We start from the raw sequence: 227,860 nt of genomic DNA on the forward strand, positions 1-227,860 counted from the left end.
TGCATGACGCCGACCGGGCGGCCGGACTGGACGAGCATCGTCTCGTCCTGCTTGAGGCTCTGCAGGGTGCGCACCATGGCGTCGAAGGACCGCCAGTCGCGGGCGGCCTTGCCGGTGCCGCCGTAGACGACCAGCTTCTCGGGGTGCTCGGCGACCTCGGGGTCGAGGTTGTTCTGCAGCATGCGCAGCGCGGCTTCCTGCTGCCAGCCCTGCGTGGTGAGCGCGCTGCCGCGCGGTGCGCGTACGGTCCTCGCTCCGGCACCGGTTCCGGTCATGCCCCTGCCTCCTCGCGACTGGATTGAGTCATTCACATCCTGGTCTGCTGAATAGCACTAGTCAACCGGGTCGCCGTGCCTCTCCCGGGCCTGCCGTGGGGACGTTCCGGGTCGCATGTCCCCTCGGGCAGGTCGTACCCGCCCGGGGCCCGCCCCTCACGGGCCCGCCCCGGCCGGCCCGGGACTGACACGATGGCCGTATGACCGAGGAACCTGCGGCACGACGGGAACGGGCACTGCGCGCGGCGGTCGAGCGGGGACTGATCGGCCCCGACAGGCCCGTGGTCGGACTGCTCGACCTGGACGGGGTCCGGGCGGCCGCCGCCGATCTGCGGGCGGCCTTCGCCACCCCCGGGGTGGAGGTCACCCACACCTTCGCGGTCAAGGCGGCCTCGCTGGTGCCGGTGCTGCGGCTGCTGTCCGAGGAGGGCATCGGCGCGGAGGTCGCCAGCCCCGGCGAGCTCGCCCTGGCCCGGGCGGCGGGCGTACCCCCCGGCATGATCGTGCTGGACTCCCCCGCCAAGACCCGGGACGAACTGCGGCAGGCGCTCGCCCTCGGCATCGCCCTCAACGCCGACAACCCGCAGGAGCTGGCCCGCCTGGACCGGCTGGTGCCGCCCGGCACCACCGCCTCCTCGCTGGGTCTGCGGGTCAACCCCCAGGTCGGCGCGGGCAGCATCGGGGCGATGAGCACGGCCACGGCCACGTCGAAGTTCGGCGTCGCCCTGCGCGACGAGGGCGCGGTGGACTGGGTGGTCCGCGCCTACCTCGACCGGCCCTGGCTGACCCGGCTGCACACCCACACCGGGTCGCAGGGCGTGCCCCTGGAACTGATGGCGGCCGGCGTCCGCGCGGCCCACGAGCTCGCCGAGCGGATCAACACGGCGGCCGGGCGGCGGCAGGTCACCACCCTCGACATCGGCGGCGGCCTGCCGGTCAACTTCGCCTCCGACGAGGTGCGCCCGGGCTTCCGTGCCTACGCCGACGCACTCCGCGCCGCCGTGCCCGGGCTCTTCGACGGGCGGTACGCCCTGGTCACGGAGTTCGGCCGGTCGCTGGTGGCCAAGCAGGGCACGATCCTGGCGCGGGTGGAGTACGCCAAGCGCGCCGGGGGCCGCGCGATCGCCGTGACGCACGCCGGCGCCCAGGTCGCCACGCGTACGGTCTTCGCGCCCGGCGCCTGGCCGCTGCGGGTGCTGGCGCTGGACCCGAAGGGGCGGCCCAAGGACGGCGAGCCGGTCGTCCAGGACGTCGCCGGGCCGTGCTGCTTCGCCGGCGACCTCGTCGCGACGGCGCGCGAGCTGCCGCTGCTCACCGAGGGCGACCTCGTGGCGCTGCCCGACACGGGGGCGTACTACTTCTCGACCCACTTCGCGTACAACTCGCTCCCCCGCCCCGCCGTCCACGGCTACTCCGGGCCCGGGCCGGCCTTCAGCACCCTGCGCCGCGCCCAGACCCTCGAGGACCTCGTACGGGAGAGCGGCGGCTGAACCGGCGCCGCCCGTCACCCGGACGGCTCAGCCCGCCACCGCCGCACGGCGGCGGGGGGAGCCGCCGGGACCGGCGTCGCCGGCCACCGGCCCCGTGGCCTCGTATCCGGGGACGGACCGGGCGGCCGGACCGCGTCCCGCGTGCTCGGGCCGGACCCACAGCAGCGTGTCGTGGGCCCGCTCCCAGCGCCCCAGGCGCACCGCCTTCGCCCACAGCCCCGCCCCGGCCCCCGCGAGCAGCATCCCGGCCGCCGCCGGCGCCGCGGCACCGGACGCGAGGGCCGCCACGAACGCCCCGAGCAGCCACCACCGGCGGGCCCGGAGCCAGGCGCGCGCGGTCACCCGGCGGTCCTGCAGGAAGACGCTCCGGGGCGCACGCTCGGCCGCCTCCGCGAGGGCCGTGTACCGCCGCCGGCGCGCCAGGAAGGCCACCACGGCGGCGACCACGAAGAGCGCCGCACCGCCCAGCACCCCGATGCGGCGGCCGGTCAGTCCCGGCACGAAGACCCCGACGCCCGCGGCCACGACCCCCAGCCACCACAGCCACCGCCCCGGCACCCGTACCAGGACCGCCACCCGTGCCAGCACATACGCCCCACGCACCACCGCTGCCTCCTCCTCCACGGCTCGATCCGAGAGTGCTGGGGAGGGAGGTTACTCAGGGAACATCAGAATTCCGTGAGAACGGCACCGCGTGCGGGGCCCGGGAGGCAGTGATACCACTGAAGCCAGGGGCCTCTGGGGCTGGAGTGGTGCGTATGAACATCGTGGTCGACCTCAATCGCTGCCAGGCCTACGCGCAGTGCGCGTTCCTCGCTCCCGAGGTCTTCGAGCTGCACGGCGAGGAAGCGCTGCTGTACGTCCCGGCCGTACCGGAGGACCAGCAGGAGCGCGTCCACCGGGCCGCGGTGGCGTGCCCGGTGCAGGCCATCCTCACGGGCGGGGCGGCTGGTGCCGATGTCCGGTGAGCTGCGCGACGGGCGCATCGTGGTCGTCGGCGCGTCCCTGGCCGGTCTGCGGGCCGCCGAGACGCTGCGCGACGAGGGGTTCGAGGGCTCGCTGACACTGGTGGGCGACGAGCCGCACCCGCCGTACGACCGGCCGCCGCTGTCCAAGCAGGTGCTGCTCGGCCGGGTGCCCGCGACAGCGACCGGGCTCCCCGCGCGCCGTCCGGTGGACGCGCGGTGGAAGCTGGGCGTCGCCGCCGCGGGGGTCGACGGGATCGGCAAGCGGGTCTTCCTCGCGAACGGCGAGGAGGTGCCGTACGACCGCCTGCTGATCGCCACCGGCACCCGCGCGCGCCCCTGGCCGAACCCCGCCGAGGCCGCCCTGGACGGGGTGTTCGCGCTGCGGACCAGCGACGACGCGGCCGGGCTCGCCGAACGGCTGGACGCCGGGCCGCGGCGGGTGCTGGTGATCGGCGCCGGGTTCACCGGCTCTGAGATCGCCTCCGCCTGCCGGGAGCGGGACATCCCCGTGACCGTGGTGGAGCGCGGCCCCGCGCCCCTGGTGGGCGCGCTCGGCGGGACGCTCGCCGCGGTCGCCGCGGAGATGCACCGCAGGCACGGGGTCGACCTCCGCTGCGGGGTGCAGGTCACCTCACTGGAGGGTGACGGCCGCCTGACCGGCGCCCGTCTCTCGGACGGGAGCACCGTCGAGGCGGACGTGGCCGTGGTCGCCCTCGGCGCCGTCCGCAACACCGAGTGGCTGGCCGAGTCGGGCCTGGCCGCGGGCCCGCGTGGCGTGACGTGCGACGCCGGCTGCCGCGCCTTCAACATGTACGGCATCGTCACCGACGACGTGTTCGTCGCCGGAGACGTGGCCCGCTTCCCGCACCCGCTCTTCGGCTACCAGCTGATCGCCCTGGAGCACTGGGGCAACGCGGTCGCGCAGGCCGAGGTGGCGGCGCACAACATGGTCAGTACGGGGCCCTTCCGGCGGCCGCACCTGGCAGTGCCGACCTTCTGGTCCAGCCAGTTCGGCCACAACATCAAGTCGGTGGGCGTGCCCACCTACTCCGACCAGGTCGTCGTCGCCCAGGGCTCGCTGCGCGAGGCCCGGCTGGTCGTCGTCTACGGCTACAAGGGCCGGATCACGGCGGCGGTGTCGGTGAACCGGGCCAAGTGGCTGGACTACTACCAGAACCTGATCGAGACGGCCGCGCCGTTCCCGCCCGAGCCCGGGGCCGCCGACCGCACCACCCCGATGATCCCCCTGCCGTCCGACGTGCCCGACCCGGCTGTGCTCTCGCACGGCCCGACGGTCGCCCTCACCGGTCATCTGCCGGACCGGCGCCTGACCCTGGTGCGTCCCGGCGGCTGAGGCCGCCGCCGACCGCACCGCGGACGGGCCGTGGCAGGACGCCGGGGCCCCCGACGACGAGGAGCCCCCGCGCATGGCTGCGGACACGCTGTTCCGAAGGATCACCGACTACGCCAGCCGGCCCGATCCGTACCCGCTGTACGCCGAACTCCGCGAGAGCAAGGTGGCGCCGCAGGACGACGGAAGCTATCTCGTCGGCACATACCACGAGATCACGGCCCTGCTCCACGACCCGCGGATCAGCTCCGACCGGCGCCACCGCAGCGACCCGGAGGAGGCCCGGCTGGCCGCGGAGCTGGCGCCGTCCTTCATCGGCCTGGACGACCCCGAGCACGACCGGCTCCGCCGCACCACGATGCGGCCCTTCGGCCCGCCGCACACCCCCGGCCGGGTGGACGCCATGCACGGTGAGATCGTCCGCATCGCCGACGAACTCGTCGCCGGGCTCCGCGGCAAGCAGCGCGTCGACGTCGTCGACGACTTCGCCTACCCGCTCCCCGTCACCGTGATCTGCCGGCTGCTGGGCGTGCCCCCGGAGGACGAGCCGAAGTTCCGCGGCTGGTCCGACGCGATCGTCGGCGGACTCGACCTCAACCCCGACCAGGACCCCACCGAGCGCACGCAGGCCGCGACCGAGGCCCGCCGGGCGATGGGCGTCTACCTGGGCGGGCTGGCCGAGGGGCGGCGCGGCAAGCCCTCCGACGACCTGCTGTCGGCGTTCGTCAACGACCAGGACCCGGCCGGCGGGCTGACCCAGATCGAGCTGATGGTGACCTCGGTGCTGCTGCTCGTCGCCGGGCACGAGACCACCGTCAACCTGATCACCAACGGGATGCTCACCCTGCTGCGCCGGCCCGACCAGCTGGAGCTGCTGCGCCGCGAACCCGCCCTGATGCCGCAGGCTGTGGAGGAACTGCTGCGGTTCGAGCCGCCCGTGCAGATGCTGCCGCAACGCACCCCGCTGGTGGACGTCGAGGTCGCGGGGGTCACCGTGCCCAAGGGGGCGCCGCTGATCCTCGTGCTCGCCTCGGGCAGCCGCGATCCGCAGCGGTTCCGCGACCCCGACCGGTTCGACCCGCAGCGCACCGACAACCAGCACCTGGGCTTCGGCAGCGGCGTCCACAGCTGCTTCGGGGCGCCGCTGGCCCGGCTGGAGGCGCAGATCGCCCTCACCGCCCTGCTGCGCGCCCTGGACGGCCTGCGGCTGGTGGACGACCCGCCCCCGTACCGGCGCAGTCCGGTGCTGCGCGGTCCCCGCCATCTGCTCGTGGAGCACGACGGGGCGCGCGCCTGACCGGGCCGGGCGCCGGTCACTCCACGAACAGGCCCTGCGCCGCGGCCTTGGCGTCGAACTCCTCCAGCCGCGCCTGCGCGTCCGGCAGCCCGTCGCACACGGCCTCCAGCAGCACCCTTCCGAGCAGCATCGGCGCGCACGCGGTGTCGAAGGCGAGCCCCGTGCCGACGGCCGCCGGGAGCAGGACGTCGGAGTGGGCGGCGACCGGCGCGAAGGCGCTGTCGGCGACGGTGACGACGGTGAGCCCGCACGAGCGGGCGTACTCCAGTGCCTCGACCACCTCGCGCGGATGCCGGGGCAGCGCGAAGCACAGCAGGGCGCTCGCCCCGGCCCGTACGGCCGCGTCCACGCGGTCGGCGAGCATGCTGCCGGCCTCGTCGAGGAGGCGGACGTCGGGGTGCACCTTGGCCGCGAAGTAGCAGAAGCCCCGGGCCTGGGCGGCCGCGGCGCGCAGGCCCAGCACGGGCAGCGGCCGGGACGCGGCGAGCAGGGCGCCCGCGCGGGCGACGGGGGCCGGGTCGGCGAGCAGCGCGGCGAGGTGCCGCAGGTTCTCGATCTCGGCCTGCACCGCTTCCTGGTACTCGTTGTACGCGTCCCCGGCCGGCTCCCCCTGGGGCCGCGCGGCGGGGGCGACCTCGCGCAGGTGGCGGCGGAGCGCCGGATAGCCGTCGAAGCCGAGCGCGACGGCGAAGCGGGTCACGGAGGGCTGGCTCACCCCGGCGAGCTCCGCGACCTCGACGCTGGACAGGAAGGGCGCGTCGGCGGCCCGGCGGACGAGGCAGTGGGCGATGCGGCGCTGGGTGGGCGTGAGCCGGTGCGCTTCGAACAGCTTCACCAGGCGCGCCGACGCGGTGTCCGTCCCGGCGGCTCCGGTGGCGTTCTCGGTGGCCATGACGCCCTCTCCGCTCGGCCATTCATGTGCCGATGACTCTGCATGATTCCATACAGGAGGGCAAGGCGCCCCGGCTCACGCGGGCGGCAGCAGCTTCTTCTGCGGTTTGCCCATCACGTTGCGCGGCAGCTCGGTCAGGAAGCGGACCTTGCGGGGGCGCTTGTGCGCCGACAGGTGGCCGGCCACGAAGTCGATCAGCTCCCGTTCACCGACCCCGTCCGCCACCACGTAGGCCACGATCTCCTGGCCGAGGTCGGCGTGCGGGGCGCCCACCACGGCGGCCTCGCGCACCGCGGGGTGGTCCAGCAGGGCGTTCTCCACCTCGCCCGCGCCGATCCGGTAGCCGCCGGACTTGATCAGGTCGGTGGACGCCCGGCCGACGATCCGGTGCATGCCGTCCGGCTCGATCGCCGCGATGTCCCCGGTCCTGAACCAGCCGTCCTCGGTGTACGAGGCCGCCGTCGCCTCCGGCCGTCCCAGGTAGCCGTCGAAGAGGGTGGGCCCGGTGAGCTGCAGCTCGCCGATCTCCGCGCCCGCCTCGGCGGCGATCCGGGTGCGGATCCCCGGCAGTGGCAGCCCGACGGAGCCGGGGCGCCGCTCCCCGGCCGCCCGGGTGCTGATCGTGATCAGGGTCTCGGTCATGCCGTAGCGCTCGACCGGCCGCTGCCCGGTCAGCGCCTCCAGGTCGCGGAAGACCGGCGCCGGCAGCGGCGCGCTGCCGGAGACCAGCAGCCGGGCGCCGCTCAGCGCCCGGGCGGACTCCGCGTCCCGCGCGACCCGGCCCCAGACGGTCGGCACGCCGAAGTACAGGCTGCCGCCCGCCGCCGCGTACGCCTGCGGCGTCGGGCGGCCGGTGTGGACCAGACGGCTCCCGGTGCGCAGCGCGCCGAGCACGCCCAGCACCAGACCGTGCACATGGAACAACGGCAGCCCGTGGACGAGGGTGTCCTGCGGCGTCCACTCCCAGGCCCCGGCGAGGGCGTCCAGGTCGGCGGCGACCGCGCGGCGCGCTACGAGGACGCCCTTGGGCGCCCCGGTGGTGCCGGAGGTGTACAGCACCAGGGCCGTGGTGTCCGGGTCCGGCTCGGGACCGTCCCAGGACCGGCGCTCGGTGAGGACGGCGGGGGGCGCCTGCACGGCCCCGGAGTCGCGCAGGATGTGGTCGCGCTCGGCCGGCCCCGCGTCGGGCGGCACCGGCACGACCGGGACGCCCGCCAGGAGACCGCCGACGACCGCCGCGACAGTCTCCAGGGACGGCGTCGCGTGCACGGCGACCGCCGGGGCACCCGCGACGCGCGCCGCGAACGCGCCCGCGGCGCCGAGCAGTTCCTCGCGTGAGCAGGTGCGTCCGTCGACGGTGACCGCGTCCGGGCGGTCGGACGTGGCGTCGTGGAGGGCGGTCAGCAGGCGCGGCACGGGTCCGGTCACGGGACGACCCTACTGGGGGCGACCCCTGAGAAGGTTCGGGGGTTTCCCCCAGTGCCCCCGGGCGGTGCGGTCCGTACGGTGGCGTCATGGACGCCCGTGACCCAGAGCTCAAGAAGGAATTCGCCGCCACCATCCAGGCGCGCAAGGACCTGGGGGAGGAGTACGAGTCGGCCCTCATCGACTCCTTCCTGGAGAAGATGGACCGGCGCATCGACTCCCAGGTCGAGCGGCAGGTGCGCCGCGAACTGGCCGAGAGCCAGACGGCGTTCGCCCGTGCCGGACGCCGGGTCGGCCCGGAGTCGCACGGCCGGGGCGGCAGCCGTTTCGGCGCCCGCTACGGCTTCGGGGCGTTCTCCCTGATCATGGCCATCCCGCTGTCGGCCATCGCGGCCGAAAAGGCCGACCTGGCCGGGCTGCTCGTCGCCTGGTTCGGCATCGTCGCCGTCAACGCCGCCCATTCGCTGGGGTGGCTGTTCCACGAGCGGAGCGCCGCCCCGCGCCGCGGCAAGGACCCGGACGCCTGGGAGGACTGACCGCCCGGCGGCGGGCGGTCCCCGCTCGCGCCGGGACACCCCCGCGGCTGCCCGCCCGCGGGCCCGGTTCCCGCGCCACCCGGCAATCGTGGGAGAACGTTCGCTGAGCGCGGTGGGGGCGGCCAGGGCTGCGCTCGTGGTTGCCGCGGACGCCGCTGACGCCGCGGCGGCCACAGACGCGGACGGATGCCCGCGACGGCGAGGAGTTGCCGTGGTCGATCTCATGCCGAAGACGGTAGGCGGAACGCCGCCCACGAGATGATCTTGCTCAGATCCTGTGGACCGCCCGCAGGTTGTGGACAACCCCGTCACCCGGAAGACGTCACAGCGGGGAGACGACCGCCCCCGGCGGCCCTGGCCCCGTGGCCGCGCTCGGCGGGGCGCACGCGCGCGCCGCGACGCGGGCCCCGGGTCCGGCGCCGCTACGCGGTGAGCAGCGCCACGACGCGGCGGGCCGCGCTCTCGTCGCGCGCCGCGGCGAAGGGCAGCGGCCCGGCGGTCATGCGGAACGGCAGCCCGTCCGCGCCGAGCACCGTTCCGCCCGCCTCGGCCACCAGCAGGATGCCGGCGGAGTGGTCCCAGGGGTTGTCGTAGGCGTAGGTGGCCGCGTCCAGCCGCCCGAGCGCGACGTCGAGGTAGTCGCAGCCGGCGGAGCCGCTCGCCCAGGGCTTGACGCCGTGCGCCGCCCCCAGTTCGTACAGCCGCCGGTGCTGGTCGGCGGTGAGGTGCGCGGGCCGGGCGCCGGCCACCAGCAGCACCTCGTCCGCGTGCTGCGCGCCGCCGGGGGCCGCCCGCAGCGCCCTGCCGCTCGCGTGCGCGCCCTCGCCGCGCCGGGCCGTGGCGAGGATCCCCTCGACGGGCCGGTACGTCCAGGAGGCGAGCAGCTCACCGCGCGCGGCGAGGGCGACCTGGGTGACGAACGCGGAGTCGCCGCGGACGAAGTTGGAGGTGCCGTCGACCGGGTCGACGATCCAGACGGGATCCTCGCCCAGCAGCGCCCCGAGCAGCGCGGGGTCCGCGTGCACGGCCTCCTCGCCGATGACGTGGGAGCCCGGCAGGAGGCGGGTGAGCGCGCGGGTGAGGCGTTCCTCGACGCGGCGGTCGGCGACCGTGACGAGGTCCAGCGGGCCCTTCTTCTCGTCGACGTCGCCCTCGGCGAGGCGGCCGAAGCGGGCGAGCGCCTCCTCGTCGGCCACGGCGCGTATGGACTCCTCGACGGCTGCGAACGTCTGTGCGCTGATCACGGCGGCCACTCAACCAGAAGAGCGGCCCGCGCGTGGCGCGGACCGCTCTTCCACAGATTGCGCGGGAACCGCCGCACCCCCGGTCACCCGGGGGGCGGGACGACGGCGGTCCCCGCGAGGGACGCGGGCCGGATCAGGGCCGGGTCACGCGTCCTGGGGTCACCATGGAAGTCCGGGAGCCGCTCCGGAGGTCCTTGGTGCCACATCCGTGGTGTCTGCCGGGCGACCGGTGCGCCGTCCGCCGACATCCACCAATGTGCCGGAGCCGTGTTAAGGGCGTGCTGCGGGTACGTGACGTGGGTGTACCACTTCCGCGAACCTGCGGCGGAGCCCCCCGGGGGCGTCCCGGGGTGCCCGCTACTTCGCCTCCTCGGCGAGGAAGGCGAGCAGGTCCTGGCGGCTGACCACGCCCGTCGGCTTGCCCTCGACCAGCACGATCGCGGCGTCGGCCGAGCCCAGCACGGTCATCAGGTCGCCGACCGGCTCGCCGGAGCCCACCTGCGGCAGCGGCGCGCTCATGTGCCGCTCCAGCGGGTCGTCGAGGGTGGCGCGCTTGGTGAACAGCGCGTCGAGCAGCTCCCGCTCCACGACGGAGCCGATGACCTCGGCGGCCATGACGTCGGGGTGGCCGGCGCCGGGCTTGACGATCGGCATCTGCGAGACGCCGTACTCGCGCAGCACCTCGATGGCCTGGCCGACCGTCTCCTCGGGGTGCATGTGCACCAGGTGCGGGATGCCGCCGTCCTTGCGGTCCAGCACGTCGGAGACGCGGGCCTGGCCGGTGCCCTCCTCCAGGAAGCCGTAGTCGGCCATCCACTCGTCGTTGAAGATCTTCGACAGGTAGCCGCGGCCGGAGTCCGGCAGCAGGACGACCACCACGTCGTCCGGGCCGAGCCGCTCGGCCACGCGCAGCGCCGCGACGACGGCCATGCCGCAGGAGCCGCCGACGAGCAGGCCCTCCTCCTTGGCGAGGCGGCGGGTCATCTGGAAGGAGTCCTTGTCCGAGACCGCCACGATCTCGTCCGCGACGGTGCGGTCGTAGGCGGTGGGCCAGAAGTCCTCGCCGACGCCCTCGACGAGGTACGGCCGGCCCGAGCCGCCGCTGTAGACGGAACCCTCCGGGTCGGCGCCGACGACCTTCACCCTGCCGTCCGAGGCGTCCTTCAGGTAGCGGCCGGTTCCGGAGATGGTGCCGCCCGTGCCGACGCCCGCCACGAAGTGCGTGATCTTCCCCTCGGTCTGCTCCCACAGCTCCGGGCCGGTGGAGTGGTAGTGCGAGGCCGGGTTGTTGGGGTTGCTGTACTGGTCGGGCTTCCAGGCGTTCGGGGTCTCGCGCACCAGCCGGTCGGAGACGTTGTAGTAGGAGTCCGGGTGCTCGGGGTCCACGGCGGTGGGGCAGACCACGACCTCGGCGCCGTAGGCCCGCATGACGTTGATCTTGTCCGCGGAGACCTTGTCAGGGCAGACGAAGATGCAGTGGTAGCCCTTCTGCTGGGCCACGATCGCCAGGCCGACGCCCGTGTTGCCCGAGGTGGGCTCGACGATCGTGCCGCCGGGCTTGAGTTCGCCGCTCTTCTCCGCGGCCTCGATCATCCGCAGCGCGATGCGGTCCTTGACCGAACCGCCGGGGTTGAAGTACTCGACCTTGGCCAGGACGGTCGCCTGGATTCCTGCCGTCACGCTGTTGAGCCTCACCAGCGGGGTGTTGCCGACGAGACTGATCATCGAGTCGTGGAACTGCACCATTGTCTCCGGGTTCTCCGTGATTGTGAGGCCAGGGTAAGCGGTTTTCCCACACGGGGCCGCCCCTGCCGGGACCGGGCCCGGCAGGCTTCACATCGGTGTTACGTACGCCCCGGAAGGTCCGGTTGTAGAGTCGCACCGTGGCGCGATCACGACACGTCGCAGTTACGACACCGGGCTTGTACAACCGGGGGGTGGGCAATGCCTGACGAGAAGCACCCGGACACCGCCGACGCGGGCACGGGCAACGCCGACTACGCCGCCGCCCTCAGTGGTCTGGCGGCCGTGGAGTCCGGTCTCGCCTCCGTACGGGAGCGGCTCACGGCACTCGCCGCCGTACGCCCGTCACGGCCGGCCGAGCCGGTGATGCCGGGCGGGATCGCTGAGGTGATCCACGGCGAGGCTGAGCAGCAGCACATGATCGAACAGCTGCAGCGCGAGGCCCGCAAGGAGGTGCTGACCTTCGTGCGGCCGCCGTACGTCGCCGCGGCGGGCAACATCGTGCAGAAGGAGCGGCTGACCGCCGGGGTGGAGTATCGCTCGCTGTACGAGACGACGGCGCTGGTGTACCCGGGTGCGGCGGACATGCCGGGCTTCGTCGAGCCGGGCGAGCTGGCCCGGGCGGCGCCGAGCGTGCCGATGAAGCTGATGATCGTCGACGCCGAGCGGGCGCTGCTGCCGTTGTCCGGCGGCCGCGACCGCTCCGTGGTCTCCTCCGCCGGCCTCCTGCTGCTGCACCCCTCGGTGCTGGTGGACGCGCTCCTGGAGCTCTTCGAGGACCGCTGGCTGCGCGGTACGCCGCTGCGGATGCCCTCGCCCGGCGGGGAGACCGAGGAGGACCCGGAGTTCCCCGACTCCCCGGAACTGGACGAGCAGTTGCTCTCACTTCTGATGTCCGGGCTGCCCGACAAGGCCATCGCCTCCCAGCTCGGGATATCCCTGCGCACACTGCAGCGCAGGATCCGGTCCCTGATGGAGTCCACCGGAACCGCCAACCGCACCCAGCTCGCCTGGTTCGTCGCCCAGCAGCGGCTGACCTGAGTCCGGGCCGCGCAGCGGTTGCGGCGGGCGCCGGACGGGGCAACAAATCGTTGTACGGGTCGGGCCACGGGGGCCCGCACACCCGGCGCGGGAGGTGGACGTTGTCCAGGGCAAGGGTGGCGCGGCGGATCGCGACGGCCGCCGCGTACGGAGGAGGCGGCATCGGGCTGCTGGGCGGCGCCGCGGTCGGCCTGCTGCTGACCGAGGGCGCGCTCGCCCGGCGGGCCGTCGGCGGCTCCGACGCGGTCCCGCCCCGAGCGGACGGCGTCTACGGCGCCGCCTTCGCGCTGAGCACCGACGAGCGGCCGATCGTGCTGGCCCTCGTGGGCGACTCCACGGCGGCGGGCCAGGGAGTGCACCGGGCGAGCCAGACCCCCGGCGCGCTGCTGGCGTCAGGGGTGGCGGCGGTGGCCGAACGGCCGGTACGGCTGGTCAACGTGGCCAACCCCGGCGCACAGTCCGACGACCTGGCCCGCCAGGTCGATCTTCTGCTGGGGTCCGGCCCCGGCACCGCCCCCGGTCTGTGCGTGATCATGATCGGGGCGAACGACGTGACGCGCCGGATGCCGCTCGCCGTCTCGGTGCGGCTGCTGTCCGACGCGGTGCGGCGGCTGATTGAGGCGGGCTGCGAGGTGATCGTCGGAACCTGCCCCGACCTCGGCACCATCGAGCCGGTCTACCAGCCGCTGCGCTGGATCGCGCGCCGGCTGAGCCGCCAGCTCGCCGCCGCGCAGACGATCGCGGTGGTCGGCCTCGGCGGCCGCACCGTGTCCCTGGGCGACCTGCTCGGGCCGGAGTTCGAGTCACGCCCCCGCGAGATGTTCGGCCCGGACAACTACCACCCGTCGGCCGAGGGGTACGCGACCGCGGCCATGGCGATGCTGCCGACCCTGTGCTCCGCCGTCGGGCTGTGGCCCGAGGAGGACGAGCGCCCCGACGCCCGGCGCGGCGAGGGCTTCCTTCCGGTGGCCCAGGCCGCCGCGGAGGCCGCGGGCGAGGCCGGCACCGAGGTCACCCCGGCCGCCGGCACGGTCTCCGGTCCCCGCGGGCGCTGGGCACTGCTCAAGCGCCGCCGCCGTCGCCGCCTCCCCGACGCGACGGAGCCGGCCGCCACGGCGGCGGCCGAGGCCGCCCAGAACTAGGGCCTCCGGGCGGGGCGCGGGCCCACGGACGGCGGTACGCGCCGCCGCCGTCCGCGGGTCCGCTGCGCCCGCGGCGGGCCCTCTCCCATCCGCCCGAACCCCGGACCACCGGCACCCGCCGGGGGCACCCATCCCCGCGGCCTCCGACCACCGCGGAAGCGCGGGCCCGGACGCGCAGGGCCCATGGGCGCCCTGCGCCAGCTTGCCGAAGGGGTCGGCCCGCGGCGCGGGGACCCGGCCTCCGCGCGGCGACCCCGGGCGCCCGGGCCCGAGCGCGACCCGGGCGCCGGGTCCGAACCACCGGGCGGCCGCGCGGCTGCGAACGGCGGGGCGGCGCCCCTGCCCCGACGACCACGACGTCCGTTCCGGGTCGGCCCGTGACGCGGCCGGCGGCGCGGGATCCGCCGGCGTCAGCCGGCCTTGCGCTGGTTGAAGCGGAGCAGGTTGCCGGAGGGGTCGCGGAAGGCGCAGTCCCGGACGCCGTAGGGCTGGTCCATGGGCTCCTGCAGCACCTCGCCGCCCGCGTCGCGGATGCGCTCGAAGGTGGCGTCCACGTCATCGGTGGCGAAGATGACCCCGCGCAGCATGCCCTTGGCGAGCAGCTCGCTCATGGCCCGCTTGTCCGCGTCGGAGGCGTTGGGGTCCGCGAGGGGCGGTTCGAGGACGATCTCCACACCGGGCTGGTCGGGCGAGCCGACCGTCACCCAGCGCATACCCTCGAACCCCACGTCGTTGCGGACCTCCAGGCCGAGGACGTCGCGGTAGAAGGGCAGCGCCTTGTCGTGGTCGTCGACGGCGATGAAGCACTGTGACAGCGTGATGTCCATGCGGACCACGCTAGGCCCGCGCCGCGGGCTTCGCTTCCTTGTTCCTGACCGGCCTGGTGTACCGCTTCGCGACGCACGCGGGGATCGGCGCCCCCGGCTCGTGGTCGCGGGCGCGGTAGGCGCTCGGGGTCTCCCCCACGAGTTCGGTGAAGCGTGAGCTGAAGGAGCCGAGCGAGGTGCAGCCCACCGCGAAGCAGACCTCCGTGACCGTCAGGTCGCCGCGCCGGAGAAGGGCCTTGGCGCGTTCGATCCGGCGCGTCATGAGGTAGCTGTACGGGGACTCGCCGTACGCGGCCCGGAAGCTGCGCGAGAAGTGGCCGGGGGACATCAGGGCCGCGCGGGCCAGCACGGTGACGTCGAGGGGGTCCGCGTAGTCGCGGTCCATCGCGTCTCGGGCGCGCCGCAGCCGTACCAGGTCGTCCGGATTCACGGGCCCAGCATCGCACGGGGGGCGCGTCCGCCACGAGGATGCGCCATCATGGACTAAGCAAGCGCTCAGAAAGAGGTCCGCGTCACAGCTCGCAGCCCGTGACGCGTTCCGCTACGTACAGGTAACTTTCCAGAGAGTCCCAGCCGTACCCGCCGCCTCGTCGAGGAGTCGCGATGCCCGAAGCCGTGATCGTCTCTGCCGCCCGTTCCCCCATCGGCCGGGCCGTCAAGGGATCCCTGAAGGACCTGCGTCCCGACGACCTGACCGCCACGATCATCCAGGCGGCCCTCGCCAAGGTGCCGCAGCTCGACCCGCGCGAGATCGACGACCTGATGCTGGGCTGCGGTCTGCCCGGCGGCGAGCAGGGCCACAACCTGGGCCGGATCGTGGCCGTGCAGATGGGCATGGACCACCTCCCGGGCTGCACGGTCACGCGCTACTGCTCCTCCTCGCTGCAGACCACCCGGATGGCGCTGCACGCGATCAAGGCGGGCGAGGGCGACGTCTTCGTCTCGGCGGGCGTCGAGACCGTCTCCCGCTTCGTCAACGGCAGCTCCGACGGCATGCCCGGCACCCACAACCCGCTCTTCGCCGAGGCCGAGGCCCGCACCGCGACGCGCGCCGCCCAGGGCGGTGGGGAGTGGCACGACCCGCGTGAGGACGGGCTGGTCCCGGACGCGTACATCGCGATGGGCCAGACCGCCGAGAACCTGGCGGCCCTCAAGGGCGTCACCCGCGCCGACCAGGACGAGTTCGGCGTCCGCTCGCAGAACCTGGCCGAGGAGGCCATCAAGAAGGGCTTCTGGGAGCGCGAGATCACCCCGGTGACGCTGCCCGACGGCACCGTCGTCAGCAAGGACGACGGCCCGCGCGCCGGGGTCACCCTGGAGGCCGTGCAGGGCCTGAAGCCGGTCTTCCGCCCCGACGGCACCGTGACCGCCGGCAACTGCTGCCCGCTGAACGACGGCGCCGCGGCGCTGGTGATCATGAGCGACACCAAGGCGCGCGAGCTCGGCATCACCCCGCTCGCCCGGGTGGTCTCCACCGGCGTCTCCGGCCTCTCCCCCGAGATCATGGGCCACGGCCCCGTCGAGGCGTCCCGCCAGGCCCTGAGGCGGGCCGGGCTGACCATCGACGACATCGACCTGGTCGAGATCAACGAGGCCTTCGCGGCCCAGGTCATCCCCTCCTACCGGGACCTGGGCGTCGACATCGACAGGCTCAACGTCAACGGCGGCGCGATCGCGGTCGGCCACCCCTTCGGCATGACGGGCGCCCGCATCACCACCACGCTCATCAACTCGCTCCAGTGGCACGACAAGCAGTTCGGCCTGGAGACCATGTGCGTCGGCGGCGGACAGGGCATGGCCATGGTCATCGAGCGCCTGTCGTAACGGGTCCCACCAGCCTCCACCGCCACTCGGACGTTCGTTCGAGGCACAAGTCGCAATCGAACCGCCCCCGGGATGTGACCTCATCCCGGGGGCGGTCGTTTATGCAGGTCAGAGGTGTGCCACCCATACGGGCCAAGACTTTGGACCCCCCCATTTCGTGACGTTCCGCACTGCAGAGGCCATGGATTCCGGTGCAGAGTGGTGGTGTACAGGGGGCCAGGCTCGGGAAAGCACAGTCGGGAGTACGCCAGTGAGCGCCATGTTCCTCGTCCTGCTGACGGGTGCGGCAACAGCCGTGGCCGCCGGCTCCGCCGCGCTGTTCGCCACACGCGGCGTACGTCGTGACGTCGCGGCCCTGCGCGCGGACCTGGCCGAGGCCCGTGCCGAGCGACGTGCCGCCGTGCCCGCCGCACGCACCACTCCGGACGCCGAAGCCATCCGCACGGCCGTCGCCGACGCGCTCGCCGACGAGCGGGAACGCGAACTGGCCGAGGCGCGCGCCTTCTGGGCAGCACAGGAAGCCCCCCTCGGCTACGGGACGGGTGAGGCCGGCGAGGCCCTCGCCGACCCGCAGCTCGACGCCCAGCTCTTCGGCGGCCAGGGCGCCGGTCCCGTTCCCGGCGCCGCCGGCACCGACTACGAGGTACTGCCGTACGGCCCGTTCCTCCCCCGCCAGGCGGACCTCGCGGGTCTGGAGCCCGGCGGCGCGTCGCCCTTCCGGCACCCCTCCGACCCCGACTTCGGCGTCCCCGCGCCGGTCGTGGCCAGCCAGGAGCAGACCGCGGAGCGCCTCTCCGAACTCGCGGACCTGCGGATGCCGCTCGCCGACGTCCGTCCCGGCCCGCTCGGCACGCTCGACGTGTACGTCTTCGCCGACGGCACCACGCTCTGCATGACCCCGGGCGACCGGGACACCGCCGACCGCCTCTGCGACGCCCTGGACCAGGGTGAGTCCCCGATACTGCTCGGCGGCTCCGCCGTCGCGGGCGGCTACGCGCTGACCTTCACCTACGGCGAGGAGTCCGTCTACGTGCTCGCCGACCGGGTGGTCGCCTCGCTCTAGCCGGCCCGTCCTACAGACCGCAGCGCGCGGCCGTGTCCCGGATCCGGGACACGGCCGCGTCGCGTTCGTGCGCCAGTTCGGGATGCGGTTCCAGGGCGGCGGCCAAGTCGTGGGCGGCCACCGAGATCTGGTCGCCGATCGCGAAGACCCCCTCGTCCGGCATCGTCAGGGGTTCCCGTCCGGGGAACTCGATCCGCTGTGCGCGGGCGGCCAGTTCACGGGCGAGTTCCAGGCCCGCCCGGGCCACCTCGCCGCGGAGCCGGCTCTGCGGCAGGGAGCGGTAGCGCGCCGCCAGGAGTCCTGCGGCGTCACGGAGCGTCGTACAGTCCAGCACGCCGCGAGCCTACCGGTGCGTACACACAACCGAGCCCCCTGCACTGTTGCCAACGGTCGACGGCTCAGGCACGGTGGGGTGACCGGAACGCATACCGGAGGCGCCGATGTCACAGACCTTCTCGGAAGAGACCCACCGGAACCTGCTCTCCCACATCCCGCACTGCACCGGCCGCGAGATCGGCGATTGGCTTCGCGCGGTCGACGACGGGCCCGCATTCCTTCGCTTCGAAGAGAAAGTCAGCTGGCTCCGCAGCGAGCACGACCTGTCCTACGGACACGCCAAGGCCATCGTCCACGAACACGACCTGAGGCGGGCCGCGCGGAGGTTCGGCTGACGCGCTCCATCCGCGCACGCGAACGGGCCCCGAAAGGCACTGCCTCCGGGGCCCGTTGAATGTCCGCGGCGCGTCAGCGCACCGGACGGTACGGCTAGTCGTCGCCGCGCAGGATCGAGATCAGCCGCAGCATCTCCAGGTAGATCCAGACCAGGGAGAGCGTGAGCCCGAAGGCCGCGAGCCAGGACTCCTGGCGCGGAGCGCCGTACTGGATGCCGTCCTCGATCTGCTTGAAGTCCAGCGACAGGAAGAACGCGCCCAGCGCGACACCGATGATGCCGACCACGACGCCCAGGGCGCCGCTGCGCAGGCCGAGGCCGTCGCCCCCGCCGATCATCGCGGCGATCACGTTGACGAAGGTCAGGATGAGGAAGCCGATGGCGATCGCCATGCCGATGCGCGTGTAGCGGGCGGTGACCCGGATGAGGCGCGTGCGGTACGCCACCAGCATGCCGACGAAGACCGCCATCGTCCCCAGTACGGCCTGCAGCGGGATGCCCGGCCACATGAAGTTGAAGATCTTGCTCCAGACGCCGAGGAAGACGCCCTCGAAGACCGCGTAGCCGAGGATCAGCGCGGGCGAGGCCTCGCGCTTGAACGACTGGATCAGGCCGAGGACGAGCGCGACGAGCATGGCGCCGATGCCGAGCCCGTAGCTCTTCTCCGACACCGGCAGCGCGAACCACGCCACGAGCGCGCCGAGCACCACGGTGCCCAGGGTCATGGCGGTGCGCATGACGACGTCGTCCATCGTCATCCGGCCGGTCTGCGCGGGCGCGGACGGCGGGGCCTGGTACGTCGTGTCGTAGGCGTTCCCGCCCGCGTACGGGTTGGTGCCCGCGTAGGGGTTTGCGCCCGTGCCGGGGTTGCCCTGCGTCTGCGGCTGACCGCCGAAGCCCGCGTAGCCCTCCCCGCGGGAGAACCCGCGCCGCGAGAAGACCGGGTTGCTGCTCCTCATCTGTCACTCCTCCATGGGCCGCGCGATACGGCTTCGCACCAAGAGTAATGCTATGGCAAAGCGGGTCGCCTACGCCTCAAGGAGGATCTTTCGCAGCGCCCGTCCGTGCCTGTCACCACGCCTTTCCCCGTCCCCTCGGCGCCACACCGCCCGGCGACGAACGGCGGGTGCCGGGGAGGGCCGGGCCCTCCCCGGCACCCGCCGGGAGTGGATCCTCGGTCAGCGACGCGTCGCCAGGATCTCGCTCAGCACGTCGTGCACGTAGGTGTTGGCGTGCTTGCCGGTGAAGCGGTCCGCGAGCGGGCCGGCCGCGGTGACCGGGACGTCCACGCCGGTGTGACCGGAGGTGGTCCAGTCGATGTAGAACGACTTGTCGCTGCCGCGGATGGCGAACGGGCCGTCCTCGGCGGAGATGCCGTCGCCGGACTCGTCGGCGGTGTCGGCCTCCTCGACCGCCAGGCCGCCGGTCTCGTGGTCACCGGTGACGACCAGCAGGGTGTCGGGGTGGGTGGCCACGTAGGCGCGCGCCACCGCGACGGACTTCTCCAGCTCCTGCATGGACTGCAGGACACGGGCGCCGTTGTTGGAGTGCGCGAACTCGTCGACGCCCTCCTCCTCGACCATGAGGAAGAAGCCCTTCTTGCTCTTGTCCAGCGTGCTCAGGGCCTTGCTGGTCATGGTGGACAGGCCGACCACCGGGTTGTACACGTCGCCCTGGCCCTCGGGGCGCTGCTGGAACATCTCCTCGTTGGCGAAGAGGCCGAGGAGCTTGCCGCTCTTGGCGCGGTTCAGCTCGTCCGCGCTGGAGACGTAGGTGTAGCCGGCCTTCTGGGCCTTCTTGATCAGGTCGCCCTTGGTGCCCTTGCTCGCCTCGGAGGTGTCCTCGGCGGGCTTGTCCTGGAAGGCGCCGGGGCTGCCCGCGGGCAGCCACCAGTCCTCGCCACCGCCCAGGATGACGTCGGGCTTGCTGACCTCGATGTACTGACGCGCGATCTCGTCCTGCGCCGACCGGTTGGGGGTGCTGGAGAAGAAGGCGGCCGGGGACGCGTCGGTGACCTGCGCGGTCGTGACCAGGCCGGTGGCCTTGCCCGCGGCCTTGGCCTGCTGGCCCAGTGTCGCCAGCGGGTTGCCGTCCACGTCGACGCTGATCGCGCCGTTGTAGGTCTTCTCACCGGTCGCCCACGCGGTCGCGGCCGCGGCGGAGTCGGTGACGACGGCCTTCGGGTCGTCCGGCTCCGTGGTCAGCTGGCCCGAGTAGGGGAGCTTGTCCATCGCGAGCTGACCGTTCAGGCCGGCCAGGTGCAGACGCGCGGCCTGCCGGGCGGCGGCACCCATGCCGTCGCCGTTGATGAAGATGACGTTCTTCGCAGCCGGGGCCTTGCCCTTGCTTACGGCCTGCGGTGCCGTGGCCGACGCACCCAGCGTCGGGTTGATCACCATGGTCACCACCGCCGCAGCGGCGGCGGCCGCCACGGGCGCGGCGAACCGCCGGGCCCTGCGAACACCCTCGGACACAACGACCTCCGTTGCTCACTGCTTGCCAATGCTTGGGCGTGAACTTAGGAGCCTTGGGGGGAAGGTTGACTAAGCGCAGATGTCCAGAACGCATCGAAACCTTCAGGTGTAGGTAAAAGACTAAGCCCGTACTTGTCCGTACAGGTGGCCGTGCCGCCCGCTCTCACGGACGGCCTCACACCGCCGCATCCGGCTCGTTCGCGCAGATCACCGCCGCCACGGGGCCTCGCGATGCGCGCAGTGGAGGGGGCCGGGGGAGGGGCGGCCGCGCCTCAGGTCCGGTTCACGCCCGGTTCACGCCCGGCAGCGGGACGGTGAAGTCGTCCTCGACGGGCGGGTCCAGTTCGTGCTCCAGCAGGCCGGTGGCGGCGAAGCACCGCACGCGCACGGCGGCCGGGCCGACGTCCAGCCGCAGGAAGCTCTTGAAGAACGGCGGGCTGTACGTCGCCGAGCCCGGGGACAGCAGACGGGTGAGCATCCGGCGGACGGGCAGGCGCAGCCGGCGCCTGCGGTCCGGGCGGGGAGGAGCGCCCAGGACGCTCGCGACGAAGCGGGTCCTCAGGGTCACCCGCGCCCCGGTGGCCCGGGTGGCCGGGACGCCGAGGCGCCGGGCGAGCACCGCCGACGCCTCGTCCGGGGTGAGGTCGAACAGGCGGCGCAGGTGGAGCCGGCGGCCGTAGAGCCGGCTGTAGAAGGCGAGGGAGTCGCCGCGCATCGGGTAGCAGCGGAACCGGTCCTCGCTGACGCCGCCGACCTCCACCCGGGGGATCGTGTGGGTGGCGTGCATGAAGGCGCCCCCGCCGCCGGAGACGACGTACTCGATCCTGCGGCCGTCCACGGCGACCGGGTAACGCTGGTAGTTGTGGATGTCGCCGCCGATCACGGCGACGAAGTTGCGCTCCGGGTCGCGGACGACCTCGTCGACCGTGCCGCCGCCATCGATGGCGCAGGGGTGGTGCTCGCCGTCCACGTAGATAGGGGAACCGGTGACGAGGATCTTGGGGCGGGGTCCGCGGGAGACCCGGCGCAGCCACTCGCCCTGCTCCCTGTCGATGCCGCCGAGCAGCCCGGTGTCGATCCCTATGATCCGTATCGGCCCCGAGTCGATCGCCCAGTACGGGCCGGGCTGGGACGCCGCCTGCGAGGGCGCGGAGCGCATCAGGCGGGCCTCGTCGAGCCGGGCGTCGTCCGGCACGTCGGGCTTCGCCCACAGCAGGGTGCGCCACCAGGCCCGGGACAGCGGACGGGGGCGCGGCGCGGGCGGCAGGGCGGGGGCGCGGCAGAAGACCCGCATGAAACCGGTGAGGCCGTCGTACCAGTCGTGGTTCCCGGGGATGGCGTAGACGGGGGCGTCGTAGTCCCGGTAGGGCCGGAAGAACTTGGTGTCGTACTCGTTGGCGCTGCCGACCGGGTAGAGGACGTCGCTGCAGATCACGGCGTAGCGGGTGCCGGCGCCCGCCGTGAGCATCCCGGGCACGACGGCGTACTGCGGATCGTCGCCCTCGCCGGTGTCGCCGAGGAGGAGGAAGGAGAACGTGTCGGGGTCGTCCCGCTCGATCACCAGGTCCGCGTCGGCCGCCCCCCGCTCCCGCTGGCCGTCCACCCAGTGCTGCCGGTCCCGGCCGGTCGGGTCGCCGAACAGCGAGGCGAGCGGGCCGTTGCGGGCCTTCCACAGGGTCGCCGGGTCCAGCCAGGAGAGGTTGACCACCCGGGCGGGCATCAACTCCCGGTAGGCGCCGTGCTGCCGGCCCTCCCAGCCGGCGCCGGCGAGGGATTCGCGCGAGGAGTCGGACACGGGCGCACTGTAGCAACCGGTCCCGGCGCCACCGGCGGCGCCCGGAACTCCCCTCAGCCCTCGGCGTCCTGCGGGTACCAGCGCAGTTCCACCGTGTTGCCGTCCGGGTCCGCGACATAGGTCGACTGCGCTTCGCCGCGCGCCCCGAAGCGCCGCACATCGGCCTCCAGCACCGTGAACACCCCCGAGGCGACGACCTCTTCCCAGTCCAGCGGTTCCACGGTGAGGCAGATGTGGTCGACGTTGGACTCGCCACGGGGCCCGGCGACCAGGTCGATGATGGTCTCCGGGGTGACCCGCACCGACGGGAACGGGGCGTGGCCGGCCCGCCATTCGTCGACGCGCACCGGTTCCAGGCCGAGCGGCCCGGTGTAGAAGGCCAGGGACCGCTCCACATCGGCGACGTTGAGCACCAGGTGGTCGAAGGCCTTCACACGCAGCACGGTCATGTCTCCTCCAGGGGTGGTGTACCGGACGCCCTCCGTGGGCCGGGCGGGCTAGAAAGGGGCGAAGCTGACGGCCGCGAGGGTGCCGTGTTCCACGGCGTCGCGCGGCAGGGTGAGGCCGAAGCGGCGTTCGCCCATCGCGAGGATCTCGTCCTCCCCGTCGGCGTCGGGTGCGGAGGTCCCGTCGGGGAGCAGCAGACCCACCTCCCGCAGGGCCGGCACCAGCCGGCCGGGGTCCTCGCCGCCGAGCTGGGCGGCCTCGACACCGGGCTCGAAGTCGGCCACGACCCGGCCGTCCTCGGCGTACAGGAACCAGCGCGGCGGGACACCGGCGTTGAGGTACACGACCGCCTCGGTCCCCCGGGAGACCTCGCGGAGGATCCTGTGGTCCATGCCCTCGGCGCTCCAGTGCTCCAGGGCGAAGGCCCATCCGCCGCGGGTGCCCAGCCGGGCCACCAGTCCCTTGCGGTCCGACCAGTCCATGGCGTCGCCGGCGGAGAGCCCTTGGCGGATCGCCCCGGGGTCGCCGCCCATCCGGCGGACCAGTTCGCCGACCTCCAGCCCGCGGGCGAAGGTCAGGCAGTAGGTGTCGAAGGCCCCGGCGATCCACCGGATCCCGTCGTCCGTCACAAGAACTCCCCCGCACGATGTGTGGCTCCGCGGTACGCCGGGAGAATGACACGCTCCTCCCCGCGGCCGGTCAGCCGACACACTACGCACCGGGGCGGCCCGGCGGGTGCCGGTGGGAGAGGTGGTGCCCGGAACCGGATTCGAACCGGTACGCCCGCAAGGGGCAGCGAGGTTTAAGCTCGCCGTGTCTGCATTCCACCATCCGGGCATGGCGGCGCGAGAGCGCAGTACGAGCCTATCCGGCGGGGCGGGTGGAACAGGGCCCAGGATTCGTCATGTTGTCTGATTTCAAGAGTGGCTGACGACTCGTCAGATATTGCCCACCCGGAGGAAAGCACAGGCCCGGGGCGGTACGGGCGGCGGACCGGGGCCGCTGCATATGACGCGAAATCGCTTCCGCCCGCGGGCGGGATCTCGGGGTCCCCGTCATACCCAAGTAGTACGCCGGGGTTCGCGCATACCTCTCGGGACTGCCTCCAGAACCACGATGTGGACGGATTCCGGCGACGTCCGCCGTCGGGACGATGGAGGGGTCCGATCGACTCCCCCGTCCCGACAGGAGCAGCGTGCCGTGACCACCACCACCGCACACCCCACCGCCACGGCCACGGCCGCCCGTGCCGTCGATCTGAGCAAGGTCTACGGAGCCGGCGAGACCCGGGTCGTCGCGCTCGACGCGGTGTCGGTCGAGTTCCGCGCCGGCGAGTACACCGCGATCATGGGGCCCTCGGGCTCGGGCAAGTCCACGCTGATGCACTGCATGGCCGGTCTGGACACGGTCTCTTCCGGCTCCGCGCGGATCGGGGACACCGAGTTGTCCGCGCTGAAGGACAAGCAGCTCACCAAGCTCCGCCGGGACAAGATCGGCTTCGTCTTCCAGGCGTTCAACCTGCTGCCCACCCTCACCGCCGCGGAGAACATCACCCTCCCGATGGACATCGCCGGCCGCAAGGCCGACAAGCAGTGGCTGGACCGCGTCATCGAGACCGTCGGGCTGTCCGAACGGCTGTCGCACCGGCCGTCCCAGCTGTCCGGCGGGCAGCAGCAGCGCGTCGCCGTCGCACGGGCGCTGGCGAGCAGGCCCGAGATCATCTTCGCCGACGAGCCGACCGGCAACCTCGACTCCCGCTCGGGCGCGGAGATCCTCGGCTTCCTGCGCAACTCCGTCAAGGAACTCGGCCAGACCGTCGTCATGGTCACCCACGACCCGGTCGCAGCCTCCTACGCGGACCGCGTGGTCTTCCTGGCCGACGGCCGGATCGTCGACGAACTGCACGGCCCGACCGCGGACACGGTGCTGGAGCGCATGAAGCGCTTCGACGCCAAGGGCCGCACCAGCTGATCCCGCCGCCGACCACGAGCCACGACCGAGAGACGACCCCTGACATGTTCCGTACCGCCCTGCGCAACGTGCTCGCGCACAAGGCCCGGCTGATGATGACCGTGCTCGCCGTGATGCTCGGCGTCTCCTTCGTCTCCGGCACCCTGGTGTTCACCGACACCATCGGCAACGCCCTCCGCAAGGCCTCCGCCAGGAGCTACTCCGACGTCTCGGTCGCCGTCACCTACGGGGACGTCGACCATCCGCTCCCCCAGCGACTGGTGGACGAGATCGGCCGCCTGCCCGGCGCCGGGTCCACCACCGCGACCGTCACCGGCTTCACCGCCGTCGCCGACAAGAACGGCCGGCTGGTCGGCGACGGCTGGTCCACCCGCGGCGGCAACTACGCCGGTGCGGGCCGCTATCCGATGAGCGAGGGACGCGCCCCGCGGACCTCCTCCGAGATCGTGCTGGACTCCAGGACGGCCGAGCGGACGGGCTACGGCGTCGGCGACACCGTCCGGATGTCCGTCGACGGCCCGGTGATGCGCCAGAAGGTGACCGGCGTCTTCCGCACGGACGACGGCAACGTCGCCGCCGGCGGCAGCCTGGTGCTCTTCGACACCGCCACGGCCCAGAAGCTCTTCGGCAAGCCGGGCACATACGAGGAGATCGACGTCAAGGCCGCCCCGGGCACCGCGCAGGCCACGCTGAAGGCGGGGATCGAGAAACTGCTGCCGCGCTACGCCGAGGACGCCACCGCGACCACCGGGCGGCAACTGGCGGACGACGAGGCGCGGCGGATCGCCTCCGACCTCGGCGACTTCAACACCACCCTGCTCAGCTTCGCCGGCATCGCGCTCTTCGTCGGCATCTTCATCATCGCCAACACCTTCACGATGCTGGTCGCCCAGCGCACCAAGGAGCTGGCGCTGCTGCGCGCGGTCGGCGCCAGCCGCCGGCAGGTGACGCGGTCGGTGCTGGGCGAGGCCCTCGTGGTGGGCGCGGTGGCCGGTGTGACCGGCTTCCTGCTGGGCATCGGCATCGCGGCCGTCATGCGCGCGGTGCTCGGCTCGGCGGGCGCGGAACTGCCCGACGGCGCCCTGGCCGTACAGCCCGGCACGGCGGGGGTGGCGCTCGCGGTCGGTGTGGGCGTCACCGTGCTCGCCGCGTGGCTGCCGGCCCGCCGGGCCGCGAAGATCCCGCCGGTCGCGGCGATGAGCAGTGTGCACGCCCCGGCCACCGTCAAGGGCCTGGTCCTGCGCAACACCCTGGGCGCGCTGCTGTCGGCGGCCGGGATCGTCCTGGTGATGGCCGGCTCGGGGATGAAGGACGGCGGCAACATGGTGCTGGGCGGCGGCGCCGGGCTGCTGCTGATCGGCGTCTTCGTCCTCACGCCGCTGCTGTCCCGGCCGGTGGTCGCCGCGGCGGCGCCGCTGCTGCGGCCCTTCGGGGTCACGGGCAGGCTCGCCCGGCAGAACTCGGTGCGCAACCCGCGCCGCACCGCCGCCACCGCCTCCGCGCTGATGATCGGTCTGACCCTGATCACCGCCCTCACGGTGGTGGCCATCTCGGTGAAGACCACCGTGGACGAGCTGGCGGCAGCCCATCTGAAGGCCGACTACCAGATCACCATGGCCACCGGCCGGAACCTCTCCCCCGAGGTGGCCGAGCAGGTCGCCGGCACGGACGGCGTCAGCGACTCCAGCGCCGTGCGCGACGCGCACACCGAACTGGACGGCGAGGACGAATGGGTCACCGGCGTCGACGCGCCGCAGATCGGCCGGTTGCTCGCCCTGGACTTCAGCCACGGCTCGCTGGCCGCAGTGCACGGCGACTCCGTGGTCGTGGACTCCGACACCGCGAAGCGGCGCGGCTGGCACGCCGGGCAGAGCCTGCCGGTGCGCTACGACGACGGCGCCAAGGGCCGGTTGACGATCGGCGGCGTCTTCGAGGGCGGCGACCTCATCAACGGTGTGATCATGGACAACGCCACGGTGACCCCGCACACCCCGAAGGCCGGGGACATGCGCATCCTGGTGAAGACGGCCGGCGGCGCCGCCGAGGCCCACCAGGACGCGCTGGTGAAGGCGCTCGGCGAGAACCCGGTGATCAAGATCCAGGACAAGGCGGACATCTCCCGCGAGCTCAGCTCGACGATCGACCTGATGCTGAACATCCTCTACGGGCTGCTCGCGATGGCCGTGCTGGTGGCGGTGCTGGGCGTGATCAACACGCTGGCGATGTCGGTCTTCGAACGCCGGCACGAGATCGGGATGCTGCGGGCCATCGGCCTGGACCGTGCCGCGGTCAAGCGGATGATCCGGCTGGAGTCCCTGGTGATCTCGCTCTTCGGCGCGGTGCTCGGCCTGGGCCTCGGGGTCTTCCTCGCCTGGGCGGTCGGCGGGCTGATCAGGCCCGAACTGCCGAGCTACGTCATGGTGCTGCCCTGGGACCGGATCGCGGTGTTCCTGGCGATCGCCGCCCTGGTGGGAATCCTGGCCGCGCTGTGGCCGGCCCGCCGGGCGGCCCGGCTGAACATGCTGGAGGCCATCAAGGCCGAGTAGCGGGCCGGCGGGAACGCCCGCGGGGCGGGGGCCGTGTGCGGCCCCCGCCCCGCGGCGCGTTCAGGCCTTGCGGCCCGCGCCCAGCCAGTCTGCCCGGGTGCGGGGCATCCCGGAGCCGCCGTCCTTGTCGGGGCGGACGGCGAGGATCTGGTTGACGCCGATGCGGTTCTGCTCGAAGGAGAGCGCGGAGGCCGCCATGTAGAGCCGCCAGACGCGGGCGCGGCCGGCGCCGGCGAGGCGGACGGCCTCGGGCCAGCGGGCCTCCAGGTTGGCGACCCACTGCCGCAGGGTCAGGGCGTAGTGCTCGCGGATCGCCTCCACGTCCCGTACCTCCAGCCCGGCCTCCTCCAGCCGGGAGACCGTGGAGCCGACCGGGGCCAGCTCGCCGTCGGGGAAGACGTACCGGTCGATGAACTCGTCGACGTGGTAGGCCTCCTCGTCCGCCCAGGGGCGGCGGCCGATCTGGTGGTTGAGCAGCCGCCCACCGGGCCGCAGCAGCCCGTAGAGCACCCCGGCGTACTGCCGGTAGCGCTCACGGCCCACGTGCTCGGCCATGCCGATCGAGGAGATGGCGTCGTACGGCCCGTCGTCGACCGCCCGGTAGTCCTGCACGCGGATCTCGATCCGGTCGGCGAGGCCGGCGTCGGCGACCCGCTTGCGCGCGAAGGAGGCCTGCTCGGTGGAGAGCGTGACGCCGGTGGCGCGGACGCCGTAGTGCTCGGCGGCGTGCAGCACCATGGAGCCCCAGCCGCAGCCGACGTCCAGCAGCCTCTGCCCGGGCTGCAGTTCCAGCTTGCGGCAGATGAGGTCCAGCTTCGCCCGCTGGGCGTCCTCCAGGGTCGCGTCGGGCCCCTCCCAGTAGGCGCAGGAGTAGACCATGGACGGGCCGAGCACCAGCTCGTAGAAGTCGTTGCCGACGTTGTAGTGGTGACTGATCGCCTGCCGGTCGCGGATCGGGCTGTGCAGCACGCCGGAGCGTCTGCGGACCTCCTCCGGCGGCGGGGGCGGCGGCAGTCCGGGACCGGCGAGGGCGAGCGCCTCACGGGCCAGCCGGTAGGTCCCGGGGTCCCGCGCGATGCCGAGCAGACGGAGCGGCGAGGCCCCGCCGTCCTCCGCGGGGCGGTCCCAGACCAGCCCGGAGAGCCGGTCCAGCGCCTCGTACAGGTCGCCGTCGACGTCGAGTTCACCGGCCACCCAGGCGCGCACCAGGCCGAGTTCGCCGGGCTTCCACAGCAGCCGGCGCAGCGCCCTGCGGTGCCGTACGACCAGGGTCGGGGCGTCGGGCGGTCCGGTCTCGCTGCCGTCCCACGCGCGGATGCGCAACGGGACGGGGACGCCGAGCGCCTGCTCGGCGAGGGCGGTCAGTCGTCCGGCCGCATCGGCCATGGCGCGTACCTCCGTGCCTCCATGAAGACGGGTCCACTGGGCTGGGAAACGGATGCTGGATACACCGACATTCCCGCGCTACCGCTTCTTTACCTCTACCCATCTCATGTCCTGTGCCCCGGGGCCAGGGACACGGGCACGACGAAGGGCGCCCGCCCCACGGATGGCGGACGCCCTTCGGCCGTACTGCTGGCTGATCAGGCCTTGGCCTTGACGGCCTCGGCGGTGACCGCCGCGGCCGGGACCGGCTTGGCGGCCTCGTAGAACTCCTCGCGGGGGTTCTCGATCGCGCCGAGCGAGACGACCTCGCGCTTGAGGAAGACCGCCAGCGTCCAGTCCGCGAGGACCCGGATCTTGCGGTTGAAGGTCGGGACCGCCATGCCGTGGTAGCCACGGTGCATGTACCAGGCCAGGCGGCCCTTGAACTTCAGCTTCAGCTTGCCGAAGCGGATCAGGGCGACACCCTTGTGCAGGCCGAGGCCGGCGACGGCGCCCTTGTTCGCGTGCCTGTACTCCTTCTGCGGGAAGCCCCGCATGCCGGAGACCACGTTGTCGCCGAGGACCTTGGCCTGGCGCAGCGCGTGCTGGGCGTTCGGCGGGCACCAGGCGCCGGGGCCGGAGGCCAGGTCGGGGACCTGGGCGTTGTCGCCGGCGGACCAGATGTAGTCGGTGCCCTGGACCTGGAGCGTCGGGGCGGTGTCCACGTGGCCGCGCGGGCCGAGCGGGAGGCCGTACTTGGCGAGCGCCGGGTTGGGCTTGACGCCCGCGGTCCACACGATCGTGGAGGCGTCGACCTCCAGGCCGTTGGCGAGCACCACGTGCTTGTCGACGCAGGAGGTCATGGAGGTGCCGAGGTAGACCTCGATGCCGCGCTCGCGCAGGTGCTCCAGACCCCAGGTGCCCAGTTCGGGGCCGACCTCGGGGAGGATCTTGTCGGCGGCGTCGACGAGGATGAAGCGCATGTCCTCGCGCTTGACGCTGGTGTAGTACTTGGCCGCGTCGCGGGCCATGTCCTCGACCTCGCCGATCGTCTCGGCGCCGGCGAAGCCGCCGCCGACGAAGACGAAGGTGAGCGCCTTGCGACGGACGTCCTCGTCGGTGGTGGAGTCGGCCTTGTCGAGCTGCTCCAGCACGTGGTTGCGCAGGCCGATGGCCTCCTCGACACCCTTCATGCCGATGCCGTGCTCCGCGAGACCCGGGATCGGGAAGGTGCGGGAGACGGCGCCGAGCGCGACCACCAGGTAGTCGAAGGGCAGTTCGTAGGTCTCGCCCACCAGCGGCTCGACGACCGCGACCTTGCGGTCCTGGTCGATGGTGGTGACCCGGCCGGTGAGGACCTCCGCCTTGGGGAGCACACGGCGCAGCGGCACCACGACGTGGCGGGGGGAGATGCTGCCGGCGGCGGTCTCCGGCAGGAAAGGCTGGTACGTCATGTACGAGCGCGGGTCGACGACGGTGACCGTCGCTTCCGCGTAACGCATCTTCTTGAGGATGCGCCGCGCCGCGTACAGGCCGACGTACCCTCCGCCTACTACGAGGATCCTGGGACGCTCCGTGGTGCTCATGCTTCGAGTATTCACCACCCCCGAGGGGGTACCTCGTGAGCCCCTTCACAAGGTTTGCGGTGCCCTCTGCTACACTGCGCCGCTTCGTGATCAGGGCCACAGCACCCAGGGGGAACCCGCCGGGGCCTGTGAGCGTTGAGCGCCCCTTCCGACCAGCGGAGATCGGCATCCGGGGGTACCCCGCCACCTCCCCGCAACACAGCCGAAACGCCTGTGCACCAAGGGCTTTGGGGCCCCTGGGGCGCCCCGGCCCCGGAAAGTTGGGCCGTCCGGCGGGAACTTTCATGTGAAGAAATTCACGAACTTTTCGGAGCGGGCGTGTCCCGCCCGCCCCGAAAGCCCGCTCAGATGGAAAAGGCCCTGCTCAGGCGATGCTCCAGGCGATCCCGTCGAGGATGTCGTGCTCCGAGACCACGACCTCCCGGGCGCCCGTCCGCTCCATGATCCGCAGCAGGACCAGGGCCCCGGCGCCGATCACGTCGACCCGTCCCGGGTGCATCACCGGGATCGCGGCGCGCTCGGCGTGGGTGGAGGCCAGCAGGCGGGCGCTGATCTCGCGCACCGTCGCGACCGGGATGCGGGAGTGGTGGATGGCGGCCCAGTCGTACTCGGGCAGGTCCAGCGCGATCGCGGCGACCGTGGTGACGGAACCGGCCAGCCCCACGAGGGTGCGGGCCTCGCGCAGCGGGACGGTCCGCTCGGCGAGGTCGAGGGCGGCGTCGATGTCCCGCGTCATGGCGGCGATCTGACGGGCGGTGGGCGGGTCGGTGGCCACGCCGTCGCGGACCAGGTGCCGCTCGGTCATCCGCACGCAGCCGACGTCGACCGAACGCGCGGCCCTGACGCGGTCGTCGCCGACGACGAACTCGGTGGAACCGCCGCCGATGTCCACGACCAGGAAGGGGCGTTCGAGGTCCGTGCGCCCGCTCAGCTCCTTGGTGGCACCGGTGAAGGAGAACTCCGCCTCCTGGGCGCCGGTGATCACCTCGGGCTCGACGCCGAGGATGTCCACCACCCCGCGCACGAAGTCGTCGCGGTTGGCGGCGTCGCGGGAGGCGGAGGTCGCCACGAACCGGACCTCGCGCGCGCCCAGCTCCCCGATCACGCCCGCGTACTCACGGCAGGCCGCGAAGGTGCGCTCCAGGGCCTCGGGGGCGAGCCGGCCGGTACGGTCCACGTCCTGCCCGAGCCGGACGATCGTCATCCGGCGGTCCAGGTCCTTGATCTCGCCGGTCGCGGGGTCCGCGTCCGCGACGAGCAGGCGGATGGAGTTGGTACCGCAGTCGACGGCGGCGACCCGGGTCACAGGGCCTCGCCCTCCTGCCGCCCGGCACCGCCGCAGGGGCTCACGCACGGGCCCTTGCGCCACCACTCGGGCAGCATCGCGATCGTCTCGTCGCCCAGCGGGTTCACGCCGGGGCCGGCCGCGAGGGAGTGGCCGACCAGGACGTGCAGGCACTTGACCCGGTCCGGCATGCCGCCGGCGCTGGGGAAGCCCTCCAGGACCTCGATGGCGTCCCGGCGGGCGATGTAGTCCTCGTGCGCGGCGCGGTAGGCGGCGGCGAGTTCCTCGTCCTCCGCGAGGCGCGCCGTCATCTCCTTCATGACGCCCTCGGCCTCCAGGGTGCCGATCGCCGAGGCGGCGCGCGGGCAGGTCAGGTAGTACAGCGTCGGGAACGGCGTCCCGTCCTCCAGGCGCGGCGCCGTCTCGACCACGTCGGGGTTGCCGCAGGGGCAGCGGTGCGCGATGGCCCGCAGGCCGCGCGGCGGTCGGCCGAGCTGCTCCTTGAAGGCGGCGATGTCCGCCTCGGTGGGCGGGGCGTGCTCGGTCTGCGGCGGGGGCTTTTCCATGCCTGGGCGTGTCTCTTTCGGGGCTCGCGTCAACGGTGTGCTGCGGCGGCGGCGTCCGCGTGGTCGACGCCGTCCCACAAGTTGGCGTACCAGGGGCGGCGGGCGGCGCTGTCGCTGTGGCGGGCGCCGGAGTCCTCGGGGGCCGCGGCGGCCCCGCTGGGCTCCACCACCGTATACGCCGTCTCGCCCGGCAGTACGTAGTGCAGCCGGGCCCGGGCCTGCGCCTTGACGTACTCCGGGTCCTGCCAGCGGGCCTTCTCCTCCCGCAGTTCGTCCACCCGCTTGCGCGCCTGCTCGGCCTGCTTGCGCTGGTCGGCGATCTGCGAGCGCTGCGCGACGTACTGGCGCATGGGATAGGCCAGGGCCACGACCAGGGCGCACACGACCAGCGCCAGCAGCGCGGCCCGGCCGGTCAGCCGGTTGCGGCCGCGGGGCAGCGAGGGCCGCGGCCGGCCGGCCGCGCGGTAGACGCGGGCCTGCGCCTGTGCCCCGAGGGCACGGATGCGCGTCGCGGTGGAGAAGCGATCCGGCACGTGCACCTCCGGTGGGGGTTCGGATGGCCCTTGCCGGCGCACGGTGCCGCCCGCCGCGTGCGCGGCGGGCGGCACCGGACGGCCGGTCTCAGCCCTTGAAGCGGGGGAACGCGGAGCGGCCGGCGTACACCGCGGCGTCGTCGAGGATCTCCTCGATGCGCAGCAGCTGGTTGTACTTGGCGACGCGCTCGCTGCGCGCCGGGGCGCCGGTCTTGATCTGGCCGCAGTTGGTGGCGACGGCGAGGTCGGCGATGGTGACGTCCTCGGTCTCGCCGGAGCGGTGCGACATCATGCACTTGTAGCCGTTGCGCTGGGCCAGCTCGACCGCGTCGAGGGTCTCGGTCAGGGAGCCGATCTGGTTGACCTTGACCAGCAGCGCGTTGGCGGTGCCGCTGTCGATGCCGCGCTGCAACCGCTCGGGGTTGGTGACGAACAGGTCGTCGCCGACCAGCTGGACCTTGTCACCGAGCTCCTCGGTGATCGTCTTCCAGCCGTCCCAGTCCTCCTCGTTCAGCGGGTCCTCGATGGAGACCAGCGGGTACGCCGCGACCAGCTCGGCGTAGTACGCGGTCATCTCGGCCGCCGACAGGGACTTGCCCTCGAAGGAGTACCCGCCGTCCTTGTAGAACTCGGAGGCGGCCACGTCGAGCGCGAGCGCGATGTCCTGGCCCGGCTGGTAGCCGGCCTTCTTGATGGCCTCGACGATCAGGTCGAGGGCGTCGCGGTTGCTCGGCAGGTCGGGGGCGAAGCCGCCCTCGTCGCCCAGGCCGGTGGACAGGCCGCGCTCCTTCAGGACCGCCTTGAGGGTGTGGTAGACCTCGGCGCCCCAGCGCAGGGCCTCGGAGAAGGACTCCGCGCCCACGGGGGCGATCATGAACTCCTGGATGTCCACGTTGGAGTCGGCGTGCGAGCCGCCGTTCAGGATGTTCATCATCGGGACCGGCAGCACGTGGGCGTTCGGGCCGCCCAGGTACCGGAAGAGCGGCAGGTCGGAGGCCTCGGAGGCGGCGTGGGCCACGGCCAGCGAGACGCCGAGGATGGCGTTGGCACCGAGCGAGGACTTGTCCGGGGTGGCGTCCAGGTCGAACATCGCCTGGTCGATCAGGCGCTGCTCGGTCGCGTCGTAGCCGACCAGCTCGGGGCCGATCTGCTCGATGACGGCCAGCACGGCCTTCTCCACACCCTTGCCCAGGTAACGGCTCTTGTCGCCGTCGCGGAGCTCGAGGGCCTCGAACGCACCGGTGGAAGCACCGGAGGGGACGGCTGCACGGCCCGTGCTGCCGTCGTCGAGGCCGACCTCGACCTCGACGGTGGGGTTGCCTCGCGAGTCGAGGATTTCCCGGGCTACGACGACGTCGATGGACGGCACGTGGGTCTCCTTCTGGATGTCTCTTCGTTTCGGCATGAGCCTAACCGACCCGAAAAGCCCCGGCCGGGCACGCTCGGGGGATGGACACGCCCGTGCTCGGAACGGAGGAGAAAGTTCAGCCCGATGTCAGCCCTCGTCCGCCGGGCGGGGATGGACACCCGGCCCGGCGGCGCGCCGGCGGCTCAGCGGCCGAGGTCCAGGTACGAACCGGCGCTGATCGCGTTCGGGTCGTCGCCGATGACGTCGCGGTTGGCGTCGTACAGGCCGCGCCAGCCGCCCGCCACGTCCTGCTCCATGGCGATCTCGCAGAGCGAGTCGCCCTCCTGCACCAGGTAGCGCTTGCCGGTGGTGCTCTTGGCGCTCGCGTCGTTGTCCCGGCCGCGGTCGGCCTTCGCGGCCGCCGCGCGCGTGTCGGTGGCGAGCGGGATGACGCCCCAGGCGGCCTCGCCCTCCACGAAGTGGGCCGGCAGGCCGGCGGGGCCGTGGTCGCCGGTCCCGGCGGAACCCGTGGTGTCCCCGGTGGCGGGGCCGTCGGTGGCGGTGCCGGTCTCCGGCTTGCGGTGCTTGCCGGTGCCCTTGCCCTCGCTCTTGTCGCCGGCGGAGGGGGTCGCGGAGGCGTCGGAGCCGCTGGTCGGCTCGGCGTCCGGGGCTGCGGTGGTGTCGTCGCCGGTGCCCGGGGTGGTGGTGCCGGTGGAGTCGTCGCCGGTGCCGGCGCCGTCGGTGTCCTCGTCCCCGGTGCCGGTGGAGTCGCCCGATCCCTGGCCGTCGTGGCCGTGGCCGCCGTGCAGCAGGTCGTCGAGGGCGTCGATGAGCCCCGAGGAGTCGGCGCAGCCGGACCAGGCGTCCGGGCCGAGCTCGGCGAGGATCTTCTCCGCCACGGATATCTGCTCGTTGCGGCTGGCGAGGTCCGGACGCTCGGCGTACTGTTCGCCGCCGTACTGCTGCCAGGTCTCCTCGGTGATCTGCAGACCGCCGAAGAACCCGTTGCCGGTGTTCGAGCTCCACAGGCCGCCGCTCTCGCACATGGCGACGGCGTTCCACGTGCTGCCGGCGTCCGCGGCGCTGGCGCCGCTCGCTGCGAAGAGGGGGAGCGTGAGGCCCGCCCCGGTCGCCGCGACCGCGACCATTGCGGTCGGGGCCTGACGCGGCTTGCGGTGTCGGCCGTTCCCGGACTTCAGCATGCGCCATCGCCTTTCACATTCGAATACTGCGATGGCGCCAGACCGTAGCCGCCTTGGCCCATGCATCACAAGTCGATGTCTCACGGATCACGCAAAGATCACGTTCTGACGTCACGTCAGTCACTTTCCGGCGTGAACGCGACCGGCAGGGTGCGCAGGCCACGCATGATCAGGCCGCCCCGCCACCTCAACTCGGCTGGATCCGCAGCGAGTTGAAGGTCCGGCAGTCGGGTCAGCAGGGTCGCCAGCGCGGCCTGCGCCTCGAGCCGTGCGAGCGGCGCGCCGAGGCAGTAGTGGATGCCGTGACCGTAGCCGAGGTGCTGGTTGTCACGGCGCGACAGGTCCAGGGCGTCCGGGTCGGAGAAGCGGGCCGGGTCGCGGTCGGCGGCCGCCAGGACGACGAGCACCGGGTCGCCGGTGGCCACGGACTGCCCGCCGACGGTGAGCGGTTCGGTGGCGAAGCGCCAGGTCGCCAACTCCACCGGGCCGTCGTAGCGCAGCAGTTCCTCGACGGCGGTGCCGAGCAGTTCGTGCTCGCCGCGGGCGAGGGAGTCCTGCAGCCGCCGTCGTTGCTCGGGGTGGCGCAGCAGCGTGTAGGTGCCGTTGCCGATGAGGTTGACGGTCGTCTCGAAGCCCGCGAACAGCAGGATGAAGGCCATCGCGGCGGCCTCGTTCTCGGTGAGGTGCTCACCGTGGTCGCTCGCCCGGATCAGCCCCGAGATCAGGTCGTCGCCGAGGTCCGAGCGCTTGCGGTGGATCAGTTCCAGCAGGTAGGCGCGCATCTTCTTGACCGAGCGCGCCACTCCCCCGCGCGGCCCGCCGCCGTGCCGGATCATCATGCCCGCCCAGTCGCGGAAGTCGTCCTGGTCCTCGGCGGGGACGCCCAGCAGGTCGCAGATGGCGTAGATCGGCAGCGGGAACGCGAACTCATGGATGAGATCCGCCTCGCCCCTGGCGGCGAAACCGTCGATCAGCCGGTCCGTGAGCTCCTGCACACGCGGCGCGAACCCGGCCACCCGGCGCGGTGTGAAGGCCTTGGAGACCAGCCGCCGCAGCCGGGTGTGGTCGGGCGGATCGATGTTGAGCAGGTGCGTCATGAGGTCGGCGCTGCGCTCGCCCGGGATGCCCACCTTCCCCTTGGCGTGGGCGTGTTCGGAGTGGTGGACGGGGTTCTTGCTGAGCCGTGCGTCGGCCAGCGCCTGCTTGGCGTCCGCGTAACGGGTGACCAGCCAGGCCTCCACCCCGCTGGGCAGGGTCGTGCGGTGCACCGGGGAGTGCTCGCGCAGCCAGGCGTACGCGGGGTACGGATCGGTCGCGAACTGCCAGGTGAACAGTTCGGGGGCGGCCGGGATGCCGGGGTCGGGGGTCACACTGTCATGCACCCCATGACGTTAGCCGGTCGCGGCTGAGCCGGTCGGCGAGCCTGGTCGTCTCCGGGAGGCGGTAGGCGGGGGCGAGGGCCAGCACATGGCGGCAGGCGGTGTCCAGGTCGACGCCGTGGCCGGTCGAGACGTAGACCGGCTTCACCCCGCTCCGGGTGCGCAGCACCCGGCCCACCGTCTCCCCGGCGTCCACCAGCGGCGCGCTCGATCCCCGGGCGTCACCGAGCGCGGCCGGGTCCCAGCTGCCGACGAACGGCGTCTTCGCCACCCCCGCGGCCGGCACGCCCGTGACCACCCCCAGGTGGCAGGCGAGCCCGAAGCGGCGCGGGTGCGCCAGGCCCTGGCCGTCGCAGAGCAGCAGGTCGGGTGTGACGGAGAGCTTCTCCAGCGCGTCGATCAGCACGGGCAGTTCACGGAAGGCGAAGAGTCCGGGCACGTACGGGAAAGCGGCCCGGGCGGTGGCCGTGACCTGCTCGACCGGTGCCAGCGTCGCGGTGTCGAGCACGACGACGGCGGCGGCGACGATGTCGCCCTCGGCACCGTGGCCGCCGCCGTAGGCGACGTCCAGTCCGGCCACGTGACGCGGCCGCTGCGGGCCGGGGCTGTGGTGGTCCGCCAGCGGGCGCAGCCGGTCCTGCAGCGCCAGGGCCTCCGCCTCGTCGCGCGGCCATGTGTGCGGTACCTCGATGCGCATGGCCGTCAGCCTAGGGGCCCGTGCGAGGGCGGCGGCCGGGCCCGGGCCCGGCCGCCGCTCTCTCGGCCTCCGCTCAGTGCTCTTCCTTGCCGCTCTCCTCCTGGCCCGGCCCGGAACGGGTCGGTGCGCCTCTGGGGAACCCGCCCGCCCCTCCCGCGGCGCCCGCCGGACGGCGGGTGCCCTCGGGGCTGCGGGTGCCCTCGGGGCTGCGGGTGCCGGGGCTCGGGGCGCCGCCCTGCGGGCCGCTCACTCCGTGGGAGCCCCAGTTGCCGAAGCCCTTGAGGGAGTGCGGGAGGCGCCGGATGCCGTCCTGGGGCCATTCGTCCGGCTCACGCCATTCGGTGAGCGTGTGCCGCTCGCCGTCCTGGTGGCCGGGCCCGTGGTCGGCCGGGGTCTCCCTGCCGTGCTCCTGGCGGGTGTGCCACGCCCCGCCGCGGGGCTGCGGTTTCTGCTCCGGGGGCGGTTCCTTGCTACGGGCCCACATCCCGATCGACACGGCGCCGACCAGGATCCCGACCAGGAAGATGCCCACTACCAACGGCGCGATGCCGACGATGTAGTCGTGCGGCACGGCCAGCTGGATCTGTTCCAGTGCTCGCATATGTCCTGTTTACCCGCTACGCCCCAGGATGACGCACAACAACGGAAGGAGATGTTCCGCGGCAGGTCAGCCCGTCCTCTCGGCCTCCAGGATCGCGTCCCGGTAGCGGCGCGCGGCGGCGCGCAGGGCGGACTCCGGGTCGATGCCGGCCGCCTGGGCGGCGAGGGCGAGCGCCAGCAGGCGCTCACCGGTGTCGGCGGCGTCCTGGTCCGGCACGGCCACGGACAGGCCCGCCTGACGGGCCCGGGAGCCGAGCTTGGCGGCGAGGGCGAGCGCGGGCTGGCCGAGGGGGATGCCTTCGGTGACCGAGCCGCGCTGCTTCTCCTCCGCCTTGGTGCGCAGCCAGTGCTCGCGGACGTCCTCCGCCGTCTCGGCGACGGCGTCGCCGAAGACGTGCGGGTGCCGGTGGATCAGCTTGTCCACGATGGTGGCGGCGACGTCGTCGATCGAGAACGGCTCCTCCGGGTCGTCCTGCGCGATCCGCGCGTGGAAGACGACCTGCAGCAGCACGTCGCCGAGCTCCTCGCGCAGGGCCTCCCGGTCGCCCTCCTCGGCGGCCTCGGCGAGCTCGTAGACCTCCTCGATGCCGTACTTCACCAGTTCCTCGGTGGTACGGACGCTGCTCCAGGGGCACTCGCGGCGGATCCGGTCCATCACCTGCACCAGGTCGAGCAGCCGCGCGCCGGGCAGGTCGTAGGAGCCGGGCAGCAGCTCCAGGTCCGGCATGTGGACCCGGCCGGAGCCGCCGAGCCGGGCGAGTTCGTCGGTGACGGCGCGGTCGCCCTCGCCGCCGGCCAGGTAGACCACGGTGCGCCCGCCCCCGGTGAGGTCGACCAGCTCCCGCCCGGTGGGTGCGGACGACTCGACGGCGACCCCGGCCTCGCGCAGGTACGGCAGCTGCGGATTCCCCGGGTCGGGGCAGACGACCAGATCGGCGGCGCGCAGCAGCTCCCAGGCGGGCCAGGAGAGCAGGCCGGGGGCGATCCGGTGGGTGGTGGTCAGCAGTACCAGGCGGCCCGGGAGGGCGGAGTCATCGGAGTGGTCCACCCGACGAAACTACCTCGCCGCGAAACGGCACCGGGGCCGGGCCAGCGATCGGACCCGGCCCCGGCCACGCTGCGTCCCACGTCACGCTCGGACCAGGCTCAGGCCTGGGCGGAACGGCGACTGACCTCGGACAGCCACGGGTCCTTGGTGGCGTCCAGGTCGAGCTTGTCGGAGTTCCACGTGCCGTAGCGCGGGTTGACGTCGATGCGCAGGCTCTTCGACGTGTCCCGCAGCACCTTGATCAGCGCCGTCTGCCCCTCGGGGGTCTGCACGTCGGCGCCGTAGTGGGCGGCGACCTTCTGCATCAGCAGGTCGGTGCGGATGCTCTCGTCGATGTCGGCGGGCACCATCGCGTAGGTCTGCAGCAACTGGGCCTCCAGGGCCGCCCTGCCGCCGGCCTGCTGCTCGCTGGCCCCCCGGGCGGCCTGGAGCTCGCGCCGGGTGACGGAGACGCCGATGTCGTCGGCCGCCCGCTCGATCACCTCGTTCTGCACCAGGCGGTGCACGACGTTGCGCTGCAGATCGCTGCTGGCCTCGATGAGCTGGGCGGCCTGCGGGGTCTTCTCCTGCGCGGCGCGGACGGCGGCGACCTTCGCCTGGACCGCCTCCACGGTGATCTGCTCGCCGCCCACGACGGCCGCGGCACCGGCGTGCGGTGTACCGCAGGACGTCAGCAGCGGCGCCGCGAGCAGCACGGCTGCGGCGGCGGTGACGGAGAGAGCAGTCCTGCGGCGGAGCATTTTTGCCTCCCGGCAAGGGATCGAGCGACGGTGCACGACCTGGCAGTGATGCAGTGATCGAGGATATTGAGCGAGGCGCCGGGATATCCAGCACTCTGCACAACACACTGCGCAAACGATTCGCGGCACCTCAGGTGTCGCAGGCGACACCGTCTCCGTCGCGGTCCAGCGAACGCGAGTAACCGGGATCGCCGCGGCGCAGCGGGGCGGCGCCGGCCTCGCGGACCGCGGCGCAGTTCGCGTACGTGGCATCGGGCGAGGGTGCGGTGCCCTCCTTGCCGTCCCCATCCCCGTCCCCGTCGCCGCCTCCGCCGCCGGAACCCGGGCCGCCGCCGGACGCGGCCGGCTTGCCGGCGTCCGGCAGGGGCTGGTCGGGGCAGGTGTCCAGCACCTTCGCCATGGCGGCCTTCTCGGCCTCGGTGACCCACAGCCCGTACTTCTTCTTCACCGCGACCTGGCGGGCCACGTAAGGGCAGCGGAAGGCCTTGTCCGGCGGCAGCCAGGTCGCGGCGTCGCCGTCGCCCTTGCCGCGGTTGGTCGGCCCGTCGACGGCGAGGAGGTTGAGGGGGTCGTTGGCGATCTGCCTGCGCTTGTCGCGGGACCAGTACTTGGCGCCCTTCTGCCAGGCGTCGCTGAGCGCCACGACGTGGTCGATGTCGACCGTGCTGCGGCCGCGTGTGAAGTCGATCCGCCTGCCGGTGTAGGGGTCGGCGAGGGTGCCCGAGACGACCACGCAGTCCCCGCCCCGGTCGGCGCGGAAGGAGGTGCCGGTGAGGTCGCGGCGGAGTATGTCGTCGCGGGTGCCGCAGCCGTTGTGGTCGGTGTCCGCCCAGGCCGCGCCGAACTCGTCCCGCGCGTAACCCGTCTTGGGCGCCCGGCCCTTCACCGCCAGGTCGTCCAGCGCCTTGAGCGCGCTGCCCTTCGGCGCCCCGTCGCTTCCGGCTCCGCTGCCCGTGCCGCTGCCGAGGCCCTCGCCGGTGCAGCCGGCCAGACCCGCGCCGAGCAGCACGGCGACGGCCGCCGCTGCCGTTCCCGCCCTGGTTGTAAGCACCTTGGCACTCTAGGGGGTGGGGAGCCCGGCCCGGCAGGGGGCGTACGGCGGGCGGACGGTCAGCGCGCGGCGGTGGTTCGGCGCAGTTCGTCGACAAGGGAGAGGAACAGGAGGAAGTTCGGGATGTCCTTGACCTTCCTGGAGGACCAGGACAGGGACTTGCCCGCCTTCTTCAGCACGAGCACGCCGTTGTTCACCCGCACATCCTCGATCTCCCGCCAGGTGACGGCTCCGCGCCGGGGCGTCGCGACGCCGGTGCGGTTGACCGAGATCTCACCGAAGGTCAGTGTCCCTCCCTCCGCCAGCATCCGGAGCATGCCCGGCAGCTGGAACCCGGCCACCTCCTGCTGGATGAACGGTCCCCACCGCTCGGGCTCCGCGTAGAAGTTGAGGATCTTCCGGACGGTGCCGTCCTGCTTGTGCAGCGTGTAGCGGTAACCGGTGGCGACGTGGATGCCGTTGACGTAGGACTCGGTGATCTCCTGCAGCACCGTCAACGAGTCCCAGCGGAAGGCGGCGGGGACGCCGGCGTGGTCGATCTCGATCAGTCCGGCCTCGAAGAAGTGGAGCCGGCGGGCGGCGGCCCTGCGGGAGAAGTTGGGGGTCCGCAGGGCCTGGCGGAGGAACCACAGGCCGGGCAGGACGAAGCAGGCCAGTCCCACGAGGATCATGAACACGAAGTTGCACGTCATCAGGAAGCCGTGGCGCTTCGGCAGGATCGTGAGACGGTGCCGGCCGAGTCCCTCGGCCGCGGCCAGGGCCGCGACGTCGTCGGGTATCCGGTCTTCCATGGTGCGGTTCCGCCGTTCTCGGGAAGGGGACGGCCCTGGCACGGCGTGCGCCAGGGCCGGGGGATCCTGGCTGGTGGGCTCAGCCGGCCAGCTTGTCGATGTCGACGGCGTCCTTGGCCGCCGGGGCGGTGACCTCCGCCGGCTTGTCGAAGTCGGAGAAGAGCAGGGTGCCGGGCTCCTTGCCGCCCTTGACGACCACCTTCAGCACATACGGCTTGCCCTCGGTCGCCACGTAGGCGGTGGTGGTCTCGGCGCCGTCCTTGCTGGTGATCGGCACGGCGGGCGTGCCGTCGAGGGTGACGGGCTCGCCCTTCTTCCCGCCGAGGTCGCCGTCCGAGTCCTTCTCCAGCTCGGCGAGGAACGCGTCGAGGTCGCAGGTTTCGACGAGGTCCTTGTTGTCCGGCGCGTCGGCCTTGGTCTTCATCCACCGGCCGCCGAGGAGGTCCTTCAGTGCGGCGCCGTCGGAGCCCTGGGCCTTCCAGAAGGCGTCGTCGCCCTTCATGTAGAGCGAGGGGCCCGCCTTGACGAGCTGCATGGTGCCGCCCTCGGCGGTGACCTCGCCCTTGCAGTCGCCCGTCCTGCCCATCGTCATACGGAACTTCATCGGCTCGCCGTCGGTGATGCCGTCGAGGGCGACGGTCATCGCCGGGGCGGACTTCATGGCGGCCAGGGACTTCTTCCCGATCGTGGCGACCGACTGGTCGGCGAGGGCGGTGGAGGCGGGTTCCGCCGTACCGCCGAGCGGGCCGCAGGCGGCCATGGTGAGGGCGGCGGCGGCGCAGCCGAGGGCCGTGAGCACGCGGCGAGAGGTGGTCATGTGGGTCGTCCCCCTTGGTGGACAGCGTGTGGATGACGGTTGCGGGCCGGCGGAACGCCGAGGGACTCCGTGAACCGATGGGTCAATCACAGCATGAGCTGTGAACCGAGTCAACATGTCATTCCGATTCACGTGGATTCACGGCGTGAAGCCTCGTATCTTGCGTTCACCGGTATGCTCGTGGCCACAGCCGCACCCCGCGCGGGAAGGGAGCCAGCCAGGTGCCGGAGAACGCAAGCGAGGTGACCGCCGCCGGGATCGCGCGGCTGGCCGGGGTGGGGCGAGCGGCCGTCAGCAACTGGCGCCGCAGGCACGCCGACTTCCCCAAGCCGGTGGGGGGCACCGACACCAGCCCGGCCTTCGCGCTGTCCGAGGTCGAGGGCTGGCTCCGCGCCCAGGGCAAACTCGCCGAGGTCCCGCTGCGCGAACGGGTCTGGCAGCGGGCCGAGTCGCATCCCGCCGGAACCGCGGCCGCCCTCCGGCAGGCCGGCGCCGTCTGCCTGCTGGCCCGTGAACGCCCCGACGCCGCAACCCGGATGAAGGGCGCGCAGGGCACGGAGGCCGGGGAGGCGGTAGGGGAGCTCTTCGAGCGGCACTTCGGGGGACGGTTCGCCCCCGGCGCGCCCGTCGACGCCGAACTGCTGCGCGGAGCCGCCGAACTCGCCGCCGGGATGGGACCGCGCCAGGCCTACGAGTTCCTGCTCGGGCGCTATCTGGACGCCAACCCCCGGCAGTACACGCTGACCCCGCCCGCGCCCGCCGAGCTGATGGCCGCACTGGCCGGCCCCGCCCGTACCGTGCTGGACCCCGCCTGCGGCACCGGCACCCTGCTGCGTGCCGCCGAGGCACCGCACGAGGTGTACGGCCAGGAGGCCGACCCGGACCTGGCCGCGCTCGCGGCCCTGCGGCTCGCCCTGCACGCCGACCCGGCCGCCGCGGTACGGGTCGCGGGCGGCGACAGCCTGCGCGCCGACGCCTTCCCCGGGCTCGCCGCCGACGCGGTGCTGTGCCACCCGCCGTTCAACGAGCGCAACTGGGGCCACGAGGACCTCGCCTACGACCCCCGCTTCGAGTACGGCTTCCCGGCCCGCACCGAGTCCGAACTCGCCTGGGTGCAGCACTGTCTGGCCCGGGTCCGGGAGGGCGGGACGGTGGTGCTGCTGATGCCGCCCGCCGCCGCCTCGCGCCGCTCCGGCCGCCGGATCCGCGCCGACCTGCTGCGGCGCGGCGCGCTGCGCGCGGTGGTCGCGCTCCCGGCCGGCGCCGCGCCCCCGTACGGCATCCCGCTCCATCTGTGGGTGCTCCGCAGGCCCGGCACCGGCACGCCGGCCTCCCCGCACCTGCTGCTGGTCGACACGGCGGGCTCGCAGGACGCCGCCCCCGCGGGCGAGAAGGCGCCCTGGCAGACGGTGCGCGCCACCGTGCTGGACGCCTGGCAGTCCTTCGACCGGCACGGCACCACCGAGGAGCGGCCCGGTGTGAGCCGCGCCCTGAAGGTCATCGACCTGCTCGACGACGACGTGGACCTGGCCCCCGCCCGGCATCTGCCACCGCCCGCCGCGGCCGGCGGGGCGGCCGAGCTCGCCGGGGTGCGCGACCGGCTGGCGGCCACCCTGCTGCGCAGCGCCGAACTCGCCCCCGCCCCCGCCGGGGCGGCCGAGCCCGCCCGCTGGCCGCTCACCACGGTCGGCGAACTGGCCCGCGCCGGGGCACTGGTGCTGCGCGCGGGCGGCAACGGCAGCGCCCGCCCCGGCGGCGGTCCCGCCGTGCTCACCGAGCACGACGTCCTCGGCGGCGGCGCGCCCAGCGGCACCCTGCCCGAGGGGCCGCCCGGGGAGGAGCCGGTCCTGACGCGGGAGGGGGACGTCGTCGTCCCGGTGCTCGGCCGGGGTTCGGCCGCGCGCGTCGTCGACGCCGCCACCGCCGGGGCGGCGCTGGGCCGCAACCTCCACCTGCTGCGCCCCGACCCGGCCGCCCTGGACCCCTGGTTCCTCGCCGGCTTCCTGCGCGGCACCGCCAACAACCGCCAGGCCAGCAGCTACGCCTCCACCGCGACCCGGCTGGACGTCCGCCGCCTCCAGGTGCCGCGGCTGCCGCTGGCCGACCAGCGCCGGTACGGGGAGCGCTTCCGCACCCTGGCCGCGTTCGAGGAGGCCCTGCGGCTGGCGGGGCAGCTGGGCGAGCAGTTGGTGCAGGGGCTCTACGACGGACTGACCGACGGCACGGTGCGTCCCGAATAGTTACGGGATCGGGTGACAGCCCGTCGGTGGCGGCGGATACTCTCGCGATACCACTCGCAGCTGTCCCCCGCACTGATGTCCCAGGGAGTCCGAGAGCAGTGACGAACGGCCCCGGCCCGGTCCCGCCGTACCCACCGGCTCAGTCCAAGGCCACGGCGACCGCCCTCCGCGCCATCTTCCTCACGATCACCGCGATCAGCTGCGGCTTCCTGGCCTGCCTCCCCCTGCTGCACCTGGCCGTCCGGCGCCGCCGGGCCATGGACTGGGTCTTCTTCTGGACCGCCACCGCGGCGAGCCTCGCCTCCTTCGCGACCATCGGCACCCTGTCGGAGAACAACCCCTGGACCGACGTGGCGCTGCTCACCGTCATCGCCCTCGTCCCCCTGGTCGGCGTCCACTACCTGGTGGCCGACCTGGCGCTGGCACGGGCGGAAGGTGCGCCCGGCTACCCGTCGTACGCCACGACCGTGCCGTACCCGCCGCCGCACCAGCCGGCGCCCCCGCAGCCGCCGGCGGACTACAACCCGTACCGCACGCCCCCGCCCCCCGCGCCGCAGGCACCCGCGCCGCCGCAGCCGCCGGCGCCCCCGCACCAGCCGCGGATCAACCAGGTGCGGGCGGAGCTGGACGAGCTGAGCGACCTGCTGCGCAAGCAGGAGGGCGGTCAGTGAACGGACGGATCGTCGCCGGCCGATACGAGCTGGCCACGGTCCTCGGCCAGGGCGGCATGGGCCAGGTGTGGACCGCCTACGACCGGCGGCTGGACCGCCGGGTGGCCGTGAAGCTGCTGCGTCCGGACAAGGTGGCGGGCGGCGCCGACGCCGAGGAGCTGCGCCGGCGCTTCGTGCGGGAGTGCCGCGTCACCGCGCAGGTCGACCATCCGGGGCTGGTCACCGTCCACGACGCGGGCAGCGACGCCGACGAGCTGTACTTCGTCATGCAGTACGTGGAGGGCGCCGACCTCGCCGACCACCTCGCCGAGCACGACCCCTACCCCTGGCCGTGGGCGGTCGCCGTCGCGGCGCAGCTGTGCGCCGTGCTGGCGGCGGTGCACGCGGTGCCGATCGTGCACCGCGACCTCAAACCCCACAACGTGATGGTGCGTCCCGACGGCACCGTGGTCGTCCTGGACCTCGGCGTCGCCTCCGTGCTCGACACCGACACGACCCGGCTCACCCACACCGGCACGCCCATCGGCACCCCCGCGTACATGGCGCCGGAGCAGGCGATGAGCGGCGCCGTCGGCCCCCGCACGGACCTGTACGCGCTCGGGGTGCTGCTGCACGAACTGGTCAGCGGCACCGTCCCGTTCGCGGGTTCGACGGCGCTCGGCGTGCTCCACCGGCACCTGTACGAGCAGCCCGTGCCGCTGCGGCAGGTGCGCCCGGAGGTACCGGAGCCGCTGGAGGCGCTGGTGCTGCAGCTGCTGGCGAAGGACCCGCAGCACCGGCCGGCCGACGCCCAGGAGACCTACCGCAGGCTGGCGCCGCTGCTGCCGGTGCCCGGCCCCGTCCAGCGCCCCCTCGGGCCGATGGACCCCACCCGCCCCTTCCTGCGACCGCTCGCCCCGTGGCCGGACCGGCCGGCCGCCCCGCCGCAGCCCACCCCCGCCCCGGGCATGAGCGCGGCCCCCGCGGGCCAGGGCATCGCGGAGGCGGTCGACGAGGTGAAGCGGCTGCTCGACGCCGGCCGCATCACCCAGGCGGTCGACATCCTGGGCGGCGTGCTCCCGGCCGCCGCGGAGAAGCACGGCGAGCAGTCACCGGTCGTACGGATGCTGCGCAAGCAGTACGCGGCCACGCTGATGGAGGACGGCCAGTACCGCCGCGCCCTGCCGGAGCTGCGCCGGCTCGCGGACGAACTCGCCGCGGAGTCGGGGCCGCTGGGGCGCCAGTCGCTGCAGTACCGCTACGAGGCCGCCCAGTGCCTGGAGCAGCTGGGCGAGGCCCCCGCGGCACTCGCCGAGTACCGGGCGCTGCTGCCCTCCTTCGAGCAGTACCGCGCCACCGATCCCGACCTGCCGCTGGAGGTGCGGCGCCGCATCGGCCACCTGCTGCTGTCGGTGGGCGACCGCGTGGCCGCCCACGACGTGCTGTCCCGTCTGCTGTACGACTCCGACCGGGTGTACGGCCCGCACCACCCGTTCTCGATGGAGGTCCGGCGGACGCTGACCTGGCTGGGGCAGGTGGGCCGCTAGGCCGTACCGGCCCGGGCCTACCGTCCGGCGCGGGCGCGCAGGCGGCACCCGCGTTCCGCGCCCCCGCGGGTCTTCCACACGCAAGCGGGGGGAAGTGTTCACCGGAGGTCCATCGGGGCGTCGCCCGCGGCCCGTCGCGCTCGGGCACATTCGGCCTCCGATCGGAGAACGGTGGAACGCATGACGAACCCCCTGGCGGGATTGTTCAAGGCACGGCAGAGAGACGCCGCCAGGCCGGATCCCCTCGCCCGGAGCATGCGCCTGTGCGGTGAGCACCTGGCGGAGCAGGCCGGCACGGCCACTTCCCGCCACGCACGGCTGACCAAGGCGATCGGTGTCCTGACGACCTCTCTCGCGACACCGTCCGCGGACTCTTTCGACGCGTTGCTGCAGGTCGGGCAGCGTGCGCTGGAGGCCGGCGACGAGAGCGCGCTCCAGCTGGCCCTGGGGGTCGCGGAGTCGTCGACGGAACTCAGGCAACGATCCAAGGGCGCCTGGCGGTTGCGGGGGCTCGCCCTGGACGGGCTGGGTCGCGGCGACGAGGCCGTGGAGTCCTACGAGCGCTTCCTCGCGCTGCAGTCGGACCACGGCGCGGCAGCGGACGTCGTGCGCCGGGTCGACACGCTGCGCAGGCGGCGGGACTGCCTCGACGAGGCCGCCGGGTTGTTCCCCGAGGACGACTGCCCGCTGCGCGACGCGGCCGGGTGGCCCACCTCGCGGACCGCGCCGGAGTTCGCCGCGTACGTGCAGGCGAAGGTGTCCGAGCACGGCATGGGCGACCCCTCGGTTCGGCGCCTGATCGATCTCTACGCCGTGTACCGAAGGCTCGTCGAGCGGGGCCGTACGGCCGACCCGCTGCTCGGCGGCGCCACGCCGATCGACGTCAGCGGGCTGCGCGGGCTCCTCGCCGGACGGACGGTGTGCCTGGTGTCGGATGCCGAGGAGCTCACCGCGATCTCACCGGGCCCCGCGCTCGACGCCTACGACCTGGTGGTGCGGTGCGACTCCGCCGGCGTCCGGGACCAAGGCACCGGTGTTCGCACCGACCTGCACGCCGTCACCCTGCGGGGCGCGGCACCCTGGGCCGCTCCCGCCTGGACCCGGCCGGCGGGCATCCGGCTGGTGTTCGGCGACGCGGCCGGGGCCTGGCGCCGGGCGATCCGGCAGCGTCTCGTCCCCGGGGCGCAGGACCACGTCGGTGACGCGTCCCTGCGCCGGCCGCTGAGCGACCCCGCGCTGCTCGGCGAGGACGGCTGGGACACCCGCACCACCACCACCGCCTTCACCACCCTCCGGCTCCTGGACTTCCTCGACGTCAGCCCCCGGCTGGACCTCATCGGCTTCGGTCTGCCCGGGCATCTGCCGCCGGAGGAGGCCGAGTGGGTCATGGACCGCGCGACGCACATCGACGACAGCAAGATGAGGATCGCCCTGCGATGACCCACTCCTCCGCGGACGACCGCCGCACGGTGACCGGCAAGCGCCGGATCGCGTTCGCCGTCCACACCGACGGGGACCGCCTGTCCGGCCTCCCCGTGCTGCTGCGCAGCCTGGCACTGACCAACCCGGAGGTGTGCGAGGACTTCGTGGTCCTCCACCCCGGCCTGCCCGACTCCTCGTTCGACGAGCTGCGCCGCCTGCACCCGCGGGTCGTCACGCGCCGGGCGGACGATCGGCTCGACGTCTTCCGGCTCGACGGTTACGACACCGTGATCGCCCTCGACCCGGCCATGGTCGTCCTGGGCGACATCGGCGAGCTGCTGCGGATGCGCCACGGGGTGGGCGCCGTACCGCAGTTGTGGTGCGACGGGGAGGCCGGGGAGCGGCGCTCCGTCCTGCCGGAGGGGCTGCTGGTCGTGCAGCGCGCCGATGTGGACGACGCCGTCGCGGCCCGCGTCGCCGGCGGCGACGCCACCCTGGACGCGGCGCTCGAGGGCGTCCTGGTCCCGGTCGACGCGCGGTACGACTTCCTCACCCGCCGTCTGTACGACGACACTCCGGTGCCCGGCAGCGTCGCCGTCCTGCGCTTCACCGGTCCGTTCGACGAGCCGGGTTACGGGCCGGCCGCCGAGGCGCGGCGGCGCTTCGAGATGAGCGACGCCGACTTCCGGGCCGCCTACTGCGCGCTGCCCGGCGCCAAGCACCCCGATCTCCTGACGCACTGCGCACCGCCGCTGCTCACGGAGCAGCCTTCCCTCGACCTGGCCCGGGCGGTCGCCGACGTCTACCGCCAGCAGGGCCGTTACGACGAGGCCGTCGACGTCCTGGCACCGGTCGTCGCCGACCGGCTGGACGCGCCCCGCTGCCACGAGACGCTCGGCGTCTGCCTGATGGCGCTGTCACGCTACGACGAGGCCGAGGCGCACCTGCTGCTGGCGGCGTCGTCGCCCGACGTGGCCCCGCGCGCCTTCGCCCAGCTCGCGCGGCTGGCGTGGCTGTGCGGGCGCGAGGAGGCGGCACACGCCTACGCGCTCGAGGGTCTGGACGCCGAACCCACCGACGCCGGCTGCCACAACTGGTACGTCAGGACCCGTCCGGAGGAGCGGGAGCCGGAGACGGACCCGGCGGGCGAACAGCTCGCCCATGTGGCGCTCTTCGCGGAGGGCAAGGAGAACGCGGGCGACAAGGTCCTGCCCGAGGCCGTGCGCATGTGCTTCGACACCGACACCGGTCCGCGGCGCTGGTACCGGCAGCCGGTGCACCGGCTGGTCGACGAGGCCGCGCTGGAGCAGCTGAACGCACGGCGTGGGGTGGTCGTGGGCGGTGGCGGGCTCTTCCTGCCGGACACCTCCCCCAACGGCAACAGCCACTGGCAGTGGAACGTGCCGGACGACATCCTGGCCCGGATCACCGCGCCCCTGGCGGTGTTCGCTGTCGGCTACAACGTGTTCGACGGGCAGCTCTACCGCAGGCGCCGCTTCTCCGAGAGCCTTCGGGCGCTCGTGGAGCACTCGGCGTTCTTCGGCTTGCGCAACCACGGCTCGGTCGAGCGGGTACGCGAGCTGCTCCCCGGGGACCTGCGCGACCGTGTGCGGTACCAGCCCTGCCCGACCACGGTCGCGCGCCATCTCGTGCCGGGCTGGTCCGATCCCGCGGAGCGGTCGGACACCGTCCTGGTCAACTGCGCCTACGACCGCGCGGGCCTGCGCTTCGGCCACGACTACGGGCACTTCCTCGCACAGATGGCCACCGCACTGCGCAGCATCGGCGACCGCGCGGAGGTCCGCTACGCGGCCCACATGCCGGCCGACGAGAGGTTTGTGCACGATCTGCGGCGGGAGCACGGGCTCACCCTGCCCGTGGAGCCGCTGTACGACATGTCCAACGACGGGATCCGCGACCTGTACGCGCGCTCCCGCCTGGTGATCGGGATGCGCGGCCACGCGGGGATGATCCCCTTCGGCTGCGGGACGCCGATCCTCAGCCTGGTCTCCCACCCGAAGCTGGCCTACTTCCTGGCCGACATCGACCGTCCGGAATGGGGGCTGTCCGTGCACGACCGGCAGCTGGGCCGGGGTCTCGCCGAGCGGGCCGCCGCGGTCCTCGACGACCACGAGGCCGCCGTGGCGGACGTGCACGACCGGCAGGACTTCCTGTGGAAGATAACCCGGACGAACGTCGACGAACTCCGCGAGATCTTCGGCTGACCGGAACGGAGGGCGGCCGGGACCGGAAGAGTTCACTTCCCCTGCGAACGGAATTCACCTCCGGGCGCCCCGGCCGTCACCGCCCGCCACGGGAACGTCGTTAGCCTGACGTGATCGCCTGCTTTCGAACATGAGAGGCCCGCGTGCCGAAACTGTCCGTCGTCGTTCCCATGCACAATGTGGAAGCGTTCGCCGAGAGCACTCTGAGAAGTCTCGCGATCAACGCGGAAGCCGATGTCGAGTTCCTCATCGTCGACGACTGCTCCACGGACTCCACTCCATGGGCGATCGACCGCTGGACGGAGAAGCTCCCGAACACCACGGTGATCCGGCACGAGAAGAACATGGGCATAGCCCAGGCGCGCAACAGCGGAATCGACGCGGCCGGCGGGGAATTCCTCACCTTCCTCGACGGCGACGACTGGTACGGACCGGGCCATCTCGCCGAACTGGTTCGTGCGATCGAGGAGTTGGGTTGCGATTTCGCCCGCACCGGTCACGTTCAGAGCACCGGCACGGAACGGGTGCTCCGACGGCCCCCGGCCCGGCTCAGCAATACCGTGATGAACCCCCGCGACGGAATCGCCCCGGTCGACATGGAGACGATGGTCGATTACCCCTTCGTCTGGGCGGGAATCTACCGGCGCCACCTCTTCGACGACGGGGGAATGCGCTTCGCGACCGGACTCCGCACCGCCGAGGACCGGCTGTGGATCTGGCGTCTGCACCTCAAGGCGCACACCTACGCGTCCCTCGGCCTGCACGGGGTGTTCTACCGGCGCGGCGTCGCCACGTCGCTCACGCAGATCAAGGATTCTCGGCAGCTGGACTTCATACCGGCGTACGACGCCCTCCTGCAGGACGTGCAGCGGGACGAGGAGGCCGAGCGTTTCCTCCCCAAGGCCGTACGGACCTACTGCGCCATGATCGCCTTCCACATGGGCAAGGCGAACGAGTACGACTCGTCAGCCGCCCAGCGCCTTCGGCGTGAGGCGAGCGCCGCACTGCAGCGCATGCCCGAGCGGGTACTCGACGACACCCTCAAGAACATCGACAGGACACGGAGCAGGTTGCTCAGCCGCCTGCGCGACGGGCGGAAGGCTGCCTGAACCGATGCCCCACAAGACCCAGGTATTCCAGGTCTCGACCCTGTACGGAGCAGCCACCCTGGCCGCGGCGCTCGACTCGGGACTGTTCGGCCCGCGCGACGGCGCGCGCCGCATCCTTCTGGTCTCCAACAACGCCTCCGTGCCGGAGACCGCGCTGCGCCTCGACGAGATGCACGGCTACACGCGCATCGCCGCCCGCTTCGACACGGTCGTCAGCTGGAACCAGGCGATCAGCCCGTACCACCCCAGCGACTGGGGGCCCCGTGCGAACGACACCGCGATGTGGCAGCGGGCGTTCCGGCTCGCGTGGGACATCGACGAGCGTGACCTGATCGAGCTCGCCGTGGAGTCCATCCAGGTCAACCCGGCCCGCGCGCTGGCGGCGATCTTCTCCGAGGCCGCTGTCCACGTGTACGCCGACGGCCTCATGAGCTACGGCCCCACCCGGGAGAAGCTCCCGCTCAGCATCGCGTGCCGCATCCAGCGCCTGCTCCACCTCGACCTGATCCCCGGACTGCGGCCGCTGCTGCTGTCCGAGTACGGGGTCGAGCCCGAGGTCGTGCCGGACCCGGCGTTCCGCGGCGTCCTCGACGAGATCTCCCGGGAGGCCGCGGACGACCCGCGGCTGGCGCCCGTCCTGGAGGAGGCGCCGACGGCGGTGCTGCTGGGCCAGTACCTGGCGGCCATCAACATCATCTCCGTCGAGGAGGAGGAGCGGCTCCACGTCCGCATGCTCACCGGTGCCGCCCGGGCGGGACACCGCTCGGTGGTCTTCAAGCCGCACCCGACGGCGCCGGCCGGCTACTCGGCGGCGCTGAGCAAGGCGGCGGCGGACGCGGGCGTGCGGCTCACCGTCCTGGACGCCCCCCTGCTGGCCGAGACGCTGTACCACCACTGCCGTCCCCAGCTGATAGCCGGTTGCTTCTCGACCGCGATGGCGACGGGCTCCGCCTACTACGGAGTACCCGTCGCCCGGGTCGGCACGGCGCTGGTGATGAAGCGTCTGAGGCCGTACGAGAACAGCAACCGCGTACCGCTGGCCATCGTCGACCACCTGGTGCCCGATCTGGAGCGGGAGGAGACCCCCGCCCTGGTCGGCGAGGCACCGGAGTCGCTGTCGCCGCTCATCCGGGCGATCGGTTTCTGCATGCAGCCGAAGACCTACCCGAATCTGCGCGAGTCGACGGTGGCCTGGCTGCGGGAACACCTGGCCGGCAGCCCCGGCTACTACTTCCCCGAGATGCGGCTGGCTGAGCTCGACCTCCCCGGCAGCCGACCGCAGATGCGGGCGAAGGTGCAGGCGAGGATTCAGGTGCGGCGCGCCAGGCGCGTGGTGCGCCGGGCGGTGCGGCGCGGCTCGGGGAAGTGACCCCGCCGGTGGACCGGCACCCCTGACCGCACGGAGCCCCCGGCCGGTGGCCGGGGGGCTCCGGCATGTCCCGGACGCGGAGGTCAGCCCAGCCAGCGGTTGAGCCGCAGGCGCGTCCACAGCAGGCTGGTGGCGAAGGAGAGGACCACGGTCCCCGTCACCAGCAGCGTGATCATGACGGCGGCACCCAGCCAGCCCGCGTCCGCGGAGACCAGGTGCGGGGCGAGCGCCCGCAGGAACATCAGGTGCACCAGGTAGGCGCCGAAGGCCGCACCGCCGAGCCGGGACACCAGCGGCCGCAGGCGCTCGGGGATGCTGATCCGGTTGAGGGCCATGACCAGGGCGCCCGCCAGGAACGGCACGGCCAGCCCCGCGTAGGGCGAGGGGTAGTGCACCCAGTGCTCGTACGCGACGACCGCGGCCCACGCGCAGACCCCGCCCGCCAGCCACATCAGGCGCCGGCGGCGCCCCGTGGTGGCCGCGAGCGGCAGCGCGAGCAGCGCGGAGCCGGCGGCGGCGTAGGCGACCTGGTACGGGGAGAGGTTCCACTCGAAGTCGGGCAGGCTCACGTGCAGGACCTTGCCGATGTCGCCCAGGAAGGTCGGCGCGATGGCCAGCAGGACGAACAGGCTGCCCAGGGCCCAGGGCCGCTTCCCCGTCTTGATCAGGGCGGCGAGCGAGAGCAGCAGGATCACCGGCACGTAGGCGTACAGGTACCAGAGGTGGTAGGCGGGCTGGATGGAGCCGAACAGCGACTCGAAGGCCAGCCGCTGCGTGGGCCGGGAGTTGGTGTCCCGGATCCAGTCCCAGGCGAGGTACGCGGCGGTCCACACGCCCATCGGCACCACGATGCGGGTCAGCCGCCTGCGGACCTGCGTGCTGTCCTTGGGGGTGGCGCCGACCAGCACGACCCAGCCGGCGATCGCGAAGAAGAGCGGCACCGCGCACCGGGTCAGCCCGTCCGAGACGAGCCCGGTCCAGTAGACGGGCCGGCCTCCGGAGGGCTCGCGGCCCACGGCGTTGAGGAGCTGGCCTGCGGCGTGGCAGACGATGACACCGATGGAGCACAGGACGCGCAGCAGGTCGATGTCGTATCTGTGCTCACGCGGCCGGGCGGCGGGCGCGGCGGACGCCTCGCTCGCCCCGGTCGCGTGACCGGTGGTGAGGACGGGGGCTGCGGTGGTCGTCTGGGCGGAGATCGGCGGTCACTCCCGGGTGCGCTCGCGGAGCGCGGCCGGGGTCCGGCCGGGCTCGGGGATCGGATGGGTGCGGTGCAGTGCGCGGACACCGCGGGCAGGTGCGTCCGCGGTCCGGTCCGTCATCGCGGGCACGGAGGGCGGCGGACCGGCGGGCCGGACGGCCGGGCCGTCCTTGCCCGTCGGCCCCGACGCGAGGTTCATCCGCTCTCCGAAACGGGTGATGCCGAACAGTTCCTGGACCTCCGTGTACCCCGGTTTCCCGGTTTCGCCGCGAAGGATTTCGTGGGCGCCGGCCTCGCCGTGGAGGAGCGGTGCCCCGTGGGCGTCCGCCCGGCGGCCCGCGTCGTGCCCCGCGCGGGGGTCGGCGCCGCGCGGCTCGATGGCGGGGCTCACGGCCTCCGGCGCCTCGGCGAAGACGGCGATGTGCATGGATCCGTTCCGGTCGCTGTCCGATTTCACCTGCCCCGGCAGACTATGGGACACCGTGGGGGGTGGGAGGTGCGAACCTGGTGAAGTCCGGCGCCCACGGGGTGGCGTCCAGGTGAACCTGGTGTGGAGGAGCGCGGACGTCGCAGGTCACAGGGGGTGGCCTCCGTCATGACCGGGTCGTTCCCCGGTTCTGGGCCGCCCGGATGTAGTCGCCGACCAGTGAGCCGAGCAGGGCACCGGCGAGGAGGTCGTCCCGCAGGTGGTCGGCGGTGTAGAGCCGGGCGTGCACCACCTGCGCCTGCATCCACCGGTACTCGGCGGCACGCCGCGGGGCGAGGGCGCCGAGGACGGCGACGGCCGCGGAGGAGAGCGCGGCGGGCGCCGCCGGATAGGCGCAGGCGCAGCCGGCGGCCGGGGTGGCCGTCCGGGCCTGCCGCAGCGCCGGGTCGAGGTCGGCGGGGCCGAGGCGCCGGTAGTGCCCGGCGAGTCGGTTGTTGATCGTCGCGGCGAGTTCCAGCGCGGCGTCCAGGCGGGCCCGGGCCGCCTCGCCCTCGGCCCGGGGCATCAGTTCGCGCTGGTCCTCCAGGTACAGGCGCCAGATGTCGCGCTCGCCGTGGGCGCTCAGCCAGGCGGCGGCCGTCCGGCCGGCGGCGCTCCGCGTACGGGCGAGGGCGCGGACCTGCCCCAGCGCGGCGGCGCGTCCGGCCGCCGGGGGCGGCCCGGGCACCTGCCGCGCCGCCCAGCGGACGAACGCCGGGTCGTCGCGGGCGGTGCCGTGCCCCGCCCGCCACCGGGCGTACAGCGCGTCGGCGGCCCGCCGCTGCCCGTCGAGCCGCGCGGTCCAGCCGCGCAGCTCGGCGTCCGGGAACAGCGGGGGCGGCGGGTCCTGCTCGATCCGCCGCACCGCGGTGCCCGTACCGGATCCGTCGGGCGCGGTGGTGTGGGTGCCGATCAGGCCGAGGACGACGGCCGCGGCGGCGGCGAGGGTGATGGCCGGGTAGCGCCGGCCGGCGCGGGGGGACCGGGCACGGGCGGGGGCCCTGCGGCGGGCCGTGCTCACCGCTCGGGCCCCGCAGGGCCGGTGCGCACGGGTGCGTGGAAGCAGTGCCGCACCAGGCGGAGCACGTCGTTGCCGGGGAGGCCGGGGACGAGCAGGACCTGTCCCACGACGTACTTGCTGAGCGGCAGCGGCCGGACCCCCAGGTCCATCAGCAGCCGGTCGGCGGTGCCCGGCCGGGGACCGCCCTTGGTCTCGACCAGGACGAAGCCCTGGTCGAGCGCGGCGGTCGCCCGGCCGCGGTGGCAGGTGAGCCGGCCGTCGACGGTGACCCGGCTGCCGGCCGCCAGGTCGGCGAGGGCCGCGCGGACGTAGCGGATCTCCCCCGCGGGGGCCAGCAGTCCGGCGCGGACCGGTACCCCGGCGCCGCCGAGCACGTCGTCGACGAAGGCCGCCGCCCCGGCGCCGATCAGCCCGTACTCCCGGGCGGCGAGGGTGCGGGCGTGCTTGACCGTGGCGCCGCGGCCGTCCTTGGTCTTGACCTCCACCCGGCACAGCCCGTCCTCGACGTAGAGCCGGGTGCGGACCTTCCAGCGCCTCCTGCGCCGCTGCACGTGGGCGTGCCAGGCGCCGAGCCCGGCGGTGTCGAAGTACGTGCTGCGGTAGCCGGTGGTGCGGCGGCCGCCGAGGTCCAGCACATGGTGCGTCGGCGCCAGGGCGGCGACCAGGCAGCGAGCCGACAGCACCGGCAGCAGGTACTTGCGGTCGACCCGGTGCTGCAGGGCCGCGGCGGCGTCGACCTCGGCGAGGCTCGCCCCGCGCAGCCGGGCCAGCCCGAGCACCTCGGCGAAGGTTTCCGGGCCGGTCATACGAGCCTGCTCCCGAGCAGGCCGTCCTGAGCGCTCCGCCCGGCGGCGGACGACCCCGCCCCGTCGTCCGGCAGGCCCCAGCCCAGGGGCGAGTCGCCGAGGTAGCGGACCGACACCCGGGTCGTCTCGCGCACGAGGTCGACCTCGTCCACGAGCACCGCCAGCGGTTCCTGGCCGAACCGCAGCACGACCTCCCGGTGGACCGCCGCGGGATCGGCGTACAGGCGGTCCAGGGTGAGGCGCACCACTCGCGTCGGCCGGTGGGCGTGCGGGTCGTCGACGACCAGGACGGCCGCGAGCACCAGCACGTCCAGCGCCACGACCAGCCAGATCTCCCGCTGCGGCAGGCCCCCGCACAAGGCGATCACCAGCGCCGTGAAGGTGTAGGCGACGTCCCGGGCGGTGAAGGCGGTGCTGCGCAGCCGTACCAGGGAGAGCATCCCGAACAGCCCGAAGCCCACGCCGGCGGGGAACGAGCCCGCGCCCATGGCGCTCATCGCCGCGAACAGGCCGATGTTGAGGGACGTCAGCACCAGCGGCATCTGCGGGGCCGGGCAGCCGCGCCGGTAGAGCAGGCCCACCAGCACCATCAGGGCCAGGACGTCCAGTCCCCCGCGGGCGAGCAGATCCCAGGGTCCGTGCGTCATACGGCGCACCGGGCGGGCGGGTGTGGTCCGGGCACGTCTTCCTCCGGGGACTGGGTCGTGGGCCCGGGTCCCGGGGATCCGTCCTGGAAAGGGGGATGGGGCGGCGGATCCCCGGGACCCGGGTGCGCGGAACGCACCGTCGGGGGTGTGGGCGGAGCGCCGGCGGGGCGCGAAACCGTCCATCAACACCGGACGATGCGTCCGGCGATGCTGGACGCTAGCCCCGCGCCCGGCGCCGGGCAAACCACCCGGGGGCGGTCCCCGCCGCCGCACCGCAAGGGAAACGCCAGGCGGGAGAGGCGGGCCCGGCACCACGCGCTCGCTCCGACCACGGGCAATGTCACTCGAAGGGGTGAGGGCAAGGCGGTTCGGCAAACGCCGGGCGAGCCCGGGCCGGAGACCATTCCGATGCCCATGGGACCCGAGGAGTTGGGTGGCCGTTCGGTTCCATGACACCCGCGTGCCCGAGTATCGGCCGGTGTCGAATGAAACAGCCGTGCGCCTGCCGTTGCAGCGCAGTTCCGCTTCCTCCGGACACTCCGCCGACGGGCGGGAACACCGCTACGACATCGATCTCATGCGGTTGCTGTGCTCCGCCACCGTCATGCTCGGGCACGTGGGCTCCCAGTTCATCCGCTCGACCGGGAACGATCCGTCCCACGGGGCCGGGTCCTACTGGGCCGGGCATGTGGCCGAGGCGGTCAACCCGTTCGCGGTGCCCATGTACTTCGCCATCGCCGGGTGGGCGGTGCTGGTCGGCGCCCCGCCACGGGACAGCGCCCGGATGTGGCAGCGGATCGTCCGCAACACCGTCCCGCTCTTCGCGTGGACGGCGGTGTACCTGGTGTGGGCCTGGCTCCGGGACCGCAACGAGCGGCCCATGACCGAACTCGCGGTGGACTCGCTCTTCGGCTCCGTACAGCCCGCGTACCACCTGTGGTTCATGTACACCTACATCCCGATCATCATGCTGCTCGCCTTCGCGATGCTGATCAAGGACGGCAAGCGGCCCTGGAGTCTGGGGGCCGCGCTCCTCGGGATCGCGGTCCTGCCGAGCGTCCTCACCACCGCCTCGGCGCTGACCGGACACAAGATGCCCACCGTGGCCTGGGGCTTCGGCACCTACTCCCTCGTGTACGCGGTCGGCGGCGCCATGCTCTTCGCCCTGCCGGCCGGCGCCGTCAAGTGGCGCCGGTGGCTGATCGTGCTGCTGCCGCTCACCATGGCCGGGTGCCTCTGGTACAACACGCAGGTCCACTACGTGATCCCCAACGCGCACCTGTTCGTCGCCGCGATGAGCGTCTGCGTCCTGCTGCTCGTCAGCCGGATCCAGGTCCCCGAGCGTTTCCGGCCGCGCCTGAAGCACCTGGCCGGCGCGGCGCTGGGGGCGTACATGGTGCACGTGTTCTTCGTCGAGGAATTGGTCCACCGCGTGGTCTCGCCTGACCTGAGCGGGCCGGTGGCCGCGGTGCTGCTGGTCGGGCTGGTCCTCGGGGTGATGGTGCTGTCCTTCTCCGCCAGCCTGCTGTGGGGCCGGCTGAACCTCCGCCGCCTGCTGGGCTGAACCTCGGGGGCCACCCGACGACAGGGCCCCGTCCGCGCGCCTCGACCTCGCGCGGACGGGGCCCCGTCGCGTCCCCGGAGGCCTCAGCCGTCCAGGACCGCGGTCAGCAACTCGGCCGTCCACGCCAGCAGTTCCCGGCCGACCACCGGCTTGCCGCCGATCCGCGCCGTGGCGGGACGCGGCACGAGGATCTGCCTGGCCGCCTGCTTCACCACCGTGCGGGGGTAGAGGCGGTTGAGCCGCAGCTCCTGCGACTCCCTCAACTCCACCGGCGAGAAGCGGACGTTGCCGCCCTGCAGGGTGATGTCGCTGACCCCGAGACGGCGGGCCAGCAGCCTCAGCCCGGCGACCAGCAGCAGGTTCTCCACCGGCTCCGGGAGCTTGCCGTACCGGTCGGTGAGCTCCTCGCGGACGGCCTTGATGTCCTCCTCGGAGTTCACCGCGGCGATCGACCGGTAGGCCTGCAGCCGCAGCCGCTCGCCCGGCGCGTAGTCGTGCGGGACGTGCGCGTCGACCGGCAGCTCGATCTTGACCTCCAGCGGGGCCTCCTCGGCCTCGCCGCCGCCCTCCTCCAGCGCGGTCCGGTAGTCGGCGACGGCTTCGCCGACCATGCGGATGTACAGGTCGAAGCCGACGCCCGCGATGTGGCCGGACTGCTCGCCGCCGAGCAGATTGCCCGCGCCGCGGATCTCCAGGTCCTTCATGGCGACGTACATGCCGGCGCCCATCTCGGTGTGCTGGGCGATCGTCGCCAGCCGCTCGTGCGCGGTCTCGGTGAGGGGCTTCTCCGGCGGGTAGAGGAAGTACGCGTAACCCCGCTCGCGGCTGCGGCCGACCCGGCCGCGCAACTGGTGCAGCTGGGAGAGCCCGAAGGTGTCGCCGCGCTCGACGATGAGCGTGTTGGCGTTGGAGATGTCGATGCCGGACTCGACGATCGTCGTGGAGACCAGCACGTCGAACTTCTTCTCCCAGAAGTCCACCACGACCTGCTCCAGCGCGGACTCGCCCATCTGGCCGTGCGCGGTGGCGATCCGCGCCTCGGGCACCAGGTCGCGCAGCCGCGCGGCGGCCCTGTCGATGCTCTCCACCCGGTTGTGGATGTAGAAGGCCTGGCCCTCGCGCAGCAGTTCACGGCGGACCGCGGCGGCGATCTGCTTCTCCTCGTACGGGCCGACGAAGGTCAGCACCGGGTGCCGCTCCTCCGGCGGGGTGGTGATCGTCGACATCTCGCGGATGCCGGTGACCGCCATCTCCAGGGTGCGCGGGATCGGGGTGGCGGACATCGTCAGCACGTCGACGTTGGCGCGGAGCTTCTTCAGCTGCTCCTTGTGCTCGACGCCGAAGCGCTGCTCCTCGTCGACGATGACCAGGCCCAGGTCCTTGAACTTGGTCTCCGACGAGAACAGGCGGTGGGTGCCGATGACGACGTCCACCGACCCCTCGCGCAGACCCTCCAGGACGGCCTTGGCCTCGGCGTCGGTCTGGAAGCGGGAGAGCGCCCTCACCACGACCGGGAACTGCGAGTATCGCTCGGAGAAGGTGCCGAAGTGCTGCTGCACCAGCAGGGTGGTGGGCACCAGGACGGCCACCTGCTTGCCGTCCTGCACGGCCTTGAAGGCCGCCCGCACCGCGATCTCGGTCTTGCCGTAGCCGACGTCGCCGCAGATCAGCCGGTCCATCGGGACCGACTTCTCCATGTCCTCCTTGACCTCGGCGATCGTGGTGAGCTGGTCCGGGGTCTCCGCGTACGGGAAGGCGTCCTCCAGCTCCCGCTGCCAGGGGGTGTCCGGCGCGAAGGTGTGGCCGGGCGCCGCCATGCGGGCGGAGTACAGCCGGATCAGGTCGGCGGCGATCTCCTTGACCGCCTTCTTGGCGCGCGCCTTGGTCTTCGTCCAGTCCGCGCCGCCGAGCCGGTGCAGCGAGGGCGCCTCGCCGCCGACGTACTTGGTGATCTGCTCCAGCTGGTCGGTGGGCACGAAGAGCCGGTCGCCCGGCTGGCCCTTCTTCGCCGGGGCGTACTCGACCACCAGGTACTCGCGGGTGGCGCCCTGGACGGTGCGCTGCACCATCTCCACGTAGCGGCCCACGCCGTGCTGCTCGTGGACGATGAAGTCGCCCGCCTGCAGCGTCAGCGGGTCGATGCTCTTGCGGCGCCGGGACGGCATGCGGCCCATGTCCTTGGTGGAGGACTTCTGGCCGGACAGGTCGGTCTCGGTGAGGACCGCGATCCTCAGCGCCGGGTCGACGAAGCCGCTCTCCAGCGAGCCGCAGGCCACATGGACCACGGACGGCTCGACCGGACCCTCCAGACCCGTGTCCAGACGGGCCGCGATGCCCTCGTTGCCCAGCACCTCCACGATGCGGGCGGCCGGGCCGTGGCCCTCGGTGACGAAGACCGCGCGCCAGCCCTCGGCGAGCCAGCCCTTGGTGTCGGCCAGCGCCCGGGCGGTGTCGCCCCGGTAGACCTCGGGAGCGTGCATGCCGAGCTTGAGGGTGTCGGCGTCCAGCTCGTCGTCGGCCGCGAACGGGCTCACCGACCACCAGGGGACGCCCAGTTCACGGGCCCGGTCGCGTACGTCCGCGATGCTCCACAACGAGGCCGCGCCCAGGTCGATCGGCGCCTCGCCGCCCCCCGCGGAGGCCGCCCAGGAGGCCTCAAGGAACTCCCGGCTGGTCGCCACGAGGTCGGCGGCCCGGGTACGGACCCGCTCCGGGTCGCAGACCACGGCCAGCGACCCGGCCGGCAGCACGTCCAGCAGCAGCTCCATGTCGTCCACCAGCACCGGGGCGAGGGACTCCATGCCCTCCACGGCGATGCCCTGGGCGATCTTGTCCAGCAGTTCACGCAGCTGCGGGTGCTCCTCCGCCAGCTCGGCGGCGCGGGCCCGCACCTCCTCGGTGAGCAGCAGCTCCCGGCAGGGCGGCGCCCACAGCCCGTGCTCGGCGACCTCCAGCGAGCGCTGGTCGGCCACCTTGAAGTAGCGGATCTCCTCGACGTCGTCACCCCAGAACTCCACCCGGAGCGGATGCTCCTCGGTGGGCGGGAAGACGTCCAGGATCCCGCCGCGCACGGCGAACTCGCCGCGCTTCTCCACCAGCTCCACCCGGGCGTACGCGGCGGCGGCCAGGGCGTCCACGACCTCGTTCAGATCTGCGGTACGCCCGGTCCGCAGCGCCACGGGGACCAGATCGCCCAGGCCCCTGACCTGCGGCTGCAGCACGGAGCGGACCGGCGCCACGACGACGCGCACCGGGCCGGCGGTCGGGTCGTCCGCGCTGGGGTGCGCCAGCCGGCGCAGCACGGCCAGCCGGCGGCCCACGGTGTCCGAGCGGGGTGACAGCCGCTCGTGCGGCAGCGTCTCCCAGGCCGGGTACTCCACGACCGAGTCCTCGGGCAGCAGCGACCGCAGCGCCGCGACCAGGTCCTCGGCCTCCCGGCCGGTCGCCGTCACCGCCAGCAGGGTGCGGCCGGAGCGGGCCGCGAGCGCGGCCAGGGCCAGCGGGCGGGCGGCGGGCGGACCCACCAGGTCGACGTGCGGGCGGTTGCCGTCCGCGGCGCCGCGGACCGCCTCCGCGAGCGCGGGATCGTCCACGACGACGTCGAGCAGACCGTTGAGGCTCATGTGGCTTTCCGTCCCAAGGGCAGACAGGCAGGGCAACGCGAACGGCCCGACGCGTGGAACGGGCCGGGGTGTCCCAGCGTACGACGCTCCGCGGACGCCCGGTGCCGTGAGCTGTGCCGCTCGGTCGTCGTGTGCGGGTGCGTTGCGCCTGCGGCGGGCATCCCCCGCCCACCCGCCCTCCCCCAGCCTTCGGCCGGGGGGACCCCCATCCGGCGCGGTTGGTGCGGGCCTCGCGCGGTTCGTGGTGGGCCGGGGTCGGGGCCTCCGGGGCTGCGCATTCTGTACTGCATATTTATGTGCATGGCGGGCGGTCCAGGTAGATGCCGTCTGTGCCGCACAACAAATACACGTCAGCGTCCAGAACGCCCACCCTCCCCCAGCCTTCGGCCGGGGGTGCCCCCAACTCCCCCGCCCCCTCCGTATCGATGGGCGACCAACGCCCGGAGGGGGTGAAGGGGGCCCACCCCTCCCCGCACCGCAGGAAACAGCCACCGGCAGGAGGGCCCCCGGCAACAGGCCGAGACAGGGCGCACGCACCGGTGGCCGGACGCACCCGCACACCGCAACGGCCCCGGGCACGCACAAGGCGTACCCGGGGCCGCAGCGCGCTCCGCGCGCTACTCCGTCGCGATCGCGCCCAGCACGTTCATCCGCCCCGCCCGGAACGCCGGCACCAGCGCCGCGACGAGCCCGACGAAGGCCGAGCCGATGAAGACGGTGATGATCGTCGGCCAGGGGATCTCCAGGATCCCGAGCCCCTGGAGCGCCAGCAGCTGCTGGGCCGAGGCGCCCCAGCCCATGCCGAGGCCGAGGCCGAGCACCGCGCCGAAGAGGGCGATGACGATCGACTCCAGGCGGATCATGCGCCGCAGCTGCCGCCGCGACATCCCGATCGCCCGCATGAGGCCGATCTCACGGGTGCGCTCCACCACCGACAGGGCCAGGGTGTTCACGACGCCCAGGATCGCCACGATGATCGCCAGGGCCAGCAGACCGTAGATCAGGTTGAGCAGCTGGCCGATCTGGTCCTTGAGCATCTGCTTGTAGTCGGCCTGGTTGCGGACCTGGACCTGCGGGAAGTCGTGCAGCGCCTTCTTCAGGCCCGCGTAGGCCGCGTCCTGCCGTCCGTCCTTGGCGGCGGCGAACATGATGTCGTTGATCGGCATCCGGTCGGCCGGGATGTAGCGCGCCGCGGTCGTGATGTTGGTGTACATCGCGCCCTGGTCGAAGACGGTGTCCGCGGAGGTGATGGCGGCGACGGTCAGCGTCGCCGTCTCGCCGTGCTCGAAGCGGACGGAGAGCTTGTCGCCGAGCTTGACCCTGTGCTTGTCGGCGAAGCCCTCGCCGACCGACATCGCGTTCGCGCCGTACGCGGCCGACAGCTCACCGGCGACCGTCTTGACCTGCAGGTCCTGGGCGTAGGTGGGATCCGCGGCGGACAGGGAGGTGTCGGAGACCGACCCGTCGGGGGCGGTGAGTTTCACGTCGAGGGACTTGTAGTCCGTGACGTGGGCGAGGTCCGGCGCGGCCTTGATGGCCCGCTCGATCTGCGGGGTGATCGGCTGGCCGCTGTCGGAGGCGATGATGAAGTCCGCGCCGACGGACTTGTCGAGCTGGTCGGTCGCCGAGGCCACCATGGAGGAGCCGACCACCGACAGGCCTGCGACGAGCGCGAGGCCGATCATGAGAGCGGCGGCGGTGGCGCCGGTGCGCCGCGGGTTGCGGAGCGCGTTGCGCTCGGCGAGACGGCCGACCGGGCCGAAGATCCGCAGGACGCCCGCGCTGATCACCCGGACGACGACGCCGGCGAGCAGCGGCCCGACGACCACGAAGCCGACCAGGGTGAGCAGGATGCCGAGGCCGAGGAACATCGAGCCGTCCGCGGCCTTGGTGGCCTGCACGGCGGCGAGCAGGGCTGCGGCCCCCGCGAGGGTGAGGACCAGGCCGATCGCGGCGCGCACCTTGCCCGCCCGGCCGTCGGCGGGGGTGCCGGCGTCGCGCAGCGCGGCCATCGGGGAGACCTTGCTGGCCCGCCGGGCGGGCAGGTACGCGGCGAGGACGGTCACCACGACGCCGAGGACGAGCCCGATGACCGGGGTGGAGGCCTTGACCGTCAGGGACGAGGTGTCGAGGTTCATGCCCACGCTGCCCATGAGGTTCATGAGCAGGACGGCGAGCCCGACGCCGCCGCCGATGCCGAGCACGGAACCCACCACGCCGAGCAGCAGCGCCTCCACCAGCACCGAGCGGTTGACCTGGCGGCGGCTGGCGCCGATGGCCCGCATGAGGCCGATCTCCCGGGTGCGCTGGGCGACCAGCATCGAGAAGGTGTTGACGATCAGGAAGATGCCGACGAGGACGGCGATCCCGGCGAAGCCGAGCATCGCGTACTTGATGACGTCGAGGAAGCCGCCGATGTCCTTCTGGTTCTCGGCGGTCCACTCGGCCTGGGTCTGCACCTTGTAGCCGGCGGTGGAGCCGAGGGCGGCGGTGACGTTCTTCTTCAGCTGGTCGTCGCTGACCCCGGCCTTGGCGGTCAGGCCGACGCTGCTGAAGACGTCCTTGGCGCCGAGCACCTTGGTCTGGGTGGTGGGGGTGTCGAAGTAGAAGATCGCCGCACCGGGGTTGGTGACCTTGAAGGTGGCGATGCCGCTGATCCGGGCGTGGAACTCGCCGGGGATGGCGATGACGCGCAGTTCGTCGCCCAGTTCGAGGTGCTTCTTGTCGGCGGTGTCGGCGTCGACCATCACCTCGGTGGGGCCGCGCGGGGCGTGGCCGGAGGTGACGTCGACCGAACGCAGCTCCGTGGAGTCCCAGTTGGTGGCGATGGTGGGGGCGCCGGAGGTCGGGCCGAGGTTTTCGCCGGCGGCGTCGGTGACGGTCAGGGTCTGGCTGTTGGCCTCGCCCGTCGCGGACTTGACGCCTTCGACGTCCTTCAGCCGCGCGACCGTGGCGGCCGGCACGGTGGCCGCCTTGGTGGTCATCTGCATCTCGTCGTCGCTGGGCGCGCCCTTGGGCGTGACCGTGACGTCCGACGCGGTGGCGGCGAAGAGCTTGTCGAAGGTGGAGGTCATGGTGTCGGTGAAGACGAGCGTGCCGCAGACGAAGCCCACCGACAGCAGGACGGCGATGGCGGACAGCGCCATGCGTCCCTTGTGCGCGACGAAGTTGCGCATCGAGGTCTTGACGACGGTCACGAGGTCCTCCCGCGCGCGTCGAAGTCCTTCATGCGCTCCAGTACGGAGTCGGCCGTCGGGTCCCGCATCTCGTCGACGATCCGGCCGTCGGCGAGGTAGAGGACGCGGTCGGCGTAGGAGGCGGCGACCGGGTCGTGCGTGACCATGACGATGGTCTGGCCGAGTTCGTCGACCGAGCGGCGCAGGAAGCCGAGGATCTCGGCGCCGGCGCGCGAGTCGAGGTTGCCGGTCGGCTCGTCGCCGAAGATGATCTCCGGGCGGGCGGCGAGGGCGCGCGCCACGGCGACGCGCTGCTGCTGGCCGCCGGAGAGCTGGCCGGGCCGGTGCTTGAGGCGGCCTGCCAGACCGACGGTCTCCACGACGCGCTGCAGCCACTGGGGGTCGGCCTTGCGGCCGGCGATGTCCATGGGCAGCGTGATGTTCTCGGCCGCGTTGAGGGTCGGCAGCAGGTTGAAGGCCTGGAAGATGAAGCCGATCTTGTCCCGGCGCAGCTGGGTGAGCTTCTTGTCCTTCAGCTGGGTGATCTCGGTCTCACCGACCCAGATCCGGCCTTCGCTCACGGTGTCGAGACCGGCGAGGCAGTGCATCAGGGTCGACTTGCCGGAGCCGGACGGCCCCATGATCGCGGTGAACCGGCCGCGGTCGATGTCGACGTCGACCGCGTCGAGGGCCACGACCCGGGTCTCGCCCGAGCCGTACGCCTTGGTGACCTGACGGGCCCGGGCGGCCACGGCCGTACGTTCTCCGCTGCCCCCGGACTTGGGAATCGATACTGCCGTTGTCACGTGGATGCTCCTGTTCGAGTGGTGCGCCGCGGTTTCCGGGCGTGCTTCGTCGCGTACCAAGACTGGCTTCGGGGAGGGGGCCGGAACGATGGTGCGGGTCTCCGTATCGGCCCGGGGGTTACCCCCACCAGAAGGCTAGGGAGCCCAGGAGGGTCCCCTCGTCCTCCGCCGGTACGAACCGGGGGTAGGAAAAAGTCGGGTGCGACCCCTAGGGGGCCTGCGTCTTTCGGCTGACCCGGCTCGGGGTCGAGACTGCACCCTCCGGTCGCGGGAGGTTCAAGCCCGGCCGTCCGGCCTGCGGGAACCCCCTGTGCGCGCGGGGGCCGGGCATGAAATCGTGTGTCGTACACACAACCAGGGGGGTCCCGTGGAGCGCACCGACCAGACCGCGGTCACAGCCGCCGCGACCGCGGCCGCCGAGGGGCCGCGGCGGCGCGGTCCGGTGGTCGCGGCGCTGATGCTGGCCATGGCGCTCGCGGCGATGGACTCCACGATCATCTCCACGGCGGTGCCGCAGATCGTCGGCGAGCTGGGCGGCTTCTCCGTCTTCTCCTGGCTCTTCTCCGGCTACCTGCTCGCGGTCACGGTGACGCTGCCGGTATACGGCAAGCTCGCCGACACCTTCGGCCGCAAGCCCGTGCTGCTGACCGGCATCGGGATCTTCCTGCTGGGCTCGGTGCTCTGCGCCGGGGCCTGGAACATGGCCGGCCTGATCGCCTTCCGCATCGTCCAGGGTCTCGGCGGCGGCGCCATCCAGGGGACCGTGCAGACGATCGCCGGCGACCTGTACCCGCTCAAGGAGCGCGGCCGCATCCAGGCGGCGATCTCCACGGTCTGGGCGGTCTCCGCCGTCCTCGGGCCGCTGTGCGGCGGGCTGTTCGCCGGCTACGCCAGCTGGCGCTGGATCTTCCTGATCAACCTGCCCGTCGGCGCGGTCGCGCTGCTGCTCATCTCCCGGCATCTGCGCGAGCGGGTCGGCGAGCGGACCCGGCACCGGGTGGACTGGCCCGGCGCGCTGCTGCTCTTCCTCTCCGGCGGGCTGCTGATCACCGGCCTGGTCCAGAGCGGGCCCGTCCGATGGTGGCTGCTCGGCGGCAGCCTCGTCCTGGGCGGCCTCACCGTGTGGGCCGAACGCCGGGCCGCCGAGCCGATCATCCCCGGCTGGGTCTGGCGGCGCCGGGTGATCGTCGCCGTCAACCTGGCCCTGGGCATGCTCGGCGTGCTGATGGTGGCCCCGACGGTCTTCCTCCCGACGTACGCCCAGACCGTGCTCGGGCTCGGGCCGATCGCGGCGGGCTTCGTGCTGTCGGTGATGACGCTCAGCTGGCCGCTGTCCGCCGCCCTCAGCAACCGCGTCTACCTGCGCATCGGCTTCCGCAACACCTCCGCCCTGGGCATGGCGGCCGCCACCGTCGTCCTCGTCGTGCTGGTGATGCTCCCGTACGCCGGTCCCGCCTGGCAGCCCACCCTGGTGATGCTGCTGCTCGGCGGCGCGCTCGGCCTCTTCCAGCTGCCGCTGATCGTCGGTGTCCAGTCCACCGTCCCGTGGAGCGAACGGGCCACCGCCACCTCGTCGATCCTCTTCTGCCGCCAGGTCGGTCAGAGCGTCGGCGCGGCCGTCTTCGGCGCCGTCGCCAACGCCACCCTCGCCTCGCGCCTGCACGGCTCCGGCACCGACCTCGACTCGATCGCCGGCCTCGCACACGCCGACGAGCAGGTGCGCCGCGCCGTCGCGGTGGCCGTCAACCACGTCTACGCGGGCGCGGCGGTCGCCGCGGTCCTCTCTCTGGCCGCCGTCCTCTTCGTGGCCCCCCGCCGCTTCCCGGTCCTGGAGGAGGACCCGGCAGTACGGTGAGCCCATGGACGCAAGGACCTATGCGCGCATGCGGGCCATCGCCGACGAGTTGATGGAGCGCGAGGACACCTGGGCCGTGGAGATCGGTGAGGGTGTCATCACGATGATGATGTCGCCGGTCAACCGGCACGAACTGATCGCCCTGCGGCTGCGGCGGCAGATCGAACGGCAGATGGCCGGCGATCCGGAGTGGGCCGGGCACGTGGCCCACTCCGGTCCCGAGATCGAGGCGCCCGCCATAGGGCGCATGCGCCGCCCGGACCTCGTCGTCGTGGCCGAACAGGCCCTCGACACTCCGGGTTTCCTCGACCCCGCCGACGTCGCGCTGGTGGCCGAGGTGGTCGCCACGTCCAACCCGGAGAACGACTACCGCGAGAAGACCCGGGACTACCCCGCCATGGGCATCCCGCTCTACCTGATCATCGATCCGCGCGACAAGACGCTCGCCGTCCTCTCCGATCCGGGACCGGCGCCGGGCGACGCCGGACCGCGTTACCGGGCCCGCCACGACTACGCCTTCGGGGACGCCGTCCCCGTCGGGCCGTGGGTCCTCGACAGCGGGGAGTTCCCCGCCTACGACGGTTCCTGATCGTCCCCGGGTGAAGGGGAGGGCACGTCGGGGGCGACGGTGCCCGCTTCCTCCTCGACGTCGGGGATCTCGGCGTCGGGGGCCTCACGGCCGGTGAGCGCGGCGAGGCTGCCGCGGACGTGGGCGAGGTGCTCGCGGATCTCCTCCCGGCGGACCTCGTGCTCACGCAGTTCGCGTTCGGCGGCCAGACGGATGCGCTCCTCCCGCACCCGGGCCTGCGCGAGGAGTTCCGCGGCGGTGGTGTCGGCCTCCTCCTGACGGCGCCGGGCGGCCTCCTCCGTCTCGGCCAGCGCCCGGCGGGCGTCGTCCACCATGGCCTCCGCGTAGGAGGTGAGTTCGGCCAGCCGGGAGTCCACCCCCGCCTCGCCCTCGGCGAGTTCGTGCTCCTGGGTGTCGAAGCGCTCGCGGTGCTCCTTCTCCAGTTCGGCGAGCGTGTGTTCACTGTCCAGGCGGGCGGCGTCGAGGTCGCGGGCGGCCCCGTCCCGCAGCAGCCGGGCCTCCTCGCGGGCCTCGCCGAGAGTCCGTCCGGCGTCGGCGCGGGCCTGCTCCAGCAGTTCCTCGGCCTGCTCGTCCGCGGCGCCTCGGCGGGCGTGGGCGGCCGCGCGCGCCTCGTCCATGAGCGTCCGGCGGGCGGCCTCGGCCGCGTCGTGCGCGTGCCGGGCCTCCTCCTCGGCCTGCTCGCGCACGGAGGTGGCCTCCTCCTCGACCAGCCGCAGCAGGTCCAGCGCGCCCTTGCCGAGGGACTCGTACGTGGGCGGCGAGAGCGTGGAGACCACGTCGCGCAGCGCCGCGCACTCCGCGGTCATCTCGTTGGCCAGGACGGTGAGCCGCGCGGCACGCTCCCAGGCAGCGTCGCGGTCCTCGGACAGCTCCTCCAGGAAGCGGTCGACCTGTTCGGTGCGGTACCCGCGGCCACGGACGGTGGCGAAGCCGTGGCCGCCGCGGGGGTGTGCCGTACTCATACCCCCATTCTCGGGGATTTGCCGGATTTGCCCATATCGCGACACTCCGACCGGCCCGCCGGCCGATCGGAGTGACACCGGACGGGGGTCCGGGCCAGGCCTAGAGCATCCCGTCCCACATCTGTTCGATGAGCACCGGCCACCAGTGCTCGGGCGAGGCCACCGCCGCCGGGTCGAGCGCGGCCAGCTGGTTCTGGAAGTCGACCGTCCAGCGGCCCGCCTGCTCCGGTGTCAGGCCCAGCCGCCAGCGCCACATCTTCCCGAGCAGCGCCAGGCAGCGGACGAACTCCGGCAGGCTGGTGTTGGCGAACTGCGGCACCGCCGCCGTCCCGCCCGGCCCGGCCTCCAGCGGCACCGCGACGATGTGCGCCGTGCCGTACTGCACGCACAGCTGGCGGCCGAAGTCATTGCCCATCACCAGGTACGAACCCGCGTCCGGGGCCGGCTGCACGCCCCGCTCGGCCGCCAGCTCCGCCAGGGTAGGCACCGGCCGCCCGGGCTGGGCCTGCGCCCAGAAGAACGGGCCGAAGTCCACCGGCAGCCCCGACCAGGTGAGCGTCTGCGCGACGAGGTCCGGCACGCCCTGGCGGGCGACCGCCCGCTGGTCGAAGCGGAACACGCCCTGCGGCCCGAAGGCCTGCGCCAGTTCGTGCCCGATCGCGTCCAGCGGGACCGGGGGGACCCGCTGGATCCGGTGCGGCTCGGGCATCGGCACCCGGTGCGGGTGGGCGTGCGCCGGGGCGCTCGCCACCTGGTGCAGCTCGCCGAGGTGCGTCAGCAGGTGCTGGACGCCCGCGCGACGGCTCGCGTGGTCCTTGCCGTACGGGGCGGTGCTGCTGATCCGCACCTGGGGCCAGGTCTCACGGATCATCCGGGCGCAGTAACCGCCCGGCAGGTCGCACGACTCCAGCTCCGTGTGCAGCTCCAGCACCGCCTGCGGAGGCACCCCGAGGGCACGCAGCTCGTGCAGGATCTGCCACTCCGGATGCGGTGTGCCGGGCGCGGAGCGACGGATCAGCTGCTGCTCCGAGCCGTCCTGCGCGCGGTAGCGGAGCACGGCCATGTAGCCGGGGCCGACCGTGGGCACGCCGGTGGGCGGCTGCGCCTGGGCCTGCGGCTGCGGCGGCTGGGGGTAGCCGTACGCCGCGGGCTGCTGCGCCACCGCCGGACCGGGCGGCGGGGGCGGGGGCGGGGGCGGTGCCGAAGCCCCGGCACCGCCGTCCGGGCGGGACAGCATCGTCGCGGCCTGGTGCACGTCCCCGGACGCCGGATTCGGGGGCGCCGGCGGGCCGGGCCGGTCGTTCGCGGGGAGCGCCTGCACGAGCTGCGTCGGCACGTACCCGGCGGCCGGGGTGCCGGGCACTCCCGGACCGGGCGGGGGCGCGGGCGGGCCGGCCTTCGAGGTCTCGGCGGCGGCCACGTCGGCGGCGCCGCGGCCCGGGCCGGGCGCCGGCGGGGGCGGCGGGGGCGGGCCGTCCGGGCGGGACAGCATCGTCGCCGCGTGGTGCACATCGCCGGAGGCGGACCGGGCGGGGGTGGTCGGCGCGGGCGGGGGCGGGGGCGGAGCCTGCCGGCCCACCGCGGGTGCGGGCGGGGGCGGGGGCGGCGGGGGTACGGCCGGGCCCCCGAACGGCGAGGGCGGCGGTCCGGGAGGCGGGGGCGTGGCCGAGCCGCCCGGGTAGCCGTAGGCGCCGGGCCCCGGAGCCGGCGGAGGCGGGGGCGGGGCGCCCGCACCGGCGCCGGGGTGGCCGTAGCCGCCCTGCGCCCGGGGCTGCGGCAGCGGCGTCCCCGTCTCGTGCACCCCGGGCAGCCGCTCGGTGCTGGCGTCGGCGCTCGTCACCGGCAGCGGGGTGTGGGCGTCGTCCGAGTCGCTGATCGGCGGCGCGTACACGGTCGCCGGCGGCGGCACCGAGGCCCCCGCGCCGTGGCTGTCGTTGGCGTCCCGCCACGCGGCGGGGGGCGGGGTCGGCGCGCCGCCGTACGGCGTCGGCATCGGCGGGGTCGGGGTCGGGACGTACGGCTGGGTGGGCGTCGACGGCCCGGGCGTGGTGACGGGAGCCGGGGCGGGCGGCGGGGGCGGGACGGTGTCGCCGGGGGCGCCTTCGGACGCGTCGCGGCGGTCGGGGATGCCGAGCCGGTCGGCGGCGTCCTGGAGCCACTGCGGCGGGCTCAGCAGGAAGGACGTCGCCTCCAGGTCGATCCGCCGGGGCTGCTCCGGCACGGCGTCCGCGACCGCCTCGGCCGCGGCGCCGTAGGTCTCCTCCCAGCGGCGGACGATCTCGCCCACCGGCAGCGCGGGCCAGAGCGTGGCCTCACCGCTGTCCCGGGCGATGACGATGCGGGTCTCCCCGTCGTCCGAGGTCGGCCCGCCGTCCCTCGGCTCGGACCAGACCACGAAGCCCCGGTCGAACTCCCGCACCCGCACCTCGCGTGCGAGGTAGGCGGGGACGTCGGCGTTGATCCACCGCTCGGCGCGCTCCTGCGCCTGCGCGAACGTGACCATGTCCTGCCTCACCCCTCCACCGGGACGGCGCGGGCGAAGCCGCCGTCGACCATCAGGTTCGCCACCGTCTCCAACTCCGGCGGGTCGCCGGCGAGCGCGGCGAGGAAGGCGTCGAAGTCCTCGCCGCAGGGCAGCAGCAGCCCGGCGGCCCGCTCCTCGGTGGAGCCGAAGGCGCCGTCGGTGTCCCGCACGTCGTCGTAAGGGCACAGCCACATCGAACCCAGGTCGGCACCGCGCGACTTCACGGCGAGCACACCGCCCTGGACGTAGGAGATCGCCAGGTAGTCCTTGGTGAGGTGGTCCCGCAGGCACTTGTTGACGTAGACGAGGTCGTTGGGGGCCGCCTCGTCCCGCACGGTGAAGAAGGGCTGGTCGATCAGGAGTCCCAGCATGGGCAGCAGGGCGACACCGCGCGGCGCGCTGCCGCCCGCCGCCTTGAGGAAGGTGCGGTACGCGCCGGGCAGCCGGTAGCCGAGCTCCTCCTCGACGTCACGGACCTGCCGCTCGGTGACCGCGACCCCGTCCTTGCGCAGTCCGAAGTGGACCGGCCGGGTCTCCTGGAGCGGCCGGGTGCCGCGCTTGTCGTGGTCGGCGGAGGCGGTGGTGGCCAGGCCGCCGTGGTGCCGCAGCAACGACTTGACCTCGGCGGGGACCAGTTCCAGACGGCGGCTTCCGGCGACGTGGTGCCAGGTCCATCCGTGCGGCGTGGCGACGGGGGACAGGCTGCCCCACAGCTCGTGACCGGCGGCGTGCAGCGCGGCGTTGGCCGACACGTAGTCGGTCAGCCGGAGTTCGTCGATGCCGAAGCCGTCCGGCGGCTCCGCGATCTCGGCCGCCGCGCGGGCGTACGGCGAGAAGTCGGGGAAGCCGCGCTCGTCCACGCGTACGCCCTGCGGGTGACGGGTGCGCCGCACCGGGTCCGGGAAGTGCACGATCTGACCGGCGTAGGCCGCGTTCGGTGGCGCGGCCCGATGCCCGGGCCGACCTGTCGTCATTGCCGTTGCCCCCATGCTGGATCCGGTGTTGGGCACAGCCTATGGGGTGTGGCAATAGGCGCTTCCGCTGGTTCAGGTCACTGGTGTACGGCGGCCTCGGCGAGCTTCGCGTGCTGGGCGCGCACGACGGCGAGGGGCGGTCCCCCGGGGTCTCCGGACGGCTTGACGGTCACATAGGCGGCCGTGCTGCTCCCGGTGCGCACGACGGTGACGGTGGCGGTGCCCCTCGCGGTGTCACCGGTGTCGGTCATCACATAGGCGGCCGCCTCGTCACCGGCCGCGGGCGCCTTCGCGGGGCGGACGGCGAAGTGCCGGGTGCCTCCCTCGCCGTCGGTGGCCCCGAAGGAGCGGCACTCCTCCAGCGCGGCGGTGATCCCGCCGACGACCTCGGCCGCCTCGCCGTTCCGGTGCGCGGAGAGCAGCAGCAGGTTCAGCTCCCCGTCGCCGCCGAGCGCCCCCCGCGCGGTGACGGCGGCCGTCACCAGGGCGCCGCGCGGCCGGGCGGGGCGGCTGCTCACGGGGTCGGACAGCGGCAGGCACGCGGGCCGGTCCGCGGTGAGCGAAGCCTCCGGACCCGACGCGCCGGGGGCCCCCGCGCCGCCTGCGACCACGTAGCCGGGCACGTCGGCGGAGGTGATCAGCGCCGCCCTCAACCGGGCCCCGGTGAGGGCCTGTTGGGCCTCCGCCGTGGAGGCACCGGCCGAATCCCGGCCGTTCCCGGCGCGCCTGTCGCTCTTTCCGTCCAAGCCGGCGCTACTATCCGTACAACCACTGGCCAACGCAAGGAGCAGCGCTGCGGCAGCACATCGGACTGCGGTACGCATCTCCCCACAGTGCCGTGACATCCGGCACAAAGTAAACCTCTCACCTCACAACCGACTTCCGTAACGCCTTGTCCGTTTGGCAGTCTTACGCACATAGGGGGACGTCCTCCTCGTGAGGACGGATCGGAGGGCCGTACGAAGATGCTGACGAGAGACGCCGCGGACCCGCGGCTCAACTGGGGAGCCGACGAAGCACCCGCTCCACCGGTGCTGCGCCACCGGCGCGACGGGATCCTGCCGGCGGTCGCCGCCGCGCTGTCCGTCAGGGACGAGGTCCTGACCTGCACCGGCGTCAAGGCCGACCAGCCGCCCCCGCTCCACGCGCTCGTGCAGGACGTCCTCGACACCCTCCCCGTCGCCCAGCGTGAGCGCTTCACGGGGCGATGTCCCGAGCCCGTGCTGCTGTCCCGCCACCTGACCACCGTCGACGGCGCCCGCAGCAAGCGAGCCGCGCGCAAGCCGCTCACGGCGGGCGAGGCCCGCAAGGCCCTCAAGGGCGCCAAGCTCACCGCCCGCCACATACGCGAGGACGGCGACCCCGCCCACGGCACCTACGCCCCGCCCTGCCGCTCCTGCCAGGCGCTGCTCGCGCACTTCGGCGTCCGTGCCTTCGACCCGGGAGCCGGCGCCGAATGAACTCGACCCGCTTCCCCGTCGGCGTCGACGCGGCCCTGCGCTCCGTCGGCTGGCAGCCCGGCCGCTGGGACATCCTGCAGGCCGAGGTCTGGGCGGACACGCTCCGCGCCTACGTCTCCCCCGGCGGCCACCGCCACAGCGTCTTCCCCGCCGCCGTGGAGGCCTGGGCCGAGTTCGGCGGCCTCACCGTGCCGGCCGTCTCCGCCCCCGGCCGCCACATCGCCCCCAGCGCGGTCCACGTCGACCCGCTCCACGGGCTGCACCTCGCACGCACGCTCGGCGACCTGGGCCGTGCGCTCGACACGGAGGTCGCCCCGCTCGGGGAGGAGTCCGCGGGCCACGGGCAGCTCGCGATCGACGCGGAGGGCCGCGTCTACTGCGTCGACCACACCGGCGACTACTACCTGGGCCCGACCATCGACGCGGCCCTCGGCGCCCTCACGACGGGATCGCGCCCGCACCGCCTCACGACCTGACCCCCGGGCGGGCGCCCGCCTCCGGCTCCCCCGCCGTCTCACGCCCACCAGGCCCCAGAGAACACACCCCGGGTCGTACCGCTACGCGGGAAGCATCGCGGAGACGCGGAACCCGCCCTCGTGCGTCGTGCCGGCGGCGAACCCCCCGCCCAGCGCGGTGACGCGCTCCTTCATGCCGACCAGCCCGTTGCCCCCGCTGGGCAGCACCAGCGCGGGCGCGCCGTCGGAGGGCCCGTTCTGCACCAGGACCGCGACCTCCGCCTCGCGGTAGGCGAGACGGATGCGGGCCCGCGCACCGGGCGCGTGTTTGTGCACGTTGGTGAGCGCCTCCTGCACGACGCGGTAGACCGTGGCCTCGACCCGCGCCGCCAGCGGACGCTCCTCCCCCTCGACCGTGAGCTCGACGTCCATCCCGGCCGCCCGCGACTCGTCGAGCAGCCCCCGGAGCTCGGCCAGGCACGGCCCCTGCTCGTCCTCCTCCGCCTCGGCTGCCGCAGCCGGCCCCGCGGGCGCAATCGTTTCCGCAGCGGCCGCCACACGAACCACCGACGCCGCCGACACGGACGCCGCGGGCGCCGCCGCCCGCGCCGCCGTCGCGGGCTCCGCCCGCAGGACGCCCAGCATCTCGCGCAGTTCGTCGAGCGCCTGACGCCCCATGTCCCCGAGGAGCTGCGCGCTGGCCGAGGCCTTCTCGGGGTCCTTGACGGCGATCGCCTGGAGCGCGGCCGCGTGCACGACCATGAGACTCACCCGGTGCGCGACGACGTCGTGCATCTCGCGCGCGATGCGGGTGCGCTCCTCCATGCGGGCGCGCTCCGCGGAGCTCGTGGCCGTCTCGGCGAGCAGCGACAGCTCCCGCTCCAGGCCGTCCGCCCGTTCGCGCAGGCTCTCCACCAGCCGGCGCCGGGCGCCGACGTACAGGCCGAGCAGCACCGGCGGCGCGGTGACGCCGACCGCCGCGAGCACGGAGGTGAGGGCGACCACGGCCAGCGGCGCGTGGTAGGCCGCCGCGCCGAGGTCACCGTGCATCTCCAGGAAGGTGACGATCAGCATGCCGAGCATCGTCATCCCCGACAGCACGGCGATGATCCGCCGCGGCACGTCGGAGGCGGCCAAGGTGTAGAGGCCGACGATGCTGAGCAGGATGCCCATCTGGGCGGGCGTGACGGCGATGGAGACCAGGACGACCAGAACCGGCCAGCGCCTGCGGAGCACCAGGACCGAGCCGACCAGGAGACCGAACAGACCGGTGACGACAGGGGATATCCCGGTCTTCTCCGCGAAGGCCGCGCCTTCCAGGAGGCATTCCACGGCCGAGACGAAGGCCAGGGAGACGTCGAGCACCATGCTGCGCCGCCTGGGCCACCACCACGGCCCGGCGGCCCCCCGGCTTCGTCCGCCGGCCCCGTCCGGTACGTACTCCCCCGTCGTACTCATACGGCCCAGCCTAGACGCGACGGTGTCCGCCTGGCGGTCAGCCCCGGTCCGGGGAGCGGCCCGGATCTATCCTTGTGCCGTCGGACAGCGCGGTCCGGACAATGCCGCCGACCATTCCACTGCACGAGGAGCCGCACCTGTGAGCAGCGCCGACAACACCACCGGCAGCGCCCCCCTCCGCGCGGACATCCGCCGCCTGGGAGACATCCTCGGCGGGACGCTCGTACGGCAGGAGGGCCCGGAGCTCCTCGATCTGGTCGAGAGGGTGCGGGCGCTGACCCGCAGCGACGGCGAGGCCGCCGCCGCCCTGCTCGGCGAGACCGATCTGGAGACCGCGGCCAAGCTGGTACGGGCGTTCTCCACCTACTTCCATCTCGCGAACGTCACCGAGCAGGTGCACCGGGGCCGTGAGCTGCGGTCCCGCCGGGCGGCCGACGGCGGGCTGCTGGCCCGTACGGCCGACCTGCTCAAGGACGCCGACCCCGAGCACCTGCGCCAGACGGTGCGCAACCTCAACGTGCGTCCGGTCTTCACCGCCCACCCGACCGAGGCGGCCCGGCGCAGCGTGCTGAACAAGCTGCGGGTGATCGCCGCCCTGCTGGACGAGTCCGGTGCGGCGGGCGGGGACCGCCGCCGCGACGACCTGCGGCTGGCCGAGAACATCGACCTGCTCTGGCAGACCGACGAACTGCGGGTCGTACGTCCCGAGCCCGCCGACGAGGCGCGCAACGCCATCTACTACCTCGACGAACTGCACGCCGGCGCGGTCGGCGACGTACTGGAGGACCTGGCGGTCGAGCTGGAGCGGGTCGGTGTGCCCCTGCCCGCGGAGACCCGTCCGCTGACCTTCGGCACATGGATCGGCGGTGACCGGGACGGCAACCCCAATGTGACCCCGCAGGTCACCTGGGACGTGCTGATCCTGCAGCACGAGCACGGCATCACCGACGCCCTGGAGCTGGTCGACGACCTGCGCGCGGCGCTGTCCAACTCGATCCGCAACTCCGGCGCTTCGCCCGAGCTGCTGGCCGACCTGGAGCAGGACCTGCAGCGGCTGCCGGAGATCAGCCCCCGCTACAAGCGGCTGAACGCGGAGGAGCCCTACCGCCTCAAGGCCACCTGCATCCGGCAGAAGCTGCTCAACACCCGGGACCGGCTGGCCGGCGGCACGCCGCACGTGCCGGGCCGGGACTACCTGGGCACCGGCGGCCTCCTGGCCGATCTGCGTCTGCTGCAGGACTCGCTGCGCGCCAACCGCGGCGAGCTGATCGCCGACGGCCGGCTGGACCGCACCATCCGCACGCTCGCCGCCTTCGGCCTGCAACTGGCCACGATGGACGTCCGTGAGCACGCCGACGCCCACCACCACGCCCTCGGCCAGCTCTTCGACCGGCTGGGCGAGGAGTCCTGGCGGTACGCGGACATGCCGCGGGACTACCGGCGCAGGCTGCTCGCCAAGGAGCTGCGCTCGCGGCGTCCGCTGGCGCCGTCCCCGGCGCCGCTGGACGCGGCCGGGGCGAAGACGCTGGGCGTCTTCCACACGGTGCGGGAGGCCTTCGAGCGGTTCGGGCCGGAAGTCGTCGAGTCGTACATCATCTCGATGTGCCTGGGCTCCGACGACGTCTTCGCGGCGGCGGTGCTGGCCCGTGAGGCCGGGCTGGTCGACCTCCACGCGGGGGTCGCCAAGATCGGCATCGTGCCGCTGCTGGAGACCACCGACGAGCTGAGGGTGGCCGACAAGCTGCTCGACGAGATGCTCTCCGACCCCTCCTACCGCAAGCTCGTCTCGCTCCGCGGCGACGTGCAGGAGGTCATGCTCGGCTACAGCGACTCGTCCAAGTTCGGCGGCATCACCACCTCGCAGTGGGAGATCCACCGGGCGCAGCGGCGGCTGCGCGACGTCGCGCACCGGCACGGCGTGCGGCTGCGGCTCTTCCACGGCCGCGGTGGCACCGTCGGCCGGGGCGGCGGCCCGACGCACGACGCGATCCTGGCGCAGCCCTGGGGCACGCTGGAGGGCGAGATCAAGGTGACCGAGCAGGGCGAGGTCATCTCCGACAAGTACCTGATCCCGTCCCTGGCGAGGGAGAACCTGGAACTGACGGTCGCGGCCACGCTGCAGGCCTCGGCGCTGCACACCGCGCCCCGCCAGTCCGAGGAGGCGCTGGCGCGCTGGGACGCGGCGATGGACGTGGTCTCCGACGCCGCGCACGGCGCGTACCGGCGGCTGGTGGAGGACCCGGACCTGCCGGCGTACTTCTTCGCCTCCACCCCGGTCGACCAGCTGGCCGAGCTGCACCTGGGCTCGCGCCCCTCGCGCCGCCCGGACAGCGGGGCGGGCCTGGACGGGCTGCGGGCCATCCCGTGGGTGTTCGGCTGGACGCAGTCGCGGCAGATCGTGCCGGGCTGGTTCGGCGTCGGCTCGGGCCTGAAGGCCGCCCGCGAGGCGGGCCGGGAGGCCGACATCGCCGAGGCGTACGAGCAGTGGCACTTCTTCCGGAACTTCCTGTCCAACGTCGAGATGACGCTGGCCAAGACGGACCTGCGGATCGCCGGGCACTACGTCGGCACCCTGGTGCCCGACGAGCTCAGGCACGTGTTCGACGTCATCAAGGCCGAGCACGAGCTGACGGTCGCCGAGGTGCTGCGGATCACCGGTGAGGCGGAGCTGCTGGACGCGCAGCCGGTGCTGCAGCAGACCTTCCGGATCCGGGACGCCTACCTGGACCCGATCTCGTACCTGCAGGTGGCACTGCTGCACCGGCAGCGCGAGGCCGCCGCCCGCGGCGAGGAGCCCGACCCGCTGCTCGCCCGCGCGCTGCTGCTGACGGTCAACGGCGTGGCGGCGGGCCTGCGCAACACCGGCTGACACCTGCCGCGCACACGACGAGGGCGGTGCCTCCCCGCGGGGAGGCACCGCCCTCGTCGTGTGCGCGGGGAGCGGGGGGCGGGGTCAGTTCTTGCGGTGGCCGATCAGCCGGGGCCTGGGTTCGAGGCCGGACAGCCCGTTCCAGGAGAGGTTCACCAGGTGGGCGGCGACCTCCGCCTTCTTGGGCTTCTGGGCGTCGAGCCACCACTGCCCGGTGAGTGCCACCATGCCGACCAGGGCCTGCGCGTAGAGCGGGGCGAGCTTGGCGTCGAAGCCGCGCTGCTTGAACTCCATGCCCAGGATGTCCTCCACCTGGGTGGCGATGTCGCTGATCAGCGAGGCGAAGGTGCCGGTCGACTGGGCGACCGGCGAGTCCCGTACGAGGATCCGGAAGCCGTCGGTGTACTGCTCGATGTAGTCCAGCAGCGCGAAGGCGGCCTGTTCCAGCAGTTCGCGCGGATGGCCGCCGGTGAGGGCACCGGTGACCATGTCCAGCAGGCATCGCATCTCGCGGTCCACGACGACGGCGTAGAGGCCTTCCTTGCCGCCGAAGTGCTCGTACACCACGGGCTTGGACACACCCGCCTTGTGCGCGATCTCCTCGACGGAGGTGCCCTCGAAACCGCGTTCGGCGAAGAGCGTGCGCCCCACGTCGAGGAGTTGCTCGCGGCGCTCCTTGCCCGTCATGCGGACCCGCCGGGTACGCCGCGACGGCGCACCCTCGCTGCCCCTGCTGCTGCTTCTGCCCTCGCTCACCCGTCAATCATGCCGCTTCGCCGATGCTCTCCTTGCGGCGGGCCGCGATCCGGTCAGCGGTCGGCCACCGTACGTCACTGGCCCAGCCGAGGAGTTCGAACCAGCGGATGATGCGGGCGCTGGAGTCGATCTGGCCGCGGAGCACTCCGTGCCGGGCGGACGTGGGGTCGGCGTGGTGCAGGTTGTGCCAGGACTCGCCGCAGGACAGTACGGCCAGCCACCAGACGTTGCCGGACTTGTCGCGGGAGCGGAAGGGGCGCTTGCCGACCGCGTGGCAGATCGAGTTGATCGACCAGGTGACGTGGTGCAGCAGGGCCACACGGACCAGGGAGCCCCAGAAGAAGGCGGTCGCGGCGCCGGTCCAGGACATCGTCGCCAGGCCGCCGATCAGCGGCGGGAGCAGCAGGGAGATGGTCGTCCACAGCCAGAAGTCCCGGCTGATCCGGCGGATCGCGGGGTCCTTGATCAGGTCGGGGGCGTACTTCTGCTGGGGGGTCTGCTCCTCGTCGAACATCCACCCCATGTGGGCCCACCACAGGCCCTTGAGCAGGGCGGGGACGGTCTCGCCGTACCGCCAGGGGCTGTGCGGGTCGCCGTCGGCGTCGGAGAACCTGTGGTGCTTGCGGTGGTCGGCGACCCAGCGCACGATCGGCCCCTCGACGGCCATCGAGCCGGCGATGGCCAGGGCGATCTTCAACGGGCGGTTGGCCTTGAACGAGCCATGGGTGAAGTGGCGGTGGAAGCCGATGGTGATGCCGTGGCAGCCGAGGTAGTACATCCCCACCATCAGGCCGAGGTCGAGCCAGCTCAGACCCCATCCCCACGCGAGCGGGATCGCCGCGACGAGGGCGAGGAAGGGGATGCCGATGAAGAGTCCGAGGGTGATCTGCTCGAGTGACTGCTTCTTGTCAGCACCGAGAGTGGCGCGGGGAAGCGGGGCCCCGTCGCCGGCCCCGGGTTCCGGGGCCTCGGTGATCACGTCGGTCTGTGTGGTCATGGTGGTCCCTCAATGAAAGTCGGGGGCTACGCCACCGTAACTTACGGCTTCGTAAGTATGGCAGCGCCGAGTGAAGGCCGAACAGAGCGCGCGTGTCGGCGGGAATACGGCTCTTGGCACATGTACCCATGTTTGGGGAGGGGAAGTGCCGATCTTTCTCGTCGCATTGGAGGCGGTCGGTGCGGCATAGTGGTGGGGGCCGAACGGGCACCCTGACGGGATGTCCTGTTCGGGAGGGGTTTCCATCCGCTGTGGTGTAACGGCAGCACTGAGGGTTTTGGTCCCTTAAGTCCGGGTTCGAATCCTGGCAGCGGAGCACGGACCGAGGGGTCGCGGCAACCGTCGCGACCCTTCCGCGTTCACCGCCCGAAACGCCCCGGTATCCTTCGGGTGACCTTCACCCGACGCCGAGGAGCCCGTTCCGTGAGCGCCCACCGCCCGGCCGCCGTCATCGTTCTCGCCGCGGGTGAGGGCACCCGCATGAAGTCGGCAACCCCCAAAGTCCTGCACGCGATCAGTGGCCGGTCCCTGGTCGGACACGTCGTGGCCGCGGCCCGCGCCCTCGAGCCCGAGCACCTGCTGGTCGTCGTCGGCCACGCCCGCGAGCAGGTGACCGCCCACCTGGCCGGGGCCGACGCCACGGTCCGCACCGCCGTGCAGTACGAACAGAACGGCACCGGCCACGCGGTCCGGGCCGGCCTGGCGGAACTCCCGGAGCTGACCGGCACGGTGGTGATCACCGCGGGCGACACCCCCCTGCTCACCCCGGACACCCTGCGCGCCCTGGTCGAGGCCCACACGGCCGACGGCAACGCCGTCACCGTGCTGACCGCCGAGGTGCCCGACCCGACCGGCTACGGCCGCATCGTCCGCGGCGCCGACGGCTCGGTACTGGCGATCGTCGAGCAGAAGGACGCCACCGACGGGCAGCGGGCCCTGCGCGAGATCAACTCCGGGGTGTTCGCGTTCGACGCGCGGCTGCTCGCGGAGGCGCTGGCCAAGGTGACCACCGACAACGCCCAGGGCGAGGAGTACCTCACCGACACCCTCGGCATACTCCGCGAGGCCGGCCACCGCGTCGGCGCCTCGGTCGCCGAGGACCACCGCGAGATCGCCGGTATCAACAACCGCGCGCAGCTCGCCGAGGCCCGCCGCATCCTCAACGACCGCCTGCTGCGCCGGGCGATGCTGGACGGTGCCACGATCATGGACCCGGCGTCGACCTGGGTGGACGTCACGGTGGAGTTCGAGCCCGACACCCTCGTGCTGCCGAACACCCAGCTGTACGGCGCGACCCGGATCGCCTCGGGCGCCGAGGTCGGCCCCAACTGCACGCTGACCGACACCCTCGTCGGTCCCGGCGCCACGGTGAGCAACACCGTGGCCGTCGAGGCGGAGATCGGCGAGGCCGCCACGGTCGGCCCGTACGCCTACCTGCGCCCGGGCACCAGGCTCGGCCCGAAGTCCAAGGCCGGCACCTACGTCGAGATGAAGAACGCCACCGTCGGCGAGGGCACCAAGGTCCCGCACCTGTCCTACGTCGGTGACGCGACGATCGGCGAGTACACCAACATCGGCGCCGCCAGCGTCTTCGTCAACTACGACGGGCAGGCCAAGCACCACACGACGATCGGCTCGCACTGCCGCACCGGCTCCGACAACATGTTCGTGGCGCCCGTCACAGTCGGGGACGGCGCCTACACCGCGGCGGGCTCCGTGATCACCAAGGACGTACCGGCCGGTTCGCTCGCCGTCGCACGCGGCCAGCAGCGCAACATCGAAGGCTGGGTGGCCAGGAAGCGGCCCGGCAGCGCCGCCGCCCACGCCGCCGAACAGGCCCACCAGGCAGCCCCGGAGGCCTGACCGGCGAGGGAGCGGCGGAGGCAGTGGCCTTCCCCACGTGCGCGGTTGCTCCGGCCAGCGCGTACCGTGTGAGGTGCACAGAATTCCGCCAGCTCCCCTGACCGAAGGCGAAGCTGCGTTGAACACCAAGGAGACGGTGCAGTGACCGGGATCAAGACGACCGGTGAGAAGAAGCTGATGCTCTTCTCCGGCCGCGCACACCCCGAGCTCGCGGAGGAGGTGGCACGTGAGCTGGGCGTCAACCTTGTGCCGACGAAGGCCTTCGACTTCGCGAACGGTGAGATCTACGTCCGTTTCGAGGAGTCGGCGCGCGGCTCGGACGCCTTCGTGATCCAGAGCCACACCGCCCCCATCAACAAGTGGATCATGGAGCAGTTGATCATGATCGACGCGCTGAAGCGGGCCTCCGCCAAGCGCATCACCGTGGTCGTGCCCTTCTACGGCTACGCCCGCCAGGACAAGAAGCACCGCGGTCGCGAGCCGATCTCGGCCCGCTTGGTCGCCGACCTGCTGAAGACCGCGGGCGCCGACCGGATCCTCACCGTCGACCTTCACACCGACCAGATCCAGGGCTTCTTCGACGGCCCGGTGGACCACCTGTTCGCGCTGCCGATCCTGGCGGACTACGTGGGTGCGAAGGTCGACCGCTCGAAGCTGACCGTCGTCTCCCCCGACGCCGGCCGGGTGCGCGTGGCCGACCGCTGGTGCGACCGTCTGGGCGCGCCGCTGGCCATCGTCCACAAGCGGCGCGACCCGGACGTCGCCAACCAGGTCACCGTGCACGAGGTGGTCGGTGACGTGCGCGGCCGCATCTGCGTCCTGGTGGACGACATGATCGACACCGGTGGCACCATCTGCGCCGCTGCGGACGCCCTGTTCGCCAACGGCGCCGAGGACGTCATCGTGACCGCCACCCACGGCGTCCTGTCCGGCCCCGCCGCGGACCGGCTGAAGAACTCCAAGGTGAGCGAGTTCGTCTTCACCGACACCCTGCCGACGCCGGGTGAGCTGGACCTCGACAAGATCACGGTGCTGTCGATCGCGCCGACGATCGCCAACGCGGTCCGCGAGGTCTTCGAGGACGGCTCCGTGACGAGCCTGTTCGAGGACGCGCACTGATCACGCGCACCGCGTACTGATCGATTTCCGGGGCGGCCTCCCCGCCGGGTAGACTCTGCGAGTTGCTCGGCGAGGGAGGCCGTCCGCGTTTGCGCGGCTGACTCCGTTATCGACGCGCTCCTCGTAAGTGGAACGGCCCGTCGTGGGCTGGGCGACCGAATGAATTTCCCGTCGTCATCACGAGGAGTGTGATCACCGTGTCCGAGGTCAAGATCTCCGCACAGCCGCGCAGCGAGTTCGGCAAGGGCGCCGCCCGTCGCGTCCGCCGCGCCAACCTGGTCCCCGGCGTCATCTACGGCCACGGCCAGGACCCCAAGCACGTCACCCTGCCGGGTCACGAGCTGCTGCTCGCGCTGCGTACCCCCAACGTCCTGATCAGCCTGGACATCGAGGGTGACGGCACCGAGCTGGTCATCCCCAAGGCCGTGCAGCGCGACCCGCTGAAGGGCTTCCTGGAGCACGTCGACCTGCTCGCGGTCAAGCGCGGCGAGAAGGTCACCGTCGAGATCGTGGTCAGCACCGAGGGCGAGCTCGCCCCCGGCGGCAACCTGCTGGAGCACGTGCTCAACACCCTGCCGGTCGAGGCCGAGGCGACCCACATCCCCGACGGCGTGACCGTCTCCGTCGAGGGCCTGGAGGCCGGCGCCTCCGTCCTCGCCAAGGACATCCCGCTCCCGAAGGGCACCACGCTGGCCGTCGACGAGGACACCGTCGTGCTCCAGGTCCTCGCCGCCCAGGCCGAGGCTCCCGCCGAGGGCGAGGGTGAGGCCGCCGAGGGTGAGGCCGCCGAGTAGTCACGGCAGCACCGCGGTTCCCGGCCGCCGCCCCGCTCCGCAAGGAGCGGGGCGGCGGTCCTGTTGAATGGACGTCATGAGCATGAGCGCAGCGGAAAGCGCCCCCGAGGGGCCCTGGCTGGTGGCCGGTCTGGGCAACCCCGGACCCGAGTACGCCGGCAACCGGCACAACATCGGCTTCATGGTCGCCGATCTGCTCGCCGAGAGGATCGGCGGGCGGTTCAAGACCCACAAGAGCCGGTCCCAGGTCGTCGAGGGTCGGGTCGGCGGCCGCCGCGTCGTGCTGGCCAAGCCGATGACGTACATGAACCTCTCCGGCGGCCCGGTGACGGCGCTGCGCGACTTCTACAAGATTCCGCCCGGCAACCTCGTCGCGGTGCACGACGAGCTGGACATCGACTACGCCACCCTGCGCCTGAAGAAGGGCGGCGGCGACAACGGCCACAACGGCCTGAAGTCGATCACCAAGTCCCTCGGCCCCGACTATCTGCGGGTGCGCTGCGGCATCGGCCGCCCACCGGGGCGGATGCAGGTCGCCGACTTCGTCCTCAAGGACTTCTCCTCGGCCGAGCGCAAGGAACTCGAGTGGTTCGTGGACCGCGCGGCCGACGCGGTCGAGACGCTCATCTGCGACGGGCTGGAGAGGGCGCAGGGCACCTACAACGGTTGACCATCGAAAGGTTGACCGAGTGCCACGCAATGGCCAAGGATCGCCCGCATGGTCAAACGGAGTCTCGCCCGCCGCACCGCCGAGAGCGCCTGGGGGCTGCTGCTGGTCGGCCGCATCGTCCTGCTGAGCGCGCTGGTCCTGTTGATGCTGGCGGCCGGGGTGTGGACCTCGTGGAAGACCGCCCAGCACGTCATGCTCACCAAGGGCCGCGAGCAGGGCACGATGACGGTCTCCGCCTGCGGCGCCGACACCTGCACCGGCCCCTTCGTGCCCAAGGGCCTCGGCTCCGTCCGCGGGAAGGTGACGATCGACAAGGCGGTCACCCACCGCGTCGGTGAGCGGATACCGGTGGCGGTGAAGCCCGGCACCGACGACGTGGTGCGCGGCGGACTCCCCGGCGTGCTGCACGCCTGGGTCCCGCTGGGCGGCGCCCTCCTGCTCGCCGCCCTGGTCCTGGCCGGTGGTCTTCGCTGGCCGCGCACCGCCTGGACCGCCGCCGCGGCGGGCGCCGCACTCCTGGGGGCCGCCTTCCTCACCCTGTGAGCTGTGTGGCTCGATTGTTACCCCGGGATCTATGGGGCAGTCCTGACGTGACGGGACCAATGGGACCGGAGTTTATTGACTCCGGGGTGAGGACCGGTGGAATCTGGCCATCTCCCCCCGCATTCCGTCTTTCACACCCTCAGGTGGTATGCCCATGCGCGCCCTCATCCCGGCGTCCGCGGCGACGGTGGCCCTGGCAGCGTCCGTGCTGTTCGCCCCCGCCGCCCTCGCGCACAACGCCCCCGGCGACAACGGCAATGTGAAGATCCACGACGCGAAGACCGGCGAGGAACTCCACAGGAACGAGCCGCACGTCTGCACCTTCTACCTCGACGGCTTCCGCTTCGACGGTGCCCAGAAGGCCGAGTGGCACATCGAACGGTGGTCCCCGACCGACGGCGACAAGGGCGAGACGGTGAAGTCCGGCTCGCTGACGCTCGACGGTTCCGGCCACGAGCGCACGGAGGACCTCGCGCTCCCGGACGGCCACTACAAGCTCTTCTGGAACTTCGACGGGGAGCACGGCCGGGCCAAGCACAAGGTCTTCTGGGTCGACTGCACGGACAGCGGCGGCGGGAACAGCGGCACAGGGACGCCGACGCCCGGCTCCCCGTCCGCCTCGCAGTCCCCCTCCGGCTCCGCGTCGCCGTCCGCCTCGGCCCCCGGTGGCGGTGAGCAGCCGGGCGGCTCGGCCTCCGCGACCGCCGCCCCGTCCGCCACGGACACCGCCGCCTCCGGCTCCGGCGGCTCCTCCGGCTCCGGCGGCTCCGGTGGCTCCTCCGGGTCGGAGAGCGGCGGCCTCGCCGAGACCGGCGCGCAGGTCGGCGGCATCACCCTCGGCGCGCTGCTGCTGGTGGGCGCGGGGGCCGTGCTGGTGACGCGCCGCCGCAAGGGTGCCGGACAGCACTGACCGGACCGTGGCACCGACCGGCGGCGCCGGCCCCCTGCGAGAAGGGGGCCGGCGCCGCCGGTGTGTCACGCCGCGTCGACGGGTTCCAGGAACTCCAGGCGGTTGCCGAACGGGTCGTCGGTGTGGAAGCGGCGGTGGCCCGGGAGGCCGCCGTCCCAGACGACCGCGGCGCCGCGGGACTCCAGCCGCTCCGCGTAGGCATCGATGCCGCTGACGCGCAGGCCCGGATGGGCCTTCCGAGCCGGGCGGAAGTCCGCCTCGACGCCGATGTGCAGCTGGACCGCGCCGGTGGCGAACCAGCAGCCGCCCCGGGCGGCGAGCACCGGCGGCTTGGGCACCTCACTCATCCCCAGGACCCCCGCGTAGAAGGCGCGCAGGATCTCCTCCGAGCCGGGCGGAGCGGCGAGCTGGACATGGTCCAGGGCGGTGATCACCTGCGTCACCCCGCCTTCCGTGCGACGGCGAAGATCCGCCGGAAGGGGAAGACGGTGCCGTGCGGCCCCGCCGGGTACGCCTTGCGCAGCAGGTCGCGGTACTGGCCGAGGAACTCCCTGGCGGCCTCCGGATCGTCCTCCAGCGCGGTCAGCACGGGGCGCAGCGCCGTCCCCTTGGTCCATTCGAGCACCGCGTCCTCGCCCTGCAGGAGCTGCACGTAGGTGGTCTCCCAGACGTCGACGTCCACCTCGACCTCGGGGATCTCGATGAGCCGCTCCAGGTAGCCGGGGGGCTGGAGGATGTGGACGTAGCGCCGGCCGTGGCCGTCGCCGAGGCGGTCCCGCCAGGCCGGGGAGTCGCAGAGGTCGCCGAGCAGGGCGTGACTGGGCGAGGTGAAGTTGCCGGGGACCTGGAAGGCGAGGACGCCGCCGGGGGCGAGGTGCTCGACCCAGAGGGGGAAACGGTCGGCGTGGCCCTCGACCCATTGCAGGGCGGCGTTGGAGACGATCAGGTCGTAGGTGCCGTCGGGGACCCAGTGGGCGGCGTCGGCGGCGCGGAAGTGGAGGCTGCCGCCCCCGGGGGTCGGGCCCTCGTGGGCCCGGGCGGCCTCCAGCATCTCGGCGGAGCTGTCGAGGCCGGTGATGCGGGCGGCGGGCCAGCGCTCGGCGAGCAGGGCGGTCACGTTGCCGGGTCCGCAGCCGACGTCGGCTATCCGCGGGCTCGCGCCGGGCAGCTCCGGTATCCGGGCCAGCAGGTCGCGGAAGGGGCGGGTGCGGTGGGTGGAGTGGTGGAGATACTGCTGGGGATCCCAGGCTGCTGCGGGCATGTTTCGAACTCCCTGGCGAGAGATGGATCTCTTCCTGCCGCCGACATTGCCCACAAGGTTCCAGAGCTAATCTCTTGATGTCAAGAGACTTCATGTCGACACAACCACTACACTGATCTCCATGGAGGACGAGGTCGATCGGCTGGTCGCTGCGTGGCGCAGGGAGCGCCCTGACCTCGACGTCGAACCGCTCGAGGTGCTCAGCCGGGTCAGCAGGCTGGCGAGGCACCTGGACCGGGCCCGTCGCCTGGCCTTCTCCGAGCACGGCCTGGAGCCCTGGGAGTTCGACGTGCTCACCTCCCTGCGCCGCGCGGGCGCGCCCTACCAGCTCTCCCCCGGGCAGCTGCTGACCCAGACGCTGGTCACCTCCGGGACGATGACCAACCGGATCGACCGGCTCACCAAGAAAGGGCTCGTGGAGCGGCTGCCCGACCCCTCGGACCGGCGCGGCGTCCTCGTACGGCTCACCCCGGAGGGACGGGACCGGGCGGACCAGGCCCTGGCGGGCCTGCTGGCCCAGGAGCGGGCCATCCTCGCAGTGCTCTCCGGCCGCCAGCGCGGGGAACTCGCGAACCTGCTCCGACAGTTGACCGCGCCCTTCGACAACATCCCCGGCTGACGTCGATCACCCGGCGTGATCGTTGGGGAAAGATCACAAACGGCCACGCTCCGCCACCGGTTGCACACACAAAGTGGCGCACTTAGCGTGAGGACCGTGATCGCCGCTTAAAGGCTCAAATGGCCACTTTTGCGGCTGCCGGCGCACCACATTCCGACAACGTCAAGTGGAAGGCGGTCGGGGCGCGTCCGGCTTCCATTTCCCTGGACCCCGCCGGGTCCCGCTCCACCTTGGAGATGCAGATGACTCTGCACACCCGCGCAAGCAAGATAGCCGCAACCGCGGTGACCGGCGCCTTGGCCGGCACCCTCGCCATCGGCACCATGGGCACCGCCTTCGCCACCGACGGCCGGCCTGCCGCCGGGGTGCCTGCCGCTCCTGGACCGGATGGCCAAAGTGAACTCGTTTCCCCTTCCGAGCGTCTCCGGGACCTGTCCCGTGAAGTAGCGGCGGTGTCCGCACGCTCCCCCCACGCGGCCCTGTTCCAGGGCCGCGTCGTCGCCCGTACGGGTCTGCGCGTCCGCAGCGGACCGGGCGTCCAGTTCTCCAGCGTCGGCGTCATCCCCTTCAACGCCCTGGTGGCCATCGTCTGCAAATCCGTAGGCAGCCCCATCGCCGGCAACCCGCGCTGGTACCAGCTCAGCGGCAACCTCTGGGCCTGGTCCTCGGCCCGCTTCGTGGCCAACGTCGGTCCGTCACCCGCCTGGTGCAGCGGCACCGGCGGTGTCGGTGGCGTGGGCGGCGTGGGCGGTGTCGGCGGCGTGGGCGGTGTCGGCGGGATCGGCGGTGTCGGTGGCGTCGGAGGGATCGGCGTCCCGGGCTTCGTCGGCGGGATCGGCGGGATCGGCGTCTGCCGCAACAACGGGCACGGCGGTCGCGAGCACGGCCGCGGCGACCAGCGCTTCAACGGCGTGGACGACCCGTTCCGCGAGGACAACCGCGCTGAGGACCCCCTGGACAGCGTCGCCCTCGCCAAGCGCAGCGACGGCCCCGGCGGCGGCCGCGGCGGTGTCGGTGGCGTCGGTGGTATCGGTGGCTTCGTCGGTGGACCCGGTGGGGTCGGCGGTGTCGGCGGTGTCGGCGGTCCCGGCTTCGTCGGTGGACCCGGTGGGGTCGGCGGTGTCGGCGGCATCGGTGGTGTCGGTGGCGTCGGCGGTCCCGGCTTCGTCGGTGGACCCGGTGGGGTCGGCGGCATCGGCGGTGTCGGTGGCGTCGGCGGTATCGGTGGACCCGGCTTCGTCGGTGGACCCGGCTTCGTCGGCGTCCCCGGCCTGAACGGTGGCTTCAACTGCCGTGACAACGGCCGCGGTGGCAACGGCCGGGGCGACAACGGCCACGGTGGCAACGGCGGTAACGGCCGGGGCGACAACGGCCACGGTGGCAACGGCGGTAACGGCCGGGGCGACAACGGCCACGGCAACAACGAGAGCGACCCATTCGACGACGCCGGTGACAGCCGCCGGAACGACAACGGCCGCGACCCGTTCGACGGCCTCAATGACCGCGGTCAGGACAACGGTCAGCACCGCGACCGTGCCAACGACCGTGACACCAGCCGCTCGGCGCCGGTCACCGGCGTCGGCGGTGAATAACCGCGGGTATCCGCGGTGACCCGGCGGGTCGCTCTCCCCGGTCACGGGGAGGGCGATCCGCCGCGCGCCGTGCCGTCAGACGTGCTGGACGGGGGCCGCCGAACCCACGCGGCCGCCGTCACCGTCGACCGGGGGCACTCCGGCCCGCCGGGCCAGCGCCACGGCGGCCAGCGTCGAGTGGACGCCCAGCTTCCCCAGCACGTTCTGCATGTGGGTGCGGACCGTGTGCGGCGACAGGTAGAGCCGTTCGGCGACCGCCTTTCGGCCCAGGCCGGCCACCATGCAGCGCAGCACCTCCTGCTCCCGCGGGGTGAGCGACTCCACCAGCCGCTCGCTCTCCGTGCGGTGCCGGCGGGCGGCCGTCAGCTCGCGTAGCACACCGGTGAGCAGCGCGGGCGGCAGGTGCGTCTCGTCGCGCAGGACGCCGCGCATCACGGCCAGCAACCGGGACAGCGAGCAGTCCTTGGCGACCCAGCCGGAGGCGCCGGCCTGCAGGGCCCGGGCGGCCCGGCGCGCGTCGTCCCGCTCCGCCAGCACGACCGTCCGGGTGTCGGGATGCTCGGAACGCACGCGCTCCACCAGGGCGATGCCGTCGAGTCCGGCCTGCGCCCCGCCGTCGGCCGCGCCCGGCGGGGCGGCCTTGGGCGGGCCGATCACCCGGACGCCCACCGCGGAGGTGGCCCCCAGGTCGGCGTCGACCAGCAGTACGTCGTAGCGGCGGCCGTCGGAGGCCGCCCGTTCCAGGCAGCGCTGGGCGGCCGCCCCGCTCCCGGCGGCCGAGACGTCGACGTCCGGTTCGGCCGCGAGGGCGGCCGCGAGCGATTCGGCGAAGATGCGGTGGTCGTCGACGACGAGAACGCGGATACGTCCCACGGGCCCCACTCCCGGCATTCGGCACTTCCCCCCACGGACGAGGTCGATGTGCACGGAGGGCCGGCACCTGGAGCGGACGCCGCACGCCGCCGGGCTAGCAGCCGTCCCCAACCAGGTGCCGAACCCTTGTGTCTCGCCCCCTGATGCCGCCGGCCCCCACCGGCGCTGCCAAAAAGCGTAGGGGCAGGAGCAGACAAAGGCGCCCGAATGGAAAAACTTGCAGGACGGAGTTCCCGCGGCACGTGCCGCGGGATGTCCCGTGGTGCGGTTTTCCCTAACGGTGGACGGAGAACGGCGTGCGACGCGGCGGGACCGAGGTCCCCTGCCTGGTGTGACGAAAGGGCGGGGGCGGCACCGTGCGTCCTGCCGGTGCCGCCCCCGCCCCCTACGGGCTCACGCCAGCCGGCGGGCCCCCGCCGACGGCACCGCGGTGAAGACCCGCGGCTCGCGGTGACCGGCCGTGGCGAAGGCGCCGGCGATCGCCTCGGCGGTCTTCTCCGCCGCGGACTCCTCCACCAGCACGATCGCCGAACCGCCGAAGCCGCCGCCGGTCATGCGCGCGCCGAGGGCGCCCGCCTCCACACCGGCCGCCACCACCAGGTCCAGTTCCGGGCAGGAGACCTTGAAGTCGTCGCGCAGCGAGGCGTGGCCCTCCGTCAGCACCGGCCCGATGGCGCGCGCGTCTCCCGTCTCCAGCAGTTCCACGACGCGCTCGACGCGGCGGTCCTCGGTGACCACGTGCCGTACCAGCGGCCGCAGTCCGGGGTCCTCGACCCGGGCGAGGGCGTCGTCGAGACCCTCGTACGGGATGTCCCGCAGCGCCTCCACGCCGAGCAGCGCCGCCGCCTCCTCGCAGCCCGACCGCCGCTTGCCGTACTCGCCCTCGCTGTGGGCGTGGGTGACCCGGGTGTCGACGACGAGCAGCCGCAAACCCTGGGAGGCGAGGTCGAAGGGGATCTGGCGCTGCGACAGGTCGCGAGTGTCGAGCCACAGGGCGTGCCCCTCGGTGCAGCAGGCCGAGGCGGTCTGGTCCATGATCCCGGTGGGGGCGCCCACGTAGACGTTCTCGGCGCGCTGGCAGAGCCGGGCGATCCGCCACCGCTCCAGGCCGAGTCCGTAGAGATCGTTGAGCGCGACGGCGGTGACGACCTCCAGCGCGGCCGAGGAGGACAGCCCGGCGCCGGTGGGAACGGTGCTCTCGAAGTGGACGTCGGCGCCGGTGATCTCGTGCCCGGCGTCGCGCAGTGCCCAGATGACGCCCGCGGGGTAGTCGGCCCAGCCGGCGCCGCCGCCGGGTTCGAGTTCGTCGACGTGCAGTTCGACGACGCCGGCGGGGACGTCCGGGGAGCCGGTGTGCAGCCGCAGCCGCCCGTCGGCGCGGCGCGCGACCGCGGCCACGGTGGCGTGCGGCAGGGCGAACGGCATCACGAAGCCGTCGTTGTAGTCGGTGTGCTCGCCGATCAGGTTCACCCGGCCGGGGGCGGCCCAGACGCCCTCGGGGCCGGTGCCGTACGTGGCGCGGAAGCCGTCCTCGCTCACTTGGTGCCCTCCCGGTTCTGCAGGTCCTGCGCGAAGGTCCAGGCGTCGCGGACGATGTCGTCGAGGTCGGTGCGCGAGGGACGCCAGCCGAGGCGCTCCTTGGCCCGCTCGGCGGAGGCGACCAGCACGGCCGGGTCGCCGCCGCGGCGCGGGGCGACGACCTCGGGGACGGGGTGACCGGTGACCCGGCGGACGGTCTCGACGACCTCGCGCACCGAGAATCCGTTGCCGTTGCCGAGGTTGCAGATCAGGTGCTCGCCGGGGGCCGGCGCGTCGACGGCGAGCAGGTGCGCCTCGGCCAGGTCGGCGACGTGGATGTAGTCGCGTACGCAGGTCCCGTCGGGGGTGGGGTAGTCGTCACCGAAGACAGAGATCGCCTCCCGGCGGCCCTGGGCGACCTGCAGCACGAGCGGGATGAGGTGCGACTCGGGGTCGTGCCGCTCGCCGAACGCCCCGTAGGCGCCCGCGACGTTGAAGTAGCGCAGCGAGACCGCGGCCAGGCCGTGGGCGACGGCCTCGCTGGTGATCATGTGGTCGACGGCCAGCTTGGACGCGCCGTACGGGTTGGTCGGCAGCGCCGGGTCGTCCTCGGTGATCGGGACGGACTTCGGCTCGCCGTAGGTGGCCGCGGTGGAGGAGAAGACGAGCCGCCGCACCCCGGTGTCACGCATGGCGGTGAGCAGGTCCAGCGTGCCGGCGACGTTGTTGCGCCAGTACTTCTCGGGGTGGACGACGGACTCGCCGACCTGGGAACTGGCGGCGAAGTGCAGTACGGCGTCGTAGGTGGCGTCGAGCACCTTCGCCGCGTCCTGGACGCGTCCCTCGACGAAGTCGGCCCCCTCGGGGACCCCGTCCCGGAAGCCGGTCGACAGGTCGTCCAGGACGGTGACCCGGTGCCCCGCCTCCAGCAGATGGGCCGCCACGACGCTGCCGACGTAACCGGCGCCTCCGGTGACCAGAACCTTCTTCGGGCGAGGGTCGCTCACAGGGTCACAGCCTTTCTCGGGTTCGACTCGGGGCCACGGTAGCGGCGCCGCATGAACGTCCGCCGGGAGTGCGGCACGGCGTGGTTCGAGGGGGCGGTCACGGCGGGGTTCGAGGGGGCGGTCACACGGACGACGCTCACGGCGAGGCGACCTCCCTCAGGCGGCTCGCGGCGGTCTCCGGCGGCACGTCGTTGATGAAGACGCTCATGCCGGACTCGGAGCCCGCCAGGTACTTGAGCTTGCCCTTGGTGCGGCGGATCGTGAACAGCTCCAGGTGGAGCGCGAACTCCTCGCGCTGCGCGCTGCCGAACGGCGCCTGGTGCCAGCCCGAGATGTACGGGGTCGGCGGCTCCGCCGCGGCCTCCGGCCGGTAAGGGCCCGCGGGGCCGAAGATCCGGTCGAAGCGGCGCAGCAGTTCCAGGTAGATCCCGGGGAACTCGGCGCGGGCCGCCTCGTCCAGGGCCGTCAGGTCCGGCACCCTGCGGCGGGGGTAGAGGTGCACCTCGTACGGCCAGTGCGCGGAGTAGGGCACGAACGCCGTCCAGTGCTCGCCCTCCAGCACGATCCGGCTGCCGTCCTCGCGCTCGCGCGCCAGGAGGTCGTCGAAGAGGTTGCGGCCGCCGGTGGCCTCGCGGTGCCGCTCCAGCGAACGCAGCATCAGCTCGGTGCGCGGGGTGGCGTGCGGGTAGCCGTAGATCTGGCCGTGCGGGTGGCCGAGGGTGACGCCGATCTCCTCGCCGCGGTTCTCGAAGCAGTAGACCTGCTCGACGCCGGGCAACCGGGAGAGTTCGGCCGTGCGGTCGGTCCAGGCGTCGAGGACGAGCCGTGCCTGCTCCGGGGTGAGGTCGGCGAACGACCTGTCGTGCCGGTCGGTGAAACAGACGACCTCGCAGCGGCCATGTTTTCCGGTGAGCGAGGGAAAGCGGTTCTCGAACACGGCCACGTCGTAGTGGTCGTCCGGGATTTCGCTCAACCTCCCGTCCCGGGACGGGCAGAGCGGGCACTCGTCCGCGGGCGGGTGGTAGGTGCGGGTCTGACGGTGGGAGGCGATGGCGACGAAGTCACCGAGCAGCGGGTCGTGGCGGATCTCCGAGGCGCTGGTCACCGGGTCCAGCGGACGGCGGTCGACGGCGTCGCGGGGCTCGTCGTCGCGCAGGTCGTAATAGATCAGCTCGCGCCCGTCGGCGAGTCGGGTCGATGTCTTCTTCACCCTGCGGGCTCCTCACCACGCCAACAAACAGAACCAAACACAATGAACCACAACACAACAGCAACGTCAACGGAGACCCCGTTGCGGGGAGTGATCAAACCATGCAAAACCTTGCAGAAGGGCTACGGCTCCCCACGAACGCGCTCGACTACTCGATCCTCGCGATCTACTTCGTCGTCGTCCTCGGTATCGGTTTCGCCGCCCGCCGCGCCATCCGGACCAGCCTCGACTTCTTCCTGTCGGGCCGGTCGCTGCCCGCCTGGGTCACCGGTCTGGCGTTCATCGCCGCCAACCTGGGCGCGACCGAGATCCTGGGGATGGCCGCCAACGGCGCACAGTACGGCGCGTACACGGTGCACTGGTACTGGATCGGCGCCATTCCGGCCATGGTCTTCCTCGGCCTGGTGATGATGCCGTTCTACTACGGCTCCAAGGTCCGCTCCGTACCGGAGTTCCTGCTGCACCGCTTCGGACCCGCCTCGCACCTGCTGAGCTCGATCATCTTCGCGGTGTCCGCACTGCTGATCGCGGGCGTCAACCTCTACGCCATGGCGATCGTGCTGGAGGCCCTGATCGGCTGGCCCCAGTGGGTGGCGATCGTCGTCTCCGGCTTCTTCGTGCTCTTCTACATCACCCTCGGCGGCCTCTCCTCGGCCATCTACAACGAGGTGCTGCAGTTCTTCGTGATCCTCGCGGCGCTGATCCCGCTCACCGTCGTCGGCCTGAAGCGGGTCGGCGGCTGGTCCGGGCTGACGGACTCGCTCACCGACTCCCACGGCGCCGCGTTCCTCACCGCCTGGGACGGCACCGGCATCGGCTCGCCCAACCCGCTGGGGGCGAACTGGCTGACCATCGTGCTGGGCCTCGGCTTCGTCCTCAGTTTCGGCTACTGGACGACCAACTTCGCCGAGGTGCAGCGCGCCCTGTCCGCCAAGAACCTCTCGGCCGCCCAGCGCACCCCGCTCATCGCCGCGTACCCCAAGATCTTCATCCCGCTGATCGTCGTCCTGCCGGGACTGATCGCGCTCGTCATGGAGCCGGGCATCGGCCAGCCGGGCAGCGGGCTCCAGTACAACGACGCGATCCCGGTGCTCATGCGCGACCTGCTCCCCAACGGCGTCCTCGGCATCGCGATCACGGGCCTGCTCGCCGCCTTCATGGCCGGCATGGCGGCCAACGTGTCGTCCTTCAACACCGTCTTCACGTACGACATCTGGGGCGCCTACGTACGGCGCGGCCGACCCGACCAGTACTACGTCACCACCGGCCGCGTGGTGACCGCGATCGGCGTGCTGATCGGCATGGGCACGGCCTTCATCGCCTCGTCCTTCAGCAACATCATGAACTACCTGCAGACGCTGTTCTCGTTCTTCAACGTGCCGCTGTTCTGCGTCTTCATCCTCGGCATGTTCTGGAAGCGCTCCACCGCCGCCGCCGGCTTCTGGGGGCTGCTGAGCGGCACGGTCGCCGCGATGATCAACTACTTCTGGTTCTACAAGGGCGGCCTGATCTCGATCCCCAGCGACCAGGGCGCCAACTTCGTCTCCGCCATCGCCGCCTTCGTCGTCGGCGGTGTGGTGATGGTCCTCGTCTCGTGGTTCACCAAGCCCAAGCCGGTCGAGTCGCTGGCCGGACTCGTCTACGGGACCACCTCCCCCGGCATGGCCGAACCGCCCGCCAGGGGCGACGACGCCTGGTACCGCAGGCCCGCGCTGCTCGGCTGGGGAGCCGTCCTCCTGGCCGCGCTGTGCTACATCCCCTTCTCCCTGTGAGGTGACGTCGTGAGCGAGTACGGCAACGAGCCGGATTTCCAGCACCGCATCGAGGACCTGGAGCACGAGTCGGCCTCGGCGGCACGCCTCTTCGACGTGCGCCGCGTCATCGGCGGCCTCTTCGTGGTCTACGGGGTGATCGTGACCATCGCCGGGATCACGGCCTCCGACGCGGACATCGCCAAGGCCCAGGGCATCAACATCAACCTCTGGACGGGGATCGGCATGCTGGTGCTGGGACTGCTCTTCCTCCTGTGGATGAAGCTCAGTCCCCCTCCTCCCCCGCCCGCCGCACAGGAGACGCCTGAGGAGGGATCGTCGCACCGCCCGGGAAATGATGGCTGACCCGGTCCAGCAGGCCCGTACGGGCCGCCAGCGCGGCGGCCTCCAACCGGGAGCCCACCCCCAGCTTCATCAGCACCCGCTGCACATGCGTACGGGCGGTGCTCGGGGCGATCCGCATCCCGGCCGCGATCAGCCGGGTGTCCTCGCCCTCCGCGACCCGCAGCAGCACCTCGACCTCGCGCGGGGTGAGCATCTGCATCAGCCTGGTGCCCTCGTCGTCCGGCTCGGCCACCGGGTTGAGCAACTCGGCGAACGCGCCCTGCAGCAGTGCGGGCGCCACCGCCACCTCGCCGGCGCGCGCCTTGGCCATCGCCCGCTCGACGCCCTCGATCCGCTCGTCGTGCCGTACGTAGCCGGAGGCGCCGGCGGCGAACGCGGCGGCTATCCCCCGCGGGTTGGGCACCGGCCCGAGCACCAGCACCGCCACCCCGGGCCGCTCCCGCTTGATGCGGACGACCGCGTCGAAGGCACCCGGCTCGGCGGGCGCCGCCGTGCCGATCAGGCACACCTCGGGCGACCGGCTCAGTACGAGATCCGCCGCACCCGAAGCGGGCGCGGCCGCCGCGAGCACCCGGTGCCCGCGCAGCTTCAGCGCCGAGGCGAGCGCCTCGGCCAGCAGACGATGGTCGTCGACGACGACGAGCCGTACGCCCATGGGCGTCCCCCTCATCCCCCCATGGACTGGTGCGGACCTGCCCACCGAGTCCAAGCCGGTCCCCTTTCACATGCCGCGGCGAAGCCCGTGCGGCATACCGCCGGTGCACCCGCGGCGGGCCCGGGCCATGCCCGGGAAGGTACACGCTTGTTCGACGCTGTGCGCCCCCTACTCGGCAGAAGCCTCCCTAAATCCGCATTATCCCCAAACATGGCCGACTTGGGGCCGGGTGTGCTTGTTTGAGCGGCCCGCGCACCGCCTCCCTCGGCCCGGTCAGCCGAAGGCGGCGATGGAGCGGTCCGTCAGGTTGGCCGAGGCCGAGATGTGGTCGGAGGTCAGGAAGAAGTGGTCCTTGTACAGCCACCAGCCCGAGTCGCTGTCGAGGAAGTCGTTCTCCAGGTCCTTGCCGCTCTCGGGCAGTTCCATGAACACCGTGAACCTGCGGGTCGCGGGGTCGAGCCGCAGCAGGCGTCCCGGCTTGTCGTAGGTGTTCTTCTGGTACGCCACGACCTTGCCGCCGCTGATCCCGACGACCTTGACCTCGCGCTCCTGGTCGGGCTTGGCGAGCCACTTCGGCTTGCCGGTGGCGAGGTCGAGCGCGGCGATCTCGTTGGTCTGCGAGTAGGAGGTGCCGCTGCCCGAATGGGTCTTGGTGGGCAGGTAGATGGTCGTGCCGTCGACGGCGACATTGGTGCACCGGTTGTCCTCGCAGTGGATCCGGTACGTGGCCTCGGCCCCGCCCGCGCCCAGCGAGATGCGGCTCTTCATCCTGCCGCCGTCCAGGTACACGATGTCGGTCATCGACAGACTGCCCGCCGACAGCCCCACGACCACCGGGTCCGTGGAGATGACGCTGTACACCTCACTGCCGTTCGGCACCTGCCAGGACCACTTCTTGGCGCCGCCCTCGCCCAGGCCCTGCACGTACTCATCACCGCCGAAGCCGCCGCACTCGACGACCGCGACGAGCACGGCGCCCCCGTGGTAGCCCTTGTCGGCGCACTCCGAACCGGCCTTGGGCGTCCACAGCACCGCACCGGTGCTGATCCTGTACGCGACCGAACCCCCGATCCAGGAGACGGCCGCCGTGTCGCCCGTGAGCGCGATCTGCGAGTAGCTGTGCGAGGTCCGGCCGTTCGGGCTGGGCAGCTTCTTCGCCCACAGCTTCCTGCCCTGGGCGATGTCGACCGCGATCACGCTGTCGCAGTCCGTCCCGTACTGCAGCACCAGGCGGTCGCCGGACGCCGACTCCGGGCCCGGGCAGGAGTCGCCGGACAGGGGTATCGACCAGTTCTCCTTGCCGCTGTCGATGTCGAAGGAACGCAGCGCGTCCGGCATCGTCTTGACGACCGCGTCCCCGGTGAACCAGGTCTCCGCCACCGGGGCGGTGATCTCCGCCTTGGACGGCCGCACCGCTCTCTTGTCCCACAGCGCGCGGGCCTTGAGCGGGCCGTCGCCGGCCGGCCGGGTGCTGCCCCCCTTCGACGGGGTGTCCGAGGGCCCGTCGTCCCCGCCGTTCGCGACCAGGAACACCCCCGCGCCGACCACCAGGACCGCCGCGATCGCCGCCGCCACGATCCCGGCCACCTTGCCGTTGCCGCGCCTGGGCGGCTGCGGGTACTGCGGGTAGGGCTGCCAGCCGTACCCGGGAAGGGGCTGGGTGGGCGCCTGGGCGTACGGGTTGGGGCCGTACGGGCCCGGCGGCGGGGGCGGCGACTGCTGCCCCTGCGGCTGCGTCGGCGGCTGGGCGTACGGGTTCGGCTGCTGCGGCGGGTAACCGTACTGAGGCGGCTGCGGCCCGAATCCGGGCTGGTCGCCGGGGGGAGGCGGCGGCTGCGACATCAACGGCACCTTTCGGGCACAGGCGTTCGGGGCGGACGGTGACCCTCTTTGTACCACCGGTCACACAGCGTTCCGCCCCCGCGCCGAAGGACCGTTACGGCACTGCTACACCTCGTCCGCCAGCTCCAGCCAGCGCATCTCCAGTTCCTCACGCTCGGCGGCCAGCGACCGCAGCTCCAGGTCGAGTTCGGCCACCTTCTCGAAGTCGGTGGCGTTCTCGGCGATGGCGTTGTGCAGCTTCGACTCCTTCTCGCCGATCTTGTCCAGCTGCCGCTCGACGCGCTGCAGTTCCTTCTTGGCCGCGCGGCTGTCACCGCCGCCCTTCGGCTTGGCCGGGGCGGGCGCGGGGGCGGCCGCTTCGACCGCCGCGCGGCGCCGGTCCAGGTACTCGTCGATGCCGCGCGGGAGCATGCGCAGCGTCGCGTCGCCGAGCAGGGCGAAGACCCGGTCGGTGGTGCGCTCCAGGAAATAGCGGTCGTGGGAGATGACCACCATCGAGCCGGGCCAGCCGTCGAGCAGGTCCTCCAGCTGGGTCAGGGTCTCGATGTCCAGGTCGTTGGTGGGCTCGTCGAGGAAGAGCACGTTGGGTTCGTCCATCAGCAGCCGCAGCAGCTGCAGCCGGCGCCGCTCACCGCCGGAGAGGTCGCCGACCGGGGTCCACTGCTTCTCCTTGGTGAACCCGAACTTCTCGCAGAGCTGACCCGCCGTCATCTCCCGGCCCTTGCCGAGGTCGACCCGGCCGCGCACCGACTCCACGGCCTGCAGCACCCGCAGCGCGGGGTCGAGTTCGGCGACCTCCTGCGACAGGTAGGCCAGCCGCACGGTCCTGCCGACGACGACCTTGCCCGCCGCGGGCTGCTTCTCGCCCTCGCTGGCGGCGGCGTCCGCGAGCGCCCGCAGCAGGGACGTCTTGCCCGCGCCGTTGACGCCGACCAGACCGACCCGGTCGCCGGGGCCCAGCTGCCAGGTCAGATGCTTCAGGAGCACCTTGGGCCCGGCCTGGACGGTCACGTTCTCCAGGTCGAAGACGGTCCTGCCCAGCCGGGTCGTGGCGAACTTCATCAGTTCGGCGTTGTCGCGCGGCGGCGGCACGTCGGCGATCAGCTCGTTGGCCGCCTCGATGCGGAAGCGCGGCTTGCTGGTGCGGGCGGGGGCGCCGCGGCGCAGCCAGGCCAGCTCCTTGCGCATCAGGTTCTGCCGCTTGACCTCCTCGGTCGCGGCGATCCGCTCGCGCTCGGCGCGGGCGAAGACGTAGTCGCTGTAGCCGCCCTCGTACTCGTGGACGTCACCGCGCTGCACGTCCCACATGCGGGTGCAGACCTGGTCCAGGAACCAGCGGTCGTGGGTCACGCACACCAGGGCCGAGCGGCGGGTCTGCAGGTGGCCGGCCAGCCAGGCGATGCCCTCGACGTCGAGGTGGTTGGTGGGCTCGTCGAGCACGAGCAGTTCCTGCTCGGCGATGAGCAGCTTCGCCAGGGCGATCCGCCGGCGCTCGCCTCCGGACAGCGGTCCGATCACCGTGTCCAGCCCCTGCGGGAAGCCGGGCAGGCCGAGCCCGCCGAAGAGCCCGGTGAGCACGTCGCGGATCCTGGCGTCGCCTGCCCACTCGTGATCCGGGCGGTCGCCGACCACCTCGTGCCGGATGGTGGCCTGCGGGTCCAGGCTGTCGTACTGCGTCAGCACGCCCAGCCGCAGGTCAGAGGTGTGCGTCACCCGCCCGGTGTCCGGCCCCTCCTGCTTCGCCAGCATGCGGATCAGGGTCGTCTTCCCGTCGCCGTTGCGGCCGACGACACCGATGCGGTCGCCCTCCGATACGCCGAGCGAGACCCCGTCCAGCAGGGTGCGCGTTCCGTACACCTTGCTGACGGACTCGACGTTGACCAGGTTGACGGCCATGGGACTCCTGTCACTACGAAAGAACGACCTCCCAGGGTAGTGCGGCGCCCTCACCCCTCGGGCCCGGCCGCCCCCGCGCGGGCACCCGTGCGGGTGGGCCCGCCCGTCTCCGGCGAATCGCCCACCGTACACAGCCGCAGGTCTGTACATTTCCCTCATGGATACGTATCCGCTCGTGGAAGCGCGCAACCAGCTCGGGCAGCTCGTCGGCCGGGTCCGGCACGGGCATGAACACATCCTGATCAGCGAGTACGGCAAACCCGCCGCCGCGCTCATCCCGATAAGCGAACTCGAGGAACTGCAGCGTCTGCGCGACGCGGCGGACGCGGCCGAGTCGGCGGCCCGCGAATCGGCCCCCACCGGTCCCGCGCTGACGCATGACGAGTTCATGGCCCGGCTGGAGGACGAGGATCGTCAGGCCGAGGCCTCGTGACACACACCGTCGTCTGGCAGCACCAGGCCATGGACGAGTTCCGCCGCCTGCGCCTCCTCGATCCGGTGGGTGCGAAGGCGTGCGCGGCCGCCGTCCGGGACCTGGCCCGGGAACCGCGTCCGCCGACAGCGCGCGCCCTGGGAGGTTCGGGGTACTTGCGGCTGTCCGTGGGCGACTGGCGTGTTCTGTACCGGCCTGACGCCGAGACGGTCACCGTCCTGGTCCTCAAGGTCGGCCGGGTGGGCTGATGCCCGCCTCATCCCCCGGTGCGGCCCGCGCGTTCGACCAGGGCCCAGGTCAGCGGTTGCAGCGCCGGGCGCACCGCGGCCGCCTCTCCGGCTGTCATCCCCATGGCGGCACGATCCCGCGCCGGGGCGGCGTTCCGTCAGGCCCGCCCTACTCAACTCGTCCCGGATTCGGGTGAGTACGGCTACTCAGAGCAGGGTCGCGCCCTGGGCGGGGCCGGTGGTGACCCGGACCGTGCGGCAGGTGCCGGAGGCGGCGAGGGCGCCGGCGACGGCGTGCGCGGACTCGGCGTCCTTGGCGAGGAAGGCGGTGGTGGGGCCGGAGCCGGAGACCAGGGCGGCCAGGGCGCCGGCCCCGGTGCCCGCGGCGAGGGTCGCGGCCAGCGAGGGCCGCAGGGACAGTGCGGCGGGCTGCAGGTCGTTGGCCAGGGAGGCGGCGAGGGCGACGGCGTCACCGGTGCGCAGCGCCTCGATCAGAGCCGGGGAGGCCTCCGGCTCCGGCACCGCCGCGTCGCCGCGCAGCCGGTCGCACTCGCGGTAGACCTCGGGGGTGGACAGGCCGCCGTCGGCGACGGCGAAGACCCAGTGGAAGGTGCCGCCGGTCTCCAGTGGCTCCAGCAGCTCGCCGCGGCCCCGGCCGAGGGCGGCGCCGCCCACCAGGCTGAAGGGGACGTCGCTGCCGAGCTCGGCGCAGATCGCGAGCAGTTCCTCGCGGCTCGCGCCGGTGCCCCACAGCGCGTCGCAGGCGACGAGGGCGCCCGCGGCGTCGGCGCTGCCGCCGGCCATGCCGCCGGCGACGGGGATGTCCTTGACGATGTGGATGTGGACGCGCGGCTCCAGGCCGTGCCGCGCGGCGAGCGCGACGGCGGCGCGGGCGGCGAGGTTGCTCGCGTCCGCCGGGACCTGGCCGGCGTCCGGTCCGGCGACCGTGATCCGCGGCTCCTCGGCGGTGGGGTCCCCCGTGCCGGGGGCCAGGGGAGTCACGGTGACCTCGTCGTACAGGCCGACGGCGAGGAAGACGTTCGCCAGGTCGTGGAAGCCGTCGGGGCGGGGTCCGCCCACCGCGAGCTGGACGTTGACCTTGGCGGGGACCCGGACGGTCACGGACGCGGGGCGGCGGGTCACTGGCGCGGTCTCCTCGGTGCGGGGGTCGTGCGGCGCGCGATACGTTCGGGGACGGTCGCGCCGGGCACGGCGGCGCCCCCATTGTGCCCTCTGCTAGCGCCGGGAGGTGCCGCCCCCGCCGTGCTCGGCGATCGCCGCGAACTCCTCCACGGTCAGGGCCTCGCCGCGCGCCTGCGGGGAGACTCCGGCGGCCACCAGCGCCTCCTCGGCCGCGGCGGCCGAGCCCGCCCAGCCGGCCAGCGCGGCCCGCAGCGTCTTGCGGCGCTGCGCGAAGGCGGCGTCCACGACCGCGAAGACCTGCTCGCGGGAGGCGGTGGTGGCGAGCGGCTCCTTGCGGCGGACCAGCGAGACCAGTCCGGAGTCGACGTTCGGGGCGGGCCAGAAGACATTGCGGCCGATGGCGCCGGCCCGCTTGACCTCCGCGTACCAGGCGGCCTTCACCGAGGGTACTCCGTACACCTTGGAGCCGGGTCCGGCGGCCAGCCGGTCGGCGACCTCGGACTGCACCATGACCAGGGTGCGCTCGATGCTCGGGAAGGTCGCGAGCATGTGCAGCAGCACCGGGACGGCCACGTTGTACGGCAGGTTGGCCACCAGGGCCGTGGGCGGCGGGCCGGGCAGCTCCTCGACGCGCAGGGCGTCGCTGTGCACGAGCGCGAAGCCGTCGGCCCGGCCGGGCAGGCGGGCGGCGACGGTGGAGGGGAGGGCCGCGGCCAGTACGTCGTCGATCTCCACGGCGGTGACGCGCTCGGCCACCTCCAGCAGCGCCAGCGTGAGCGAGCCGAGTCCCGGGCCGACCTCGACGACCACGTCGTCGGGCCGGACGTCGGCGGTGCGCACGATGCGGCGCACCGTGTTCGCGTCGATCACGAAGTTCTGGCCGCGCTGCTTGGTGGGGCGGACGCCCAGCGCGGCGGCCAGCTCACGGATGTCGGCGGGGCCGAGCAGGGCGTCGTCGGCGGGACCGGAGTGGTCGGTGGTGCTCACCGCTCAAGGGTATCCGGGCCCGGCGCGGCCTCCCGCGGACTACGAGTGGAGCTTGCGGCCGCAGACCGGCCAGGGGCCGGCACCGCGCTGGATGTACAGGCGCTTGGCGCGGTACGTCTGCTCCTTGGCCGAGGCGTCCTGGGGGCGGCCGCGGCCGCCCAGGTTGCGCCAGGTGCGCTGGTCGAACTGGTAGAGGCCGCCGTAGGTGCCGGAGGCGTCGACCGCATCGGGCCGGCCGCCCGCCTCGCACTGGCCGAGCGCCTTCCAGTTGAGGTGGTCGGCGCCCCGGACGCTGTCCGGGAGTGGTTTGGTGCCGACGCGAACGACCTGCCGCACGGGCTTGCGCAGCACCTCCTCGGCGATCCGGCGCGGCTTCTGCCGGACCCCGTCGACCGTGCGGTACGCGTACGTGACGCGGCGCAGCCCGTTCCTGCCCCGGGTGTCGACGGCGGTGGTGCCCTCGAACAGCGAGGGGTCCTTCGTCCGCTCGACGCGGAAGGGCACCGGCTCCTCGTGGACCTCGTCGTGGCCGCGGATGCGTTTGACGGAGATCGTCTGGCCCTCGCGGGGGAAGCTGTCGGGGTCGACGGAGGTGGCGTCGAGGCCGCGCATCATGATGCCGGCGTCGTGCAGCGCCTCTCCGACGGTGGCGGCGTTGGTGCGGACGGGCCGTTCGCGGCCGTCGACGAGGAAGGTCACCTGGCGTTCGGTGCGAACGTCCAGTTCCAGCCCGTGCCGCCCGATGGCCTCGCCGCGGGAGGCGGACAGGTAGGCGCCGTCCGCGCGCACGCCCAGCTGGCGCAGGGCGCCGTCGACGGTGTCGGCCGTGGTCCAGATCCGCCGCGGCCTGCCGTCGAGGGTGAGCGCGACCGGGCGGCCGAAGCGGACGGCGACGGTGTCGCCGTCCTGCAGCGCCGCGCGGGGGTCGGGGGCGACGATGTCGTGGTCGCCGACCTCGACGCCCTGGCGCTGCAGCAGTTCCTCGACGCTCCCGGCGAAGGTGTGCAGGGCGCGCGGCCGGCCGTCCACGCTGAGCTGCACGGCCTTGCCGCCGGCCAGGTAGGCGGTGCTGCCGCCCGCCAGGAAGGCGACGACCAGGGCTTGGGGCAGCAGCCTGCTCAGCGCGTCGGGGCGCCTCGCGGCGCGCCTGCGCCGGGCGGCCGCGCGCCCCGGACGAGGCTCGACACCCTCGGCGGCGGGGGCCGTGCCCGGCGTCCCGCGGTGGGGGCCGTCCGCGTGGGACCGTGCTCCGGTCCGCGTCGTGCCCGCGTTGCTGATGTTGCTCACGGCGTACCTCCGGCCCGGCCCGATTCGGACCGAACCGGGACCATAGCGGAGGATTCATCACTCTCCCAAGCCGGCCGGTCACGCCGTGTCGCCGGACGAGGGCTCCGTGACGGACCCCGCGACGGGCCTCGCACCCGTGGTCAGCGCGCCCCGCCCCGCCCTCGGCGGCCACCGCCGCGCTCCGCCGCGCGTCCGGAATCGGACACCCGGCGTTACGCCGACCGCGCGACGCGCAGGGCGCGCCCGCGACGCGTCGTCAGTAGCCGAAGGCGCGGGCGGTGTTGGCCCCGACGGCCGCGGCCAGCTCGTCCTCCGTGGCTCCCCGGACGGCGGCCATGGCCCGCACGGTGACCGGGATCAGGTACGGCGCGTTGGGCCGGCCGCGGTGCGGGACGGGGGTGAGGAAGGGCGCGTCCGTCTCGACCAGCAGCAGCTCGGCGGGGGCGACCGCGACCGCGTCGCGCAGGTCCTGCGCGGACTTGTAGGTGACGTTGCCGGCGAAGGACATGTAGTAGCCCTTGTCGGCGCAGACTTTGGCCATCTCGGCGTCGCCTGAGTAGCAGTGGAAGACGACGGTGCCGGGCGCGCCCTCCTCGTCGAGGATGCGCAGCACGTCGGCGTGGGCCTCGCGGTCGTGGATGACCAGGGCCTTGCCGTGCCGTTTGGCGATGTCGATGTGGCGCCGGAAGGAGTACTGCTGGGCCTCGACGCCCTCGGGCCCGGTGCGGAAGTAGTCGAGTCCGGTCTCGCCGACGCCGCGCACCTGGGGGAGCGCGGCGAGGGCCTCGATCTCCGCGAGGGCGGCGTCCAGCGCGGGCAGGCCGCCCGCCTCGCGGGCCCCCTGGCGGCTCCAGCCGTCGGGGTCCCCGTGGACGATCCGGGGAGCCTCGTTGGGGTGCAGGGCGACCGCCGCCCAGACCGCCTCGTACGCCCCGGCGGTGCGCGCCGCCCAGTGGGAGCCGTCGACGTCGCAGCCCACCTGGACCACGGTCGTCACGCCGACGGCCGCCGCCTTCGCCAGCGCCTCCTCGACGCTGCCCTCCTGCATGTCGAGATGGGTGTGCGAGTCCGCCACCGGGACCGCGAGCGGCTCGGGGAGGGGAGGGGCGGCGGACGCGTCTTTCTTCGGGCGCCGGCTCTGGCTCTGGTTCTGCTCGGGCATGCACCAGATCCTAGGCGGGGCGCCGCGGCGGCTACTCGGCGTCCCTCCTGCGGTGCAGCAGGTTGCGGGGCGACCAGTGCCGTGCCCGGCGCTCGGCGCCCTCCACGGCGGGCGAGGCGGAGACCCGGCGCATGTCGGAGGCGGCGGGCAGGGGGCCGGCGGTCGCGGTGGCCGACCAGGACCCGGCGACATCGGAGACCTGCCCGGCCCGCATGATGCGGACCTTGTGGCTCTCGCACTCCACGCACGTCGGGCGGGTCAGCGGGGACGGAACGCGCTTGCCGTCCGCCATGTACCAGACGGTCTCGCGACCCTGGGCGTCGACGTGGTGCTCGATCTCGTACGCCTGCTCCCATCCGCGCCCGCAGCTGATGCAGACGAAGGCGTACGCCTCACGAACCGTGCCATCGGTTCCGATGGTCTCGCTCATGGCAGCTCCTGATGCCCTCCGGACGAGGCGTCCGGAGCGGGACTTCCCTCTATCAGCGAACGCCCGGGCGGGCCCCGGCGATAGCGGGGGTGCCCTTTCTTGAGCCAGTTTTGGGCTGTGTGTGACACGGGGCCGGGCACGCGGCCCAGGTTTTTCCCTCTCCCACGATAGGACTTTGCACCCTGCCGCGTTTAGCCGGTTGTGGACCGGTTCGCGGCGTGCTTCGCGGACACCACGGCGTCGAAGACCTCCCGCTTGGGCAGTCCCGCCGCCGCCGCCACGGCGGCGATCGCCTCCTTGCGGGGTTCTCCCGCCTCCTCGCGGACCCGGACCCGGCGCACCAGTTCGGTGGCGTCCAGCTCCTCCGGCCCGGTCTCCGGGGCGCCCTCCACGACGACCGTGATCTCCCCGCGCACCCCTTCGGCGGCCCAGGCCGCCAGCTCCCGCAGGGTGCCGCGCCTGACCTCCTCGTAGGTCTTGGTCAGCTCGCGGCAGACGGCGGCGCGGCGCCCGGCGCCGAAGGCTTCGGCCATCGCCGCGAGGGTCTCGGCGAGCCGGTGCGGGGCCTCGAAGTAGACCAGGGTGCGGCGCTCGCCGGCGGCCTCGCCGAGCCGGGCCCGCCGCTCACCGGCCTTGCGGGGCGGGAACCCCTCGAAGCAGAAGCGGTCGACGGGCAGACCGCTGAGGGCGAGCGCGGTCAGCACGGCGGACGGCCCGGGGACGGCCGTCACCCGGATGTCGCGCTCGACGGCCGCCGCGACCAGCCGGTAGCCGGGGTCGGAGACCGAGGGCATCCCGGCGTCGGTGACGAGCAGCACCCGGGCGCCCTCCTCCAGCGCGGTGACCAGCTCCGGGGTGCGGGCCGACTCGTTGCCCTCGAAGTACGACACGACCCGGGCGGTGGTGGTCACGCCCAGGGACTGGGTGAGCCGGCGCAGCCGCCGGGTGTCCTCGGCGGCGATCACGTCGGCGCCGGCCAGCTCCGCGGAGAGCCGGGGCGGGGCGTCGGCGACGTCGCCGATGGGGGTCCCTGCGAGTACGAGTACGCCTGCGGCCGGTCCTGCGGAGCTAGTCACCGCCCCAGTCTCCCATCCGCCGCGCATCCGGCCGGGCCCGCCGCGGCACGGCGGCGTACCCCGGTTGGCCCGGTCCTCAGCACATACACATGCGGCTTCCCTACGATGGCCCGGTGACGAGTGACACCGCGACGCACGCGCACCGGGTCGAGGACGCACCGAAGGCCGCGGAGGAGCAGAGCCCCTGGCAGCGGCAGCTGCGCCGCTTCGGCTACGCGGACCGCCCGCGCCCCGACGTGCGCGAGCGCCTGCTCCAGCCGTTCCCCGAGCCGGGGACACGGGCCTGGGCCGCGCTCGGCGTGGGCCCGGCGGCGGCGTCCCGGCTGGCCCGCTGGACGGGCTGGGGCGGCCCGCTGCTGGTGGCGCTCTTCGCGGGCCTGCTGCGGTTCTGGAACCTGGGCAGCCCGCACGCGGTGATATTCGACGAGACGTACTACGCGAAGGACGCCTGGTCACTCCTGCAGTACGGCTACGAGGGCAGCTGGCCGGAGAAGGCCAACGACCTGATCCTCGCCACCCCGCCCTCCGTCCCGCTCTCCGACGCCCCCGCGTACGTGGTGCACCCGCCCGTCGGCAAGTGGGTGATCGCCTCCGGTGAGTGGATCTTCGGGCTGAACCCCTTCGGCTGGCGCTTCGCGATGGCGGTGCTCGGCACCCTGTCGGTGCTGATGCTCTGCCGGATCGGCCGCCGGCTCTTCCGCTCCACGGCCCTGGGCTGCCTCGCGGGCGGTCTGATGGCGGTGGACGGCCTGCACTTCGTGATGAGCCGCGTCGCGCTGCTCGACCTCGTCGTCATGTTCTTCGTACTGGCCGCCTTCGGCTGCCTGCTGATCGACCGCGACCGCGCGCGGGCCCGGCTCGCCGCCGCCCTGCCCGCGGGCCGCCCGGACGCCCGGGTCGCCTCGTTCACCTGGCTGGGCGTGCGCCCGTGGCGGATCGCGGCCGGGATCTGCCTGGGCCTGGCCGCGGGCACCAAGTGGAACGGCCTGTACGTGCTGGCGTTCTTCGGCGTCCTCACCGTGCTGTGGGACGCCGGCGCCCGCCGGGTGGCGGGCGCCCGCTACCCCCGGCTCACCGCGTTCTGGCTGGACGGGCTGTGGGCGGCGTTCAGCATGGTCGGCGTCGCCGCCGTCACCTATCTGCTGTCCTGGCTCGGCTGGTTCACGACCGGCAAGGGCTACGACCGCGAGTGGGCCAAGGGCGACGGCGGCTTCCTGTCCGACTCCTGGGCGGCGCTGCGCAGCCTGTGGCACTACGAGTCGCAGGTCTACAGCTTCCACGTCAACCTGCACGCCCCGCACACCTACCAGTCCAACCCGTGGAGCTGGCTGGTCCTGGGCCGGCCGGTGTCGTACTTCTACGAGTCCCCCAAGTTCGGCGAGGACGGCTGCACCGCGGCCGGCGGCTGCGCCCGCGAGGTGCTCGCCATCGGCACCCCGCTGCTGTGGTGGGCCGGGTGCTTCGCCCTGCTGTACGTCCTGTACCGCTGGATCTTCCGCCGCGACTGGCGCGCCGGCGCGATCGCCTGCGGCATCGCGGCCGGATACCTGCCGTGGTTCCGCTACCAGGAGCGGACGATCTTCCTCTTCTACGCGGTCGTCTTCGTGCCGTTCCTGTGCCTCGCGGTCGCGATGATGCTCGGCGCGATCCTCGGGCCGCCCGGCTCCAGCGAACGCCGCCGCATGTGGGGCGCGGTCGGCGCGGGCACGCTGGTGCTGCTGATCGTCTGGAACTTCATCTACTTCTTCCCGCTCTACACCGGGCAGACCATCCCCATGGACGCCTGGCGCGCCCGCATGTGGCTCGACACCTGGATCTGACCCGCCCGGCCGCGGGGCCGCCGACCTGGGCGGTGACCGTTTGCAGGGGGCCGACCACGGACCTAGCGTGAACCCCGAGGGAATGTCACGTATGTCCGCCCCCGATCACACCGTGCCCGGCCAGGCGTCGGCGCTCGACAGCGCCGGCGCGGCTCTGGCGGTGGTCGACGCGGGCGGGGTGCTCGTCCGCTGGACGGAGGTCGCCCACAGGCTGCTGGGCCACTCGGCGGCGGACGTCCTGGGCAGGCACTCCTCGATGCTGCTGGACGGGCCGGGGGACGGGCCGCAGGGGTTCACCCGGGAGTGGGCCGGGCCGGTCGCCCTGCGGCACCGGGGCGGCCGGCGGCTCGACGTGGACCTGCGGGTGACCGGGCTGCCGGGGGCCGCGGACACGATGGACTGGCTGGTCTCGACCGCCGGGGTGCCTCCGTCGGTACTGGAGTCGGCCGCGGAGCTGTGCCCCTTCCCGATGGCGATCTGGGACAGCGACCTGCGCACCGCCTGGCTGAACGACGCCCTCGCCGACCACTTCGGCCTCTCCCGCGAGGAGCGCCTGGGCCGGCACCTGGACGAGTCACCGCTCTACGCGAACACCGAGCAGGTCGAGTCACTGCTGCGCGAGGTCCTGGAGAGCGGCGTCCCGGTGATCGACCGGGAGCTGAGCCAACTGGACCGGCTGCGGCACCGGGCGTACGCGCTGTCCGTCTTCCGGATCGAGGACGTCCGACACGGGCTGCCCGGCGTCTGCTCGGTGAACGTGGACGTCACCGAGAGCCGGCGGGCCAGGGACCGCATGACCGTGCTGGGCCGCGCGGCGACCAGCATCGGGACCAACCTGGACGTCCTGCAGACCGCGCAGGACCTCGCCGACCTGCTGGTGCCGCTGCTCGCCGACTACGCGACGATCGACCTCGCGGAGTCGGTCCGGCTCGGCAACGCCCCGCTCACCCGGCTCGGCCCGATGGAGGGCGGCAACATCCCCGTCTTCCACCGGGCGGGGATCGCCTCGGTGCACGACGACTACCGGGAGTCGCTGTTCGCGCGCGGCAGCCCCGTCTTCGTCCCCCCGCACTCGCCGTTCGCCGAGGTGCTGCGCTCCGGCCGGACGTACATGGAGACGGAGCTGGACACCGAGCCCGGCACGTGGCTGGAGGAGGACCCGCAGCGGCTGCAGCGGGTCCTCGAACACGGGATGCACAGCCTGCTGATCCTGCCCGTCCACGCGCGGGGCGAGATCCTCGGTGTCGCCGTGCTCGTCCGCAGCGAGAACCCCACCCCCTTCGACGAGAACGACCGGACGCTGGCGGAGGAGCTGGTCAGCCGGGCGGCGCTCAGTCTGGACAACGCCCGCCGCTACACGCGCGAGCACAACATGGCGCTGACCCTGCAGCGCAGCCTGCTGCCCCGCAACCCGAGCGCCGGGTTCTCCCTGGAGACGATCTGGCGCTACCTCCCGGCGGACACGCAGGACGGCGTGGGCGGCGACTGGTTCGACGTGATCCGGCTCTCCGGCGCACGGGTGGCCCTGGTCGTCGGGGACGTCGTGGGGCACGGCCTCAACGCCGCCGCGGCCATGGGGCGGATCCGCACGGCGGTGAGCACCCTCGCAGGACTGGATCTGCCCCCGGACCGGCTGCTGTCCGCGCTGGACGACCTCGTCGTCCGGCAGGGCTTCGAGGACTCCGACGACACCTCGCCCACCACCGGCATCCTCGGCGCCACCTGCGTGTACGCCGTCTACGACCCCATCGACGAGCGCCTGACCATCGCCAGGGCCGGGCACCCCCCGCCGGCGATCATCACCCCGGACGGCACGGCCGTCTTCCCGGAGATCCCCTCCGGGGCGCCCCTCGGCGTGGGCCTGCGCTCCTTTCCCTCGGTCGAACTGGAACTGCCCGCGGGAAGCGTCATCGCCATGTACACCGACGGGCTGGTCGAGACCCGGGACCGCGACATCGACGACGGGATGGAGCGCCTGCGGACCGCGCTCACCCGGCCGCCGGGCACCTCGCTGGAGGAGCTGTGCGACGCGGTGGTCGACCTGCTGCCCACGCGCGGGCAGGACGACGACGTCGCGCTGCTGCTCGCCAGGACCTGCCGGCTCAGCGCCGACCGGGTGTTCGGCATGGAGGTGCCGGCCGAGGCGGCCGCCGTCGGACGCGCACGGGCCGAGACGGTCCGGCAGCTGTCCGCATGGGGTCTGGACCGGGTGAGGGCGGGCGCCGAGCAGGTCGTCGGCGAGTTGGTGGCCAACGCCGTCCGGCACGGGGCGGGACCCGTGCGGTTGCGGCTGGTCCGGCACACGAAGCTGGCCTGCGAGGTCTTCGACGCCGGTCCCGGCCTGCCGCTGCCGCGCCATCCCGAGCCCACCGACGAGGGCGGGCGGGGCCTGGTGATCGTCGCGGAGCTCTGTACGCGGTGGGGTGTCCGCAGGACCGGCGAGGGCAAGATCGTCTGGGCGGAGCTGGCCCTCACGGACGAGGAACGGCTCCCGCCCGGGCCGGGGTGCTGACCTGCGGCAGGACTCTTCCGACGGGCGGACTTTCCCGGGCCATGGGATGCGCGTGCTGAAGCTGTGACCCGTTGGACCGCCCCACATTCCCCTCCTTCCCGTAGAGTGCGCTTGCATCGCCTGTTTTTTGAACATGTTCAGGGCGACCACGGGGAGGGTCGGTGCCATGCGCCGAGGTGTGAAGCTGGGGATCGTCGCCACGCTGACCGCGGGACTGGTGGGGACCGCGGCGTACGGGGCGTACAACATCTACGACGGCCTGTCCGGCGGCGGCGGATTCTCCGCGGCCGCCGCCCCGGCCGAGACGGGGCCGCCGACCGCGGCGGAGGTGAAGAAGACCGCCGCGGACTTCCTGGCCGCCTGGGCCAAGGGGGACACCGCCGCCGCGGGCGCGCTCACCAACGACGCGGCGTCGGCCTCCGCGGACCTCGCCGCGTACCGCAAGGACGCACACGTCGCCCGCGTACGGCTGACGCCGGGCGCGGCCAAGGGGGACGTGGTGCCGTTCAAGGTCGTCGCCTCGCTCTCCTACCAGGGCAAGTCCTCCACGTGGACGTACTCCTCGGCCCTGACCGTCTTCCGCGGCGAGACCACCCACCGCCCCCTGGTCGACTGGGAACCGGCGGTGCTGCACCCCAAACTGACGGATGGTCAGTCACTGGAGACCGGTGAGGCCGCCTCGCCGCCGGTGGACGTCGTCGACCGCAACGGCAAGGTCCTCGACGCCGACGACTACCCCTCCCTGGCCTCGGTGCTGCCCCAGCTCCGCGAGCGCTACGGCGCCAAGCTCTCCGGGGGCAAGCCGGGCATCGAGACCTGGGTGAACGCCGCCGACGGCCCCGGGCAGACGCTGCACGTGATCTCCAAGGGCACGGCCGCGAAGCTGCCCACCACCTTGGACGCGCGCGTCCAGAAGGCCGCCGAGCAGGCCGTCAGGGGCAGCAGCCAGTCGTCCGTCGCGGCGGTCAAGGCGAGCACCGGCGAGATCCTCGCCTTCGCCAACAACCCGTCGAGCGACAACAACAACGCCTTCAACGCGCAGGTCGCCCCCGGCTCCACCTTCAAGGTCGTCACCGCCACCGCCCTGCTGGAGAGGGGCGTGACGCCGGGCACCCCGGCGCCGTGCCCGGCGACCGCGAACCACGACAACGGCAAGATGTTCCACAACGTGGAGAGTTCCTCCGACCCGTCGGCCACCTTCCAGCGGGACTTCGCGATCTCCTGCAACACCGGCTTCATCAAGCTCGCCGGCCGGCTCGACGAGTCCTCGGTCCCCACGGTCGCCCAGCGCTACTACGGCTTCGGCCAGACCTGGAACGTCGGCGTCCCGGCCTGGGACGGCCGCGTCCCCGGCGGCCCGGGCGACGAGATGACGGAGGAGATGATCGGGCAGGGCCAGATACAGATGAGCCCGCTCAACATGGCCTCCATCGCCGCCACCGTGCAGAACGGTGTGTTCCGCCAGCCCCGCCTGGTGGCCGCCGGCCTGATCGAGGGCCCGCTCGCCAAGGCGCAGAGCGGCCTGCCGTCCGGCGTCCGGGGCAACCTCAAGTCGATGATGCGGCTGACCGCGTCGAGCGGCACCGCCGCCGGCGCGATGCGCGGGGTCTACGGCGACGTCGGCGCCAAGACCGGCTCCGCGGAGGTCGGCGGTCAGGAGCAGCCCAACGGGTGGTTCGTCGCCTACCGCGGTGACGTCGCCGCCGGCGGGATGGTCCTGGAGGGCGGGCACGGCGGTGACTCCGCCGGGCCGATCGTGGCGTCGGTGCTCAAGGGCTCGTCATGACGCGCTCCGTGACGCGCTTCGTGACCCGCCCGCAAATGGCTTGGCACCCCGCCCCCGCCGGGGACTAGCGTGCGGCCATGACGACTTCGGCCGCAGCTCATCCCCGTTTCGCGGAGGCGCTCACCGCGCTGGGCCTCCAGGTACCCGTGCGTGCCTTCCCCGACGCGACCCGCACCGCGGCGCAGGCCGCCACGGCGGTCGGCTGCGAGCTCGGCCAGATCGTCAAGTCCCTGATCTTCACGGCGGACGGGGTCCCGGTGCTGGTGCTGATGGACGGCGCGTCGCGGGTCGACGTGGAGCGGGTCCGCGCGCACCTCGGCGCCACGGAGGTACGGCGGGCCGACGCGGACCTGGTGCGCGAGACCACGGGGTACGCCATCGGCGGCGTACCCCCCTTCGGGCACCGGACGCGGACCACCGTCCTCGCCGACCGGGGCCTGCTGGCCCACACCACCGTGTGGGCGGCCGCCGGCACCCCGCACACCGTCTTCCCCATGGCGCCCGCCGAACTGGTCGAGCACGCCGGGGCGGCCCTGGCCGACGTCCGCGAACGCACCGCGTGACACCCCTGATAGCGGCGGCCGTCCTCCTCGCGGCGGTCACCCACGCGGTGTGGAACGCCATCGCCCACGGCATCAGGGACCAGCTCGTCGCGTTCACCCTCGTCGGAGGCGGCGGAGCGATCTGCGGCGCGGCGATCGCCGGGTTCGCGCCGCTCCCCGCGGCGGGCGCCTGGCCCTACCTGATCGCGTCGGTGGGGATCCACATGGCGTACATGTACCTGCTGATGAAGTCCTTCACGCTGGGGGACTTCGGGCAGGTCTACCCCATCGCACGCGGCGTCGCCCCGATGGTCGTGACGCTGCTCGCGGCGGTCTTCGTGGGCGAGGTGCCGGGCGCCCTGCAGACCGCGGGCGTCCTCGTCGCCTCCGCCGGGCTCGGCGGGACCGCCCTGTGGGGCATGCGGGGCCGCCGCAGGGACTGGCCGGCGGTCGGCGCGGCCGTGGGCACCGGGCTGACCATCGCGGTCTACACGGTGGTCGACGGCGTCGGCGTCCGCGCGTCCGGCACCGCCCTGGGGTACGTCGCCTGGCTCCTGCTCATCCAGGGCACGCTGCTCGTGGGCTGCGCCCTCGCGGCCCGCCGCGCGGCGCTCCTCGGGCAACTGCGCCCGGTCGCCGGCCGCGGGCTCCTCGGCGGGGCGCTGTCCGTGTCCGCGTACGGCCTCGTCCTGTGGGCCCAGACACGGGGCGACCTCGCGCCGATCGCGGCCCTGCGTGAGACCTCCATCATCGCGGGGGCGGTCATCGGGGCGGTCCTCTTCAAGGAGCGGCTGGGGCGGGCGCGGGTCGTCGCGGCGCTGGTGGTGGTGGCCGGGATCGGCCTCATGCTGCACGCGTAACGTTGTGACCGGGGTCGCTTGTCGCGGCCGGTGGTTGTGTGCGGGTGCGTTGCGCCTGCGGGCGGCTGCACCGGGCTGCCCGGTGGGTGCCCCTTGCGGCCGGTTGCTCGTGTGCGGGCAACCACAACCCCCGGCATCAATCGAGCGCAGCGCGAAACGCCGACCCGTTGACGAGAATCCCCCCGTCCACGGGAAGCGTCAGGCCCGTGATCCAGGACGCGTCCCGGGACGCGAGAAACGCGACCGCCGCCGCGATGTCGTCGGGCTCGCCGACCCGCCCGAGGGGATACACCCCGGCGAGGCGGTCGAGCGCGTCTTCGCGCCCCGCCCACGCCGGGGTCCGCACCGTGCCGGGGGCGACGAGGTTGACCCGGACCCCGCGCGGGGCGGCGTGCACGGCCAGCGTGCGGGTCAGCGAGGCGAGGCCCGCCTTGGCGGCGCTGTAGGCGTGGTTGCCGAAGTTCATGTGCCCGTTGACGGAGCCGATGCTGACGATCGCCCCGCGCCCGCCCGCCTCCGCCAGCAGCGGAAGCGCCGCACGGGCGCAGCGCATGGCCCCGGTGAGGGTGACCTCCAGGTCCTCGTACCACTCCGCGTCGGGGATGTCCTCGAACCGCGGGGGGTCCGCATGGCAGGCGTAGGCGTTGTTGACGAGCACGTCGAGCCGCCCGAAGCGCTCGGCCGCGTACCCCATCGCGGCGTCCACCGCGGCCTGGTCGACGACGTCGCACTCCACCGCCGCGGCCCGGCCGCCGGTCTCCTCGGCGAGGGCCCGCGCCGTCGCGCCGGCGCGCTCCCCGTCCAGGTCGGCCAGCAGGACGTCCGCGCCCTCGGACATCAGGCGCCGGGCGGTCGCCGCGCCGATGCCCTGGGCTCCTCCGGTGATGACGGCGGCGTGCCCCTCGAACCTGCGCATGGCGTCATCCCCCGCCGGCGAGTGATGTGCGAGGCGCTGACCTCTCGCCTCCTTACTCGCGCGTAGCGTAACGTGCCTGCACACCAAAGGGGAGCGGAAAGGCACACCATGGCGCTGGACGCGGACGTCGTCGTCGTCGGAGCTGGACTGGCCGGCCTGGTCGCGACGGCCGAGCTGGCCGACGCGGGCCGCAAGGTCCTCCTGCTCGACCAGGAGCCGGAGAGCAACCTCGGCGGCCAGGCGTTCTGGTCCTTCGGCGGGCTGTTCCTCGTCGACTCCCCCGAGCAGCGCCGGATGCGCATCAGGGACAGCCGCGAACTCGCCCTCCAGGACTGGACGGGCACCGCCGGCTTCGACCGCGCCGAGGACCGCTGGCCGCGCAAGTGGGCGGAGGCGTACGTGGACTTCGCCGCGGGCGAGAAGCGGTCCTGGCTGCACGCGCAGGGGATGCGGTTCTTCCCGGTGGTCGGCTGGGCGGAGCGCGGGGGTTACCTCGCCACGGGGCACGGCAATTCGGTGCCCCGTTTCCACATCACGTGGGGCACGGGCCCGGGCGTGGTGGCGCCGTTCGAGCGCCGGGTGCGGGAGGCGGTCGCCAAGGGCCTGGTGGAGCTGCGCTTCCGGCACCGTGTGACGGCGCTGACGACGACGGGCGACGCGGTGGACGGCGTGGCGGGCGAGGTTCTGGTGGACAGCGACGCCGAGCGCGGCCAGGCGAGTTCGCGGGAGATCCGCGCGGAGTTCCAGCTCAAGGCGCAGGCGGTGATCGTCACTTCGGGCGGCATCGGCGGCAACCACGACCTGGTGCGCAAGGCCTGGCCGGAGCGGCTGGGCACGCCGCCGCGCAAGCTGCTGTCGGGCGTTCCGGCGCACGTGGACGGTCTGATGCTGGGGATCGCCGAGGCGGCCGGGGCGCACCTGATCAACGGCGACCGGATGTGGCACTACACCGAGGGCATCGAGAACTGGAACCCGATCTGGGCCAGGCACGGCATCCGCATCCTGCCGGGCCCGTCCTCGCTGTGGCTGGACGCGACCGGCCGGCGGCTGCCGGTGCCGCTCTTCCCGGGCTTCGACACGCTGGGGACGCTGGAGCACATCATGCGCACCGGGCACGAGTACACGTGGTTCGTCCTCACCCAGAAGATCATCGAGAAGGAGTTCGCGCTGTCGGGCTCCGAGCAGAACCCGGATCTGACCGGCAAGAGCGTGCGCGATGTGCTCAAGCGAGCGCTGCCGGGGGCACCGGCCCCGGTCGAGGCCTTCAAGCGGCACGGCGTGGACTTCGTCGTGGAGGACGACCTCGCCGCGCTGGTGCGCGGCATGAACGCGATCACCGAGGACGACCTGATCGACGAGGCCGCGCTGCGCCGCGAGATCGAGGCCCGGGACCGCGAGATCACCAACACCTTCACCAAGGACCTGCAGGTCACCGCGATCCGCGGGGCCCGCAACTACATCGGCGACAAGTTGATCCGCACCGCCGCGCCGCACCGGCTGCTGGACCCGAAGGCGGGCCCGCTGATCGCCGTACGGCTGAACATCCTGACCCGCAAGTCGCTCGGCGGGATGGAGACCGACCTGGACGCGCGGGTGCTGCGCGCCGACGGCGAGCCGCTGCCGGGGCTGTACTCCGCGGGCGAGGCGGCCGGCTTCGGCGGCGGCGGGGTGCACGGCTACCGCTCGCTGGAGGGGACCTTCCTCGGCGGCTGCATCTTCTCCGGCCGTACGGCGGGCCGCGCGGCGGCGAAGGCGACCGCCTGACCTCCTTCCTCCGCGCCCCTGGGCCGCCGCCCCGTTCCGTCCCGACCCCGGTCCCGACCCCGGTCCCGGCCGGTCCGGGGAGGGAGGCACCATGGGGGGAGCAACAACGGCGGCGCATGGTGGGAGCACGGGCTGTGGTGGACGTCCACGGGGCGGTGACGGAAGGCTTCGAGCCGGTCCGAGAGGCCTTCGTCCGGAACTTCGAGGAGCGGGGCGAACGCGGCGCGGCCGTGGCCCTGTACCGCGACGGCCGCAAGGTCGTGGACCTGTGGGCGGGCTCCGCCGACGGGGACGAGGACGGTGGCGGCGGCGCGCCCTGGGCGCAGGACACCGCGCAGGTGGTGCGCTCGGCGACGAAGGGCGTGGCGGCGGCGTGCCTGCTCCTGCTGCACCAGCGCGGCCAGCTCGACCTGGACGCGCCCGTCGGCGCGTACTGGCCCGAGTTCAAGGCCGCCGGCAAGGAGCGCGTCACGTTTCGGGACGCCCTCGCGCACCGGGCCGGTGTGCCGGCGCTGGACACCCCGCTCACCCCCGCGCGGGCGCAGGACGGCATCAGCGGGCCGCGGGCGCTCGCGGCGCAGGCCCCGTTCTGGGCGCCGGGGACGGACCACGGCTACCACGCGCAGACGTACAGCTGGCTGATCGGCGAGCTGGTGCAGCGGGCGAGCGGCGGCCGGCCCATCGGCCGCTACGTGGCGGAGGAGATCGCCCGCCCGCTCGGCCTCGACCTGTGGATCGGGCTGCCGGCGGGCGAGGAGCACCGCGTCGGGCGGATCGCCGCCGTGTCGGCCCCGCCGCCCCCGGCCGCGGCCGGGCTGCGGGCGCGGCCCAAGCGGAACGTGACGGAGGCGTACGACGACCCGTCGTCGCTGACCCGGCGCGCGTTCGCCGCGATCGACCCGCTGCCCGACGAGAACGACCCCGGGTACCACGCGGCGCAACTGGCGGCCTCCGGGGGCATCGCCACCGCCCGCTCGCTGGCCCGCTTCTACGCCGCGCTGATCGGGGAGGTCGAGGGCCCCGGCGCCCGGCTCTTCGCCCCGGCGACGCTCACCTCGGCGCGCACCCCGGAGTCGGAGGGCCCGGACCGCGTGCTGGTGGTGAACACCCGCTTCGGCCTGGGTTTCATGCTGCACGGCCCGGCCGCCCCGCTGCTGTCCCCCGGCTCCTTCGGGCACCCCGGCCGCGGCGGGTCGCTGGGGTTCGCGGACCCCGGCGAGGGCGTGGCCTTCGGCTATGTCACCAACGGCATGCAGAAGAACGTCACCGCAGATCCGCGCGCGCAGGCGCTGGTCCGCGCGGTGCGGGAGTGCCTGCGCTGACGCCGGCCGGAAAAGTTGCCCGGGCTCCGGGAGCCGCGAACGATGGATGAGTGAGCGACGCCGCATATCTCCGGTTTCCGCATGTCCACGGCGAGCGGCTCTGTTTCGTCGCCGAGGACGACATCTGGGTCGCGCCCCTGGACGAGGGGCGCGCGTGGCGGGTGACGGCCGACCGGATCCGGGTCGGGCATCCGCGGTTCTCCCTCGACGGCTCGGTGATCGCCTTCAACAGCTGGCGCTCCCTCGACCCCGAGGTGTACGTGGCGCCGGTCGAGGGCGGCCCGGCCCGCCGGCTGACCTACTGGGGCAGCACCGACACACGGGTGCGCGCCTGGACGCCGGACGGCCGGATCCTGGCCGTCTCCTCCCACGGCGAGCCGTTCTCGCACTACACCTGGGCCTACGGCATCCCGTACGAGGGCGGTCCCGGCAGCCGGCTGCCCTGGGGCCCGGTGTCGGACATCGCCGTGGACGACAGCGAGGAGGGCGAGCACCGGACGCTGCTGCTGACCGCGACCGCGCCGCACGAGCCGGCCTCGTGGAAGCGGTACCGGGGCGGGGCGACCGGGCGGCTGTGGCTGCAGTGCCGGCGGCTGCTGCCGGAGATCGACGGCCATCTGGAGTCGCCGATGTTCGTCGCGGGTCGCATCGCCTTCCTCTCCGACCACGAGGGCATCGGCAACCTGTACTCCTGCCTGCCGGACGGCACTGACCTGCGGCGGCACACCGACCACGCCGACTTCTACGCCCGCAGCGCCGCCACCGACGGCACGCGCGTGGTCTACCAGTGCGCGGGCGAGGTGTGGCTGGTCGACGACCTCGGCCCGGACTCGGTGCCCCGGCGTGTCGCCGTCGACCTCGGCGGCCCGCGCGCGGGCCGGCGCCCGTACCAGGTCCCGGCCTCGGCGTACCTGGACGGGCTGGCCGTGGACCGCACCGGCCGCGCCAGCGCGGTGTGCGTGCGGGGCAGCCTGTACTGGCTGACCCACCGCGACGGGCCCGCGCGCACCATCTCCGACGTGCCCGGGTCGCGGGTCCGGCTGCCGGTCATGCTCGGCGACACCGGGCGGATCGCCTTCGTCACCGACGCCGAGGGCGAGGACGCCATCGAGATCGCCGCGCTGCCGGGGCGCCCCGCGCCACTGGCCGCCGCCGAGATCGCCGACGCCGACGACGCCGTCGCGCAGGCGCTGCGGGCCGCGGGGACGGAGTCGGAGGCCGGGGAAGGCGGGGAGCAGGGGGCGGACGGGACAGCGCAGGACATCGCGGCCGCCGAGGGGCAGACCGTGCCGCGGCCCCCGTGCCGCAGCGGCGGTACGCGGCTGGCGTGCGGGCTGCTCGGCCGCGTCCACGAACTGGTGCCCTCCCCCGACGGCCAGATCCTCGCCGTCGCCTCCCACGACGGACGGCTGCTGATGGTCGACGCGGAGTCGGGCATGGTGGCCGAGCTGGTCCGCTCCTCCAACGGCCCGGTCCGTGACCTGTCCTTCTCCCCGGACTCCGACTGGATCGCCTGGTCCCACCCGGTCATCGGGCGTTCGCTGCGCAAGATCCGGATCGCCCGGCTGAGCCCGGACCCGGAGACCGGCAAGCACACCCTCATCGACGTCACCAACGGCCGTTTCGAGGACGAGCAGCCGGTCTTCACCCGCGACGGCCGGTACCTGGCCTTCCTGTCCTGGCGCGGCTTCGACCCGGTGTACGACGTGCACACCGGCGACCTGTCCTTCCCGCTGGGCTGCCGCCCGCACCTCGTACCGCTGCACTCGGCGACGCCCTCGCCCTTCGCGCTGCCCGTGGAGGGCCGGCCGCCGGGGGGCGGGCTGGACCCGACCGGTTTCACCGAGGGACCGCTCGCGGTGGAGGCGGCCGGGCTGCCGATGCGGGTGACGCCCTTCCCGGTGCCCGCCTCCAAGTACAGCTCGCTGGAGGCGGTGCGGGGCGGCCTGACCTGGCTGCGCTGGCCGATCTCCGGCGCGCTCGGCGAGACCTTCGTCAATCCGACCGACCCCTCCGCCCGGCCCACGCTGGAGTACTTCGGCCTGGCCAAGTCCAAGCGGGTCGAGCTGGTACGGCACATGGACTGGTACCGGGTCAGCGGCGACGGTACGCAGCTGGTGGTCTTCGACGAGGGCGACCTGACGGTGGTCCCGGCGTACGAGCCGGGCGACCTGGACTCCACCGTCTACATCGACATGCGCCGGATCCTGCACGAGGCGAACCCGCCCACCGAGTGGCGGCAGGCGTTCGACGAGGCCGGGCGGATCATCCGCGACTACTTCTGGGCCCCGGACATGTGCGGCATCGACTGGCCGGCCATCCTCGACCAGTACCGTCCGCTGGTCGAACGGGTCGCCACCCCGGACGAGTTCGCCGACCTGCAGCGCGAGGTCCTCGGTGAGCTGGGCACCTCGCACGCGTACGTGGCGCCGGCCCGCCGCAGCGAGGGGCCGCCGCACTACCAGCGGCCCATCGGTCTGCTCGGCGTCAACTTCGTGCACACCAAGGACGGCCGTTGGGTGGTCACGCGCATCCTGCCCGGCGAGTCCTCGGACTCCAAGGCCCGTTCGCCGCTGGCCGGCACCGGCATCCTGGAGGGCGCCGCGCTGACCCACGTCGACGGCCGCGCCGTCGATCCGGACGCCGGACCCGGCCCGCTGCTGTCGGCCGCCGGCGGGACCACGGTGGAGCTGACCTTCGTCCCGCCCGACGGCGGGCATCCGCGCCGGGTCGCGGTGGTGCCGCTGGTGGACGAGCGGCCGCTGCGCTACCAGGACTGGGTGGCCAAACGGCGCGCGGTCGTGAGGGCGTTGAGCGAGGGCAAGTGCGGTTATCTGCACATCCCCGACCTGGGCGGCTCGGGCTGGGCGCAGTTCAACCGCGACCTGCGCATCGAGATCGTCCACCCGGCGCTCATCGTCGACGTGCGCGGCAACGCGGGCGGCAACATCAGCGACCTGGTGGTGGAGAGCCTGACCCGCAAGATCCTCGGCTGGGACCACACCCGCCACGCGCAGCCGGTGAGTTACGCCGGCAACGCCCCGCGGGGCCCGATCGTGGCACTGGCGGACGAGGCGACGGCCTCCGACGGAGACATGATCACCGCCACGTTCCGGCTGCTGGGTATCGGCCCGGTGGTGGGCCACCGCACCTGGGGCGGTGTGGTCGGCATGACCGGCCGGCACCGGCTGGGCGACGGCACGGTGATCACGGTGCCGATGAACGCCGCCTGGTTCGAGGCCTACGGATGGGCGGTGGAGAACTACGGCGTCGAGCCGGACATCCCGGTCATCCGCACCCCGCTGGACTGGGCGGAGGGCCGTCGCACCGACCTGGAGGCCGCCGTGCAGACGGCGTTGGACCTGCTGGAGAAGCACCCGGCCTCCACTCCGCCCGATCTGTCCGACCGCCCGGACCGGCGGCGGCCTCCGCTCCCCCCGCGTCCCTGAGCCTCCCTCCCCGCCGGCTACTCCCGCCGGGGACGGCGGAAGGCCGGGCCGAGGGCGGCGGAAGGGGCGCGCCCTGTACGGACGCGCCCCTCCTCGTTCACTCCTGGACCACGCGGGTCAGGACCGGTCCCGCCGCTCGTCGATCTCCTCCGGCGAACGCCGACGTTCGCGGTCGCCCTTGGGCATCGACTCGGGCTTGGACGGCTGGCCGTGGCCGGGCTCGCGGTGCTGCGGCTTGCCCTGCTGGCGCATCGGGTCGTCGGCCATGCCCTGAGCGCGCTCACGGGTCTGGCCGATACGCTCCTGCCCCTGGGGCTGAGCCTGCGGGCGGTTCTGCTGCTGCCCGGCCTTGTTTCGCGTGGGGTCGTTCTTGCCCATGATCACTCCTTCGTGATGTGCGGATGGGCCTCGACCAGGCTGACACGGCCGGACACGGTGCGCATTTCGGACGAATGCGTACCGTGAACAGCGCTGGTCAGACGGGCCTTTCCGACCGGGCACGCTCGTCGGCGGCGCCGCCGCGGCCGACGAGTCCCTGCCGGATGCCGCCCGCGGCCGTGATCCTCGGCTCCAGGCGGCGCATCTCGCGCCGTCCCAGGGCGCCGCCGATCAGGCCGGGCAAGTACCCGCGCACGGACTGCGTTCCGCGCAGCCACCACTGGGCGTAGACATGCGGCGAGCGGCGAGCGATCCCGTCCGCGATGCGCTCGACCGCGGGCCGCAGCGGGTAGGTGCGACTGGCCGGCCAGGGCAGCCGGGAGCGGGCCTCGCGCATCACGTCGTCCTCGTCGGCGCCGCGCACCATGTCGGTGTCGGTCCAGCTCAGATACCCCACACCGACCTTGACGCCCTTGAAGCCGACCTCGGCGCGCAGGCAGTGCGCGAAGGCCTCCACCCCCGCCTTGCTGGCGCAGTACGCGGTCATCAGCGGGGCCGGGGTGATCGCGGCGAGCGAGGCGATCTGCAGCAGGTAGCCGCGCGAGGCGAGCAGCGCCGGAAGGAACGCGCGGGCGGTCACCACGCTGCCCAGCAGGTTGACCTGGACGACCCGTTCGAAGTCTGCGGGATCCACGTCCAGGAACGGACCGCCGGTCGCCACACCGGCGTTGGCGACGACGACGTCGACGCGGCCGTAGCGATCCACGACCTCCCCGGCCACCCGGGCCATCGCCTCCCGATCGGTGACGTCGGCCGTCCAGCACCCCGCGTCCGGGCCCATCTCCGCTGCGACGCGCTTGAGTTCGTCCGGCTCCAGCCCTACCAGGGCCAACCGGGCTCCTCGTGCGCCGAGTTCGCGGGCCAGCATCGCCCCCACCCCGCGGGCGGCGCCGGTCACCACCGCCACCTGCCCGTTCAGCGACCTGCTCATGCCGTCTCCTCCTTGACCTGGGCCCCGGGCCGCAGATGGTCCTCGACGAGGGTGCGTACGACGCCCGCGACCGCGGCCGGCGCCTCCAGCGGGGTCATGTGGCCGAGGCCCGGCAGCTCGGTGAGCCCGGCGAACCGGGAGAGCCGGGCGGCCATGCCGTGGGCGTGCACCGGAGGGGTGAGCTTGTCGGCGCCGCCCACCAGCACGGCGGTGGGCACGCGCAGCGCGGAGACGCCCGCGTCGAGATTGAGCCCCGCCAGCACCCGGCCCCACCCCGCACGCTGCCGCCGCCCGCAGGCGTGCACGATGCGGGCGGTGGCGGCCACCAGCTCCCTGCTCGACGCCGCCCCCAGGATCCCGTACTTGAGCGCGGCCCGGGTCACCGCGGACTGCGGGCCCAGCGGCGCCGAACTGACCAGCAGGAAGCGGTGGAAGGCGTCGCGCACCCGCTTGCTGCGCACCCGCGGCGGCAGCACCGCCGCCTCGGCGAGCAGCCGTCCGCTGCCGGTACTGGCCAGCAGCACCGCGGCCGTGCGGGACTGCACGGCGGCACGGTCGCCCGCCGCCATCGCGGTCATCCCTCCCATGGAGTGGCCGACCAGCACCACCTTCTCGTCGCCCTCGACGGCGGACTCCAGGACCGCGGTGAGGTCGTCGGCGAGCGCGCCGGTGCCGTAGCCGCCGCGGCGCGGGGTCCCGCTGCCGCCGTGACCGCGCTGGTCGTAGGCCACGACCCGGTAATCCCCCGCGAGTTCGTGGATGAGCGGGGCCCAGAACAGGGTGCTGCAGGTCCAGCCGTGGATCAGCACCACGGTGGGCGCGGTGCCGGGCTCGGGGCCGTACTCCTCCACATGGATCGAGGTGCCGTCCGCGGACCGCACGGAATGCGTGCGCCGGGTGGCGGGCAGGTCGAAGACGGACGCGGTCACGAGGCGACCTCCACGCGCTCCGGGCGCTCCCCGGGGGCACCGGCGGGCACGATCTCGTACTCCTGGAGGTCCAGCCGCCGCGTGGCGCGCCGGAACTCGGCGGTCGTCCCGGGCCAGACCGTGGTGTTGCGCCCCTGGTCGTCCAGGTACCAGCTGACGCAGCCCCCGGTGTTCCACACCGTGCGGGTCATGCGGCGCTGCACTTCGTCGTTCCAGGACCGCACGGCCTCCGGACGGGCGTCGAACGCCGCGGCCCCGGTGGTGTCCAGGGCGCGCAGGTACGCGGCGACGTAGTTCAGCGAGGACTCGATCATCAGGATCATCGAGCTGTTGCCCAGGCCCGTGTTGGGCCCGATGACGAAGAGCAGGTTGGGGAAGCCGTCGACGGCGCAGCCGCGCAGGGCGGCCATGCCGCCCTTCCAGTGCTCGGCCAGCGAGCGGCCGTAGGCGCCGAACACCCGCTCCCCGATGGGCATGTCCGTGACGTGGAAGCCGGTGCCGAACACGATCGCGTCGGCCTCGCGCTCGGTGCCGTCGGCCATGACCAGGGTCGAGCCGCGCACCTCCTTCAGCGCGGAGGCGACGACCTCGGTGTTGGGCCGGGCGAGCGCCGGGTAGTAGTCGTTGGACAGCAGGATGCGCTTGCAGCCGATCCGGTAGTCGGGGGTCAGCTTGGCGCGCAGCGCCGGGTCCTTGACGGTCTTGCGCATGTGCGAGGCGGCGACGGCCTGCGCGCCGCGCATCATCGCCGGGCGCTTGGTGAAGGCGCCGACCTGGAACTCCCGGATCAGCCAGAGCAGTCCGCGCCGCGCCCTGGCGGTGGCCGGCACCTTGGCGTGCAGCCACTGCTCGGCCCGGCTGATCCCGCGGTCCATGCGCGGCATCACCCACGGCGGTGTCCGCTGCACCACGGTCAGGCTCTCCACCTCGGGCTGGATCGCGGGCACGATCTGGATGGCGGAGGCCCCGGTGCCGACCATGGCGACCCGCTTGCCCTTGAGGTCGAAGTCGTGGTCCCACTTCGAGGAGTGGAAGACCCGCCCGGGGAAGGCGTCCAGGCCCGGGACGTCCGGCAGCTTGGGGTCGGACAGCGGTCCGGTGGCCGAGACCACGACGTCGGCGGTGAGTTCGCCGCGCGAGGTGGTGATGCGCCAGTGCCGGGCGCCGGCGTCCCAGCGGGCCTCGGTCACCTCCGTGCGCAGGCGCAGGTGCGGGCGGAGGCCGAAGGTGTCAGCGACCCGTTCCAGGTAGTCCCGGATGTGCGGCTGGCCGGAGAAGGTGCGCGGCCACCGCGCGTTGGGCGCGAAGGAGAACGAGTACAGGTGCGAGGGCACGTCGCAGGCGCACCCCGGGTAGCTGTTGTCGCGCCACGTCCCGCCGACGGAGTCACGGCGCTCCAGGACGACGAAGTCCGTGATCCCCTCGCGTCGCAGCCGCACGGCGGCGCCGAGTCCGCCGAACCCCGATCCGATCACCGCAACCCGCACGTGTTCGCTGTGTCCGGCCATACCGCCGCCTCTCGGTGCCGCCCCTGTGCCGAATCGCGCCAGCGTTCACTGGCACGGTTCGGAGCGTAGACCAGAAGGCGTTACCAGCGGTAGAGGCCGGGCCACGCGATGTGCCGCGCGCACCGCATAGGCTGATCGGCGTGGCAACGCACGAACGCGAGTACCGGATGGACGAGCTGGCGGAGGCGGCCGGTGTCCCGGTCCGAACCGTCCGCTTCTACCGGGAGCGCAAGCTGCTCCCCGCGCCACGCCGCGAAGGCCGGATCGCCTGGTACAACGACCACCACCTGGCCCGGCTGCGCACCATCACGGCGCTGCTGGAGCGGGGCCACACCCTGGGCGGCATCGCCGAGCTGATGGACGCCTGGGAGAGCGGCCGCCACGACGTCGGCGAACTCCTCGGCCTGGACCCGGCACTGCCCACCCGCTGGTCGGAGGAGGAGCCGCTGCGGCTCACCCCCGAGGGCCTCGCCGACCACTACGGCGACCAGGCCACCGCCGAGAACCTGGCCACCGCCCTGGACATCGGCTACATCGCCGTCGACGGCGACGACGTGGTGCACGTCAGCCGCCGGCTGCTGGAGGCCTCGGCCGCGCTGGTCCGGGAGGGCATCCCGCTCGCCGAGGTGCTCGCCACGGGCCGTGACATGCGGGACCGCATGGACCCGCTCGCCGAGCTGTTCGTCGAACTGGCCCGCACCCACGTCCTGCCGGACGCGGAGGCCGACCTGCAGTCCGGCGACACCACCCGGCTCACCGAGGCCATCGCCCGGCTGCGCCCGCTGGTGCAGGCCGTCGTCGAGGCGGAACTCGCCCTGGCGATCGACCGCAGGCTGCGCGAGGAACTCAAGCGGTGACGCGGGCCTGATGCGCCGCGAGCACGCCGCCGGACCCGCCACGCCCTGCGGATCCCCGCCGGCCGCCGTCGCCCGCGTCCACCGCATACCCGGCGAAGTCCCCGAACCGGCCGTCACCACGTGGCCCCGGCATCCGAGCCCGGGTGGACGGCGAGCCCTCGCCCTGCGGATCCCCGCCGGTCGCCGCCCCGCACCCGCGCAAGCGCCCTCCCGAAGGCGGCGCGAGGAGGCCGCCGCGCATCCGTACCGTGGTCGTATGACTCTCGATCTCGATGCCTATCTCGCCCGCATCGGCTGGACCGGGGAGCGCCGTCCCACGGCGGAGGTGCTGCGGTCCGTGCACCGCGCCCATCTGCTGGGCATCCCGTTCGAGAACCTCGACCCGGTCCTGGGCCGGGCGCCCTCGCTCGCGTTGCCCGACCTGGAGGCCAAGCTCGTCCGCGGCACACGCGGCGGCTACTGCTACGAGCACAACACCCTGTTCGCCGCGGCGCTCACCGCCCTCGGGTTCCGGGTCACGCTGCTCACCGCGCGCGTCCTGGTGGGGGCGCAGCCGGGGGACGTCCGCCCCCGTACGCACATGCTCATGCTCACCGAGGTGCCCGGCGAGCCGGTGCCGTGGGTGACCGACGTCGGCTTCGGCAGCATCGGCTCCCTGCTGGAGCCGCTGCCGCTGGTCGCGGACGAGGAATTGCACGACGCCCCGCGCCGCCACCGGCTCGTCCACGCGCCGCACGACGGACCGCTGGAGCTGTGGAAGCTCCAGGCGTACCTGCCCGGCGCCGCGGACGACGGGTGGGAGGACCAGTACGCCTTCACCGTCGAGCCCTTCCAGGCCCCGGACTACGAGGTCATCAACTGGCACGTCGCGACCAATCCGCGCTCCCCCTTCTCCCGCGGCGTCTACGTCCAGCGCACCACGGGCGACGCCCATCTCTCCCTCACCGGTCGCCACCTGACGCAGACGGCCGCCGACGGCACCCGCGAGGAGCGCGAACTGGCCGACGGGGACGAGGTGCTGCGGGTCCTGGCGGACGACTTCGGCGTACGGCTCCCCGAGGGGACGCGACTGCCGGCGTGACCCGGTGCTACGACGCGGCCTGCCCCTCTGCGAGAGTGTGCGCCACCAGCGCGTTGGCGTGGCCGTGCCCGAGGCCGTGCTCGGTCTTCAGCCAGCCGACGAGCTCCGTGTGCCGGGTCAGCGGGGAGGAGCGGATGAGCTCCTTCCACTCCGCGACCGGCCGGCCGTACTTCTGCTCGATCGACGGGAAGTAACTCGCGGGGCCCTTCACGTTCTGCGTCATACCTGGTTGGACTGTCCGGGCGCCGCGAACCCATCGGAGCCCTGCCGTGACCCGCATCACACCGGCCGGCCGTTCCCCGGGGCAGGTGAATTCCGCCGGTTCACGGCGTGCCGCCGGGCGGCGTCTGCCTAGTGTGGCGCCCGGGACGACACCAAGCGAGCCGGACGGGGGTGGCCGCATGACGGTCGAGGACAGGCGCTCGGTGAGCATGAGGATCTTCGGGGACCTGCTCAAGACGCTGCGCGAGGGCCGCGGAGTCACTCTGGACGCGGTGGCGGCGCACACGGGCTACTCGAAGTCGCAGACGGTCAAGATCGAGTGCGGGGAGCGCATCGCCAGCAAGGCGTTCATCGAGCGGGCGGAGCAACTGCTGGACTCACCCGGGGTGCTGAAGGCGGTGGCCCCCCATCTGTCGCGGGAGAAGCTCCCCGTGGGGTACGGGGAGTACGCGGACGAGGAGGCCCGGGCACTGAGTCTGGGCGCCTACGACTCCCATGTCGTCAACGGCCTGCTGCAGACCGAGGCTTGCATGCGTGCCGTGTTCGGCGCCCGCTGCCCGGCACTGGAGGAGGACGAGGTCGAACGCTGGACGGAGGACCGGCTGGCCCGCCAGGCGCTGATCGTCCGCAGACCCGTGTGCATGCTCTCCTTCGTCCTGGAGGAGTGGGTGCTGCGCCGCCCCACGGGCGGACGGGCGGTGATGAGCGCCCAGTTGTCGCACCTCGTCGAGGTGGGCCGGCGGCGCAACGTCCAGATCCAGGTGATGCCGGCCCGGTACGAGGCGCACGCCGGCCTCGACGGCCCCTTCACCCTGATGGAGAACCCGGACCGCCAGTCGCTCGCCTACGCCGAGGGGCAGGTCGGGGGGCTGCTCACGGATGACCGGAAAAGGGTCAGTCTGCTCCACCAGCGCTATGGAATGATCCGGGCACAGGCCCTCACACCCGAGGACTCCGCGAAGTTGATCGAGCAGATTGCGGGTGAACTGTGAGCGCTCTCGTGTGGTTCACGTCCCGTCACAGCGGCAGCGACGGCGGTCAGTGCGTGGAGGTGGCGGTCGGCCCGGCCGCCGTCCATGTGCGGGACTCCAAGGACAGGTCCGGCCCCGCCCTGGCCTTCGAGCCGGACGCGTGGACCGCGTTCGTGGCCTTCGCCAGCCGATTGCCCGAACCTCAGGGATAGTTACCAGTCGGTAATCCCTACGCCGGTTTCCGCTCACCGCACCAGCGAACGTACGGTGCATGGCAACCCTCAGAACCCTCACATGGAGACGCGGCGCCGTCGTCGCGGCGATCGTCGCCGCCGGGGTGTCCGGCCTCGCGCTCCCCGCCGACGCCACGCCGCCGGGCGCACCTTCGAGCCCCCGGACCACGACAGCCTGCCCGACTGACCCCGCCCGAGACCGCCCGGCCCCCGGCGCCCGGGGAGATCGTTTCCCGGGCGTTCACCATGCCCTCATCCGTGGGCTCCGTACGGGCTCGACCTGCGGCTTAGCGTCACGAGGTCCCGTTCGCCCGATATAGACGAGGTGTACATGTCCCTCCGGCACGCAATCGCAGCCCTGGCCGTCGTGCCCGCGCTCGTGGTCCCCACCGCCGCCCAGGCGGCCACCGCCCACCACGGCCACGACCACGGCCAAGGCCACAAGGCCTCCTTCGACCTGCAGGCCCACCGCGGCGGCATCGGCATGACCACGGAGGAGTCCCTGGAGGGCTTCGGCAAGGCCCTGCGCCTCGGGGTGAGCACCCTGGAGCTGGACACCCACGTCACCAAGGACCAGAAGGTCGTCGTCAACCACGACCGCCAGATCAGCGCCCAGAAGTGCAAGGACACCGGTCCCGTCACGCCGGGCGACCCGATGTACCCCTACGTCGGCAAGTACATCAAGGACCTGACGCTGGCCCAGATCAAGACGATGGACTGCGGCTACCAGCAGCTGCCCGGCTTCCCCGAGCAGGAGCAGGTCAAGGGCCACCGCATGGTGGAGCTCAAGGACGTCCTCGGCCTGGTCAAGAGCTACAAGGCCAAGAAGGTCAAGCTCAACATCGAGACCAAGGTGGAGGCCGGCGCCCCCGAGCAGACCGCGCCGCGCGAGCTGTTCGTGCGCCGCGTCTTCGAGGAGATCCACCGCTCGGGCATCGAGAAGCAGGTCACCATCCAGTCCTTCGACTGGGGCGCCCTGAAGGAGATGCACAAGCTCGCGCCGAAGTACCCGCTGGTGGCGCTGACCAACTACGACTTCCTCCAGGTCGGCAAGCCCGGCGCCTCCCCGTGGCTCGGCGGCATCGACGCCGACGACTACGACGGCGACTTCGTCAAGGCCGCCGCCGCCGTCCCGGGCGTCACGGCGCTCTCCCCGGTCTACGGCATGCCGCAGAACGGCACCATCGCGGACCCGAACTTCACGTTCTACGTCACCGAGAAGATGGTGGACGACGCCCACGAGCGCGGCCTGAAGGTCATCCCGTGGACCTGCGACGACAACCCGACCATCGAGGCCCTGATGGACATGGGCATCGACGGCATCATCACCGACTACCCCAACCACGTGCGGCAGATCATGGCCGACCGCGGCATGCGCCTGCCCAAGGCCTACCCCGCGCCGCGCCACTGACGACCGGCGCCCCGCGCGCGGACGCCCCCGGAACCGGCCGGTTCCGGGGGCGTCCGCGTACGGTTCAGGTGGCCGAGGCGGCGGGTTCCTCGGCCGGGCTCGCCAGGTGCTCCTCGGGATGGACGCACTTGTAGAGGCACTGGGTGCGGGACATCGCGAAGACGCCGTAGCTGAGCACCGCGAAACCCAGCAGCGCGGGCAGCAGCCAGAGACCGGTGCGCGGCTGCTCGCCGTAGAGCGTGACCCCGAGGCAGAAGCCGACGACGGCGTCGCCGAGCGTCAGGGCGGGCTGCGAGGCGATCAGCGGTCCCCCCTGCATGGCGGTCCCCAGCAGGAAGAGCGAGAACCCGCCGGCCGCGGCGAACGCGTAGGTCTGCCAGGACAGCAGCCAGGCCGCGACGCCCTGGCGCTCCAGGATGTCCATGGACGACTTGATCAGCGCGGCCGTGAGGGCGTTGCCCACCGCGGCGGCCCCGCCCAGGCAGGCGGCGCGCATCAGGCCGTTGGGCCGCCGCAGCCCCGCGAGCACCAGCACCGCGCCGAGCCCGCCGACGATCAGCAGGGTCGGCACCCACCAGAGGCCCGGAACCTGCTCGCGGCCCCCGCTGGGCGCCATCGAGAAGAGGAACAGCGCCAGGCCGCCGGCGATGCACGCCACACAGGCCCACGCCTTGTGGGACAGCTCGACGTGGAAGACCATGCCGCCGATCACCAGGGCCAGCGGCAGTTCCAGGATGAACACCGGCTGGACCGCCGCGAGCGACCCCGTGCCCAGCGCCAACGCCTGGAAGATCGCGGCCAGGATGACGCCGAGGATCCCCGCGAGCCACACGGGGGTGCGCAGCAGGTCCTTCATCAGACCGAGGCGCAGGGACTTCGAGGCGGGGACGGTGAGCACCGCGCGCCGCTGCAGGACCGTGCCGAAGGCGTTGCTGCAGGCGGCGAGGACGGCGAAGAGGATCGAGATCATGAGGACGGCACCACTCCCCGCGTGCTCGGCCGCGGTCGTCCTCGTCCGGCTCGGCGCCGGACGACGCTCGACCGTTCAAAGGCATTCGTCCGGTTTTCCACGTGAATGGAAAGTCTAACGTCGAACGCATACGGAGGCCCGGCCGCCCGGCGGTCACCGCGACGGTCACGGCACCGCGGCCACGGCACCGCGGTCACCGGCCACCGGCCACCGGCCACCGGCCACCGGTCACAACGCGGCGCGGTCGCCGGTGTCCACCGGCTGCGTGGCGCGCGCCCCGCGCAGGGCGTCGGAGCGCACCTCGTCCGCGGTCAGCACGTAGCCCGTGGTGGAGTCGGTGGTGGAGCGGGCGAAGACCACTCCGTAGACGCGTCCGGAGGTGTCCAGCAGCGGGCCGCCGGAGTTGCCGGGGCGCACCACGGAGCGGACCTGGTAGATGTCGCGGGTGACGGCGCCCTCGCCGTAGATGTCCTGTCCGGTGGCGCGGATGCGCCCGGCCACCGTCGCGGCGCGCAGGTCGAGGCCGCCGTCCTGCGGGTAGCCCGCCACGACCGCGCCGTCGCCGCGCACGGCGTCGTCGGTGAAGCTCAGCGCGGGCGCCTTCAGTCCCGGGACGTCCAGGACGGCGATGTCCTTGCCGGGGTCGAAGAGCACGACGGTGGCCCGGTAGGCCCGCCCGGCGCCGCCGACCTGGACGGCGGGGTCGTCCACCCCGGCCACCACGTGGGCGTTGGTCATGACGTGCTCGTCGGCGTAGACGAAGCCGGTGCCCTCCTGCCCCTGGCGGCGGCCGTCCACGAAGGCCACGCCCTCGATCTTGACGGTGCTCCGGGCGGCGGCGCCGGCCGCGGCCGCGGTGACGTTGTCCCCGGAGGGCGCGGGCACCCCGTTGACGGGCTCGGACTCGAAGGGGTTGAACACCTGCGGGAACCCCGCCTCGGCCAGTGCGCTGGTCGCCCTGCTGAACCAGGTCGGCGCCTGCCGGGGCATGGTGTCCTGGACCGCGCCCAGCACCGCGGACCCGCGGATCGACTGGGCCAGCACGCTGGAGGAGGAGGTCACCAACACGCTGGCGGCCACCCAGGAGACCAGCAGCACCGCCACCGCGTTGGCCACCGCGCCGCCTGCCCCGTCGAGCCAGCGCAGCGGGCCCCAGTCCAGCCCGGTCCGCGCCTTCCAGGCGACCCCGGAGGCGAGGGCGTGCCCACCGGCCGCGGGCACCAGGACGGTGAGCAGCGCGACCAGCGTCGCCCGCGGTGTGCCCGGCTCGACGTACTGGAGCACGTACGGCAGCAGCCAGACGCCGACCACCGCACCGCCGAGGAAGCCCGCGAGCGAGATGCAGCCGGCGACGAGCCCGCGCCGGAAACCGGCGACGGCGTAGGCGACGGTCAGCACCAGGAGCAGGAGGTCGAGCAGGTTCAACCGAGGGGCCTTTCGACGAAACCCTGTGGACCAGTGAAAACGCACATTAACTGACCATAGGTTCCCTTTTGCGGCACACCGCACGCAGACTCCGTCACATCCGCCCCGGATACCCCGGATCGCCGTGGAATCGCATGGGAAAGGCCCGGCGCGGCTTCCGTGTGCATCCACGGACTCCGGCACCGGGCCCTCCGTCGCACCGCACCCCGTCCCCACGGGTCGGCGCGTGCGGGACCCTCCCACCGCTCAGGGGCGGCCCCGCAGCTCAGTCCCCCTACATCACGACGACCGGGGCGCCGCCGGCATTCCCGTCCCGGGCTGTGATTCCGCTCCGGTACACCCGGACGTCACTTACCGGCGGGTCACCAGGCCGCCGCGCGGCCCGGCTTCCGGGACACCGGCGCGACACGAAACCGTTTCGTACGCGCCGACACTAGAGGCAGCCTTATCGAAACGCAAGTGTTTCGATCGCTTGGGCGCAGCGGGCTGCCTAGAGTGGGTGCCGACGACCGAGGAGGTGCGGGCCGTGGCCGAGCAGCAGTCGGGAGATCGCCCCGAGAAGGCGATCCTGGAACGGATCAGTGCGATGGTCTCCGACGAGAGGACCCTGCGCGAGCTCCTCAGCGAGGGGCGGATGGACGGCGAGACCGAGCGGGCACGGCTCGACGCGCTGGAGCGCGAGCTCGACCAGTGCTGGGACCTGCTCCGCCAGCGCCGCGCCAAGACCGCGGCGGGCGGCGACCCGGGCGAGGCCAGGGTGCGCTCGACAGGCACGGTGGAGGGCTACCAGTCGTGAAGAGCGACGCGAAGGTGACGGACGCCACGGGAGCGCGGCGCTACGAGGCGCGCGTCGACGGCAGGCTGGCGGGCTTCGCCACGTACATCCGAACCCCGGAGATGGTCGCCTTCCTGCACACCGAGGTGGACCCGGAGTTCGAGGGCCGGGGCGTGGGCTCCTCGCTCGCCCGCCACGCGCTGGACGAGGCGCGGGAGCGCGGCCAGAGCGTGCTGGCGGCCTGCCCGTTCATCGCGGGCTGGATCGCGCACCACCCCGAGTACGAGGACCTGGAGTACCGGCCGCGCAGCGCGGTCAGCGACTAGCACCGGCGACCGGCACCGGGCGGCCGGGAGTGAGCGACGCGGCGGCCGGGCGTCAGCGGGCCTGCCCGATGCCCAGCGCCGGCAGCACCACCGCGTCGATGTAGCGGTGCATGAAGGCCGCGTCGACCTCCACGTCCTCCAGGAGGCGGCGGGTGATCACGGCGCCGAGCATCATGTGCGGCATGAACTCGGCCGCGGGGACGGCGGCGTCGATCTCACCGCGGCCGGCGGCCCGCCCCAGCAGCTGCCGCACCCCGGAGAGCTCGGGCTCGATCAGATGCTGGCGCATCGCCTCGGCGAGGTCGGGGTTGGTGGCGGAGGCGTGGGCCAGGCCCCGGATCAGCGGGGTGTCCACGTCGGAGCCGTCGCCGATGCGGTCGGCGAGCTCGTGCAGGTCGCCGGGAAGCGAGCCGGTGTCGACGTTCTCCACGTGCACCGGCTTGGTGCACTTGAGCGCGGTCACGACCAGCTCGGGCTTGCTCTTCCACTGCCGGTACAAGGTGGCCTTGCTGGACCGGGTGCGGGTGGCGACCGCGTCCATGGTCAGCGCGTCGTACCCGACCTCGCGCAGCAGATCGATCACCGCGCCGTACAGCTCCTGCTCCCGCTCGGGCGTCAGCCGGGTGCGGCGGGCCGGTGCGCTCGCGTCGGTCGTCATGTTCCGTGCTCCGTCTCTCGTCCCCTGCGAAACGGTTTCGTATCCCAACGACAATATGGCACCGCCCACCGAAACCGAAACGTTTCGATGGGCGGTGCACCCGCTGCGGCTCCGGTCCGGTGCCGTGCGCGCGTCAGGCCAGCGAGGCCGTGAGCGTGATCTCCGTACCGGCCAGGGCCTTGCTCACCGGGCAGTTCGCCTTGGCGTCCTCGGCCGCCTTCACGAACTCCGCCTCGTCCATCCCGGGCACCTCGCCCTCGACGGTCAGGTGGATGCCGGTGATGCCGGTGCCCGGCTTGAAGGTGACGTCGGCCTGGGTGCGCAGGCGGGTCGGCGGGGTGCCCGCCTTGCCCAGGCCGGCCGACAGGGCCATCGAGAAGCAGCTGGAGTGGGCGGCGGCGATGAGCTCCTCGGGGCTGGTCTTCCCGCCCGGCTCCTGCGAGCGGGCGACCCAGGTCACCGGGTACTCCCCGATGCCGGAGGAGTCGAGGGTCACGACCCCGCTGCCCTCCGTCAGACTGCCGTCCCAGACGGTGTGCGCGACGCGCGTGGTGGAGTGCGGCGTGGTGGACATGGTGGATCCTCCCGAGTGCGGAGTGAGTACGGCTGCGGCGGGTCCAAGTCTTCACCACGGCGCACCGCTTCGCGAAGCGATCTCCCGCGCCGTGACGTCCGTGTTGCCCCCTGTCAAACGGGCCGTCACCCACAAGAGTGGCTGTACGCAGGGATTTCACCGACCCGCCCCCCGCCGCCGTGCCGCCGCCCTACGTTCGGGACCTGGGACGCGGACGTCAAGGAGTGAGCCTGGTGGTCGAATCCGTACGGGTACCGATCCTCGCTTCGTGGGAGCGCTGTCAGACCGCCGGCCTCGACCCCGAGCGGTTCGAGGTCCCGTACACCGACGACCTCGACCCCGCCGGAGCCCTGGTCCGGGCGGCGGGTCCCGTCCTCGACCGGCTCGCCGGCACGCTCTCCGGCACCCGTACCGCCGTCCTGCTCACCGACGACCGGGGGCTGGTGATCGACCGCCGGGCCGCCGAGCCCCCGTTGCTGCCCGCCCTGGACCGGGTCCGCCTCGCCCCCGGGTTCAGCTACCACGAACTCGACGCCGGGACGAACGGCATCGGCACCGCCCTGGCCGCCCGGCAGCCCGTCCGCGTCTCCGGCGAGGAACACTTCTCCGCCGCCCTGCGCGGCTTCACCTGCTATGGCGTACCCGTCCGCCATCCCGTCAGCGGCCGGGTGGAGGGCGTCCTCGACCTCACCAGCAGGTACGGCGACGCGCATCCCCTCATGGCCGAACTCGCCCGCGGCTGCGCCCTCGCCATCGAGCAGCGGCTCCTGGAGGAGTGCGGCGAACGCGAACGCGCCCTGCTGCACGGCTACCTGACCGCCGAGCACCGCGCCACCACGGCCCCCTTGCTGCTGGACGGCGCCGGGCGCTTCCAGGGCGTCGGGCCCCCGGCCGGTCTCACCGACGGGGACGAGTCGGCGCTCACCGAGACCGCGGCCGGCCTGATCGCCGCCGGACGGCGGGAGACACTCCAACTCCCCCTCTCCCACGGCCGCACGGCCCATCTGCTGTGCCGGCCCCTCGCGGGCGGCGCCGTCGTCGAGGTCAGCGTGCCCGGTGACCCCGGGTCGCCCGGCGGCGGCACCGGCGCGGCCGCGCGCCGACCGCTGCTGGTCGGCGAAGCGGGGGTGGGCCGCATCGCCGTCGCCGCGCGCCGCCGCCTGGAACTGCTCAGCGACGCCGCCCTGCGGATCGGCACCACGCTCGACGTCTCCCGTACGGCCCGCGAGATCGTCGAGGCCGCCGTCCCCCGCTTCGCGGACCATGCGACCGTCGACCTGTTCTGCCCCGTCCTGCACGGCACCGCCCCCGTCGACCCCGGGGCGGAGCTGCGCCGGGTGGCGGCGAGCGGCGCGGCCCCCGGCGCCGCGTACGGCCCCCACGCCAGGGGTGAACCGATTCGCCTCGTTCCCGGCAGCCCCCAGGCCGGAGCCCTGTGCGGCGGCTCCGCGGTCCGCGACACGTCCCCGGGCCCGGACGGCGAGCCGCTCGCCGTCATCGCCGTCCCGCTGCGCGCCCGGGACACCCTGCTGGGCGTCGCCACCTTCCAACGCGCCGCACGGAACGAACCGTTCGCCGACGACGACCTCACCCTCGCCCGCGACCTCGCCGCCCGCGCCGCCGTCTGCATCGACAACGCGCGGCTCTTCACCCGCGAGCACCACCTCGCCCTGGAACTCCAGCGCAGCCTGCTGCCGCGCGGCGTACCGGAGCAGCACGCCGTGGACGTCGCCCACCGCTACCTCCCGGCGGCCCGCGGCCGGGTCGGCGGCGACTGGTTCGACGTGATCCCGCTGTCCGGGGCGCGCGTGGCGCTGGTCGTCGGCGACGTCGTCGGCCACGGCATCCACGCCGCCGCCGCCATGGGCCGGCTGCGCACGGCCGTGCACAACTTCTCCGCCCTCGACCTCCCCCCGGACGAGCTGCTGGGCCGCCTGGACGACCTCGTCGTCCGCCTCGACGACGAGAACGGCACCGGTCCCGGCCTCGCGGGCGCGACCTGCCTCTACGCGGTCTACGACCCCGTCACCCGGCGCTGCCAGCTGGCCCGCGCCGGGCATCCGCCACCGGCGCTGCTCGCCCCCGACGGCGAGGTGCGCTTTCCCGACCTGCCCGCCGGGCCGCCCCTGGGGCTGGGCGGACTTCCCTTCGAGACCGCCGAGTTCGCGGTCCCCGAGGGCAGCGGCATCGTCCTCTACACCGACGGCCTCATCGAGGGCCGCCACCTCGACCCGGACACCGGGATGCGCCGCCTCGGCCGTGCCCTGGCCACCGTCCCGCGCGGCTGCCCGCCGGAGGAGGTCTGCGCGGCACTCGAGGCCTCCCTGCGCCCCGCTCCCTCGGCCGACGACGTCGTCTTCCTCGTCGCCCGCACCCGGACCCTGGACGAGCGCCAGGTCGCCGGCTGGGACGTGCCCGACGACCCGGCGGCCGTCTCCGCCCTCCGCTCCGCGATCACCCGCCGTCTGCGGGCCTGGGGCCTCGAAGAGCTGGCCTTCACCACGGAGCTGATCGCCAGCGAGCTGATCACCAACGCCATCCGCCACGGCGCCGGCCCCGTGCGGGCCACTCTGCTGCGCGACCGCGCCCTGGTCTTCGAGGTCGCCGACGCCAGCGGCACCTCCCCCCGCCTGCGCCGCGCGGCCACCACCGACGAGGGCGGCCGCGGCATCTTCCTGGTCGCCCAGCTCTGCCGCCGCTGGGGCACCCGCTACACCGACCAAGGCAAGGTCATCTGGACGGAGCAGCAACTCCCCGCGTGAGGCGCCCGCAGCCGGCGGCCGCGGGCACCGGCGCGCGTCGGGGCCCCTTCCGCCCTCGCCCTGATGGCCTACCAGTCGCACCAGGTCCCGTCCCCGACGCGCCACGTCGGCGGGCACGGTCGAGGGTGGCGAAGCGGCGGGACACGGGGGTTCCGGCTGTGCGCGGACGCGGTGTTGCCTACGGTGGAACCATGACCACGGCGGCAGACAGCGGTACGAACGCGAGCACGGACACCTACGACGTCATCGTCATCGGCGCGGGCCCCACCGGGGAGAACCTCGCCGACCGAACCAGGCAGGCCGGACTGACCACGGTGGTGGTCGAGGCGGAGCTGGTCGGCGGTGAGTGCTCGTACTGGGCGTGCATCCCCAGCAAGGCGCTGCTGCGCCCGCAGGCGGCCCTGGACGCCGCGCGGGCGGTCGCGGGGTCGCGGGAGGCGGCCGGCGGGCGGCTGGACGCCGCCGCGGTGCTGGCCCGGCGCGACTGGTGGACCGGCAACTGGAAGGACGACGGCGCGGTGAGCTGGCTGGACTCGGCCGGCATCGACCTCGTCCGGGGGCGCGGACGGCTCGACGGGCCGCGCCGCGTCGTCGTGGAGACCCCCGACGGCGGCGAGCGCGTCCTGACCGCCCGGCACGCCGTGGCGGTCTGCACCGGCACCCGCGCGCAGCTGCCCGACCTGCCCGGCATCGCCGACGACCACGTGTGGACCAGCCGCGACGCCACCAGTTCCCCCGAGGTGCCGGGACGGCTCGTGGTGGTCGGCGGAGGTGTGGTCTGCGTCGAGATGGCGACCGCCTGGCGGTCGCTCGGTTCCGAGGTGACCGTGCTGGTCCGCGGCTCCGGGCTGCTGCCGCGCTGGGAGCCGTTCGTGGGCGAGCTCGTCGCGGACGGCATGCGCGCCGCCGGTGTGGACATCCGCACGGGCGTGTCGGTCACGGAGCTGCGGCGCGCCTCGGAGTCCGGGCCGATCACCCTGGTGCTCTCCGACGGCACGGAACTCGTCACCGACGAGATCCTGTTCGCCACCGGCCGCGTCCCGCACACCGACGCCCTGGGCCTGGAGACGGTCGGCCTGACCCCCGGCTCCTGGCTGGACGTCGACGACACCTGCCTGGTCAAGGACGTCGAGGGCGGCTGGCTGTACTGCGCGGGCGACACCAACCACCGCGCCCTCCTCACCCACCAGGGCAAGTACCAGGGCCGTATCGCCGGCGCCGCCATCGCCGCCCGCGCCAAGGGGGAGCCTCTGGACACCGCCCCCTGGGGCCGGCACGCGGCCACCGCCGACAACGTCGCCGTCCCCCAGGTCGTCTTCACCGAGCCCGAGGCCGCCGCCGTCGGCATCACCGCCGAGCAGGCCGAGCGGGAGGGCCGCCGCGTCAGGATCGTGGACTACGAGATCGGCAACGTCTCCGGCGCCGGGCTGTACGCCGACGACTACAAGGGCAAGGCCCGCGCCGTCGTCGACCTGGACCGGGGTCATCTCGTCGGCGTCACCTTCGTCGGCCCGTCGGTCGGCGAGATGCTGCACTCCGCCACCATCGCCGTCGCCGGTGAAGTGCCGCTGGAACGCCTGTGGCACGCCGTGCCGGCCTTCCCCACCATGAGCGAGGTGTGGCTGCGGCTGCTGGAGACCTACCGGGACGCGCCGGACGGCGAAGGCTGACGCAGACGGCGGCCCCGGGCGCCTGCCGATAGGATCGCGCCCTGCTCGTCGAGTCCAGGTCGAGGGGACAGCTGAGGTGGGGATTTTCCGGCGCGGGCCGAAGCGTGACCAGCGGGACACACCCCGCGACCCCGAGTACGCCTTCTTCTCGGTGGACGAGGGGGCGCGCTTCCGCGCGACCGTTCGCGAGTCGTTCGCCGAACTCGGGCTGGAGGTCACGGTCTTCGCCGACATGGTGACCGACGACTCCGGCCGTCGCTTCGGGCTCGGCAACCTCGCCGCGCTGTGCCACAACGACCGCCGCGGCCCGCGCGTGTGGCCGCAGCTGGCACGCGAGCACATCGGGGCGGTGCTGCGCACCCTCGACGGGCCGTCGCCGCTGGAGACCATGCCCGCCGAGGAGATCCGCGAGCGGCTCTACCCGCGCCTGGTCACCCCCGACGCGGTCGACCCGGACACCTTCCGCTACGCCCGGATCGCCGCGCCCGGGCTGCTGGAGGTGCTCGCCCTGGACCTCCCGGAGAGCGTGATGACGCTCGCCGACCAGGCCCTGGTTCCCCTCGGCGACACCCGCGAGCTGCGCGGCCGTGCCCTGCTCAACCTCCGGGACCTGCCGGTGGAACGGCACGAGGTGGTCCGGCACGCCGACGTGCGCTTCGACGTCCTCGTCGGCGACTCCTTCTTCACCGCGGCCCGGGTGCTGGTCCTGGACGAACTCGTGGAACGGGTCACCGGGAAGCCGCTGACCGCCGACGGAGCGCTGGTCGCCATGCCGTTCCGGCACCAGCTGGCCTTCCACGCCATCCGTGACAGCGCCGTCATCCCGGCCCTCAACGGCATGGCGGGCTTCGCCGCGGCGGGCCACGAGGACGCGGTGGGCCCCATCAGCCCGTACGTCTACTGGTGGCGGGACGGCGTGCTGACCCAGCTCAGCCGGAAGGACGGCGACGGCCTGCTGATCACCGTCGGCGAGGAGTTCCAGGACGTCCTCGAACGCCTCGTGCCCGACCAGGCGGGCGAGGAGAGATGAGCGGCGGCGAACCGGGTGGCACGACCGTCAGGCCGCTGATCAACGTGGGCCCCGAGGGGCCGGCGCCCGACTACGCCGAGCTGTTCCCCGAGGACCCGCCCGGCCCGGGCGGCGGCCCCGGCGGAGCACCGCAGCCGCAGCCGCGGCCGGCGCACTCGCCTCGCGGGGCGCGCCGGGCGGCGGCCCGTCCCCGCCGGCGCCTGCGGACCGTCGTCACGGTGGCCGCGGCGGTGACCGGGGTCGGCGTACTGGCCCTGCTCGGGCACCTCGTCACCGGTCCGGGTGAGGCCGACCGCGCGCGGCCCGCCCCGAGCGCCTCCCAGCCGCGGCTGGCGCTGCCCAGCCTTCTCGACTCCGACGGCACGACGGAGGCCTCACGCGGCGCCGGGGCCCCTTCGGCCCGGTCGGGCCCTGGCGGCCCCTCCCCGTCCGCCTCCGGTTCCGCGTCCGGCACACGGGCACCGGCCTCCGCCACCGGCTCGGCGACCGCCGGCGCCCCGGGCGGGAACACCGGGACCGCGACGGACGGTTCCGGCGCGGTGCTCAAGCCCGGCTCGCGCGGCCCCGAGGTCGTGGCGCTGCAGCAGCGGCTCGCCCAGGTACAGCTCTACGACGGCCCCGCGGACGGCAAGTACGACGGCGGGGTCAAGGACGCCGTCCAGCGCTACCAGCAGAGCCACGGCGTCACGGGCGACACCTCCGGGTTCTACGGCCCCGGCACGCGCCGTTCGCTGGAGTCGGTCACCTCCGCGCCCTGAGACCGCAGCGGGTTCGGCAGCGGCAGGTAGCGGGCGGCGGCGCCGTCCGCACCGGTCCAGCGCAGCAGCAGATTGGTCTTCCCCGGGATGTGCGCGGCGGCGAGCAGCTCCCGCAGCGGCGCCGGATCGCCGTTCCCGGCCGACCACTGTGCGAGGAAGGCCCGGGCCCGCGCCCACAGCACCGGGGTGAGTTCCGGGTGGCGTTCGGCGACCGCGCCCGCGATCTCCAGCAGGTTGTTGGTGACCAGGCAGTAGACCAGGCGTTCCCAGCCGTGGGCGGCGTCCACGCCAGGCCCGGGGGCGTCCGGCCGCGCGTGGCGGCGCAGCAGTTCGCGGTGCCGCTCCTCCACCAGCTTGACGCCCTCGTGGTCGCGGAAGAGCACCTGGCCGGGCAGCCCGTCGGCGTCCACGGCGACGAGCACGTTCTGCAGGTGGCACTCCAGGACCGCGCCGTGCCGCAGGTACGCGTCCAGCACCGGCGGCACGACCTGCCGCAGATACCCCTCCCACCAGGCCAGCGCGCCGTCCGCGGTGAGGCCGGGCGCGGCGAGCGGGCTGCCCTCGTACCCCTCGGCGACGGCCGCCGCCAGCAACGGGGTCAGCCCGGGGCGCAGGTGCGTGCCGAAGCCGTCGCGGACGACCACGGCCAGTGCCTCGTACGCGTCCCGGCCGCCGAGGTCGGCGGTCCGGTGGCCGCGGTCGGACAGCACGTCCGCCTCCGGCACGGCGCGCAGCACCTCGTCGACGGGCCCCAGCCAGCGCAGGTCGTGCCGCCACAGCCGGCGGATGTCGTTGGTGATCCGCACGTCGAGACTGAACTTCAGGAAGAGGTCGGCCTGCGGCAGGTACACCGTCCGCAGGGACGCCGTCGGCGCGGCCGGTTCCGCGGTGTGCCCGAGGCGCAGCAGCCGCCCGTCGTGGAAGGCCGGGAGGTCGCCCAGCAGGGCCAGCTGCCAGGGGTGCGCGGGCAGGACCCGGTAGCCCTCGGGCACGTCCGGGTAGAGCCGGTCGAGCACCGCGGTGTCGCCCTCCCCGGCCAGCAGGTCCGCGCGGACCGCGAGCAGCGTGAGCGGGAAGCGCGTGTGCGCCTCCGGCGCGTAGGGCAGCCAGCTCTCGGGCGGACCGCCGCCGCGGGCCTTGGGCGCGGGGTGGTGGCGGTGGCCCGCCACGAGGGCCTGCTCGGAGCGCAGATACGGGTCGGCGGGCGGCGGCGCGTGCTCGCGGGCCTCCAGCAGGGCGGCGAGCACGTCGCGGCTGTCGGCGATCTCGGCGGGCAGCTCGGTGCCGGCGACGCCCGTGCGGGCGGTGAGTTCCGCGGCGACGACCTCGACCAGCGCCTCCAGCGGGAGCGGCCGCCAGCCGCCCTCGGTGCGCAGCTCGGGGCCGGCGGGGTGACGCCCGGCCCGCACCCGCAGCAGCGCGCCGGTCGCGGGCAGCCGGTGCACGGGACGGCCCCCGTCCGTGCCCGCGGCCTCGGCGACCTCGCGCAGCAGGCAGTTCAGCAGGGCCGTGGCGGACAGCGCCTCGGCGCGGTCCCAGGCTTCACCCACGACGGAACGTTCCCGCTGGTCGCTGCCCTGTTCGATGCACGGTCGGCCGCCTCCTGCGTAGGGTAGGGACCCATCATGTACCCGCACTCGGCGGCTGCGACGCGGCGCCCCCTGGAGACGGCGTTCGCCACCGAGCTGGCGACGCTCCGTCCCGATCTGCACGACGCGTACACCGCCGCTCTCCCCGGTGCGCGCGCCGCCGTGCTGGGCCGCCTGTGGCGGGCCCTGCTCCTGGAACCCCTGCCGGGCATCGCCTCGCGCGGCCCGGACCGTGTGCTCCTCCGCGACGGCCGGGTGCTCCTCGGGCCGCGCCGGCTGCCCCACGACCTGGGGTCGCCGAAGGACGAACCCGCCCTTGTGCTGGACGGCCGCCCGCACGACCACCCGGCCGCCCTGGTGGAGGCGCTCGGGCTGCCGGGGTCGGGCCTGCTGCGTGACGAGATCGACCACAGCGTCGCCTCCCTGGCCCTGTCCCGGGCGGGCGCCGCGGGCGCGGAGGGCCACGGCGGCCGGCCGCCGACGCTCGCCTCCTTCGAGCAGGGCGTCGTCGACGGCCACCCGTACCACCCGTGCTGCCGCAGCCGTCCCGGTTTCTCGGTGGCCGAGCAGCTGGCCTTCGGGCCCGAGCACCGGCCCGTCGTCGCCCTCGACCTCGTCGCCGTCCCCGCCGCCGACTGCCTGGTCGCGGGCGCCTGGCCGGACCGGTTCCGGGACGGCGACCGGTTGCTGCTGCCCGTCCACCCCTGGCAGACCCGGCACATCCTGCCCGCCCTGGGGCTGCGCCCGTACGCCGAGGCCGCGGTCCCCACCCGGGCGCTGATGTCGGTGCGCACCGTGGCCCCGCTCGACGGCGGGCCGCATGTGAAGACGGCGCTGAGCATGCGGATGACCTCGTCCGTCCGCGACATCTCGGCCCGCTCGGTGACCGACAGCGCCGCGCTGTCCGCGCTGCTGGACGAGCTGACCCGGCGGCTCGGCGGCGACACGCTGCGCGTCACCCGCAACCTCGGGGCGGCCGCCGCCGTCGTCGGCGGTGAGCCAAGCCCCGACCTCGCCGCGCTGCTGCGGGAGTCCCCGTCCGGCTTCGCCGACCCGGCGTCCGGGGAGACCCTGCTGCCCGTCGCCGCGCTCACCGGCCGCCCCGCCGACGGCGGGCCGCCGCTGCTGCACTCCCTGCTCGCGGCCGCGGGACCGGGCGCGCACCCGGACGGCGCCGCCTGGCTCACCGCCTTCGCCCGGCTCGCGCTCCCGGCCATGCTGCGGCTGCTGTCCTGGGGGGTCGCCCTGGAGGCGCACGGGCAGAACCTCCTGGTCGTCCTCGACCGGCACGCCCGGCCGCGGCGGCTGGTCTACCGCGACCTCGCCGACGTCCGGATCAGCCCGGCCCGCCTCGCGCGGTGCGGCGTCACGGTGCCCCCGCTCGGCCGCGGCCTCAGCGACGACCCCGCGGTCCTGCACGCCAAGCTCTACGGCTCTCTGGTCGCCACCACGTTCGGCAGCCTCGTCTCCACCCTCGGCGAGGCCCACCGGCCCACCGAGGCACGGCTGTGGGCCGCGGTGCGCACGGAGACCGACCGCGCCTTCGACGCCCTCCCGGCGACGGCGGACACCCGTACCGACCGCGCGGCCCTGCTCTCCGCCCCCGAACTCCCCGTCAAGGCGCTCACCTTGATGCGGCTGGAGACCTCCGAGAGCGGCGACCACTGGACGGGCCTGCCCAACCCCCTGCTCTGACCGCCGGGTCGGGGAGCGGCGGCCCGGGCGCCCGGCGACGCGGCCCATGCCCGGCACGTCCGTGCGCTCCGGCCCTCGAGGCCCGAACCGAGGCCGTGCCCGGCGCGATCGTGGCCCCGCCCCGCTCGGCGACGGCCGACCCCTCGGCGACCGGCGACCGGCGGACACCCCTGCCCAACCCCCTGCTCCGGCCCGGGGCGTCCGGGGTCCCGGCCCGCCCGCGGTCACTGTCGGTCCCGTCCCCTACGGTGGCCGCCATGTCCGAACCGGCCGACGCCCCGCAGTCCTACACGACGTTGTGGACCAACGACCTCTGCCGCCGGCTGACGCGCGACGGCTACTCCGGACGCCCCCTCCGCGTCCTGTTCGGCGGCCCGCACCAGTCGCTGCCCAGCTTCCGGCTCGCGGGGGTGAAGCCCGGCGACCGCGTCTTCCCGGTCCGCGTCCACCGCACCCGGCTCCATGTGCTGGGCCGCCTGGAGGTGGCGCGGATCATCCCGTACGAGGAGGCCGCGGACGAGCTGGCCAAGCTGCCCGACTGGTCGCCGCTGGAGGGCGGTTGCGCGTCCGAGGTGCTGGTGGGCCCGCCCGGCACCCCGCTCGACTTCGGCACCACCGTCCCCGGCGAGCTGCTGGAACGGCTCACCTACCGCTCGCGCCGGGCCGAGCGCCGGCTGCGGTTCGTCGAGGACGGACGTCTGATGCGGTCGATCGGCCTCCAGGGCGTCTACCGGCTCGCGCCCGAGTCGGCCGCCGAACTCGACCGCCTCGTCGACGCGGCCGCCACGGCCGGGGCACCCGCCGCACCCGTCAGTCCCGGATGACGCCCGCCGCCCGCGCCGCCGTCAGCCACTGCGGGAACTCCTCCATCAGCGCCGCGTACAGCCCGGCGTCCGACGCCGCCGCGGGCTCCTCCCCGGCGGCGTGGAAACCGGCGTTGTCCACCAGCCGCTTGGCGGGTACCGGGAGTTCGTCGAGCTTGCGCAGGAAGTCGAAGTCCCTGCCCTCAGGGTCACCGAAGCCGACGAACTGCCAGAAGATCGGCAGTGCGGCGGCGGAGCAGAGCAGCCGTTCGGCGGCCGTGCGCGAGGAGGGGCCGCCGTCGGTCTGGAAGACGACGAAGGCGGGCTGCGTCGCGCCGGACGCCCGGTAGTGGTCGATCACCGCCTGCATCGCCAGGTGGTAGTTGGTGCGGCCCATGTGGCCGTAGCTGTCGTGGAGCGCGTTGATCCGCCCCTCGTAGCCGTCGAGGCCGATCTCGGCGACGCCGTCCACCTCGGTGGAGAAGAAGACCACCGGCACGACCCCGTCGTCATCGAGGTTCGCCGCGAGCCCGAGGACCTGCTCGGCCAGGCGCTGCACCGTGCCGTCCCGGTAGTGCCGCCGCATGCTGCCGGACCGGTCCAGCACCAGGTACACAGCGGCCCGTTCCCCCGCCACCCCGGCCTTCTCCAGCGACACCCTGGCGTCCTTGTACAGGCTCACCAGACCCGGCGCCGCCGCCCGCACCTTCTCCAGATCGATGGCCATTCCGCCCCGCCCCCTCGCGCTCTCGGCTTCCGCCCCGATCGTGCCACCCGTGCCCGCCCGGGGGCACCCGTCAGGTGACGCTCCACAGGCGCCGGTAGAAGGCGGTCCGCTCCGGATCCGGGGCGATGCCGTACGCGTCCAGGAGCGCGTCCTCCCAGCCGGGGCCGTAGTTCCACTCCGTGCTCCAGGTGGCGACGGCCAGATCGGCCCAGCGGTCGGCGACGCCGAGGGCGCCCATGTCGACGTGGCCCGACCAGGTACCGTCCTCGCCCAGCAGCGTGTTGGGCGCGCAGGGGTCCCCGTGGCACACCACGAGCCGTTCGACGGGAGGCGCGGGCGGCAGGTCCCCGGGCACCTGCCTGCCGGCCCGCCGGGCGCGCTCGAGGCGGGTGCCGACGGACCAGTCGTACGGGCAGGCGTCCACGGGCAGCCGCTCGTGCAGCGCGCGCAGACCCGCGCCCAGCGCACGCACCGTGGTACCGGGATCCGCCGTCCAGCGCGGGCTGACGGCACTCTCGCCGCGCAGCCCGCGCGTCAGCAGCCAGGCCCCGTCGCCGTCCGAACCGTGTTCCAGGACGGGCGGTACGGGGGTGAAGCGGCCAGCCCATTCCAGGCGCTCGGCCTCGGCCCCCAGGTCCAGCCTTGAGCCCGCCGGCGCCCACTTGGCGAACAACCGGTCCTCCCCCGCCCCGATCCGGAACGTCACCCCGCCCGCCTCGTTGCGCCACACGGGCAGCGGCGTCCGCTCCCCCGCCAGCGCCGAGATCCGCGCGGGCACCTCCACCTCGCCGTCCGGCGACCCCGATATCTCCACCACCGCATGCTCTCCCCGAACCCGCCCGGAAGCCACCCCGTTTCACCCGACGGGACACCTCGCCCTCGCGGCCCGGGACTGGCACGCTGACGGCGGGCGGGCGTTCTCGGGGAGGGGCTGGTCATGCGACGGGGAGCAACGGGCTTACTGGGCGCGCTGGTGGGGCTCGGGCTGCTGTGCGGCTGCAGCCCGGCGCGGTTGCCGCTCGTGGCGGTCTGGACGAGCCCGGACGGCACCGCGGTGGCGAGGGTGCAGCCGTGCCCTGGGGACGACGCCTCGCAGGTGGTCCTGCACAGCCGGGACGAGCGGGAGGCCGTTGACGCACCGTCCGGCGGCCCGAGGCGCGAAGGGGCGGACAGCGGCTGGGACATGTGGTCGTCGGCACACATCGGCCGCACGACGTTCCCCCTCTTCGAGCCGCCCGGCTCCTGGCACGTGGAGGCCGACGGCACCCAGGCCCTGCTGCCGGGCCGCACGTACTCGCTGTCGTTCCGCGGCCCCCCGCGGCGGCGGCACCTACAACGGCCAGGTCTACTTCACCGCCGCCGACCTCGCCTCGCTGCGCCCCGGCCAGGTGTGGGCCGACGACCGCCCCATGAGCCGGACCGCCTTCGCCGAGCTGGTCTCCGACACGTGCTGATCCGTACGCGGCGCACGACGAAGCCCCTGCCGGATCTCTCCGACAGGGGCTTCGAGCTGCTGTGGGCCGTTCACGAGTCGGGGTGACCTGCGCCCATGTCCGCCTTGCAGAGTGCCCTTCCCGCGATCGGCAAGATCACTTCCCTTTTTGACATGTACGGGATCGCTCTCATCGGATGCAACCAGTCGACGAGAGCCTGCGCGCGTACGCGAAGTGTCGACGTCCGTCGCTTGCCATCCCTATGTGCAAGCCCGGTGCCTGGCTGCTCACGTGTTGTGGCCGCTGCGGCTCCAGGCGGCCTCACGCAGCAGGCGCAGCTCGTTCAGGCCCACGAGCACGGTGGAGCCCTCGTGGCCTGCGACGCCGAGTGGCAGCGGGAGGTGGCCAGCGAGGTCCCATGCGACCAGTGCGGTGATGAAGACGGCGGCAATGACGAGGTTCTGCACCACGAGCCGTCGGGCGGTACGCGAGAGGCCCACGACAGCGGGTACCACGGCGAGTTCGTCACGGACGACAGTGGCGTCGGCCGCCTTTCAGCAGTAAGGCAACTGGGCGACGAACCTGCGGCACCGGATTTCTCGGCGACCCTCCGCGGCGGTGCGGAGGGGCCAGTGGGCGGGCCGGGACCGAGGTCACCGGGCGGCGAGTCGCTCGTACATGGCGACCGGGTCGCCAGACAGAGCGTCCTTGACCCAGCGGGTGAGATCGTCGGTGAGCACCTCGAAGGCATCCGACTCGACGCCGTCGAGGGCTGCCACTGCGACGTCCCGCGGGCTGATCTTGAGCGCGTCTACGTGAGCCGTCATGTCGGTGTCGACAAGGCCCATGTGCAGGCCGGTGACGCCGATGCCCTGTGGCTGGAGCGCCTGGCGCAGGCTGTTGGTCTGCGACCAGAACGCCGACTTGGAGGCACTGTAGGCGCCGCCTTCGGCGCGCGCAAACCAGGAATGCACCGAGAGGACGTTCAGGATGTGGCCACCGCCGTTGCGCTCGATCACCGGGGCGAAAGCGCGAGTGAGCAGCAGCGGGCCGTAAAAATTGATCTCGAACACGCGGCGGATGTCGTCGAGCGAAGAGGTCAGGAAGCGGCTGCGGGTGGCGGCCCCCGCGTTGTTGATCAGGACGGTGACGTCCTGCGCCTGTTCGGCGACCGCGGCCACCGAGTCCGGGTTGGTGACCTCCAGCGCCAACGCCACCGCGTCGGGGTGGGTGACGGAGCGCGGGTCGCGGGCGGTGGCGTAGACCTTGCCCGCGCCGCGTGCGTACAACTCCTCCACTAGCGCCTTTCCGATGCCGCGGCTGCCGCCGGTGACGAGGACGACGGAATCCTTGATCGCAGTCATGAAACTCACACTCCATACTTGGGATAGGGTGAAACCGATCGGTTTGCAGGGCCTGTCCGGCGTACCCACCCCGACCATGTCAGCGGCCGACGAACTCGGCCGTCCCGCGCGCGACGAAGGCTTCCAGGCCAATCCGTGCGTCTTCGCTGCCAAAGAGCTTCAGCACAGTTGGCATCAGTTCTGCCTCGGCCGCCGCCTCGTTCTCCCGCTCTGCAAGGCGGGCGTTGGCCAGCGTGGCCCGGACGCCCAGCGGTGCCTGTCGGGCGATGGTCTGCGCGATGGCGATGGCCCGGTCGACGTGGGCGCCGTCAGGGACGACCTCCTGAACGATGCCTATGCGATGCGCCTCGGCGGCGTCGAACTTCTCGGCGGTGAGCATCCACCGCATCGCGTTGCTCCAGCCAGCGGCCTTCGGGAAGCGAAGGGTCGCCCCGCCGAAGGGGAAGATACCGAGGCTGATCTCCAGTTGAGCGAAGGTCGCTGACTCTTCGGCGACGGCGATGTCGGCGGCCAGCATCAGTTCGATGCCCAGGGTCAGGCAGGAGCCATTGACCGCGGCTACCAGGGGCTTGGACAGTCGGGAACCCTCAACCTGCCACGGGTTGATGCCGCCCTCCGGCACGAGGGAGCTGTTCTTTTGCAGTTCCGGACCGACGCTCGCCAGGTCCAGGCCAGATGTGAACATCGCGCCCTCGCCGTACAGCACACCGGCGCGCACTGAGTCGTCCCTGTCCAGTTCGCCGTAGGCCGTGGCGAGTTCCCTCAGCATGGTCGCGTCGAAGGCATTGCGTTTGTGCGGTCGGTTCAAACCGATCACCAGCACATTTCCCTCACGACGTACGTTGAGGGTGTTGTACGGGGTCCCGCTAGTCATGCCGGGCCGTCCTTTCTGTAGCGGCTTACTCGCAGAGCACTGAGACGGCTTCGGCGACGCGGACCGGCTTGTCGCCGCCCTGCCGTTCGTGAGCGCTTGTCGTCCCGCAGGGCCTCTTCGCGGCCTTCTCCGGGTCGGCGTGGATCCACTGGTGGTCGCCGGTGACGCCAGCGCAGTGGTCGATATCGTCCTGGGCGATGGTGTGCCAATCGCTGTGGCCGATCACGGGGCCGACAGCCTTCTCGAGGTCATCGAGCCCTTGGCAGGCATTCACGGGTGTCCTAGTGGGTGCCTCTTCAGGCCCTGGGGCCGCCGGCCGCGTAACTCCCACCACCGCAACCACACCGTCCAGACCCGGCCCTGCACGCCTACCTGTGATGACGCAACTGGGCGCCAGACATCTGTGCGTTACGTCGATTGGCACCGACCGATCGGTAGAAGTCGATCAGTTCGGGACGGTCGATCGCGTCGTCCGCGATGACTCCGTCGGTCAGTCCGGCAAGGATCTTCTTGACCGGGACCTCGACCTTCTTCCCGGTCCGTGTGTGCGGCACACCTGGGGCGGCGATGACCTCATCTGGAACGTAACGCGGGGAGACCTCGTCGCGGACGGCGGCGAGGATCCGCTGACGCAGTTCCTCGGTCAGTGGCGCGTCACCATGCAGGACGACGAACAACGGCATCCAGTATCCGCCGCCAGGCTCCTCAACTCCGACGACCAGGGCTTCCTCGACTTCGGAGAGTGATTCGACCGCCCGGTAGATGTCGCTGCTGCCCATACGGATCCCGTTGCGGTTCAGCGTCGCGTCGGAGCGGCCGTGCACGATCACCGAGCCGCGACTGGTGAGCGTGATCCAGTCACCGTGGCGCCACACGCCGTCATACTTATCGAAGTAGGCCGCGCGGTAGCGCTTTCCGTCCGGATCGTTCCAGAATCGTACGGGCATCGACGGCATCGGCTGAACGACCACCAGGTCGCCGACCCCGTCGATCACGGGTGTGCCGGCGTCCGTCCACGCCTGCAGGTCGACGCCGAGATATCGGACGGACAGCTCGCCCGCCTGGAACGGCACCGTCGGCACCGAGCCGACAAAGGAGCTGACGACGTCGGTACCGCCGGAGGTGGATCCGACCAGCACCTCGGACCCCAGCTCGTCGGCGATCCAGCGGTGGGTGTGCGGGCTCAGCACCGACCCGGTGCTGCCCAGGAAGCGCAGGGCCGACAGGTCGAAGTCCTGGGCCGGGCGCACGCCGGAGTTCCGGGTCAGTTCCAGGTAGGCGGGGCTGACGCCGAGTGCGGTGACACGCTCGGCGGCGGCTACGTCCCACAGCGATGTGGCCGTCGGGGTGCCGTCGAAGCAAACGATCCCGGCGCCCACCAGCAGACCCGAATTGCGGGCGTTCCACATCATCCAGTTGAGAGTGGTGTACCAGAAGAAGCGGTCAGTGCTACCGAGGTCGATGTGCAGAGCAGCGGTCTTGAGCTGCTCGAGAAGGACGCCGCCGTGTCCGTGGACGATGCCTTTGGGCACGCCTGTGGTTGCCGAGGAGAACAGCACCCACAGAGGGTGATCGAACGGGACCTGCGCCACCTGCAGTTCGGCCTCCTCGGCTACCGCCTCCTGCCAGGTGAGCTGCCGGACGCCGCCCAAGCCTGCCGGGACCGGGTCGTGGATCGGGCCTCGGGGCACGGTCACTTGAAGCCGGAGTGTCGGCATCTGAGCGGCGAGAGCGCGCGCCTCGGCGGTCCGGTCCACGAATCGGCCGCGGTGGTGGTGGCCGGTAGCGCATACCAGTACCGCTGGGTCGAGTTGAGCGAGCCGTTCTCCTGCCGCAGCCGCTGCCAGATCCTGAGCGCAGCCGGCCCAGATAGCGCCGATGCTGGCCGTGGCCAGAAACGCGATGACCGCTTCTGCGATGTCGGGCAGGTATCCGACAACACGGTCGCCGGTGGTGACACCATTGGCGCGCAGCGTCGCCGCGAATGCTGCCACTGCCGTACGCAACTGCGACCACGTCAGCGACGTGGACTCCCCCAGCTCATTGCGTGCGATCACGGCCGTACCGGTGGAATGGCGGAAAACCTGCGAGACGTAGTTTGTGGTTCCGCCGGGGAACCACTGCGTGCCTGGCATCTCACCCGGTACAAGCGTGCGGGAGGGACGATGCGACCATGGCACGTCGAAGAAGTCCGCCACTGCGCTCCAGAAGGCTTCGAGATCGGTGACAGACCACTGCCACAGTTCCTCGTAGCTTTCGGGCCGCACGTCATAATGCTCGGCGACGTACCGGGTGAACTCGGTTATCCTCGCCCGATCGATGGCCCGCTGCGCGGGAACCCACACCGGCTGTTCGATCCCCATCTGCTCCGTCGGCCTCACGATGGCTTGACCGTTTCGCGCGCCGGCTCCACCAGAGCGCCCTTGGCGAAAAGGGCCTCGATCGTGTCCTCGTCGTAGCCGAGTTCGGTCAGGACGACGCGGTTGTGTTCGCCCTGGAACGCCGGGATCTGCTCGCTCATTGCCGGCTGCCCATTGTTACTTCCGAAGTGCCAGGGCGAGCCGGGGATGGTGATCTGGCCGCCTGCCCGGTCGGGCACTTCCTGGACGGCGGGCCAGGTCTGGGCCCATTCACCCGCCACGAACTCCTGCGGCGTGCGCACGATTCCGCTCGCCAATTTCGCCTCGTCCAGTTGTGTGTCGAGCGAAGCCACGTCGTCAAAGGTGTAGATCCAGGTCTGCACGATGGCACGCAGGTCGTGGATGTGACGGGCCCGCAGCTGTGGTGTGCGGAACCGCGGGTCGTCGGCAAGGTCGGGCCGCCGCATCGCGTTGAGGTAGAACGAGAAGGTCAGGCTGCTTACCAGGCTGGCCGAGATGACGAACTCGTGCCCTTCGGGGCTGATGAAGAAATTGGCGTCCGCCGCGCCGAGGATCGGGGGCTCATCGCCGAGATCGATGCCAGACAGATCGTAGTGCGTGCGCTCGCTTATGGACGTCATGACCGCCGCCATGGCCACGTCGACGTACTGGCCCTCTCCTGTGGTGTGACGGTGGTTCAGCGCCGCAAGCACCGCGATGAGACCGTGCAGCCCGGTGTAGACATCGGCGTGTGACAGCGGGTCAGTCTGATACTTGTTGCTGTCGACGAGGCCGAAGTGGCGCAGTGTGTTCGAGGTGAATCCGGTCTCGGCCTGCACCGCGGGTGCGTACGCCATCCGGCTGCGCCACGGTCCATGCTGGCCGTAGCCGCTCATCGACACATAGATCACTCGGGGGTTCCGCCTCGAGACCGACTCATAGTCCAGACCGAAGAATGCAAGTGCCCCTGGGCGAAAGTTCTCGATGATGACGTCGGCGCTGTCGCACAACTCAAGTACGATCTTCCGTGCTTCGGGGACGTTCAGGTCGATGCTGATGTTGCGCTTGCCGGCGTTCTGCTGCGCGTAGTACCCGCTGATCGCCCCCTGGGTCGGGTAGGAGAGACGCGACACGTCTCCGGTCGGAGGCTCGATCTTGATCACCTCAGCGCCCAGATCCAGCAGGTGCTTTCCGGCGTGCGGGCCTGCGAGGACCCGGGTGAAGTCGACGACACGCAGTCCATGAAGGGGGAGAACCATGACTCACCTGCCTTCGAATCGAGCCGAGCCCAGGCCCTTGGCGCGGGCCGACTCGAGTCCCTGCTGAAGATCGCGAGAGGGCCAGATACTGCGTTGCAGCTCGGCCATCTTCTCGTCGGCGGCCCGCACACCGTTCTCGAGCGTGTACGACACGACTGCCTTGGTGGCGGCATGCGCGATGGTGGCTCCGTGGCCCAGTTCCTGGGCCAGCGACAGAGCGACCTCGTCGAGCATCTCGTCTGCGACGACCCGGTTGATGACGCCCCACCGCTCAAGGGTGCGCGCATCGTATCGGCGAGCCAGCATCGCCATCTCCTTGGCGCGGGCGGCACCGGCGCGCTGCGTGAGTCGCTGCACAGCGCCGGAGAGCGGGGTCAGCCCCACTGTCGCCTCGACCGACCCGAGCTTGGCCGACTCGCCGGCCACGATCAGGTCGCATGCCAGGGCCAGCTCGAATCCGCCGCCTACACAGACGCCGCGCACCTCGGCCACGATGGGAATCGGAAGCTCGTCGAACTCACGCACGAACCTAATCCGGTCAATCTCCGGTTCCTGTCCGTCGAGGCCTTCGAACAGGGTCAAGTCTGCTCCCGCAGAGAAGTTCCGCAGCCCGCTGCGCAGCAGGACGGCCCGCGCACCCTGTTCCTGAGCCCACCGAATACTGTCCAGCAGCGCCTCCACCAAGACGTGCCCCATGAAGTTGTGCGGCCTGTACTGCATCGTCAGCACCGCGACCGGGCCGTCCATGCTTCGAACGATCACCGCGTCGTCACCGCCAGGCTGTCCGTCCGGCGACTGGTCGCCCGTTCCATTCACCAGTTCTTCAGCCATCCCCAGCTCACCCTTCTCCAAGCCAATGCCTTTGAGCCAGTATATGTATGCAGGTATACATGTCAACGTTAGCCTCGATCTTGCATGAGGGTCCGTCAGCTTGTTGACGCACCCTTTCGGCTCGCTCGGAGGCCGATTCCTGCGGGTGGGCAGGCTGGTGGCCCGGCTGTCGCGTCGGGTGGGCGCGGGGTTCCACGGCTGCGGTCGGGTGGCACTGATCGTGGGAACGGGAAGTTGCAGGTCAGCCGAGGTTCGGTAGGGCTGCGAGTCGTTGCAGGGCTCCGGTGCTCACGTCGGTCCATGGCCAGTGCCCCGCGAGGCGGAGGATGCGGCGGCGGCTGGTGGTGACGAGTCGGGCGGCGGTGGAGGACAGCCGCAGTCGCAGGCGGCGGGGTTCCCACCGACATACGGCCCCGGTCAGCGCCAGCGTCGGCATCCAGGCCAGCAGGTCCAGGGCGATCTGGGCGATCTCCAGCCAGATCTGGTTCTGCGCGGTGTCGTGCAGGGGCAGGTTGCGCAGGCCGGTGGCACGGGCGGCGCGGATGCGGTCCTCGGCCCTCGCACGCTGGCGGTGTCGCAGTTCGTGTGCGGCGTCGGGACGGTTTTGGTGCTGGTGGCGAAGCAGGTCAAGCGCATGCCGTCGGCGTCGGTCAGGCGCAACTGGGCGCCGGGATGCGGGCGTTCCTTGCGCACGATCAGTCGCATCCCGTTCGGCCAGCCCTTGAGGCAGTCGCCGTCGAGTTCGGCGATCCAGGTGCCGCCGCGGATCTCGCCGTCCGGCTCGGCGGCCGGCGTCGAGGCCGATGCCGGGACCTTCACGACGGCCTGGTGGATGGCATCGGTGATGGTCACGCCGACCGAGTAGGACAGCCACCGGCCGCGGGCGGACAGCCAGTCGAGGAACTCGTGGGGCCCCCGCCCGAGTCGGTCCGGATCAGCGTCTGCCGCCCGCGCCGGTACTTCTTCGGCAGCTGGGCCAGGGCGAGCCGGGCGGCGGTGATGTGGTCGGCGGCGGTGTTGCTGCCTGCGATCCCGAGCCGAAGCAGCCCGGCGACCGGCTCTCCGGACCCGTCCCGGCCGTGGTCGACGAACCCCATCAGTGGGTGGTGTCCGAAGGTCTTCTTCCAGGTCGCGGCCGCGTCCTGCTTCTCGGAATGCGCGATCACCAGCACTCCGTCCAGGTCCACGACCACCTGCCCGGCCGCGTCCGGTGCCGCGTCACCGGCCACCGTCCATACATGTTCACGGACGTGAGCGCGGGCCTGCTGCAATGCGATCAGCGCCTGCTTCCCGCCCGACGCCAGCGTGTCGATCAGCCAGGACACCGTCGGATCGGAGGCCACCGGCCCGACGGCCGGTTCGGCCCGCAGTATGCCGACGTCTGCCAGGCAGTCCCCACCCAGCGCGACCGCCAGCGCCACATCCAGCAGGACCTTGCCCAGGTCGTGCGCCGCCCGGGGCTTGCGCCACGGCGCCAACGCCGCCGATATCGCCTGATCCAGACCGGTCTTGCGGATCGTCTCCACCAGCAGCACACCGCCGGCCTGGGAGACCACCGCGCGACCACCGTGGCGCGTTGCCCTGGCGTCACCAGGATGACGAGCGGGCGGCCCTCGCCATCGCAGGCGAGGTGGATTTTGGTGGTCAGTCCGCCTCGGGACCGGCCGAGGGCGTGATCACCCGGTTCGTCCTGCCGACACTGCCCCCCCTTTTCGGCCGGTCCCAACGGCGTGCTGATGGGCACGGACGATGGTGAAGTCGATCTGGACCAGCCAGTCGATGTCGCCGGCCGCGTCTGCGCGGGCCTGGATCTGCTGCAGGGCCCGGGCGACGCCGTCCAGGGCGTAGCGGCGGATCCGGGTGTCGACCGTCTGCCATGCGGAGCGGTTGACGGCAGGCCGAGAGGCCGGTTGACCGACACTAGCTAAATCCTTACAGTAGTGTCATGTCTATCGAGGAGGGAGGCGCGCCTCGATGGCCCATACGCGCACTGACCTTGAATTCCGGGCGCAGGGGGATGTGACCCTGCGCGGTTGGCTGTATCAGCCCGACGGGGTTGATTCGGTTCCGGACTCGCCCCTCTGGACCAACACGGCCAAGCCGTTGCTCGCCCTAGTAGCCCCCACCGAACATGCGGCTCAGTACGAACGTCTGTCGGAGTACGGAATTCTGTTGGCCCTAGGATCAACCTAAGTTAAGGAAGGTCTCGCATGGCGCAGTGGATCGCTACAGAGCGAATTCCCGGACTGGCTCCGGCTCCGGGAGGATTGGCCTTCGTTCAGGATCTCTTGAACTCTTCCTCCGACGGCCTGGTAGGTCCCAGACACACTCACGATGATCTTCTATCTGACATCGTATCTGCGCGGGCCTGGCTGAATTCGTCGGGAAGGGCCCTGAGTGAGTCCTCCGGACTCGACTTCTCGCTGCCATCGTTGGCCGAGGAAGACCTCCCGGCCCTCAGGGAACTGCGAAGCGAGCTCCGAATACTCGTCTCCGGGCAAGCAGACGCAAATGCTGATCGATCCACCCCTCCGCCCCGACTTGGCTCGGCTGCAGTGACAATAGCGACAACCTCGGGCCCTTCGTTTGTCGCCCTGCCGAGCGGATACGGCTGGCACTGGGTAGCTTCTGCGGTTCTTGTGGAATCCTTCAATGCACAGAAGGAGGGTACTTGGCGACGGCTAAAAGCGTGCCAAAATCCCGCATGTGTAGCCGTGTTCTACGACCGGACACGGAACAACATTGGGGTCTGGCACAGCGTCCGGTCATGTGGCAACCCGGCCAACCTGCGCGCCTCGCGGGCCCGCAAGCGGGCATCCGCGGAAGATCGACCCAGCTGAATTTCCAGGCTTCCGAGCAGGCGAAATCGCACATTCGGCATGCGTCGCATCAGCCTCCGAGGCGTGCAGCACGCCCGACTCACTCGACGACGGCATCATGTCCATGACCAGCGGGCATATGGCTCGCTGGTCACGCCCTTGGCGCCGCCGCAGCGGTTGAAAGTCCATCGTACACACCGCATGTCGGCTGCTTTTCCTCATCGCCGCTCACCCAGACCCGGCCTATGATCCAATGGCGATTTGAAGCGCCTTCCCTCAGCGCCAACGCGGACCAGGCCCAGGGGTCTATTCCGCCTGCGGCACCGCGCTTTTATCCCTCGCATGTATTATCAATCACACCACTTCTTCTGGCTTGGCTATTGCAATCCTGGGCGGTAAGTTGGCTATAGTTTCCATTAGTCAGGTTGGCGACTAGGGCAACCCAGTCCTTCGCGCCTCTCCCTGGAGCAGTCCATGCTCGGTAGGCCGTGTTGTCCACCTGCGCGGATGGCATATCGAGGCCGCTGATGTCGACTGCGTCGCGTTGACGTTGCGTCGATTCCGGCAGCGTTAGTTTCTCGCATACCTGTTACGCCGTAGTCAGCCCAGCCCCAAAATCATCGATCACTCATTGAAAGGTAGCCATGTCTACAAACAGCGCTCTCGCGTACGAGGTGTTCACCGCCGACCCGATCCCGTTGAACGTTTCTGAACTCGTCCCCAACGGCGACCGGCGGATGTTCTCGCCCCTGTCCATCACACTCATCCACGGCGAGCACGACGCCATAATGGTCGACCCGCCCATGACCACCGTTCAGGGTGAGGCGGTCGCTGAGTGGGTTGAGACCAGCGGCAAGAACCTGACCCATATCTTCGTGACCCACGGCCACGGTGACCACTGGTTCGCCGCCAACCTCCTGGCCGAGCGGTTCGGCGCCCAGGTCGTTGCGACGGAGGGCACGATCAAGCAGATGCACCACAACGTGGCGATCCGTCAGGGCTTCTGGGACAAGCTCCTCCCCGGCCAGATCCCCGACTCTCCCGTCACGGCTGTGACTGTGCCCGACAACCGCTTCACGCTCGAAGGCCATGAGATGGTGATCGTCGAGGTCGGCCACACTGACACCGACGACACCTCCGTCCTGCACGTCCCCGACCTGCATCTCGTGGTCGCCGGTGACGTGATCTACAACGGCGTGCACCAGTTCCTGGTGGAAGCCAAGAACGGCGGCCTGGATGCATGGCGTCGTGCCATCGACACCGTCGAAGCCCTCCAGCCCCGCTGGATTGTCACCGGTCACAAGAACAAGGAACTCGACGACGACGCGACGCGCGCCATCAACGAGACCCGGCAGTACCTCAACGCCGCTGATGAACTGCTTCTCCAGCACGACAGCGCTCTCAGCTTCTTCAACGCCATGCTGGAGCTGTTCCCCGAGCGCCTTAACCCCGGTGCCCTGTGGAACGGGGCAGCCGCCCTTTACTCCTGAGCTCCTGGTCGCGGACAACGGCCGCAGGAGCACCACGACGGTCCGGCTTCGAGGTCGTCTCATCCCGGATCCACCGGCTTGATGCCTGTGGATAGCTTCTCGGAGACGAGGAAGTACCTTGCGACCTGTGATGATGGGAGTTCTTCACGCTTCCAGCACGCACGGTCAGCAAGGCACTTCCGAATGGGCCGTGAACCTCGGCCGCCCGGCACTACCGCGCCCGCGAGGGGGGCCTACATGTGCTGAGGAAACACGTTGAGAAGCTCATCGAACCCGACGGGGCCGTCACAGAAGTCAAACTCGGCCAGTTCCTCGACAACACTCGCCGCCGGCCGGGCGCTGGAGGACCTGTGCCGTCGGGTGCAGGCCGCGGCCGCCCACGACGCGCGTGGCGGCTCGGCGCAATGGGAGTCCTCGTCATGCGCCACGGCCGACGGGGATAGTGCTGGGGTGCCTCACGAGCGGAGGGGGCACGGTCAGATGGACACCGGCATGGACAGGGACCTGGGCTCCACGTGGTGGCAGCCGCCACCGAATCCGGAGTTGTACGGTCACGTGGTCGTCGGCGTGGACGGATCGGCGCACTCCGGGAAGGCCCTGGTGGCAGCGGTCACGGAGGCCGATCGCCGTGATGTGCGGCTGGAGATCGTTCACAGGCAGACTGCCGCTGCTCGCCCTCCTCTACTGGACCACGGAACACCGCGCACGCCACCGCGCCGTGCGCCGAGCCGAACTGGCCTGAGCCGGGCACGTCAGCCGTTGAAGGCGGCACGGCACCTGCGGTGAGTGAAAAGTCGGCCTGCCATGGCACCAGTTGTGGCGGGCCGACGGTCTGCAAGCTCTGGCATCTCGTGGCCAGCGGTTCCGATCCCGTCTCTTGCTGTGCTGCCTACACGTCTGCACTCCAGCGGCTGCGCATCGTCGGCCGGAAACGGTCAGCTGCCGGAGGGCGGTGCGGCCGAGGGGCTCTGGGGCGTGGCGGCCCAGGAGGCGAGCAGGCGCAGGCCCTCTTCGGAGGGGGAGGCTGGTTCGGCGGTGTAGATGGTGAGGGTGAGTCCGGGTTCGGCGGCCATCTCCAGCCCTTCGTAGGCGAGGGTGAGGTGGCCGACTGCCTGGTGGTGGAAGCGTTTCGTGCCGTGGTGGCGGACATTGTGGGCGCCCCAGCGAGTGCGGAATTCGTCGCTGCAGGTGGAGAGCTCGCCGACGAGGTCGTGCAGGTCCTTGTCGTGCGGGTTGCGGCTGGCTTCGGTCCGCAGGATGGCGACGGCGATGTCGGCGGCCTGGTCCCAGTCGGGGTAAAAGCGGCGGGACGCGGGGTCAAGGAAGTTGAAGCGGGCCAGGTTGGCCTGGTTGGCGGGTGTGGCGTAGACGTCGGTATAGAAGGCCCTGGCGAGCTGGTTGGCGGCGAGGATGTCCATGCGTCCGTTGCGGACGAACGCCGGTCCTGCCGTGATGGGTCCAGGGTCCACTGCAGGCTGCTGTGGCTTCCACTGGCCCGTGTTACGCCGACGGCGCGGTCGGGTGAGGGCATCGGAGCCGTCGGCGGCCTGGGCCAGGTTCAGCAGGTGGGCGCGTTCGGCGTCGTCGAACCGGAGGGCGCGGGCCAGGGCTTCGAGGACGGCCGGGGAGACACCGGCGAGGTTGCCGCGTTCGAGCTTGGCGTAGTACTCGACGCTCAGGTCGGCCAGGGCCGCGACCTCACTGCGGCGCAGCCCCGGCACCCGACGCCGGGAACCGGACGACAGCCCGGCCTGCTCAGGAGTGATCTTTGCGCGCCGCGAGGTCAGGAACTCACGGACCTCTTCACGGTTGTCCACACCTCGACGGTACGTCCCGCCCGCGACCAGAGGGATGTACTGCCAGTACCCCCCTTGGTGGTATCTCCCTGCGGGCGCGAAGAGGCGGTTACCTGGAACACCGCGTGCTCCTCCCACGGACCGTCAAGGCGGTTACGGAAGGTGCTCGTGCCCGGCTCAGGGGTCCGCCACCCGCTGTTCTGGGCTCGTACGTACCCGGCGCCGCACCGCACCCCCCGCCGGCGCACACCGAGACACGCAAAGGAACCACTCATGCGCGGAGCAGTGATCCACGCCGCCGGCGACATCCGCTTCGAGACGCTCGACGACCCGAAGATCCTCCACCCCACCGACGCGATCATCCGCACCGCGGTCACCTGCGTGTGCGGCTCGGACCTGTGGCCCTACCGCGGTGCGGAGACGACGGACGCTGCCCATCCGATGGGCCACGGGTACGTCGGCTTCGTCGAGGAGGTCGGATCCGAGGTCACCGCAGTGAAGCCGGGTCAGTTCGTCGTCGGCTCCTTCGCGACGTCGGACAACACCTGCGTGAACTGCCTGAACGGCTTTCAGTCGAGCTGTCTGCACCGCGAGTTCATGAGCACCTGCCAGGCCGAATACATCCGCGTCCCCAACGCCCCAGGGCACCCTGGTGGCCACCGAGGAGATCCCGGACAAGCCGCTCTGGCCCGGGCTGCTGGCCGTCTCCGACGTTATGGGCACCGGCTGGTGGGCCGCCGACGCCGCCGAGGTCAAGCCCGGCTCCACCGCAGTGATCGTCGGCGACGGCGCGGTCGGCCTGTGCGCGGTGATCGCGGCCAAGGAGATGGGCGCCGGGCGGATCATCGCCATGTCCCGGCACGAGCCCCGGCAGAAGCTCGCCCGCCATTTCGGCGCGACGGACATCGTCACCGAGCGCGGCAAGGGGGGCGTGGCCCAGGTCAAGGAACTCACCGGCGGGATCGGCGCCGACAGTGTGCTGGAATGCGTCGGCACCGCCCAGGCGATGCAGCAGGCACTGCACTCGGCCCGGCCCGGTGGCAACGTCGGCTTCGTCGGCGTCCGCACGAGGTCGCCGTCGACGGGCAGGAGCTGTCCTTCTCCCACGTCGGCCTGCGCGGCGGCCCCGCCCCCGTGCGCCGCTACCTGCCCGACCTCATCGACCGTGTCCTGACCGGCCGGATCGACCCGGGCAAGGTCTTCGACCTCACCCTCCCCCTCGACCAGGTCGCCGAGGGCTACCAGGCCATGGACGAACGCCGCGCCATCAAGACCCTCCTCCAGCCCTGATCCGCGCGCACCCGCGCCGACGCCTACGCACGGGCTCCCTCTGTTCACTCACAATGCTCAAGGCAAGGAACGACCATGAAGATCACGCGAAGCTCGATCGCCACCGCGAAGGGCCCGGCTGACTGGTTCACCGGCAACGTCTACATAGACGCCGTCGCCGCGGCCCCCGCTCCGTCCCGGGTCAGCGCCAACCTGGTGCACTTCATGCCCGGGGCGCGGACCCACTGGCACCGCCACCCACTGGCCAGACTGTCTTTGTCGTGGAAGGAATCGGCCTGTGCCAGGGCCGAGGCGGCCCTGTCGAGGTCATCCGGCCCGGCGACCGCGTGCTGTTCGAGGCTGACGAGGAGCACTGGCACGGCGCCGCGCCGAACCGGCTGATGGTCCACCTGGCCATCAACGAGGGCGACGCCGACCACGACGTCGTGTACTGGCTGACCCCCGTCACCGACGAGGAGTACGCCACCGCCTGACAACCGCTCTGCGAGCACGCCGAGCCGCTCCCTGGCCGCAGGATCCTCCAAGAACAGCTTCTCGTACGTCAGCGCGCCGAAGCCGCGTTCGCGTGACCCGTTCTGCCCCGGCGTGCGGACGTGCCGCAGCTCGGGGCGGGTGGGTGACGATGGTGACCAGCGGCTGGACCGCGCCGTCGGCGTCGCGTGGGGCGAGCTCCGCCAGCGGCCTGCCGGCCAGCACTTCGGCCTCTTTGAGGGCGAGTTCGACTGCAGCGATGGCGTCGTGCTGGTTCGCGGTGGGCGAGATGTGCAATCCCAGTTCGCATTTCGACCAAGCAGCCATCAGGGTGGGAACCATAAGCACCGGGGGATTGTCATCGTTGACCCCTGGGTGCTGGCCCAGAAGGAATTCACCGCCCGAGGGTATACCGGCAGTACGACCACCACCGACGTCCGTGGACGCACGACCGACCTTCTGCCGGGTCTCAGGTCAGGTCGTGGCGGGTCTCGATGAGCCGGTTGCCGATTATGTCAAGTGTAATCTGTCACTCAGAGAAGCACCGAGACTGCTCGAAGGTGAACGTGCGGTACATCCGCAACCGGGGGATACTGGTGGTCTTAGAAATCCGTCCTGTGAGGAGAGCAGCTATGGCAGAGGGCAGAGATCCCACGCGGGAAGAGAAAATCAAGGATGCCCTTAGTGCCGCTCCGCACTTCATCGCTGAGACGGCAACGGTCCTGGACTCGGACATGAAGACGGTCCTTAGGGAAGGGTCACCTGAATGGATTTGCATGCCCACCCCTCCCGGCCAACCAGCCCCAGGCCCCATGTGCCTTGACCCAACCTGGATGCAGTTTGCCAAGGAGATCATGCAGGGCAAGGCACCAACGATCGATCGTATCGGTATCTCCTATATGCTAATGGGCGAAACCGGTGCGGATTTCGATAACCTAATGGCGACAGAGCCTCCACCGGGAAAGGACTGGTATCGCGCCGGGCCACACGAAATGTTCTGTTTCCCCAAAGGGGCCGGTCACATCCTGAAGGGCATTGGACATGACCCCTCATCGGGACAACCGTATGTAAGGTCGGTTCCAGGAGCAGAGCCCATGCTCGTCGTCCCCATCGCCAAGCCGGGTGAAGCAGCCTGCGGCTGTCGAAGCGACTGTCCTTGTTGCCGGAACTCGGCTAAAAATGGCTCTGAGTCTTCTGCTTGAGGTGCCCATAGGCGTCCGATTGCTGAGCCCGGATGCACCGAGTCCGGCCTGCACCGGCAGTTCGTGACGCGGAGTGCGGGTGCCGTAGGTGACTACTGCCGGATGGGTGAGGAGTGTTAGCCGATCCGTGATCAGGCCCTCTTGCCGCTGGCGAACCCAGGAACCCATCTGCTCAACTGCTTCGACATAGGAAATCTCGCCCAGATCAACCCGTTCCATCCCGCTCTCCCACAACCGACTTCTTCGATATAGAGACCACTCAATAGACCGCCAGAGCGCACGCCGAGCGAAGAAGTTACCAGGGCGAACGTTGCCTTATGTGGCACTAGCGTCGAAAAGGGTATGTCCGACGGGCAATCTGCTCCATTGTTCTTCCATGCTCTACCGCAGTCCGGCTTGTGTGGAGTGGCCGTCTCGTGCTGTTGGCCGTAGCGCCTCAAACGAAATCCGCCCGGCTCGCTCCCTCTACCGGCGTCGGCGCGCCCACCGCAAGCCATCTCTCCGAATCCGCCTCTGGCGGTTACTCGCGCCCGCCGAAGCTCATGACCGCAAAGGCGAAGCACAGGCTGCGGATAATGCACTGTTCTGTTGTTTACCGGGCTGGTCTGGCCGCTCGCCGAGGTCCAAGGCTTGCCGAGCGGGCGCCCCATATAAGGCGAGCACGAGGAGGAGACCCTCGCCGAAATGGGGTACGACTACCGGCCGAAGACTGGGGGAGCACCCCCAGCAATTGACTCTGATCTCCAGGAACGACGCTCATAGTCCAGCCGACAAGCCCTTGCACTGCCTGATCACACCGTATTGACGCGATCGCGGTCCATGGTCAGCCGCATCAACTCGATCAGGGAGTCGAATGGAGCGGGATCGTCCATCGCTCGGGAGACGATGAGCGCACCCTCGTAGCCGGTAATTGCGGTGGTCGCCCAGCGGCGTGCGTCTGGCTCTGTCGCGCCACGCTCTACCAACAGAGTGGCGAAGAAGTCGATCGACCCCTCGATGGCAGTGGCAGCAGATTCGAACAGAGCGGGGGACGTGTGGCTGCTTTCTAGGATGACCGCCCCGATCGGGCAACCCTCCCGAAAGTCAGTCGACACGGCGTAGTCCCGGGCCCTCGTCAAGAATGCGATCACGAGCTCCCGCGGGGTCTCGCATGCGGCGGCCAGTCGCGTCAGCCGGGCTTGCTCGGACTGGTGGTGTGCGGCAATGACTTCGCCAGCGAACTCGTCCTTGCCGCCGGGGAAGTGGAAGTACACCGAACCGCGGGGAGCGCCGCTCTCCGCGAGGACGTCGGAGAACGCGGTACCCACGTACCCGCGGGCGCTGTACAACCGGCGACCCGCCATGATCATTTGTTCGCGACTGTCAGATCTGGCTGGCATGGCTCCATTGTACCGTAAATATGTATGTCCAGAGGCATAATGAGAAGGGGCGATCGTCCTCTGGTGGGTCACCACAGCCGCTCACCAGCCGTCGTTTGCTCATCTCGGCGAGGGTGCCAGTGTTGTGCTCGCCTTGTAACGTGGGCGGGACCTCCGGTCCAGGGCGACTACGGCGGGGGCGGCCAAGCTGGGCTTGACGTGCGCCGATACCCTTCGGCGGGCCGAGCCGGGCAAGTACGTGACGTCGTTGCGGGTTCCGCCGGTCACCTGACAAGATCCCTGTGGCGACCTGCCCGGGTAGTTACTGCCACGGGGTCAAGGCCCCCGCTCGACGTGCCCACGGCACCGGACGGGACTTCCCGAAGCGGCATCCGTGCCGTACCCAGCCTGAAATGCAGGAAATCCCACCCAGACAACCGATCTGGATGGGATCTCGTGAACCGTTCCCGACCTAAGTCGTGAACGGCCCGCTGTGGACCTGAGGGGATTCGAACCCCTGACCCCCTCGATGCGAACGAGGTGCGCTACCGGACTGCGCCACAGGCCCTTGCAACGAGGAAAACTCTAGCATCCCGGCGGGGGTGCTCTGCGCCCCCGGCGCCGGGTGGTCACTCGTTGGCGGCGCGGGGGCGGTCGCGGTCGGCGTGCTGGTCGAACAGCGGGGTGCGGGAGCGGTCCCGGGAGCGGCGCGGGGTGACCGGGGCGGTGGAGAACGTGGGACGCGGCGCCGGCACCTCCCACGTGTCCTCGACGGGGACGCGCTGCTGGTCGACCCACTCGGCGTGGTCGGTCTGCTCGACGAGGGCGCGTCGGTCGGCCGTGGCGGGCTCCTCGGCGGGCGGGGTGGGTTCGGCCACATCGGGGACGTCGTGGACGGGCTCGCGGGTCGTGCGGGCCTCGCGCAGGCGCTTGGCGGCGTCGGCGGCGCGGCGCTGGTCGAGCTTGACCTCGAAGCGGCGGCGTTCCTGGGCGCGCAGGTAGGCGATGTAGAACGTGAGCAGTACGGCGGGCGCGGCCGGGGCCCAGAGGAAGGCGACACCGCCGACGGCGGCGACGATCATGCCCGCGGTGAAGCCCAGGAAGAGCATCGTGATGGTGCGGCGGCGGGCGACGAGCACCTTGGCCCGCGGATTGGGCTTTTTCGCCTTCCCGGCGTTCGCCTGACCGCCCTGCTTCGCCGGCTTCCCCGCCTTCGCGGTCTGCCGGGGCTTCGGCTTCACCTCCGTCGCGGGCACGGCAAGGGCCCGGACGTCGACCGCGGGCTCCGCCTCGGCCTCCGATTCCGGGTCCGCCGTCTTGGCGTACCTGCGCTCCAGGGCCGCGCGTCCGGACAACAGCCGGATGGCGGTGCTGAAGCGTTCCGTCGGGCGCGCTTCGTTGAGCTCGTCCTGCCTACGGAGCCACATCGGCACCAAGTAGGCAGCCCAGGCCCCGACGATGACTGCGTAGATGAGGCCGCTGCTGCTCACGCATCACACGGTAGGGGGGTTCACGACAGGGGATACGCAATTTGGCGCGGTGTGTCGCACGATCTGGCTGATACTCCGAAATTTTTTTCTGATTGCGTTCAAGTCGGAGTCCGTTCGGCGGCCTTTTTCGAACAGATATTTTATTTGTGAGCCGTGCCAGGTCGGGCCTGGTGCCAGCGGTGGAGCATTCCCTCCGGCACCTCCTCCGCCGTCAACGCGAAGACCAGGTGGTCACGCCAGGCTCCGTCGATATGCAGATAGCGGGGGCGCAGTCCTTCCTCTCGGAAGCCGAGTTTCTCCACCACCCGCCGGCTCGGCATGTTCTCCGGCCGGATGCAGACCTCGACGCGATGCAGCCCCACCGCGCGGAAGCAGTGGTCGACGGCGAGCGCGACGGCGGTGGGCATGACCCCGCGGCCGGCGACGGCCTCGTCGACCCAGTAGCCGACGTGGGCGCTGCACATGGAGCCCCAGGTGACCCCGGCGACGGTGAGCTGCCCGGCGAGCCGTCCCCGGTAATCGATGACGAACGGCATCATGCGGCCCGCTGCGGCCTCGTGGCGCAGATGGCGGACCATCTGCCGGTAGGTGGGCCGCTGGGTGAGATGACCGGGCGGGGCCGGGGGCACCGTGGCCTCCCACGGCCGCAGCCATTCGCGGTTGCGCCGGTTCACCTCACGCCACGCCCGCTGGTCGCGCATCCTTATCGGGCGGAGGAGGACGTCCCCGTCCGCCAGCTCGGCCGGCCAGGACCCGTTCAGCTCGGTCTCCCAGACGTAGGGTGGTCGCCGCCGTGGATCTGCTCGACGGCGTGGACGAGGATCGGGGCCAGAACGGCCAGGCCGTCCTTGACGCCGCCGGTCGAACCGGGGAGGTTCACCACCAGGGTGCGCCCGGCGACACCGCACACGCCACGGGACAGCGCGGCCGTCGGCACCTTCTCGCGGCCCGCGGCGCGCACCGCCTCGGCGACGCCCGGGACCTCGTAGTCGAGGACGGCGCGGGTGACCTCCGGGGTGCGGTCGGTGGGCGAGATACCGGTGCCGCCGGTGGTGACCACGACGTCGTACCCCTCGGCCACGGCCTCCCGCAGCGCGCTGCCGACGGGGTCGCCGTCCGGGACGACGCGCGGGCCGTCGACGGTGAAGCCCATCTCCCGCAGGCCGGCGACGACCAGCGGGCCGCCCCGGTCCTCGTAGACCCCGGCGGCCGCGCGGTTGGACGCGGTGATCGCGAGTGCCCTCATCGGGTGCGGCTCCAGTCGCCGGACTTGCCGCCGGACTTCTCCTCGACCCGTACGTCCGTGATGACCGCGGCCTTGTCGACGGCCTTGACCATGTCGACGACCGTCAGCGCGGCGACGCTCACCGCCGTGAGGGCCTCCATCTCGACACCCGTGCGGTCGGTGGTCTTCACGGTGGCGGCGATGTCCACGGAGGAGTCGCCCACGGTGAGGTCGACCTTCACCCCGGAGACCGCCAGCGGGTGGCAGAGCGGGATGAGGTCGGGGGTGCGCTTGGCGCCCATGATCCCGGCGATGCGCGCGGTGGCGAGGGCGTCGCCCTTGGGCACGCCCTCGCCCCGCAGCAGCTCGATGACGCGCGGCGACACCAGGACCCGGCCGGTGGCACGGGCGGTGCGGGCGGTGACGTCCTTCTCCGAGACGTCGACCATACGGGCCGCCCCCGCGTCGTCGATGTGCGTCAGATGCTGCTGTTCTGTCATCGGTACGGCACTCCCACTGCTCGCCGCGTGCTCGCGTGGGCAGTAACGGTACCCGCTCAGTCGAGCAGCACGACGTCGACCTCCGAGCCCGCCGGGACCTCCGTCGTGTCCTCCGGCACCACGATCAGCGCGTTCGCGTGGGCGAGCGCCTTGACCAGGTGCGATCCGGCACCGCCCACAGGGGTGACCCGCCCGGAGGAGGGGTCGTGGCGGCCGCGCAGGAACTGCCGCCTGCCCTTGGGCGAGGAGGTCAGCTCGCCCTCGCACACGGCCCGCACGGTCGTCCGGAACACCGGCTCCACACCCATCAGGGTGCGGATCGCGGGGCGGACGAACACCTCGAACGAGACGTAGGCGCTGACCGGGTTGCCGGGCAGGGCGATCAGCGGGGTGCGCTCGGGCTCCGGCGGAGCGGCCTCCGCGTCCCCGCCGTCGCCCTCCGCCTCGGCGCGGGCACCGACGTCGATGAAGCCGAAGCCCTGCGGCTTGCCGGGCTGCATCGCCAGCTTGCGGAAGTCGATCTCCTCACCGAGGGCCTCCTTCACCACGTCGTACGCGCCGACGCTGACGCCGCCGCTGGTGACCACGAGGTCCGCCCGGATCAGCTGGTCCTCGACGGTCGCCCGGAAGGTCTCGGCGTCGTCCGCGACGGCGCCCACCCGGTAGGACTGGGCGCCGGCCTCGCGGGCGGCGGCGGTGAGCATGTAGCTGTTGGAGTCGTGGATACGGCCCGGGCCCAGCTCCTCGCCGGGCGGGACCAGCTCGCTGCCGGTGGAGACCACGACCACCCGCGGCCGGGGCCGCACCCGTACCGTGGCCCGGCCGACGGCCGCGAGCAGGGCGATCTGCGGCGGGCCCAGCACCGTGCCGGCGCTCAGCGCCAGCTCGCCCGCGGCGACGTCGCTGCCGCGGGCGCGGACGTGGTCGCCCCGCCCCACGGGCCGGTAGACCCGGACCTCGCCGCCCACGGCGTCGGGGCTCCGGCTCGCGGCCGGCATCCCGACCACCGGAGCGCCGCCGGTGCCGCCGTCGGTCCACTCGACGGGGACGACGGCCTCGGCGCCGGGCGGCAGCGGGGCGCCGGTCATGATCCGGGCGGTCTGCCCGGGCCCCACGGTGGGCAGTTCGCCACTGCCGGCCGCCACGTCACCGATGACGGTGAGCACGGCCGGATGGGATGCGTCGGCGCCCTGGGTGTCGGTGGTACGGACCGCGTAGCCGTCCATCGAGCTGTTCTCGAAGGGCGGCAGCGCGACCGGCACCATGACGTCCTCGACAAGGACGCACCCCTGCGCGTCGAGGAGTTGCAGCTCGATGGGTTCCAGCGGCTTCAGTTGCCGCAGGATGTTGTCGAGGTGCTCCGAGACGGACCAGACGCGGTCAGCCGTGCCGCTGCTCAATCTTGCATCTCCTCGCTGACATACGTGCGCAGCCAGGACCGGAAGTCCGGCCCCAGGTCATCACGTTCGCATGCCAGTCGGACAATCGCACGCAGGTAGTCGCCACGGTCTCCGGTGTCGTAGCGCCGGCCCGTGAAGATGACGCCGTGCACGGGCCCGTCCGGTCCGTCCTCCTGGGCCAGTTCGCGCAGCGCGTCGGTCAGCTGGATCTCGCCGCCGCGGCCCGGCTGGGTCTTGCTGAGCACCGCGAAGACCGAGGGGTCCAGCACATAGCGCCCGATGACGGCGAACGCGGAGGGGGCCTCGCCCGGCGCGGGCTTCTCGACGAGGTCGGTCACACGGACCACGTCCTCCTCGGCGGTGGGGACTATGGCGGCGCAGCCGTACAGGTGGATCTGACTCGGATCCACCTCCATCAGCGCGACGACGCTGCCGCCGTGCCGCTCCTGCACCTCGATCATGCGGCCGAGCAGCGGGTCCCGGGGGTCGATCAGGTCGTCGCCGAGGAGCACCGCGAAGGGCTGGTCGCCGACGTGCGGCTCGGCGCAGAGCACGGCGTGGCCGAGGCCGCGCGGGTCGCCCTGGCGGACGTAGTGCATGGTGGCGAGGTCGCTGGACTCCTGGACCCGTGCCAGGCGCGCCTCGTCGCCCTTGGCGGTGAGCGCCGACTCGAGCTCGTAGTTGCGGTCGAAGTGGTCCTCGAGCGGCCGCTTGTTCCGACCTGTGATCATGAGGACGTCGGAGAGGTTCGCTGCGACGGCCTCCTCGACGACGTACTGGATGGCGGGCTTGTCGACCACCGGCAGCATTTCCTTGGGAGTCGCCTTCGTGGCGGGCAGGAAACGGGTGCCAAGCCCGGCGGCAGGGATGACAGCCTTGCTGATCCGGGTACGCGCGTGAGTCATGGGGCAACGATAACCGCTGTATATGAGGTGAAGATGAAGTTCCGGTTGCTTGATGACGATAGGCGGCGGTTGCACGTCAAATGAGTGACGACAACGCTAGCAAGGGGGAGTTGCGGGAACGCCTCCTCCAGGTGAGACGCGGGTTGACGCCCGGCGACCGCGCGGAGGCCGAACGGGTGATCGCACAACACGCCCTGGACCTGCCTGAATTGTCGCAGGCCCGCACGGTGGCGGCCTATGTCTCGATGGGCGGCGAGCCCGGCACCCGCGCGCTGCTCGACCTGCTGCGGGCACGCGGGGAGCGGGTGCTGCTGCCGGTCCTGCTCCCCGACAACGACCTGGACTGGGCCCCTTACGAGGGCTCCGGAGGCCTGCTGCGTGCCGCCCGCGGCCTGTACGAGCCCACCGGTCCCCGACTAGGCCCGGACGCCGTCACCCGGGCGGACGCGGTCCTGCTCCCCGGACTGGCCGTCGACGGCCGGGGAATGCGGCTGGGCCGCGGCGGGGGCTCGTACGACCGCGTCCTGGCCCGGCTGGACGCGGCGGGGGCGACGCCGGCGCTGGTGGTGCTGCTGTACGCGCACGAGGTGCTGGAGCGGTTGCCCGACGAGCCGCACGACCGGCCGGTCGACGCGGTGGTCACCCCGGAGGGCGTGCGGCGCTTCGGCAAGGGCTGAGGACCACCGAGGACAGCTGGACGGCCGAGGACGGCTGAGGGGCGGGCCCGAAGGCCCGCCCCTGTCGTCACGCGCCGCCCGCGCGGGCTACGGCGTCAGCGCCAGGGTGTCCTCCGTGGCCCCGTCGACCGACTGCCCGGTGAAGACCCACGGCAGCAGTTCGCCCTTGGCCCACTTGGTGGTCTGGTCGGTGTAGTGGGAGCTGTAGGCATGTCCGGAGGCTCCCGTCAGGTTGATCCAACGGGACTTGTCGAAGTCGTCCAGCGAGACCACCATCCGCATCGACGGCACCCAGACCACCTCGTAGCCGCCGGCCGCGTTCCAGCCGGTCGCGTTGACCGCGGCCTCGCCGCCGCCGAGCTGCCACGGACCGCGGTTGAGCAGCCAGCGGACGACGGCCGGACCACCGGTGCCCAGGGTCTGGTTGCGCAGCTCCAGCGTGTGGAGACGGCCCCAGCTCCAGGTGTCGATGTTCTTGCCGAGCTTCGCGGTCAGCTCGTAGCGGGCGTCCTTCATGGCCCGGGCCAGCAGCTCGTCGCGGGTGGTGCGGGTCCGGTCGCTGTCCTTGTCGTAGAAGGCCGAGGGGGAGTCCGTCCACCACTGGCTGTCCTGGTCGTCCAGGATGTTGCGCACGACCTCGAACCAGCGGTCGCCGCCGTCCGGCTGCGCCTGGTCGGCGGCGCGCCGGCCGCACTCGCGCACCAGCTGGGACTTGCCGTCGAGGTCGTCCACCGGGCCGGACCGGTCGGCGGCCGGGACGGTCAGGCACTGGCCCTCGGGGCGCAGCTCCTTGGGCAGCTTGTTGCCGAAGGCCAGCTTGAGGACGTTGCGCCAGACGGCGTTGAAGTAGGCGGCGGGCGCGGAGTCGGCGTCCTGGTTGTAGTCCCAGCCCTCCAGCAGCTTCTGGGCGTTGCGGACGTAGTCGTCCTTGTCGTCCTTTATGTCGACCTTCAGCAGGTACGGCACCAGGAGCTTGGCGATCTCGCTGCTGTTGTCGCCCTGCATCTTCTGCATGTCGTCCATGGAGATCAGGCCGCTGTCCTTGATCTTGGACTGGATCAGGTCGTTGATCCGCTGGCTGCGCGTGCCGTAGCCCCAGTCCTGGGTGAGCAGGTAGGGGTACTTGCCCTGGTCGACCACGGCCTGGTTGGCGGTGACGATGTAGCCGCGCTCCGGGTCGCGCTCGTACGGCATCGCGGAGAAGGGGATCCACTTCTTCCACTGGTACCGCGGGTCCCAGCCGGGGGCCGGGTAGGTGCCGTCGTAGCCGGCGGCGCGGACCGGGATCCGGCCGGGGGCCTGGTAGCCGATGTGGCCCTTGTCGCCCTTGTTGTCGGCGTAGATCAGGTTCTGGGACGGGACGGCGAAGTCGCGGGCGGCGGCCCGGAACTGCTCCCAGCCGGTCGCCGCGTCGAGCTTGAAGACCGCGTCCATGGTGTTGGACGGGATCAGCGCGGTCCAGCGCAGGGAGACCGCGTAGCCCTCGCCGCGGTCGGGCGCGGAGTTCGGGACCGGGGCGCGGTTGCCGACGGTGCGCAGTTCGGCGCTGCGGTCGGAGATCACCGGTCCGTTGCCGGTGCTGCGCACCGTGATCGTGCGGTCGTCGCCGCCGGCGACCTTGATGGTCTCCTTGCGGGTCTTGAAGGCCCGCTGCTTGCCGTCGTAGAGGTACGTGTCGGCGGTGACCTTCTCCAGGTAGAGGTCGGTCACGTCGGCACCGAGGTTGGTCATGCCCCAGGCGATCGACTGGTTGTGTCCGATGATCACGCCCGGCATGCCGGAGAAGGTGTAGCCGGCCACGTCGAAGGGGCAGGCCTCGCCGACGCTGTTGCAGTGCAGGCCCATCTGGTACCAGAGCGAGGGCATCTGCGGGGCCAGGTGCGGGTCGTTGGCCAGCAGCGGCTTGCCGGTGGTGGTGTGGCGACCGTCGACCACCCAGGAGTTGGATCCGATGCCGTTGCCGTTGGGGCCGAGCAGCGCGGGGATCTGGTCGAGGGTGTCGGAGAGCGAGGCGAGCTGGGACTGGACGTTCTGGGACGCGTCGGAGGTCGAGGCGGCGTCGGTGCCGGTGCCGGTACCCGTACCGGTTTCGGTGCCCGTACCGGTTTCGGTGCCCGTTCCGTCGCCGGTGCCGTCGCCGGTGCCTGTTCCGTCGCCGGGGTTCGTGCCCGCTTCCGTGGTCGTTCCGGCCGGTTCGTACTCGCCGGTGAGGTCGTCGACCTTGCCGGCCTCGACGATCGGCTTGTTCCGGTCGTACGGGTAGGCGGGGTAGAGCTGCTTGATCTGCGCGGGGGTCAGGCGGCTCGACAGCAGCGAGCGGTCGATCTCGTCCTGCATGTTGCCGCGCAGGTCCCAGGCCATCGCCTTGAGCCACGCGACCGAGTCGACCGGGGTCCACTTCTCCGGCACGTAGTCGTTGCTGAACTTCAGCGCCGCGTACTCGACGGACAGGTCGGCGCCGGAGTGGCCGTCCAAGTAGGCGTTGACTCCGTCGGAGTAGGCCTCGAGGTACTTCTTGGTGTCGGCCGACAGCTTGGTGTCGTACTCCTGCTGCGCGACCCGGCGCCAGCCGAGGGTGCGCAGGAAGGCGTCGGTCTCGACCTGGCCGCTGCCGAACATCTCCGACAGCCGGCCGGCGGTCAGGTGCCGGCGCACGTCCATCTCGTAGAAACGGTCCTGCGCCTGGACGTAGCCCTGGGCGCGGAACAGGTCCTCGGCGGTGTCGGCGTAGATCTGCGGGATCCCGTTGCCGTCGCGCTTCACTTGGACGGCGCCGGTCAGGCCCTTGAGCTGCAGGGTTCCGGTGGTCTGCGGGAGGGAGGCGCGGACGGTGGCGACGCTCCAGTACGACCCGTAGACGATGCCCGCCACGAGCACGAGCACGACCCCGATCACGATGAGGCGCGTGCGGCGGGACTTCTTCTTGGCGGGCATCGATGTCCTTCGAAAGGCAGGGTGGACCGATTGCTAGGGGCCACCTTAGGCGTACCGACCCGTAGCTCCCCACGCGGTGTCCTGACCTGTGGACGGAGATCGCCACAACCCCAAGCACAGGTAAAATATTAGGTAAGGCAATGAACTTCGTTGAAAGGACCGGCTCCTGACTGTCGACCGCCTCAATGAACTCCTGCTGGTGTGCGCCCTCGTGCTGCTCATAGCGGTGATCGCCGTGCGCCTCTCCTCGCGCAGCGGCCTCCCCAGCCTGCTCCTCTACCTGGGCATTGGGGTCGCGATAGGACAGGACGGACTGGGAGTCGCCTTCGATAATGCCGAATTGACCCAGGTGTTGGGATATGCCGCACTTGTGGTGATTCTTGCCGAGGGTGGTCTCGGCACCCAGTGGCGGGAGATCAAACCGGCGGTCCCGGCGGCGGCGGTCCTCGCGACCCTCGGCATCGCGGTCAGCGTCGGCATCACGGCGTCGGCGGGGCACTACCTCGTCGGGTTGGACTGGCGGCAGGCGCTCCTCATCGGCGCGGTCGTCTCGTCCACCGACGCGGCGGCCGTCTTCTCGGTGCTGCGCAGGGTGCCGCTGCCGAGCCGGGTGACCGGTGTGCTCGAAGCGGAGTCCGGGTTCAACGACGCCCCGGTGGTCATCCTGGTCGTCGCCTTCTCCGAGCACTGGCCCGTGCACAACTGGGGCGTGCTGCTGGGCGAGATCGCCCTGGAGCTGGCCATCGGCGCCGCGGTCGGCCTGGCCGTGGGCATGCTCGGCGCGTTCGCGATGCGCCATGTCGCGCTGCCCGCCTCGGGCCTCTACCCGATCGCGGTCCTGGCGATCGCCGTCCTCGCCTACGCGGGCGGGGCGCTCGCGCACGGTTCGGGCTTCCTCGCCGTGTACGTCGCCTCCGTCGTACTGGGCAACGCCAAGCTCCCCCACCGCCCGGCCACCCGGGGCTTCGCCGAAGGGCTGGCCTGGCTGGCGCAGATCGGCCTGTTCGTACTGCTGGGGCTGCTGGTGACCCCGCACGAACTCGGCGACGACATCGTGCCGGCGCTCGTGGTCGGCCTGGTCCTGACAGTGGTGGCGCGGCCCCTGTCGGTGACGGCGAGCCTGCTGCCGTTCCGGACGCCGTTCCGCGACCAGGTGCTGCTGTCCTGGGCAGGGTTGCGCGGGGCGGTGCCCATCGTCCTCGCCACGATCCCGATGGTGGCGGGCGTCCGGCAGAGCGAGCGCATCTTCAACATCGTCTTCGTCCTGGTGATCGTCTACACGCTCGTGCAGGGCCCGACGCTGCCCTGGGTGGCCCGCAGACTCCGCCTCGGGGACCCGGGGGCCGCGGAGGACCTGGGGATCGAGTCGGCGCCCCTGGAGCGGCTGCGGGGGCACCTGCTGTCGATGCGGATCCCACCGCACTCGCGGATGCACGGCGTGGAGGTCGGCGAACTGCGGCTGCCACCGGGTGCGGCCGTCACCCTGGTCGTCCGCGAGGGCAAGAGCTTCGTCCCGCTGCCGACGACGGTGCTGCGGCACGGTGACGAACTTCTCGTCGTCGCCACCGACCCGGTGCGGGACAAGGCGGAGGCGCGGCTGCGGGCGGTGGGACGCGGCGGCAAGCTGGCCGGATGGCTGGAATCGGGCGGTGGGGCCGGCCGTTAACATGGCTGTCGACAGTCACCACCAACTCTGTCTGATGCAGAGCTGGCGCGACCGCCCGGCGGCCGGACAGATCCGGTATCTACCTCGGTCATGCGCGAGAGGACAGCTCTCGGCGCACAGGAACGCGACCAGGCGTCCAGGGTGCGCTACCAGGCGGCGGAAAGGCCCGGCCGTGGGATCCACGGTCACTCGTACGTCCCGCTCGTCCCGAGCGTCCCGAGCATCCCGTTCGTCCCGCTCGTCCTTCCCTTCGGGCTCCTCCCGCCGTTCCCGCGGCGCGGGGCGCCCGGGATACGGGCAACTGCTGCGCACGCCCGGTGCGTGGGCCTTCCTGCTGCCCGGGTTCGCCGCGCGCCAGCCCTTCGCGATGCTGACCATCGGCATCGTGCTGCTGGTGCAGCACACCACCGGCTCCTACGGCACCGCCGGTGCCGTCTCGGCCGTCACCGGCGTCTCCATGGCGCTGTTCGCCCCGCAGAGCGGCAAGCTCTCCGACCGCTTCGGCCAGGGCGCCGTGCTGCTGCCCGGGGTGATCGTCCACTCGGCGTCCGGGACGCTGCTCGCCGTCCTCGCACTGGCGCACGCGCCGCTGTGGGCGCTGCTGGCGGTGGCGGTGCCCACCGGCGCCTCGGTGCCGCAGGTCGGGCCCATGGTGCGGGCCCGTTGGGCGGCCACCCTGCCGGCCGGGTCGCCGCTGCTGCAGACGGCGGCGGCCTTCGAGTCGGTCACCGACGAGTTCACCTTCGTCATCGGGCCGGTGCTGGCCACGGCGCTGGCCACCGGGGTGCACCCGGCGGCCGGGCTACTGTCCGAGGCCGTGCTGACGCTGGCCGGCGGCCTGCTCTTCGCCGCCCAGCGGCGGACCGCCCCCGCCCCGGCCCGGGCCGTCCCGGGAGGCCGGGAGCGCCGGGCCTCGGCGCTGACCGTGCCGGGCGTACGGGTGCTGGCCGTGGCGTTCCTCGGCATCGGCGCCGTCTTCGGCGGCATGCAGGTCTCCATGACGGCCTTCACGGAGGAGATCGGGCGGCCCGGCATCAACGGCCTGCTCTACGGGACCTTCGCTGCCGGCAACATGCTCGCGGGGCTCGCATGCGGCGCCGTCGCCTGGAAGTCCGGGCCCAAGCGGCGCATGCTCGTCGGCTACACGGCGCTGACCCTGGCCACCTCGATGCTGTGGGCGGCGCACGCCGTGCCGCTGCTGGGCGGGCTCGGGCTGTTGGTCGGGCTCACCATCGCCCCGGCCCTGATCACCGGCTACACCCTGGTCGAGTCGCTGGTGCCCGCGGGGGTCCGCACGGAGGCGTTCACCTGGCTGACCGGCGCGGTGGCGCTGGGCCAGGCTGCGGCCGCCACCGCCGCCGGACGGCTGGCCGACGGGATCGGGGCGAGTGCCGGGTTCACCGTGCCGCTGGTGGGCACCGCGCTGGCCCTCGTCACGCTGGCGGCACTGCGCGAACGGCTCGCGTCGCGGCCGTCCGAAGTGGTCGCGGCACGCGGTGACGGCACCGGCCGCGGCAGTGGCATCGGTCACCGAGAGCCGGTCGCGGTGGACTGACGACGCGGAATGCTGCACTATTGACCGTCGTTAGCACTCAATGAATCAGAGTGCCAGGAGGAGCAAGTGCCGACGTACCAGTACCAGTGCACCGCCTGCGGCGAGGGCCTCGAGGCGGTGCAGAAGTTCACCGACGACCCGCTGACCGAGTGCCCGGCGTGCAACGGCCGGCTCCGCAAAGTCTTCTCCGCGGTCGGCGTCGTCTTCAAGGGATCCGGTTTCTACCGGACGGACAGCCGCGGCTCGTCGTCCAGCAGCACCCCGGCCGCCAAGAGCGGCGGCTCGGAGTCGAAGTCCTCTTCCGACTCCAAGAGCAGCAGCTCGGCCGGCTCCTCCAGCGGTTCCACCAGCGGCAGCGGCAGCGCGGCGAGCACCTCGGCCGCCTGAGCGGAGCCCACGGCACCATCGCCTGGTGAAGGCCCCCGTCGCGGCCGACGGGGGCCTTCTGCATGCCCGCGGGACCCGTTTCGTGCTGCAGCGCCGAGGCCTCCGGTCGCAGACTGGAGACATGCTGAGTGGTTGGGTCGTAGACCGGCCCGGGCCCATGATCACGGAGCCGCTGGTACGGGTCGGGCGCCCCAAGCCGGTGCCCGGACCGCATGAACTCCTGCTGCGTGTGGAGGCGTGCGGCGTCTGCCGTACCGACCTGCACCTGGCGGAGGGTGATCTGCCGCCGCACCGGCGCGAGACAGTCCCCGGGCACGAGGTGGTCGGGCGGGTCATCGGCACCGGCGAGCTCGCCGGCCGCTTCGCCGAGGGCGACCGGGTGGGCGTCGCCTGGCTCCGCGGCACCTGCGGGAGCTGCGCCTACTGCCTGACCAAACGCGAGAACCTGTGCCCGTACTCGCTCTACACCGGCTGGGACGCAGACGGCGGCTTCGCCGACTTCACCTCCGTACCCGAGGACTACGCCTACGCGCTGCCCGAGGACGCCGACGGCCGCGACGCCGTGCACCTGGCGCCCCTGCTGTGCGCGGGCATCATCGGCTACCGCGCGCTGCGGCGCAGCGACCTGCCGGCGGGCGGCCGGCTGGGCATCTACGGCTTCGGCGCCTCCGCGCACATCGCCGCCCAGGTCGCGCTGGCCGAGGGCGCCACCGTGCATGTGCTGACCCGGTCGGAGCGGGCGCGGGAACTCGCGCTGGAGCTCGGCGCCGCCTCCGCGGGGGCGGCGGCGGAGCGGCCGCCGGAGCCGCTGGACGCGGCCATCCTCTTCGCGCCGGTCGGCGACCTGGTGCCGCCGGCGCTGGAGGCCCTGGACCGGGGCGGGACGCTGGCGATCGCGGGCATCCACCTCACCGACATCCCGGCACTGAACTACCAGCGGCATCTGTTCCAGGAGCGCAATCTGCGCAGCGTCACCTCCAACACACGACAGGACGGACAGGAGTTCCTGGCCCTGGCCGCCCGGATCGGGATCCGGGTGACCGCCACCCCCTATCCCCTCGACCACGCGGACCGGGCGCTGTCCGACCTGGCCGCCGACCGCGTCAACGGTGCGGCGGTGCTGGTGCCGGACTGAGTGGTGGGCCGGTGGGGACGGGGTGGGGAGGGGACCGGGTGGGGTGGACGGGCGGGGGGACGGGGTGGGGGGACGGAGGGGAGCGGAGCGACAGCGACAAGGAGGCACCGCCATGGACACCAGCCACGGACCGGTCGTGGTCGGCACGGACGGCTCGCTCCACGCCACCGCCGCGGTGATGTGGGCCGCCGGTGAGGCCGTGCTGCGTGATCGCCCGCTGCACATCCTGCACGCGACCGGCCTCGACACCCGTTCCGGCAGGAACCTGTCTCCCGAGACCGCACAGCTGGTCCTCGACAGCGGACGCGCGTTGCTGGACGAAGCGGCGGCATCGGCGACCGCACGCTACCCGGACCTGGCGGTCTCGACCTCGCTCGGCAAGGGCAAACCGGCCGACACCCTGCTGGAACAGTCCGGCTCCAAGAGCCTGACCGTCGTCGGCTGCCGTGGACGCGGTGGCTTCCACGCGCTGCTGCTGGGCTCGGTCGGGCTTCGCGTGGCCTCCCATGCGCACGGGCCCGTGGTCGTCGTGCGGGGCAGCGAGCAGCCGTCCACCGGTGTCGTCCTGGCCGGTATCCGGGACGAGACCGATCTGGCCACCGTGCGCTTCGCCGCCGACGAGGCCCGCCTGCGGAAGGCCACCCTGCGGCTCCTCACCGCGTGGAGCCTGCTCGGGGCGGTGGGCGAGATGGTGCCCGGTCTGGACGACGCCACGTCGGTCGGCGACCGGGAGGCGGCCACGGAGCAGATCGTCGCCGACACGATCCGCGAGGAGTACCCGGACCTGACCGTGACCGTGGACCTGGTCGAGGCCTCCTCCGCCAGCGGCGCCCTGGTGGATGCCTCGGCCCATGCCGATCTGCTCGTCGCGGGTGCCCGGCGGCACCAGCGCGGCGGTGGCCGGCTGGCCCATGTGACCCATGCCGTGCTCCACCACGCCCACTGCCCCGTGGCGGTGTTCCACCACGTCTGAACGTCTGTGCCCGTGCCCGACCGAGCGCTCCCGACGGGCCCCTCGACGGGCCTCGGCAGCTTCGGCGCCACCGCCTACACGGTGCGTATGAGACTGCCGGTGACATGGGTGGGGACGATGCGTATCCACAGATCGTCCTCACCCCCGGACCACGGGCCAGGGTGGGTCTCCAGAGCGCGAGTGTCCTCGGGATCGACGACGTGTTCGGCAACCCCGAGCACGAGCACGCTCCATCCCGCACTGAGGCAGGCGTCGAGCTGGTCGACCTCGAAGGCGATCTCGCTGCCCTTGGCGAGGGACGGAGGCGCGTCCGGGGCCGTGCGGTAGACGATGGCCCTGTCCACGACCGCGTAGTTCACCGGGACGACCGCGGGGTGACCGCTGCCGGTGGTGAGCGCGATCCTGCCGACGTCATGGCCGGACAGCCGGGTCCAGCACTCCTGAGAGGGCATCTCCTCCATCACCGGCGGACCGACGGTCTCCGTCTCCCCCGGCAGGTGCTCGGCGTCACCTCCCAGCAGATGGCTGGCGGTGGTCCGCAATGCGCCCGCGAGCCGGAGCAGGGCATTGGTCCCGATGGTGTGGTGACACTGCTCCTCCACGTACCGCACATAGCTTGGCGTCATGCCGGCCTTGGCAGCCACCTCCTCGCGGCTAAGCCCCAGTTGCTCCCGCCGCTGTGCGACGCGACGGCTGACGTCCCCCGGATGGGCTCTCGACCTTTCGGACGGGCCGTCGCGCAATGAGTGCCTGGGCACGTCGACCACCTCCCGCTCTCGGGCTCGGACGCTTCTGTTCGTTACCAGCAAGCACACCACCGCGAGCGCCGAGCCGCCAGACCCTTCCGGCTCATCCCCTCGAACGGGTGACCGAGTTATCCACAACCGGTCAGTACTCCACAGGCCGCCGAGGGGCCTCGACGCGATGCGTCATGGTGGTCCTGCCAGGCCGGATGCGCCGGTGGGCGAAAGGCCCGATGACGGGGGTGGTTGAGATGGTGGACAGCGGTGGTGCCAGGCTGTGGACGGACGGTGGCGGCGTTTCGGTCCCACCGGCGGGTGCGGGGACGGGAGCGCCCGCCCCGTGCGCGGTCCCGGTGTTCGCGCCGATCAGGGCGGGCGGCGGGCGCCACCGGTTGCGCCGGGCGCTGCGCAGGCGGAGGCGGATGATGGCCACGGGCCTGGCGATGACGGCGGCCGCGCTGGCCGCCGCGGCGCCCCGTACGGATCCGCAGTCCGGACGGCCGGAGCGGGAAGGATCCGCTCCCACCGCCGCTGCCGGCCGGGACATGGTGCGGGCGCCGGTGCGCATCGCGGACGCGGCGGCGGCCGGGCTGGTGCGGCCCGGCGACCGGGTGGACATCCTCGCCGCGGCGCGCGTGGTGGCCCGCGGGGCGCCCGTGGTGGCGGTGCCCTCCCCCGCCTCCGGGGGCCAGGGCGTCCCGCCGGCCGGCATGGACGGGATCGGGAGCCGGGGCGGGGGCGGCTTCGGCGGCGGGATCGGTGACGGCGCGCTGATCGTGCTGTCGGTCCCGCCCGGGACGGCGGCCGCGCTGTCCGGCGCCGCTGCCACCTCGCCCCTGGCGGTGGCGCTGCGCTAGCCGTGCGCCGTGAGAAAGGCAACCGGCGGGGAGGGCCGCGGCGCGCACCCCTTACTCTCGGAGGCCGAACCGCTCAACCACCTCCGTCACGGCCGGCTTTCACGCCGGCAGTGCCCGGCGGAGACCACCCGCCCCACGGGTCCCCCGGGCCGAACTGCACGGTCGTTCTTCGAAAGGAAATCGTCCCTTGAAGGGCTTCAAAGCCTTCCTACTGCGTGGCAACGTCGTCGAGCTCGCTGTGGCGGTCGTCGTCGGCGCCGCGTTCAGCAAGATCGTCGACGCGTTCGTGAAGGGCCTCATCAATCCGGTGATCGGTGCCATCGGCACCAAGAACCTCGACGGTTACATCCTCTGCATCGAGCCGCCCTGCACCGTCGTCAACGGCGAGCTCAAGCAGGGTGTGGGTCTCCTGTGGGGCGCGGTCGCCGGCGCGGCGCTGACGTTCCTCATCACGGCCGCGGTCGTGTACTTCCTGCTGATCCTGCCGATGAACAAGCTCAACGACCGGCGCAAGGCGGGCAAGGAGGACGCGGTGACCGGCCCGACGGAGCTGGAGCTGCTGACCGAGATACGCGATCTGCTCGCGCGCCAGCAGCAGGGCCACGGCGGCGCACCGAGCGTCCCCTCCCCCTACGGCCACGGCGGCACCAACCGGACGCATCAATAGCGGCCGTCCGCCTCAGATGTGGTGCGGGGGCTTCTCGTCGAGGAAGCGCGCGAGATCTCCCGCACCACCCTGGCCGGGGCGCTCGCCCCAGCCGGTGTCGGTGTCGTCGGACGACTGACGGTCCAGCGGGTCGTCGAAGACCAGCGCCGCCGGCTCGCGCGGCGCTCGTGGGGCGGGGGCCGCTGCGGGCCCGTTAGTGGGGTCGGGGGTGCTGCTCATGCCGTCCAGGGTACGGGGCGGTCCGCCGCGCCCGGCCACGACGAGGGCCCGGCCGCACGTACGCGGGCGACGCGCGACCGGGCCAACCCGGGAAGAGGGTCGAGCCCCGGCACAGGGGGGTGGCACCGGGGCTCGAGTCTGTGGGTGGTGACGCGGGCGCCGGCAAGGGCGCCCGCTCGGGGTCAGGCCGCCTCGATGGACAGCCCTGTCGCACGCGCCATGCGCTTGAGGTCCGCAAGCGCGTGCTTCTCGATCTGCCGGATCCGCTCACGCGTCAGCCCGTGCTGCTTGCCGACCTCCGTCAGCGTGCGCTCGCGGCCGTCCACGATCCCGTACCGCGCCCGGATGATGGACGCCGTCCGGTCGTCGAGCCGGTCGATCAGATCCTCCAGTTCCTCACGCCGCAGCATGACGAGCACGGAGTCCTCCGGCGAGGCCGCCGAGGTGTCCTCGACCAGATCGCCGAACTGGGTCTCGCCCTCGTCGTCCACCGCCATGTTCAGGCTCACCGGGTCGCGTGCCCAGTCGAGTACGTCGGAGATCCGTTCCGGGGTGGAGCCGAGCTCCGCGGCGATCTCCGCGGGCTCCGGGTCACGCCCGTGCTCGCGGTTGAACTCGCGCTGCACCCTGCGCACCCGCCCCAGCTCCTCCACCAGGTGGACGGGGAGCCGGATGGTGCGCGACTGGTCCGCGATGGACCGGGTGATCGCCTGACGGATCCACCACGTCGCGTACGTGGAGAACTTGAAGCCCTTGCTGTAGTCGAACTTCTCGACGGCGCGTACCAGGCCTGCGTTGCCCTCCTGGATCAGGTCGAGCAGCGGCAGGCCGCTGCGCGGATAACGTCGCGCGACGGCGACGACCAGGCGCAGGTTCGAACGGATGAAGACGTCCTTGGCCCGCGCACCCGCGGCGGCTATCGCTTCCAGTTCCTCTCGGTCGGCGTCCGCTCCCTGACCCAGCTCCTCGCCCGCGAGGAGCTGCTCGGCGTAGACACCGGCCTCGATCGCCCTGGAAAGCTCGACTTCCTGCGCGGCGTCCAGCAGCGGCGTACGCGCGATCTCGTCGAGGTACATGCCGACCAGGTCGCGGTCGGCCATCTCGCCGTGGCCTGCGCGAGCGCTGCTCTTCCCGCCTGCGGTGCTGCGGGCGACGGCACGGGTTGCCATGCGTGCTCCCTTGCGAAGGTTCGGTCGGGTGTCGGATCGAATGAGCTGCCCTCCAGCAGCTTCACGCGTGCCTTTCGGCTGCCCACTCGAAAAGAGATAACGACTGGAATCCGGACACAATTCCCAGGCACAGCCCCGTTTTCTACGATCTTGCAGTACCCTGTCCGGCCACAGCCGGAGGTGGATCATTGTCCGAGCCCGTCGAAGTGCAGGTCAGACCGGGTGGCGAGGAGGACCTGAAGGCCCTCACCGACCTGTACAACCACTACGTCCGTGAGACGCCGATCACGTTCGACCTGGAGCCGTTGTCACTGGAACAGCGCCGCCCTTGGCTGCTCTCCCACCCGGAAGACGGACCACACCGCCTTTTGGTTGCCCACGGGACGAAACCCGACGGCACGCCGGGCCTGCTCGGATACGTCACGAGCAGCCCGTTCCGCCCGAAGGCCGCGTACTCCACCTCCGTGGAGACCTCCGTCTACTGCGCCCCGGAGGCCGGCGGCCGCGGCGTCGGCACCCTTCTCTACACGGCGCTCTTCGAGGCCCTGCGGGGCGAGGACGTGCACCGCGCCTACGCGGGCATCGCACAGCCCAACGCGGCGTCCGTCCGGCTGCACGCCCGCTTCGGCTTCCGCCCGCTGGGCGTCTACCGCGAGGTCGGCCGCAAGTTCGGCCGCTACTGGGACGTCGCCTGGTACGAGAAGGACCTGGACTGAGCCGGCACGGTCAGCGCAGCCAGGGCAGGTCGCCCACCACGCCGCTCTCCGGCTGGAGCCCCCCTGCGATGACCCGGCAGATCTCGCCGAGCTGACGCACCTGCTCCTCCGACAGCCGGTCGAAGATCGCCCCGCGCACCGCCTCCACATGGCCGGGAGCGGCCGCGGCGAGCGCCGCGAAACCCTCGTCGGTGAGGACCGCGAGCTGCCCGCGCCGGTCGGAGGGGCAGTTCTCACGACGGACCCACCCGTTCTCCTCCAGGCGGGAGATGGCGTGGGAGAGCCTGCTGCGCGTAATCTTCGAGCGTTCCGCCAGCTCCGTCATGCGCATCCGGCGGTCGGGGGTCTCCGAGAGCCACACCAGCAGCGAGTAGTACGCGTGCGGCATCCGCGCGTCGCGCTGGAGCTGCCGGTCGAGTGCGTCCGAGACCAACTGGGTGGACGCCATGTAAGCGCGCCAGGCGCGCTGCTCGTCCTCGCTCAGCCAGCGGGGCTCGGGAGCTCTCGTGGTCATGGTCCCACTCTACGGATTCAACCTTGAACTTTCAAGCAATTATCGATACCTTCCCCCTGCTAGCTTGAAACTTCAAGAAACCCAGGCGAGGCATCCGTATGACGAACGGCCCGACCGCCCCGACCGCCCCGACCGCCCCTGACGCAGCCCCCGCCCCGGCGCGCGCGGCCATTCGCACCCGGGTCCGGATCCCGCTGCGCTTCCCCGACGGCTGGGCCACCCCGGCCGACGTCTTCACCTTCACGGGCCTCACCGACGGCAAGGAGCACATCGCGCTCGGCCTGGGCGCCCACGGGGGCGCGACATCGCCGCTGGTCCGCCCGCACTCCGAGTGCCTCACGGGCGACGTCTTCGGCTCCGCGCGCTGCGACTGCGGCCCCCAACTGCGCGAGGCCGTGCAACGCATCGCCGAGACCGGCGGCTATCTGCTCTACCTCCGCCAGGAGGGCCGGGGCATCGGCCTGTACGCCAAGCTCGACGCGTACGCCCTTCAGGACGAGGGCCTGGACACCTTCGCCGCCAACCGCGCCCTCGGCCGCCTCGACGACGAACGCGACTACACCGCCGCCGCCCAGATGCTCGGCGCCCTCGGCGTCGACGCGATCCGCCTGCTCAGCAACAACCCCGACAAGGCGGAACAGCTGACCGCGCTCGGCGTCACGGTCACCGAGCGGGTGCCGACCGGGGTGCACCTGTCCGAGGACAACGTGCGCTACCTGCGCGCCAAGGCCGAGCACACCCACCACACCCTCGACCTCCCGGCCTGAGGAGGCCCACCATGCGCATGCCCGCCCTCTACCTCTCGCACGGCGCCCCGCCGCTCGCCGACGACCCCGTGTGGCCGGGCGAACTGGCCGCCTGGTCCGCCGGTCTCCCGCGCCCCGCGGCGATCCTCATGATCTCCGCGCACTGGGAGGAGGCCCCGCTCGCGCTCGGCGCCACCACCACCGTCCCGCTCGTGTACGACTTCTGGGGCTTCCCCCGCCACTACTACGAGGTGCGGTACGCGGCCCCGGGCGCGCCCGCCCTGGCCGAATCCGTCCACAAGCTGCTGCGCGCCGCGGGAACCCCCGTCCAGGACATCCCGGACCGGGGCCTGGACCACGGGGCGTACGTCCCACTCGTGGAGATGTACCCGGACGCCGACATCCCCGTGCTGCAGGTCTCGATGCCCACGCTCGACCCGCAGAAGCTGATGGACATCGGACGCAGGCTCGCCCCGCTGCGCGACGAGGGCGTGCTGATCATCGGCAGCGGCTTCTTCACGCACAACCTCGCCGCGCTGCGCCACGCCGGCGGGGTGCCGGGCTGGTCGGCGGAGTTCGACGACTGGGGGCACCGCGCGCTCGAGGCGCACGACGTGGACGCCCTGCTGGACTTCGAGCACAAGTCCCCCGCCGGGCGGCTCGCCCACCCGCGGACCGAGCACTTCGCCCCGCTCTTCGTCACCATGGGCGCCGCGGAGGACGACCTCGGCGACCAGCGCAGCGCCATCGACGGCTTCTGGATGGGTCTGGCCAAGCGGTCCGTGCAGTTCGGCCGGTAGTCTGCGCAACGCAACGGGAAGGGCCCCGCTTCCTCTCATGAAGCGGGGCCCTTCGCCGTGCTCGCCGTCCGGCGTGCCGTCGTCGTCGACGCGTCCGTCAGTGCGCGATCACCGGGACGGCGACGTCCTCCGCGCCCTCGGCGTCCTTGTTGCCGGACGCCGCGACCACGCCGCCGCCACCACCGGTGTTGACGAAGGTGAAGGCGATGAGCGCGGAGAGGGCCAGGATGCCGACCGCCCACCAGATCGCGGTGGAGTAGCCGTGCACGGCCGCGGCGTTGATGAAGCCCTGCTTGCCGAGCGTGCGGGCCTCGGCCGCGTGCGCGGCGACCCACGAGGTGGTCGCGCTGGCCGCGATCGTGTTCAGCAGCGCCGTACCGATGGCACCGCCGACCTGCTGCGAGGTGTTGACCATGGCGGAGGCGACACCCGCGTCACGGGGCTCGACACCGTGCGTGGCCAGGCTCATGGCCGGCATGAAGGCCGTACCCATGCCGAGGCCGAGCAGGATCTCCGCCGGCAGGATCAGGCCCGCGTACGAGCTGTCGACGGACAGCTGCGTCAGCAGCAGCATGCCCAGGCCCGCCACCAGGAAGCCCGGGGCCATCAGCAGGCGCGGACGGACGCGGGTCATCAGGCGCGCGCCGATCTGCGTCGAGCCGGTGATCATGCCCGCGATCATCGGGAGGAAGGCGAAGCCGGTCTTCAGCGCGGAGTAGCCCTGGACGACCTGCAGGTAGTAGGTGAGGAAGAGGAACAGGCCGAACATCGCGATGATGGCCAGACCCAGCGAGAGGTAGACACCACCGCGGTTGCGGTCGGTCACCACGCGCAGCGGCAGCAGCGGGGCCTTCACGCGGGCCTCGACGACCACGAACGCGATGAGCAGCACGGCCGAGGCCACGAACAGGCCGATCGTGGTGCCCTCGCTCCAGCCGTGGGTCTCGGCGCGGGTGAAGCCGTAGACCAGGGAGACCAGGCCCGTGGTGGCGAGCACGACACCGGGGATGTCCAGGCCGCTGCTGTTGCGGCTGCCGGCCGGCTCCTGGACGAAGCGCAGGGCACCGAACACGGCGACGGCGGCGAAGGGGATGTTGACGAAGAAGGTCCAGCGCCAGTCCAGGTACTCGGTGAGCACACCGCCGAGGATCAGACCGACGGCACCGCCACCACCGGCGATGGCGCCGTAGATGCCGAACGCCTTGGCGCGCTCCTTGGCCTCGGTGAACATCACCGCGAGGAGCGACAGCGCGGCCGGCGCGAGCAGCGCGCCGAAGGCACCCTGCAGCGCGCGGGCACCGAAGAGAACCCCTTCGTTGGCCGCGGCGCCGCCGATCGCGGAGGCGGCGGCGAAGCCGATCAGGCCGGTGACGAAGGTGCGGCGGCGGCCCCACAGGTCGGCGATGCGTCCGCCGAAGAGCAGCAGGCCACCGAAGACGAGCGCGTAGGCCGTGATGACCCACTGCTTGTTGGCGTCCGAGATGCCCAGGTCGGTCTGGGCGGAGGGCAGGGCGATGTTCACGATGGTGCCGTCGAGGACGACCATCAGCTGGGCTATCGCGATGAAGGCCAACGCCTTCCAGCGCTGGGCGTGTGCCAGATCAGGCATGGGTGAACTCACTAACGGTACGAAGAGATGACGACATTGAAGACGAAGAGGACAGACGGTACGTAACAGAAATGTTGTGGGCGAGTGAATTACGCGAGGGCGCCCGTTCGGCAGGCGGAGTTCAGCGACATTGCCGAAGGTCCTCGAAAGTGGCGGAGTCACCCGGGAGTTCGGAGCGAGCCGGCGCCTGCAGGCCGTCCACGAACAACTGCAGATGACGGCGGATGAAGCGCTCCATGCTGCCGCAGTGCTTACCGGGCAGCGGCCGCGTCAGCTGGCTGACGGCCACCATCACGTCGCCGACGTCGATGTCGGTACGGAGCCGCCCGGACCGCCTCCCGGCGGCCATCAGCTCCTCGATCGCGCGCTCCAAGCGTACGCGGCCCTCCTCGAGCCGCGGATCCCCCTTGCCGAATCCGGTGGAGAGCATCGGACACAGCGCGCCCACACGCTCGTCGGCCGCCTCGTGCACGAAGCGGCGCAGCGCGTCGAAGGCGTCCGGCTCCTGCGCCAGCGCCTCCTCGGCCCGCTGGGTGATCCGGTCCATCACCGACAGGGCCACCTGGAGCGAGAGCTCCTGGCGGTCGGCGAAGTGCCGGTAGACGGTGGCGTTGCCCACGCCGGCCCGCTTGGCGATCTCGTCGAGCGGGGCGTCGGTGCCGTGCTCCAGGAGCGCCTCGCGGGCGGCGACGATGATCCGCTCGCGGTTGCGCGTGGCGTCCGCGCGGAGCTTCACTGCGGCGGCTACTGCCATGGCGGGCACTCCTTTCTGTCCTTCGGTGGCGCTCGGTTCCGGGGAGCGAGTCCCCGTTTGTGCGACGTAGGTGTAAACGGGGAGCCGTTCCCCGGATATTTCGGCGCCGCTTGTGAGCTGAGTCACAGGCAACGGGGGCGGACGCGGAGCCGCTTGGCAGCACCCGCCCCACCGGCCCCGCACGCACGGGAAGGGCCCCGGACGCTACCGCGCGCCCGGGGCCCTTCCACACTTTCCGATACCTGCTCCGCTTACTCCACGACGAGCTCGACCGGGATGTTGCCCCGGGTCGCCTTGGAGTAGGGGCAGACCTGGTGGGCCTGCTCGATCAGCGCGCGGCCGGCCTCGTTCTCAAGCTCCGACGGCAGCTCGGCGCGGAGCACGACCGCCAGGCCGAAGCTCGTGTCGTCCTTGCCGATGGTCACCTCGGCCGTCACGGAGATCTCGCTGGTGTCCACCTTCGCCTGCCGCCCGACCAGGGCGAGGGCGCTGGCGAAACACGCGGCGTAGCCGGCCGCGAAGAGCTGCTCGGGGTTGGTGCCCTGACCGTTGCCACCGAGCGCCGGCGGCATGGCGAGCGCCAGGTCGAGCTGTCCGTCGGAGCTGACGGCACGCCCGTCACGGCCGTTGGCGGTGGCGACGGCGGTGTACAGCGGGTCCATGAGACATCCTCTTTCGATCGGTTGCGATCCCGTTGACGACAAGTAGAGCACACAATCGAGTTGTGCACAACTAAAACGTGGACGGCCGAGCTACCCTGTAGCCATGACCGCCACCGCGCCCGCCCGTGCCGGGGACCACCTCCGGCTCGAGAACCAGATCTGCTTCTCCCTGCACGCCGCCTCGCGCGCCTTCGGCGGCGTCTACCGCGTCGTGCTCAAGGACCTCGGCCTCACCTACCCCCAGTACCTGGTGATGCTCGTGCTCTGGGAGCACGGCGCCCTGCCGGTCAAGAAGATCGGTGAGCACCTGCGCCTCGACTCGGGCACCCTCTCCCCTCTTCTCAAGCGCCTCGAGGCCACCGGCCTCGTCCGCCGCGAGCGCTCCGCCGACGACGAGCGCTCCGTCACGGTCCACCTCACCGAGGCCGGCACGGCGCTCCACGACAAGGCCCTCCAGATCCCGCGCCGCATCTCCGCGGCCACGGGCCTCGGCCTGGACGAGATCAACGACCTGCGCACCCGCGTCGACCGCCTCACCGCCGCCCTCACCGCGGCCGACCTCGACGACGGCCCGCCCTGCGGCTGACACCCCTGGCGCGGCGCCACACCCCCCGGGGCCGGAGCAATCGCCGGCACACCCCTGATCCGCATCCGCTAGGCTGTCCCACGCTTCCGCCTCAGTAGCTCAGGGGATAGAGCACCGCTCTCCTAAAGCGGGTGTCGCAGGTTCGAATCCTGCCTGGGGCACATGGCGAAGGGCCAGTTCAGGGGGTTGACCCCCCGGAACTGGCCCTTTCTTGTGATCACGGCCGTGCCACATGCGTGCCACAAGGTCCACCACTACCAAACCTGTCGCGAGCCGAGTGGCTGGGCCGCCTTTGCTTCGTAGGCGGTTAGGATCAGGCCCGTACCGTCCCCGGCCACGACGTTGACCATGAGCGTGCCTCGTGCGTCGAAGCGCAGGGTGAAGACTGGATCGAGGTCCATGAGAAAGCCGAAGAGCTCCTGGTCGTCCTCAGTCAGGGGAGGATCGATGACAGCATCAGAGGTCCATTCCGCGCCGGTAACACGGACCGAGACCCGCACACCGAAGGCCCCCAAGCAGGTCGACGGATTGGCCCACCATTCGAGCGTCGCAGAACCCTCCCAGCTGTCCATCGCCCGAGTATCGCGTACGCCTTGCTGGCCACGCATCGACGTTTCAGCTCAGGACCACAAGATCAAGTGACGAGCCCTAAGAAGCTGTTGTCTTTCCGCAGGTGATCGCTGCGTTTCCGCTGGTCAGGCATGATGTCGGTGGTTCGGCGGCAGGGATGACGTGTCGTGTCGTCTCTTGGGTGGAGGTGCCGGATGCCTTCGGTGATGGGGCTGTTGGAGGAGCGGGAGCGTGCTGCCCGGCAGCGGGTGGAGGTGCTGCAGGCCGAGTTGCGGGAGGCGGAGGCCGTGTGGGAGCGGTTCGTGATCGCTCGTGAGACGGTCGGGCAGGTCTTGGCGGAACCGGGTGATCGCCGACAGGCACCGGTGGCGGTGGCCGACGACCGGCCGGTGGCGGGTGCGGTGCGCGGTTCGGTGGTGCCGGTGTGGCGGGACGGCCTGGAGGCCGTGGTGCTGGCGCCGGACTACCGGCGGATCATGGAGAGCCTGTCCCGTCTGGGTGATGGAGCGATGGACTGCCGGCAGCTCGCGGTGGCTCTCGGTCTCCAGCCGGTGCCCGCGAAGGTCGAGGGGGTGCGGTCGAAGGCCAAGCGCCTGGTCGCGCGGGGTTGGCTGGCCGAGCAGAATCCGGGGATGTTCAGCGTCCCCATTTCGCAAGGCGGCGGCTCATGACCATGCTCATCGACCAGTGGATCATCGCCTCCGAACTGTCGGTGCGTGCCTCGTAGGCGCGGGTCAGGCGGCGGGTGCGCATCAGCCATGCGAACGTGCGTTCCACCAGCCACCTTTTGGGCAGCACGGTGAACCCGCTGGTGTCGTCGCTGCGTTTGACCACGGTCAGGGCGATCCGCAGGATGCTGCGGGCGAGGTCGACGAGCTGTCCGGTGTAGCCGCCGTCGGCCCACACCCGCGTGATCCGCCAGTGCCGCTGCCGCAGGCGGGCCAACAGTGTCTGCCCGGCCTCGCGATCGGTGACCGACGCCGCGGTGACGGTGACGGCCAGCAGCAGCCCGAGGGTGTCGACCACGATGTGCCGCTTGCGTCCGTTGATCTTTTTCCCCGCGTCGAAGCCACGCGTGGCGGCCGGAACCGACGCCGCCCCTTTGACCGACTGCGCGTCGATGACGCCCGCGGTCGGCTCCGGATCGCGTCCCTCGGCACTGCGAACACGGTCGCGCAGCCGGTCGTGGAGTTCACCGATCAGGCCCTGGTCGCGCCAGCGCCGCCAGAACGCGTAGACGCGGTCCCAGGCGGGGAAGTCCGCGGGCATCGCCCGCCAGGTGATGCCGCCGGCGACCAGGTAGCGGATCGCGTCGATCATCTGCCGGTGGCAATAGCCCTCCGGCTGTCCGCCCCTGCCCTCCAGCCAGCCCGGCACCGGCAGCAGGTCCCGCACCACCGCCCACTCGACGTCCGTCATATCCGACGGATACCGCCGGGCGCGGTGCGGACGATCGGCCGCGTTGCCGTACACGTGCGCGAGACAATCACACAGCAGAGTGGCTGAGTTGGACCCAGCCGACGCGAGGGCGTAGAACTGCGACAACAGGGCCTCCTGGGCGCTCGTTGGTCTCGACAACCCCGAGCTGCACAGGAGGCCCTGCTGTCATGCGTACTCGGCCGGAAGATCACCCACCCGGGAAGCCACACTCGAACCCACGCTCACCATGACCGGTAGAGCAACGGCTACTCAGCTTGACGTTTAACCTCGCTGAGCTTTGTGTTCCTTGATCGACTCGGCGCGTTTGACCGTCTTGCCGACGTCGTGGCGCTTGGCGCGCTGCTTGTTCTTCGAGCCAGGAGGCCTGCCGGGTCCCGGCCGGACGGTTTCGGTGCGGCCGCCGGACGGGCCGTGGTCGCGCGGACGTTGCGAAACCCCCGCCGCACCCGGGCGGGGGTGAGGCGGCGTGGTGCGGCGGGACGTTCCCAGGGCCGGCGCAGATCTTCGGCGAGGGGTCGGGCGAGGCGGAGCTGGGTGTGGGCGGCGATGATGAGCCAGGTCCACAGGTCGGCGCTGTCGGCGTGGCGGACCTTCGGCGCGATCCAGCCGAGGGTCTGTTTCATGAGCCTGAAGGTGTGCTCGAGATCGAATCTGCGGAGGAACGATTGCCACCAGCGGTCCACGTCCGCCGGCGTGGCGGCGGTGGCCGAGCACCACAGCCAGACCGGTTTCGGGTCGCGGTCGCCCGGCAGACGTTCGACCTTCAGGCGGAGCAACGTGCCATGCAAGATGGGCAGTTCGTCCTCCGCGTGGTTCAGCCAGGGGCCGCGGTGGGTGAGTCTGGGGTGCATCCTGTCCCAGGCTCTGGCCTCGGCTTTGCCGTAGCGGGTGGTGTCCGTGACGGTGGTGATCTCGGGTTCGTGCCAGCTGTCGGGTTTGGCGAAGGTGAGGACGCCGCCGTGTCGGCGGGGCCGGCCGCCCTTCGGCCCGGAACGGGCGGGGCCGGGGTCGCGGAGCATCACGCGATCCGAGCGCAGTCGGCCGACCAGGACGACGGGCAGGTCTGCCAGGGCGTGGGAGAGGTAGGTGACGTCGTAGCCGGAGTCCATCACGATCAGGATCTCGGGATCACCTGGCTGCCAGTGCCGGGCCTGTGTCAACCGCTGGACCGAGTCGCGGAGTTGGGCGGCCGTGATGGCGGTCGCGTCGTCGGCGGGCCCGAGGCGGACAGCGTCCAGCAGCGCGACCCAGGAGGTGCGGCCGGTCTCCAGGGCGGCGACGAAAGAGTACGGCCAGCCAGGCACAAACTGGTCCGTGCTGCGGTCACCGCGTCCGTAGACGTGGCAGAACAGCCGGTCGTCGCTGGTGGGGGCATCAGGACGCAGCCAGTTGCTGACGTCCACGGCCAGCACGATGCGCCCGTCGGCCGCCTTCGGTAGCGGCAGGCCGGCCAGCGCGCGCCGCAACCGCACCGGCTCCAGCCAGCCCCGGTCCAACGCGGCGTATAGGGCGCCGTGCCCGCGCCGGTGCTCGGCCGCCAACGACAGCTCGACCAGCGACTTCACCGGCCCCTCCGCGCACAGCACCGCGTCCGTGAGCTCGAAGAGCGTGTCCGCACGAGCGTACAAGCAGTCGTAGAACTCGACCCGAAAGCGGGACAACACGTCCAACGCCTCACCTGCGGGCGCATCGGCGGGGAGACTCATGGGCAGCGGCCGTTCTCTCGTGCTTCGTGACTCGACATCTCGAAGGGTGGAGAACGGCCGCCCTCACTGTCCCGGGAAAAACCGCAGATCAGCAGGTCGAGTGACCTGCGAGGTTAAACGTCAAGCTCAGACCAGTGCACAGCATGGCTGCGCGTCTCCTCCACAGACGGGCATACCGCAGTGGTCCAGGCCGGCTGGAGCCTCATCGAGGCATGGGGCATCGCCCCCTCGGACTACCGCGCAACAACGCCAGACATCACGGACTCCAAGCCGATCGCGAACGCTCAGATCGAGTGCTCACTGGTCGACCTCGCCACGCATATCGCGATCAACCGAGGCAGCCTCGCGACACTGAGGCAGTAGCGCGGTAAGAGTTTCTCTACTTCATCAAGACACCCGGCGTCGCTCACGCTCCGCCGGGCGCGCGGCCGACGTCCGGCCGCGCCCACGCTCCTGTCTTCGCCCCGCTCGGCGCGCCGTCCGCCGCCGCGCGCCCACATAGGTAGGCCGAGGGCATGAGGCGAGAACCGCGGTGGCTGGGGCGGCCGGCGCTCCGATGCTTTAGGCAGCCACCATGGGGCGAGCCTCGAAGATCGGGGCCCACATCGGGCTATTGAGGAGCCAGCCCGATTCGCGGCCAGCGTACGGGCCCCGATCTCTCGCCCCATGGCAGCTCCAGCCCAAAGCCTCTCCACACCGGCCGTGTGGCAGCGTGCAAGCCGTTCCGCCCTATGCTGTGCGCCCAGGAGATCGGACAGCATGGACCAGGACGTTCAGTTGGTGCAGGACTTTGTGGCCGGCGTGCCTGGCTTCGAGGACCTATATGACGCGCATGTGTTCAATGAGGACGGCATCCTGCCGATCGTGTTCTTCTGGGACGTCGCTCACGAAACCGTCACTTCGTTCCTGGGAGGAGATGCCGAGTCTGATTGGCGCGCCACACTGCGGTTCTTGGAGGATCAGCTACAACGGGACATCCCCGAAGTAACTGAGACAATCGCCTGGTTCCTCTACTACCTGCCGTGGCCAGATCAGCCTGGATACGGCCTCGTGGGCCATCTCGGTCCGACTATGAGTGCCAAATTCGCCGTCGTGAGGCCGTCGGGCTAGAGGTGCGGCCGGAGCAGCACTGCTGGGACGACAGGAGCACGGGCGTGCCACAGCCGTGCCAGGTGAGGCGGTGCCGAACGGGGAGCCACGGGGAACAGCAGTGACAGCACCGCGTTATCGCAGGTCAGCGTCCGCCCAGGTGGGGTGTAGTCCGCAGCCTCAGTCTTCCAAACTGGGGATCTTCTGCAAGCGAGCGCTGTCGGCTACGTGCGGACCCATTCCGCGACTTCCGCGGCACCACGGCGGACGGCCCCATCCAGATCGTCGGCAAGAGCAGCGCACGCAGCCGAAACGCCACGACCCGCCTCACCTGGCGGCCAGGCCACATCGTGCGCGGCAGTCTGCAACCAATCGCCATGGTTGTCATCAGCGCGAGCGACAGCACGGGCCACAAGCCGCACCGCAGCCAACGACCCCTGCCTCAGCAGGGCTTCTGCCGTAACCCTGGTCACGAACGTGTTTTCTGGATCCAGCAACAGGCGTTCCAGAACGGCCGCGGCGGACGCCACTCCCGCGTGCGGGGCGAGTCGCGGGCCAGCAGCGGCTCGCACGGACCACGAAGGCGACAGACCGTCCTCGATCGCCTCAGTAAGATCGCCACTGCTTGCGAAACTCGGCATGCCAGCATGTTGCCACGACGAGGCTCAGCCCGGCCCTGTCAGCAATACGGATTAGGCACGGCGCAAGCATCGACTGAGTGTCTAACTGCGCTACAACGACCCCGAACAGGGGCGCACAACCACGGACGCTCGCGGACAGTACGTGCAGGTCACCGGCGGTCCGGCCGCAGGTCACACAGACGCTCCCATTGCTTCGGGACGAAGAGGCCGTGGGTTCAAATCCCGTCACTCCGACTCCGGAAAATTGCAGGTCAGGGCCGATTTCCTCACTGAGGGAACCGGCCCTGCTTGCTGTTGGGTTTCTGAGGATGCGGACTTCCCCGTCTTCGATGTGCAGGTGAGCTCGGATCCGTACGTCGCGCTCGCCGAGCACGGGGCCGCAAGGCTGTGCGGCGACGGCGCTTGCCGGACGGCTGGTGCACCGGCGGCGCCGACAGGGGCCAGCCTGCCAGCTGCCGGCCTATCGGTTCTTGAGCACCGAGAGCTCGTCCGCCTCCCGGACGAGCTCCAGCAGTTCACTGTCGCCCGCCACCGCCAGCAGTTGTTCGCCGGTAATCGGGGCCGACACCCCGGCGACCGCGTCGGGCGCCACGGAAAGGATCACCGTGCTCCGCCCGTACGCGAAGGTGACATCCGTGGAGTGGGTCTTCCCGTCCTCACCCATCGGAATGGTCACGGCCTCCGCCGGGATGCCGCCCGGCAGCACGGCCTGATTGCAGGTGACCGTCTCCACAGGAGTGCTCGGGCAGCCCTTCGCGGCCGGCTCGTACCCGGGCCGCACCGAGAAGATCAGCGGGTACTTCCTCCCGTTCTTCTCCGCCTGATAGAGGCGGATCGAGAGTGCGGACCAGGGACGGATCTCACCGAGAGTGCCGCCCAGCGTCCGGTTCAGCGTGGCAGTCACCCGTTGCCGGAACTCCTCCTGCCGCTCGCGCTCGGCGGGCGGCAGATCGGCCATGGAATCCTCGCCCTCGCCCAGCGGCTGCCCCGCATGCATCGGGGTCCGGTACGGGACCGGGCTCGACGGCGGTGCGGCGGGGATGACGGCCACGTTCCCGCTTTCCGGCGAGGTCCCCGGGGAGGGCGACTGCTCCGCGGAGTGCATCGGGGCGCCGGCCCTCAACTGATCGGGCGTGCCGTCGCCGCGGATGCCGAAGACGTCCGCGGCCAGCAGAGAGCCGCCCATGATGGCCACCGCACAGACCGCGACGGCAATCCGGATGAAGCCGAACAGCCGCATCCGCCGGCCCTGGGCGATGGAACGCCGTACCAGATCGGCGGAGTGAGGCGGAAACTCGATGGTGGCGCAGTCCATGGCACGGGTCACTCGTTCCTCGAGGTTCTCGTTGAGTGACATGGTGGATCTCCGTTCGTTTAGGCGTCGGTCTTGCCCCGGGAGCGCGGAGCGCCACCAGGCCATAGGCGTCATGCGGCCAGGTCAGCCAACTCATGGCCGAGCAGGGCGCGCAGCCGTTGCAGGGCGCGCATGCTCCGGGCTCGGACGGCTCCCGGCGACAACTGCAGGACCTGTGCGGTCTCCTCCACCGAGCGGTCCTCCCAGTAGCGGAGCACCAACACGGCACGGTCCTTGGCCGTCATCCGCGCCAAACCATCCAGCAGGGCTATCCGTAGCTCCGCGTCCTGCGCCGGCTCGGCCACGTCGGGCAGCCGGTCGCTGGGGCGCTCGGTGGAACTGCGACGTCGGCGTTGGGAGAGGAAGTTCCGCACCAGCACGGTGTCTGCATAGGCCACCGGGGCTCCCGCACGGCTGATCCGCCACCAGGAGCGGTACATCTTGGCGAGGGTTTCCTGAACCAAATCCTCGGCGAGGTGCCAGTCGCCTGTGAGCAGGCAGGCGGTCCGGAACAGAGGCCCGCTGCGGGCCACTGCGAATTCCAGGTAGTCCGCGGGTGCTTCCCTCACCGTGTGTCCTCTCGTGGTCTGACGTCACCTCTTACACGCGGTGGGGCCGCTTCCGCGTTACACGCCGACAGCAACTGCGCCGACGGCCGTGCCCGATGCGTGCCCGATCAGGCAGATAACCGCGGTCAGTCACGGCCCACCACGAGCCCCGATGCAGCTCCCTGTGTTCCCCGTTCCACCAGCTCAGAGCCGGTTGGGCTGCCTGCCGATCCCTGTGATCACCAAGCTCATGACTCATCCGACCGTCAGCAGCTTCAATGGCTTGAGGCCGGGCCCGTCTCGACAGCCGACCGCCGAAGCCGTAGCAGTCGGCCGGATGCAGGCGCTCTACGGTTCCTGACGGCAGAAGATGACGGCAACGGTGCCGTACACACGAGGACCTTGGCGGCAGCAAGGGGACTGACTTGAGCCCTTGTAGTAGCGACGCGGCAGCGCGCATGTAGCTTTGAATGAACTCCTAAAGCGGGTGTCGCAGGTTCGAATCCTGCCTGGGGCACATGGCGAAGGGCCAGTTCAGGGGCTTGATCCCCCGGAACTGGCCCTTTCTCGTGACCACGGCCGTGCCACTTCCGTGCCACAACGTGCTGCTACGAGTCCACGTCGCCTCGCGCCTTACGGATCATCGACCCAAGCCGATCGGCGATCTCGCGATCACGACCGTTGACCATGTGCTGATAGATCAGCGCGGCACGCGGAGTGCTGTGGCCCATCCTGGTCATCAGCTCCCGCAGGCTCGCACCGGAGGCGGCGAGGGTGTTCCCCGTGTGCCGGAGATCGTGGAAGTGCACGTCCGCCGTGATGCCCGCCTTGGACCGCGCGCGGATCCAGGCGTCCCGGAAGTTGCTCCGCCGCAGTTGCCCACCCCGGGGGCCGAGGAAGACGTGACCGTCCCGGCCGGGCCCGGCGTAGGTGTCGAGGTGCCGCTGAACGTCCGGCAGCAGTTCACTCGGGAAGGCGACCGGCCGGATACCGGCATCGGACTTCGGCGCCTTGTCGAAGAGGGCTCCGGTCTGCATCTCTGCCTGCGAGCGCCGGACCATGAGCACGGCCTTGGCCGTGTCGACTCTTCGCGGTCCGACTGCTCGACGCCCTGGACGGCGATGTCCCACACATTCGCAGCCATGACGGCAGACGTCTGATCTCCGCCGATGTTGGCTCCGGACTACCGAAGCATCACGGGCATTGACTCGCTGGCAGGGTGGACGTCTGTGCCGTAGATGCTGCTAGCCAAGTACGAGTAGGCCGAACGAGAGCAGAAGCGTTGTTGCGGACCCCGTGACGAAACTGAGCGCCACTTTGCCGCTCCCCACCCTGTCCGGCGTCGTCACGTTGACGGGGTCCTGCGGATCGTAGACCACGTCCAGCGCACCGCCCACGCGGGCAGGCGGGAAGTCGAACGGGCCAACCGTGGTTCGTATGCCTTCGCCGCTATCCGTCGTGAACTGAATCATGAGATGGACGCTTCCGCCCGAGCCTGCTCCCGTGTTCACGCAGGTTGCGCTAGTCCGAATTCCACGCGTACGCAAGGCACCGCCTCGCCGGTGGATGCGCGACGAGCCCCACAAAACAAAACCTGACAGGACGGCCACCGGAATCGCCGGACCGAACACTTCATCCCCCTAGATGCCAGCCACCGGACCGCCGATCGGTTAAGACCCGCGCAACCTGCAGCAACCGCGCGTCACTCTAGGGCTGTTGGCCCCCGCATGTCACGAGGTGACCCACATGCCCAAGACGGTCCGTCCGAGTCGTTGCCGAGTCTCACTTTGAGGCTTGAGGGTTCGACCTCAGGTGATCTTGACTGCTGCGCTAGACGATCATGAAGCGATCCCTGTGCGGTAAGACTTTCTCTACTTCATCAAGACACCCGGCGTCGCTCACGCTCCGCCGGGCGCGCGGCCGACGTCCGGCCGCGCCCACGCTCCAGTCTTCGCCCCGCTCGGCGCGCCGTCCGCCGCCACGCGCCCGCAGGATAGGCCCGAAGGCACGAGGTCAGAACCGTCGAGGCCGGGGCCGGCCGGTTCCACGGCTTTAGCTTGAATTTTAAGGTTTCCCCTCGGCCCTCAGGGTTGAGGGGAAACCTTAAAATTCAAGCTTAGGCAGCCACCATGGGGCGAGCCTCGAAGAGCGGGGCCCCAACGTCGTGCTTTACGGGCAGGTCCACAGACTGCCCGACTCGCCGCAAGCTTACGGGGCCCCACTCTCTCGCCCCATGGCAGCTCCCGCCCAAAGCCGCTCCACCGGCCTGCCGAAGCGCCGTTGACCCGCATCACGCTGCGGATGAAGAATGCGTCGCATGCTGCTTCTCGCCGGCCAGGCCGAGCCCAGTCCCGGACCGTTCCTTTTGATCTGGGGAATCCTGGCTCTCATTGGCGGCGTCGCCTTGGCGACCAAGAAGGGATCGGCTCGTTTCCAAGCCCTGGTCGCCAGTGGACTCGCCCAAAGCTCGCAGCGGCAAGCTGCAGTACGGACCGTACGTCCCGGCTTCCTCCGCTTCCTCGGGAGTCTCTTCGCCCTGGGGGGCATAGTGGCCCTGCCGATTGCCATCACCATGATCGTACGGAGCTGAGATTTCCTTGCGGGGCGAGCCAGCTCGGAGGCCGTGCCACTCTCGTGCCAGAACGGGCGGGGAGCTGCGGGGAGTCACGGGGAATCACGGTCGTCCGGGACGGTACGCCGAGGTCGGCATCCGCACAGCTCAGCAGTGGTCCGCAGCCTCAGTCTTCCAAACTGGGTGTGTACCGCGACGAAGTCAGATGGATGAGGCAGACGACCCTGTCCGCACCCCGGGTCCCGTCCTTTACCGTGCGGGCGACCTCATCCCGCAATAGCCTACGCGGGGTACGTGAACTCCATCCCAAGCCATGCCCCTGACGTGCCCGATCGCACGGGGAGCCGGTGGGAAGCACACTGCCTCCGGGCGCGAAGAAGGGGCGCCCCCGTGTCTTGGGGCGCCCCTCCTGTCCAGCGCCCTCGCCGGCCTACTGCGGGAAGTGTGGGATTTGAACCCACGGTGACATCGCAGCCACGACAGTTTTAGACCGCTCGCCGATCACGTACGAGAAAGAAAGGCGCAAGCCCTATGGCTGGCCTGCCATAGGCACTTCCTGCGCTCGCACGCGCCGATCAGTCCTGGACGCTTTGTGTCTACCAAGCATTCCAGAGCCCGCCGTGACGGTGGCGGACCGGAGGAATATCTACGTCGTCAAGGTCGTGGCCGCCGTGGTGCAGTCCGCGGATCCGCTGGGCTTCGAGTCGACCCTGGAGCCGGGCCCGGCCTTCAGCCGTAGCGATCTCGGTGGAGAATGACCCATTTCTGCAGTAGAGCACCATCCACTGCCAGGAGGTGATCCGGCGCAGCGTCTTCGTCGGGGCCGGGCGACGGCCTTGGCGGGCGGCTTGGGCCAGTTCGGCGTGCGTGTAGCGCAGGTCGTACAGGGACATGGACTCCGAAGTGCCGTCTTGAACACGGAGTTGCCTGGGAGTCGTGCGGACGGTTCGGGACATTGAGAGCCTCCGTAGGGCCCTCTGGGCTTTCCAGAGGTACCTACGGGGGGTGCGTAGTGGTCAGCACGACTCAGCCCTCTCGCCGGTCAGACGATCTGCCAGCAGCACGGTAGCCGCGCGGAGGCGCGGAAGCCAGAAACGTCGGGACGAAAGCTGTCGTGCCACATCCGTGCCAGAACGGACGGGGAGCCAGGGGGAATCGCGGTACGCAGGAGGAGGCGCCGCCCACTATGTCCAAGGCCGGGCATCTGCAGGTCACACCGCCGACCGCCCCACCTCGCTCCTAAAGCGGGTGTCGCAGGTTCGAATCCTGTCGAAGGCCCCGGACCTTGATCGATCCGGGGCGGCGAGTGGGCTAGGCCACAGTTTTGGACCGTTCCGTCCAGCATCGAGTTTTTTACCGTACCGTCCATAACAAGCCCACCGCACCGAGCGCGGGCCTGACGCGTAGCAACAGCCGCGGAGGGAACACCTCCGCTGAACAGGAGCCTTGATCATGGGACAGCTCGACGGTAAGACGGCCATCGTGACCGGGGGTAACAGCGGAATCGGGCTGGCCACCGCCAAGCGATTCGCGGCCGAGGGCGCATATGTGTTCATCACCGGTCGGCGTCAGGAAGCGCTCGACGCCGCGCTGGCCGAGATCGGTCCGAACGCCACCGCCGTCAGGGGCGACGTCTCCGATCTCGACGACATCGATCGCCTCTACGCCGCCGTTTCCGAGCAGGGCCGCCGCATCGACACGCTGTTCGCCAACGCCGGTGGCGGCGAGTTCTCGGCCTTGGAAGACGTCACCGAGAAGCACTTCGACTCGACTTTCGGCATCAATGTGAGGGGTACGCTCTTCACGGTCCAGAAGGCTCTTCCGCTGCTGAACGAGGCGGCTTCGGTCATCCTCACCGGATCCACCGCGGCAACCTCGGGCGCCGAGGCTTTCGGCGTCTACGCCGCTTCGAAGGCCGCCATCCGATCCTTCTCTCGCACGTGGGCCAACGAACTCAAGAGCCGGAAGATCCGCGTGAACACCCTCGTTCCGGGCCCGATCGAGACGCCCGGCAACTCCGGGCTCGCGCCCAATGCCGCAGAAGCCGCCAAGCTCTGGGACTTCTTCGCCAGTCAGGTGCCTCTGGGGCGGATGGGTCGCCCCGAGGAGGCCGCCGCGGCGGCACTCTTCCTCGCCAGCGACCAGAGCAGCTTCATCACCGGAACCGAGCTCTTCGTCGACGGCGGCCTGAACCAGGTCTGATCGCCGCTTCGACTCCCGTTGCGTCCTCCCCTCGCGAACACGGCAACCGCAGCGCCCGCGGGCGGCAACCCTGGCTACCAGCGCCTCTAGGACGACGGGCCCATGCCCTCACCACAGAGGCCGGCCAGTGTCTGCCCGATCTCGTCGGCTCGGCGGCGTGGAGACTGCTCGGAGGAGGCCCACGCGATGTAGGCGTCCGGTCTGACCAGTACAGACTTGCTGGTCAGACCGGACGGGGTGGTGACGCACTCCACCGCGCCGTTCCAGGCTTCGGTCACCGAGGCGGAAAGCGGCGCGTCTGCCGGTGTGACCAGTACGAACCGGCGGCCGCGCAGCACCTCGTACAGACGTCGGCCATCGGCAAGGAGGACATCCGGCGCCCGCTTGCCCGTAAGCGGGTGAGCGCCGGCCGGGGCGCCGTAGGCGATGTCGATCCCGGACATCGCCCGCCCCAGCCGCAGGGCGACCGGTGGGAGACGCAGGACGGTCCGGGCGGCGAAGTCTCGGACGCCGATCAGCAGCCGCGGGGTGGTCAGGACCCCACGCAACAGTGCGCCACTCATGCGCAGCACTCTGCGCCCCACCGGGTGCCTCTCGGCCTCGTAGGTATCAAGCAGGGCTTCGGGGGCACGGCCGCGCAGGACGGCAGCGAGTTTCCAGCCCAGGTTGGCGGAGTCTTGGATGCTGGTGTTCATGCCCATGCCGCCGGCGGGGGAATGTACGTGCGCCGCGTCACCGACGAGGAAGACCCTGCCTACGCGGTAGCGCGGTGACTGTCGCTCATCACTGTGGAACCGTGAGATCCAGCGCGGATCGTGCATGCCGAAGTCGCGGCCGAGCGCTCGGCGGGCGATGGCCCGGATCTCCTCCAGATCGACCGGTGCGTTGTCCGGCATCTCGTGGTGGCGATTCCACGCCATGATGCGGAACCATCCATCGCCGAACGGAACGAGGATGGCGAAGGCGTCACCTACTGCACCCACGGTTGGAGGCTTGTGCGGAGGGTCGGCCAACCGGACATCGGCAAGCATCATCGACCGCACCGCGGAGCGGCCCGGGAACGGCAGTCCGAGGGAACGGCGTACGACGCTGTTTCTCCCGTCCGCGCCCACGACGTAAGCCGCGCGCAATGTCTGAGGGGATCCATCCGGCGCCCGGACCTGAACGTCGACACCGGTCGTATCCTGCGTGAGCCCGAGGGCTTCCCAGCCTTCCCGTATATCGGCACCATGGGAAAGAGCCCGCGCCCGGAGAATTCGCTCGGTGTGATACTGCGGCGTCACCAGCACATGTGGGTAACGGGTCGGCAACCGCGACAGATCGATCCGCAAGAACTGCAGAACCGGGTTACGGACGCCGGTCGCAAGCATCTGGTCGGCCACACCACGCGCGTCCAATTGTTCCATCGTCCGCGCGTGGACGGCGAAAGCCCGGGTGAGTTGCGATTCCTGTACACGACGCTCGACGACGGTACAGCTGACACCGGCCTGCGCCAGATCGCCGGCCAGCAATAGCCCCGATGGGCCTGCTCCTACGACCAATACCCGACTTTCGGAGCTCATACGACTCCCTGCAAGATCGCCGGGGCCACCGTCGAGAGCCGGATTCGGGGCCGACTGGGGAAATCGTCGACCGGCCCTCTGGGCGGCGATACCGGAATACCGAAGCGCAGGCCAGTGGTAGCCCTGCGGTGGCCTATACAAACCGTACCGCCGGCTTCAGGCGTACGCGCGGCGTCCCGGCAGGCACGGTCCGCAGACGCGAAAGGTGCCATGCAGGCGTACGCACGGGGTGTGGGAGCCCGAAACCCTGAGCGCACGCCATCGACCACCACCACGACCACCGCCGTCGGATCGGCGTGGACGCTCCGACACGGCGCGACACGATCGGCGTCCCGACACACGGGCCGACCAAGACCTCCCGCACCTGTCAGTGCGCCACCAGCGACCCGCTCAGTCGGCGAGCCCGATCACCAACCACATCAGCAGAGCCCCCGTCACCGTGAACAACAGAGTGGCCTTGGAGGGGTGCGGACTGTGGGCTTCCGGCAATATGTCCGACGTCGCCAGATAGAGCAGGAAGCCGGCGAAGAATCCGAGATAAAGGCCCAGCAGTCCCCTCGGTATCGTGAACGTCAAAGTGATCGCCGCCCCGACCACCGGAGCCAGCGCGTCGGCCACCAGTAGCAGTTGAGCCCGACGCCGGGCATTACCGTACAGCCTGGCGATCGTATAGGTGTTGAATCCGTCGGCGAAGTCATGCGAGATCACAGCAATCGCAACGACGATTCCCAGTGCGCTGCCGGCCTGATACGCAGCGCCGATGGCGAACCCGTCGATCACACTGTGACCCACAAGTGCCGAGGCTGCGGTCAGACCGATTCCCTTACCGGACTCCTGCGCATGCCCAAAAGCATGGCTGTGCGGTGCGTACTCGCTCTCGTGAGCGCGGTGAATGGCGACTCCTCGCTCTACCACGTGCAGAGCGAGGAATCCTGCGACGAACATCAGCAATGCCGCAGGAACCCCGAAAACGCGCCGCGGCTGAGCGTTCAGCGCATCGGGAAGCAGATCGAAGCCGATAACTCCCAGCATGAGCCCGGCGGCAAGACCGAGAACCAGATGGCGGCGGTCACCGACCCGCTGCGCCACGACCCCACCTACAAGAGTCATGACCATGGCGCATGCGGCTATCAGAACCGGCATGAAGCAATCTTGTGTGACGTCACGGGGGGTCGCTACTCAGCCGCTCACCGGGCTGTCATGGGAGCCGGCACGTCTACGTGTCGTCATGTGCAAGGCGCCGAGCGATCGCGCGCTCGCCGCCACGGGAGGCTTCGGCGAACAGGCGGATCTTCCTCCGTGGGGGCATGGAGGGGTCCTTTCCATGGGCGGCCGGGGCTTCCAGGGAGGCGAACGATGGTCGGGCCCTGCACAGAGGGGCTCATCGACAACGTCCCGGGCGGGACGGGTTCCGGACGCCGTGCCGTTATGGACGGTGCAGTCAAGAATCGGTACCGTGAATCCATGGCACGCCCCCGCAGTTTCGACGAGGACCAGGTACTGCGCACCGTCAGGGACCGGTTCTGGTCCACCGGCTACGCGGGGACCCGCGTCGACGACATCCTTCGTGACACCGGACTCGGCAAGGGCAGCCTCTACGGCGCCTTCGGCGACAAGCACCAACTGTTCCTGCGCGCCTTCCAGGAGTACTGCGACGGGCTCGTCAGGGCGGTGGGCAGCCGGCTCGAAGGCCCGGACGAGGGTGCCCTGGAACGCCTGAGCGGCCAGGTGCGGGAGATCGCCGCGGCCGCTGCCTCCGACACGTCGCTGCGTGGCTGCCTGCTCGCGAACCACGGGATGGAGGGGCTATCGCCGATCAGTGAGCACTGGCCAGAGCTCGACACGTTGGCCTCGGGTCGCCGTGGGGCCGTGGGGCCGTGGGGGCCGTGGGGCCGTGGGGCCGTGGGGCCGTGGGGCCGTGGGGCCGTGGGGCCGTGCAAGGCGAACCGACAACACGCGACGATGACAACCGTCGACAGCCGCGATCCAGCTCAGTGTGACGATCGACAACTCCCCTCGGGGCATCCGCCGCTCGTCCGGGCCGGTACCGGGCATGCGGTGCGGCGCGGTCGGTAGCCCGGCCGAGGCCGCCACGTCGCGGGCAGACCGGACTCCGCCCCGTGACTCCTCGACTGAACTTCTTCAGTTGGCGGCCCGTGGACCGGGGATCCTTCAAGGGCGGGAGCGCGAGGTGACTGCGCGCGGCAGCGCCCACCAGGGCCTGCCTGACGGGTCGCGTCACGACCCCGCACCCGACAGCAACGTCACCCGAACGGCCCAACATGATGTGTCGCCCACATGGAGGAACATCAAGCTGAGTAGTGCCCCACCCGAGGCAATCCGTGAAAGGGGAACCACATGCGCATTCGACGAAGCCTCGCCGCCGGTATCGCCACGGCAGCCCTCGCCGGACTCGGCCTCACAGGCGCCTCCACCGCCGGCGCCGCCACCTACGCCGCCCCCACCCACGCCGCCCCCGCCGACGCCGCCCCCACCGTGGGTGAGTGTGAGGACGGCGGCGGAACAGTCGATTGGGCAACCGGGACCTGCAAGGGCGGAAAGTACGACGGGCAGAAGATCGACTGACCCTCGCAAAGCGCCCCGCAGCCACGCGCCGCGGGGCGCTCCCACGCGAGCGTGGCCGGGAGAGTGAGGGACCGTGCCGACCCGTCGGCTATGCGTCAGTGGCGGCGGTGGAGCCGGCGGCATCCGGCAAGTCGGCACCACGAGGACCGCTGTCGCCCAGGTACCAGCAGCTCGGCTGTGGCAGCGACCCGACCGAAGCGTCGACTCGCCACGCCTGCCTTGAGCCTGCGGCCCTCATCGCTCAAGGCTTCCCCGATCTCCGCGATGGTGCCAACCTCGGTCTGGGGGGGCGTGTAGGCCAAGGTGCGACTGGGCTGTCTCCAGGCCGTTCGGGGATACTTGTCGGCAACCTCCAACAGCACAACCGCAGGTCGGACTACCGACCGAGGACGTCAGCAACAGGTGTGCCATGGGCGGGAGAAGTCGCGGGGATGCGATGCTGATCGTTTTCAGGTGTCGGCAATGTGATGCCCCCTTGTCGAATCCCCTGACGCAAGCCGACTGGAAACCCCTGCCGATGGTGAAGGGCCGGGAGCACTACACGTACGGCCCTTCGACGGTCGCGGTGGGTTTCTTCTCCCCTGATCCGGATCCGTACGCTCCCGCTGGTTCAGTCGCCACCTGGGTGATCAACCCACTGGACGGCGTGCTGTTGCGGCCCCACACAGACCCGGCTCGGCTGTACGGGTGTTGCAGGCCGGACGGGCTCAACGGGCCGAATTTGCTGTGTGCCCGCTGCGGCAGCGAGGTCGGCATCGAGAGAGCGGATTGCTGGACCGAGTACGACATCCGGCTGCTGCGCCCGACGGTTGTCGAAGGATCGGTCGGCGGCCGAGCGCTCACAACCTCGCGGTCGGGAGGCCCTGCTCAGGAGGTCGAGCGCCGCCCGGACCCCGTCAGGCCTGCACCGCTCCTGGCGGTCGGTCGCGACTGGTTCGCCGGCGTCCGTGAGGGCGCACCCCAAGCCGCGGCAGTGACGACGCGGCGGGGCCGCCCTCGGTGCCGGAGCGATGCGGCTGCGGCTACGCTCCTCGCATGACCAGCGAGAACGCGGCCGGCGCGATGCCGGGTCGGCCGTGGGACGCGGCTGCGGAGACGGCTCGGGACATGGCCTTCGCTCTCCTCGGGATGGGTCTTCTGGCGTTGGTCGCCTGGCCGCTCGGCTGGTTGCCGGACGGGTTCGGTCCGGTGTCCGTCAGCGCTGTCGCGGCAGGAGGCCGGCGTCTCGGCGACCTGTACCGGAAAAGACCTCCGGGCCGGCGCTCCGCCGTTGCCGCGGCCCTTCTCGTCATGTCGGCGTCGGCGGTGGCAGGCGGTGCGGCGACCTCGTGGATCTCGCCCAGCGCCGAGGATCTCGGGTTCACCCTGGGCACGCTGGCGGGCCTGCCCCTCGGGGCGGCCGCCTTCGTTGGGCGGATCAACCACCGCGGCCGGGCGGTGAGCGGGCCGTCGGATCCCGATGCGGCGCCGTGTGCCGGGCAGTCGCCGTGCCGTTGAGCCCGCCGGAGCCGGCAACCGGGCCACAGGATCGGACCGGGGCGCGGGCTCGGACCGGGGCGCGTGCGCCGGATGCGACCCCTCGGGGGCGCCCATACGCTGGGAGTGGACGCTCCTCTCTTTGTCGAGGTGAGAGATCGTGCCGCTCTACATCACGCTGCTGAGCTGGACCGACCAGGGGATCCGCGCGTACGCCGACACGGCGGAGCGGGCCGACGCGTTCGGCGCCGCGCTGCGGGACGTCGGGGGGAGGCTGGCCGACATCTACTGGACCGTCGGGCCGTACGACCTCGTCGCGGTCGTCGAGGCGCCCGACGACGAGACCGCCGCCGCGGCGCTGCTGCGGCTGGGCGCGGTCGGCAACATCCGCAGCACGACCATGCGGGCGTTCGGGCGGGACGAGGTGGAGGGCATCATCGCCAAGGCCTCCGCCTGAGGGGCCCGGTGGGACTCGCCTTCGGGGAAGGGCCCGGGGACCCCGGTGCGTTCGGCTGACTTCGGCTGCCCGGTCGAAGAAGGAGCCGTGCCTCAGCCGCTCGTACGACGGCTCGGCTCGTGCCGTCCAGGCGTCCACGTCGGCGGCCATGGACGGGAACCGCTCCTTGAGGTGTGTGGCCGGTGCGGCGGTCTCCTCCCAGGAGTCGGCCAGGTAGGTCTCGTTCGCCGGGCCGATCGCCACGGCCGCGCGAAACGCGTCGCTCGGACCGCAGCCACCGCTTCGCCACCTGGACGATGCGGGCCACGTCCTCGGCGTCACGGATCCACGGCATGGACAGGAGTCGCTCGGAGACGTGGCCGGGCACGACGTCGGGGGCCCGGTGCTGCCGCCGCCGAACGGGGAAGTCCATGGCGAGCTCGACGTCCATCCCGCCCCTCCCGCCGCCGGTTCCCGTGACCGGCGCGCGTCGCATGCCAGGGGTGGGTCCGGCGTCCTGAAGCGGCGCCACGTGCGGAAATCGAGGAGGCCGGGGAGCGCGCGCGGGTGTTCGTCGGCGCGGCAGGGCGGGAACCGGGCGTCGGCTGCCTCCGGGGGTCTCCTCCGAGGGTCCCCTCCGAGGGTCTCCTCCGAGGGTCCGAAGGGACAGTCGATCCGGGGCAATTCGGTACGTATCAATCCGCCCCGCGGCCCGGCGGACTCCTCGCGGGCTCCGGGTGTTGACCTGCGTTGCGGATCATCACAAGATGACCGCGTACGGCACTCTGCCGAGACCACCGGCGGGCCGTCCACAACCGCCTCGCCCGTCGGCACGGGCAGGCCGGTGTGCGGTCCGGCGCGTCCGGAATCCTGGAAGGTCACGCGTTCATGCAGAGCTACGCCTCGGCGCAATTGGCATCACCCGGCACCTACTTCCAGACGGCGGCGTTCTGCTGCCTGGTGGCGATCGTGCTCATACGGGCGGGCCGCGTGTGGCGCCGCGCGCCCCGGGGCCTGCTCGCCCCCGACGAGCCGGTGCGGGTGGAGTCCGCACCGGTGCCCGGTCCCGCGGCCTCGCGGGCGCAGGGCGACCGGACCGTGGGGCGGGTCTACCTGTGCTTCGGCTGGTTCCTCGTGCTGGGGACGGTCGTCAACCTGGTCAACGGCGTCCGCTCGGTGTGGGGCTGAGGGGACGTCGGGCGCTAGCGGTCAACGGTGCCCGCCGTTCTCCGTGGGCGGCGCGGGAGCCTGTGATCTCTGAGCGGCGCCCGGGCCGAGGAGCCGGTCGCAGTAGGGGCCCAGGGCGTCCTTTCCGCCCGCCGCCCTCTCGAGCACGGCCCGTGCGGCCGCGTCCATGGCCTCACCCCGCCCGGCGGCCTTGACGTACGCCTGGCACAGGCCCCTGGGTTCCGCCTCCGTGAGCCCTGGCGGCACGCCCGGCGAACCGGGCGGGACGGGATGCGCGCCGGAAGTCCTGCTCGCCGTGGGTGCGGCCGGAGGCGTGGACACGGATGCGGTGGGTGTGGGCGCGCCTGAACCGGGGGACGCGGAGGGGACCGGCGCGACGGACCCCGCCGAACCGGAGGTCACCGGACGGGGTTTTGTCGTGGTCGTGTGAAAGGGGTTGGGCAACGTGCCCGTCTGCGCGGCGACCGCCACACCACCGAGGGCGAAGACCGCGGCCAGTCCGCCGGCCACCACCCGGGCACGCCGGCCGAGGCCGGACCGTCGCCGCCGCGTGGTCCCGGCGTCCCGCGCCTGTCGGTACGCCGCCAGTACCAGCCGCTCCCGTGCCGGATCAGCCGCCGACGGCGCCGACGCGACCGCCAGGAGACCCGCCACACGGGCCGCCCGGCCGTCGGCGTCGCCAACCGGAGCGCCGTCGAGCAACCGCTCCGCCAGCGAGGCGTCCATCCAGTCGCCGTGTTCTCTGCTGTCCTTCATCCTTCACTTCCCCCGGCGCCGTCGAGGCGCTCCGCCAGGCGTTTCAGGCCCCGGTGGGCGGCGGTCCGCACCGCGCCCGGCCGCTTGCCCAGGACCTTGGCCGCAGTGGGCGCGTTGAGTCCTACGACCACGCGCAGGAGGACCGCCTCGGCCTGGTCCTGCGGCAGTCCCGCGATCAGATCGAGCGCCCGCCGCGTCGACAGGTTCTCGAGCGCCGAGCCGCCGGCGTCATCGAGCGTCGGCGGCTCGGGGACGCGACCCTCGAGAGGTGTGGTGCGGGGCCGGGCCTTGATCCTCCTGATGTGGTCCAGTGCCCGGTGCCGGGCGATCGCGGCGGCCCAGCCGCGGAAGGCCTGGCCGTCACCTCGGAAGCGCGACATGTCACGGACGATGTCGTGCCAGGTCTCGGAGGCCACGTCCTCGGCGTCGTCGCCCACCAGGCCGTGCAGGTAGCCCAGGAGCATCGGGTGGACCTCCCGGTAGACAACGGCGAACGAGGTCTCGTCACCGTCGCGGGCCCGTCTGACCGCATCACCGAGTTCGCCCTCGCCCAGCCGGTCGCGCCGACGGACCTCCGCCTTGCCCACTGCGTCCTCTTCGTGCTCGTCGCCCCGTCCGTCTCACCCTGTCGCCCCGCGAGGACCAGACTCTCGCGACATGACGGAGGTCAAACCTGGCCCCGGCCCATCACGGAGAGGCAGAAAAGACGCAGGCTGTCCGCCGCGCCGTTCTCGTACCGCTTCATCGCCCGTCCGAGCGGGTTCCAGACTCGCCCGTCCGGTGTGCGGATTCCGAACGGCTGCCCGAATGTACCGCGCTCCTGCGCATCGAACTCCACCCAGGCCGCCCCGGCCGCGCGGACGAGCACCTCGCCCGTGTAGGCACCGAACCCCCGAAGTGTCGGAGTCACGGCCTGGAGCGGAGGCCGTTCGCTCCGGATGGCCTCGATGACCCGGTCGACCAGGGTGAGGCTCGCCGGCGAGTAGTCGAGCCTGATCCTGGCCCCTTCGCGGGCCATGGTCACCACGTCCGCGGCGAGGCGGGGCCCGAGCACGGCCACCGGTGGGTTGGTCACGTCCTGCTTCATCCTGCCCCTTCGCTCCTCGGGCCCGCGTGCCGTGCTGCACGCGGCTATCCACGGGGGCGCAACCGGCCCCGAAAGCGTTACACCCCGACGCCGCGCTCCGGGGGTAAACATGACGAAAGGAGCAGATGAAGGGAAAACCTCGGATACCCGTCTTGGGCGGAATATGGTGGCGTTCGTCAACGGAGCGGGGTCGCTTGTAGGGTGCGCGGCCGTGCACCAGACCAGCGAGCCCGACACGCACCCGCAGCAGCGGGAAAGCCCTGTCGCGTCCCGTCGCCACGCGGCCACGGGACCCGTCTTCGTGGACACCTCCGGGCGTCGGCAGCGGCGGGTCCGGCGGCTCGGGCTCCTGCTCGCCGTGCCCGCGGTCGCGTACATCGCCGTTCTGCTGAGCGCCCTGCTGGGCGGGCCCGGCGCCTCCTCGGCGTACCTTCCCCTGCCCGACTCCGCGGAACACCACTCCCGTGGCCCTGCGTCAGGGGCACCGCAGCGCGCCGGGGACGACCCGGGCCGTCCGGAGCCGGCAGCGTCCGCGATTCCGGATAATCCGTCCGGCGCGGCATCCCGAACGCCCGCATCCGCACCCCGGCCGGGGACCGCGGCCACGGCCCCACCGAGCCCGGGAGCGAGCAGCGCTCCGAGCGCCGCGAAAACGACCCCGGCACCCGCCGCGACCCGGGGCAGGAGCACGGCCACGCACCCCGCCCCAGCCCGCAGTACCGCTCGTGGCCGCGACTAGGGCCGACCGTGTTCCACCGCCGAGGAGGGCGACCCCGATGACGCGTGCCCACACCCGCCGCCCGCGAAGACGCGGCCACCGCGGCGTCGTGCGCAGCGTGCCGCTGCGCACGCACTGGCTCCTGCTGACGATGCTGGTCCTGACACTGAGCGCGGCACTGGTCATCCAGGGCTACACCCACCACATGGCCGGGATCGGCGACGACGCCGCCAAGCCGGCCGGTGCCTCCGACCGGGTACCCTCCGCCGTGAGCGACGGCGGCCCGGTCGTCGACGGCTCCTCGCACACGGTCCGCACCGCCGGCCCGAGGGCGCGCACCATCGCCCTCACCTTCGACGACGGCCCGGATCCCAGATGGACGCCGAAGATCCTCGACGTCCTGCGCCGCCATCATGCGCACGCCACGTTCTTCGTGGTCGGCACCCAGATCGCCGCCCATCCGGAGATCGTGCGGCGCATCCTCGCCGAGGGGCACGAGATCGGTGTCCACAGCTTCACCCACGCAGACCTGGGCACGCTCCCGCAGTGGCAGCGCTCGCTGGAACTGCGCCAGACCCAGTTGGCGCTGGCGGGTGCCACCGGAAAGACCAGTTCGCTGCTGCGCCCGCCGTACTCGTCCAAGAACGCGGCGGTGACGAACCAGGACTGGTCCGCCATCCGGGCGGCCTCAGGGGACGGCTACCTGACCGTGCTCAGCACGCTCGACAGCGGTGACTGGCGGCGGCCGGGCGTGGACCGGATCGTCGCCGACTCGGTCCCGCGCAGCACGGCCGGACAGATCCTGCTGATGCACGACGGTGGCGGCGACCGCTCGCAGACGCTGAAGGCCCTGGACCCACTGCTCTCGGCACTCGCCGACCGGGGCTTCTCCGTGACGACGGTGAGCGGAGCGGTACGGCTGCCGCAGTCCACTCGGCCCGCCACCGCCGGCGACCACTGGCTGGGTCTGGGGCTCATCGGCGCGCTCACCGGCAGCGCGTGGGCCCTCCGGATCCTGGGCTGGCTGCTGTACGCGGCGGGCGCGCTCGCCCTGCTGCGCGCCACCGCCGTCATGGTCGCGGCCCGTCGGCACGTCCGCACGCGTGAGGTCCCGTGGGGGCCGCCGGTGACCGTTCCTGTCTCCGTCATCGTGCCCGCGTACAACGAGAGCGCCGGTATCGAGGCCGCGGTCCGTTCGCTCCTCGCCTCCGACCATCCCGTCGAGATCGTCGTCGTCGACGACGGCTCCACCGACGGCACGGCCGACCTGGTGGAGTCGCTGCGGCTGCCTTCCGTACGCGTCATCCGGCAGGCCAACGCGGGCAAGCCCGCGGCACTCAACACCGGGATCGCGGCGGCCTCGTACGACCTGCTCGTGATGGTCGACGGCGACACGGTCTTCGAACCCGACGCCGTGCGCAGACTGGTGCAGCCCTTCGCCGATCCGCGTGTCGGCGCGGTGTCGGGCAACGCCAAGGTCATCAACCGCCGGGGACTGCTGGGCCGCTGGCAGCACATCGAGTACGTGGTGGGCTTCAACCTGGACCGCCGCCTGTTCGATCTCGCGGAGTGCATGCCCACCGTGCCCGGGGCCGTCGGAGCGTTCCGTCGCGATGCCCTGGTGCGGGCGGGCGGCGTCAGCGACGACACGCTCGCCGAGGACACCGATCTGACCATGACGCTCTGCCGTGCCGGCTGGCGTGTGGTGTACCAGGAGGACGCGATCGCCTGGACCGAGGCCCCTGCCTCGCTGGGCGCGTTGTGGCGCCAGCGCTACCGCTGGTGCTACGGCACGCTGCAGGCGATGTGGAAGCACCGCGGGGCGCTCCTGCAGACCGGCGCGGCCGGCAAGCTCGGCCGCCGCGGCCTGCTGTACCTGATGCTCTTCCAGGTGCTGCTGCCCTTGCTGGCCCCGGTGGTCGATGTCTTCGCCGTCTACGGGCTGGTCTTCCTCGACCCCGTGCGCATCGTCGGGTTGTGGCTGGGATTCCTGGCGCTGCAGACCGTGATGGGCCTGTACGCCTTCCGGCTGGACGGCGAGCGGGCGGGTCCCCTGTGGAGCCTGCCCCTGCAGCAGTTCGTCTACCGGCAACTGATGTACCTCGTGGTGATCCAGTCGGTGGCCACCGCCCTCGCCGGGTCACGGTTGCGCTGGCAGCGGATGGAGCGCTACGGCAGCCTGTCGGTCCCGGCTCCGGGTTCGGATCGGCAGGCCCCGGACGGGACGGCGGGGTCGCCCACGCTGCTGGCCGACTCCTGGGTCGAGGAGGCCCGTGCCTCCCACTCCGCCGATGTCCCCCAGCTGCACGGGGGCGCACTGCCGAGGGCGTACCCCCCGTCGGACGCCACGTGGGACGCCACGTGGGACGGCCGCCAGGGCCCGTGACGCCCGTTGACCCTCGTGGACGCGCCCCGCGCCGCGGACGCGCTTAGGCTGCGGGCATGGCTCATGCGACCGTGCGCGAGTGGTACGAGGAAGAGGGCTGGGGCGTGCTGGACTGCCCGGAGACGCCCGGGGGGTGCTTCGCCCACTACAGCGACATCGAGATGAACGGCTTCCGCACGCTGTCCGCCGGCCAGCCGGTGGCACTGGAGTGGGAGGCGCCGGGCTTCGCGCAGGACGGGTACGAGTACCGCGCCCTGCGCGTCGTGCCGAAGGGCTGACCGGGCCCGCGCTCAGCCCACGTCCCACAGGAAGCGGTGGGTGTGGATGCCGAAGTACGGGAAGGTGTCCACGCCCGCGACGCCCTCCGCGGTCCTGACGACGTCGTTGACGAAGTCCAGCAGGTCGGACGGGCCCGGGCAGACGACCTCGGCGAAGAGAGCGTAGGGCCCGGCGGTGAGCACCGCGTAGACCACCTCGTCGCGGGCGGCGAGCGCGTCCGCGACCGCGCGCGGGTCGCCGTCCACGCGGACCCCGAGCAGCGCCATCGCCTGACCGCCCATGGCCATCGGGTCGGTGACGCCCACCACCTGCACGACCTTGCCGTCGATCAGCCGCTGCAGGCGCTGGCGGGCGGCGGACGGGGAGAGCCCGACCTTGGGGCCGAGGTCCGCGTAGGGGATGCGGCCGTCGCTCTGGAGTTCACGGAGGATGGCGCGGTCGATGTCGTCCACGGGGTTCAGCCTGCCAGTTCGGCCAGGGCCGCGGCGAAGAGGGCGGTGTGGGTGTCGACGTCGGCCTCGGTGGTGGCCGGGCACATCAGCGCCATGTTGTGGAACGGCGTCATGAGGATGCCGCGGTTGGCCAGCCACAGGTGCAGGAAGTCCTCCAGCTCGGGGTCGGAGACGGCCGCCGACTCGGTGCCGTTGCGCGGCGCGGGCGCGGCGAAGCGGTACTCGGTGCGGGCGCCGAGGCGGCTGACGGACCAGGGCAGGCCGTGGGCGGCGACGGCGTCGGCGACGCCCCGCTCGAAGCGGGCGGCGAGGGCGGACATGGCGGTGAACGCGTCGTCGGTGAGGACGTGTTCGAGGGTGGCGCGCATGGCGGCGACGGACAGGGCGTTGCCCGCCAGGGTGCCGCCGACGCCGCCCATGTCGACCAGGTCGAGGTCGCCGCGGGACAGCAGGCGGTCGGCGAGGTCGGCGGAGAGGCCGTAGGCGCCGGCCGGCACACCGCCGGCGATGGCCTTGCCGATGGTGAGGACGTCGGGCTCCAGGGACCACGCCGCGGTGGCGCCGCCGGGCCCGGCGGAGAAGGTGTGGGTCTCGTCGTTGATCAGAAGGACGCCGTGCCGGCGGGTGATCTCGCGGACGCCCTCCAGGTAGCCGGGCTCGGGCAGCACGATCCCGATGTTGGTGAGGGCGGGCTCCATCAGGACGGCGGCCACGTCCCCGTGGGCGAGCTCCCGCTCCAGGCCCTCCAGGTCGTTGAACTCCGCGACGCGGCTGGTCAGCGTGACGTCGCACGGTGCGCCGACGTTGCCGGGACGGCTGGCGCCACCACGGCCGCCGGGGCCGGTGACGATCAGGGACTCGTCGACGCTGCCGTGGTAGCAGTAGCTGTGGAAGAGGATCTTCTGCCGTCCGGTGACGGCGCGGGCCAGACGGATGGCCCACCGGTTGGCGTCGGTCGCCGTCAGCGCGTACGACCAGCGGGGCAGCCCGAAGCGGCGGGCGAGTTCGGCGCCGACCCACTCGGCGTCCTCGGTGGGGAGCATCGCGGTGGCGCCGCCCTGCTCGCGGTAGCGCCGCTCGATCGCCTCGGCGACGGGCTCCGGGGAGTGGCCGGCCATGGCGCCGGTGTCGCCGAGGCAGAAGTCCACGTACTCGTGGCCGTCGATGTCGGTCACGCGGGCGCCGCGGGCACCGGCCAGGTAGCGGGGGAAGGCGCCGGCGTTCTTGTTCATCCAGGTCATCGGCACCCGGCCGAAGAGGTGGAAGGCGGCCTCGTACGCGGCGCGTGACTTCGGGTTGCGGGCGGCGGCCTCGGCGGTCTCCCGCGCGAGCAGTTCCTTCAGGCGGGTGCGGTCGACGGACATGGGGGGCCTCCTCGGCTACGGGCGGCTCCGACCGTACGCGTGATTCCACTGTATGACCACCCCTTTACAAGCGATTCGAGCGTCCGAACGATCGAATCCCTATCCGATGGCGGCCGGGAGGCACCGCCCCCACCGGCTCCGGGGCGACCGGGAGCGGCCGGGGACGCCGCGGCCGCAGCGGGTGCGCCCGCCGGGGACCGGTGCCAGGGTGGCTTGTGTCAGGCCGGGGACGGACGGCGGGGAAAGGCGGCGATGGCCATGACGGAACACCCCCACTCCGTGCTGGTCCAGAAGGCGTACGCGGCGTTCACCCGGGGCGACATGGACGCGCTGGCCGGCCTGCTGTCCGCGGACGCGGCCCACCACTCGCCCGGCGACCATCCGCTCGCCGGTCACTACAAGGGCCGGGACGAGATCATCGGCTACTACCGCAGGCTCACCGAGGAGACCGACGGCAGCATGCGGGTCCAGTTGCGGCAGGTGCTCGTCGACGGCCGCGGCCACGCGATGTCGCTCCACCACCTCACGGCGGAGCGCGGGGGCGAGTACCTCGACCAGCCGGGCGGCATCGTGTTCCGGATCGTCGGCGACCGGATCACGGACGTCGACGAGTGCGTCGCCGACCTCGATGCCACCAACCGGTTCTGGTCCTGAGCGGGGCCGCCCGTACGGCGGCGACGACCGGGCGGAGGGTGGCGGCGCGCTCTGCCGCGCCCCGCGGCCGGGTGGTGCCGCCCGCCGGTGAGCGGGAGGGCCGGGGCACCGGCCGTACGCGGCACCGCCACCACTCCCCCGCGCTTCCCGCGGCGGTTCGCGACGCGCGACCGCGCGGGCGGAAGGACGCGACGCGCACGACCGCCCCGAGATCGCGCGGAGGAGGCCGCGCCCTCTGCCGGTCGTGATCCGGGGCCAAGGCGGGCCGGGTCGGGCCGAGTTGCCATGGCCGGCATCCCGGCGCTCCCCCGCGCGCGAGCGCAACCCGGCGCCACACCGCCCCCCGCCCCCTCACCCTCCCCTTCCGCGATACCCCTAGGGGGTATAATTTGGTGGTGGGTGGACGGCACGGAGCCCGACGCCGTACACCGGAACACGCACAGAACGCACGAGGAGAACCCATGTCTGTCAGCTACAGCGTCTCCGGGATGAGCTGCGGTCACTGCGAGTCCGCGGTCAGCAAGGAGGTCGCGGCCCTCCCCGGTGTGACCGGCATCACCGTGGACGCCAAGACCGGCCTGCTCACCATCGACTCGGACGCGCCCCTGGAGGAGGCGGCGGTCCGCGCGGCCGTCGACGAGGCGGGCTACGAACTGGTCGGCCCGGCATGACCCTCCCGGATCAACAGCAGGTCACCCCGCGGATCGCAGCGCAGGCCGCCCCTGCGGGCGTCACCGAGCTCGAACTCGCGATCGGCGGGATGACCTGCGCCTCGTGCGCCGCCCGGATCGAGAAGAAGCTCAACCGGATGGACGGCGTCACGGCCACCGTCAACTACGCCACCGAGAAGGCCAAGGTGGCGTTCGGCGGCGGGATCGGCGTCGGCGACCTGATCGCCACCGTCGAGGCCACCGGTTACACCGCCGCGCTCCCCGCCCCGCCGGTCACCGACGTGCCCCGGGAGCAGGCGGACTCCGAGCCGGGCGAGCTCACGACGCTGCGGCAGCGGCTGCTGACCGCCGTCGTGCTCGCCGTGCCCGTCATCGCGATGGCCATGGTCCCCGCCCTGCAGTTCCCCAACTGGCAGTGGCTGTCCCTGACCCTGGCCGCGCCGGTCGTGGCGTACGCGGCATGGCCCTTCCACCGGGCGGCGTGGACCAACCTGCGGCACGGGGCCACCACCATGGACACGCTGATCTCCATGGGCACGCTGGCCGCCTTCGGCTGGTCCGTGTGGGCGCTCTTCCTCGGCGACGCCGGCGTGCCCGGCCTGCGGCACCCCTTCGAGCTGACCGTCGCCCCCGGTCACGGCTCCGCCAACCTGTACCTGGAGGTCGCCTCCGGCGTGACCGCCTTCATCCTGGCCGGGCGCTGGTTCGAGACCCGTTCCAAGCGCCGGGCGGGCGCCGCGCTGCGCGCCCTGATGGAGCTGGGCGCCAGGGACGTCGGCGTGCTGCGCGGCGCGCGCGAGGTGCGCGTCCCCACGTCCGAACTGGCCGTCGGCGACCTGTTCGTGGTGCGGCCGGGCGAGAAGGTGGCCACCGACGGCGTCGTACGGGAGGGCACCTCGGCGGTCGACGCCTCGATGCTCACCGGCGAGTCCGTACCCGTCGAGGTGGGGCCCGGCGAGGCCGTCACCGGAGCCACGGTGAACGCCGGCGGCCGTCTGGTCGTGGAGGCCACCCGGGTCGGCGCGGACACCCAGCTGGCCCGCATGGCCCGCCTGGTGGAGGACGCCCAGAACGGAAAGGCGGCGGCGCAGCGCCTCGCCGACCGGATCTCCGCGGTGTTCGTGCCCGTCGTGATCGGGCTCGCCCTGGCGACGCTCGGCTTCTGGTTCGGCAACGGCTCGGGGCTGGCCGCGGCCTTCACGGCGGCCGTCGCCGTGCTGATCATCGCCTGCCCGTGCGCGCTCGGCCTGGCAACGCCCACGGCACTGATGGTCGGCACCGGACGGGGCGCGCAACTCGGCATCCTCATCAAGGGACCCGAGGTCCTGGAGACCACCCGGCGGATCGACACCATCGTGCTGGACAAGACCGGGACGGTCACCACCGGCGCCATGACGCTGACCGCCGTCCACCTCGCCGAGGGCGAACGGGAGGACGAGGTGCTGCGCCTGGCCGGCGCCCTGGAGCACGCCTCCGAGCACCCCATCGCCCGCGCGATCGCGCGGGCGGCGGAGGAACGCACCGGCGCCCTGCCCGGCGTCACGGGGTTCCACGCGCTGCCCGGACTCGGCGTCCTGGGCACCGTCGACGGCCACGAGGTCGCCGTCGGGCGCCAGGAGCCGCCCGGGCCGCTCCCGGCGGGGCTGGCCCGCGCCAAGGCGGAGGCCGAGGCCCGGGGCAGCACGGTGGTCACGGCCACCTGGGACGGCAGGGCCCGGGCCGTGCTCGTCGTCGCCGACGCCGTGAAGCCGACCAGCGCCGACGCCGTGCGCCTGCTGCGCGGCCTGGGCCTCACCCCGGTGCTGCTCACCGGGGACAACGAGGCGGTGGCCCGGGCCGTCGCCGCCGAGGTCGGCATCGACGCCTCCGATGTGATCGCGGAGGTGATGCCGGAGGACAAGGTCGCCGTCGTGGCCCGGCTCCAGCGGGAGGGCAGGTCCGTCGCCATGGTGGGCGACGGGATCAACGACGCCGCCGCGCTGGCCCGCGCCGACCTCGGGATCGCCATGGGCACGGGCACGGACGCCGCCATCGAGGCGAGCGACCTGACGCTGGTCCGAGGGGACCTGCGGGTCGCCGCCGACGCCGTCCGGCTCTCCCGGCGCACGCTCGGCACGATCAAGGGCAACCTCTTCTGGGCCTTCGGCTACAACGTGGCGGCCCTGCCGCTCGCCGCGGCCGGGCTGCTCAACCCGATGATCGCGGGCGCCGCGATGGCCTTTTCGTCGGTCTTCGTGGTCGGCAACTCCCTCCGGCTGCGCGGTTTCCGCCCGCTCGCACGCTGACCCCGCGGCCGCCCCCCGGGCCGTGGGGGGCGGTCACTCCGCGGTCACTCCCCGTCCAGGAGTGCGGCGACGACGGCGTCCATGTCCAGGTGGCGCAGTTCCTGCCCGGGCGGCACGGCCTCGTACACCCGGGCCAGGAAGCCCCGCAGACCGGAGGTGCGCACCTCGACGAGGGCGGTGCCCTCGTCGGTGCGGAACTCGATGGCGGTGTGCTCCGGCCCGCCCGGCCGGATGCGCACGTCGCCCTCCCCGGCGGGCTCGTACAGGCCGGTGGTGAGCAGCCCCCGGGCGAACACCCAGGTCACCTCGGCGCCGTCGAGGGAGGCCTCCGCGGGGAAGGTGATCCGGGCGGCGAGCGGGTCGTCACGGCGGTAGCACAGGGTCGCGGTGATCTCCCGGCCCCCGGGCCCCGAGCGCGGGCCGCGCAGACGGGCCCTGACGATGTGGTCGATGTCGGTCAGCATGGCCTTCCTCGGCAGGCGGGCAGTGCGCTCCGGATGCGTTCCGGTGCCCTGGGAGAGCGCGGACGGCCGCTGCCCTTACGCGACTTGCGGCTCCGATTGCGTGATGTACGTCACAGGAGGCCGAAGGCGCTGTCGGTGGGCCGTGCCACGATGAGCCATGGACACACGACGGACGGTGGGGGCCGAGGAGCGGCGCCGGCGCCTGGCGGTACGGCACCGGCTCACGGCACAGCGGCGGGCGGCCGCCCCCGAGGAGGTCGCCGAGTCGCTGGTGGCGCTGCACGGCACGGACCCGGCGACGGTCTACCTGTCGGCCGCGGCCAGGATGCGCGCGCCCGGCGCCGCGGCCCTGGACCGGGCGCTGTACGAGGAGGGGAGCCTGACGCGCCTGCTCGCGATGCGCCGGACGATGTTCGTGGTCGCCACGGCCTCGGCGCCGGTGGTGCTCTCCGCCGCGGCCCTGGCGATCGCCGCGCAGGAGCGCCGGAAACTGCTCGGGTACCTGGCCGACGGCGGCGGCTGGGACGAGGAGTGGCTGGCACGGCTGGAGGAGTCGGTGCTCGACGCGCTGGCCGTACGCGGCGAGGCGACGGCCGCACAGCTCGCCTCCGACGTGCCCGGGCTGCGCGAGCAGGTGGTGGTGGCGCGCGGCAAGCCGTACGAGGCGACCCAGGCGGTGTCGACGCGCGTCCTGCGGGTGCTGGCGGCGGAGGGCCGCATCGTCCGCAGACGGCCGCTGGGCGGCTGGACGAGCAGTCAGTACCGCTGGGCCCCGGGCGCGGTGACCCAGGCGCCCCCCGCCCCGGAGGCCCGTGTCGAGCTGGTGCGCCGCTGGCTGGCCGCGTACGGGCCGGGCACGGAGGCCGACCTGAAGTGGTGGACGGGCTGGACGCTGACCGAGGTCCGCAGGGCCCTCACGGTGATCGGCACCGAACAGGTGCTGATCGACGGGGAGACCGGCCACGTACTGCCGGACGACGCCGGACCGGTCCCCGCGACACCGCCGTGGGCGGCGCTGCTGCCCGCGCTGGACCCGACGCCGATGGGCTGGCAGCGGCGCGAGTGGTACCTGCCGGCGGACGGGCGGGAGCGGGCGGCGCTCTTCGACCGGTCGGGCAACATCGGCCCCACCGTGTGGTGGAACGGGCGGGTGGTCGGCGGCTGGGCGCAGCGCGCCGACGGCGAGGTCGTCCACCGTCTCTTCGCCGACCCCGGCCGCGAGGCCGTCGCCGCGATCGGGGCCGAGGCCGCCCGGCTGGGGGGCTGGCTGGACGGTGTCCGCGTCACACCACGCTTCCGGACGCCTCTGGAGCGGGAGTTGTCCGGGTCGCCGGCTCCAGCGGCCTGAAACGCCGTCACCGCGAGCATGCCGCCCGTGACGCCCGGTGACCGTCCGGGCATGGACCGGGCGCGGACCGGGCATGGACCGGGCATGGGCCGGGCGGAGGTGGACCGATGGCACAGGTGGCGGTGTTCTGCGGCAACTGCGACCGCGGCTGTCCCACGCTGTACATGGACGAGGCGGCGCCGGCCGACCGGCGGGTCGTGCTGACCGACGGCTTCGGGCAGCGGGTGCGGATGAGCGTCGAGCAGTTCCGCTCGCCGGCCGAGAAGGCGAAGGCGGGCCGGCTGGACCACGTGTAGCGGTCCGGCCGGCCCGTCCTCCGAGTCGCCCGCGCGTCGCGGGCGGGGCCGACCCGGGTCAGGCGACCCGGGTCAGCTTCGCGCCGAACGAGGGCGCGAGGAGGGCCGACTCCAGCAGGACCGGGACCCGGACCACGCTGTCGCCCTTGCCGACGACCAGTTCACCGACCTGGTCACCGGCGTTCGCCGTGTGCGGGAGGCCCGCCTTGCCGGCCTCCACCGAGATGTCGACCTCGAGGCCCGCCCAGCCGATCGCGGTGACGTCCTCCCCGGCCACCACCGGGGTGTGGCCGCCGAGGCCGTCGTCGACGTAGCCGACGACGTCGCCCTTCTTGATGATCGAGGCCGAGGCGAGCGCGTCCCGGGTGCCGTCGATCAGGGTGCGGCTGCGGCCGAGGACCGTGTCGATGATCGGCGCCTTCTGCTGGTCGAGCATCGCGCCGACGATCAGCTGCCTGGTGCCGCCGATCTTGCGGTAGGCGGCGAAGAGCAGGTTGCCGCCGGCCTTGGTGCTGGTGCCGGTCTTGATGCCGACGATGTCGTTGTAGCCGGCCAGCTGGTTGTAGTTCTTCTGGACGTTCCCGTTGATGTCCGTGTACTGGATCTTGGCGGCGATCTCCGCGAAGACCTTGTCCTTCATCGCCGCGTGACCCAGCTTGACCTGGTCGCTCGCGGTGCTGACGGTGGTCGCCTCCAGACCGCTCGGATCGGTGTACGTCGTGTCGTCCATCCCGAGCTCCTTGGCGGCGGCGTTCATCTTCTTCACGAACGCCGCCTCCGATCCCGCGTCCCAGCGGGCCAGCAGGCGGGCGATGTTGTTGGCCGAGGGCAGCATGACGGCCTCCAGCGCCTCGTACTCGCTGAGCTTCTGCCCGGCCGTGACGGGGACGACGGACTCCGACTCCTGCATACCGCTGTGGTACTGGTCCTCGGCCTTCTGGTCGACCTCGACGGTCTTGCCCTTGCCGCCCTTCTTGATCGGGTGGTCGCGCAGGATGACGTAGGTCGTCATCACCTTGGCGACGCTCGCGATCGGCGTCGGCTTCTGCTCGCCGAACTCGCCCATGCGGCCGAGGCCCTCGGCCTCGACGACGGCCTGGCCCTCGCTGGGCCACGGGAGCGCGAGCTCGTCGCCCTCGAAGGTGTACGAGGTCTCGGCGGTCGACACCAGCTCCGGCTCGGGCAGCGGACGCAGTGCCTGCGCCACGCAGAAGGCCACGATGAGCAGGAGGACCAGCGGGGTCCAGATCTTGACCCGCCGCACGGTCGTGCGCAGCGGCGTCTGCGGCGGCGGCGGGGTGTTGGTCAGCTCGGCCAGCAGCCGCAGCGGCTCGTCGGGGTCGGGCGGCAGCGGCATCTGCTTCGTCCGCGAACCGGGGGCGGGCTCCGCGGTCTGCGGGGTCCGCGTGCTCTGCGCGGGGGCGGGCACGGGCACGTGGGCGGGCATCGGGGCCTGCGGGGCCGCGGCCGGCCGGTCGTCGGTCCGCAGCGGGACAAACGTTCCGCTCGGCCGGGGAGGCGTCGCGACGGGCGCGGAGGCGGAGGGCGCGCGAAGGGTCATGGTGCGGTCCCGGACCGGCGTGCCGACGCCCTCCGTACGGGGCGCGCGCAGCGTGAGCGTGCCCTCCCCGGCCCTGGGGACGTCCTGTCCGCCCCCGGACGCCTCGCGCGCCCCGGGTCCGCCCTTGACGCCTCCGGGGCCCGTTGAGGGGCCTTCAGCGCCGCCGCCCCCGGGGGTGTCAGACGGGGCGTCGTCCCGGGACTCCCCGGAGGCGTCCTCCGCGGCGTCCTCCGCGGCGTCTTCCGGGGTGTCCTCCTCGATGTCCTCCGCGGCGCCTTCCGGGGCCTGATCGACCGTGTCACCCGCGGGGGCCTCGCCGGGCTCCGCTTCGGCGTCCGCCCCGGCGGACGGCTCCTCGCCGCGGCCGGCCTCCCCGGTGGCGGAACGCTCCTGCGGCTCGCCGGACTTCTCGGCTTCCGCCGCGTCCTCGGGCTCGGGCTCGGGCTCCGCGGCGTCCTCGGGCTCGGGCTCCTCCACCGGCGCCCCGTCGGCGGCCGGTTCCTCACCCGCGTCCTCGGCGGTGCCGGCCTCGGCACCGTCCCGCTTCCCGCTCCCGTCCGCGTCCGCGTCGCCGTCCGCGTCGCCGTCCGTGGCGGATTCCTCCGCGCCGGCCTCCTCGGCGACTGCGTCGCCGGTACGGGATTCCGCACCGTCCCCCGCGTCGTCGGCCGGAGGGGCGTCCTCCGCGTCCGGCGTAGCGTCCTGCGCCCCGCCGTCCACGTCCGCTCCGTCGTCCGGCGTACCCGAAGCACTCGGGTCCGGCTCCTGTGCGCCCTCCGCTTCGGGCGGCTCCGGCGCGAACTCCGGTTCACCGGTGGCCGGTTCCGATGCGCCCCGGGGCGCTCCCACGACCCCGCGGAAGACCGTCAGCCGCGGATCCACCGCCCCGCCTCCGGTCCCCTCCCCCGACAACTCCTGCTGCTCCGCCCTGCCGGGGGACTCGCCCGCCACCGGACCTCCTCCACATCGCGCGGTGCGCCGCCGCGGCGCCCCGCTCACCCTTACACCAGTTTCCAGGCCTCTGCCGTGAAGCCGCCGCGAGACCCGCCGTGGGACGCCCCGGCCCCCCGCGAGCCACCGCCGCCCTCGGTGCTAGACGAGAACGACATATGAGTCGGTTCCCGCACGAACGGGCAAGGCGCTCTCGACAGGCCGGTGTGAGAGGCGTCACCCTGTCATTCATCCACGCGGGGAGGCATGGATGGGCAGGAGCCGCAGAACACTTCCGGAGGAGCTACTGCTTCTCGCCCTGGACCCGGCCACGGGTACCACGGCGCAGCCGCAGTCGCTCGACCTTGGTCTTGCCGGGGCACAGCTAGTGGAGCTGGCCCTCGCAGGACGAATAGCCCCTGACGGGGATCGTATCGCCGTGGTGCACCCACGGCCGACAGGAGATCCGACCCTGGACTCCGCGCTCGAACTGCTGCGCCGTCGCGGCAGCCCCGTGCGCGCCGTCCACTGGATCGGCGGGCCCCGCCTGGGGCTGCGCCAGACGTATCTCACGCATCTGGAACGGTGCGGCATGGTGCACGCCGTGCCGGGGCAGATGTGCGGGGTGCTGCCGACCACGCGCTATCAGGCGACCGACAGCGAGGTCAGCCGGGAGATCAGGGCCCGGCTGGACAGCGCGATCCGCACCGGGGTGCCACCGGACCCGCGGACCGCCGCGCTCGCCGCGATCGCCCATGCCGTGGGGCTCGGCAAGCACCTGTACCCGGGCAACGAGGGCCGGTCGTCCCGATCGCGGCTCCGTGACCTGATCAGGTACGACCCCATGGGCGGCCTCGTCGCGCACGCCGTGATGGACGTGCAGAACGGTGCCGCCGCGCAGCCGAAACGCGCCCCCGCCCAGGGGCGTCCGGCGGCGGCCAGGGCGACGGGCCACGGCATGGTCCGCGCCGGCGTCCGCTGACCCGGGGTGTCCGGCGGCAGGGCCTGGACACCGTGACGACCGCGATCCCACCGCAACCGCAGCGCGCGGGGCGGTGACCGGCAACCGCCGGTCGCCGCCCCGCGCGCCTCCGTTTGTCCGCTCTTTTGAAGAGCGCAGCATATGACCAATTCCCAGCGGCGGGATGACCGATAGTGGCACTCTGCTGACCAGCAGTACATATCTGCAGAGAACACGGACCAGTCCGGAAACCGGAGGTGCACATCCCGTGGCCGCCAACGTCAATCCCACCGTCAGGCGACGCCGACTCGGCTCGGAACTGCGCAAGCTGCGCGAGCAGAAGGGAATGACCGCGGAGGAGGTCGCCGCCCGGCTGCTGGTCTCCCAGTCGAAGATCAGCAGGCTGGAGAACGGACGCCGCAGCATCAGCCAGCGCGACGTGCGCGACCTGTGCAGTGTCTACGGGGTCGAGGACAGCCGCCTCGTCGACTCCCTGATGAACATGGCCCGCGAGTCCCGGCAGCAGGGCTGGTGGCACGCCTTCGGCGACGTCCCCTACAGCGTCTACATCGGTCTGGAGACCGAGGCCGAGTCCCTGCGCGTCTACGACTCCCTGGTGGTGCCGGGCCTGCTGCAGACCCGCAACTACGCCTCGGCCGTCATCGAGGGGACGCTCCCCGAGGCCACGCCCGAGCAGATCGAGAAGCGGATCGAGATCCGGCTGCGCCGCCAGGAGCGCGTCACCGACCCGGACTCGCCGCTGCGCTTCTGGGTGGTGATGGACGAGTCCGCGCTGCGCCGCCTCGTCGGCAGCAGGGACGTGATGCGCGAACAGCTGGAGTACCTGGCCCAGATGAGCACCCAGGCGCACGTCACGGTCCAGGTCCTGCCGTACGACGCCGGGGCGCACCCGGGCATGTCCGGCAACTTCGCGATCCTGGAGTTCGCCGACGCGACCGACTCCAGCGTCGTGTACATCGAGGGCGTCACGAGCGACCTGTACCTGGAGAAGCCGACGGACGTGCACGGCTACAGCGTCATGTACGAGCACCTGCGGGCGCAGGCGCTCAGCGCGGAGCAGAGCCGGCAGTTCATCGCGGACGCCGCGAAAGAGTACGCACGCTGACTCTGCGACTGGGAATGCCGGAGAGTACACCTGGGCCCCGTGAGGCGGAAGACCTCCTGGAATATGCCACTCGTTGGAGGTAATAGCCGCTGTGGGCAGTGATGTTGGCGAGTAGCTTCGATCACGTCAGAGCTGCACTAAAAGAAAGCTCGGAGCGATCATGGCTATTCAGCTCGGAAACACCAAGGCGTGGACCAAGTCCACTCGTTCCCAGGGAAATGGCGCCTGCGTCGAGGTGGCCTCCCGTACGACGTCGGCCGTCGACGTCCGCGACTCCAAGGACCCCGACGGCCCGGCGCTCGCCTTCTCCCCCCAGGCCTGGTCGGCGTTCGTCGCGGACGTGAGCCACGGTACGTACGACCTCGACT

201 protein-coding genes, 4 tRNA genes and 8 pseudogenes (2 of these 213 cut by a window edge) are annotated in these 227,860 nt (G+C 72.1%); 95 read left to right on the plus strand and 118 right to left on the minus strand.

Annotated features, from left to right (window positions below; translation table 11 throughout):
- Nucleotides 1–275 carry the 5' end (the start) of a urocanate hydratase gene (hutU, locus tag B085_RS0116845; RefSeq protein WP_018559740.1) on the minus strand. 1,420 nt of this gene lie to the left of the window's left edge, so 275 of the gene's 1,695 nt are visible here — the first part of the coding sequence; it begins with the start codon at nt 273–275; its stop codon lies beyond the left edge, outside the window.
- A 200-nt stretch (nt 276–475) separates the two neighbouring features.
- Here hutU and B085_RS0116850 point away from each other — a divergent pair, with 200 nt between their 5' ends.
- Nucleotides 476–1,765 carry a hypothetical protein gene (locus B085_RS0116850; RefSeq protein WP_018559741.1) on the plus strand — a complete coding sequence of 430 codons (1,290 nt, stop codon included), beginning with the start codon at nt 476–478 and terminating at the stop codon, nt 1,763–1,765.
- Between the two features lie 27 nt (nt 1,766–1,792).
- On the opposite strand, the gene B085_RS0116855 is transcribed toward B085_RS0116850, so the two are convergent.
- Entirely contained in the window at nt 1,793–2,371 is a 579-nt protein-coding gene (locus B085_RS0116855; protein WP_026251111.1) for a hypothetical protein, read from the minus strand.
- 152 nt (nt 2,372–2,523) lie between these two features.
- Here B085_RS0116855 and B085_RS0116860 point away from each other — a divergent pair, with 152 nt between their 5' ends.
- The 3 genes from B085_RS0116860 to B085_RS0116870 all read left to right on the plus strand — a co-directional run bounded on the left by B085_RS0116860 (nt 2,524) and on the right by B085_RS0116870 (nt 5,381).
- Nucleotides 2,524–2,733 carry a ferredoxin gene (locus B085_RS0116860; RefSeq protein ID WP_018559743.1) on the plus strand — a complete coding sequence of 70 codons (210 nt, stop codon included), beginning with the start codon at nt 2,524–2,526 and terminating at the stop codon, nt 2,731–2,733.
- On the plus strand, nt 2,723–4,087 hold the full coding sequence (locus tag B085_RS0116865; protein ID WP_018559744.1) for an NAD(P)/FAD-dependent oxidoreductase: 1,365 nt from the start codon (nt 2,723–2,725) through the stop codon (nt 4,085–4,087). The genes B085_RS0116860 and B085_RS0116865 overlap by 11 nt, the downstream gene beginning before the upstream one ends.
- Before the next feature lie 73 nt (nt 4,088–4,160).
- Nucleotides 4,161–5,381, plus strand: a complete 1,221-nt coding sequence (locus B085_RS0116870; RefSeq protein WP_018559745.1) for a cytochrome P450 — start codon at nt 4,161–4,163, stop codon at nt 5,379–5,381.
- 16 nt (nt 5,382–5,397) lie between these two features.
- Here the strand turns inward: B085_RS0116870 and B085_RS0116875 are convergent, their stop codons facing one another.
- Nucleotides 5,398–6,273 (minus strand): MurR/RpiR family transcriptional regulator, encoded by an 876-nt coding sequence (locus tag B085_RS0116875; RefSeq protein WP_018559746.1) that lies wholly within the window; start codon nt 6,271–6,273, stop codon nt 5,398–5,400.
- A gap of 75 nt (nt 6,274–6,348) precedes the next feature.
- The gene (locus tag B085_RS0116880; protein WP_018559747.1) at nt 6,349–7,701 is read right to left on the minus strand and encodes an AMP-binding protein; all 1,353 of its coding nucleotides are present in this window, start codon (nt 7,699–7,701) and stop codon (nt 6,349–6,351) included.
- Nucleotides 7,702–7,787: 86 nt separating this feature from the next.
- Here B085_RS0116880 and B085_RS0116885 point away from each other — a divergent pair, with 86 nt between their 5' ends.
- Nucleotides 7,788–8,234 carry a hypothetical protein gene (locus B085_RS0116885; RefSeq protein WP_018559748.1) on the plus strand — a complete coding sequence of 149 codons (447 nt, stop codon included), beginning with the start codon at nt 7,788–7,790 and terminating at the stop codon, nt 8,232–8,234.
- A 422-nt stretch (nt 8,235–8,656) separates the two neighbouring features.
- On the opposite strand, the gene B085_RS0116890 is transcribed toward B085_RS0116885, so the two are convergent.
- The gene (locus tag B085_RS0116890) at nt 8,657–9,478 is read right to left on the minus strand and encodes an inositol monophosphatase family protein (protein WP_234018588.1); all 822 of its coding nucleotides are present in this window, start codon (nt 9,476–9,478) and stop codon (nt 8,657–8,659) included.
- Nucleotides 9,479–9,835: 357 nt separating this feature from the next.
- Nucleotides 9,836–11,221 carry a cystathionine beta-synthase gene (locus B085_RS0116895; RefSeq protein ID WP_026251112.1) on the minus strand — a complete coding sequence of 462 codons (1,386 nt, stop codon included), beginning with the start codon at nt 11,219–11,221 and terminating at the stop codon, nt 9,836–9,838.
- 201 nt (nt 11,222–11,422) lie between these two features.
- Between B085_RS0116895 and B085_RS42685 the strand changes: the two genes are divergently transcribed.
- Nucleotides 11,423–12,262, plus strand: a complete 840-nt coding sequence (locus tag B085_RS42685) for a helix-turn-helix transcriptional regulator (protein ID WP_018559751.1) — start codon at nt 11,423–11,425, stop codon at nt 12,260–12,262.
- Between the two features lie 116 nt (nt 12,263–12,378).
- Nucleotides 12,379–13,404: a GDSL-type esterase/lipase family protein gene (locus B085_RS0116905; protein ID WP_018559752.1), complete on the plus strand. Its 1,026-nt coding sequence runs from the start codon at nt 12,379–12,381 to the stop codon at nt 13,402–13,404.
- Nucleotides 13,405–13,814: 410 nt separating this feature from the next.
- On the opposite strand, the gene B085_RS0116910 is transcribed toward B085_RS0116905, so the two are convergent.
- Nucleotides 13,815–14,231: a VOC family protein gene (locus B085_RS0116910; protein ID WP_026251113.1), complete on the minus strand. Its 417-nt coding sequence runs from the start codon at nt 14,229–14,231 to the stop codon at nt 13,815–13,817.
- Nucleotides 14,232–14,241: 10 nt separating this feature from the next.
- Entirely contained in the window at nt 14,242–14,661 is a 420-nt protein-coding gene (locus B085_RS0116915) for a helix-turn-helix transcriptional regulator (protein WP_018559754.1), read from the minus strand.
- A 173-nt stretch (nt 14,662–14,834) separates the two neighbouring features.
- Here B085_RS0116915 and B085_RS0116920 point away from each other — a divergent pair, with 173 nt between their 5' ends.
- A complete protein-coding gene (locus B085_RS0116920) occupies nt 14,835–16,055 on the plus strand; it encodes an acetyl-CoA C-acetyltransferase (protein WP_018559755.1) in 1,221 nt (406 codons plus the stop codon).
- A 250-nt stretch (nt 16,056–16,305) separates the two neighbouring features.
- Nucleotides 16,306–17,118: a hypothetical protein gene (locus B085_RS0116925; protein WP_018559756.1), complete on the plus strand. Its 813-nt coding sequence runs from the start codon at nt 16,306–16,308 to the stop codon at nt 17,116–17,118.
- 10 nt (nt 17,119–17,128) lie between these two features.
- On the opposite strand, the gene B085_RS0116930 is transcribed toward B085_RS0116925, so the two are convergent.
- Complete coding sequence (locus B085_RS0116930) at nt 17,129–17,452, minus strand: hypothetical protein (protein ID WP_018559757.1); 324 nt, start codon at nt 17,450–17,452, stop codon at nt 17,129–17,131.
- A gap of 106 nt (nt 17,453–17,558) precedes the next feature.
- Here B085_RS0116930 and B085_RS0116935 point away from each other — a divergent pair, with 106 nt between their 5' ends.
- Nucleotides 17,559–17,789 (plus strand): DUF4287 domain-containing protein, encoded by a 231-nt coding sequence (locus B085_RS0116935; RefSeq protein WP_018559758.1) that lies wholly within the window; start codon nt 17,559–17,561, stop codon nt 17,787–17,789.
- Between the two features lie 94 nt (nt 17,790–17,883).
- On the opposite strand, the gene B085_RS0116940 is transcribed toward B085_RS0116935, so the two are convergent.
- The 6 genes from B085_RS0116940 to B085_RS0116965 form a co-directional block, all read right to left on the minus strand.
- A complete protein-coding gene (locus B085_RS0116940) occupies nt 17,884–18,747 on the minus strand; it encodes a Bax inhibitor-1/YccA family membrane protein (RefSeq protein WP_018559759.1) in 864 nt (287 codons plus the stop codon).
- A 219-nt stretch (nt 18,748–18,966) separates the two neighbouring features.
- Complete coding sequence (locus B085_RS0116945; RefSeq protein WP_037731886.1) at nt 18,967–20,187, minus strand: alkaline phosphatase; 1,221 nt, start codon at nt 20,185–20,187, stop codon at nt 18,967–18,969.
- Nucleotides 20,188–20,545: 358 nt separating this feature from the next.
- On the minus strand, nt 20,546–22,057 hold the full coding sequence (locus B085_RS0116950) for a metallophosphoesterase family protein (protein ID WP_018559761.1): 1,512 nt from the start codon (nt 22,055–22,057) through the stop codon (nt 20,546–20,548).
- Between the two features lie 53 nt (nt 22,058–22,110).
- Complete coding sequence (locus B085_RS0116955) at nt 22,111–22,506, minus strand: VOC family protein (protein ID WP_018559762.1); 396 nt, start codon at nt 22,504–22,506, stop codon at nt 22,111–22,113.
- A 48-nt stretch (nt 22,507–22,554) separates the two neighbouring features.
- Entirely contained in the window at nt 22,555–23,133 is a 579-nt protein-coding gene (locus B085_RS45660; RefSeq protein WP_018559763.1) for a DUF6461 domain-containing protein, read from the minus strand.
- A gap of 122 nt (nt 23,134–23,255) precedes the next feature.
- Nucleotides 23,256–23,341 (minus strand) — tRNA-Leu (locus B085_RS0116965).
- Between the two features lie 363 nt (nt 23,342–23,704).
- Between B085_RS0116965 and B085_RS0116970 the strand changes: the two genes are divergently transcribed.
- Both B085_RS0116970 and B085_RS0116975 read left to right on the plus strand, forming a co-directional pair.
- Nucleotides 23,705–24,475, plus strand: a complete 771-nt coding sequence (locus B085_RS0116970) for an ABC transporter ATP-binding protein (RefSeq protein WP_018559764.1) — start codon at nt 23,705–23,707, stop codon at nt 24,473–24,475.
- A 44-nt stretch (nt 24,476–24,519) separates the two neighbouring features.
- Entirely contained in the window at nt 24,520–27,021 is a 2,502-nt protein-coding gene (locus tag B085_RS0116975; RefSeq protein WP_018559765.1) for an ABC transporter permease, read from the plus strand.
- Nucleotides 27,022–27,081: 60 nt separating this feature from the next.
- Here B085_RS0116975 and B085_RS0116980 read toward each other — a convergent pair whose 3' ends face one another.
- The 16 genes and pseudogenes from B085_RS0116980 to B085_RS42700 all read right to left on the minus strand — a co-directional run bounded on the left by B085_RS0116980 (nt 27,082) and on the right by B085_RS42700 (nt 42,029).
- The gene (locus tag B085_RS0116980) at nt 27,082–28,407 is read right to left on the minus strand and encodes an SAM-dependent methyltransferase (RefSeq protein ID WP_018559766.1); all 1,326 of its coding nucleotides are present in this window, start codon (nt 28,405–28,407) and stop codon (nt 27,082–27,084) included.
- Between the two features lie 197 nt (nt 28,408–28,604).
- Nucleotides 28,605–29,972 (minus strand): NAD(P)/FAD-dependent oxidoreductase, encoded by a 1,368-nt coding sequence (locus B085_RS0116985; protein ID WP_018559767.1) that lies wholly within the window; start codon nt 29,970–29,972, stop codon nt 28,605–28,607.
- Nucleotides 29,973–30,336: 364 nt separating this feature from the next.
- Complete coding sequence (locus tag B085_RS0116990; RefSeq protein ID WP_018559768.1) at nt 30,337–31,278, minus strand: Ppx/GppA phosphatase family protein; 942 nt, start codon at nt 31,276–31,278, stop codon at nt 30,337–30,339.
- On the minus strand, nt 31,275–31,823 hold the full coding sequence (locus B085_RS0116995; protein ID WP_018559769.1) for a DUF501 domain-containing protein: 549 nt from the start codon (nt 31,821–31,823) through the stop codon (nt 31,275–31,277). Before B085_RS0116995 ends, B085_RS0116990 begins: the two co-directional genes overlap by 4 nt.
- Before the next feature lie 29 nt (nt 31,824–31,852).
- Complete coding sequence (locus tag B085_RS0117000) at nt 31,853–32,356, minus strand: FtsB family cell division protein (RefSeq protein ID WP_018559770.1); 504 nt, start codon at nt 32,354–32,356, stop codon at nt 31,853–31,855.
- Between the two features lie 88 nt (nt 32,357–32,444).
- Nucleotides 32,445–33,725 carry a phosphopyruvate hydratase gene (gene eno, locus B085_RS0117005; RefSeq protein ID WP_018559771.1) on the minus strand — a complete coding sequence of 427 codons (1,281 nt, stop codon included), beginning with the start codon at nt 33,723–33,725 and terminating at the stop codon, nt 32,445–32,447.
- Between the two features lie 182 nt (nt 33,726–33,907).
- On the minus strand, nt 33,908–34,906 hold the full coding sequence (locus tag B085_RS0117010; protein WP_018559772.1) for a transglycosylase family protein: 999 nt from the start codon (nt 34,904–34,906) through the stop codon (nt 33,908–33,910).
- 116 nt (nt 34,907–35,022) lie between these two features.
- Complete coding sequence (locus B085_RS0117015) at nt 35,023–36,288, minus strand: cytochrome P450 family protein (RefSeq protein ID WP_051102083.1); 1,266 nt, start codon at nt 36,286–36,288, stop codon at nt 35,023–35,025.
- Nucleotides 36,281–36,982, minus strand: coding sequence for an endonuclease V (locus tag B085_RS0117020; RefSeq protein WP_018559774.1), 702 nt, complete (start codon nt 36,980–36,982; stop codon nt 36,281–36,283). The genes B085_RS0117015 and B085_RS0117020 overlap by 8 nt, the downstream gene beginning before the upstream one ends.
- A 73-nt stretch (nt 36,983–37,055) precedes the next feature.
- Nucleotides 37,056–37,583, minus strand: coding sequence for a DUF6479 family protein (locus B085_RS50065; RefSeq protein ID WP_018559775.1), 528 nt, complete (start codon nt 37,581–37,583; stop codon nt 37,056–37,058).
- A 66-nt stretch (nt 37,584–37,649) separates the two neighbouring features.
- Nucleotides 37,650–38,630, minus strand: a complete 981-nt coding sequence (locus B085_RS0117030) for a nucleoside triphosphate pyrophosphohydrolase (RefSeq protein WP_018559776.1) — start codon at nt 38,628–38,630, stop codon at nt 37,650–37,652.
- A gap of 98 nt (nt 38,631–38,728) precedes the next feature.
- Nucleotides 38,729–39,370 (minus strand): SurA N-terminal domain-containing protein, encoded by a 642-nt coding sequence (locus B085_RS0117035; protein WP_018559777.1) that lies wholly within the window; start codon nt 39,368–39,370, stop codon nt 38,729–38,731.
- Between the two features lie 130 nt (nt 39,371–39,500).
- Nucleotides 39,501–39,734, minus strand: a complete 234-nt coding sequence (locus B085_RS50780; protein WP_234018595.1) for an excalibur calcium-binding domain-containing protein — start codon at nt 39,732–39,734, stop codon at nt 39,501–39,503.
- Nucleotides 39,714–40,421: pseudogene (locus B085_RS0117040) on the minus strand (HNH endonuclease family protein); the annotation flags it as partial. The pseudogene B085_RS0117040 and the gene B085_RS50780, both read right to left, overlap by 21 nt.
- Nucleotides 40,422–40,480: 59 nt before the next feature.
- On the minus strand, nt 40,481–41,212 hold the full coding sequence (locus tag B085_RS0117045) for a DUF6585 family protein (RefSeq protein WP_018559779.1): 732 nt from the start codon (nt 41,210–41,212) through the stop codon (nt 40,481–40,483).
- Between the two features lie 79 nt (nt 41,213–41,291).
- A complete protein-coding gene (locus tag B085_RS42700; RefSeq protein ID WP_018559780.1) occupies nt 41,292–42,029 on the minus strand; it encodes a hypothetical protein in 738 nt (245 codons plus the stop codon).
- A 221-nt stretch (nt 42,030–42,250) separates the two neighbouring features.
- On the opposite strand from B085_RS42700, the gene B085_RS0117055 reads away from it, so the two are divergent.
- The 7 genes from B085_RS0117055 to B085_RS0117085 all read left to right on the plus strand — a co-directional run bounded on the left by B085_RS0117055 (nt 42,251) and on the right by B085_RS0117085 (nt 52,591).
- Complete coding sequence (locus B085_RS0117055) at nt 42,251–44,269, plus strand: N-6 DNA methylase (RefSeq protein WP_018559781.1); 2,019 nt, start codon at nt 42,251–42,253, stop codon at nt 44,267–44,269.
- Between the two features lie 98 nt (nt 44,270–44,367).
- Nucleotides 44,368–44,940, plus strand: a complete 573-nt coding sequence (locus B085_RS51455) for a hypothetical protein (RefSeq protein WP_018559782.1) — start codon at nt 44,368–44,370, stop codon at nt 44,938–44,940.
- Complete coding sequence (locus tag B085_RS0117065) at nt 44,937–46,466, plus strand: serine/threonine-protein kinase (RefSeq protein WP_018559783.1); 1,530 nt, start codon at nt 44,937–44,939, stop codon at nt 46,464–46,466. Before B085_RS51455 ends, B085_RS0117065 begins: the two co-directional genes overlap by 4 nt.
- A gap of 180 nt (nt 46,467–46,646) precedes the next feature.
- Nucleotides 46,647–47,906: a hypothetical protein gene (locus tag B085_RS0117070; RefSeq protein WP_026251115.1), complete on the plus strand. Its 1,260-nt coding sequence runs from the start codon at nt 46,647–46,649 to the stop codon at nt 47,904–47,906.
- A complete protein-coding gene (locus tag B085_RS0117075; RefSeq protein ID WP_018559785.1) occupies nt 47,903–50,113 on the plus strand; it encodes a polysaccharide pyruvyl transferase family protein in 2,211 nt (736 codons plus the stop codon). Before B085_RS0117070 ends, B085_RS0117075 begins: the two co-directional genes overlap by 4 nt.
- 143 nt (nt 50,114–50,256) lie before the next feature.
- Nucleotides 50,257–51,222: a glycosyltransferase family 2 protein gene (locus B085_RS0117080; protein WP_018559786.1), complete on the plus strand. Its 966-nt coding sequence runs from the start codon at nt 50,257–50,259 to the stop codon at nt 51,220–51,222.
- Nucleotides 51,223–51,226: 4 nt separating this feature from the next.
- The gene (locus B085_RS0117085; RefSeq protein ID WP_018559787.1) at nt 51,227–52,591 is read left to right on the plus strand and encodes a polysialyltransferase family glycosyltransferase; all 1,365 of its coding nucleotides are present in this window, start codon (nt 51,227–51,229) and stop codon (nt 52,589–52,591) included.
- 83 nt (nt 52,592–52,674) lie between these two features.
- Here B085_RS0117085 and B085_RS0117090 read toward each other — a convergent pair whose 3' ends face one another.
- From B085_RS0117090 to B085_RS0117110, 5 genes are all read right to left on the minus strand, one after another.
- Nucleotides 52,675–53,790 carry an acyltransferase gene (locus tag B085_RS0117090; protein ID WP_026251116.1) on the minus strand — a complete coding sequence of 372 codons (1,116 nt, stop codon included), beginning with the start codon at nt 53,788–53,790 and terminating at the stop codon, nt 52,675–52,677.
- A gap of 6 nt (nt 53,791–53,796) precedes the next feature.
- Nucleotides 53,797–54,219: a hypothetical protein gene (locus B085_RS0117095; RefSeq protein ID WP_018559790.1), complete on the minus strand. Its 423-nt coding sequence runs from the start codon at nt 54,217–54,219 to the stop codon at nt 53,797–53,799.
- Between the two features lie 166 nt (nt 54,220–54,385).
- Nucleotides 54,386–55,279 (minus strand): hypothetical protein, encoded by an 894-nt coding sequence (locus B085_RS49345; RefSeq protein ID WP_018559791.1) that lies wholly within the window; start codon nt 55,277–55,279, stop codon nt 54,386–54,388.
- Nucleotides 55,276–56,085 (minus strand): VTC domain-containing protein, encoded by an 810-nt coding sequence (locus tag B085_RS0117105; protein WP_018559792.1) that lies wholly within the window; start codon nt 56,083–56,085, stop codon nt 55,276–55,278. Before B085_RS0117105 ends, B085_RS49345 begins: the two co-directional genes overlap by 4 nt.
- Nucleotides 56,082–56,732: a DUF4956 domain-containing protein gene (locus tag B085_RS0117110; protein WP_018559793.1), complete on the minus strand. Its 651-nt coding sequence runs from the start codon at nt 56,730–56,732 to the stop codon at nt 56,082–56,084. The genes B085_RS0117105 and B085_RS0117110 overlap by 4 nt, the downstream gene beginning before the upstream one ends.
- Before the next feature lie 478 nt (nt 56,733–57,210).
- Between B085_RS0117110 and B085_RS0117115 the strand changes: the two genes are divergently transcribed.
- The gene (locus B085_RS0117115) at nt 57,211–58,296 is read left to right on the plus strand and encodes an acyltransferase (RefSeq protein ID WP_026251117.1); all 1,086 of its coding nucleotides are present in this window, start codon (nt 57,211–57,213) and stop codon (nt 58,294–58,296) included.
- Nucleotides 58,297–58,379: 83 nt separating this feature from the next.
- Here the strand turns inward: B085_RS0117115 and mfd are convergent, their stop codons facing one another.
- From mfd to B085_RS0117130, 3 genes are all read right to left on the minus strand, one after another.
- Complete coding sequence (gene mfd, locus B085_RS0117120) at nt 58,380–61,919, minus strand: transcription-repair coupling factor (protein WP_018559795.1); 3,540 nt, start codon at nt 61,917–61,919, stop codon at nt 58,380–58,382.
- 617 nt (nt 61,920–62,536) lie between these two features.
- Nucleotides 62,537–65,116, minus strand: a complete 2,580-nt coding sequence (locus B085_RS0117125) for an ABC transporter permease (RefSeq protein WP_018559796.1) — start codon at nt 65,114–65,116, stop codon at nt 62,537–62,539.
- Nucleotides 65,113–65,901, minus strand: a complete 789-nt coding sequence (locus B085_RS0117130) for an ABC transporter ATP-binding protein (RefSeq protein ID WP_026251118.1) — start codon at nt 65,899–65,901, stop codon at nt 65,113–65,115. The genes B085_RS0117125 and B085_RS0117130 overlap by 4 nt, the downstream gene beginning before the upstream one ends.
- A 367-nt stretch (nt 65,902–66,268) precedes the next feature.
- On the opposite strand from B085_RS0117130, the gene B085_RS0117135 reads away from it, so the two are divergent.
- Together B085_RS0117135 and B085_RS0117140 are read left to right on the plus strand one after the other, a co-directional pair.
- A complete protein-coding gene (locus B085_RS0117135) occupies nt 66,269–67,756 on the plus strand; it encodes an MFS transporter (RefSeq protein WP_018559798.1) in 1,488 nt (495 codons plus the stop codon).
- Between the two features lie 4 nt (nt 67,757–67,760).
- A complete protein-coding gene (locus B085_RS0117140) occupies nt 67,761–68,345 on the plus strand; it encodes a Uma2 family endonuclease (RefSeq protein WP_026251119.1) in 585 nt (194 codons plus the stop codon).
- On the opposite strand, the gene B085_RS49350 is transcribed toward B085_RS0117140, so the two are convergent.
- From B085_RS49350 to B085_RS48180, 4 genes are all read right to left on the minus strand, one after another.
- Nucleotides 68,330–69,307 carry a DivIVA domain-containing protein gene (locus B085_RS49350; RefSeq protein WP_018559800.1) on the minus strand — a complete coding sequence of 326 codons (978 nt, stop codon included), beginning with the start codon at nt 69,305–69,307 and terminating at the stop codon, nt 68,330–68,332. The genes B085_RS0117140 and B085_RS49350 overlap by 16 nt on opposite strands.
- Nucleotides 69,308–69,407: 100 nt before the next feature.
- A complete protein-coding gene (locus B085_RS0117150; RefSeq protein ID WP_018559801.1) occupies nt 69,408–71,810 on the minus strand; it encodes an SUKH-4 family immunity protein in 2,403 nt (800 codons plus the stop codon).
- 8 nt (nt 71,811–71,818) lie between these two features.
- Nucleotides 71,819–72,805, minus strand: coding sequence for an SMI1/KNR4 family protein (locus B085_RS0117155; RefSeq protein WP_026251120.1), 987 nt, complete (start codon nt 72,803–72,805; stop codon nt 71,819–71,821).
- 77 nt (nt 72,806–72,882) lie between these two features.
- Nucleotides 72,883–73,551 carry a hypothetical protein gene (locus B085_RS48180; protein WP_018559803.1) on the minus strand — a complete coding sequence of 223 codons (669 nt, stop codon included), beginning with the start codon at nt 73,549–73,551 and terminating at the stop codon, nt 72,883–72,885.
- A gap of 219 nt (nt 73,552–73,770) precedes the next feature.
- On the opposite strand from B085_RS48180, the gene B085_RS0117165 reads away from it, so the two are divergent.
- Together B085_RS0117165 and B085_RS0117170 are read left to right on the plus strand one after the other, a co-directional pair.
- Entirely contained in the window at nt 73,771–74,265 is a 495-nt protein-coding gene (locus B085_RS0117165; protein ID WP_026251121.1) for a YwqJ-related putative deaminase, read from the plus strand.
- Nucleotides 74,262–74,741, plus strand: a complete 480-nt coding sequence (locus B085_RS0117170) for an SUKH-3 domain-containing protein (protein WP_018559805.1) — start codon at nt 74,262–74,264, stop codon at nt 74,739–74,741. Before B085_RS0117165 ends, B085_RS0117170 begins: the two co-directional genes overlap by 4 nt.
- A gap of 81 nt (nt 74,742–74,822) precedes the next feature.
- On the opposite strand, the gene B085_RS0117175 is transcribed toward B085_RS0117170, so the two are convergent.
- Nucleotides 74,823–76,178 (minus strand): sensor histidine kinase, encoded by a 1,356-nt coding sequence (locus B085_RS0117175; protein ID WP_037731839.1) that lies wholly within the window; start codon nt 76,176–76,178, stop codon nt 74,823–74,825.
- A 139-nt stretch (nt 76,179–76,317) separates the two neighbouring features.
- On the opposite strand from B085_RS0117175, the gene ppc reads away from it, so the two are divergent.
- Entirely contained in the window at nt 76,318–79,047 is a 2,730-nt protein-coding gene (ppc, locus tag B085_RS0117180) for a phosphoenolpyruvate carboxylase (RefSeq protein ID WP_018559807.1), read from the plus strand.
- An 84-nt stretch (nt 79,048–79,131) separates the two neighbouring features.
- On the opposite strand, the gene B085_RS0117185 is transcribed toward ppc, so the two are convergent.
- Nucleotides 79,132–79,734, minus strand: a complete 603-nt coding sequence (locus tag B085_RS0117185; protein ID WP_018559808.1) for a TetR/AcrR family transcriptional regulator — start codon at nt 79,732–79,734, stop codon at nt 79,132–79,134.
- Nucleotides 79,735–79,810: 76 nt separating this feature from the next.
- A complete protein-coding gene (locus B085_RS0117190; RefSeq protein ID WP_018559809.1) occupies nt 79,811–80,800 on the minus strand; it encodes an acyl-CoA desaturase in 990 nt (329 codons plus the stop codon).
- Nucleotides 80,801–81,045: 245 nt separating this feature from the next.
- Between B085_RS0117190 and B085_RS0117195 the strand changes: the two genes are divergently transcribed.
- The 7 genes from B085_RS0117195 to B085_RS0117225 all read left to right on the plus strand — a co-directional run bounded on the left by B085_RS0117195 (nt 81,046) and on the right by B085_RS0117225 (nt 86,699).
- Nucleotides 81,046–81,116: transfer RNA gene (locus tag B085_RS0117195), tRNA-Gln, on the plus strand.
- A gap of 107 nt (nt 81,117–81,223) precedes the next feature.
- Complete coding sequence (gene glmU / locus B085_RS0117200; protein ID WP_018559810.1) at nt 81,224–82,663, plus strand: bifunctional UDP-N-acetylglucosamine diphosphorylase/glucosamine-1-phosphate N-acetyltransferase GlmU; 1,440 nt, start codon at nt 81,224–81,226, stop codon at nt 82,661–82,663.
- A 141-nt stretch (nt 82,664–82,804) separates the two neighbouring features.
- Nucleotides 82,805–83,782, plus strand: a complete 978-nt coding sequence (locus B085_RS0117205; protein WP_018559811.1) for a ribose-phosphate diphosphokinase — start codon at nt 82,805–82,807, stop codon at nt 83,780–83,782.
- Between the two features lie 197 nt (nt 83,783–83,979).
- Nucleotides 83,980–84,576, plus strand: a complete 597-nt coding sequence (locus B085_RS0117210) for a 50S ribosomal protein L25/general stress protein Ctc (RefSeq protein ID WP_026251124.1) — start codon at nt 83,980–83,982, stop codon at nt 84,574–84,576.
- 67 nt (nt 84,577–84,643) lie between these two features.
- Nucleotides 84,644–85,246 carry an aminoacyl-tRNA hydrolase gene (gene pth / locus B085_RS0117215; protein WP_018559813.1) on the plus strand — a complete coding sequence of 201 codons (603 nt, stop codon included), beginning with the start codon at nt 84,644–84,646 and terminating at the stop codon, nt 85,244–85,246.
- Nucleotides 85,247–85,294: 48 nt separating this feature from the next.
- Nucleotides 85,295–85,789, plus strand: a complete 495-nt coding sequence (locus tag B085_RS0117220; RefSeq protein ID WP_018559814.1) for a hypothetical protein — start codon at nt 85,295–85,297, stop codon at nt 85,787–85,789.
- Between the two features lie 154 nt (nt 85,790–85,943).
- Nucleotides 85,944–86,699, plus strand: a complete 756-nt coding sequence (locus B085_RS0117225) for an LPXTG cell wall anchor domain-containing protein (RefSeq protein ID WP_018559815.1) — start codon at nt 85,944–85,946, stop codon at nt 86,697–86,699.
- Between the two features lie 65 nt (nt 86,700–86,764).
- Here B085_RS0117225 and B085_RS0117230 read toward each other — a convergent pair whose 3' ends face one another.
- Nucleotides 86,765–87,133, minus strand: a complete 369-nt coding sequence (locus B085_RS0117230; RefSeq protein ID WP_026251127.1) for a VOC family protein — start codon at nt 87,131–87,133, stop codon at nt 86,765–86,767.
- 5 nt (nt 87,134–87,138) lie between these two features.
- Nucleotides 87,139–87,960: a trans-aconitate 2-methyltransferase gene (locus B085_RS0117235; RefSeq protein ID WP_018559817.1), complete on the minus strand. Its 822-nt coding sequence runs from the start codon at nt 87,958–87,960 to the stop codon at nt 87,139–87,141.
- A 121-nt stretch (nt 87,961–88,081) separates the two neighbouring features.
- On the opposite strand from B085_RS0117235, the gene B085_RS0117240 reads away from it, so the two are divergent.
- A complete protein-coding gene (locus tag B085_RS0117240; RefSeq protein ID WP_018559818.1) occupies nt 88,082–88,579 on the plus strand; it encodes a MarR family winged helix-turn-helix transcriptional regulator in 498 nt (165 codons plus the stop codon).
- 695 nt (nt 88,580–89,274) lie between these two features.
- Here the strand turns inward: B085_RS0117240 and B085_RS50790 are convergent.
- The 5 genes from B085_RS50790 to galT form a co-directional block, all read right to left on the minus strand.
- Entirely contained in the window at nt 89,275–90,216 is a 942-nt protein-coding gene (locus B085_RS50790) for a hypothetical protein (RefSeq protein ID WP_234018589.1), read from the minus strand.
- Between the two features lie 30 nt (nt 90,217–90,246).
- Nucleotides 90,247–91,044: a response regulator transcription factor gene (locus B085_RS0117255; protein ID WP_018559821.1), complete on the minus strand. Its 798-nt coding sequence runs from the start codon at nt 91,042–91,044 to the stop codon at nt 90,247–90,249.
- Nucleotides 91,045–91,437: 393 nt separating this feature from the next.
- Nucleotides 91,438–92,583, minus strand: a complete 1,146-nt coding sequence (gene galK, locus B085_RS0117260) for a galactokinase (protein WP_018559822.1) — start codon at nt 92,581–92,583, stop codon at nt 91,438–91,440.
- Nucleotides 92,580–93,569, minus strand: a complete 990-nt coding sequence (galE, locus tag B085_RS0117265; protein ID WP_018559823.1) for a UDP-glucose 4-epimerase GalE — start codon at nt 93,567–93,569, stop codon at nt 92,580–92,582. Before galE ends, galK begins: the two co-directional genes overlap by 4 nt.
- 136 nt (nt 93,570–93,705) lie before the next feature.
- Complete coding sequence (galT, locus tag B085_RS0117275; protein WP_018559825.1) at nt 93,706–94,779, minus strand: galactose-1-phosphate uridylyltransferase; 1,074 nt, start codon at nt 94,777–94,779, stop codon at nt 93,706–93,708.
- A 101-nt stretch (nt 94,780–94,880) separates the two neighbouring features.
- On the opposite strand from galT, the gene B085_RS0117280 reads away from it, so the two are divergent.
- The gene (locus tag B085_RS0117280; RefSeq protein ID WP_018559826.1) at nt 94,881–96,551 is read left to right on the plus strand and encodes a sodium:solute symporter family protein; all 1,671 of its coding nucleotides are present in this window, start codon (nt 94,881–94,883) and stop codon (nt 96,549–96,551) included.
- Nucleotides 96,552–96,560: 9 nt separating this feature from the next.
- Nucleotides 96,561–96,896, plus strand: coding sequence for a hypothetical protein (locus tag B085_RS0117285; RefSeq protein ID WP_026251128.1), 336 nt, complete (start codon nt 96,561–96,563; stop codon nt 96,894–96,896).
- On the opposite strand, the gene B085_RS0117290 is transcribed toward B085_RS0117285, so the two are convergent.
- The 3 genes from B085_RS0117290 to B085_RS0117300 all read right to left on the minus strand — a co-directional run bounded on the left by B085_RS0117290 (nt 96,817) and on the right by B085_RS0117300 (nt 101,289).
- Nucleotides 96,817–97,551, minus strand: coding sequence for a response regulator transcription factor (locus tag B085_RS0117290; RefSeq protein ID WP_018559828.1), 735 nt, complete (start codon nt 97,549–97,551; stop codon nt 96,817–96,819). The genes B085_RS0117285 and B085_RS0117290 overlap by 80 nt on opposite strands.
- Nucleotides 97,552–97,824: 273 nt before the next feature.
- Complete coding sequence (locus B085_RS42720) at nt 97,825–99,393, minus strand: PQQ-binding-like beta-propeller repeat protein (protein WP_018559829.1); 1,569 nt, start codon at nt 99,391–99,393, stop codon at nt 97,825–97,827.
- 105 nt (nt 99,394–99,498) lie between these two features.
- Nucleotides 99,499–101,289 carry an ABC-F family ATP-binding cassette domain-containing protein gene (locus B085_RS0117300; RefSeq protein WP_018559830.1) on the minus strand — a complete coding sequence of 597 codons (1,791 nt, stop codon included), beginning with the start codon at nt 101,287–101,289 and terminating at the stop codon, nt 99,499–99,501.
- A gap of 157 nt (nt 101,290–101,446) precedes the next feature.
- Between B085_RS0117300 and B085_RS45675 the strand changes: the two genes are divergently transcribed.
- Complete coding sequence (locus B085_RS45675; RefSeq protein WP_078619930.1) at nt 101,447–101,722, plus strand: type II toxin-antitoxin system Phd/YefM family antitoxin; 276 nt, start codon at nt 101,447–101,449, stop codon at nt 101,720–101,722.
- The gene (locus B085_RS0117310) at nt 101,719–101,970 is read left to right on the plus strand and encodes a type II toxin-antitoxin system RelE family toxin (protein WP_018559832.1); all 252 of its coding nucleotides are present in this window, start codon (nt 101,719–101,721) and stop codon (nt 101,968–101,970) included. Before B085_RS45675 ends, B085_RS0117310 begins: the two co-directional genes overlap by 4 nt.
- Nucleotides 101,971–102,156: 186 nt before the next feature.
- On the opposite strand, the gene B085_RS0117320 is transcribed toward B085_RS0117310, so the two are convergent.
- From B085_RS0117320 to rsmI, 6 genes are all read right to left on the minus strand, one after another.
- Nucleotides 102,157–103,092: a 4-(cytidine 5'-diphospho)-2-C-methyl-D-erythritol kinase gene (locus tag B085_RS0117320; protein ID WP_018559834.1), complete on the minus strand. Its 936-nt coding sequence runs from the start codon at nt 103,090–103,092 to the stop codon at nt 102,157–102,159.
- Between the two features lie 93 nt (nt 103,093–103,185).
- Nucleotides 103,186–104,079 carry a 16S rRNA (adenine(1518)-N(6)/adenine(1519)-N(6))-dimethyltransferase RsmA gene (gene rsmA, locus B085_RS0117325; protein WP_018559835.1) on the minus strand — a complete coding sequence of 298 codons (894 nt, stop codon included), beginning with the start codon at nt 104,077–104,079 and terminating at the stop codon, nt 103,186–103,188.
- Between the two features lie 39 nt (nt 104,080–104,118).
- The gene (locus tag B085_RS0117330; protein ID WP_018559836.1) at nt 104,119–105,366 is read right to left on the minus strand and encodes a resuscitation-promoting factor; all 1,248 of its coding nucleotides are present in this window, start codon (nt 105,364–105,366) and stop codon (nt 104,119–104,121) included.
- A gap of 256 nt (nt 105,367–105,622) precedes the next feature.
- A complete protein-coding gene (locus B085_RS0117335; protein ID WP_018559837.1) occupies nt 105,623–106,528 on the minus strand; it encodes a TatD family hydrolase in 906 nt (301 codons plus the stop codon).
- A 31-nt stretch (nt 106,529–106,559) separates the two neighbouring features.
- Nucleotides 106,560–106,958, minus strand: coding sequence for a hypothetical protein (locus B085_RS0117340; RefSeq protein ID WP_018559838.1), 399 nt, complete (start codon nt 106,956–106,958; stop codon nt 106,560–106,562).
- A gap of 191 nt (nt 106,959–107,149) precedes the next feature.
- Complete coding sequence (gene rsmI / locus B085_RS0117345) at nt 107,150–108,061, minus strand: 16S rRNA (cytidine(1402)-2'-O)-methyltransferase (protein ID WP_051102085.1); 912 nt, start codon at nt 108,059–108,061, stop codon at nt 107,150–107,152.
- A 62-nt stretch (nt 108,062–108,123) separates the two neighbouring features.
- Between rsmI and B085_RS0117350 the strand changes: the two genes are divergently transcribed.
- The 5 genes from B085_RS0117350 (at nt 108,124) to B085_RS0117370 (ending at nt 115,554) form a co-directional block, all read left to right on the plus strand.
- Nucleotides 108,124–109,854: a dolichyl-phosphate-mannose--protein mannosyltransferase gene (locus B085_RS0117350; RefSeq protein WP_037731843.1), complete on the plus strand. Its 1,731-nt coding sequence runs from the start codon at nt 108,124–108,126 to the stop codon at nt 109,852–109,854.
- 91 nt (nt 109,855–109,945) lie between these two features.
- The gene (locus B085_RS42730; protein WP_018559841.1) at nt 109,946–112,366 is read left to right on the plus strand and encodes a SpoIIE family protein phosphatase; all 2,421 of its coding nucleotides are present in this window, start codon (nt 109,946–109,948) and stop codon (nt 112,364–112,366) included.
- A 166-nt stretch (nt 112,367–112,532) separates the two neighbouring features.
- Nucleotides 112,533–114,152, plus strand: coding sequence for a penicillin-binding transpeptidase domain-containing protein (locus tag B085_RS0117360; RefSeq protein WP_026251129.1), 1,620 nt, complete (start codon nt 112,533–112,535; stop codon nt 114,150–114,152).
- Nucleotides 114,153–114,229: 77 nt separating this feature from the next.
- Nucleotides 114,230–114,715, plus strand: coding sequence for a YbaK/EbsC family protein (locus B085_RS0117365; RefSeq protein ID WP_018559843.1), 486 nt, complete (start codon nt 114,230–114,232; stop codon nt 114,713–114,715).
- Entirely contained in the window at nt 114,712–115,554 is an 843-nt protein-coding gene (locus B085_RS0117370) for a DMT family transporter (RefSeq protein WP_018559844.1), read from the plus strand. The genes B085_RS0117365 and B085_RS0117370 overlap by 4 nt, the downstream gene beginning before the upstream one ends.
- A 136-nt stretch (nt 115,555–115,690) precedes the next feature.
- Here the strand turns inward: B085_RS0117370 and B085_RS0117375 are convergent, their stop codons facing one another.
- A complete protein-coding gene (locus B085_RS0117375; protein ID WP_018559845.1) occupies nt 115,691–116,470 on the minus strand; it encodes an SDR family NAD(P)-dependent oxidoreductase in 780 nt (259 codons plus the stop codon).
- 108 nt (nt 116,471–116,578) lie between these two features.
- On the opposite strand from B085_RS0117375, the gene B085_RS0117380 reads away from it, so the two are divergent.
- From B085_RS0117380 to B085_RS0117390, 3 genes are all read left to right on the plus strand, one after another.
- Nucleotides 116,579–118,234: an FAD-binding dehydrogenase gene (locus B085_RS0117380; protein WP_018559846.1), complete on the plus strand. Its 1,656-nt coding sequence runs from the start codon at nt 116,579–116,581 to the stop codon at nt 118,232–118,234.
- Between the two features lie 116 nt (nt 118,235–118,350).
- Complete coding sequence (locus B085_RS0117385) at nt 118,351–119,556, plus strand: serine hydrolase domain-containing protein (protein ID WP_037731845.1); 1,206 nt, start codon at nt 118,351–118,353, stop codon at nt 119,554–119,556.
- A gap of 50 nt (nt 119,557–119,606) precedes the next feature.
- A complete protein-coding gene (locus B085_RS0117390; protein WP_018559848.1) occupies nt 119,607–123,005 on the plus strand; it encodes a S41 family peptidase in 3,399 nt (1,132 codons plus the stop codon).
- A 117-nt stretch (nt 123,006–123,122) separates the two neighbouring features.
- Here B085_RS0117390 and B085_RS0117395 read toward each other — a convergent pair whose 3' ends face one another.
- The 4 genes from B085_RS0117395 to B085_RS0117410 form a co-directional block, all read right to left on the minus strand.
- Entirely contained in the window at nt 123,123–123,383 is a 261-nt protein-coding gene (locus tag B085_RS0117395) for a hypothetical protein (RefSeq protein WP_018559849.1), read from the minus strand.
- A 97-nt stretch (nt 123,384–123,480) separates the two neighbouring features.
- Nucleotides 123,481–124,374: an SDR family oxidoreductase gene (locus B085_RS0117400; protein ID WP_018559850.1), complete on the minus strand. Its 894-nt coding sequence runs from the start codon at nt 124,372–124,374 to the stop codon at nt 123,481–123,483.
- Nucleotides 124,371–125,303 carry an alpha/beta fold hydrolase gene (locus B085_RS0117405; RefSeq protein ID WP_018559851.1) on the minus strand — a complete coding sequence of 311 codons (933 nt, stop codon included), beginning with the start codon at nt 125,301–125,303 and terminating at the stop codon, nt 124,371–124,373. Before B085_RS0117405 ends, B085_RS0117400 begins: the two co-directional genes overlap by 4 nt.
- On the minus strand, nt 125,300–126,811 hold the full coding sequence (locus tag B085_RS0117410; protein WP_018559852.1) for a flavin-containing monooxygenase: 1,512 nt from the start codon (nt 126,809–126,811) through the stop codon (nt 125,300–125,302). The genes B085_RS0117405 and B085_RS0117410 overlap by 4 nt, the downstream gene beginning before the upstream one ends.
- 167 nt (nt 126,812–126,978) lie before the next feature.
- Here B085_RS0117410 and B085_RS0117415 point away from each other — a divergent pair, with 167 nt between their 5' ends.
- Both B085_RS0117415 and B085_RS0117420 read left to right on the plus strand, forming a co-directional pair.
- Nucleotides 126,979–127,668 carry a MerR family transcriptional regulator gene (locus B085_RS0117415; protein WP_018559853.1) on the plus strand — a complete coding sequence of 230 codons (690 nt, stop codon included), beginning with the start codon at nt 126,979–126,981 and terminating at the stop codon, nt 127,666–127,668.
- A gap of 256 nt (nt 127,669–127,924) precedes the next feature.
- A complete protein-coding gene (locus B085_RS0117420; protein WP_018559854.1) occupies nt 127,925–128,749 on the plus strand; it encodes an arylamine N-acetyltransferase family protein in 825 nt (274 codons plus the stop codon).
- A gap of 7 nt (nt 128,750–128,756) precedes the next feature.
- On the opposite strand, the gene B085_RS0117425 is transcribed toward B085_RS0117420, so the two are convergent.
- A complete protein-coding gene (locus B085_RS0117425) occupies nt 128,757–128,972 on the minus strand; it encodes a DUF4287 domain-containing protein (RefSeq protein ID WP_018559855.1) in 216 nt (71 codons plus the stop codon).
- Nucleotides 128,973–129,150: 178 nt separating this feature from the next.
- Between B085_RS0117425 and B085_RS0117430 the strand changes: the two genes are divergently transcribed.
- The 3 genes from B085_RS0117430 to B085_RS0117440 all read left to right on the plus strand — a co-directional run bounded on the left by B085_RS0117430 (nt 129,151) and on the right by B085_RS0117440 (nt 131,586).
- Nucleotides 129,151–129,963: a helix-turn-helix domain-containing protein gene (locus B085_RS0117430; protein ID WP_018559856.1), complete on the plus strand. Its 813-nt coding sequence runs from the start codon at nt 129,151–129,153 to the stop codon at nt 129,961–129,963.
- Nucleotides 129,960–130,154, plus strand: coding sequence for a DUF397 domain-containing protein (locus tag B085_RS0117435; RefSeq protein ID WP_018559857.1), 195 nt, complete (start codon nt 129,960–129,962; stop codon nt 130,152–130,154). The genes B085_RS0117430 and B085_RS0117435 overlap by 4 nt, the downstream gene beginning before the upstream one ends.
- A 352-nt stretch (nt 130,155–130,506) precedes the next feature.
- Nucleotides 130,507–131,586, plus strand: a complete 1,080-nt coding sequence (locus tag B085_RS0117440; protein WP_018559858.1) for a glycerophosphodiester phosphodiesterase family protein — start codon at nt 130,507–130,509, stop codon at nt 131,584–131,586.
- Between the two features lie 64 nt (nt 131,587–131,650).
- Here B085_RS0117440 and B085_RS0117445 read toward each other — a convergent pair whose 3' ends face one another.
- Together B085_RS0117445 and B085_RS0117450 are read right to left on the minus strand one after the other, a co-directional pair.
- Nucleotides 131,651–132,556, minus strand: a complete 906-nt coding sequence (locus B085_RS0117445) for a DMT family transporter (protein WP_018559859.1) — start codon at nt 132,554–132,556, stop codon at nt 131,651–131,653.
- Between the two features lie 228 nt (nt 132,557–132,784).
- Complete coding sequence (locus B085_RS0117450; RefSeq protein WP_018559860.1) at nt 132,785–133,981, minus strand: MarP family serine protease; 1,197 nt, start codon at nt 133,979–133,981, stop codon at nt 132,785–132,787.
- 586 nt (nt 133,982–134,567) lie between these two features.
- Here B085_RS0117450 and B085_RS0117455 point away from each other — a divergent pair.
- Together B085_RS0117455 and B085_RS0117460 are read left to right on the plus strand one after the other, a co-directional pair.
- Nucleotides 134,568–134,777, plus strand: a complete 210-nt coding sequence (locus B085_RS0117455; RefSeq protein WP_051102098.1) for a DUF2630 family protein — start codon at nt 134,568–134,570, stop codon at nt 134,775–134,777.
- On the plus strand, nt 134,774–135,082 hold the full coding sequence (locus B085_RS0117460; RefSeq protein ID WP_018559862.1) for a GNAT family N-acetyltransferase: 309 nt from the start codon (nt 134,774–134,776) through the stop codon (nt 135,080–135,082). The genes B085_RS0117455 and B085_RS0117460 overlap by 4 nt, the downstream gene beginning before the upstream one ends.
- A 52-nt stretch (nt 135,083–135,134) precedes the next feature.
- Here the strand turns inward: B085_RS0117460 and B085_RS0117465 are convergent, their stop codons facing one another.
- Nucleotides 135,135–135,740, minus strand: coding sequence for a TetR/AcrR family transcriptional regulator (locus B085_RS0117465; protein ID WP_018559863.1), 606 nt, complete (start codon nt 135,738–135,740; stop codon nt 135,135–135,137).
- A 133-nt stretch (nt 135,741–135,873) separates the two neighbouring features.
- A complete protein-coding gene (locus tag B085_RS0117470) occupies nt 135,874–136,314 on the minus strand; it encodes an OsmC family protein (RefSeq protein WP_018559864.1) in 441 nt (146 codons plus the stop codon).
- Between the two features lie 233 nt (nt 136,315–136,547).
- On the opposite strand from B085_RS0117470, the gene B085_RS0117475 reads away from it, so the two are divergent.
- The 4 genes from B085_RS0117475 to B085_RS42735 all read left to right on the plus strand — a co-directional run bounded on the left by B085_RS0117475 (nt 136,548) and on the right by B085_RS42735 (nt 142,534).
- Nucleotides 136,548–139,076: a SpoIIE family protein phosphatase gene (locus tag B085_RS0117475; RefSeq protein ID WP_018559865.1), complete on the plus strand. Its 2,529-nt coding sequence runs from the start codon at nt 136,548–136,550 to the stop codon at nt 139,074–139,076.
- Between the two features lie 191 nt (nt 139,077–139,267).
- Nucleotides 139,268–140,746, plus strand: coding sequence for a dihydrolipoyl dehydrogenase family protein (locus tag B085_RS0117480; RefSeq protein ID WP_018559866.1), 1,479 nt, complete (start codon nt 139,268–139,270; stop codon nt 140,744–140,746).
- A 76-nt stretch (nt 140,747–140,822) separates the two neighbouring features.
- The gene (locus B085_RS0117485) at nt 140,823–141,776 is read left to right on the plus strand and encodes a hypothetical protein (RefSeq protein ID WP_018559867.1); all 954 of its coding nucleotides are present in this window, start codon (nt 140,823–140,825) and stop codon (nt 141,774–141,776) included.
- Nucleotides 141,773–142,534 (plus strand): peptidoglycan-binding domain-containing protein, encoded by a 762-nt coding sequence (locus B085_RS42735; RefSeq protein ID WP_018559868.1) that lies wholly within the window; start codon nt 141,773–141,775, stop codon nt 142,532–142,534. Before B085_RS0117485 ends, B085_RS42735 begins: the two co-directional genes overlap by 4 nt.
- Here the strand turns inward: B085_RS42735 and B085_RS0117495 are convergent.
- Nucleotides 142,483–144,084: an IucA/IucC family protein gene (locus tag B085_RS0117495; RefSeq protein ID WP_018559869.1), complete on the minus strand. Its 1,602-nt coding sequence runs from the start codon at nt 144,082–144,084 to the stop codon at nt 142,483–142,485. The genes B085_RS42735 and B085_RS0117495 overlap by 52 nt on opposite strands.
- Before the next feature lie 75 nt (nt 144,085–144,159).
- Here B085_RS0117495 and B085_RS0117500 point away from each other — a divergent pair, with 75 nt between their 5' ends.
- Nucleotides 144,160–145,818 (plus strand): IucA/IucC family protein, encoded by a 1,659-nt coding sequence (locus B085_RS0117500; protein ID WP_018559870.1) that lies wholly within the window; start codon nt 144,160–144,162, stop codon nt 145,816–145,818.
- A 257-nt stretch (nt 145,819–146,075) separates the two neighbouring features.
- Nucleotides 146,076–146,642, plus strand: coding sequence for a hypothetical protein (locus B085_RS42740; RefSeq protein ID WP_037731902.1), 567 nt, complete (start codon nt 146,076–146,078; stop codon nt 146,640–146,642).
- Here B085_RS42740 and B085_RS0117510 read toward each other — a convergent pair.
- The 11 genes and pseudogenes from B085_RS0117510 to B085_RS50795 all read right to left on the minus strand — a co-directional run.
- The gene (locus B085_RS0117510; protein WP_018559872.1) at nt 146,629–147,348 is read right to left on the minus strand and encodes a vWA domain-containing protein; all 720 of its coding nucleotides are present in this window, start codon (nt 147,346–147,348) and stop codon (nt 146,629–146,631) included. The two genes, B085_RS42740 and B085_RS0117510, sit on opposite strands and share 14 nt — an antisense overlap.
- Nucleotides 147,349–147,418: 70 nt before the next feature.
- Nucleotides 147,419–148,165 carry an aminoglycoside 3'-phosphotransferase gene (locus B085_RS0117515; RefSeq protein WP_018559873.1) on the minus strand — a complete coding sequence of 249 codons (747 nt, stop codon included), beginning with the start codon at nt 148,163–148,165 and terminating at the stop codon, nt 147,419–147,421.
- 903 nt (nt 148,166–149,068) lie between these two features.
- Nucleotides 149,069–149,335: pseudogene (locus tag B085_RS0117530) on the minus strand (heavy metal translocating P-type ATPase); the annotation flags it as partial.
- A 99-nt stretch (nt 149,336–149,434) separates the two neighbouring features.
- Nucleotides 149,435–150,145 carry an SDR family oxidoreductase gene (locus B085_RS0117535; protein WP_018559876.1) on the minus strand — a complete coding sequence of 237 codons (711 nt, stop codon included), beginning with the start codon at nt 150,143–150,145 and terminating at the stop codon, nt 149,435–149,437.
- 79 nt (nt 150,146–150,224) lie between these two features.
- A complete protein-coding gene (locus B085_RS0117540; RefSeq protein WP_026251134.1) occupies nt 150,225–151,019 on the minus strand; it encodes a crotonase/enoyl-CoA hydratase family protein in 795 nt (264 codons plus the stop codon).
- Between the two features lie 25 nt (nt 151,020–151,044).
- Nucleotides 151,045–151,293 (minus strand): MaoC/PaaZ C-terminal domain-containing protein, encoded by a 249-nt coding sequence (locus B085_RS42750; protein WP_018559878.1) that lies wholly within the window; start codon nt 151,291–151,293, stop codon nt 151,045–151,047.
- Between the two features lie 94 nt (nt 151,294–151,387).
- Nucleotides 151,388–153,382: an acetoacetate--CoA ligase gene (locus B085_RS0117550; protein ID WP_037731848.1), complete on the minus strand. Its 1,995-nt coding sequence runs from the start codon at nt 153,380–153,382 to the stop codon at nt 151,388–151,390.
- 14 nt (nt 153,383–153,396) lie between these two features.
- Nucleotides 153,397–154,638: a CaiB/BaiF CoA transferase family protein gene (locus tag B085_RS0117555; protein ID WP_018559880.1), complete on the minus strand. Its 1,242-nt coding sequence runs from the start codon at nt 154,636–154,638 to the stop codon at nt 153,397–153,399.
- Nucleotides 154,639–154,641: 3 nt separating this feature from the next.
- Complete coding sequence (locus B085_RS0117560; RefSeq protein ID WP_018559881.1) at nt 154,642–155,469, minus strand: enoyl-CoA hydratase/isomerase family protein; 828 nt, start codon at nt 155,467–155,469, stop codon at nt 154,642–154,644.
- A 241-nt stretch (nt 155,470–155,710) separates the two neighbouring features.
- Nucleotides 155,711–157,094: pseudogene (locus B085_RS42755) on the minus strand (IS1380 family transposase).
- Nucleotides 157,049–157,346: pseudogene (locus B085_RS50795) on the minus strand (IS5/IS1182 family transposase); the annotation flags it as partial. The pseudogenes B085_RS42755 and B085_RS50795, both read right to left, overlap by 46 nt.
- Nucleotides 157,347–157,679: 333 nt before the next feature.
- Between B085_RS50795 and B085_RS51935 the strand changes: the two are divergent.
- From B085_RS51935 to B085_RS51660, 3 genes are all read left to right on the plus strand, one after another.
- A complete protein-coding gene (locus B085_RS51935; RefSeq protein WP_078619932.1) occupies nt 157,680–158,309 on the plus strand; it encodes a CGNR zinc finger domain-containing protein in 630 nt (209 codons plus the stop codon).
- A 653-nt stretch (nt 158,310–158,962) separates the two neighbouring features.
- Nucleotides 158,963–159,778, plus strand: coding sequence for an MBL fold metallo-hydrolase (locus tag B085_RS0117570; protein WP_018559883.1), 816 nt, complete (start codon nt 158,963–158,965; stop codon nt 159,776–159,778).
- 492 nt (nt 159,779–160,270) lie between these two features.
- Nucleotides 160,271–160,564, plus strand: a complete 294-nt coding sequence (locus B085_RS51660) for a universal stress protein (protein ID WP_324603869.1) — start codon at nt 160,271–160,273, stop codon at nt 160,562–160,564.
- Nucleotides 160,565–160,713: 149 nt separating this feature from the next.
- On the opposite strand, the pseudogene B085_RS0117580 reads toward B085_RS51660, so the two are convergent.
- Nucleotides 160,714–161,595: pseudogene (locus B085_RS0117580) on the minus strand (helix-turn-helix transcriptional regulator).
- A gap of 252 nt (nt 161,596–161,847) precedes the next feature.
- Between B085_RS0117580 and B085_RS42760 the strand changes: the two are divergent.
- Nucleotides 161,848–162,864: pseudogene (locus B085_RS42760) on the plus strand (zinc-dependent alcohol dehydrogenase family protein).
- A gap of 75 nt (nt 162,865–162,939) precedes the next feature.
- Nucleotides 162,940–163,337, plus strand: a pseudogene (locus tag B085_RS42765) ((R)-mandelonitrile lyase).
- Nucleotides 163,338–165,328: 1,991 nt separating this feature from the next.
- Here the strand turns inward: B085_RS42765 and B085_RS0117600 are convergent.
- The 8 genes from B085_RS0117600 to galU form a co-directional block, all read right to left on the minus strand.
- Entirely contained in the window at nt 165,329–165,916 is a 588-nt protein-coding gene (locus tag B085_RS0117600) for a TetR/AcrR family transcriptional regulator (protein ID WP_026251139.1), read from the minus strand.
- 473 nt (nt 165,917–166,389) lie between these two features.
- Nucleotides 166,390–166,463 (minus strand) — tRNA-Ala (locus B085_RS0117605).
- Nucleotides 166,464–166,524: 61 nt separating this feature from the next.
- Nucleotides 166,525–167,385, minus strand: a complete 861-nt coding sequence (locus B085_RS0117610) for a hypothetical protein (RefSeq protein WP_018559888.1) — start codon at nt 167,383–167,385, stop codon at nt 166,525–166,527.
- Between the two features lie 140 nt (nt 167,386–167,525).
- The gene (locus B085_RS0117615) at nt 167,526–168,146 is read right to left on the minus strand and encodes a GNAT family N-acetyltransferase (RefSeq protein ID WP_026251140.1); all 621 of its coding nucleotides are present in this window, start codon (nt 168,144–168,146) and stop codon (nt 167,526–167,528) included.
- Complete coding sequence (locus B085_RS0117620) at nt 168,143–168,631, minus strand: MogA/MoaB family molybdenum cofactor biosynthesis protein (RefSeq protein ID WP_018559890.1); 489 nt, start codon at nt 168,629–168,631, stop codon at nt 168,143–168,145. The genes B085_RS0117615 and B085_RS0117620 overlap by 4 nt, the downstream gene beginning before the upstream one ends.
- Nucleotides 168,628–169,110, minus strand: coding sequence for a cyclic pyranopterin monophosphate synthase MoaC (gene moaC, locus B085_RS0117625; protein ID WP_018559891.1), 483 nt, complete (start codon nt 169,108–169,110; stop codon nt 168,628–168,630). Before moaC ends, B085_RS0117620 begins: the two co-directional genes overlap by 4 nt.
- 56 nt (nt 169,111–169,166) lie before the next feature.
- A complete protein-coding gene (glp, locus tag B085_RS0117630; RefSeq protein ID WP_018559892.1) occupies nt 169,167–170,510 on the minus strand; it encodes a gephyrin-like molybdotransferase Glp in 1,344 nt (447 codons plus the stop codon).
- Nucleotides 170,507–171,415, minus strand: coding sequence for a UTP--glucose-1-phosphate uridylyltransferase GalU (gene galU / locus B085_RS0117635; RefSeq protein ID WP_026251142.1), 909 nt, complete (start codon nt 171,413–171,415; stop codon nt 170,507–170,509). The genes glp and galU overlap by 4 nt, the downstream gene beginning before the upstream one ends.
- 80 nt (nt 171,416–171,495) lie before the next feature.
- Between galU and B085_RS0117640 the strand changes: the two genes are divergently transcribed.
- Nucleotides 171,496–172,092 carry a 5-formyltetrahydrofolate cyclo-ligase gene (locus tag B085_RS0117640; protein ID WP_026251143.1) on the plus strand — a complete coding sequence of 199 codons (597 nt, stop codon included), beginning with the start codon at nt 171,496–171,498 and terminating at the stop codon, nt 172,090–172,092.
- A gap of 87 nt (nt 172,093–172,179) precedes the next feature.
- On the opposite strand, the gene B085_RS0117645 is transcribed toward B085_RS0117640, so the two are convergent.
- Complete coding sequence (locus B085_RS0117645; RefSeq protein WP_018559895.1) at nt 172,180–175,026, minus strand: penicillin acylase family protein; 2,847 nt, start codon at nt 175,024–175,026, stop codon at nt 172,180–172,182.
- Nucleotides 175,027–175,192: 166 nt separating this feature from the next.
- On the opposite strand from B085_RS0117645, the gene B085_RS0117650 reads away from it, so the two are divergent.
- The 5 genes from B085_RS0117650 to B085_RS0117670 all read left to right on the plus strand — a co-directional run bounded on the left by B085_RS0117650 (nt 175,193) and on the right by B085_RS0117670 (nt 180,742).
- Nucleotides 175,193–176,692, plus strand: a complete 1,500-nt coding sequence (locus B085_RS0117650; RefSeq protein WP_078619934.1) for a potassium/proton antiporter — start codon at nt 175,193–175,195, stop codon at nt 176,690–176,692.
- Between the two features lie 301 nt (nt 176,693–176,993).
- Nucleotides 176,994–178,247, plus strand: coding sequence for an MFS transporter (locus tag B085_RS42770; protein ID WP_051102099.1), 1,254 nt, complete (start codon nt 176,994–176,996; stop codon nt 178,245–178,247).
- 66 nt (nt 178,248–178,313) lie between these two features.
- A complete protein-coding gene (locus B085_RS0117660; protein WP_018559898.1) occupies nt 178,314–178,634 on the plus strand; it encodes an FmdB family zinc ribbon protein in 321 nt (106 codons plus the stop codon).
- A 121-nt stretch (nt 178,635–178,755) separates the two neighbouring features.
- Nucleotides 178,756–179,769, plus strand: a complete 1,014-nt coding sequence (locus tag B085_RS0117665) for a zinc-dependent alcohol dehydrogenase family protein (RefSeq protein ID WP_037731851.1) — start codon at nt 178,756–178,758, stop codon at nt 179,767–179,769.
- 112 nt (nt 179,770–179,881) lie between these two features.
- Nucleotides 179,882–180,742, plus strand: coding sequence for a universal stress protein (locus B085_RS0117670; protein ID WP_018559900.1), 861 nt, complete (start codon nt 179,882–179,884; stop codon nt 180,740–180,742).
- Nucleotides 180,743–180,816: 74 nt separating this feature from the next.
- On the opposite strand, the gene B085_RS0117675 is transcribed toward B085_RS0117670, so the two are convergent.
- Nucleotides 180,817–181,509, minus strand: a complete 693-nt coding sequence (locus tag B085_RS0117675; RefSeq protein ID WP_026251146.1) for a pyridoxamine 5'-phosphate oxidase family protein — start codon at nt 181,507–181,509, stop codon at nt 180,817–180,819.
- A gap of 398 nt (nt 181,510–181,907) precedes the next feature.
- On the opposite strand from B085_RS0117675, the gene B085_RS0117680 reads away from it, so the two are divergent.
- Together B085_RS0117680 and mscL are read left to right on the plus strand one after the other, a co-directional pair.
- A complete protein-coding gene (locus tag B085_RS0117680; RefSeq protein WP_018559902.1) occupies nt 181,908–182,342 on the plus strand; it encodes a hypothetical protein in 435 nt (144 codons plus the stop codon).
- Between the two features lie 187 nt (nt 182,343–182,529).
- Nucleotides 182,530–183,009, plus strand: a complete 480-nt coding sequence (gene mscL / locus B085_RS42775; protein WP_018559903.1) for a large conductance mechanosensitive channel protein MscL — start codon at nt 182,530–182,532, stop codon at nt 183,007–183,009.
- A gap of 12 nt (nt 183,010–183,021) precedes the next feature.
- Here mscL and B085_RS0117690 read toward each other — a convergent pair whose 3' ends face one another.
- Both B085_RS0117690 and B085_RS0117695 read right to left on the minus strand, forming a co-directional pair.
- Entirely contained in the window at nt 183,022–183,228 is a 207-nt protein-coding gene (locus B085_RS0117690; protein ID WP_018559904.1) for a hypothetical protein, read from the minus strand.
- A gap of 182 nt (nt 183,229–183,410) precedes the next feature.
- Complete coding sequence (locus tag B085_RS0117695) at nt 183,411–184,397, minus strand: sigma-70 family RNA polymerase sigma factor (protein WP_026251148.1); 987 nt, start codon at nt 184,395–184,397, stop codon at nt 183,411–183,413.
- A 188-nt stretch (nt 184,398–184,585) separates the two neighbouring features.
- Between B085_RS0117695 and B085_RS0117700 the strand changes: the two genes are divergently transcribed.
- Complete coding sequence (locus tag B085_RS0117700) at nt 184,586–185,113, plus strand: GNAT family N-acetyltransferase (protein WP_018559906.1); 528 nt, start codon at nt 184,586–184,588, stop codon at nt 185,111–185,113.
- 10 nt (nt 185,114–185,123) lie between these two features.
- Here B085_RS0117700 and B085_RS0117705 read toward each other — a convergent pair whose 3' ends face one another.
- Nucleotides 185,124–185,627, minus strand: a complete 504-nt coding sequence (locus tag B085_RS0117705) for a MarR family winged helix-turn-helix transcriptional regulator (RefSeq protein WP_018559907.1) — start codon at nt 185,625–185,627, stop codon at nt 185,124–185,126.
- Nucleotides 185,628–185,725: 98 nt separating this feature from the next.
- On the opposite strand from B085_RS0117705, the gene B085_RS0117710 reads away from it, so the two are divergent.
- Nucleotides 185,726–186,394, plus strand: coding sequence for a GTP cyclohydrolase II (locus B085_RS0117710; protein ID WP_018559908.1), 669 nt, complete (start codon nt 185,726–185,728; stop codon nt 186,392–186,394).
- Between the two features lie 11 nt (nt 186,395–186,405).
- Nucleotides 186,406–187,173 carry a dioxygenase gene (locus B085_RS0117715; RefSeq protein WP_018559909.1) on the plus strand — a complete coding sequence of 256 codons (768 nt, stop codon included), beginning with the start codon at nt 186,406–186,408 and terminating at the stop codon, nt 187,171–187,173.
- 97 nt (nt 187,174–187,270) lie between these two features.
- On the opposite strand, the gene B085_RS0117720 is transcribed toward B085_RS0117715, so the two are convergent.
- The 3 genes from B085_RS0117720 to B085_RS0117730 all read right to left on the minus strand — a co-directional run bounded on the left by B085_RS0117720 (nt 187,271) and on the right by B085_RS0117730 (nt 190,198).
- Complete coding sequence (locus B085_RS0117720; protein WP_037731854.1) at nt 187,271–188,782, minus strand: MFS transporter; 1,512 nt, start codon at nt 188,780–188,782, stop codon at nt 187,271–187,273.
- Nucleotides 188,783–188,903: 121 nt separating this feature from the next.
- Nucleotides 188,904–189,536 carry a TetR/AcrR family transcriptional regulator gene (locus B085_RS0117725; RefSeq protein ID WP_026251151.1) on the minus strand — a complete coding sequence of 211 codons (633 nt, stop codon included), beginning with the start codon at nt 189,534–189,536 and terminating at the stop codon, nt 188,904–188,906.
- A gap of 251 nt (nt 189,537–189,787) precedes the next feature.
- Nucleotides 189,788–190,198 carry an organic hydroperoxide resistance protein gene (locus B085_RS0117730; protein WP_018559912.1) on the minus strand — a complete coding sequence of 137 codons (411 nt, stop codon included), beginning with the start codon at nt 190,196–190,198 and terminating at the stop codon, nt 189,788–189,790.
- A gap of 103 nt (nt 190,199–190,301) precedes the next feature.
- Here B085_RS0117730 and B085_RS0117735 point away from each other — a divergent pair, with 103 nt between their 5' ends.
- Both B085_RS0117735 and B085_RS0117740 read left to right on the plus strand, forming a co-directional pair.
- On the plus strand, nt 190,302–190,784 hold the full coding sequence (locus B085_RS0117735; RefSeq protein WP_018559913.1) for a MarR family winged helix-turn-helix transcriptional regulator: 483 nt from the start codon (nt 190,302–190,304) through the stop codon (nt 190,782–190,784).
- An 88-nt stretch (nt 190,785–190,872) separates the two neighbouring features.
- A tRNA-Arg gene (locus B085_RS0117740) sits at nt 190,873–190,945 on the plus strand.
- 93 nt (nt 190,946–191,038) lie between these two features.
- Here the strand turns inward: B085_RS0117740 and B085_RS0117745 are convergent.
- The gene (locus B085_RS0117745; RefSeq protein ID WP_037731908.1) at nt 191,039–191,356 is read right to left on the minus strand and encodes a hypothetical protein; all 318 of its coding nucleotides are present in this window, start codon (nt 191,354–191,356) and stop codon (nt 191,039–191,041) included.
- Nucleotides 191,357–191,548: 192 nt separating this feature from the next.
- On the opposite strand from B085_RS0117745, the gene B085_RS0117750 reads away from it, so the two are divergent.
- On the plus strand, nt 191,549–192,025 hold the full coding sequence (locus B085_RS0117750) for a hypothetical protein (protein WP_018559915.1): 477 nt from the start codon (nt 191,549–191,551) through the stop codon (nt 192,023–192,025).
- On the opposite strand, the gene B085_RS0117755 is transcribed toward B085_RS0117750, so the two are convergent.
- Complete coding sequence (locus tag B085_RS0117755; RefSeq protein WP_018559916.1) at nt 191,991–192,773, minus strand: IS5 family transposase; 783 nt, start codon at nt 192,771–192,773, stop codon at nt 191,991–191,993. The genes B085_RS0117750 and B085_RS0117755 overlap by 35 nt on opposite strands.
- A 282-nt stretch (nt 192,774–193,055) precedes the next feature.
- Nucleotides 193,056–194,500, minus strand: a pseudogene (locus tag B085_RS42780) (NF041680 family putative transposase).
- 759 nt (nt 194,501–195,259) lie between these two features.
- Between B085_RS42780 and B085_RS0117770 the strand changes: the two are divergent.
- Nucleotides 195,260–195,610 carry a hypothetical protein gene (locus B085_RS0117770; protein WP_018559918.1) on the plus strand — a complete coding sequence of 117 codons (351 nt, stop codon included), beginning with the start codon at nt 195,260–195,262 and terminating at the stop codon, nt 195,608–195,610.
- A 1,080-nt stretch (nt 195,611–196,690) separates the two neighbouring features.
- On the opposite strand, the gene B085_RS0117775 is transcribed toward B085_RS0117770, so the two are convergent.
- The 4 genes from B085_RS0117775 to B085_RS51940 form a co-directional block, all read right to left on the minus strand.
- Nucleotides 196,691–197,587, minus strand: coding sequence for a hypothetical protein (locus B085_RS0117775; protein WP_018559919.1), 897 nt, complete (start codon nt 197,585–197,587; stop codon nt 196,691–196,693).
- Nucleotides 197,588–197,655: 68 nt separating this feature from the next.
- Nucleotides 197,656–198,153: a SigE family RNA polymerase sigma factor gene (locus tag B085_RS0117780; protein WP_018559920.1), complete on the minus strand. Its 498-nt coding sequence runs from the start codon at nt 198,151–198,153 to the stop codon at nt 197,656–197,658.
- Nucleotides 198,154–198,740: 587 nt separating this feature from the next.
- Nucleotides 198,741–199,193, minus strand: a complete 453-nt coding sequence (locus B085_RS0117785; protein WP_078619952.1) for a tyrosine-type recombinase/integrase — start codon at nt 199,191–199,193, stop codon at nt 198,741–198,743.
- Between the two features lie 183 nt (nt 199,194–199,376).
- Nucleotides 199,377–199,604 (minus strand): hypothetical protein, encoded by a 228-nt coding sequence (locus B085_RS51940; protein ID WP_018559922.1) that lies wholly within the window; start codon nt 199,602–199,604, stop codon nt 199,377–199,379.
- Nucleotides 199,605–200,449: 845 nt separating this feature from the next.
- Between B085_RS51940 and B085_RS0117795 the strand changes: the two genes are divergently transcribed.
- Entirely contained in the window at nt 200,450–200,722 is a 273-nt protein-coding gene (locus tag B085_RS0117795) for a hypothetical protein (protein ID WP_018559923.1), read from the plus strand.
- A gap of 578 nt (nt 200,723–201,300) precedes the next feature.
- Here B085_RS0117795 and B085_RS49360 read toward each other — a convergent pair.
- Nucleotides 201,301–201,597, minus strand: a complete 297-nt coding sequence (locus B085_RS49360; RefSeq protein ID WP_158689756.1) for a hypothetical protein — start codon at nt 201,595–201,597, stop codon at nt 201,301–201,303.
- Between the two features lie 559 nt (nt 201,598–202,156).
- Here B085_RS49360 and B085_RS0117805 point away from each other — a divergent pair.
- Nucleotides 202,157–202,906, plus strand: a complete 750-nt coding sequence (locus tag B085_RS0117805; RefSeq protein WP_018559925.1) for a glucose 1-dehydrogenase — start codon at nt 202,157–202,159, stop codon at nt 202,904–202,906.
- 86 nt (nt 202,907–202,992) lie between these two features.
- Here the strand turns inward: B085_RS0117805 and B085_RS0117810 are convergent, their stop codons facing one another.
- Entirely contained in the window at nt 202,993–204,468 is a 1,476-nt protein-coding gene (locus B085_RS0117810) for an FAD-dependent monooxygenase (protein ID WP_051102087.1), read from the minus strand.
- A gap of 390 nt (nt 204,469–204,858) precedes the next feature.
- Complete coding sequence (locus tag B085_RS0117815; RefSeq protein WP_026251153.1) at nt 204,859–205,611, minus strand: ZIP family metal transporter; 753 nt, start codon at nt 205,609–205,611, stop codon at nt 204,859–204,861.
- Nucleotides 205,612–205,932: 321 nt separating this feature from the next.
- Here B085_RS0117815 and B085_RS50800 point away from each other — a divergent pair, with 321 nt between their 5' ends.
- The 5 genes from B085_RS50800 to B085_RS0117840 all read left to right on the plus strand — a co-directional run bounded on the left by B085_RS50800 (nt 205,933) and on the right by B085_RS0117840 (nt 210,154).
- The gene (locus B085_RS50800; protein WP_018559928.1) at nt 205,933–206,544 is read left to right on the plus strand and encodes a TetR/AcrR family transcriptional regulator; all 612 of its coding nucleotides are present in this window, start codon (nt 205,933–205,935) and stop codon (nt 206,542–206,544) included.
- A 282-nt stretch (nt 206,545–206,826) separates the two neighbouring features.
- Nucleotides 206,827–207,054, plus strand: a complete 228-nt coding sequence (locus tag B085_RS0117825; RefSeq protein ID WP_018559929.1) for a hypothetical protein — start codon at nt 206,827–206,829, stop codon at nt 207,052–207,054.
- Between the two features lie 1,035 nt (nt 207,055–208,089).
- Nucleotides 208,090–208,551, plus strand: a complete 462-nt coding sequence (locus tag B085_RS42790) for a hypothetical protein (RefSeq protein WP_018559930.1) — start codon at nt 208,090–208,092, stop codon at nt 208,549–208,551.
- Between the two features lie 139 nt (nt 208,552–208,690).
- The gene (locus B085_RS0117835) at nt 208,691–208,987 is read left to right on the plus strand and encodes a GYD domain-containing protein (RefSeq protein WP_018559931.1); all 297 of its coding nucleotides are present in this window, start codon (nt 208,691–208,693) and stop codon (nt 208,985–208,987) included.
- An 867-nt stretch (nt 208,988–209,854) separates the two neighbouring features.
- The gene (locus tag B085_RS0117840) at nt 209,855–210,154 is read left to right on the plus strand and encodes a hypothetical protein (protein ID WP_018559932.1); all 300 of its coding nucleotides are present in this window, start codon (nt 209,855–209,857) and stop codon (nt 210,152–210,154) included.
- 21 nt (nt 210,155–210,175) lie between these two features.
- Here the strand turns inward: B085_RS0117840 and B085_RS45680 are convergent, their stop codons facing one another.
- The 3 genes from B085_RS45680 to B085_RS0117855 all read right to left on the minus strand — a co-directional run bounded on the left by B085_RS45680 (nt 210,176) and on the right by B085_RS0117855 (nt 211,997).
- Nucleotides 210,176–210,910 carry a hypothetical protein gene (locus tag B085_RS45680; protein ID WP_018559933.1) on the minus strand — a complete coding sequence of 245 codons (735 nt, stop codon included), beginning with the start codon at nt 210,908–210,910 and terminating at the stop codon, nt 210,176–210,178.
- Nucleotides 210,907–211,497 (minus strand): RNA polymerase sigma factor, encoded by a 591-nt coding sequence (locus B085_RS0117850; RefSeq protein ID WP_018559934.1) that lies wholly within the window; start codon nt 211,495–211,497, stop codon nt 210,907–210,909. The genes B085_RS45680 and B085_RS0117850 overlap by 4 nt, the downstream gene beginning before the upstream one ends.
- A gap of 80 nt (nt 211,498–211,577) precedes the next feature.
- Complete coding sequence (locus B085_RS0117855; RefSeq protein WP_018559935.1) at nt 211,578–211,997, minus strand: hypothetical protein; 420 nt, start codon at nt 211,995–211,997, stop codon at nt 211,578–211,580.
- A gap of 776 nt (nt 211,998–212,773) precedes the next feature.
- Between B085_RS0117855 and B085_RS42800 the strand changes: the two genes are divergently transcribed.
- Together B085_RS42800 and B085_RS0117865 are read left to right on the plus strand one after the other, a co-directional pair.
- On the plus strand, nt 212,774–215,101 hold the full coding sequence (locus tag B085_RS42800; RefSeq protein ID WP_018559936.1) for a bifunctional polysaccharide deacetylase/glycosyltransferase family 2 protein: 2,328 nt from the start codon (nt 212,774–212,776) through the stop codon (nt 215,099–215,101).
- Nucleotides 215,102–215,157: 56 nt separating this feature from the next.
- Nucleotides 215,158–215,379 (plus strand): cold shock domain-containing protein, encoded by a 222-nt coding sequence (locus B085_RS0117865; protein ID WP_018559937.1) that lies wholly within the window; start codon nt 215,158–215,160, stop codon nt 215,377–215,379.
- Between the two features lie 12 nt (nt 215,380–215,391).
- Here the strand turns inward: B085_RS0117865 and B085_RS0117870 are convergent, their stop codons facing one another.
- A complete protein-coding gene (locus B085_RS0117870) occupies nt 215,392–215,832 on the minus strand; it encodes an Lrp/AsnC family transcriptional regulator (RefSeq protein WP_018559938.1) in 441 nt (146 codons plus the stop codon).
- A gap of 5 nt (nt 215,833–215,837) precedes the next feature.
- Nucleotides 215,838–217,196 carry a transaminase gene (locus B085_RS0117875; RefSeq protein ID WP_018559939.1) on the minus strand — a complete coding sequence of 453 codons (1,359 nt, stop codon included), beginning with the start codon at nt 217,194–217,196 and terminating at the stop codon, nt 215,838–215,840.
- Between the two features lie 258 nt (nt 217,197–217,454).
- Between B085_RS0117875 and B085_RS0117880 the strand changes: the two genes are divergently transcribed.
- From B085_RS0117880 to B085_RS0117890, 3 genes are all read left to right on the plus strand, one after another.
- On the plus strand, nt 217,455–217,850 hold the full coding sequence (locus B085_RS0117880) for a nuclear transport factor 2 family protein (protein ID WP_026251154.1): 396 nt from the start codon (nt 217,455–217,457) through the stop codon (nt 217,848–217,850).
- 461 nt (nt 217,851–218,311) lie between these two features.
- On the plus strand, nt 218,312–218,521 hold the full coding sequence (locus tag B085_RS0117885; RefSeq protein WP_018559941.1) for a heavy-metal-associated domain-containing protein: 210 nt from the start codon (nt 218,312–218,314) through the stop codon (nt 218,519–218,521).
- Complete coding sequence (locus tag B085_RS0117890) at nt 218,518–220,806, plus strand: heavy metal translocating P-type ATPase (protein WP_018559942.1); 2,289 nt, start codon at nt 218,518–218,520, stop codon at nt 220,804–220,806. The genes B085_RS0117885 and B085_RS0117890 overlap by 4 nt, the downstream gene beginning before the upstream one ends.
- Before the next feature lie 44 nt (nt 220,807–220,850).
- Here B085_RS0117890 and B085_RS0117895 read toward each other — a convergent pair whose 3' ends face one another.
- Nucleotides 220,851–221,270, minus strand: coding sequence for an SsgA family sporulation/cell division regulator (locus B085_RS0117895; protein WP_018559943.1), 420 nt, complete (start codon nt 221,268–221,270; stop codon nt 220,851–220,853).
- Nucleotides 221,271–221,427: 157 nt separating this feature from the next.
- Here B085_RS0117895 and B085_RS0117900 point away from each other — a divergent pair, with 157 nt between their 5' ends.
- The gene (locus B085_RS0117900; RefSeq protein WP_018559944.1) at nt 221,428–222,618 is read left to right on the plus strand and encodes a winged helix DNA-binding domain-containing protein; all 1,191 of its coding nucleotides are present in this window, start codon (nt 221,428–221,430) and stop codon (nt 222,616–222,618) included.
- Between the two features lie 107 nt (nt 222,619–222,725).
- Nucleotides 222,726–222,914 carry a hypothetical protein gene (locus B085_RS0117905; protein ID WP_018559945.1) on the plus strand — a complete coding sequence of 63 codons (189 nt, stop codon included), beginning with the start codon at nt 222,726–222,728 and terminating at the stop codon, nt 222,912–222,914.
- A 58-nt stretch (nt 222,915–222,972) separates the two neighbouring features.
- Here the strand turns inward: B085_RS0117905 and B085_RS48185 are convergent, their stop codons facing one another.
- Nucleotides 222,973–225,426, minus strand: coding sequence for a D-alanyl-D-alanine carboxypeptidase (locus tag B085_RS48185; protein WP_018559946.1), 2,454 nt, complete (start codon nt 225,424–225,426; stop codon nt 222,973–222,975).
- Between the two features lie 250 nt (nt 225,427–225,676).
- Between B085_RS48185 and B085_RS0117915 the strand changes: the two genes are divergently transcribed.
- The 3 genes from B085_RS0117915 to B085_RS0117925 form a co-directional block, all read left to right on the plus strand.
- A complete protein-coding gene (locus tag B085_RS0117915; RefSeq protein WP_026251155.1) occupies nt 225,677–226,387 on the plus strand; it encodes a GOLPH3/VPS74 family protein in 711 nt (236 codons plus the stop codon).
- A gap of 247 nt (nt 226,388–226,634) precedes the next feature.
- A complete protein-coding gene (locus B085_RS0117920) occupies nt 226,635–227,492 on the plus strand; it encodes a helix-turn-helix domain-containing protein (RefSeq protein WP_018559948.1) in 858 nt (285 codons plus the stop codon).
- Between the two features lie 160 nt (nt 227,493–227,652).
- Nucleotides 227,653–227,860, plus strand: partial view of a DUF397 domain-containing protein gene (locus B085_RS0117925; RefSeq protein WP_026251156.1) — the 5' portion only. 2 nt of this gene lie beyond the right edge of the window; the window shows 208 of its 210 coding nt (coding positions 1–208); it begins with the start codon at nt 227,653–227,655; the stop codon is cut by the window's right edge — 1 of its three bases falls inside, at nt 227,860.

Source organism: Streptomyces sp. BoleA5, from assembly GCF_000373665.1.
Taxonomy (GTDB): domain Bacteria; phylum Actinomycetota; class Actinomycetes; order Streptomycetales; family Streptomycetaceae; genus Actinacidiphila.

What these genes read in the sequence shown, in the direction of transcription:
- B085_RS0116850 (WP_018559741.1), top strand. Translation starts at nt 476, where the DNA reads ATGACCGAGGAACCTGCGGCACGACGGGAACGGGCACTGCGCGCGGCG.
- B085_RS0116860 (WP_018559743.1), top strand. Translation starts at nt 2,524, where the DNA reads ATGAACATCGTGGTCGACCTCAATCGCTGCCAGGCCTACGCGCAGTGC.
- B085_RS0116865 (WP_018559744.1), top strand. Translation starts at nt 2,723, where the DNA reads ATGTCCGGTGAGCTGCGCGACGGGCGCATCGTGGTCGTCGGCGCGTCC.
- B085_RS0116870 (WP_018559745.1), top strand. Translation starts at nt 4,161, where the DNA reads ATGGCTGCGGACACGCTGTTCCGAAGGATCACCGACTACGCCAGCCGG.
- B085_RS0116875 (WP_018559746.1), bottom strand. Translation starts at nt 6,273, where the DNA reads ATGGCCACCGAGAACGCCACCGGAGCCGCCGGGACGGACACCGCGTCG.
- B085_RS0116885 (WP_018559748.1), top strand. Translation starts at nt 7,788, where the DNA reads ATGGACGCCCGTGACCCAGAGCTCAAGAAGGAATTCGCCGCCACCATC.
- B085_RS42685 (WP_018559751.1), top strand. Translation starts at nt 11,423, where the DNA reads ATGCCTGACGAGAAGCACCCGGACACCGCCGACGCGGGCACGGGCAAC.
- B085_RS0116910 (WP_026251113.1), bottom strand. Translation starts at nt 14,231, where the DNA reads ATGGACATCACGCTGTCACAGTGCTTCATCGCCGTCGACGACCACGAC.
- B085_RS0116920 (WP_018559755.1), top strand. Translation starts at nt 14,835, where the DNA reads ATGCCCGAAGCCGTGATCGTCTCTGCCGCCCGTTCCCCCATCGGCCGG.
- B085_RS0116935 (WP_018559758.1), top strand. Translation starts at nt 17,559, where the DNA reads ATGTCACAGACCTTCTCGGAAGAGACCCACCGGAACCTGCTCTCCCAC.
- B085_RS0116940 (WP_018559759.1), bottom strand. Translation starts at nt 18,747, where the DNA reads ATGAGGAGCAGCAACCCGGTCTTCTCGCGGCGCGGGTTCTCCCGCGGG.
- B085_RS0116945 (WP_037731886.1), bottom strand. Translation starts at nt 20,187, where the DNA reads ATGGTGATCAACCCGACGCTGGGTGCGTCGGCCACGGCACCGCAGGCC.
- B085_RS0116955 (WP_018559762.1), bottom strand. Translation starts at nt 22,506, where the DNA reads ATGACCGTGCTGCGTGTGAAGGCCTTCGACCACCTGGTGCTCAACGTC.
- B085_RS0116975 (WP_018559765.1), top strand. Translation starts at nt 24,520, where the DNA reads ATGTTCCGTACCGCCCTGCGCAACGTGCTCGCGCACAAGGCCCGGCTG.
- B085_RS0116980 (WP_018559766.1), bottom strand. Translation starts at nt 28,407, where the DNA reads ATGGCCGATGCGGCCGGACGACTGACCGCCCTCGCCGAGCAGGCGCTC.
- B085_RS0116985 (WP_018559767.1), bottom strand. Translation starts at nt 29,972, where the DNA reads ATGAGCACCACGGAGCGTCCCAGGATCCTCGTAGTAGGCGGAGGGTAC.
- B085_RS0116995 (WP_018559769.1), bottom strand. Translation starts at nt 31,823, where the DNA reads ATGGAAAAGCCCCCGCCGCAGACCGAGCACGCCCCGCCCACCGAGGCG.
- B085_RS0117010 (WP_018559772.1), bottom strand. Translation starts at nt 34,906, where the DNA reads ATGCTGAAGTCCGGGAACGGCCGACACCGCAAGCCGCGTCAGGCCCCG.
- B085_RS0117020 (WP_018559774.1), bottom strand. Translation starts at nt 36,982, where the DNA reads ATGCGCATCGAGGTACCGCACACATGGCCGCGCGACGAGGCGGAGGCC.
- B085_RS50065 (WP_018559775.1), bottom strand. Translation starts at nt 37,583, where the DNA reads ATGCGAGCACTGGAACAGATCCAGCTGGCCGTGCCGCACGACTACATC.
- B085_RS0117035 (WP_018559777.1), bottom strand. Translation starts at nt 39,370, where the DNA reads ATGCTCCGCCGCAGGACTGCTCTCTCCGTCACCGCCGCCGCAGCCGTG.
- B085_RS0117045 (WP_018559779.1), bottom strand. Translation starts at nt 41,212, where the DNA reads ATGGAAGACCGGATACCCGACGACGTCGCGGCCCTGGCCGCGGCCGAG.
- B085_RS42700 (WP_018559780.1), bottom strand. Translation starts at nt 42,029, where the DNA reads ATGACCACCTCTCGCCGCGTGCTCACGGCCCTCGGCTGCGCCGCCGCC.
- B085_RS0117070 (WP_026251115.1), top strand. Translation starts at nt 46,647, where the DNA reads ATGACGAACCCCCTGGCGGGATTGTTCAAGGCACGGCAGAGAGACGCC.
- B085_RS0117075 (WP_018559785.1), top strand. Translation starts at nt 47,903, where the DNA reads ATGACCCACTCCTCCGCGGACGACCGCCGCACGGTGACCGGCAAGCGC.
- B085_RS0117085 (WP_018559787.1), top strand. Translation starts at nt 51,227, where the DNA reads ATGCCCCACAAGACCCAGGTATTCCAGGTCTCGACCCTGTACGGAGCA.
- B085_RS0117095 (WP_018559790.1), bottom strand. Translation starts at nt 54,219, where the DNA reads ATGCACATCGCCGTCTTCGCCGAGGCGCCGGAGGCCGTGAGCCCCGCC.
- B085_RS0117105 (WP_018559792.1), bottom strand. Translation starts at nt 56,085, where the DNA reads ATGACCGGCCCGGAAACCTTCGCCGAGGTGCTCGGGCTGGCCCGGCTG.
- B085_RS0117110 (WP_018559793.1), bottom strand. Translation starts at nt 56,732, where the DNA reads ATGACGCACGGACCCTGGGATCTGCTCGCCCGCGGGGGACTGGACGTC.
- mfd (WP_018559795.1), bottom strand. Translation starts at nt 61,919, where the DNA reads ATGAGCCTCAACGGTCTGCTCGACGTCGTCGTGGACGATCCCGCGCTC.
- B085_RS0117140 (WP_026251119.1), top strand. Translation starts at nt 67,761, where the DNA reads ATGGACGCAAGGACCTATGCGCGCATGCGGGCCATCGCCGACGAGTTG.
- B085_RS49350 (WP_018559800.1), bottom strand. Translation starts at nt 69,307, where the DNA reads ATGAGTACGGCACACCCCCGCGGCGGCCACGGCTTCGCCACCGTCCGT.
- B085_RS0117150 (WP_018559801.1), bottom strand. Translation starts at nt 71,810, where the DNA reads ATGGTCACGTTCGCGCAGGCGCAGGAGCGCGCCGAGCGGTGGATCAAC.
- B085_RS0117155 (WP_026251120.1), bottom strand. Translation starts at nt 72,805, where the DNA reads ATGACGACAGGTCGGCCCGGGCATCGGGCCGCGCCACCGAACGCGGCC.
- B085_RS0117165 (WP_026251121.1), top strand. Translation starts at nt 73,771, where the DNA reads ATGCTGACGAGAGACGCCGCGGACCCGCGGCTCAACTGGGGAGCCGAC.
- B085_RS0117170 (WP_018559805.1), top strand. Translation starts at nt 74,262, where the DNA reads ATGAACTCGACCCGCTTCCCCGTCGGCGTCGACGCGGCCCTGCGCTCC.
- B085_RS0117175 (WP_037731839.1), bottom strand. Translation starts at nt 76,178, where the DNA reads ATGAGTACGACGGGGGAGTACGTACCGGACGGGGCCGGCGGACGAAGC.
- B085_RS0117185 (WP_018559808.1), bottom strand. Translation starts at nt 79,734, where the DNA reads ATGACGGGCAAGGAGCGCCGCGAGCAACTCCTCGACGTGGGGCGCACG.
- B085_RS0117190 (WP_018559809.1), bottom strand. Translation starts at nt 80,800, where the DNA reads ATGACCACACAGACCGACGTGATCACCGAGGCCCCGGAACCCGGGGCC.
- pth (WP_018559813.1), top strand. Translation starts at nt 84,644, where the DNA reads ATGGACGTCATGAGCATGAGCGCAGCGGAAAGCGCCCCCGAGGGGCCC.
- B085_RS0117220 (WP_018559814.1), top strand. Translation starts at nt 85,295, where the DNA reads ATGGTCAAACGGAGTCTCGCCCGCCGCACCGCCGAGAGCGCCTGGGGG.
- B085_RS0117225 (WP_018559815.1), top strand. Translation starts at nt 85,944, where the DNA reads ATGCGCGCCCTCATCCCGGCGTCCGCGGCGACGGTGGCCCTGGCAGCG.
- B085_RS0117235 (WP_018559817.1), bottom strand. Translation starts at nt 87,960, where the DNA reads ATGCCCGCAGCAGCCTGGGATCCCCAGCAGTATCTCCACCACTCCACC.
- B085_RS0117240 (WP_018559818.1), top strand. Translation starts at nt 88,082, where the DNA reads ATGGAGGACGAGGTCGATCGGCTGGTCGCTGCGTGGCGCAGGGAGCGC.
- B085_RS0117280 (WP_018559826.1), top strand. Translation starts at nt 94,881, where the DNA reads ATGCAAAACCTTGCAGAAGGGCTACGGCTCCCCACGAACGCGCTCGAC.
- B085_RS0117290 (WP_018559828.1), bottom strand. Translation starts at nt 97,551, where the DNA reads ATGGGCGTACGGCTCGTCGTCGTCGACGACCATCGTCTGCTGGCCGAG.
- B085_RS42720 (WP_018559829.1), bottom strand. Translation starts at nt 99,393, where the DNA reads ATGTCGCAGCCGCCGCCTCCCCCCGGCGACCAGCCCGGATTCGGGCCG.
- B085_RS0117300 (WP_018559830.1), bottom strand. Translation starts at nt 101,289, where the DNA reads ATGGCCGTCAACCTGGTCAACGTCGAGTCCGTCAGCAAGGTGTACGGA.
- B085_RS45675 (WP_078619930.1), top strand. Translation starts at nt 101,447, where the DNA reads ATGGATACGTATCCGCTCGTGGAAGCGCGCAACCAGCTCGGGCAGCTC.
- B085_RS0117335 (WP_018559837.1), bottom strand. Translation starts at nt 106,528, where the DNA reads ATGCCCGAGCAGAACCAGAGCCAGAGCCGGCGCCCGAAGAAAGACGCG.
- B085_RS0117340 (WP_018559838.1), bottom strand. Translation starts at nt 106,958, where the DNA reads ATGAGCGAGACCATCGGAACCGATGGCACGGTTCGTGAGGCGTACGCC.
- rsmI (WP_051102085.1), bottom strand. Translation starts at nt 108,061, where the DNA reads ATGCGCGGCGGATGGGAGACTGGGGCGGTGACTAGCTCCGCAGGACCG.
- B085_RS0117350 (WP_037731843.1), top strand. Translation starts at nt 108,124, where the DNA reads ATGCGGCTTCCCTACGATGGCCCGGTGACGAGTGACACCGCGACGCAC.
- B085_RS42730 (WP_018559841.1), top strand. Translation starts at nt 109,946, where the DNA reads ATGTCCGCCCCCGATCACACCGTGCCCGGCCAGGCGTCGGCGCTCGAC.
- B085_RS0117360 (WP_026251129.1), top strand. Translation starts at nt 112,533, where the DNA reads ATGCGCCGAGGTGTGAAGCTGGGGATCGTCGCCACGCTGACCGCGGGA.
- B085_RS0117365 (WP_018559843.1), top strand. Translation starts at nt 114,230, where the DNA reads ATGACGACTTCGGCCGCAGCTCATCCCCGTTTCGCGGAGGCGCTCACC.
- B085_RS0117375 (WP_018559845.1), bottom strand. Translation starts at nt 116,470, where the DNA reads ATGCGCAGGTTCGAGGGGCACGCCGCCGTCATCACCGGAGGAGCCCAG.
- B085_RS0117380 (WP_018559846.1), top strand. Translation starts at nt 116,579, where the DNA reads ATGGCGCTGGACGCGGACGTCGTCGTCGTCGGAGCTGGACTGGCCGGC.
- B085_RS0117385 (WP_037731845.1), top strand. Translation starts at nt 118,351, where the DNA reads ATGGTGGGAGCACGGGCTGTGGTGGACGTCCACGGGGCGGTGACGGAA.
- B085_RS0117395 (WP_018559849.1), bottom strand. Translation starts at nt 123,383, where the DNA reads ATGGGCAAGAACGACCCCACGCGAAACAAGGCCGGGCAGCAGCAGAAC.
- B085_RS0117400 (WP_018559850.1), bottom strand. Translation starts at nt 124,374, where the DNA reads ATGAGCAGGTCGCTGAACGGGCAGGTGGCGGTGGTGACCGGCGCCGCC.
- B085_RS0117410 (WP_018559852.1), bottom strand. Translation starts at nt 126,811, where the DNA reads ATGGCCGGACACAGCGAACACGTGCGGGTTGCGGTGATCGGATCGGGG.
- B085_RS0117415 (WP_018559853.1), top strand. Translation starts at nt 126,979, where the DNA reads ATGGACGAGCTGGCGGAGGCGGCCGGTGTCCCGGTCCGAACCGTCCGC.
- B085_RS0117420 (WP_018559854.1), top strand. Translation starts at nt 127,925, where the DNA reads ATGACTCTCGATCTCGATGCCTATCTCGCCCGCATCGGCTGGACCGGG.
- B085_RS0117425 (WP_018559855.1), bottom strand. Translation starts at nt 128,972, where the DNA reads ATGACGCAGAACGTGAAGGGCCCCGCGAGTTACTTCCCGTCGATCGAG.
- B085_RS0117430 (WP_018559856.1), top strand. Translation starts at nt 129,151, where the DNA reads ATGACGGTCGAGGACAGGCGCTCGGTGAGCATGAGGATCTTCGGGGAC.
- B085_RS0117440 (WP_018559858.1), top strand. Translation starts at nt 130,507, where the DNA reads ATGTCCCTCCGGCACGCAATCGCAGCCCTGGCCGTCGTGCCCGCGCTC.
- B085_RS0117445 (WP_018559859.1), bottom strand. Translation starts at nt 132,556, where the DNA reads ATGATCTCGATCCTCTTCGCCGTCCTCGCCGCCTGCAGCAACGCCTTC.
- B085_RS0117455 (WP_051102098.1), top strand. Translation starts at nt 134,568, where the DNA reads ATGGTCTCCGACGAGAGGACCCTGCGCGAGCTCCTCAGCGAGGGGCGG.
- B085_RS0117465 (WP_018559863.1), bottom strand. Translation starts at nt 135,740, where the DNA reads ATGACGACCGACGCGAGCGCACCGGCCCGCCGCACCCGGCTGACGCCC.
- B085_RS0117470 (WP_018559864.1), bottom strand. Translation starts at nt 136,314, where the DNA reads ATGTCCACCACGCCGCACTCCACCACGCGCGTCGCGCACACCGTCTGG.
- B085_RS0117480 (WP_018559866.1), top strand. Translation starts at nt 139,268, where the DNA reads ATGACCACGGCGGCAGACAGCGGTACGAACGCGAGCACGGACACCTAC.
- B085_RS42735 (WP_018559868.1), top strand. Translation starts at nt 141,773, where the DNA reads ATGAGCGGCGGCGAACCGGGTGGCACGACCGTCAGGCCGCTGATCAAC.
- B085_RS0117500 (WP_018559870.1), top strand. Translation starts at nt 144,160, where the DNA reads ATGTACCCGCACTCGGCGGCTGCGACGCGGCGCCCCCTGGAGACGGCG.
- B085_RS42740 (WP_037731902.1), top strand. Translation starts at nt 146,076, where the DNA reads ATGTCCGAACCGGCCGACGCCCCGCAGTCCTACACGACGTTGTGGACC.
- B085_RS0117510 (WP_018559872.1), bottom strand. Translation starts at nt 147,348, where the DNA reads ATGGCCATCGATCTGGAGAAGGTGCGGGCGGCGGCGCCGGGTCTGGTG.
- B085_RS0117535 (WP_018559876.1), bottom strand. Translation starts at nt 150,145, where the DNA reads ATGACTGCGATCAAGGATTCCGTCGTCCTCGTCACCGGCGGCAGCCGC.
- B085_RS0117540 (WP_026251134.1), bottom strand. Translation starts at nt 151,019, where the DNA reads ATGACTAGCGGGACCCCGTACAACACCCTCAACGTACGTCGTGAGGGA.
- B085_RS0117550 (WP_037731848.1), bottom strand. Translation starts at nt 153,382, where the DNA reads ATGGGGATCGAACAGCCGGTGTGGGTTCCCGCGCAGCGGGCCATCGAT.
- B085_RS0117555 (WP_018559880.1), bottom strand. Translation starts at nt 154,638, where the DNA reads ATGGTTCTCCCCCTTCATGGACTGCGTGTCGTCGACTTCACCCGGGTC.
- B085_RS0117560 (WP_018559881.1), bottom strand. Translation starts at nt 155,469, where the DNA reads ATGGCTGAAGAACTGGTGAATGGAACGGGCGACCAGTCGCCGGACGGA.
- B085_RS51935 (WP_078619932.1), top strand. Translation starts at nt 157,680, where the DNA reads ATGGCGCAGTGGATCGCTACAGAGCGAATTCCCGGACTGGCTCCGGCT.
- B085_RS51660 (WP_324603869.1), top strand. Translation starts at nt 160,271, where the DNA reads ATGGACAGGGACCTGGGCTCCACGTGGTGGCAGCCGCCACCGAATCCG.
- B085_RS0117600 (WP_026251139.1), bottom strand. Translation starts at nt 165,916, where the DNA reads ATGCCAGCCAGATCTGACAGTCGCGAACAAATGATCATGGCGGGTCGC.
- B085_RS0117620 (WP_018559890.1), bottom strand. Translation starts at nt 168,631, where the DNA reads ATGAGGGCACTCGCGATCACCGCGTCCAACCGCGCGGCCGCCGGGGTC.
- moaC (WP_018559891.1), bottom strand. Translation starts at nt 169,110, where the DNA reads ATGACAGAACAGCAGCATCTGACGCACATCGACGACGCGGGGGCGGCC.
- galU (WP_026251142.1), bottom strand. Translation starts at nt 171,415, where the DNA reads ATGACTCACGCGCGTACCCGGATCAGCAAGGCTGTCATCCCTGCCGCC.
- B085_RS0117640 (WP_026251143.1), top strand. Translation starts at nt 171,496, where the DNA reads ATGAGTGACGACAACGCTAGCAAGGGGGAGTTGCGGGAACGCCTCCTC.
- B085_RS0117645 (WP_018559895.1), bottom strand. Translation starts at nt 175,026, where the DNA reads ATGCCCGCCAAGAAGAAGTCCCGCCGCACGCGCCTCATCGTGATCGGG.
- B085_RS0117665 (WP_037731851.1), top strand. Translation starts at nt 178,756, where the DNA reads ATGCTGAGTGGTTGGGTCGTAGACCGGCCCGGGCCCATGATCACGGAG.
- B085_RS0117670 (WP_018559900.1), top strand. Translation starts at nt 179,882, where the DNA reads ATGGACACCAGCCACGGACCGGTCGTGGTCGGCACGGACGGCTCGCTC.
- B085_RS0117680 (WP_018559902.1), top strand. Translation starts at nt 181,908, where the DNA reads ATGATGGCCACGGGCCTGGCGATGACGGCGGCCGCGCTGGCCGCCGCG.
- B085_RS0117690 (WP_018559904.1), bottom strand. Translation starts at nt 183,228, where the DNA reads ATGAGCAGCACCCCCGACCCCACTAACGGGCCCGCAGCGGCCCCCGCC.
- B085_RS0117695 (WP_026251148.1), bottom strand. Translation starts at nt 184,397, where the DNA reads ATGGCAACCCGTGCCGTCGCCCGCAGCACCGCAGGCGGGAAGAGCAGC.
- B085_RS0117705 (WP_018559907.1), bottom strand. Translation starts at nt 185,627, where the DNA reads ATGACCACGAGAGCTCCCGAGCCCCGCTGGCTGAGCGAGGACGAGCAG.
- B085_RS0117710 (WP_018559908.1), top strand. Translation starts at nt 185,726, where the DNA reads ATGACGAACGGCCCGACCGCCCCGACCGCCCCGACCGCCCCTGACGCA.
- B085_RS0117715 (WP_018559909.1), top strand. Translation starts at nt 186,406, where the DNA reads ATGCGCATGCCCGCCCTCTACCTCTCGCACGGCGCCCCGCCGCTCGCC.
- B085_RS0117720 (WP_037731854.1), bottom strand. Translation starts at nt 188,782, where the DNA reads ATGCCTGATCTGGCACACGCCCAGCGCTGGAAGGCGTTGGCCTTCATC.
- B085_RS0117725 (WP_026251151.1), bottom strand. Translation starts at nt 189,536, where the DNA reads ATGGCAGTAGCCGCCGCAGTGAAGCTCCGCGCGGACGCCACGCGCAAC.
- B085_RS0117730 (WP_018559912.1), bottom strand. Translation starts at nt 190,198, where the DNA reads ATGGACCCGCTGTACACCGCCGTCGCCACCGCCAACGGCCGTGACGGG.
- B085_RS0117735 (WP_018559913.1), top strand. Translation starts at nt 190,302, where the DNA reads ATGACCGCCACCGCGCCCGCCCGTGCCGGGGACCACCTCCGGCTCGAG.
- B085_RS0117745 (WP_037731908.1), bottom strand. Translation starts at nt 191,356, where the DNA reads ATGGACAGCTGGGAGGGTTCTGCGACGCTCGAATGGTGGGCCAATCCG.
- B085_RS0117750 (WP_018559915.1), top strand. Translation starts at nt 191,549, where the DNA reads ATGCCTTCGGTGATGGGGCTGTTGGAGGAGCGGGAGCGTGCTGCCCGG.
- B085_RS0117755 (WP_018559916.1), bottom strand. Translation starts at nt 192,773, where the DNA reads ATGACGGACGTCGAGTGGGCGGTGGTGCGGGACCTGCTGCCGGTGCCG.
- B085_RS0117770 (WP_018559918.1), top strand. Translation starts at nt 195,260, where the DNA reads ATGGACCAGGACGTTCAGTTGGTGCAGGACTTTGTGGCCGGCGTGCCT.
- B085_RS0117775 (WP_018559919.1), bottom strand. Translation starts at nt 197,587, where the DNA reads ATGTCACTCAACGAGAACCTCGAGGAACGAGTGACCCGTGCCATGGAC.
- B085_RS0117785 (WP_078619952.1), bottom strand. Translation starts at nt 199,193, where the DNA reads ATGGTCCGGCGCTCGCAGGCAGAGATGCAGACCGGAGCCCTCTTCGAC.
- B085_RS51940 (WP_018559922.1), bottom strand. Translation starts at nt 199,604, where the DNA reads ATGATTCAGTTCACGACGGATAGCGGCGAAGGCATACGAACCACGGTT.
- B085_RS0117795 (WP_018559923.1), top strand. Translation starts at nt 200,450, where the DNA reads ATGCTGCTTCTCGCCGGCCAGGCCGAGCCCAGTCCCGGACCGTTCCTT.
- B085_RS49360 (WP_158689756.1), bottom strand. Translation starts at nt 201,597, where the DNA reads ATGTCCCTGTACGACCTGCGCTACACGCACGCCGAACTGGCCCAAGCC.
- B085_RS0117805 (WP_018559925.1), top strand. Translation starts at nt 202,157, where the DNA reads ATGGGACAGCTCGACGGTAAGACGGCCATCGTGACCGGGGGTAACAGC.
- B085_RS0117810 (WP_051102087.1), bottom strand. Translation starts at nt 204,468, where the DNA reads ATGAGCTCCGAAAGTCGGGTATTGGTCGTAGGAGCAGGCCCATCGGGG.
- B085_RS0117815 (WP_026251153.1), bottom strand. Translation starts at nt 205,611, where the DNA reads ATGCCGGTTCTGATAGCCGCATGCGCCATGGTCATGACTCTTGTAGGT.
- B085_RS50800 (WP_018559928.1), top strand. Translation starts at nt 205,933, where the DNA reads ATGGCACGCCCCCGCAGTTTCGACGAGGACCAGGTACTGCGCACCGTC.
- B085_RS0117825 (WP_018559929.1), top strand. Translation starts at nt 206,827, where the DNA reads ATGCGCATTCGACGAAGCCTCGCCGCCGGTATCGCCACGGCAGCCCTC.
- B085_RS42790 (WP_018559930.1), top strand. Translation starts at nt 208,090, where the DNA reads ATGACCAGCGAGAACGCGGCCGGCGCGATGCCGGGTCGGCCGTGGGAC.
- B085_RS0117840 (WP_018559932.1), top strand. Translation starts at nt 209,855, where the DNA reads ATGCAGAGCTACGCCTCGGCGCAATTGGCATCACCCGGCACCTACTTC.
- B085_RS45680 (WP_018559933.1), bottom strand. Translation starts at nt 210,910, where the DNA reads ATGAAGGACAGCAGAGAACACGGCGACTGGATGGACGCCTCGCTGGCG.
- B085_RS0117855 (WP_018559935.1), bottom strand. Translation starts at nt 211,997, where the DNA reads ATGAAGCAGGACGTGACCAACCCACCGGTGGCCGTGCTCGGGCCCCGC.
- B085_RS42800 (WP_018559936.1), top strand. Translation starts at nt 212,774, where the DNA reads ATGACGCGTGCCCACACCCGCCGCCCGCGAAGACGCGGCCACCGCGGC.
- B085_RS0117865 (WP_018559937.1), top strand. Translation starts at nt 215,158, where the DNA reads ATGGCTCATGCGACCGTGCGCGAGTGGTACGAGGAAGAGGGCTGGGGC.
- B085_RS0117875 (WP_018559939.1), bottom strand. Translation starts at nt 217,196, where the DNA reads ATGTCCGTCGACCGCACCCGCCTGAAGGAACTGCTCGCGCGGGAGACC.
- B085_RS0117880 (WP_026251154.1), top strand. Translation starts at nt 217,455, where the DNA reads ATGACGGAACACCCCCACTCCGTGCTGGTCCAGAAGGCGTACGCGGCG.
- B085_RS0117885 (WP_018559941.1), top strand. Translation starts at nt 218,312, where the DNA reads ATGTCTGTCAGCTACAGCGTCTCCGGGATGAGCTGCGGTCACTGCGAG.
- B085_RS0117890 (WP_018559942.1), top strand. Translation starts at nt 218,518, where the DNA reads ATGACCCTCCCGGATCAACAGCAGGTCACCCCGCGGATCGCAGCGCAG.
- B085_RS0117895 (WP_018559943.1), bottom strand. Translation starts at nt 221,270, where the DNA reads ATGCTGACCGACATCGACCACATCGTCAGGGCCCGTCTGCGCGGCCCG.
- B085_RS0117900 (WP_018559944.1), top strand. Translation starts at nt 221,428, where the DNA reads ATGGACACACGACGGACGGTGGGGGCCGAGGAGCGGCGCCGGCGCCTG.
- B085_RS0117905 (WP_018559945.1), top strand. Translation starts at nt 222,726, where the DNA reads ATGGCACAGGTGGCGGTGTTCTGCGGCAACTGCGACCGCGGCTGTCCC.
- B085_RS0117915 (WP_026251155.1), top strand. Translation starts at nt 225,677, where the DNA reads ATGGGCAGGAGCCGCAGAACACTTCCGGAGGAGCTACTGCTTCTCGCC.